The following is a 230,686-nucleotide window of genomic DNA, read 5'->3' as shown; positions in this document are numbered from 1 at the left end:
AGCCGTTTGCTGAAGTCGCAGCAGAAATTAAGACAGAAGTTGCTGAGCAGCAAGCTGTTGACAGTTTCTACGCACTACAGAATGAGCTTGAGACAGTCGCATTTGAATACCCAGATTCACTGGATGACGCTGCAGAAGCGGTTGGCCAGAAGGTGATCACTACAGACTTCGTTTCTGTTGCAGACGCGCCTGAAGTGCTGAAATCTCCTGCTGTTATGCAAGAGCTACAAACACCAGAAGTTCGTGAAGATGGTCTAAACTCAGCGGTTGTTGAAGTTGACCCAGAGCACATCATCGTTGTTCGCATTGAAGATTCTCGCCCTCAAACTGTACTTCCATATGAAGAAGTAGCAGCTCAAGTTAAAGAGCAACTGCAACAGGTTGAAGGTCGTAATCAAGCGAATGAACTGGCAACTCAAGTGGCTGATGCGCTTGAAGCTGGTGACAATACTGTGCTTGCTGAAAACAACTTAAGCTTCAGTGAAGTACAAAGTGTTGACCGTGGTTCTGATCTTTCGCGCACCGTATTTGCAATGCCTCGCCCTAGCGAAGGTAACCTGCACTACGCGAAATCAATCGACGCTATGGGTAACATAGTGATTATTGAGCTAAACAAAGTGGTTAGTGAGATTGATGACCAGTTCAATGCTCAAATCAGTGAACAGTTGCAAACAGGACACGTACAACAAGACCTTATGGGTCTAGTACAGACACTGCGTAACACGACTGATATCGAGTACTACATCTCTGGAGATGCGCAGTAATCATACCGCCGCATTTGCATTAAGAAACGGGCCGCTTTTAGCGGCCCGTTCTAGTTTCTGTCAGTGTTCATTCCAACAATGAGCGCTTTTTTCTAACTTGAGTAGGGCACGTTTGTGCCTAATTGACTTAAGGGAAGGAGAAAGAGATGGGATTAACGATGATAAAGCGTTTGTGGGTCATTGCACTTTTAGCGCTAGTACCGGTTATAGGGTATGCCGCAGATGAGATGAAGGCCGATAAATACGAAGGTATTGAGATTGAAGTGAACATCAATACTGCCTCTAGTGACGAGCTCGCAACACTACTGCTTGGGGTAGGAGAAACAAAGGCAAAACAAATCGTCGCCTTTCGTGAGGTGCATGGTGAATTCAAAGATGCTGATGAGTTGCAGATGGTGAAAGGAATCGGGGAGGCGACGGTCGACAAAAATCGAGCCCGTATCCGGTTATAATTATAGAACTATTGCTTTAACAACTTACGGGCTAGTAGCGCTATTGCTAGCCCAGATAAGGAGCCAATCAGGTGTGATTCAGTGGATACCCTAGCATTGATAAGCTCAGCGGTAGATAAAGTTACGAATCCACTGTTTTCAGCCAGCAACTTCAATCCTAAGCCCGCCAACAAAAACCAACTGCTACGCTTTCCTCTAGTGACTTCTTGATAGGCGTATAGGGCAAACAACCCGTGCAGTACGCCTGAGAAACCATAGTAGATTTGGGTCTGCGTAAACAGTAGCCCAATACCGATGAAGGTCGAGATAAGGGCGATATAGATACTCAGTTTTTTCCATCGAGCATGAAATAAGTAGCTGATGATCCAGAGTCCAGCGAGGTTCATCAGCAAGTGATACGCATTAGTATGGGTAAAGTTACCTGTTATTAGTCGCCACCATTGGTGTGTTGCGATAAGATCGTGCTCCCAACGTAGCGCAGTTGATACCGCTGGAATCATAAACGACGCTAAGAGTAAGCTGAAGGCAATTAGGAATTTATACACGTAACTATGTCCCGATACTGTGAAAGGTGTGGCCGCGCCAAGAAAGCCTGTTTGTGTCAATGGATTCAGGCGGTTGAAAGCTCTATTGAGGTGGTTATTCTGCAGCACCCTAGTGAGGTGAATCAAGCGAAAGGTACCGCCAAGATTATAGAGTTGAGTGTTTCACCTAGTCACCTTTTGGTTGGAGAGGACTTTTCGGCTGATCCAATGGTAAATCAATGGTTAGCTGAGCCCAATACGCTCAATCTCATCCTGTTTCCCACTCTTGATTCTGTGGAGCTGGGTGGCACGGTAAAGACCTTAGCCAATTTTCACAAAACACGCTTATTTCTCATTGATGGCACTTGGAAAAAAGCCTTTAAGATGTATCAGTTATCCAGCAACCTTCACTCGTTGCAGCAGGTCCATTTACCTAAGGATTTAGAGGGGCGCTACACCATACGCAAGGCCCCTAAAGAGAATGCGCTATCTACCGTAGAGGCTGCTTATCACGCGCTTACCATAATGAACGCCTGTGATGCTAAACCCCTAATCAACGCCTTCGATAAAATGGTTGAGTTTCAGATCTCTCAATTGCCTGAAGGTACTTATGATAAGTACTTTGGCGGTCGCAATAGGTAACCAACAGCGTTAGCTTGCAAACATCTTTGAGTGCATTTTTTGTGCGTAACCATCGGTCATGGCAGAGATGTAGTCGCAGATAACTCTAAATCCTTGGTCTTGCTGATCCCTCGCGAGTCTCCACTTGTTCTTGGTTGCCTCTGGAAGCAACCTTTCTGGGTCACCACTGAGCGCTTCAAAAAGGTCTATGACTATTTGCTGCCCCTTGTACTCAATGAGCTGAACCTCAGTGGCGTGAATCACATAGTGACTGACAAAACCCTTAAACACCTCTAGTACATCGAGCATTGGAGGATGGAGGGTGGCGTTGAATCGAACAAGAGGATGACTAAATTCACTGTCGGTGACTTCGGTTATTTCCGCACTGGTGAGTAAGGCATTAACGATACTGCCAATGGCATCTTTTCGCAGATAGTGCTCTCCAGAAAAGAGTTGCTCGCTTAAGCGGTTTATCTCAGCCTCCATCCAAGGATGGCCACAATCTGCAAGCTTGCTGGCGGCTGACTCGAGCCATTGCTGCTTAGAGACCAATCCTAGAACTATGGCATCCTCCAGATCATGCACGCCATAGGCAATATCATCGGCCAGTTCCATAATGGAGCAATCAAGAGATTTGAAACGAGTCTTCTTGGTGGTATATCGATTCCCCGCGTGGTGCTTAAGGCTACAAAATGGTTCTATGTCCTGTGATGGAAGCCCCTGAAGCACCCATTCAAAATACGCGTTGTCGATATCAAACACACCCTTTGCAGGTGTCCAGCGGCTCGCCTTAAGCTGCCTTGGGTTATCTATGCCATCGGGTATGGAATCGCGCTCTACTTTACTCAGCAGCGATGGGTATTTGAGAAGCCCAAGCAAGGTGCGCCGGCACAGGTTCATGCCGTGATGCTGAGTGTAGGGCTCAAGTTGGCTGACGATCCTAAAGGTCTGAGCATTGCCCTCAAAGCCACCATGCTCACGCATCATATAATTGAGCGCAACCTCGCCACCGTGTCCGTAGGGTGGGTGGCCAATGTCGTGAGCCAGGCACAGCGTTTCAATCAAGCTGGTGGTAGGAAGTATTGAAAGAAGATCAGGATGCTTAGATTGCAGCTGGGCGAGAATGCCAGAGCCAATTTGCGCGGCCTCTAGAGAGTGCGTCAGTCGCGTGCGATGAAAGTCATTACCACCGGCGCCATGTACCTGTGTCTTGGCTTGCAAGCGCCTGAAGGCAGCAGAATGCAGCACTCTAGCCCTATCTCTTTGATAAGGGTCGCGGTGATCATTAAGACGTGCTTTATTTTCTTCGTTTATACGCTGTTGCCAGAGATTTTCTACTTCCATGTGATTCAACTACTTTGTTAGATTAACTGATCTCATCAAGAGTCAACTCGAAGCTCGCGGAGAAGGTTTTTAGGAAATAACACATTTCCGGAGAATCCCTCTCTTGCAGTGTTTGCTCTAAACGTCGCTTTGCTGCGGCAAACTCATGATTACCGGCTGAAAGCTCTTCCAGACACTTTAGATAGGCACAAATGCAGTCAGCTTGCTTTACTAGCGAGTGCTCTTCGTCTGTGGCTTCTCCGCTAATAAGAAATGGCTTAAAGTCATCGACTAATTCTTCTGGAACCATAGACAGAAGCTTCTCTTCCGCTGCGGCCTCGATCTTTTTGTATTCCTTGGCAATGTAGGGATTGTAGTATTTGACTGGGGTAGGAAGATCGCCTGTCAGAACCTCACTACTGTCGTGATACATGCCGAGTACTGCAATGTGTTCAGGGTTGACATTACCACCAAATTTTTTGTTTTTGATGATAGCAAGTGCATGAGCAACAAATGCGACCTGAAGGCTGTGCTCTGAGATGTTTTCCTTAGAAACAGAACGCATTAATGGCCAGCGCTGAATAAGCTTCATTCTAGCTAAGTGGGCAAAAAAGTGGCTTTCTTTGTGCATGCTAATCAACCTTGTAGTAAGACAAAAAAAGAGGCACTAGGCCTCTTTAACATAAGTTATTGTGTGTACTGCGTGATGAATCGCTCGAAACGACTTATCGCCACTTCGAGGTCTTCGATATGTGGCAAGGTGACAATCCTAAAGTGGTCAGGCTTAGGCCAGTTAAATCCTGAACCCTGAACCAATAGCACCTTCTCTTGTTTCAAAAAGTCTAGCACCATTTTTTGGTCATCATGGATTTTGTAGATCTTGGGATCTAATTTAGGGAACAGGTACAGTGCACCTTTGGGTTTGACACACGACACTCCGGGAATAGAAGTAATCATGTCAAACGCTTTGTCTCGTTGCTCTAAAAGTCGACCACCCGGCAGTATCAACTCGTTGATACTTTGGTAGCCCCCTAATGCGGTTTGCACGGCATGTTGCATAGGTACGTTGGCACACAGTCGCATAGACGACAGCATGTCTAAGCCATCGATATAGCCTTTTGCAAGGTGCTTGGGACCGGTGATGAACATCCAACCACTGCGGAAGCCACAAATACGGTAGGCCTTTGATAGACCATTGAAGGTAACCATCACCACGTCGTCTGCCAGAGTGGCGATAGAGGTGTGAGTAGCACCGTCGTAAAGGATTTTGTCGTATATTTCGTCGGCAAAGATAATCAGGTTGTGCTCGCGAGCCACCTCAATAATTTGCAGCAATAGGTCGCGACTGTAGACAGCCCCTGTTGGGTTATTAGGGTTGATCAGAACCAAACCACGCGTCTTGGGTGTGATCTTAGATTTGATATCTTCGATATCAGGGAACCAATCAGATTGCTCATCACATAGGTAATGAACTGGGTTACCCCCAGATAGAGATACTGCTGCCGACCACAAAGGGTAATCAGGCGCAGGTACCAGTAATTCGTCGCCATTGTTCAGTAGGGCTTGCATCGCCATTACGATCAACTCGGAAACACCGTTACCCATGTAAACGTCTTCAACGTCTAATGAACGTAGCCCTTTTCTTTGATAATACTGAACTACAGCCTTACGAGCAGAGTAAATACCTTTAGAGTCACAGTAACCCTGAGAGGTTGGTAGATTTCTCAGTACATCGACTAGAATTTCATCAGGGGTATCAAAACCAAACGGGGCGGGGTTGCCGATATTTAGTTTAAGAATTTTATGCCCTTCTTCTTCCATGCGTTTAGCATGTTTGAGTACGGGACCACGAATGTCGTAGCATACATTATCGAGTTTTGATGACATCTCGATATTTTTCATTGTTAACCCTTAGAGTTTATCGATGTTAATAGTGTCAAATTACACCAAATTGGTAATTTTGAGTAGAAAAATCTGCACCCAAACCATTGAGTTACGCCCATTTCAGAGCTTAAATTTATGTTTGCTCTACAATTGTAGTTGTCCTGCTTGATTTGGCTAATCAGTCGCCCTAGAGTATGCGCATGAACAGGGTAAATCTTAAGAGAAAATAGAGAGTTAGAGGTCACATTGTCTCATCTTGCAAATGCTATTAAACAGCTCGCCCAACAAGTTGAATCCGCACCGAGAGATGTCTGCCGTGTAGAGGTGGCCATTGAAGAGTTGTGCGCCGATTCTGTTCTGCCATGGATGGGAAACCAATCTCTGTTTCCAAAATTTTATTGGCAGTCTCGTGATACCACCGAAGAAGTGGTCGCATTGGGCCAGGCTAGAACGTTTAACGAGATCAACCCCGCCTACTCGGTACTCAATCAGGACCAGAGAATTTGGGGAGGATATGCCTTCCCTTATAAAGAGAATAAAGGACGTTGTCTGAGTTCATTCTTCTTTTTGCCTCATATTGAACTCGTCCGAAGAAAGCAGGATTGGTTTTTAGCGGCTAACTTGATGGAAGATAGAGATGCGGTGCGCCGTGCTGTCTATCGTCTCAATGGCGATACGATGTCGCTTTCTGCGCACATGCCGGCAGTTACTGATGTCTTACATACCCCAAATAAAGAATTGTGGAATGATAATGTCGAACTGGCATTGGAGACTATTCACAACAGTGATTTGAAAAAAGTGGTTTTAGCTCGTCAAACTACCATTAAGCTGGATTCTGCGCTGCAAGGCATCGAATTATTAGCCTTGAGTCGTAAACAAAATCGCCACAGTTTTCACTTCCTATTCCAACTAGAAGAAGGCCATTCGTTTATTGGTTCGACGCCCGAGCGATTATACAGTCGTCGTGGTCAATTGATTGAAACTGAAGCACTCGCCGGCACTATTGGTCGACACAGCAACCCAGCACAAGATCTAGAGTTGGCGAATTGGCTGATTAATGACAAAAAAAACCTGCAAGAGAATCAGTATGTGGTGGATGATATCGTCGAAAGCTTGACACCCTTTTGCTCAAATATTGAGGTAGAGGGTGAAGCTCGTTTAGTTCGCCTTCGTCGTGTTCAACATCTAAAACGCCATATACAAGCAGAGCTAACCAAGCACGCAGACAGAGGAAGACTTCTGCAAGCTCTGCAGCCGACAGCAGCCGTCGCAGGATTACCTAGACGTCTAGCCTTGGAGTTTATTGAACGTCATGAGCCATTCTCACGAGCTTGGTATAGTGGCTCGGTAGGTTATATTAGCGAGCAAAGTGCAGAGTTTTGTGTGGCTATTCGTAGTGCTCTAGTGCAAGAGGATAATCTGCATTTGTTTGCGGGTGCTGGCATCGTTCCTGGCTCGCAAGCTGAACATGAGTGGCAAGAATTAGATAAGAAAATGTCGACGCTTCTTAGCCTCATTACAGAGCAAAGTGTATTGGAACAGGCTTCATGAGTCGGCTGTCTCTTGATGGCTTATCTCAAGCACAAGTAAACCGGGTTTGGTCGGCAGTTTTACTTGAAGAAGCGACCCGTTTTGGCGCCAAGCATGTGTGCATTGCGCCAGGTTCGCGCTCCACACCGCTAGCCCTAGAGTCCATCCAACAAGACAATCTCACTTTGCACACTCATTTTGATGAGCGCGGCTTGGGCTTTTTTGCGTTGGGTCTTGCTAAAGTAACTCAAACCCCGATTGTTGTTATTGTTACTTCAGGAACTGCGGTTGCCAACTTACTACCTGCGGTTGTTGAGGCAAACCTTACCGGCGAAAAACTGATTTTAATGACCGCTGACAGGCCAATACAACTGGTTGGCGTCGGTGCGAATCAAGCGATTGTTCAACAAGGCTTATTCTCAACTCATGCCGTTTCTGCGTTAAACCTGCCAAGTCCAAGCGCTTCGGTAAATGTGCGTTGGTTACTTTCTCAGTTTGATGAAGCGCTGTATACACAGCGAGAGAAGGGCGGGCCTGTACACATTAATTGCCCGTTTCCTGAACCTCTCTATGTAGAAGATTGCCCTTCGTTGTCACAGATAGAAGATCTACCTGTGAATTGGCTCAACTCCCGTGAAACCTTTGTGCAAAAAGAACCTAGTGCTCGCTCTAATGCCTTTGTGGAGTTTCTGGATTCTCATAAAGACCACAAAGGCTTAATCATTGTTGGCCGACTACCTTATGAGCAGTCATTGAAAGTCAAACAACTGGCTCAGCAGTTAGGTTGGCCGCTGTTGTGCGATCCTCAATCAGGTATTAGCTCTGAGTGGCAAGGCTATGATGTATGGCTTCATAATGACACGGCAAAAGCTCAGTTAGCACAATGTGATTTGGTTATTCAATTTGGCGCTCGGCTAGTGTCAAAGCGCTTGTTGGCGTTTTTAAAGCAGCGGGTTCTGGAGCCGGACTTTACGGCGTATGCATTGCTCAGCGATGAGGCGGGTTCTTTAAACCCAGATTATTTGCCAATGCAGCGATTTTCAGCGCAATGGTACATGGATACACCTCTTTCTTCGCAAAGCCAGAATTGGGCTGACGAATTGACATCCTACTCTGAGCAGGTTGCCACGCAGGCTCGTAAGCTATGCCGCAGCGACATTACCGAACTAGAGATAGCGCATCGACTCTCTGAGATCACTGATGGCTATCAGCTGTTTCTTGGTAACAGCCTTGGCGTGCGCCTAGTTGATATGGTCTCTCAAAACTTGAATGCCGAAGCTTTTTCAAATAGGGGAGCTTCAGGGATTGATGGCATTGTTGCCACTAGTGCGGGAGTGGCGGCAGGTTCAAGCAAGCCAACCTTAACGTTTATTGGCGATACCTCACTACTGCATGACCTTAACTCTCTCTCATTGATAGCGGATAAGGGCTGTATCGTATTGGTATTGAACAATGATGGCGGCGCTATCTTTGACATGTTGCCCGTGGATGAAAACCACAAGCAGCGCTTGTATCAGATGCCTCATGGCTATCAATTCAAACACGCTGCACACCAGTTTGGTATGCTCTATGAGCAACCTAAAACCTGGTATGAGCTGGAGCAAGTTGTTGCAGATTTCGATGCCTCTGGCTCCCGCTCTGTGCTGATTGAGGTCATCACTCCACCTAATGAAGCCTCAAATAATATAAAAGCGTTAGTTACTGCTTGCAAAGAGCACTGATTGCCCTTGTGTAATAAAACGTCGTCATTATCCCCTCTTAAGGCTTTAGCAAGCACACCGACGGCGCGCCTAGTCTTTGTGCATGGTTTTTTGGGGAGCCGTGCTGATTGGAAGCCCGTGGTTCAATATCTTCCGGAGAGTGTTGATGTGTATGCCTTAGACCTTCCCGGGCACGGCAGCGCTAAGCAGACATGTCCTAAAGATTTCAAAGGTTTCGTCGATGATATAAAGGAACAGCTACGAATCCTGCTTGACGACGGCACTCCTTTGTTCTTGGTAGGGTATTCCCTTGGAGCGCGATTACTGATGCATTTGGCTGCCGAGCTTGATGCCGATGAATGTTCTATTGCCGGATTTGTGATCGAGGGCGGAAACTTTGGTCTGCAACAAGAGTCAGAGATAGAGTCACGATGGGAAAATGATTGCCGTTGGATTGCGCGTTTTAGAGAGCATCCCCTCAATGAAGCGCTCGATGATTGGTATCAGCAGGGCGTATTTTCGTCACTGACTTTTGAGCAAAGAAAAGGGCTGATTGAAGAACGCTTAAGCAACAATGGTGAGGCGCTGGCCGAGGTAATGTCGGCGACTTCGCTGGCTAAACAAGACGACTTGTTACCATCACTGCAAAGCTCAAAGCATAAGATCTACTATATTGCAGGAGAGAATGACGAGAAGTTTTGTCGGTTGTATGAGTCTAGCAAGGTTGATTATGAAGTAGTTTCGGGGGCCGGACATAATGCTCATAAGGATCAACCTAACAAATATGCCAAAAAATTGACTCAGCTCTTATCCCTTAGAGACACAGACTCGTTATGATGCCCCCCGATTGGTGCTTCCACCAATGTTGGCTTAGGAAACAATAATTATGAGAAAAGCTAATTTGTACCGTTATCAGTTAGAGATGGATAGCGGTGTTATATTGCGTGAACAACGATTGACCCAACGAGAAGGTTGGGTTGTAGAACTATTTGAAGATGGCCGAGTTGGCCATGGTGAAGTTGCCCCCCTAGTTGGATTTAGCCATGAAAGCATGGACCAAGCGTTTGTCGAGGTTGTTGCTAGGCTTGAAAAGTGGATTGCAGGTGAGCCCCTAAATAGCACCTGTCAGTACCCTTCTGTAGCATTCGGTTTATCTATGGCCGAATATGAATTGAAAGGCTTACTGGGTGAAGAGGGAAACTATCAAGCGGCACCATTGTGCAATGGCGACCCTGACGACTTGATCCCAGCGCTTGATGCGATGCAGGGTGACAAGGTGGCTAAGATCAAAGTGGGCCTGTATGAGCCTATTCGTGATGGAATGTTGGTCAGCCTGTTTTTGGAATCGGTGCCTGATTTACAACTTAGGCTTGATGCCAACCGAGCTTGGGATTTGAATAAAGCAAAGCTGTTTGCAAAAAAAATCAAACCATCACAGCGCTCGCGCATTCAGTACATTGAAGAGCCCTGCCGTGCTCCTGGAGATAGCTTAACCTTCGCTATTGAAACCGGCATTGCTATTGGTTGGGATGAGACACTGCAAAACGGTGTAATGAATCCAGACTTCCATTTGGAGTCTTTAACCGGTGCGAAAGCCATTGTGATCAAGCCAATGCTGATTGGCAATATTGAGCGTTGCATTCAGTTGATTGAAAAGGCGCAAGCTGCAGGTCTAATGGCAGTGGTCAGCTCAAGTATCGAATCGAGCTTAGGGCTCGATCAGCTGGCTCGCTTTGCTCATCAATTTACGCCAATGACCACACCGGGTTTAGATACCTTACAACTGTTTAAAGAGCAGCTTCATACGCCGTGGCCCGGCAGTGAACTGCCAGTGAGAAGTCTTAGCTCTCAAACCCTAGTTTGGCACCAGAGCGCGGAATAGCCTTTTGTTAGCGCCCAACTTTGAACTTTGCTCACCTCTTTCCTATTGGAGCAGATCGCCTGATGGGGAAGGGGGAGGAAAGCCAACTACTGTAAATACGCCTTCACTACAAACCGCCTCTCATAACTATGCTTGGGATCAGTTAGCAGGCTATGTTGTCAGTGTTCAAAAGCAGTTTTTTTCTCAAGGCCTAGAAAGCGGCGATGTATTATTGGTTGTGACTGCTCACAGTTCTTTTGAGTGCTTAATGGTTTATCTAGCCGCTTTGGAAAGTGGCATCATTGTGGCTTTTGTACCAGTTCTTCCTCATACGGAACTGATGAAACGAAGTGCAATACTAAGCAGTTCGGCATGCTTTGTTTGTCCTTCTATCGAAGATCACTCCGCTGCACTTCCAAACACCCTCGTTATTGATTTCTCTGAACCGACAGATATGAACAAACCGCGTTACGGTGAATTTTGTTCATCTAACATTGCGAGCTTGATTTTTACTTCTGGCTCGACGGGAGATCCTAAGGCTGTAGCGCATACGGCGCAAAGCCACCTTGCTTCTGCTCGCGGGTTAAAAGACGAATTTGGTTTTGATCACACCAGTACTTGGCTTCTATCTTTGCCTCTTTTTCATGTCTCTGGTCTTGCCATAGTGTGGCGATGGCTACTGAGCGGTTGTTGTCTGCGTTTGAAACAAGGAAAAGGATTGGCTCTTGATGGGGTGACTCATACCTCGATGGTGCCAACGCAATTGCTGAGGGTGCTAGAAGAAAACAAAAACATTGAGCTGGAGCGGGTGTTGCTTGGCGGAGCCATCATACCGCACCAGTTGGCGAGTTTAGCTAAGGAGCGAGGAGTTGATACTTGGGCAGGCTACGGCCTTACTGAGATGGCGTCCACGGTGACAGCTAAGCGTGTGGATGAAAATGATACAACAGGCAAAGTCCTCCCTCATCGACAACTTAAGGTGCAGGACCAACGAATATTTGTTCGTGGAGATACTTTAGCCGCAGGGTACTGGCGAAAGGGCAAACTGTATCCGCTTTTGTTAATTGATGGCTGGTTTGATACCAAGGACCTTGGGCAGTGGTGCAATGACGAGTTAGTGATCCTTGGGCGAGCGGACAACCAGTTTATTTCTGGTGGTGAGAACGTCCATTGTGAAGAGATAGAGAGAGTATTGCTTAAGCACCCCCGTGTCCAACAAGCCTTTATTGTGCCTGTTGCGGATAGGGTCTTCGGGCATCGACCTGTTGCCGCTCTATCACTTGACGGAACAGAGCTAAGCGCTTCCTTCAAGCTTGAACTTAATACGTTGTGCCAATCTCACTTGCAGGGCTTTAAACGTCCAATCGCGTATCACACCATACCTGCTCAATTGCTTGGGCAAGGCATTAAGGTCTCTCGGGCACAATTGAGAGACTGGCTTCTTCGCACACGGCAATAATCACCACTTAACATCATTTTGTTATGACTTAGAGCAAAAGGTGATTTTTTAATCTCCTCGCATGGCGTCATAATTCTATTCCAGTAACTAAGGAATCGAAGGAAGAACCTCCCTTCGCTAAATGGAATGAATTATGTATGTACTGTGGGCTCTAGTGGCTTTATCCCTTACTATCGCACTCTTCACTAACGGTCTTGTCGGCTCAATCGCTGTGGCAGTAGGCTTCGTTTTAGTGCTCAGTATTGCTATCAAGTTTGGTCGCACTAATGCCCAAAAAAGCAGTCATCGTATGTTGTCTCGTGTTAAACCGAGCCACTATGACAAGGTGCTTTAGCTTAAAACCAGCTTAAAACCGAATAGTTAGTAAAGTAACCATACCAACGTACCAATAGAAATTGCCAGCCATAACCCTACACCAAATAATAGGGGTTTCAGCCCTGCCTCTTTGACTTGCTCCAACGAGATTGCAGAACCAATCAAGAATAAACATGCGACCAGTGTTTGCTTAGCGACAGAGAAGGTCATCTGATAAAGGGTCTCAAACTGAGGCAAAAGATCACTGACCACCACCGCTGCAATGTACAGAAATATAAAGGTTGGGATTTGTAGCTTCTGTTTTCCTTTTCCAAAGTACCATGCACTGCCAAGAGCAACAGGGATGATCCACAATGCCCGAGCAAGTTTCAGGGTGGTTGCGGTTCTTAGCGCTTCTTCGCCGTATGCGCCAGCAGCACCCACAACCGATGAGGTATCGTGAATAGCAATGGCAGCCCAAACCCCGAAGGTGTGCTGATCTAGATTCAGAGCATGACCAATGACAGGAAATACGAACAGCGCCACGGAATTAAGAACAAAGACCACTGCGAGCGCTAAGCCAGTTTGATTGGCATTGGCATTGATTGCAGGCGAGACTGCGGCAATAGCACTGCCACCACAAATAGCGGTACCACTAGAGATGAGGTAGCCCGTTTTCTTATCTAGGCCTATCTTGATAGCGATCCAGGTGCCCAGTATCAGCGTAACAAAGATAGTGGTAACGATAAGGCCGATCCCGCTGGAGGTTGCTTTAAACGCTTCAGAAAGGGAAATCCCAAAACCGAGTCCAATAATTGAATAGCTCAGCAGCTTTTTGGTCCACTTGGCAAGAGGAACATTGGTTGGAACCCAACCGAGCTGTGAGAGAATTAATCCTAAAACGAGGGCTGAAGGAGATTGCAACCACGGAGTGAAGCAAAGGACTAACACCACGAAAAATGGAATATGGGACTTAGAGAACTGCTGCATGGATTCGATGTCTTGGAAATTCAGTCCTTTATGATAACGAGCGCCACTAAATTTCGCGAATTTATGTGCTTTTTAGTACTCAAAGTTCTATACAAAATAACGTATATTCCATGTGGTGATTAAAAAGAGTGTGATCCAGTGCGATATTGCAATAAACTTTAACAACTCAATGTCGAAACTAAGTTCAAATATTGAACTCTAATAGGTAATATTGAGCGGATTCTTAAAAACAAAAGAGAGAATATGAAACGCATTTTTTCGATTATGGCTGTATTGCTAGTATCAGTTTCTATGGTGTACGCACCGGTTTCTGAAGCTAAGCGATTTGGCGGCGGTAAGTCTTTCGGTAAGAGCTTTAAAACAGCACCTGCACCAAAGGCTCAACCTACAAACACTAATTCACTGAACAACAAGGGCACACAAACTTCTCGCAAGGGTGGTTTAATGGGTGGCTTGATGGGAGGACTACTAGCAGGCGGTCTTCTTGCTGCGTTCTTTGGTGGAGCATTTGAAGGTATCCAGTTTATGGATATCTTGATCATGGGTTTGATTGCATTCTTTGCATTTAAATTCTTGCGAGGCATGCTGGGCTCGAAAGCCGGTAGCATGAATCAGCAACGCGCGGCTTACTCAAACGGCCCACAAGGCAACACTCAGTTCAGACAGGAAGCAGAGCCTCAACCGTTCTCGCAGCCTGCTCCAGGTACTGGATTTGGTAGCACTGCGCAATCTGATGTGCCACACAACTACCCGCCGGGTTTCGACCATGCAGCGTTTGTGAACGGCTCACGTGAGCACTACCGCATCCTTCAGGGCGCATGGAACCATAATGAGCTTGAGACGATTCGTGAATATGTATCGGCAAGTTTGTTCGACGACCTGAAATCTGAGCGAGCTTCACTGCAAGGTGAGCAACACACTGATGTGATGTTTGTGGATGCTGAAATTGTTCGTGCAGACTACGATGCTAGCAAGGCACAACTTAGCCTGCAGTTCTCTGGCCGTTACCGCGACACCATTGAAGGCGTGGAAGAAGATATCAACGATATCTGGCACCTTGAGCGTGACCTGACAGAGCAAAACGCACCTTGGTTGATTGTTGGTATTCAAGCTAACTAATTCCACTGGCGTTAACGTGTTTTCAAAGGCCTGAGCTATGCTCAGGCTTTTTTTTCGTCTGGATATAGGGGTTGTTCCATTAGGCTAGTGGATGTCAGTGATTGGCTCGGCGTGCGCTAAGATTCCAGCTCAAGGCTGGAATGACGTAAATAGTCGGGCTGGAATGACCTGATATTTAGAATTGATTGTACGTAGTTCCTATACCCCTTCGTCATGCTGGAAGCCACAAGGTGGCTATCCAGCATCTTAGATCCGAACACACTCCCAATAGACCTATTTTCCATCCCGCCAATCCTCAACTAACCTTACAGTCTGATTACAACAAGAGGGTATCCACATTATGGGCTTTATTCTGTTTTTGTTGATAGGTGCGCTAGCGGGGTGGCTCGCTGGCAACTTTATGAAGGGCGGCGGCTTTGGTTTGGTCGGTAATATTGTGGTCGGTATTCTTGGCGCAATCTTCGGTGGTGTTATCTTTAAGATCTTGGGCTTGACCGCTGGTGGCCTAGTGGGGTCTTTGGTGATGTCTACTGTAGGTGCGGTGTTGCTACTGTACATTGTTGGTTTAGTGAAAAAGGCTTAAAGGGCCTTTAGTGCGCCTGCATCGGCAGAACATTTCGATATCACGGTGTAATTGACGTATGATGCGGCAAGATTTTTAGAAGTAGAGTGCCATGGATACTATCCCAGTTAAGCAAGAGTCTGAGCCCGAAGTCAGTTGTAATACTTGTCGCGCTTGTTGCTGTCGATTAGAAGTAATGATCATTACCGATACAGGCGTCCCTGAAGAGCACATAGCAAGGGATAAGTGGGGAGGGGAGACCATGCTTCGTCTAGATGACGGATGGTGCTCTGCGGTGGATAGAGAGACCATGATGTGCACGATATATGAAAACCGCCCATGGATTTGCCGCGAATTCGAGATGGGTTCGTATGAGTGTCGCAACGAATGGCAACCGAGAGATTAGCTTCCAATAAAAAGGGTCGGTATAAACCGACCCTTTTTCATTTCAGCAGACAGTAAAAATTACTGAGTTGCCTGAATTGCTGTTAGAGCAACAGTGTAAACGATGTCGTCTACTAGTGCGCCGCGAGACAAGTCATTTACTGGCTTACGCATGCCCTGAAGCATTGGACCAATAGAGACTAGGTCTGCTGAACGCTGTACCGCTTTGTAAGTTGTGTTACCAGTGTTTAGGTCTGGGAATACAAATACAGTCGCTTTACCCGCTACAGGAGAGTTAGGTGCTTTAGAAGCCGCTACGTTCTCCATGATTGCAGCATCGTACTGTAGAGGGCCGTCGATCACTAGATCAGGACGCTTCTCTTGAGCAAGCTTAGTTGCTTCACGTACTTTATCTACGTCTGCACCTTTACCTGACTCACCAGTAGAGTAAGAAATCATTGCAACGCGTGGGTCGATACCAAATGCAGATGCAGAATCAGCAGATTGGATAGCGATCTCAGCCAGTTGCTCAGCTGTTGGATCTGGGTTGATTGCACAGTCACCGTATACCAATACTTGATCAGGCAGAAGCATGAAGAAGATTGAAGAAACGATAGACGCATCAGGTGCAGTCTTGATGATTTGGAACGGAGGAACGATAGTGTTTGCTGTGGTGTGAACCGCACCAGAAACTAGACCGTCTACTTCGCCTGCTTCCAACATCATAGTACCAAGGAATACTGAGTCTTGTAGCTTCTCACGAGCAACAACTTCAGTCATGCCTTTCTTAGAGCGAAGCTCTACTAGGCGTGCAACGTAGTTTTCACGTACTGCTTCAGAGTCGATGATCTCAACGCCAGCGCCAAGCTCAACACCTTGTTGTGCTGCAACGCGACGGATTTCTTCTGGGTTACCAAGAAGTACACAAGTTGCGATACCGCGCTCAGCACAGATAGAAGCAGCTTTAACGGTACGTGGCTCATCACCTTCAGGAAGAACGATACGCTTGTTAGCACGACGAGCATATTCTGTTAGCTGGTAACGGAATGCTGGTGGGCTTAGGCGACGAGATGCAACAACACCTTCAGTTAGAGAGTCGATCCATGGGCCGTCGATGTGGCTTGCAACGTGCTCGTTAACGAACTCGATACGCTCTTTATCGTCTGCAGGTACTTCAACGCTGAAGCTTTGCAGGTTAAGAGACGTCTGCCAAGTGTTTCCTTGCGCCTTGAAGATAGGTAGGCCAGTATCGAATGCTGGCTTACATAGACCTTGAATTTCTTTAGGGATGTCGTAACCGCCCGTCAGAAGTACAGCACCAATTTCAACACCGTTCATTGCTGCAAGAGCTGCTGCTACGATTACGTCTGGACGGTCTGCTGAAGTTACCAGTAGAGAACCTGGTTTGAAGTGCTCGATCATGTTTGGTAGAGAGCGTGCACAGAAAGTGATGCTCTTAATACGACGGCTAGAGATTTCACCTTCGTTGATGATATCTGCGTTAAGGTGCTTAGCCATGTCGATAGCACGAGTCGCGATAAGCTCAACACTCCAAGGCACGCAACCTAGTACGCGTACTGGGCTAGTGTTGAAGATTTCCATCGCTTGGATGTTTGCTTGATGCGCTGCATCTGAATCGTCAAAGATTTCAGATAGGTCAGGACGAGTACGACCTGCTTCATCTACTGGAGCGTTAAGTTTGTTGATGATAACGCCAGAGATGTTTTTGTTTTTCTTGCCACCGAAGTTAGATACTGCAACTTCGATACGCTCTTTAAGCTGAGATGGATTGTACGTGCCAGGGGTTGCAACGAATACGATCTCTGCGCCAAGAGTCTTAGCAATTTCTTCGTTTACTTGGTTTGCAAACGGGTGCTTACGAGTTGGAACAAGACCTTCAATCAGGGTCACGTCTGCATCGTTAATTTGGTTGAAACGCTCAACGATTGTTTCTAGTAGTACATCCATTTGCTCGTTACGGATAAGCGCTTGCGCTTCATCCATAGGAGTTGGAGTACCGATTTTGATATCGTTCGCTGATTCAAGAATGGTAGACGTTAGGTCAGGTTGGCTGCCACCAGTACGTGGCTGAGCGATAGGTTTGTAAAACGAAACGTTTACACCCTTGCGCTCCATTGCGCGAATAACACCCATGCTAACACTAGTAAGACCAACACCAGCGCTAATTGGGACGAGCATAATGGTACGAGACATAGTCTGAAGACCTCGAAATGTAATAAAAAGTCACAGCTGGGGGACAGCTGAACCAAAACTAAACGGGTGAGGAAGACCTCACCCGTTTAAAAGATTAAAGAGCAGCTAGACGAGCTGTGTCTTCTGCAATAACTAGCTCTTCGTTAGTAGAGATAACCATTGCTGGGATACGGCTGTTGGCAGTAGTGATAGTACCTTCGCCACCAAAGCGAGCTTTAAGGTTTGCTTCACCATCTACTTCGATGCCGAAGATGCCTAGGCGGTTAAGAACCATTTCACGGATTGGAGCAGAGTTCTCGCCGATACCACCAGTGAAAGTGATTGCGTCTAGACGACCATCTAGAGTTGCAGTGTAACCCGCAACGTACTTAGCAAGACGGTGACAGAATACGTCCATAGCACGAGTTGCTTCTTCTTTCTCGCCGTAGTTGTCTTCAACGAAACGACAGTCAGAAGTCACTTCAGTTAGACCTTGTAGGCCAGACTCTTTAGTTAGCATAGTGTTGATTTGATCAACAGTGTAGCCTAGAGAGTCGTGCAGGTGGAAGATGATCGCAGGGTCAATGTCACCACAACGAGTACCCATTACTAGACCCTCAAGAGGAGTAAGACCCATAGAAGTATCTACAGATTGACCATTCTTAACAGCACACACAGAAGCACCGTTACCTAGGTGACAGTTGATGATATTCACTTCTTCAACTGGCTTGTTTAGTAGGCCTGCAACTTCACGAGTGATGAATAGGTGAGAAGTACCGTGCATGCCGTAACGACGGATGCCGTGCTCTTTGTACAGGTTGTACGGTAGAGCGTATAGGTAAGACTCAGAAGGCATTGTTTGGTGGAACGCAGTGTCAAATACAGCAACGTTCTTTAGCTCAGGGAAGTTGTGCTTCGCTGCTTCAATACCAATGATGTGAGCTGGGTTGTGAAGAGGTGCGAAAGTCGCAGAATCTTGAATACCCTTAAGAACTTCATCAGTGATAAGTGCAGATTGAGTGAACTGCTCACCACCGTGAACGATACGGTGACCGATCGCGCCTAGGTTTTCTTTAAGTTCAGGCTTAGAAGCAAGAATAGTTTCTACCATGAATGCTAGTGCTTCTTCGTGAGCTGCGCCGTCGCCTAATTGAGCTTCGTGCTTACCGTCAAGTTTCCACTTGATACGAGCTTCAGGAAGGTGCAGACACTCTGCAAGGCCTGTTAGGTGCTCTGCTCCTGATTCTGCGTCAACAACAGCAAATTTAAGAGAAGAACTACCGCAGTTTAAAACTAAAACTAGCTTGGACATGTTTGTTTACCTGTATTTCATCTGATTATTCAGAAAGAATGAATTTAGTCTTCAAGAGTAGTCGAGTTTCAGTGTTGAAAGACTACTCTGTTTTTAATTGCAACAATTTCCCTTTGTTGACCGTATATACCTTTCAAGATACGTTTTTCAATCCTTGCTAACACGCCTTGCTCTCGCCTAATATGTAGTTAGGCATGATGCTATGGACGAGACGCTGACAAGGATAGCGATATTAGGCAAATATAACAAAAAAAATTGAAATTTCTTTATCTTTTATCAATTTTTTGTGGTTATTTTTTAAATCTTCAACTTTTTTTTAGCGGTTTGGGTATGGTTGAGAAAGTCGGAATGCTTCACAGATTGAAAGACGGTCAGACGTACATGGATCTTTGGCCCATGCGAAAAGAGCTTTCGCCAATGTTTCCTGAGCATCGCATTATTACTGCCACTCGTTTTGGTGTAAGAGTCATGCCTGCAGTTGCGGCTATTAGTGTATTAACACAATTGACCTTCCAAAATGGCTCAGGACTATCGCAAGCGATCATCGTTGCTCTGTTTGCGATTAGTTTGCCGGTTCAAGGTTTTTGGTGGCTTGGGACTCGCTCTAATACGCAACTGCCCCCAGCACTTGCCAACTGGTATCGAGAGATCCATCAAAAGATCTTAGATTCAGGGGCTGCGCTTGAGCCACCCAAAGCAAAACCTCGTTACAAAGAGTTAGCTCAGCTATTGAATCGTGCATTTAGGCAACTCGATAAAAACGTATTAGAGCGCTGGTTCTAAATACTCTCTCTTTATAAACGGCTTTTTCTTGCCTCGTAGAGTGTGCTTTTTGATGAAGTGCGCTCACCTCGTTTCATATCCTTTCTCTCAAATCGCTTTTTTCTGTGACATTTTCTTAACATTTCCACAAATAAGAGAGCTAAGTCACTTTGTTGGCTTTTGTTTTCTAACTCTTACTGGTAATAATAGATGTCTAGAGTGCTCTGTTTTGATTAAAGAAACATCGAATTAACGGTTATTTGATGCTTGTTTGTTCATTTTATCCTCTAAAAGGACATTTAATTCAGCTCTATTTGCTGATTCAAGGAGTGAAAATGAAGACAAATAAGATGATTGCCACCGCATGTTTAGTCGGTGCTGCGCTTCTATCTAGTACCAGTGTTATAGCAAAAACAGCTAAAGTGGCGGTCTCTCAGATTGTTGAACACCCGGCATTAGACGCAACGCGACAAGGCCTGCTCGATGGTTTAAAAGCGAAAGGGTATGAAGAAGGTAAGAACCTTGAGTTTGACTATAAAACCGCTCAAGGTAACCCCGCTATCGCGGTGCAGATTGCTCGCCAGTTTGTGGGTGAAAATCCTGATGTCTTAGTGGGCATTGCGACACCAACCGCTCAAGCGCTGGCGTCTGCGACTCGCTCCATTCCTATTGTATTTACCGCAGTGACTGATCCGGTAGGGGCAAAGCTGGTTCCGCATTTAGATAAGCCTGGCAAGAATGTGACGGGTTTGTCTGATCTATCTCCTGTGGCTCAGCACGTCCAGCTAATCCAAGAAATATTGCCTGATGTACAAACCATTGGTGTGGTGTACAACCCAGGCGAAGCTAACGCAGTGAGTCTAGTTCAACTGCTAAAAGCGGCGGCAAAAGAACAAGGCTTAACAGTTATCGAGTCTACAGCTCTGAAGAGTGCGGATGTGTTGTCTGCAACTCAAGCTATTGTTGCAGAAGCTGATGTTATCTATGCACCAACGGATAATACGGTCGCAAGTGCCATTGAGGGCATGATTGTCGCAGCTAACCAAGCTAATAAACCCGTATTTGGCGGGGCAACGTCTTACGTTGAGAAGGGCGCAATTGCTAGCTTAGGTTTTGATTACTACCAAGTTGGCGTACAAACTGCCGATTATGTTGCAGCAATCCTAGATGGCAAAGAGCCAGGCTCACTAGATGTAAAAATTGCCGAAGGATCTGATATCGCAATCAGCGAAACGGCAGCTAAGAAACTAGGCATTAGCATTCCTCAGTCTGTTGTAGCTCGAGCTACCCAAGTTAAATAAGTAAGTTAGCCAGCCTCAGGGCTGGCTTTTCCACTTTGTGGAGCTTAGAGCAGCGAAGGAGTATGTATGTCTGCTTTTGCATTTTTTGGGGCACTTGAACTTGGGCTGGTGTACGGCCTTGTTGCATTAGGTGTTTATCTTACCTTTCGCGTTTTAGATTTCCCCGATCTGAGCGTAGATGGTTCTTTTCCTATGGGCGCTGCGGTCGCAGCCACCGCGATAGTAGCGGGTATCAACCCTTGGTTGGCGACAGGAATGGCCATAGTCGCGGGTTCTATGACCGGCTGGGTAACGGCTTTTCTTGCGGTACGTTGCGGCATTTTACATTTGCTTGCTTCCATTCTTACCATGATTGCGGCCTTCTCAATCAATATCCGCATTATGGGTAGACCTAACGTAGCCTTGCTGGGTGAAGAGACGATTCTTACCCCGTTTGAGAGTATCGGCGATCCTATGCTGATTCGCCCTCTAGTGGTGGGCGTTCTCGTTCTTGTTGCTGCCATGTTTATTATCCGACTGCTGAACAGTGATTTTGGTCTTGGCCTTAGAGCGACAGGCGTAAACGCACGCATGGTCCGAGCGCAAGGTGGAAGTACGTCTTTCTATACCTACTTTGGACTAGCTTTGTCTAACGGCTTTGTCGGCTTTGCAGGCGCACTATTTGCGCAAACCAATAGCTTTGCTGATGTGACATCTGGAGTGGGAACCATAGTCGTGGGCTTAGCGGCCGTGATCTTGGGACAAACCCTTATCCCAGGGCGAAAGATCTGGGTAGCGGTAACAGCGGTTATTGTTGGCTCGGTCTTGTATCGTTTGGCGGTAGCCTTTGCGTTAAGTTCGGGCATGTTTGGGCTACAAGCATCCGATCTTAACTTAGTGACGGCTGTTTTAGTTGCGGTGGCATTGATTGCGCCGAAGATGAAGGCGAAATACAAAGCGAAACAAAAACTGCAACAAGCGCGCACTAATAAGGAGGTGGCATGATTGAATTAAGTAATATCCAAGTCACCTTTAATCCTGGCACTATTTTGGAAAACCGAGCTTTGCGCGGAGTCGACCTTGTCGTGCCTGAGCATGAGTTTTTGACTGTTATTGGCTCAAATGGCGCAGGGAAGTCAACCCTGCTCGGGGCGGTAACCGGTGAAACGCCTATGGTAGGAGGCAGCGTTGTTATCGATGGTATTGATGTCACGCGGCGTCCGGTGCACCAAAGAGCAAGTCTATGCGCTCGAGTATTCCAAGACCCTTTAGCGGGCACGTGTGGCGACCTTACGATTGAAGAGAATATGGCTCTAGCCTATCGCCGAGGACACCGACGTGGTTGGAGCTTAGCTTTATCGAGCAAGCGCAGAAAACTATTTCAAGATCGTATCGCTATATTAGGATTGGGGTTAGAAGATAGGCTTGGCGATAGCATTGGCCTTCTCTCTGGCGGCCAACGTCAAGCGGTAAGCCTGGTTATGGCCACTCTATCCGGCAGTAAACTTCTATTGCTGGATGAGCACACCGCAGCGCTTGATCCTCGCATGGCCGCTTTCGTCATAGATCTAACCAAGAAGGTAGTGAAAGAGTTCGACCTCACCGCGATGATGGTAACCCACTCAATGAAGGATGCTTTGGCTTGTGGTGATCGTACGGTAATGCTGCACCAAGGTGAGATTGTGTTGGATGTCGCGGGTGAGCAACGAGCTAATATGGGCGTTCCAGATTTACTGGATATGTTCAGTAAAGTTCGCGGTGAAGAGCTTACTGATGATGGGTTGTTACTCAGTTAGCCGATAACTCTACGCTATTATCTCTACAAAGCGTGATCTCCCCTTGATATGCGGTGGATCGCGCTTTTTTATCCCTGAATAATTCACTAATTTGTGGGCAAATCGTTCCGTTTCGGAGTTTGTATGCAAAGCCCATTTCTGTTTCATCCTCAATCGAGTGATAGTCTTACCTTTGATGGTACTCATTTAACCGCAACACTGTTTGTTGAACCTATTGATGGCATACAGCAAGTCGTCATCAGGCATGAGCCGGACAATGAGCAGTTTTATATCCCAATGTCTCAAATTAAAGATGCTTCTAAGGGACGACTGCAGGTATGGCAGGCTCGCTTTCCTATTAATGAAGATAGAGAGGTCTCTCACTATGTGTTCAAGGTACAGACCAATACGGCTCAGTATTGGTTAGATGCGCGCGGTGTTTCTAACCGTATTCCACCAAAGGAAGTTCATTTCAAATACAACGCTCAGCATCGCCCTGCGGATTGGGTTCAGAGTCAGGTTTTCTATCAGGTATTCCCAGATCGCTTTTGCAATGGCAACCCAGACATTGGCGTTTCCAGTGGAGAGTACAGCATCAAACAAGGAACGGTTGCTGCGATTGAATCTGAATGGGGCACGCCCATCAACAATGATGAATCAATGTCCGTTCAGTTCTTCAATGGCGACATTGCAGGCATTTACTCTAAGTTGGATTATTTGCAGGATTTGGGCGTAACAACCCTGTATCTCAACCCTGTATTTAGCTCTCTTAGTAACCATAAATACGATACGACAGACTATTTTAATGTTGATCCGCACATTGGCGACAATGAACAGCTCGCTGAGCTATGCCAAGAGGTTCATCGCCGTGGTATGAGGATAGTGTTGGATGCGGTATTTAATCATACCTCTGCTGAACACCCTTGGTTTGATAAAAGCGGCAAGGGCACCGACGGGGCGTACCATAACCTTGACTCCAAATATCGAGATTATTACTTCTTTGATGGGCAATCACAAAACTACGAGGGATGGAACGGTGTTCAAAACCTGCCAGTACTTAACTTCGAGCACCCAGAAGTGCGCGATTATATTTATGACTCCGACTCCGCAGTCATAAAGCATTGGCTACGTCCTCCGTACAGTATTGATGGCTGGCGCTTTGACGTTATCCACATGTTAGGCGAGGGCAAGGGCGCCTACAACAATGCGCACTATGTCAAAGCATTTCGTGATGCCACCAAACAAGAAAATAGCGAGGCGCTAGTGCTCGGTGAACACTTCTTTGAAGCCACCTCATGGCTGCAAGGAGACCAAGAAGATGGCGCAATGAACTACTATGGGTTTGCTCATCCCGTGCGCGCATTTTTCGCCAACCAAGATATCGCTTATGACCCTATTTCTTTATCTAGTAGTGAGTTTCAGCAATGGTTACTAGAAGCAAAAGCTAAGGTTCCTTGGCACAATCAGTTGGCACAATTGAACCAGCTAGACAGCCACGATACCGCGCGCTTTATTACCTTGTTGAAGGGTGATGAGGATAAAATGCGCCAAGCAGGTCTGCTCTTGATGACGTACATCGGTGTGCCGTGCCTTTATTATGGTACCGAGGTAGGCCTTGAGGGTGAGAACGATCCCGACAACCGACGCACCTTCCCGTGGGAGCGTGTTGAGCATTCGCAGTGGGTACCATTCTTCAAGAAAATGCTGGCATTGAGGCACAAGTACAAGGCGCTACAAAGTGGTGATTTGCACTTCTTTGAAAACCAAAATGAGCAACTGGCTTTTGCACGAAGCTTTGGTGATGAACAGCTGGTGGCGTTATTCAATAACAGTGATAAACCAAGCGAGTTTCGTGTGCCAGTGTGGCAATTAGGATTAGAGAGCGGTTCAGCCGAAAGTGTGCTTTCAGAAGAACATGTATCCATTGAAAAGGGTGAGCTTGTGGTGACCTTAAGTGGTAAAGGCTGCGACCTAATCAAGCTATAACTATTTGAATGAAATAAAGAAAACGACCTTTAATATGTATGGAATTAAAGGTCGTTAAATGAGTTTCCTATCCTAGAACCTAGAACCTAGAACCTAGAACCTAGAACCTAGAACCTAGAACCTAGAACCTAGAACCTAGAACCTAGAACCTAGAACCTAGAACCTAGATTGTTAACCTCAAGCACTGGCTAGCAACTCTTGGTGATAGCGCTGAATGTATTCCACGATAGGTTCGGCCTTGTTATAGGTGCGTATGCTATGGAACAGCTCTTTTGCCTCAGGGTATTGCTGGCGAAGATACGAAAACCATTGTTTTACACGATTCGGGTAATACAGCCCTTTATCGCCTTTCATCTCATATTCTGAGTATCTTAATAGCAGGGATACTACTTCATTCCACGGCATAACGGTTTGGTTGTGCTTAACCACATTGCCAAGGTTTGGCACGTTGAATGCACCGCGACACACCATGAGAGAATCAATGCCTGTGGTCTCAATACAGCGTTGTCCGTCTTGGTAATTCCAGATTTCTCCATTGGCTATCAGTGGCATCTTGGTATGTTGACGAATCTTATTGAGATAATCCCAGCGGATCTGATCAGCGCGATAACCGCCTTCCTTGGTGCGTGCGTGTACGGTTAACTCACTGGCACCAGCATTTTCTACGGCGTCTACGATTTCAAAGCAATCTTCTGGGTTTTCCCAGCCAAGACGGATCTTTGCGGTCACAGGGATCTCGCTTGGCACGGCCTCACGACACGCGTTGATGATCTGATACATGAGCTCAGGCTCTTTTAACAGAACCGCGCCACCCTTGCTCTTGTTGACTAGGCGAGCAGGGCAACCAAAGTTTAGGTCGATTCCCGCAGCGCCAAGAGTCACGGCTTTGTGAGCATTTTCTGCCATCCACTGTGGATGCTGACCCAGAAGTTGCAAGTGTACAGGCGTTCCAGACTTTGTCTTGGAGCCTTGCAGGAGCTCAGGGCAAAGCTTGTAGAATGAACGGTCTGGCAATAATTGGTCGCTGACGCGCACAAACTCAGTGACGCATAGGTCAAAGTCGTTGATGTCAGTGAGGATTTCTCGCATTAAGTGGTCGAGAACGCCCTCCATAGGGCCAAGTACGAGACGCATTTTATTCTACCTTTGTTTGCAGGAGGGCGGATTTTAGTGGGTTTTGAGCAAAATGTCACCGACAAAGTGTTCTCGCCGCTGGCACTGTAGCAGCCTAGGACATTTTCACTCATACTAGAGGAAAATTTTAGAGAGTAGATATCATGAGTAATTTGATTGGCTTACCTGAGAATGTTCCAGAGAGTAGTTACTTTTGGGAAGGCGCTATTTTGGCCGCCAACTTGACGGTGAAGCCACTAGAGCCAGAATTGTGGGCTTCAGAGTTGTGTGGTGAAGAGTTTGAGGCAGTAAAGCCAACGCTCATTGAACATATCAATGCCCAATACGGCAAACTCAAAGCCAACCAATACTCAGTGCTTGAGCTAACGAATAATGATTCTGAACATCTTGCTGACTTAGCAGAAGGTTTTCTAGCGATATGGCCCATTGTTGAACAAGAGTGGCAGTCTACAGAGGTTGCTGACGGCACGGCAAGAATGCTATCGGCCTTGCTAACGACACTATCGCTATTGGTTGATGAGGAACAAACCCATCAGCAGATGAAAGAAGCAGGCTATGAAGAGCTGCCTCAAATTAACGATCTTCAGCCGCAGCTTGATTTGATGGTCAATGAGGTCGCACAAGCAGCCGATGAGCTTATGGTGGGCAATAAGAGTCAAACACTCAATCCATTTAAGGATGTGGGGCGCAATGACTCTTGTCCTTGTGGCAGTGGTAAGAAATTTAAGAAGTGTTGCGGTTCTTAAAACCTAGAACCTAGGTCCTAGGCTGTCGATTCTAGGTCCTAGATTTTAACCCAACCAACTGAAGCAGTGTAAATACAATAGAAACACCTAAGCTCGCGCCAAAAATAATCACCAACCACTGTGGCATTGAGAGTTCAAAGAACTGCCAGACGATTTTGCTGCAATCACCAGAAGGCTCGAACATCCAAGGTACCCATTTATCTAGCGGTGCCCAGCTTGGGAAGTTAACAAAGATATCGCAGGTTTTAAACGGTGATGGGTGAAATTGATAGTCTACGTGTTCAAGAGCGAGCATGAGCCCTTTGTAACTAGATGCAATCCAGCCTACTAATCCTAGGCCACGAACAATGGGGTTTCGTGGTTTGCATAAGCCAACTGCGGCCGCAACGGCAATGCCCATCATAGCCACGCGTTCATAGATGCACATAACACAAGGAGCGAGTAGCATCACGTGTTGAAAGTACAGAGCACACAGCTCAAAGGCGATCATGGCAAATAGCAGAAGTAGCCACGACAGGCGTGAGCGAGAGAATTGATACAGGTTCTCGAGCATGAATTGATTTCCTTATATGCACATCTTCCATGCGCAAAAAAGCCGGCGATAGCTGTTGATCACGCCGGCTGATAACAGTCTGTTAGTTTTACCCGTTTAAAGCAGGCAAATCAATAGACTACATACAATCCTATTGGTTCCCTAATGATGCCCAGCAGAGCTAGAAGCCTCGACGGCTTGCATCGGTGCATCAGATACCCAACCAAAGTCATAGAACATTGCGGTGACAGGTTCTAAGAAGAACATGATACCAATCAATCCCACAACCGCTAGTACGATGGTATATGGGAAAGCCATAATAACCATACGGCCATAAGAAAGACGAATCAGTGGTGCCAATGTTGATGTTAGTAGGAATAGGAAGGCTGCTTGACCGTTTGGCGTTGCTACCGATGGCAGGTTTGTACCTGTGTTGATGGCAACAGCGAGTAGATCAAATTGCTCACGACTAATGACGCCTTGTAGCAATGCGTCTTTCACTTCGTTGATGTACACCGTGCCGACAAACACGTTGTCAGAGACCATGGAAAGCATACCGTTAGCAATATAGAACAGAGCCAATTGCGTGCCTTGGTCTTCCACCGCAAGTACCGCATCGATAATAGGGGCAAATAGGTCTTGTTCAATAATCACCGCAACGATGGCAAAGAAAACAGCAAGTAGGGCGGTGAAGGGCAGAGCCTCTTCAAACGCTTTACCCATAGAGTGCTCTTCGATAACGCCGGTAAACGCGGTCGCTAGAATGATGACGGATAAGCCAACTAGACCCACAGCGGCAACGTGTAATGCTAGGCCTGCGATAAGCCAAACCGCGATTGCACCTTGTATCCATAGTTTTGCGACATCTTGCTTAGTACGACGCTTTTTCTCTTCTTGGTTGTAGTCTTCCAGTATTTGGCGAACATGGATCGGTAACTCAGAGCCGTAACCGAAAACCTTGAGCTTTTCGACCGCCACCGTTGTTAGCAGGCCCATCACCAATACAGGTAGGGTAACGGGTAACATGCGCATGATGAATTCACCAAACAACCAGCCGGCTTGATCGGCAATAATTAGGTTTTGAGGCTCGCCTACCATGGTCATTACACCACCTAGCGCAGTACCAACACCGGCATGCATTAGCAATGAGCGTAGGAATGCTCGGTATTCATCAAGGTCATCACGAGTCAGTTCAGTTAAATGCCCATCTTGGGTGTGATCATGGTTGCTTGCGTGGCCCTGACCCGAAACAACCTTGTGATAGATTGAATAAAAACCCACAGCAACGCTGATAACAACAGCAATAACCGTTAGAGCGTCGAGAAATGCCGATAGAAATGCCGATGCAGCGCAAAATGCGAGAGACAGCATCGCCTTAGAGCGAATACCTAGCAATATCTTGGTAAAGATATACAGCAAAAGTTGTTTCATGAAGTAGATACCGGCAACCATAAAGATCAACAGTAATAGCACTTCTATGTTAGCCACCAGTTCATGCTTCACCATTTCAGGGCTAGCCATGCCTATGGCAATCGCTTCTATTGCGAGCAGACCGCCGGGCTGTAGCGGATAGCACTTAAGTGCCATTGCCAGTGTGAAAATAAATTCCACAACTAATAGCCAACCCGCCAAGAAGGGGTCTACAAAGAAAAAAACCAATGGGTTAATAATCAAAAACGCAACAATGGCCACCTTGTACCAATCAGGGGCCTTGCCAAGAAAGTTCTTGATGAAGGCGTTTCCTAGGCTTAAAGGCATAATGCTTCTCTCTATAAGTATTGAAATCTTGTTGAGTAGGGCAAATTGCGCTTCATCCCAGGTCAATTAGATTCCAGCAAATGGATAAGCTTAAGATATAAAATTTTGCTGTGGGATGGAGTACGTATATTTGCGAGTAGAGAGCCCCAGTTTTGCTGGTAACATCTCGTAACACTCATTTTATCGGCGCATCTTTACTCGTATCAGGGTATTAGTCAAATTTATAGTGTGATTTAGATCTTGTTTGCAATAAATACAGCCAAAAATACCCATTTATATAACTCTACTTTGTTGTAGGTGGGCATTTGGTTATATCAGGTGCGTTTATTTGTATGAGAAATAGTTTATGGTATTAACTTGTTGTTTTTTATTGTTTTATTTTTTTATTTAGCATAGGAAATTATTTTTCAAACATCGATATATCTTATTTCATATTTTAGCTCATGTGATTTTCAATCAGCATTTACCTGAACATAGGTTTTTACTGTTTTTTTGATTTTTATGGGATGGTATTTAGTTAAAAGCAATGGGTTTAGGTCGAAGCTCACAAGTTATTTTTCACTGATTTTTGTAATTCAGAATTAGGTGGTATGATGAGTAATATTTGAATGAAATTTGAGTTGGAATATCCAATCTATGGTTATTAAGGCAAAAAGCCCAGCAGGCTTTGCAGAAAAGTACATTATTGAAAGCATTTGGAACGGTCGCTTTGCACCAGGTTCCATCCTACCCGCTGAGCGTGAGCTATCTGAACTCATTGGTGTGACTAGAACGACGTTAAGAGAAGTTTTACAACGACTTGCACGTGACGGTTGGTTAACTATCCAGCACGGCAAGCCGACTAAGGTAAATCAGTTTATGGAGACCTCTGGTTTGCATATCCTTGATACACTGATGACGCTAGATGCGGATAACGCAACCAGCATTGTTGAAGACCTATTGGCAGCAAGAACCAACATCAGCCCTATCTTTATGCGCTATGCATTTAAGGTAAACAAAGAGCAATCTGAAGAAACCATCAAGCGCGTTATCGAGTCTTGTGAGGCTTTGATGAAGGCGGATTCGTTTGCAAGCTTTATGGAAACCTTCCCTTATGCAGACAAAATTGCGCAAAACGTAAAAGAAGATAACGAGAAAGATGAGCTGAAACGCAACGAGATCTTGATTGCGAAGACGTTCAACTACTACGACTATATGTTGTTCCAGCATTTGGCGTTCCATTCAGGAAACCAAATCTACGGTTTGATTTTCAATGGCCTGAAGAAGCTCTACGATCGTGTGGGCGCGTTCTATTTCTCAAGCCCAGCTTCGCGCGAGTTAGCATTGAACTTCTATAAAGACTTGCTAGCAATCTGCGAAGAAGGAAGACGAGATCGCTTACCTGGCGTTGTTCGTCAATACGGTATTGAGAGTGGTCTGAACTGGAATGAAATGAAGGTGAGTTTGCCGACAAACTTTACTGAAGACGACAGTTAAAGCTTACACTTAGATACTTTACGAAGCCTCGCATTTGCGGGGCTTTTTGTTATCAGGGCGACAGGATGAGTATGACGATTTACTGATGCTTTGCGTAGTGGTTCGAAAGATTTGGCGATAACAATCGGTCTGTTTGATAGCTTAACTAGATTAACTTTATGAGTTGCGAGTGTGGAGTAAGCGACAACGATTACAGCAATATTGATCGAGTGTCGTCTATTGACCCTGTTTTTATTTGCATAGATACTATTGGTAATGATTATCAATGTGAATGTATTTATCATTAAGATGGTACTAGAATTAAGGGGCGCTCACAGCTTTAACTGAGTTTAAGGAGGGCGTTCAAATGAACCTAAAAACTGGCTTTATTGCAACATGTATAGTGGCGTTTTCACCCGCAGTACTTGCACAACAAGAGGTGTTTAACGGTTTTATTGATGATAGCAACGCAGTTTTGATTGCAGAGAATCGAGGCGGTACCAGCAACGAAATGAGAGATCCAAAATTTCAGTCTACTACGCTCGAAGATAAAGGCATGACAGATGCTTACGAGAATAAGGAAATGGAGCAAGACATGAAGGAAATGGTGGATGACAGCGACAACCGTGAGCGAGTTCATCATAAGCGTGCCTAATTGCACGTATGATGACATTGCTATTTGAGCCGCTTCGCTAACGAGGCGGCTTTTTTGTTTCTGAGTATCTGTGATTACAATCGAGTTAAGTACGAAAATAGTTAACCTCCTACTAGGTTCGCAGCCAATTCTACTCTTTACCCTTTCTCTCATCCCACTTGCCGGTATTTGTGCCTGATTACACCTCTAGTTTGCTTTTTCCGTACAAGCTTTGGGTTGCGATGCCTAGATTCTTCTTTTGCTGTATCTACGCCAATTAGGCGTGCGATCAGATTTGGTTGCGAGTGATTGTGTATTGGCTCTAAGGAATATTTATCAGAGCCATTTCTTAAATCTTTATTGCCGAATTGAAAGATTTTTAGAAAAGGTAGGGTCTATTGGATTAGCTTCACTTAATGATTTTGTTGTTCACAGGTGAAGTACTCAGAAATCGTTACTGATCCTTTTTGAGAGAGTCGCGTAATTACTGTTCAGTCCCTGTTGAGGAAATGAAGATAAAAGAGAGAATGATAATCATTGGTCTTTTATTTATCATTAATGTGGTATCAAGTAGAAGGGGCGCTCACTAATTTAACTTTGTGTAATCGAGGGCGTTCAACATGAATTTTAAAACCAGTTTAATCGCAACCTGTATTATCGCTTTTTCACCTGCTGTTTTAGCGCAGCAAGATTTTTCTTTCGGCTTTGTTGATAACAGCAACTCAATCTTAATCGCCGAAAACCGAGGTGGTACCAGCAATGAGATGAGAGGACCTCAGTTCCGTTCTCACTCAATGGACGATAAGGGCATGATCGATGCTTATCAAGATAACAAGATGGACGAAGAAATGAAGAGTTCAGTAGACAGCGAAGGTTATGATCGTGACACAGTACATAACAAACGCGCTTAGTCTTTTTTTAACCATTTTGCTCCTATAAACCGCTTCATCTTTGAAGCGGTTTTTTTATGTCTAATCGCAATTTTAAACTTAATGAAAGTCTCTAGAGTGGATAGAGGCTGGCAACTCATCGCTAATATCGATTAATTGGCCGGCTATGATATGGATAACATCCCCTTCTTTTTCTATTATCCCTTTCACTTTTAGTACCTTAGCGGTCAGATAACTTTGTTTTTGTGCTCTTGCAGTTGCCTGCCACACCACAACATTAATATTGCCCGTATCATCTTCTAAGGTGAAAAACGTTACGCCTCCAGCTGTGCCTGGAGACTGACGGCCAGTGACGACTCCCACCACTGTGACCATAGATTGGTGAGCTCGATGTGCCAGCTGGTTTTGCCGAGTAAATCGACCTAGCTTGTTTGCCTTTTCTAATAGGGTAATAGGGTGCTGAGTGAGCGACAATCCTGTCGCTGAGTAGTCTTCAATTAAGGCCTCATACTCGTTAGTCTGAAAAGAATAATCCGCAGATGTGCTCTCTTTAATCTGGCTAAATAAAGGAAGGTCGTCGGCTGAGTCCATTAATTGCCAGCGCGTCGAGTAGCGATCACCTGCAAGGCTAAATAACGCATTGGCTGAGGTGATAGCATGAAGCTGCTGTCGATTCATTCCAATATTTTTGATTTGTTGAAGATGAGTAAATCCGTCCTCTGGTCGCGCCGCCAGTAGTTGTTGTCGGCTAGTCTCTGATAAGCCTTTTATGAGTTTTAACCCGAGTTGTATCTCACTTTGATTATGGTTTCTTATTATTGAGTGTTCTTCGCCGGAGCGGTTAACGCACACCGGGTGAATGACGACGCCATGTCGCTTAGCATCTTGTAATAATTGAGACGCTGAGTAGAAACCCATAGGTAAACTATTAAGTAGAGAGGTATAGAACTCCGCAGGATAATAGTATTTAAGCCATGCTGAGCAGTAAGCAAGGACCGCAAAAGAGGCGGAATGACTCTCTGGAAATCCGTACTCGCCGAAGCCACAAATCTGTTCAAATATTTTTTCAGCAAAACTGACTTCATAGCCGCGCTGGCGCATACCTGATATGAGTTTGTCTCTAAACTTAAACAGATCGCCATTTTTCTTCCAAGCGGCCATGGCTCGGCGCAACTTATCGGCCTCGCCACCGCTAAACCCTGCTGCGACCATGGCGAGTTTAATCACTTGTTCTTGGAAAATAGGTACACCGAGTGTTCTTGATAGCACTCCTTCGACCGCCTTAGAGGGGTAGGAGACCGCTTCTTCTCCGTTTCTTCGTTTCAGGTAAGGGTGAACCATGTCTCCCTGTATTGGGCCTGGCCTTACAATAGCGATTTGGATGACCAGATCGTAATAACAGCGTGGTTTTAACCTAGGTAGCATGCTCATTTGAGCTCGAGACTCAATTTGAAAGACCCCTACGGTATCGGCTTTTTGTAGCATGCCATAGACATTAGGGTCGTCTTGCAATCGAGTAATATCAGCGATATTAAGTTGTCGATGATGATGTTGTTCAATTAACTGAAAACAGCGTCGAATAGCGCTTAGCATGCCCAAGGCCAGCACATCGACCTTGAGTAACCCAAGACTTTCTAAGTCATCTTTATCCCACTGTATAATGGTTCGCTCCGGCATGGCTGCATTTTCAACAGGAACCAACTCATATAAAGGGCCAGAGGAAATCACAAAACCGCCTACGTGCTGCGATAAATGGCGTGGAAATCCGATGATCTCATCGACTAATTGTATGAACTGCTTACCTTTTAATGATTCAGGCTTTAGTCCTAACTCATAGATCTGCTCCTGCCAGTTAAGCCCTCGGTCACGACGGTTGATGTTCTTAATAAAGAAATCGAGCTGAGTTTCATCGATGCCAAGAGCCTTACCCACCTCACGGATAGCGCTTTTAAGGCGGTAGCTGATGACTGTTGCGGCTAATGCAGCACGTTCACGACCGTATTTTGTATAGATATATTGAATGATCTCTTCACGGCGTTGATGCTCAAAATCAACGTCAATATCAGGCGGCTCATTACGCTCTTTACTAATAAAACGCTCAAACAGTACCGATATTTGCCTTGGGTCTACTGAGGTGATCTCTAAGCAATAACAGACCACAGAGTTAGCCGCTGAGCCTCGCCCTTGATAGAGGATCCCTTTTTGTTTGGCGAACATCACCACATCATGAATGGTTAAGAAAAAGTGTGCGTAATTAAGCTCATCAATGAGGGTAAGCTCTTTTTCTATGAGTTGTTCAACATCCTGAGAAAGCCCATTAGGAAATCTCAGGCGTTGCCCTTTATTCACCAAGTGGCGAAGATGCTGAATGGGAGTGAGGGAAGCAGGGACAATCTCTGCTGGATATTGATACCCAAGACTCGCCATATCAAACTCACACAGATTTGCTATCGAGTACGCTTCATGTAGCCATTCACTCTTGAATAATTTGTGTAGCTTTGCCTTATTGCGTAAAGCACGTTCCGCATTAGTAAGTAGGTGCTCACTAATATCATCGATAGTGGAACCTAGCTTAATGGCAGTCAGTGTGTGTTGCAGGGAAAGGCGAGTCGCATTGTGCATCAGCACACCGCCACACGCCGTAATAGGCAGAGAATAACGGTGGGCTAATTGCTGACAATGCTTTAGGTACTGCTGATCATGGTTACTTAGGTGCCTTTGAATGCCTAACCGCAGTCGCGCACTATGGTGCTTGCTCAGCCACTGCGCCCATTCATCGTCATATTCCTTCATCTGAGGAATCCAAATAATGAAACACTGCTTGATAGAAAGTAGATCCCACTCTGATAGTGAGTACTGACCTTTTTCACTGCGTCTGCGCGCATTGGTAATGATACGGGCCAGTTCTGAGTAGGCCTTTTGGTTTGGGCATAACAATACGATTTGGCATTCTTGATTAAACCAGAACATGCTGCCAACGATGAGCTTAATGCCTAGCTTATTCTGTTTGATCGCAGTATGCGCACGAACAACGCCTGCTAAAGAGCATTCGTCAGTGATGGCTAGAGCAGAATAACCAAGGAAATCAGCTTGCATGATCAACTCTTCAGGGTGCGACGCCCCCGTCAAAAAGGAGAAATTGCTCTGACAAAAGAGTTCTGCATATTTGAGTGTATTAATGTTCATCTTGATAGGAACTACAGTAAAGGGCTACTCAGTTAACTGAATAAGCCTTGTATGAACCATTCCTTGGTTGGGGTCCGGTATATCCATAACCAGCGTCCGCTCTGTTCTCGCGCAACAAAATAATCGCGATTGACTGAATGTCCATCCCACCACCCACTATGGATACGCTCAGGGCCTTGCACGATCTCTACCTTGCTTTCTAAAGGGAGAGGTTGAGCGTAAATAAAGCTAGGGCGTGACAACGCCGTGGGGGTTTGTGTGCTTGTAGGTTTAGAAAATGGGTCGATGGAGCGAGTACTCAGTTCAGGCCTTGGGTCACTGCTAGTTTCAATCCCCTGAATGGCCTCTTTACCTAGCTTAGCTTGTAGTAGAGAGAGCAGTTCCAGTGGTGATATTTCACCGCTATGTTGGTCAAAAAGGTCACTTCTGTTGGCTGGCGTTTCGGCCATTCTTACTACCTGTAAATCAATAGCCAGTACTGGTGCATTAAGGCGTACTGACTCTAAGGAGAGCTTGGAGAGTTGTAGCCATGTCTTCATGCTATAGTCACCAATAGCAGAATAAAAGCTGACTTGTTGCTGAGACTTATCCCTTTGATAGAGAGTCAGCTGTATCTCATAGGCGACCTTATCTCTGAGCTTAAGAAAGCACTCCATTTGTTCAAGTAAGCGGGTTAAGGGTTTTTGTAGCCAATCGGTATGCTCAATTTCATACAATAGATTCAGGTGCTGATTGAAGTGAGCGGGTGGGTGATAGAAAGCAACGGGATGCTTAAACTGCCCTAATAGACGACCCACATAATTGACCACTTGGATGTCGAAGCGACGCGCTATCTCCGTCATATTCAGCGCGGTCAGTTGCGTTAGATTATTGACTCCAATACGAGCCAGTTTCTCGATATTGGCCGAACTGAGCTCAGTGGCAATCAGGGGACGTGAAACAATGGCGCTCTCAATCTCAGTCATGTTATCGGAGACGATATTATGCTGTGTTTCCGCTAGCAGCTTTGCACCCAGAGGCGAGTAAGCTGTGGCATAGCTATAGTGAAGATGCAGCTGATCTAGATGCTGTGAGATCACCCGCCAATAACTCTCTAGGTCTCGATAAAGAGTCAGCATATTTGAGACCTTAAGTAGCAGGCCTTGATGGGTATACAGGGTGATATCCGAGGTATAGACATACAACCATTGTGCAATTTGCTGAAGTTTATCTTCCTCTATTTTCTGTTGGTATGGGAATACTTGTAAATCTGCACACAGAGATGCCGCGCTGCCTAAGCCCATGCCTAGAGTGATACCTTTTTCTATAGCGGCTTGATTAGCCTGAGTAATTTGATGTTTTTCAACAATACAGATAGCAGGGTTCTCGCTGCCATCAGCGTGATTCTTAGCCGGTGCAATCGCCTCTGAAAACAAGGTATCTAGCTGCAACCGAGGAAAGTGAATATACAGCCACAGATTCATGCTTGCTGCCTCTTGCGTGCAGGAAAAGGAATAACTTGATGCTGAGGCTTTTCAGTGCACAGTTGTGGCCAGCGTTGGCTGAGATCAACGGTAAAGGTTTGCTGGTGCCAACCACCGCGTCGCTTATTCACGCTGACTTTAACTCCGTTTTCAGTGGCCTCTAGGTTGACACTAAGGGGAATGGGCAGTGAGCATCCATTATGCTGGTCGAGATTAAAGTGAATATTGAGCGCTCGACCTTTCTCTGCCGCCACCTGCAGTCGACGTGCTTGATGCATTTCAAGTTGCGGATGCCATAAGCAGACACATGCACAGCTACCACTCTTTAAACACTGCTCAGCGGCCCACAGATTGTGCTTAGTATCTTGGATCACCAAAATATTGCTGGTGGGTATGCCCTCCTTCTCAAAGTAATGAGCGCAAGGGGAGGCGGGAGGGTTGATCAGCACGATAGTTCGGTTTTGAGCAACTGTTTGTAGCATAGGTGTCATTAGGCGCAGCTCACCAATACCGGCCTCTGATTGGATCTCCATCAGGCCAGTTTTTGGGAAACCCTCTAGGTGCTGATCCCACTCGCTGAAACAAGAAGCTTGGCTTTGTATCGAGCTTTTTTGCTCTGAACCCTGCCAAATCAACTGCTTACGTTGTAATAAATCAATGATGTTTTGCATAATAAATACCTGTATATACATACAGTATATTTAACTTTTCATTAGACGCAAGGGATAGCGTTAAGGGATCCTAAAGATCATCATGGAAAGATAACGAAACTTTGTGTGCGATTTAACTAAACTAACATCAGACGTGTATGTGAGAGATGTTATGGATAGAGCTGTGATCGCCTGCAATCGCTTTGGATTAGGGGCAAAAGAGAAGGAGCTAGAGTTAGCCCAAGCGGACCCTATTAGATGGCTTAAGAGTCAATACCAAGCTGACATTAGCCAAGAGTTTTCTATTCACCAGCCAACCGCAAATGTCATTATGGCAAGAACGGCAAGCTATCGGGAGCAGACCCAGCAAGCGAAAAAAAATCAAGCCGCAGCAGAGGAACTGCAAAAAATCAAAAAAGAAGGCGCTCAGTTTGCTAGGCAAACCTATCGTGATTATAGCGGTGACTCCTTGATGACCTCGATTAATACCAGTAATAGCGCCAAGCATAGATTACTGGAGTTTTTCTCTAATCATTTCAGTGTTTCAGTAACCAACCCCTTGATGCGAGCTTTAGCGCCAACTCTGGAGAGAGAGGCGATACTTCCACACCTTGATGGCTCTTTTGAGCAGATGCTACTTGCGGTTGAGCAACACCCAGGCATGCTTATTTACCTCAATAATGAGCGCTCGTTTGGCCCCAATTCTCGTATTGGACTTAGGCGTAAGAAGGGGATAAATGAGAACTTGGCAAGGGAGATATTGGAGCTTCATACATTAGGTGTGGATGGTGGGTATTCTCAGACCGATGTCACTGAGTTGGCGAAAGGCATCAGTGGATGGAGTGTCTCAGCTAAGAGCGACAATGGTTTTTTGTTTCGTAAATATGGTCATGAGCCTGGTAAGAGACAACTGCTGGGAAAAGCTTATTTACAGCAAGGCGAAGAGCAAGGAAAACAGATGCTGCGAGATCTGGCTCGCCATCCTAATACCGCGAGACACTTGAGTTATAAACTTGCGCGCCATTATATCAACGACACGCCATCCCCTGAGTTAATGAAGTCTCTCTCAGAGGCTTGGCTTGCAAGTAATGGTGATATCCATAAGGTGATGCTGGCCTTAGCCTCTCACCCTGATGCGTGGCAAAGTGCGTCTAAGTTTAAGACCCCTAGAGAATACATTGTCTCTACCGCTCGAGCGGTACCCAACAGCAAGTTAACCGAGCGCAGAGCCTTAGCAAGCCTTAGCCAGTTCGGTCAGATGCCCTATACATCAGGCAGTCCAAAGGGTTTTAGTGACCTAGAAATGAACTGGATGGGAGGAAGCAGTTTGCTGACGCGAGCCGATTGGGCGAACACCTATGCGAAACAGAGCAAGGCCGATGTGAATCAGGTAATGAGTGTGGCATTTAACCAACAGCTTTCGCCTGATAATAAACAACGTATTGTGCGGGCAGAAAGTCGTCAGCAAGCGCTCACTCTATTGTTAATGAGCCCAGAATTTCAAAGGCGATAAGGGAAGTAAGGTTATGGAATCATCGTCAAGAAGAGCATTTTTAAAGGGAACGGCTGCCAGCTTATTGCTGTTTCATTCCCCTTGGGCTTTGGCAAAAAAATCAGCGCGTTCCCCTAAGGTGGTCTGGGTTGTGTTACGCGGTGCCTTAGATGGAATGCATACCGTCATTCCAAGTTTTGACCCTATGTTAGCCACTCACAGGCCTAGCCTTTCTAAGGCGGCTAAGGGCTCTACACTTCAGTTAGAACAGGGGTATTTTCTGCATTCTGCATTACCCAATCTGCATCAATGGTATAAAAATAAACAGCTAACAACTGTGGTGGCCGTTGGCACAGGATACGGTTCACGCTCTCATTTCGATGGGCAAGATTACCTTGAGTGGGGAGGCGAGAATAAAGAGTCTGGCTGGCTTGCCCGAGCTCTTGAAATGCAGCACAGCTCTGCCATCGCGGTTGCACAATCAACACCACTAAGCCTTCAAGGCACAGAAAAAGTGACCTCTTGGTATCCCTCTCGTCTTAAAGGCAGTAGTGAAGATACCTATCGCTCCATTCTCTCTTTGTATGATGCTGATCCTGCCTTGCAAACAGCATTTAAGCAGGGGATTGAGCTAAAAATGACTACAACAATGGAAGGCATGGGTAAACAAAGTGGCCAGTTTGTTTCTCTTGCTCAAAGCTGTGGTCGTTTATTAAAAGGCAGCGAGGGTGCAGATTGTGGAATGCTGGAGTTGGGCGGATGGGATACACATAATAATCAAGAACCACGCTTGAAGCGGCAGTTTGCTCAGCTAGATAAAGGGCTCGTTGCATTGAAAGAGGAACTGGGTGAGGAGTGGGATGATACGTTGGTGATTATCGCTACAGAGTTTGGTCGCACGGTTAGGCAAAATGGCACTCAAGGCACAGACCATGGAACCGCAAGTGTGTTGCTGTTTGCTGGGGGAAGGCTCCCACAAGGAGGAAAAGTGCTGGGTGAATGGCCAGGGCTGAAAGAGAATCAACTTTACCAAGGTAGAGACCTAAAACCGACCTCAAACACCTTTGATTGGATTTCTCAGCACCTAGCCTATCATTGGGATACAAACGTCAACACACTCAATCGTGCAGTACGAGGGGCTTAACTGGTACGGTTATTTTGCTCTAACAGCAGGGCTTCAAACGCTTCTTTGGTAAGAGGGCGACTGTAGTAAAACCCTTGTGCAAACTCACAAGAATGACTTTGCAGGTAATCCTTATCCCACTGCGTCTCAACGCCCTCAGCCACGACCTTAAGACCAAGTGCTTTGGCCATGGCTATGATGGCATTGACCAACTCTTGTGAGGATGGCGTCGTTTCCATCTCTTGCAAAAATGAACGATCTATCTTCAGCTTGCTAAACGGGAATTTCTGCAAATAACTAAGTGCAGAATAACCGGTACCAAAGTCATCAATAGAGAGATGAGCGCCCAGTTGTTTAATTTCCTCAAACAAGCGTACTGTTTCAAGGGTGTGATTGAATAGCAGGCTTTCAGTGATCTCAATATCCAGTAAGCTTGACTCTAATCCTGAGTTACTCAACGCCGTTAGGATATTCTCCATCAAGGTGTCTTTTTGTCTAAACTGCGCCGCCGAAAAGTTGACGGCAATAGACAACGGCTGAATGCTTTGCCACTGCTTAGCCTGATGACAAGCGGTGTGCAGAGCAATTTCGCCAAGCTTATGAATAAGGCCATTCTTCTCGGCAATCGGAATAAACTCCTCAGGAGAGACAAACCCAAGTTTCTCATCATTCCAGCGCATTAAGGCTTCAGCACCTATGATTTGTTCACTGCTGAGATCAATGATGGGTTGATAGTACATCTCTAGTTCATCTTGATTGATGGCTTGGCGTAACTTAGCGTCGATATCCAGGTTTCTCTGAACATCGGTATTCATGCTTGAGTCATAAAAACTGAAGCCATTTCGCCCTTCTTTCTTAACCCTATACATAGCGGTATCGGCATGCGCCATCAGTTCTTCAGCATTCTCACCATCTTGAGGGTAGATAGACATACCAATACTGGTAGAAACAAAAAACTCACTCGCTTCAAGTTGGAATGGGTCTTCAAAGGTTGCAAGTAATTTTGACGCTAATAACTGGGCTTGTTTTTCTGAATTTAAGTTAGGGATAACCAGCAAGAACTCATCCCCACCAATACGAGCGACAACGTCAGTCTTGCGCACAGAATCTTTTAAGCGTTTAGCGGTCTGCATTAGAATTTGATCGCCGGCTAGGTGACCTAAGGTGTCATTGATCTGCTTAAAGTTATCTAGGTCAATGAACATCACCAACACATTCATCTCCTCGCGTCTTGCTTGGAGTAGGGCATGTCTAAGCTTCTCGTCTCCAGATTTACGATTGGAAAGTCGGGTCAGAGTGTCATGGGTGGCTTGATAGGCCAGCTCTTGCTCATACATTTTACGTCGGTCGATCTCTGTCTTCAGACGTTCGTTTTGTCGAGTCAAAGCAGCCTGTTGGTTGTGTGTTTCTTCAATCTTAGTGGTCAGTACTAGGTTGGTATTGTTGATCCGTAGCGAGTAATAAAGGCCCAATATCACGGGAACCGCCAAAAAGGAGAGGCCGACTGTAAACCAGGTTGAGGTAATGATCTGGCTTTCAGATACGGGCTCGAACCAAGCGTGCAGTCTGAATGGTGTTTGCTCCACTTCTTGGTCAAAATAGAGTGTATTGCCTTGTTCGAAGTTAACCGGACTTCCTTCTGAATTAAAGGTATTCCAGATCGGTAGCAGGCCTTGTGGTGTTGCGAGATCTAATTTACTACTGCTATTTTCGTATTCTTGTGTGGTTAAAAGGCGAACAACCACATCTAAATTGATATCACCCACGACCACACCAACCAGTTCGCCATTGAAATAGACGTTCTGTAGCACTCGAATGATTATTTTATCGTTTTTAGCCAGCACGTCTATTTTGTGATCGGCGGTACTCAATTCATCAAAGGGAACACGACTGACATCAAAGGGGAGTCTTGGGTGTGAGTCGGCAATGACATTAGATTTAAAGCCTACCAATAGCATTCGGTCAAAGAGGGCACTGGTGTTAAGTTGGGTATCTGGCTTCGTGAGGCGGACTAGATTTCGGCGTAATTGCAACAAGCTCGACCCTAGGCCATATTCCATGGACATTCCAGAGGCAAGGTTGGCAAAAAACGTATAGGTGGTCTTGTGCTTAGCTACGCCTTTTACATCTTCGGTAGTGGCGTCAAAGAAGTAACTTAGAGATTCAGAGTAGCTCTTAACCTTTAGATTTAACTCGTTAAGCTGTGACTCTTTTAGGCGGTTCTGCCCTGCATTAGTCACGGTAATCATAAGCAATAAGTAGGCTCCTAAGAGGAACCCACCCATTAAAATTGCATTTCGGCTATTAATTCTAAGCCTCATTTTCATATATTGTTGTTCTCGTGGGACTCAAAGTAATCACTGTAAAAGTAAAATACTGATGGGTAGTACTTTTCGACCAGTTGATTATAAGTGCCATCGCGTCTGATTTCTCGTAAGTAATCATTAAACGCCTTGCGTAGATTTGGTGAGGCTTTACGAAAGCCTGCGGCCATGAACTGCTCTTCAGATACAGGGCCAATAACCTTGATCTCTCCAGGCCACTTCTCTAGTGCGATTAGGGTATCAGGGACATCAAGTAAAGTATTCTCAGCATCTTCATTTAAGATAGCAGGCACCATCTCATTCAGTTTACGCGCCTTTACCGGAAGAATAACATTCGCGCCTGTGTCGTAAAGATCGTATAGGTTTGGGTCTAGGCAGGTTTGCTCCATAGCCAATACATCTTGCCCGTTAAGCAATTTTTTAACCTGAAGAATGTCTTTGTCGACAGAGCCACTTGGGGTGATAGGTTTTAGCTTTGAATCTGAGCGAGAGATTAACCAAACTGCCGATGGGAAATAGTCATCAGAAAAATCCACTAGCTCTTCTCGCCAAGGGAGAATGGTTGCGCCATTAGAAATAACATCACCGGTAATAGGAACAGTGTCACCATACTGTATCTTGTTATCTTTAAAGATGGCTTCCTTACCAGTCAGTTGACCAAATGCGGTATTCCAAGTGCTAGGAACGAATTCGTACTCTACGCCTATGTATTCAGCAAAGCCCTGAATGAGTTCGATATCGAGTCCGCGAGCAGAATAAAGCCCATCTCTATTGATGTAGCTGACGAAGTTAGCGTAAGGGATGCCAATGTGTCTAATGACACCGGCTTCTTGAACTTCTTTTAAATCATGAGCATGGCTAGATTTGATACCAAAAAGCATCGCTAAGCAGAGGCCACTGACAATACTTAAAAATCGAGTCTTTTTTATCATTATAGTCATCCTTGGTTTAAAGCATTTAGGGCTCGCCTAAGCCAAGCGAGCCCTGTTTTTCTTAAGCCATACGCTCGTATAAATGCGCCATAGCTTCTACTAGTCCTTTCACATCGTCTTCATCGTGGAATAGGTGAGTAGAGATACGTAATGCATAAGTATCAGTAGTGTCACCTAGATGCAATGGGAAGTTTGTTGTACGGATGATGTACCCGTAGTCTTCGCGAAGGCGATCACGGAACTCGGTTAGACGAGCACCACCATCACCAACATCGCCAGCTAATGGATCAAATGTAGTTAAACCACTGGACAATTCACGATTTGGTGGGCAGTAGAAAATGCCACCTGGTATTTTCTTAGCCAGCTCTTCTTTACATAACGCACTGAGGTCAAGTACGCGCTCTTCAATCTTATCACGTCCAATCTCATCCCAAAGCTTACAAGAGTCAGTAAGTGCTTGCTTAGCTGGGTAGTGATCATTACCAATGTACTGCATACGTTGAACTAGGCTCATCATTGAATATCGGTCTTCACCTAATGATGAGTTTACTAGGTAGAAAGGACGGCGATCAGATGGCCAGAAGCGCTCTAATCGTTCAGCTTCTTGGCGGACATATAAGATACCTGTAGCACCTGGGCCACATTGCCATTTATGACCAGAACCTGCGTAGAAATCACAGTCCATATCGTGTAGGTCAATGTTCATCATACCAATAGTATGCGCGGCATCAACTAGTGTTGGAATACCGTTGTCACGAGCAAGAGCACAGATCTCTTTTGCTGGTAATAGAGTCCCTGTTTTGTAGGTGATGTGTGAGAACATGATCAGTCGAACATTATCGCCATGCTCTGAAATTGCATCGGCGAAAACCTGAACAAAATCCTCTTTCGTTAACTGAGACTCACCTGTGTAAACTGGAATTTCGATTTCTACGACGGTAGCACCAACACGATCTGCAGCAACAAATAGTGGTGAAGTGCCACCAATGTGCTCATGGTGAGTGGTGATGATTACATCACCTTCTTTAAAATCTAGACCGCTGACTACTGAGATCATGCCATCAGTTGTGTTGCGACTAAGAACGATTTCATTTTCATCTGCGCCAAATCCTGGGGCAATGTCAGCAACCATTTCACCTACATAAGGCCAGCTACCAAATTTGTTTTGCATATCCCACGGATATTTTGCAACGATCTCGTTATTCTCAGTGAATGTCTGCAGTACGCTCTTTGGCATAGAACCAGTCGTTCCTACGTTCATGTAGACACTGTCTTTAGCCAAAATGAATTCTTTTTGAACCTTTTTCCAAAAATTTTTATCAGAAGAGCCATGATGGCCAGGGAAACTAGGTTTTTTTGCTGCTGCACTTGTAGAAAAAAGAGTAGAGCCTAATCCAGCAACAGCAACACCAGCGCTGCCTTTTAGAAAGTCCCTGCGATTAAACTTCGACTTGGTTTCACTCATTATTTAATTCCTTTAGTAGAGTTAGTGAAATGTGTAACAAAAAATAAACAAATCATTTATTCTAGCAGCAATATTGACTTTTCATTTAACTAAATAACGATCAAGTAATTAATCGTTAGTGAGCCTATTAGGTATTTCTAAATAACGGAACTCAATATCTAAATCGTACATTGTTCACTTTAATGAAACTCTGAATAACGATAAAAAAGCAGTCAGTTATCATGATTGTGTAATTTTCAACCTTTGTAAAATGAAAAAATCATTACTTTTAGATTTATTCATCACGATTATATTTACAAAAAGAAACAATTGATATGCCTAGTGTTGCAGCTAGTTTCGAAGTGTGATCTAAATTGTACAAAAGTGCTGTTTACAATTTAAATTCAATCACTTATGAGAAAGAAACGATTTCATGTATACAACGCGCCTATTTTTAACACATAGTGTGCACTGGATAACATAAATAAGTGGGACTTTGAGGTTAACAATCTTGTCTTAAGTACGACATAGGTTTAATTATCTTTTCTTTTGTCTTATTAATTACGCTTTCGCAATGAATAATGCCTTAGGTCGCGCTAGAAGGAAAACCATTGACAACTTCAACATATTATTGATGTGGTAGTGAATATATTTTCATTATCTGTATTGGTTTATTTCTCCATTTTGTAACGTTTGCATTGGTGGAGGGGGTTTCCGATCATTTACCCATGATTAAGCGTGTATAATGGCGCTTTTACTTATAGAGAAAAAACCTTGGCCAAGCGCACTCCCATCATCGAAACCACCTCTTATGGCATCTACTCTCACTGGGATGCGAATTCGAAAGACCTTCCGAAGATCGCTCAGTTTACCAATACGGTGACGGCTGAAGAGGGGGTGGAATTTGGTTTTATCGTCAACATCAAAAAAGCAAAGGGAACCCTGCTCAATTACTGCATCTATCATCCTGGAATCATCAATAAGAAGGGCAAGGTACTGGCCCCTTTTGATGGCGAGATCTATGTACGCAGTAATGATTGGAATTTCTATCTAGGGGATACGATTCAGCTGTTGCACCCAGTTGATGGCTTAGAGAGCAATCTAGGTGAATGGCGTATGGTGCTTGAGATGCAAGGCAAGATTATTGCTGAAAAGACATTTCGTGTCGTAGGGCGCGATGAGGCGCAGTTTTGGAAGCAGCGCGGGTTCTAGTTTCCCCTTGGTGTATTTCCGCAGGCACAAAAAAGCCTTACTATCGCAAAGCAACAGTAAGGCTCAAATTCAAACCGTTAGGTTTATCTTCTAATTACTTCTTTAGGTTAGTGAAGTAGTCGAAGATTACTGGTACGTCGTTGTTACCCATGCCTGCATCAACAGCAGCTTGTAGGCTAGTAGAAGTACCTTGAGCGATTAGAGACTCAGTACCTAGCTCTTCACATAGTGCAAGGAAGTAGCCAAGGTCTTTGTTTGCGTTAGCAACAGAGAAGCCTAGTTTTTCTTCGCCGTCTACAGCGTAGAACTTACAGAACTGCATGAACGGAGAGTTAGATGGACCAGCTGACATGATGTCAAATAGTTGCTGACCGTCAACGCCTGCTAGTTTAGCAACTGCGAACGCTTGAGACATAGTAGCAACAGTAGTCATACCCATGAAGTTGTTAACTAGCTTAGTAACGTGACCTGAACCTAGAGTGCCTAGGTGGAATACGTTTTCGCCTTGCTCGTCAAGAACTGGCTTAACTTTGTTGAAAGTATCGATGTCGCCAGCAGCCATGATGTTTAGAAGACCATCTTTAGCGTGAGCAGGAGTACGACCTAGAGGAGCGTCGATCATGCCAGCGCCTTTAGCAGCTAGGTCAGCACCAATCTTCTTAGTAGAAGCTGGGATAGAAGTACCGAAGTCGATTAGAGTTTTGCCTTCAGACATACCCGCTAGGATACCTGTTTCGCCGTAAACTACTTTCTCAACAACTTCTGAAGTTGTTAGGCAAAGCATTACGATGTCAGATTTTTCAGCAAGTTCTTTACCAGAAGTTGCTTGAGATGCGTTGCCACGAGCTAGAACTGCTGCAACTGCATCTGTGTTTAGATCCATTACGTTAACTTCGTAGCCACGGTTTTGTAGATTTTCAACCATGTTGCCGCCCATAAGGCCAAGGCCGATGAAACCAATTACTGGTTTAGTCATGTCTAACTCCTAAATATACTATTGTATGATTATATCGGGAGAGAGGATATACGCCCATCAAGATTTAATCAATCGTAGAATCACAAGAAATGTAGACCAAACTCAAATTTTTTGAACATCGACCAGAAACAAAGTAACAAAGTGTGTCTGGAACATGCAGGTTGCAACAAAAAATGAGCATCTGATCACATATGTCAGTGAGCCTATTTTTTCTATCGAACGACTTTTAAAGATTAGGTCATATTAAAACACCAGCTCACTGGTTGAGTACATTTGAAGGCAAGATCTTTTTCTCAATGAGCTGCTCTAACAAAAGGCGGGTCTGTTTTCTAAAGTAGTCACGAAGCAAACGCACTGTAGGAGTGATGGACTGACGGCTTGGGCACACCAACCACAGCTCGGTGGGTGTCGGTTGATAATCCGTTAGCACATTGACTGTGCGCCCTGAGAGTAGGTCGTCCGCCATATCTAGGCAGGACTTAATTGCAAACCCATGCCCTGAGACACACCAGCGTCTAACAAGATCACCATCGTTGGAGGCTCGGTTGCCTTTTAGCTTGACCTTGAAAGAGTGCTCCTCTTTTTTAAAGCGCCATTCATTTTGCACAATATCACCCAGTTGATAGAACAAACCGTTGTGATTTTTGAGTTCGTCAGGGTGGCTTGGAATCCCATGAGCCGCTATATAGCTTGGCGAGGCACATAACAGGCGAGGGACATTGCATATCTTAAAGCCATACATGCTGGCGTCCGTTGGAGAGCCGTAACGAAGCGCCATATCTACCGAGTCACGATAGAAGTCGATATTGCTATCACTGATATTGCTGCGTAGCGCTACCTCAGGGTGGTCATTGAGGAACTCGTCAATCCACGGGGTAATCACATTGCGACCAAGGTCTGATGACAGAGCAATTCTGATCTCGCCCCCAAGCACATCAAGATCTTCTTGGACATTGGACTGCGCTGCATCAAGCAGCTGCAGCGCCTGTTCGCACTGAGGCAGATAGCGCTCTCCTGCCGGTGATAGCCGTAATTGGCGAGTGGTGCGAATAAATAACTCCACCCCTACGGCTTTTTCGACGCGCTTAATGGCAGCGCTTGCGGTGGCCATTTGCATATCTAGGCTATTGGCTGCAGCGGTGATGCTTCTAAATTCAGCCACTTTAAGCACGACCTTGAGGTCATTCAGTAACATGATACTCAATCCAAATTTGACAATATATCAATCAATATAGTGTTTTTCGTTGAGGTAGCAAGTCGTAACATAGCGGCAATTCGTCATTGAACAATACAGTGGTAGCTATGCAACAACTTCATTTTCAGCAAGGGCCTATTCGTCCGCCATCAGAGGCAGGTAGCCTATTGATTCGTACAACCCAAGGATGCCCATGGAACAAGTGCAGCTTTTGCACCCTATTTGAAGGTATGGAGTTCTCTATTCGCCCTGTAGAAGAGATAAAGCGTGATATCTGGGCGGCAAAAGCATTCTATAAAGAGCGCAAATTCACCCGTTGTTTTCTACAAGATGGCGACTCGTTTGCTATGCAGACCGCCGATTTGCTCGAGGTGCTGCATACCTTAAAACAAGCCTTTCCAGAGCTAGAACAGATTAGCTCTTACGGCAGAGCGCAGACCATGACCAAGAAGACGCCGCAGGAGATGAAGGCTATCTGCGACGCTGGCTTGAACATGCTGTATTGCGGAATGGAGTCGGGTTCGATAGAGGTGCTTAAGAAGATGAAGAAGGGCATAACCCCTAAATCAATTCTTAAGTCTGCCGAGTATGCAAAGCAAGCGGGTATGAAGATGATGACGTTCATCATCATGGGACTCGGTGGCAAAGAGCTTTCCGAGAGTCATGTGACTGGAACGGCTGAGCTATTGAATCAAATTAACCCAGAAGAGATACGAGTGCTCACCCTTGCGGTCAAAGCGGGAACAGATCTCGACGACATGGTTCAGCAAGGTAGTTTTACTCCGCTCACTGAAAAAGAGATGGTGGAAGAGCAAAGAAAGCTCATCAGCCTATTAGACGGCATTGATAGTCAGTATGGGAACTTCAATTCTATTAATCTATTAATGGAATTGAACGGTCGACTACCTGGCGCAAAGCAGGCTTTGTTATCGATGACGGATCAGTTCTTAAGTATGAATCGTGATGAACAAAACAATTTTATACTGGGTCGTCGCATTCACTATTACACCAAGTTGCAAGATATGGGTAATAAGCTCTACTTTGATACGGTTCAGCAGCAACTTAGCAAGATTGGCAGTACCAACTTAGACGCGATTGAAGATGTCTTCTACCACCTTCGGCAAAGAATGATTTAAAGAGAGTTGCAATGATTGATATACAGCAATGGCTGATGTTTTATACCTTCATCGGTTCAACGCAAGCGCCAAGCACCGCGCACTTCAGCGATTTGTCTATCGAGTCTCTATAAGCGGTATTTTGCCACGCTCACAAAACAGTCTAGAGCTAGGCTGTTTTGTGGATCACGACTCGCTTCCCCTCGCAATTCACTTCTGATGGTTCAGTCCATCAAGTAGGATTAATAGCACTTAATCTTTATCGCTTATCATTTCATCGTTCAAGCAACCAAGGTTTAAACATGGATTGCGGTTTACCCCTTAATAACGATGAGAACGACACTATGAAAGGCATTATTTCTATCCAATCACACGTTGTGTATGGCAGCGCAGGTAACAGCTCTGCGGTATTTCCCCTGCAGCGATTAGGCTTCAATGTATGGCCGATTCATACAGTCCAATTCTCAAATCACACTCAGTATGCGCAAGGCTGGACAGGGGAGAAGTTTGACCCAAGCACTATTGGCGATCTGCGACAGGGGCTAAGTAATATCGATGCCCTTGAGAAGTGCCATGCGGTGTTGTCAGGGTATTTGGGAAGCTCTGGCCAAACTCATGAAGTATTGAAGCTGGTGAATGAGGTAAGAAGTGCCAATCCGTTGGCAATTTATGTGTGTGACCCTGTGATGGGCGATGTTGATAAAGGCTGTGTGGTAAGCGAAGAGGTCACTGGGGATCTGGTGAATCATTTAATGCCTGCCGCGGACGTCATAGTGCCAAACCAATTTGAACTAAGCTGCTTTACGCAGATGAAGATCACTTGTCTAGACGATGCCATTGCTGCGTGCCAAAAAGCGCTAACACTAGGACCAAAGATGGTATTGGTGAAACATCTGCATGGTATCTCAAACAGTAAGTTTACTATGATGCTGGCAACCAAACAGGGGTGCTACATGGTTCAGCGCCCATTGTTAAGCTTTGAGCGCCAGCCTGTTGGCGTGGGCGATCTTATCTCGGCGCTGTTTACCGGTGGTTTGCTTAAGGGCTTGTCGGCGGTGGACGCCTTTACTCACGCCAACAACGCTTGCTTTGGGGTGCTTAAAGAGACATCGGATAGCTGTGAATGGGAATTGCAGACAGTGGCAGCTCAGCAAAGCCTCATTGAGCCTAAAGAATGCTTCTCTGTGGTGCGCCTAACCTAAATACTTGCGGTATTCCCTGTTATATCAATGCAAATCACATTTATATAGCAGGGCTATATTGGTGAACCGCCAAATTTTTATTATCTAGCTATAACTTATAGTCTTTGATTAAAGGCAATTTAATAATCCTATCTACTATTCAAAATGGCTAATCCATTTCTTAAGCAGTGTACTCAATTGCTGTTGCTCATCATTACTTAATGGAGAGCAGAGTTCATTGACCAATAAGTAGTAGGCAAAAGAAAACCCCATCAGGTTTCCCTGATGGGGTTCAGTCTCTACTCGCAGCAATCCGGCTACTAAAGGTGCTCCCTGCATCTTTCCTTGATAGTGGTTAATATCCTTTAACCCAGTTCCATGTCATCGCCATCCTAGCGGTGTCCATACTAGCCTGTCATCCTGACGGGCGAACTCTATCCTAGAGTATTACATCCTTGCTAATAACTAATCCTAAGTTATCAAATCTTCTTCCTGAAGATACCTATTCCGTTAGGGTTTGTTCCTTTTCCTGCCAACATCCTGTCGACATGATTAGTATCTCCGTTATCGATGCCTGTAACAATCAGGTGTGGCATATTTTTATTTGTTTACTGATGGTTGAAAAATAGCAAGTCATTAAAAAACAAAGTGTTAGGGTGAGGTGAAAGTGATTGCATTGAAGTTTGTATCTGATCGCTGACTTATTTGTGAGAGATCTCTTACAAAAGCTTGGGGCGATCCTCTCTGTTGCCGCCATGATGCTGGCTGTTTCCAACAGCGATAGATTAGGGAAAGTCTCTGAAAGCATGTTTAATCGCTGGGGCAAGCCTTTGGGGCTAAAATGCTTTGATTTTCCCTTCCCATTTAAGAGTGTGAATTATCACATTACTTATCAGCGTCGGTTTATTAATGATATGAACCACCAAAGGCTAAGAGAGCTTATTAAACAAGAGGTTAGTCTATAACCCTCTTAGTCAGATCAAGAGCATTGGCTGCGTTATTTGCTGTCGACCTTCACTGCATCTGAGATGATTTCCGTCAGCCATTTGTATTTAGGGGAACTCAAGTTCTTTTGGTGTATGAAGAGATAGAGTTGAATAGTAGTAAGATCTAGCATATCCAGAACCCTTACTAAGCGAACATGTTGACTAACGGTTTCAATAGTCGGCGGAAAGCATGGGCCAATAATGTCGGTATTCATAATGGTAGAGATTAGCCCTGCGACAGAGGTGGTTCTCATAGCCATATGAATGTTTATACCAGCCTCTTTCAGGAGATCTTCCAGTCGAGAGTGCTTATTTGGGTCTAAATAAGCTAAATCTATGTGCCCAAAGGAGTATTCGAGCAATTCATCTATATAGGCTTCCGACTTTTTAAATGGGTGATCGCGACGCATGGCAATCATAAATTCTAATTGTATTAGGGGTATAGCCACAATTTCAGGCGGTAAGTTTTCTGCCTCAAAATGGATTGCTGCATCAATAGAGCCATCGCATAAACCAGTTAATGTACTCGAGGTAATGGTGTGCAGAACCAATGTTGATCTAGGGCTTTGTTCATGAAAAGTTTTGAATAGACTCGTACCCAACCATACCTGAAGATGCGGACTAACATCCAAGTTAAAGCTTTGTTGTAGAGTGCTAGGATCAAATATTTTCGTTTCTTCTAATGCTAGACCAATGCCTTCTAACAAGGGGAATACCTTTGCATAAAGATCATCTGAATATGGTGTTGGCACGAACTGGCGATGAGATAAAACAAACAACTCTTCATTCAATGCTTCTTTTAATTTTTTGATGTTTTGGCTGACCGCAGGAGTGGTGACAAACAGCCTCTCGGCTGCTCGTTTTAGGCTTTTTTCTTGGTAAACGGTAACGAAAACCTTCAGTAGGTTGAAATCAATCTTGTTTAAATTCATAAGGTTATTCTAGAGCTTTCCAATATTTCATTGGTTAAGCATAGCTTAACTTATGGTTAATAACATATGAATATTTTTAATCAATACTTCTCGTTATAGTAGCTGAAACTAGCTTGAAGTGCAGGGATCGGACTTCTTAAACCGTATTGAGGTTAATATGAAAAAGAACCGTATCTCCCTAGCTTTATGTGCCCTTATTTCTTCTTCACTTTCTTTCGTTTCTGTTGCCGAAGAAACCGAATCAGACGTTCAAGACATGTCAGATCCATTAGCGGTCTATACGCAAGCTGGCTTTGGCTATACCGATAAAGGTCTCAATTTAAAAATCGGTCAAACCTATGACACAGGTAGTGACATCACTATGGGTATGAATGTCCTTGAAATCAAAGGCATTGCTGGCGATGCCATTGGTTTTCGCGATAGCGATGATCCTCAGTTTGCCAATGTAGATGACTCAATTGACTCTATTCGTTTTCGAAACTTTACCGTGGATCTAACCAATGGTCGTGGTGCGCAGGTAGATATCTCTTGGGACTTTGACTCAAACCAAGGCTCTGCGTCATACAGCTTTATTCAGGCACTTCCTAAGATGGGCATGTTCAACTTCTACCCATTAGCCGGTCTAGGTGTTGCTGCGGGTGAAGAGCTTGTTCCTGAAACAGGTGGAGATTTAGATGCGGACCAACTACGTGATCGTTACAACATGCACGGTACATTCTATGTGGCGGGTATGTACAGTAAGATGCAGATTACAGACAAATTCTGGCTGAACTATAACCCTATGTATTTAGGCTCGATTTCTGGTTCAAGCACCTTTAAAGACTTTGGATTTGAGGGTGATGACGCTGTATTCGCACACGAGTTTGCAGCCAGCTATCAAATTACCCCACGCGCTAACGTTCGTTACTTTGCGAACTGGACTGAAAATACAGACTTCACCGATGGCGACCATCGCATCGAGTTCAACTACCAATTCTAATCTTGCTTATTTTTGTTCCTATTTTCTTAGATGCCGACTTGCTAATGCAATTCGGCGTCAACGACGCATAAATTTTTAGGTGGCCTATGAAAACTCTTAATAAATCTATCTTATCAGCGATGATGATCGCCGTGATGTCAGGTTGTACTACCATTGGCAACAACTCTAACGAGCATACCGTCGTTACTCCATCAGGAGAATTCACATTCGACAATAGCTTTGAGCATGGCTTGCCAACCGAAGCAAGCTCCAAGGCTTTGTTTGATGAGATTGATTATCAGCGTGCATCGCAAGCCTATATCTGGGCGGTGCCACTGGTATCAAACTATGCGTGGAAAGCGGCATACGCTGAAATGGGCGCAGAGGATGGGCAGATCACTTATGTTGAATCACATAAATCTAAATTGGGTGGCTTGACTTATAACACCTCAACACCCTACGCGATTACCTGGTTCAATGTTGAAAAAGAGCCTGTAGTAATTGAAGTACCAACGGATGAATTACGTGGTGCGGTACATACCATGTGGCAGATTGGTATTTCACAAATGACTAAGCCAGGCACCTATGTAATCAAGGCTGCAGGTAGCGAAACCCCGGAAAACCTTCCGAAAGATGCGGTCGTGTTAGAGTCGGACACCAATTATGTATTCTTTGGTGTTCGCTTAATGGCGAAGACTGAACAGCAACGCATGCAAGATCTTGAAGCACTGCGTATTACTCGCCTTGATGGTTCAGTTCTAAGTGATAACCCCGTTAACTTTCCTGAAGTCGGTATCGATGCGAAACACCCTCGTGGCATGGCTTTCTGGGACGTATTGAACGAAGCAATACAAGCAGAACCTGTAGCAGAAAGAGACCGTATAATGCATGACATGTTACGTCCACTAGGGATTGAGAAGGGAGAGACGTTCTCACCAAATGCAAGACAGACTGGTATTTTAAACAGCGCAGTTGTCACAGGTGAAGCGATGGTTAAGAACATTGACTTCAACAAAACAGAGCGTCTTCCACAATCTGTCTATGGTCCAAAAGGCAATACGTGGGAGGTTGCAACGGCATCGACACCCGATCAAAATCGTGGCTATGGCATGGATCTAGATGGTCGTGCAGCATGGTTCTATGAAGCCGTGACTAACGATATCGCAATGCACGGATTTGAAAATGGTGGGTGGGGCCAGATCTACCTTGATAACTACAGAGACAATGACGGTAATGGTTTAAATGGTAGCGAGCACTACACCTTAACACTTGATGGTGATGTGAACTTTGCGGATCTGTTTTGGACAATTACGGTTTATAACGTAGAAAACCGAGCGATTATTGATAACTCAATCCAACGCGCTGATGTTGGTTCTAACATTCCAGGAACCGTCAAAGATGAAGAAGGCAATTATACGTTCCACTTCTCACCGACGAAACCTGATGGAGTTAACGCTGCAAACTGGGTAGAGACGCGTCCAGATGAAAACTGGTTTGTTTATTTCAGAGCATATTCACCAAGTAAAGCGTTTGTAGAGCAGCAACCTCATACCATTGTACCTAACTTCCAAAAGGTAAAATAAACCTTCGTTGTATGAGCTTCCAAAGTGAGATTGGAAGCTCTCAAACCTTTGATGTCCGCAATAAGATACAAGTTAAGTAAAACTTAACCATTCATTAAATTTATATGAATTCCCTTAATTTAATTCACTGGTTATATTATACGCAACTTAGACAGAGGCGCAGGGATTGAGCTTCTTAAACCGTTTTGGATAGACGATAAAATTCCCTGCTGATGGTCAAGAGCTTAACTCTAAATAGGATGAGTAGAGTGTCGTTAAGTTGAAGACTAAAAGCATTATTTTGTGAACATTGCGCTACGACGCATGACAAATAAGGTTTTCTTAATGAACAACAAAATTTCTCTTTCGCTACTTACTGTACTTCTTTCTAGTGTTGCTGTTTCTGCCAATGCTTCTGTAAAACTTGGTATGGGTGTTGACCAAGGTTTAGGTATGAACCTTAAGCTTGATGATACCTTCAACATCTTTGCGGGTAACCATGGTATGGCGTTTGATTATCATGTCCTACGCGGAAATTTGTCAGCGAGTACTCCACTTTCTTATTTTGTTGGCGTTGGTGGTTACTACGAGTGGGACGATGACTTTGGTATGCGCGTTCCTGTCGGACTAGATTGGAGCTTTGCATCAAACTGGAACCTTTATGGTCATGTGAATCCAGAGGTGCAGTTTCATCGTGATGCTAAATTCAAATTTGGCGCAGGCTTTGGTGTCAGCTACAAGTTCTAAACCAAACACTTCTATAGCCGACATTTTTATGTCGGCTTTTTTGTCCAGGTAACCTTAAAGCACTTACAGCGAGTTTAGCAATGCGCAATAAGATTTCCATTGGCTTAATGACATGCTTGCTTCCTCTTGGAAGTAAGGCCTCTCTGCGTGCTGAAAGTAGTGTTAGCTATTTGAATGAAACACCTGTTGTTGAAGTTGAACAGAACTCTGTGATTACACAAAGACTACAACAATTGTTTCCTTTAAGAGAAAAAGCGGCAGGTAGAGCATCTGATTTTACTCTGTATGAATTTCGTCAATTTCGAGATGAAAGAAGCGGTTTAGCACAGTTCCAACCCCACTGTGAAATAGAAAAAAAAACAAAAAACATTTCAGTAATGACTTGGCACCAAATGCGAGAAGATGGTCGATTGATTAAAAAGGTCGACTGCTAAACTTATCCGGTGCAATACCTATTTTTCTAGATAGCGAAGAGTATTCGAGCTATGTTAGTTACATTAAACGCATTTTTTATAGATAGGTTATGGACTTAAAGCTTATTCATGTATTTCTGACGGTACACAAGTATCAATCTTTTACTGAAGCAGCTGAGGTGTTGGGGGTGAGCCAGCCCGCAGTAAGTCAGGCTATCAAAAAGCTAGAAGTGTCACTACAAAAGAAGCTGTTCATTAAATCAGGTCGCACTATGACCTGCACTCGCGCAGCAGACCAGTTAGCTATAGAGTGCAGTAGAGGCATGGATATTATTCACAATGCCATATCTACAACCCAGCATTTTATTGTGTACTGCCCTGAAGATCTTATTCAGATCACCAGAGAAATGCCTAGCACCACGTTTAAACTCCCTCCCACTTTACAAGATACGCTTCTCACTGATTTACGGTTGCAGAAAGTAGATTTGGCAATCGACTTTATTAGTAATCATGATAAGTCGTTTATTAGTGAACCTGTCTGTACAGAACAGTTTAAAGTTATTTGTAGAAACAACCATCCTAGACTCTCAGGAAGCATTATTACCAAGAGCGAGTTTTCTTCTGAATCCCATATTGGTTATAAACGAAAGTTCAATGGCATGTCGATTTTTCAGTCTCAAGTGGATAGGAGAGATGATGCAGATCTTGAGAGGGATGTAATCATGGAAGTATCATCATCACACTCTATCTGCATGATAGTGGCGCAAACGGACTATGTTGGGGTGGTGCGAGAATCAGTGACGAAACGTTGGGCTGATAAGTTGGAGTTGAGGGTGATGGATTTACCTAAAGGCTCTGAAGTTGAATTTCCATTGAATCTGATTTACCACCAAAGGTTCAAGCATCATGGCGATCACGCAGAGATGCGAGAGATCGTCAAAGAAAAATTGATTGAGATATGCTCTTAGTAGTTAACTCTTTCTAGTTAGAAAATATGAGTCGCGAGTCCGTCGCTTGGTTAAACGTGATATTTCCAGAGACGATATTTGAGAGTGTGACTTGAGTGAGTACTAAGTAAGGAAAGTCGCCTTTAGGCTCAACTTCAAACGATAACCTGCTCGAGTTAGATCCTTGATAATAAGACCACATACCTACATCGGCTAAATAAATATAAGTTTCAGCAACGCCTTTACTTTCCAAATCCTTAGTCAGTAATGTTAACCACCATGTCGCGCGTTGAAAACCAGCTATACCCTCAAGCTTGGTAATAGGAGTTAGCATTTGACTATTCTCGTGATGCAAAGCTCTTAAAACGGTCCAGTCTGCACCTTGTGGTATATTCGTGTCACTATTTGGTACCGCTGCATGAAATAAGCAGGCGAATGCTGACTGAGAGGCAAGCAACATTAATATAACTGATGCACGTATAAACATAATTTTCTCAATAATTTGTGCAATGAGCGCAAGAAATATTACGCTCAAAGAACAAGTGTGATTCTAAAGTATTTTGTGAGTGAAACGACAGGTTTCATCCCCTTCACTAAGTAGAGAGCCAATTTCTACGACATAAGTGTCATTCATCGCTTTGCCCGTTCCCATCTCCATCGCGTTTACCACGTGACGACAAAAATCTGGACAACCCGCACCTTTACTCACTTTATTGAGTTGGTCACAAACAATACACTCAGTTTCTACTCGAACAGGGTTACCTTCACTATCTTGTTCCCAATGCCCTTTAACGCCAAAAATGGGATCTTCATAATCATGATAGGTACCGATGGAAGCAGCACTATTGGTATCGATATTCATTTTCTTGACGATATGTTGAGCTCTAACCTGTCCATACTGGTAAAACGCAGGTATCCAAAATTTCTCAAATGACTTCACCCCATTTTTTTTATAGCCGTTATAAGCAAGACTAACAACGACATCGTTGCCCTTGTGTATTAAAGGGATCAGGAAAGGGGCTTTTTCAGCCAGTTTGACGGTTTGGTGCATTAGGTGTGAAAACAATTTTACTCGCATATCAGTTCTCTTTTGTTGAAAAAAGGGCAGATACTCTGCCCTTGGTTGATAAAACTTCTTTGCTTGTATGACTTACTTTAAGTGTGTAAAACTACGAGGGTACATAGTCACTTGCTTAAACTCATCAAAGTTATTCAACAGTGTCAGTGCTTTTCCAGATGCAATATCAGAGGCTGAAATAGTGCCATCGTAGTATTGTCCAAATTTTTCACCAGAGACTTTGATCACCTCAGCGTCATCAGCAATTCTGGTGGAGAACTCTGCTACGCGGTTACGGATTTCTAGCTGCATCTCTTTGCCATCTACAATAAAGCCCAGCTTGCCTTCAGTGTTTGCTGCTTTTGCGGGATTCAGACGTGTACGTAGGTAGTCGACTGCCGTTTCTGGATCGCTTGCTACCCAAGATGCTGAAGGTGAAGCCATTAGGCTTACTTCTGTATCGTCAGACTCAAGCGATTTAGCACCTGCTAGATAGAAGTTACGAGCAATAAGGCCTTCTGATTCTTGCCCCAGTTTACGTAGCGAATCTGCATGAGCTTGTCTTGCCGCATTGTTGTTTGGTGAGTTGTAATAAAGCATTGCAGATAGCTCTTTAGCCCATAAAGTGTCACCGTCTTCCATTGCTACTTGCCAAGCCTCAAACACTTTCTCTACACCGCCTGATAGTTTCATCATGCGCTGTGCTTTTTCAACTTTTTCCATAGAGTGTAAGTCATCTGGGTTACCAGAGAAGTTACCGTGGTTACGCACTGGGAAAGACGCAAAGAAGGTATCGAATTGACCGTACATGTTGTTCACGTAGGCGTGATCGTTAAACGACGTTGGCATCTCAATGTGGTGATGGATCTGATCTGGTGCCACGCCTAGATTAGTCAGACGGATAGCTTGGTCAAATACATAGCTTTGAGAGTCAAGAACAGCATTGATTGTTTGCTTAATGTTCTCTTTACCTTCTAGAGATTTAGAACCGCCACCTACTGTTAAAACGATTTCTGGTTCTAGATCTCGAATATCACGTAGACCACCCATCCATGTGTGAGGTGCACGATATGCATCACCACGTAATGTATACATGTTATGGAAAGGCCATACTACGTTATCAATCACCAACTCATATTCTGGGATCCAGAAAGTCAGTGTATCTTTCGTGTCAGTATCATGAATAAATGCTTGAATTTCTAAACCTGCAACAGTTACAGATTCACCGTGAGCGATGGTTTGAGTGGGTTCTAAGTATGCGTTTGGTGCACCAAACTTAATGTTGCTCGGGATGATAGAGGCATCTTTACCTGATTTTTCAGCGTGGTTTCCATAATGAATAGCGGCACGAGCTAGCAGGTGTGGCGCCATTTCAGGAATGTCTGTGTTCGACTGACTATCGCCAGTGCGTGCGCTAACAATGCTGTGTAGATCTGGATGAGCATAGATCTCAGCATCATCACCATCAAGAAGGGTTTTAGTGCCTTTAGTGTAGTGGTTGTGATCATAGAAAACGGCAATGATCGGCTTGTTACTGATATTCTCGCGAATGTACTGGCGGTATTGTGCGCCTTCATCTGCATCATCACCAGTACTGAATACAATTAAGCCTCTGTCTAATTCAATCACTACTGGAGCATACGGTGCACCAGAAAGCATGTGAACATTGTTCAATGGGCTCTCATGTTCAAGACCGTATCCCATTCGAAGAACAGGTTGAACTTTCATTACAGAAGCAACGTTGCCCACTTGGCCAGTAGGAAGTTCTGCTACTTGTGCAGACACAGATAAAGAACTTAATGAAACAGCAGCTGCTGCGATAGAGAGAAGAGATTTCTTCATATTCAAGCCTTTTAATAGAATAGTAATTAACTGGCTAGAAGTTTAAATATCACTCACTCTTATAGCAATTGGGTGAGATTATCACTTTTATAATCTGTACTAATGATAAAGTTTTGCAAAAGAACGGTGGTTTTTAGATTGAAGGTATTTTGAGTTTTAACTCAATTGGCTGGCAACACAACTGCCGAGGCTTCGTCGCTAGAGCTGCTATCTAGCTTCTTAGAGAGATACTCATAAGCATGGACTAGGTAGAGCTTATTGGTTTCTCGCTGACACCAACTTCTAGAAAGGCCTCTTCGATTGAATTCGCTACCGATCGCCGCTTGGGTTTGATTAGTGCGACGGCCGTAGTACAAGGTATCGCAAAGCTGGATATTGGACATGTACTGAGGGTAGAGGTTGACCGCAGACTTGTTGGCATTGAGGTGCTTAGCTTGATTGTGAGTACACCCAGTTAAAATTAATAAAAACAAAGCGATAAGGCTCTTTTTCATTGTCTATGCGCCATCAGTTAATGCGAGAAAGCGCCATTATAAGCATTAGTTCACTGTTTGTTTGTCAATTTTGCAACAGGCCGTAACAGCGCTCACGTTAGTTGAACGTTATATGGGCGAATTTACGCCTTCTTGGAAACGAAAATACAGTTCTCAGCGGATGAGTCTCGCTTGTCGATACGTTTGAGTAGCCCTATAGCAACAAACATCGCAATGAAGAGGGTTGTACCGCCAAACACCACAGCAGACCAACCGCCATGCTGCCAGCAATACAGTAGCAAGAACCCACCTAGACTGCCGCCAATGTAGTAATGAACAAGGTATAACGCCGTTGCTGTCGCTTTAGCATGTGTCGCTTTTCGGCCTACCCACCCATAGGCAAGGGTATGGGTGAAAAAAGCGCCAAAGCTGATCAGAAGAAGCCCTATCATCATAGCGCCAAGGTGCTCCAATAGGGCAATCCACATTCCAAGCATGCTTAGTAGCGAGCCTAAAAACATGCCTTGAATCGGGGAGAAGTGGCGGGTCCAATGACCTGCACATTTGGAACTAAAGGTGCCAGCCAGATAGCAGACGAAAATCAGTGAAGCCAAGCCGACAGGAACATTGTGCGGAGCGCCAACTAGGCGAAACCCCATCACAGAATAAAGGTTCACAAACAGCGAGAAATTGATGCCGCCAATGAGCATAGCAACCCATACCCTGTGATTTTTGAAGTGACCGATTATCGCTCTGTGTTGATGATGAAAGCTAGTAGAGGAAGGGGTGAAGCCTTGCTGTTTTGGCAATAGGTAACCAACAAGCAACGCCCCCACTAATGTAAACCCTAGCGCAACTTGAATTGCTGTTGCCACGCTGTAGTGATCAGCAATTAATCCACCGCTGATCCTGCCGGCGATGCCGCCTAGGGAGTTGGCCGCTATGTAGCTACCAATTGCCATAGAAAAGGCTTTGCTATCAAGTTCTTCTGCCATATAGGCCACCGCCACAGCGGCAAAAGCGGCAAGCGCAACGCCAATAATAGCTCGACAAACCACTAAGAACAGAAACGATTGGCCCAACAGCATAAGCCCTGATATGACAGGAATTGCCAGCAACCCAAACATCATCACCGGCTTTCTTCCTATTGATTCAGAGATCACCGCCATAGGCACCAAGCAAAATGACAGAGCCAGTGTTGTTGAAGCAAACAGCCAATTTACCTGAGTTTCAGACACAGAAAACTGTATTGCAAAGGCGGGCAGCATAGGTTGAAGGAGATACAGATTGGAGAATACAAGAAATGACCCTAGGGCGAGAGAAAGGGTAATGCGTTTATATTCTGGTGAACCAAAGCTGACCATGTTTGCCTCAATGAAGGGTGGTACGAAAAAAGAATGCACAAAGTGTGATTAGGCTATCACCAAGACATTGATATAAGAAATATATTAAAAATATCATTCCCATATATTTTTGATCTCATGGAATCCAAACAGCTCAAGCATTTTTTGGCGGTCGCAAAGCACGGCAACTTCACGCAAGCGGCCAAAGAAATCCATATCGCGCAGCCTGCACTTAGCATATCAATCAAGAAATTTGAGCAGTCATTGGGTGTGGTGCTGTTTCGCCGAGAGGAGAAAAGGGTCAGCTTGACCAAAGAGGGCGAAGTCCTGTTAGTACATGCTCAGCGAGTTATCCAACAACTGCATGATGCCACCTTGGCAATCGATGAACTTAAAGGATTACAAAAAGGTGAGGTGCGATTGGGTGCCCCGTCCATGATGGGGAGTTACTTCTTTCCGCGCGTAGTGATGGCATTTAAGAGCCAGTATCCCGATTTAAAGCTGACATTGGTTGAAGCTGGCACACGCTCCATTCGCAAAATGCTGCTGGAGGGGGAGTTAGATTTGGGGGTGATCAACTGCGACGATGTGCCCGACGATCTGCATGTTGACCATTTGTTCACAAGTCAGATGGTGGCAGTTGTGGGCTCAGAGCACGAACTCGTGAGCAAGAAAACCATTGGCTTTGAAGAGTTCTTTGAATATGAACTGGTGATGTTCAAACACGGCTACTTCCATCGAGATTTTCTTGATCAGGTCAGTGAAGCAAATGGTTTATCTATGAGGTCCTCCTTTGAAACCAATTTGCTCCCTATGATCCTAAGTATCGTTAAGCAAGAGTTTGCGATCACGGCCTTGCTCGATCTGGTTACAGAGTATGAAAGCGGTATTGTAGGGATACCCTTTACACCTCCAGTCACACTCGATCTTGGGCTCGCATGGCGCAAGCAGGGCTACTTGTCCATTGCCGATCGCACCTTTATTGAGTTTGTTAAACGCTATGTGTAATCGTGATGGTCTAAATCAGAGCTTATGGTTCTGATGCTTCACTGATCAGAGCTGATGTCACTTAGTAAAAGTTGGTATGCGGATTATATGGAATCTTTTGTAGGTACATTCTCGTTAAGGTTACACATTATCAGTAAGCTTGTTTTCACTAAGTTGTTCAATCGACAGTTCAACCTTTAACTCCCAATTTAGTATGAACACGACAAAGCCTTGGCGTTATTCGTTAAGGCTTTGTCGTTTGTGTATTGAAGAGGTTTCAAAGTGAAAACCAACACAGAGTAGTGATTCAAAATGTGCACATGTGTAAGTAAATGTTTCAGCTGTTAGTAAATGAGTGCGTTCTATTGCTTATAAAGAGGTAAAATTTTATGAGCGCATTCACTTTTTGCACTGTTCTGACTGAATTTTGTGAAATGTTGCTATTTAATAGCATATGCAACCCAAAATATAATGAAATGCCTCGATATGAGGCTAAAACTCTGGACTGGTTTCTACCTAAATATATGAAAAGAACACTAAACGGATTGACTCTTACGCTGTTAGCATCCTTATCATTTTCTGTTGTGGCCGCGCCAATTGCGCTGCCAAATCCTCCGTCCCTTTCTGCAAAGGGTTACGTGCTTCTGGATTACAATTCAGGAGAGGTGATTGCAGAACACAATCCACACACGCAACTTAAACCAGCGAGTTTGACTAAGCTAATGACCAGCTATACGGCTGGACAAGAGCTTAACCGTGGCAACGTTTCTAAGACGGATAGCGTTACTATCAGTCGTGAAGCTTGGGCAAGAAATTTCCATGATTCATCGAAGATGTTTATCGAGGTGGGCACCAATGTTCAATTTAGCGATTTACTGCGTGGTCTGATTGTCCAGTCGGGTAATGATGCGTCTGTGGCTATCGCGGAGCACGTTGCCGGCTCTCAAGGTGCATTCGTCGATTTGATGAACAACTGGGCAAGACGCCTTGAACTGAATAACACGTATTTTGCGAATCCGCATGGCTTGGATGATCCAAACCAATCTACAACACCTTATGACATGGCAAAGCTAGGTCAGGCGTTGATTCGTGACGTTCCAACACTATTTCCGCTTTATAGTGAAACTTCCTTCACTTACAACAACATCACTCAGCACAACCGTAATGCCTTGCTGCGAGATAAAAGCATGAATGTAGACGGCATGAAAACCGGTTACACCAAGGGAGCAGGTTACAGCCTAGTGAGCACAGCGACTCAGGGAGATATGCGTTTGATCTCTGTGGTCATGGGTACCTCTAGTGCCAATACTCGAACCTCTGAAAGTAAGAGCCTGCTTAACTATGGCTTTAGATTCTTTGAAACCATCAAGCCACATGAAGCCAATGCTGAAGTGACCGCTACTCGAATCTGGATGGGACAAGACAACCAACTTAGTGTCGGTGTAGAGGAAGATGTGTTCATGTCCGTACGTCGAGGAGCAGGTAACAACATTCAGGCAGTAGTGGATTTGCCAAATGAGCTTAAAGCACCTGTTTATCAAGGTGACACTATCGGCACGCTGAACTATATGGGTTCAGATAATCAGGTCATTAAGAGTGTGCCATTGGTTGCTTTACATGATGTAGAGCCTGGCAGCTTCTTCAAGCGATTGCTTGACCGCGTTCGTATCTGGTTAGGTTGGGGTTAAAATCCAATAGCTTGTATATCAAGCTAACAGCCAAAAGTTAGAGAGTAACCACTAGCATCTCTCATGTCTTTAATGCAAAATACAATCATTATCATTTGAGGGTTGTATATGCAATAGATCGTAATTTGGGGAGCAGCTAGTGGTTTAGGCGCAGCTATGGTGGCTCACTTTGTTGAGCAGGGATTTGATGTTACCGCTGTAGCACGAAACCCAAGCCGAAACCCTATGTTAGACACGGTATCCACTTTAACGTGTGATGCTACGGATAAAGGACAGGTGGAAGCCGCGGTAGATTGCATTGCTGAAGATGCTTGGGTGATTTCCTGCATGGGAAGTTTCCAATCTGATAATCCTGTGGACTACATTGGTCATCGCTATCTTATCGATGCGCTACAAGCAAAAGGCGTAAAGCGTTTCCTACTAGTGACTTCGCTAGGTTGTGGAGACAGTTGGCAGTATTTGTCGGATAGAGCGAAGCAGGTCTTTGGCAGCTCTGTTCGAGAAAAGTCCTTGGCAGAATCTTGGCTTCAAACCAGTACTCTTGATTTCACCATTTTAAGACCCGGCGGTCTCAAAGACGGTGAGGAAAATCAGCGTGGTGTGCTATCACAGCATGGAGAAGTTCATGGTTCTATCCATCGCGCAGAAGTGGCTCGACTGGTACATGAGTTGTTGTTGAGCGAAGAGAGTGTAGGGCAAATCTACCAATGTGTAGAGAGCTAGCCATAGAGTGCTAAGACGCGAAAACTAAACTATCTATTTAAAACACCACTCACTTGAGTGGTGTTTTGCTATCTGCGCCTATTGGATTCAACTCACCGCTATTTGTCACCAAAATATGTTCTTACAATGTTCATAGGGTAAGCGAATTAGAATAGAAATGTGATCTATGTTACGCTATGCGCGCGCAATTTCGTGCACAACCTAAACGGAGGACTGTTCTGTTGTATTTCTCTATTGATAGAGATTTAGAAACGCAACCTAATATAATTTTTTATGGATGACGAAAATAAGAAGTACAGTATAGAAACTACCGACTATGAGGTAGGCCAGGATAATATTCAAAAATGGGGCTTCGATATACACAACCCCGTGTTCGGAACTAGCGCAGTTCTCATCATAGTAACCCTCATAAGCTTGTTATTGGTTGGTCCCACAACCGCTCTCAATTCACTAAACTCCCTTAAAAACGGCATCATCGAACAGTTTGACTCGTTCTTTATGTGGGCCACTAACTTTTTCCTTTTATTCGCGTTTATGCTGATACTGTCCCCTCTGGGTAGAATTCGTATTGGTGGTAAAAACGCAAAATCAGAACACAGCACCTTGTCGTGGATAGCCATGCTATTTGCCGCCGGTATGGGTATCGGCTTGTTATTCTGGGGTGTTGCTGAGCCCGTTGCATACTTTACCGATTGGTATGGCACTCCATTGAATGTTGAAGCCTATAGTGAAGAAGCCAAAGCAATGGCTCTTGGCGCAACTATCTTTCATTGGGGTCTGCACGGTTGGAGCATTTACGCCATTGTGGCGTTGTCATTGGCCTTCTTTGCTTATAACAAAGGTCTACCGCTATCTATCCGCTCAACCTTCTACCCAATATTTGGTGATAGAGCATGGGGATGGCTAGGGCATACCATTGATATTCTTGCCGTTTTGGCAACCCTATTTGGACTTGCAACCTCACTAGGCCTTGGTGCGCAGCAAGCGACCAGTGGCTTCAACCATGTATTTGGTCTTGAGGGCGGCATTGGCACTCAATTGATCATCATTACATTGGTGACCTTTATTGCGTCATTGTCGGTAATGCGTGGCATTGATGGCGGTGTGAAGGTCCTAAGTAATATCAACATGATCGCAGCGTTTATACTGCTGGTGTTTGTCACCATTGTTGGTTGGAATAGTGTATTGCCTTCTTTATGGGCAACGATCTCTGGCTACGCCACAAACGTCATTGAGCTGAGCAACCCTCACGGTCGCGAAGATAGCGTATGGATGCACGGCTGGACTGTCTTCTACTGGGCTTGGTGGATCTCTTGGTCACCATTTGTAGGCATGTTTATCGCGCGTATTTCCAAGGGCCGCACGGTTCGAGAATTCTTGATTGCAGTAATCGTTATCCCAACAGCGGTTACTCTAGTATGGATGTCAGTGTTCGGTGGCATTGCTATCGATCAGGTAGCGAATAAGATCGGATTACTAGGTGCAAATGGCTTAACGGATATCTCGTTAACCTTGTTCCACGTATACGACGCAATGCCGTTCAGCTCAGTGCTATCAATCCTTTCAGTAGTATTGATCTTAGTCTTCTTTGTTACTTCAGCAGATTCAGGTTCACTGGTCATAGACAGCATCACCGCTGGTGGTAAGGTCGATGCACCTGTACCACAACGTGTATTCTGGACCTGTATGGGAGGCGCCATTGCAGGAGTCATGCTGTGGATTGGCGGCAAAGATGCATTGCAAGCATTGCAGTCGGGAGTGGTGACAACTGCTCTACCATTTGCCCTGGTGCTACTAATGATGTGCGTTAGCTTAATTAAAGGTCTCAGAACCGAGATTCATGAGTACAAGCCACAAGTTGCTTCAACTCAAGAAGCGTAAGCGCTTTAAAACATTAAGTTGAATCTAGTACTAAGCCTGAGCGTTTTATCGTTCAGGCTTTTTTTATGAAGCGGATAGGTGGAATATAGCGTCTAGGAAATCGTATAAAATCTTAGTTCTAACAATTAATCACGTGCACATTAGCTTCACTATGCTTTTCGATATCTCTCTGATTTCCCAAGAACTTTAAATAGTGATGGTGGGTGAGTCTTTGAGACAATAATAAGCTGTGCGTCAACGTGCTTCACAAATTTGCCAACAGTAATACCTATCGGTCCATTTAGGATGTAGACATCATCTGGTTGCACGCCAGTTTTTTGGAACAGAGCCTCCATTGTTGCATGCAGTTCTTTATTTTCTTCGTTGATATAGCTTTCTGTGACAGATTTACCTAAATAGACAATGTCGTCCTCGCGCTCTTCTTCAATATCCGTTACATAGGCGACATACAGAGGACCTTCAAAACGCTTCGAAATCTCAAAGGCTTTTATAAGATCTTTTGGTGACAGTTTGCAATTAAATAGATGTTCGTCCCCTTATTAACTTTATTGCAGGCGATGATTGAAAGAGTAGGCTGTATGTTTATTTCTTTCTTTATCATTAAGTTTGTTCAATCAATTAGCTTTTGTGCTTACATATTGATCTCTAGATAGTCGAGAAATAATGGTTTTAGTACCTAACTAGTAGATCGTAGGGTGAGTGACCTTAAGGTCGAGCAATTGTTCAAACGCCCTCTATGTTTTAGCGTTCCTATTTCGGTGCCAAGAGTACAGAACTTATATCAACCCCCGAAGTTTCTATGCATCTCAACAATGGGTAATTTCCGCACTAGTCCCCTTACACAATCTTTATCTAAATCAATATCATCTATGGATTAAAAAGTTTGCATGCTGAGAGACAGACTGTGCACGAACGACACGTTGTTTTTAGACTGAATTTAAAATCAAACGGGAAGCCCTGTTGAACAAGGGCTTTGGGTGTGCAGACTCGCACGAAGTACACGCAAAAGCGGTTTTTAAATAGATACATTGACTCACCTGATTGACTCACTAGGGCCAATCTAGGTATTCAGAAATGCAAAAAGCCCTGATAAATCAGGGCTTTAAATGTGGCGGAGAGATAGGGATTTGAACCCTAGAACCGCTATTAACGGTTGCCGGTTTTCAAGACCGGTGCTTTCGACCACTCAGCCATCTCTCCGTTGCGGGAAGAATAATATAGAGATTAAAAACCTTTGTAAATACTAAATTTAGTAGAAAAGGTCTGAGTGATTGTATTTTGAACAATAAGTTGAGGTGAGCTAAGTCGCTTAGTTATCTGGGGCTGAAATGTGTTCAAAAAATAAGGGAGCCATCGGCTCCCTTCGGTGTTTCGTGGTCGGACTGACAGGATTTGAACCTGCGACCCTCCGCCCCCCAGGCGGATGCGCTACCAAGCTGCGCTACAGTCCGAGTTATTGCTGTTCGTAGAAACGCTTAGTTTCTGACAATCCTTGCATAATAACGGACAGTTTCGGTTTTGCATCGCGCTGTCTACGGTAATTGTGGTCAAACACTTTGTAGTTGCCGTAGCGGTCTAAGACGGTGATTTCATTAGGAGAGATCAATGCAAACTCGCGGGCATCGCCAGCCATAGTCCAGCGACGATTCTTGCTATTAAATAGGTTTTGACCGCTACTGAAATCCGCAGGGTTCGAAGTCACACCAAGCAGGTCTTGCATCAGGGTCACTGACAAATCAAAGTGACTGGATACGTGGGTCCATTCCTTTGCTGACTTGTTAGGCCAATGCACGACCATAGGCACCTGCAATTGGTACTTGCTGTAGTTACTGTTCGAACCCCAACTGTTGGTGTTGGTTTCGTTAAATTCCCAGCCATGGTCTGAGGTAATCACGACAATGGTATTATCCAGCAACTCTTTGTCTTGCAGGGTAGCAAGTACTTGTTCGATTGTAGCGTCAATTTTGCTAGCAGTAGTGCTGTAAGCCTGACGAAGGACTGCTCCTGCATCTTTTCCTGAAGTGTCATTTACATGATCTTCAAACTGTTGCATCTGCGTGAGATGAAGCAGGCTAAACCAGTTTTTGTTACCTTCGTTATCAAGCCATTGTTGCCAGTTGCTTACGGCTGCTTTATCAGATTTGCTGATCTGTTCGGTAAGGCTATCGTCTAGGCCGCTTAAGATGACATCATCATAAATATTTGATGAGAAGTCATTACCACTAAAGAAGCCCATATCGTAGTTGCGATATTGAAGTTGTTCTACAAATAAAGGTTGAGTCTCGTGATGGCGAACATTGGCAGAGTACGTCGCTGGGATGCCATAAAACAGTCCAAAAGATGCTGAATTATCGTTGCCGGAGCTGTAGTGATGGGTGAAATTCTGGTTTTGTGTCGCAAATTCGCTAAGAGCAGGCATGGTTTCTGGAGTCATGCTGTCTGCACGTAGATCTTCAACCACAATCATCATTAGGTTGTAGTTCTTACTCTTACTCTTATTTACCTTCAAGGTTTCTAGAGGGTAAGAGAGTACTTCTGTATTCGCTTCACCACGTTCAACACGCTCTTGATATTCTTCTCGGTCGAACCAACCCTGACGCTCTAAAAAGGTCTTAGCGGTCATTGGATACGACAACGGAAAATTAGCACGTTGATTTGTAATTGGATTATAGAAGGTAGCATCAGCCCAGATATAAATCAGATGACTGAAAATAAAGCTAACAAAGAAGACCACTGCAATAGGGCGACCAACGCGCTTATGCGACAGTTTTCGTTGTTTGCGCCAAACCCACTCAGCAAGAGCGAGTTGCACAAAGAATATGATGGGTACAAGAACGAACAGCGTTTGCCATTTTGCATTGATGGCATTCTTATCGTCGCTTAACAACAGTTCCCAAACGATAGGGTTAAGGTGCAGATTAAGCTCTTGATACGCTTGTGTATCAAGTAGCAAAACAGTCAGCCCAACCGTACTCGCGAGCACACCGACTATCCTGAACAGCTTAAAGTTCGGGACAATGAAGGTTATGGGGAATAGGCAGAGTACATAGAGCCCAAATACCAAGAAACCAAAATGGCCTACCCAAGATGAGAATAGGTACAGTTGCCCTAAAAGGGTATCTGGCCAAGGGGATTCGGCTATGTATCGCGTACCAATGAGCATTGCAACGATGACATTGAAAAAGCTAAACCAATGTCCCCAGCTGACCAGTCTTGATACTCGTTCTGCGTAAGAATTACCGCTATCTACCATGAATGTTCGTTCTTGTTATTAGTTGTTAGTCTTCAACAGATGCAATGAGTGCATCTGAAAAAGTTTTGGCGATGGCCTTCCTTTGTCCTTTAGCCACGTTCTGGTTAAGAACGTTTGTCGCGATATTGCCAACCAACATCAAGCTCAGTTCTGGAGTCGATTGGTGCTTCTCAAGGACTGCTGCAATTTCAGCTAACATGGTTTCGACTTTTTCGTCACTGTATTTCGATGTAATAGGCATAGTTACTCTGCTAATGATAGTGTAAACGGCTTATGATAACCTACTCTGAATAACAACTGAAATCACAAGAGATAGAAATCTCCTATGAGTTTACAATTATCTAATGTCATTTTGCATCAATTAGTTAAAGATTCTGAGCAACAGCTAACGGTTAACTACCGTGAATCGGCCCTAGCTAATGACGCATCTACTGAAAGTTTAGTCGCCGAATTGCATCGAGTGTTCAATGCAAAGGCAGGAAAAGGCTTTGGAACCTTCTCAGATGAGAGCGAGTTCAAAGTTTGGTTAGACAATACGTTATCTGACGATCTCGACTTTTACACTTTCTCACAAAATAGTGCCAAGCGACTGATCTCTGAGATCAGCAAGTATTCTTTCGCTGAAGAAGGGTTTTTAGTATTAGCTCACTATCAATCTTTAGCCACGGACTACTTGTTTATTGCGCTTATCCCTTCGAATGAAAGCCTGAAGGTCACTGAAGGGCTGGATATTAGTGCTACGGATTACCTGGATATCTCGAAGATGGATATCGCGGCGCGTATCGACTTGTCTACGTATCAAACGGATAGCGACTCGAACCGCTCGCTTACTTTTATCAAGGGACGAGTAGGGCGCAAGGTATCGGATTTCTTCTTGGATTTCCTGCAAGCTGAAACGGGTTTGGACACGAAACAGCAAAACTTAGTGTTGATGCAAGCGGTGGACGACTTTGTAGCGGATGCTAAGTTAGAGAAAGACGATGCTAACTCTTACCGCAAGCAAGTTGCAGACTACTGTAACGAGCAGATCAAAGCAGGTGATGAGGTAGAGGTTCGTGAACTGTCGCAAGAGCTACCAAAAAGCGATGATGGCACCAGTTTTGCTGATTTTACCGAAGAGCAAGGCTACGAACTAGAAGAGAGTTTTCCTGGCGATAGAGCCGCTGTGCGCAAGCTAACTAAGTTCGTTGGCGCAGGTGGTGGTCTGAATATCAGCTTTGATTCCATGCTAATGGGCGAACGCGTTTTCTATGATCCAGAAACGGATACGTTAACGATCAAAGGGACGCCACCGAATCTACGTGACCAGCTCACAAGAAAGGGTTAACCCTTAAAAACAAGCAGTTAAGACAACGCAACCCTCGAGGTTGCGTTTTTTTTGCACTTTATGCATAAAAATTCTTGTCATTCGCCTCAACTTTTTTAAATATGAAGGACAGCAATAAAATTTGATTAGCACTGGCGATAATTTTCAGTGCATTCCCAAAATTACATGGAGTATAGAGATGATGCGAGTAGGTTTAGTTGGCTGGCGCGGTATGGTTGGCTCAGTTTTAATGCAACGAATGGTAGAAGAGCGCGATTTTGATCTGATTGAGCCAGTTTTCTACAGCACCTCTCAGGTGGGTATCCCAGCTCCTGTTTATGCAGGTAAAGATGCTGGTATGTTGCAGGACGCTTTTGATATCGAAAGCCTTAAGCAGTTGGATGCCATTGTTACCTGTCAGGGTGGCAGCTACACAGAAAAAGTTTACCCAGCGCTAAAACAAGCGGGTTGGAAAGGCTACTGGATTGATGCGGCTTCTACACTGCGCATGGACAATGACTCCATCATTACTCTAGACCCTGTGAACCTTGAGCAAATCCAACAAGGCATTCATTCAGGGACTTCTACCTTTGTTGGTGGTAACTGCACAGTAAGCTTGATGCTGATGGCGCTGGGCGGTCTGTATGAGAAAGGTCTTGTTGAATGGATGAGCGCAATGACGTACCAAGCCGCTTCTGGCGCGGGTGCGAAAAACATGCGTGAGCTGATTTCTCAAATGGGCGTAGTGCAGCAATCTGTTGCAACGGAGCTTGCCAATCCAGCAACCTCTATTTTAGATATCGATCGTAAGGTTGCAGAGACTATCCGTTCTGACGCTTTCCCTACAGAGCAGTTTGGCGCTCCGCTAGCGGGTTCTTTGATCCCTTGGATTGACGTTAAACGCGAAAACGGCCAAAGCAAGGAAGAGTGGAAAGCGGGCGTTGAAGCAAACAAGATTCTTGGTCTAGATGGCAACCCGATTGCGATTGATGGCACCTGTGTTCGTATCGGCGCAATGCGCTGTCACGCACAAGCGCTGACTATCAAGCTTAAGCAAAACGTACCTATGGATGAAATCGAAGAGATCATTGGTACGCACAACGACTGGGTTAAGGTGATTCCTAACGAGCGTGACATCACAGCTCAAGAGCTTACTCCAGCTAAAGTGACAGGTACTATGTCTGTTCCTGTTGGTCGTCTGCGTAAGATGGCGATGGGCGATGACTTCTTGAATGCCTTTACTGTTGGTGACCAACTATTGTGGGGTGCTGCAGAGCCACTACGTCGTACACTGCGTATTATTCTGGCTGAGAAGTCTTAATAGCGATATTGTATTGGTTGAATTGAAGGCGCCCTACGGGGCGCTTTTTTTATTTCAGCTGAAAGCTGTCAGCTATCAGCTATCAGAAGTAAACAGCTTCATTCCAGCCATGAGGTGGAGTATTGGGTGGTGCAGGTCTAGGCGTGTGCGCTCTAAGATACTGGCCTTCGCCAGTATGACGCTGTTTTGTTGAAGTAATGTCACACGTTTGAGTCTCGACACAAGACTTGGAGCACGACCAAATTACGTCATTCCAACCTTGAGCTGTAATCTTAGGTGGTACTGGGTAGGCGTGTGCACTTTAAGATACTGGCTTTCGTCAGTATGACGTTGTTTCTATGGTGTTTTCACTCTTAGATGTCATCATTTGTCATTCCCGAGCGCTTCTATTGGGAATCTACCTATTCGTGATTCTATTGAAAAGGTCCCCGATAAAAGACGTCGGGGACGACATAAGTTTAACTATTGTGGTGATCATGATGACCACGTCATTCCAGCCTTGAGCTGGAATCTTAGAGGGTGCGGGACTTGGTATTAGTCAATCAACAGCTATCACTGCACTTCTCTCAATCGTAATCACTAGTCCTGTTTGTGATCTTCACAACGCGTTCTTCATGCTCTGGGAGTTCACTGCCACAGTGTTTACAGTGAAATGCATCAGGTTCGTGGTCGTTTTTCATACAATTTGGGCACATCACAAGATCTCTATGGTCTCGATAAACTTTTTTCTGCTGTTTAACCTCTTGGCTCATTTCTGCGGTAATAATGCCGGTGGGTACCGCCAGAATTGAGTAACCGAGTAGCATGGTCAGCGATGCTATTGCTCTGCCTAATGTGGTGACTGGGGAGATGTCGCCGTAACCAACAGTGGTGATGGTTACGATAGCCCAATAAATACTGGTCGGAATACTGGTAAAGCCGTTCTCTGGGCCTTCGATGATGTAGAGCAACGCACCAAAGATAGTGACCAAAATGGCCACCATGCTAAAGAAGATAAAAATCTTACGTCTAGAGTTCCAAAGGGAGCGCATGATGACATTGGAATCTTGAATGTATTGAACCAATTTCAAGATTCTGAAGATGCGCATTACCCTCAGCAGCCTTACAACCCCTAGGAAATGCGCGTTTGGCACTAGCAGTGCTATATAGAAGGGTAAGATGGCCATAAGGTCTACGAAGCCGTAGAAGCTCTTAGCGTAAGCCCAAGGCTTAGGTGAGCAATACAGGCGCAATAGGTACTCTACGGTGAAGAGGGCAGTGAATAGGATTTCAAGATAATTAAGCTGCGTTCCCCACCTTTGACTTACCGATTCTACAGAGCCCATGATCAACACCAGCAAAGAGCCGATGATGGAAGCAATCAAACAGATATCGAACCAGCGACCTAGGGGCGTATCGGTACGAAAAATGATCACATAAAGTCTGTATCTAAAAGTATGTTCTGGATGCGGCATATCAAATTAACTTAAATCAGTAATAACAATAGGATAGCACGTAGATTTAAGGCAGCTCGAAAAAGAAACCTGGAGTACATATTTGTTTAACTAGAACAAAAAAAGCACCTCAAAGGTGCTTTTTTGTACGAATACGGATGTATTTCCAGAAACTGCTTAGCTCATCAAGCCAGGGAATAGCGCGCCAATTCCGTTTGCAATGAACTCTATGCCCAGCGCACCCAAAATCAAACCCATGATACGTGTGATGACGTTGATTCCTGTTTGCCCTAAAAAACGTACGATGAAAGGGGCAGAGCGGAACAACACCCAACAGCAAAAAGAGAACACGATTACGGTAATGGTGACCGCTACATAATCTATTGGACCTGTGTGATTTGATCCAAATACGATGGTCGAACTGATCGCACCTGGTCCGGCCATTAGCGGCATTGCTAGTGGAACTACGCCCACTTGTTCCTTACTAATACTCTCTGCTTTTTCTTGCTTGTTTTGTTTTTGCTCACCCAATTGGCCGTTCATCATGGCAAAGGCGATGCTGACCAAAAGTAAGCCACCTGCAATACGAAATGAGTCTAGAGAGATACTAAACACATCAAGCAACATCTGACCTGCAAACAAAGACACAATCAAAATTACCGCTACAGCAATGTTCGCTGTTGAGGCCGTTTTAATGCGTTCTTCTGGAGAGAGATGATTCGTTAATGACACGAAAATCGGCATGATGCCCACAGGGTTAACTATGGCAAATAAGCCAACAAAAAACTGTAGATATACAGCAACGTTTATACCTTGCATTAGCGAGCCTTAATAAGAAAAACAGGGTGTAAGAAAATTCCGCGCTACTTTAATCAAGGACGAGAAATTACGCCAGTGAAACTTTCAAGTATTCACCTGAAGTTTTCTAAATCATAGTGCATTTGCCATTAGATAAACTAATGCGAGAATTTTGGTGTTTAGCGAGAATGATGCAGTGTGTTTTTTATGCTAAAAGAAAAGAGTAGTACGATCTTATAAAGAAGGATAAAAAATAAAAAGCCTAGTAAAATTTCTCGTTGTCCTATACCCAACAATGGTTATACTAGGGTCTGGCACGTTTTAGACGGCCTACAGAATTTGAAAATTTATGACGTAATGGAATTTTAATTACGTAGTAATAGATGTACTTTCATGGATGAGATCAGGGTCACAGATTGGTGTATTTGTCATACAATATGGCATTTAGAATTAGCTTAGCTAATAACCATTTGGTGGTAGTTCTTTCAAACTAAGTGATCTGAATCAATTTTATTCGCAGAGTGAAATAATATACTCGTCTGTGAAAGCTATTTACTAAGTTGTGTTGTTTAACGAACAAACCTTACTAAAAAGTTTTTAATTTAAAATATCTAGGAGATAATTATGCCTGTAACTAATATGGCTGAACTGGACGCTCTAGTAGCTCGCGTTAAAGCGGCTCAAGAAGAGTTCTCAACTTTTTCTCAAGAAAAAGTTGATGCAATCTTCCGTGCGGCTTCTCTAGCAGCTAACCACGCTCGTATTCCACTAGCTCAACAAGCAGTTGCGGAATCTGGCATGGGCATTGTTGAAGATAAAGTGATCAAGAACCACTTTGCTTCTGAGTTTATCTACAACAAATACAAAGACGAAAAAACCTGTGGCATCTTAGAAGAAGATGACAACCTAGGCACAATGACTATCGCAGAACCTGTTGGTATCATCTGTGGTATCGTTCCAACAACGAACCCAACATCTACTGCAATCTTCAAATCTCTAATTTCTCTTAAAACACGTAACGGCATCATCTTCTCGCCACACCCACGTGCTAAAAACTCTACTAACGATGCAGCTAAACTAGTTCTAGATGCAGCAGTAGCAGCGGGCGCTCCAAAAGACATCATCGGTTGGATTGACCAGCCTTCAGTTGAGCTATCTAATGGCCTAATGAAGCACGACGGCATCGCTCTTATCCTTGCTACTGGTGGTCCAGGCATGGTTAAAGCAGCTTACTCTTCTGGTAAGCCAGCAATCGGTGTTGGTGCGGGTAACGTTCCAGTAGTTATCGATGAAACTGCAGACATCAAGCGTGCTGTAGCTTCTATCCTTATGTCTAAAACGTTCGATAACGGCGTAGTATGTGCTTCTGAGCAGGCTGCAATCGTTGTTGACGAAGTATACGACGAAGTTAAAGAGCGTTTTGCTTCTCATAAAGCGTACGTTCTGTCTAAAACTGAAGCGAACAAGGTTCGTAAAGTACTGCTTATCGATGGCAACCTAAACGCTAAGATCGTAGGTCAACCTGCTCCAGCAATCGCTGAAATGGCGGGTGTTAAAGTTCCTGCTGACACTAAAGTTCTAGTAGGTGAAGGTCTAGGTAAGGTTTCTTACGACGACGAGTTCGCACACGAGAAACTATCTCCAACTCTAGGCCTATTCCGTGCTGACAACTTCGAAGACGCTGTTGCTCAAGCAGTAACTATGGTTGAGATTGGCGGTATCGGTCACACATCTGGCCTATACACTAACCAAGATACTAACGCAGACCGTATCCGTTACTTCGGTGACAAGATGAAGACTGCACGTATCCTAATCAACATCCCTACCACTCACGGTGGTATCGGTGACCTTTACAACTTCAACGTTGCACCTTCTCTAACTCTAGGTTGTGGTTCTTGGGGTGGTAACTCTATCTCTGAGAACGTAGGTCCTAAACACCTTATCAACAAGAAAACTGTAGCGAAGCGAGCTGAAAACATGTTGTGGCACAAACTACCTAAGTCTATCTACTTCCGTCGTGGTAGCCTTCCAATCGCTCTTAGCGATCTAGAAGGTAAGAAACGCGCATTCCTAGTTACTGACCGTTTCCTATTCAACAATGGTTACGCTGATGACGTAGTTAAACTACTTAAAGCTCAAGGCATCGAAGTTCAAGTATTCTTCGACGTAGAAGCAGATCCAACACTATCTGTTGTTGAGAAAGGCGCTGAAGCAATGAAGAGCTTCCAGCCTGACGTTATCCTAGCTCTAGGTGGCGGTTCTCCAATGGATGCGGCTAAGATCATGTGGGTAATGTACGAGCACCCAGAAACGCACTTCGCTGAACTAGCGATGCGCTTCATGGACATCCGTAAGCGTATCTACAAGTTCCCTAAAATGGGTCAAAAAGCAGAGCTTGTATGTATTACTACAACTTCAGGTACGGGTTCAGAGGTTACTCCATTCGCTGTTGTTACTGACGACAAGACAGGTGCTAAGTACCCACTAGCTGACTACGAAATCACGCCAAACATGGCTATCGTTGATGCGAACCTTGTAATGAACATGCCTAAGTCTCTAACAGCGTTCGGTGGTTACGATGCAGTAACTCACGCACTAGAAGCTTACGTTTCTGTTCTTGCGAACGAGTACTCTGACGGTCAAGCTCTACAAGCACTTAAGATGCTTAAAGAGTACCTACCTTCAAGCTACGCGAATGGTGCTGCTGACCCAATCGCTCGTGAGAAAGTACACAACGCAGCAACTATCGCTGGTGTTGCATTTGCGAACGCATTCCTAGGTGTGTGTCACTCAATGGCTCACAAAATTGGTGCTGAGTTCCACTTGCCACACGGTCTTGCTAACGCACTACTTATCTCTAACGTTGTTCGTTACAACGCGAACGATAACCCAACTAAGCAAACTGCATTCTCTCAGTACGACCGTCCGCAAGCACGTCGTCGTTACGCTGAAGTTGCAGACCACCTAGGCCTAAGCCAAGAAGGTGACCGTACAGCTCAGAAGATTGAACGTCTTCTAACTTGGTTGGACGAGCTTAAGACTGACCTAGACATTCCTAAGTCAATCAAAGAAGCGGGTGTTTCTGAAGCAGACTTCGTTGCTAAGCTTGATGAGCTAGCGGTTGAAGCGTTCGATGACCAATGTACTGGTGCTAACCCACGTTACCCTCTAATCACAGAGCTAAAAGAAGTTCTAATGGCTGCTTACCACGGTACTGCATTCGTTGAAGGTGAAACGTTCGAAGGTACTACAGTAATCAAGAAAAAAGCTGACCAAAAGCCAGCTAAAGCGAAGTAATTCGATTCTTGAATAGTGGGCTTGAAAGAGCCCACACTGAATAGACAAATCCCAGCGCTGAAAGGTGCTGGGATTTTTTATGTGTGCTCGAAAAGAAGAAGATTATACCAATCACACTATGTAAGTGTTCAGAAATAGCGAAGGAAAAATACTCAAGAACAAGGCAGAATTTTTCGATAAGTAGTTATTCTACAATCAAAAATTCTAACGAAGTTATCGAGTATTTTAACCAGCTAGGCTGACCAGTTATTTAGTACGATTGGTATCAAAATCGATATAAATTCTTAGGGTTATCCACTAGCACTTTGTGGATAAGCGTTGCGTCGTTGTCTGTCTGCACAGATAACAGGTTCAATAAATGCACATCATCAGGCATTGGGTTTCCTGCAATGGTTTCACTTGGATGTGGCCAATCTGTACCCCATAGGATTTTGTTGGGGTTGGTCGCTATATAGGCCTTACCAATAGCGAGGGTATCAGCAAAGCTTGGTGAGCCTGATTCGCTATCGTGATAAGCCGCCGATACCTTCACCCAAGCTTTGTTTGCGTTCATGAGCTGGCAGATAATCTCAAAAGCAGGGTGCTTCAGTCCCTCTCCAGCGGGTAAGTGCCCTCTATGGTCAAATACCACATCGCAAGGTAAAGAAAACAGCAGATCTCTCATCGCAACAATCATGTCTGCGGTTATCCAAAAGCAAATATGCCAGTTGAGCGGCGCGATTTTTTCTGCGCAGCGCTGAATCAAGTCTAAATCTAAGTGTTTGAACTCGGTGATCATAAACCGAATCCCGCATACACCCAGTCGATCCATTTCTTGTAGCTGAGAAAAAGAGAAGCTGTCATCGATAGTCACAACAGCTCGAGCGCCATCACCAAGTTGCTGCATCGCATCTAGGGTGCATTGGTTATTAGTACCGTAGGCAGAAGGGGTCACGATTACATTTCTCGAAAAACCAATTATGTTCTGTAACTGTTGGTACATAGGAACAGTGGCAGTGGGAATGTTAGTAGTATCTTCGGCGCGATAAGCAAAATTATCGGGGTCAAAGATGTGATGGTGGCAGTCACAGCTACCCTCAGGTACAGCAAGGGATAGAGACGCCTTGCTAGTGGTAAAAGGAATGTTTTCGCCTGATGAGAAATTTTGTTTGGTCATGGTAATATAGCTGAATATCCGTGTGATTCAGTATAGAGGATAGAACTTCTATTACTTAAGATAAATCATTGATTTACCATGACATCACACGGCCGTTGAACGAGTCGTTTGACACTATGTACTCAGTGTTTCTTATCAATTCTTCTCGAATGTTCGCAAAGCTGTTTTGATAGTCGTCATGACGAGAGTGATGCACGCTAGGCAAGATCCCACCAACGCGAATATCAAAGGGATTGAGTTCCTTAGCCCAGCTCTTTGTTAGACCACTGACCATAGAGCTGGTGCTTTCGGTACCAATGATAGAGTCGGAGCGTTCATTAGTCAGAATATTAACAATCACCCCTTGTTGGTGGTTCTTACGCATTTGTTCTGCGCAAGCGTGTCCGCAACTGAATAGCGACTGAACAAGGTGAGAGAATTGAGCACTAAACTCTTCTGCTGGAGTCGGGCTCACCAGAGTCGGTAATGGGTGGTTTTCCCAGTTATTGATCAGGATATCAACACCATGGTTGTAGAAGCTCTCAATGTAGCTAAACATATCATCGACATTATGCTGGGTATCGTCAGGTAGGGCATAGGTACACACATTAAAGCCAGACTCTATACATTCTCTGTACGTGCCTTTGAGGAGTGATGCATTTTTGTCTGTAATGACAACCTTTGCACCAAGAGAGGCAAAGTGAAGGGCAAGAGTCCTTCCAAGTATCGTTCCAGCCGAGGTAATTAATACCACGGAATTGTGAATAACCATTGTTGACCACCTGATTTTTCCAGAGCTTAAATTTAAACTACTGATCACCGCAGTGACAAATAGAGGGCTTAATAGCCCTCTATAAATGAATCCGCTAGTTGGATCTAAGAGCCATGTCTGACTCATAGTTATACGATCGAATATAGTGAATAAGATGTGAACAAGGTGGTGATTTCTTGTGTTTATGATGGGGGATTACTTGAACTAAGGAGTAGCTCACAGTTTGTATGACAGAGGCGGCAAGAACTTATAGAAATTTGTATGAGTTATCATGCTTAGTGCATAATCACCTACTACAAACAAAAAAGGCTGCCTAAATAGGCAGCCTTTTCATTATAAATCAACTAATTACTTAGCTAGGTTCTCTGCAACGAAGTCCCAGTTAACTAGGGCCCAGAAGCCATTCATGTACTCTGGACGAACGTTACGGTAATCGATGTAGTAAGCGTGTTCCCATAGGTCAACAGTTAGAAGAGGAGTAACACCTTCTTCTGTTAGAGGAGTCGCTGCGTTTGAAGTGTTAACGATTGCTAGTGAACCGTCTGCGTTCTTAACAAGCCAAGTCCAAGAAGAACCGAAGTTGTTGATTGCAGAATCAGTGAATTTAGCTTTGAACTCTTCAAAAGAACCAAATGCTGCATTGATTGCGTCAGCAACAGCGCCTGTTGGTTCGCCACCTGCGTTTGGCGCTAGGCAGTGCCAGTAGAACGTGTGGTTCCAGATTTGTGCTGCGTTGTTGAATACACCACCAGTAGAAGTTTTAACGATTTCTTCTAGTGTTTTACCTTCAAACTCAGTACCAGGGATCAGACCATTTAGCTTAACAACGTAAGTGTTGTGGTGTTTACCGTGGTGAAAATCTAGAGTCTCAGCAGAGATATGTGGTTCTAGCGCGTCTTTTGCGTAAGGAAGAGCTGGTAGTTCAAATGCCATTTGCTCGGTTCTCCATTTATGTGGGCTAAGCCCTAAGCTTCCAATGTAGTAACAAATTACACTCGATAAGAGATTTCTCATCAAATGCATGTGCCAGGGTCGGTAGTATTACGAACCGCTGTGCAAATTAGTTCTCTAACTTCGTTTGCATTCTATCAATTTTTTATACTAATAAAAGGTTAGGCAACAAATTTATAATATTTCGTAACCAACAGAATGCGCGTACGCCAACTTTTGCCTACTTTCGCAACAATAACCATATTTAGTTTATGGTTTTTATTCTAAGCTAGTAAGGTAAAATAACGGAATACTATATAGAGTACATGGATCCGAGGACCGCTATGGAAACCCTAGACAAAATCAAACAGCAGATCGAACAAAACACCATCCTTCTTTACATGAAAGGTTCACCTAAGCTTCCTAGCTGTGGATTTTCTTCTCAAGCGTCTCAAGCATTGATGGCGTGTGGCGAAAAGTTTGCATACGTTGATATCCTGCAAAACCCAGATATCCGTGCTGAGCTTCCAGCTTACGCACAATGGCCAACTTTCCCACAATTGTGGATTGAAGGCGAGTTGATCGGCGGCTGTGACATCATCATCGAGATGTTCCAGAAAGGCGAACTTCAGCCTCTTATTAAGCAAGCGGCTCAACGTTCAGCTAGCGAATAATTTTCGCATTGCTTTGAAACTACAGAGCACAAATACTAAAAAGGCTTCCAATTGGAAGCCTTTTTCTATTCTAGAGCTAGGTTAGAGAACCCAACTATAAAACCTGAAGCTATAAAACCATCGCTGCAACCCAACCGAAAATGATCAGTGGGATGTTGTAGTGGATGAAGGTTGGAACCACGGTTTGCCAGATGTGCTCGTGTTGTCCATCGGCATTAAGACCAGATGTTGGACCCAGAGTAGAATCTGAAGCCGGAGAACCTGCATCACCCAGTGCTGCTGCAGTACCGACTAGAGCAACGATAGCCATTGGCGAGAAACCAAATGCAGTGGCTAGTGGCACATAGATAGTTGCGATAATTGGGATAGTTGAGAATGAAGAACCAATACCCATAGTCACTAGAAGACCAACAATCAGCATTAATAGTGCCGCTAGAGGCTTGTTGTCACCAATAGAAGTAGACAGAGCTTCAACCAGAGTTTCTACGCCACCTGTCGCTTTCATCACTGCAGCAAAACCTGCCGCTGCAATCATGATGAAGCCAATCATTGCCATCATGTGCACGCCGCGAGTAAACACATCTTGCGTCTCTTTCCACGCAATAACGCCACCAAAGGTAAATACCATAAAGCCCGCTAGTGCACCGATGATCATTGAGCCAGTGTAAAGCTGCACTGAAAGTGCCGCGACGATAGCGACTACAGCAACAAGAATGTGCTTCTTATTAATGTGGCTTGGCTCTGCGTCTACGTGAGTAATCTCAGTTTCTTTATAAGTGCGAGGCTTACGGTAGCTTACAAAGATAGCGACAAGAAGACCGGTGATCATGCCTAGTGCAGGCAACAACATTGCCATTGGTACATCAGAGGCAGTGATGTTCTGAAGGCCATTGTCGTTCAGGTTCTTAAGCAAGATGTTGTTTAGGAATATGCCACCAAAACCAATTGGTAGAATCATGTATGGAGTGACAAGACCAAAGGTCAGCACACACGCAATCATGCGTCGGTCAATGTTTAGCTTTGAGAACACTGCAAGTAGAGGCGGAATAAGAATTGGAATAAATGCAATGTGAACAGGGATAACGTTCTGCGATGACATAGTAATTAGGATAAGAGCAACCAATACACCGTATTTAAGACCGGTAGAGGCTGTGGCATTCTCTTGACCATTGATACGTTTGATAACGCTTTGTGCCAATAGGTCAGTGATGCCTGACTTTGAGATAGCAACTGCAAAGGTACCCAACATAGCGTAGCTAAGAGCGATGGTTGCACCGCCACCTAATCCACCTTCAAAGGCAGCAATGGTGTCGGTAATGTTCATGCCTGCGGAAAGTCCACCAACAATGGCACTGAAAGTTAACGCAACAACGACGTTAACGCGCATCAATGCCAATAGCAGCATGATACAAACGGAAATGACAACGGGATTCATTATACTTCTCTAATTGATTAGTTGTGTTTGTGTTTATTCTTCGTCAAGCATTGGCCAGCCGCCTAGGGCTTTCCATTTGTTGACAATTTTACAAAATAGTTCAGCGGTCTTTTGTGTATCGTAAAGGGCTGAATGTGCCTCTTTATTATCGAACTCGATCTCGGCAGCTTTACATGCTTTGGCTAAAACGGTTTGGCCATAAGCTAGGCCGCTAAGAGTCGCAGTATCGAAAGTGGCAAAGGGGTGAAACGGTACGCGTTTCAATTTGGAGCGTTCACTAGCCTGAGAGACAAAGCCATGATCAAAGGCGGCATTGTGCGCCACGATGATCGCTCGGCTACAACCGGCTTGCTTTTGTTCTTTACGGACCAGTCTATAGATCTCTTTCAGTGCTTCTGATTCTGGGATGGCCCCACGCAACGGGCTGAAAGGGTCACGCATTCCAATAAATTCGAGTGCTTCCTTCTCTAAATTCGCTCCTTCAAATGGTTCTACTTGGAAAGTCAGGGTACTCGCTGGGTGCAAGTCTCCGTTTTCATCCATAGCCAGGGTTACTGCGCATATTTCAAGCAACGCGTCAGTGGAGGCATTAAAACCAGCGGTTTCTACGTCGATAACCACAGGGAAATACCCTCTAAATCGTTTTTTTAGCGTCAAAGCTTCATTTTCTACAGTCATAACAAGCAAAGCATATGGATTAAGGGGAGCATTATTACAGATTCATAAGGTTTTCTAAACCCATACATTAATTTTCCTGAGTCTAAATATGACAAAAGGGCTGTAATTTTCTTTCGACAATTACAGCCCTTGCAAACGTGTTTACTTATCTGAGAGTTGCTTAGCCGTTCAAACCCGCAGACGCATTTTCTCGCTGAATAAGTTCTATCTTGTAACCATCAGGGTCAGTAACAAAGGCAATATGTGTTGAGCCACCTTTTACTGGACCAGGTTCGCGAGTGACGTTACCGCCGGCTGCCTTGATAGCATCGCAAGTGGCATAGATATCTTCATAACCAATAGCCACGTGGCCAAATGCATCGCCAAGATCGTACTCTGTCGTACCCCAGTTGTAGGTCAACTCAATGACGGCGCCTTGTGATTCATCACCAAACCCAACAAAGGCAAGGGTGTATTCGTACTCTTTGTTTTCGTTCTTACGCAATAGCTCCATACCCATTACCTTGGTATAGAACTCAATAGATTTATCTAAATCACCCACGCGAAGCATGGTGTGTAGTACGCGACCTTGAGACATGATTGTTCCTTAATGTATTTGTGAAATGAACCTAAGTATTAATCGATAGCTTTATCTTTGAACTCGCACAAATCTTCTATCATACAGCTGCCACAGCGTGGCTTGCGAGCAATACAGGTGTAACGACCGTGTAGAATTAACCAATGATGTACGTCCAGCTTGAACTCTTTTGGTACTACCTTAAGAAGCTTCTGCTCAACATCATCTACAGTCTTACCCATAGCAAACTTGGTGCGATTAGAAACGCGATAGATATGGGTATCAACCGCAATCGTTGGCCAACCAAATGCAGTATTAAGAACAACGTTAGCCGTCTTTCTGCCAACGCCTGGTAGGGCCTCGAGCGCTTCTCGGTTCTCTGGAACTTCACCACCATGCTGCTCAAGTAAGATCTTACACGTCTTGATGGTGTTTTCTGCTTTTGAGTTAAACAGGCCAATGGTCTTGATGTATTCTTTTAAGCCATCAACGCCAAGATCCAATATTTCTTGCGGTGTATTAGCGATAGGGTAAAGCTTATCTGTTGCCTTGTTAACACTGACATCGGTTGCTTGAGCCGATAATAGTACGGCTATCAGTAATTCAAACGGAGAGCTCCAGTTGAGCTCCGTTTCTGGGTGAGGGTTTTCCTCACGCAATCTTTCAAGTATGAGTCGACGCTTATCTTTATTCATTGAGTCCGTTTTTTAGTTGTTAGTGACACGAGCCCGTTCTATTTGTTTTTTCTCTTGCTTAGGAGCTTGCTGCGCTCGGTAGTTGTCTAGCCAGTTTTTGCCTGCAATCAAGAAACCAACACCGATAAACGCACCTGGTGGAAGCATTGCGAGTAGGAAGTTGCTATCAACGTGATACATCTGAATGCGCAATACACTTGCCCAATCGCCAAGCAGCAAATCCGCACCGTCGAAAAGAGTACCGTTACCGAGGATTTCACGAATGGCCCCTAGAACCACTAGCACAGCGGTCATACCCAGTCCCATCCAAAGACCGTCCAGCACAGCCAGTACAGGTGTATTCTTAGACGCATAGGCTTCGGCGCGACCAATGATAATGCAGTTGGTCACGATCAATGGGATAAAGATGCCTAGAGATAGGTATAAGCCATAGGCGTAGGCATTCATTAGCAATTGAACACAAGTTACCAAAGCCGCAATGATCATCACGAAGATAGGCAAACGGATCTCTTGGGGCACATGGTTGCGAATTAGGGAGACGGTTAGGTTCGAACCGACTAATACCAATAAGGTAGCGATGCCAAGACCCAGTGCATTGGTCACCGTTGCTGATACTGCAAGCAGTGGACAAAGGCCAAGCAATTGCACAAGGGCAGGGTTGTTATCCCAAAGACCGTTCTTTAGTAAAAGTTTTTTCTCTGACATTATTTCACCTCACATTGTGGTGAGCTACTCAAGATCTGTTGCTGATTTTGCGTAAAGTATAGCCCTGTGTTGTAGATGGCCTTCACCACTGCGCGCGGAGTAATCGTTGCGCCAGTAAATTGGTCAAATTGCCCACCGTCTTTACGTACCTTCCAGCTATCTTGATTGTCTGCTGTGATCTCTTTGTTGGCAAACGACAAGATCCAATCCGATACGCGCAAATCAATTTTATCGCCAAGTCCTGGAGTTTCTTGATGTGACAATACGCGAGCCCCTAACACCTTGCCTTGTAGGTCGACACCCACCAACAGACGTATCGTGCCGTTGTAACCATCAGGTGCGATAGTTTCAATGGCAACTGAAGTTGGCTCGCCATCAACAGTAGCGATATAAGCGGGCATGTTTTCTTGTGTGCCTAACGCTTCATTTTGTAAATCGATGCAGCTGGCATAGAGTTCATTGTCGTGCAGGCTCGTTGGGATCACTTGATTAAGCTGTCCTTGCAACTGAGCGATTTGCTGCGCTTTGATTGTATCCTCGGTCAACAGATGGGTAACAGAGACCACACCTGTTGTGATGCAAGCGAACATGGCGAGAACTAAACCGTTTTTTCGTATGGTTTTTAACATGATATTACTTGTGACCGTAGGTTCTAGGTTGTGTGTAGTAGTCGATAAGCGGTACACACATGTTGGCGATAATAACCGCAAAAGCAACGCCGTCAGGGAAGCCGCCAAAGGTGCGAATAATGACGATCAGTGCACCGATTAAGCCACCAAAAATCAGTCGGCCCTTAATGGTTGTCGCAGCAGAAACAGGATCTGTTGCGATAAAGAATGCGCCGAGCATAGTCGCGCCAGAGAACAACTGGAACAGTGGTGAACCTAGCGTGCCTGGGGCAATGATGTAGAGTATCAGGCTAGTTAAGAATACGCCGCCAAGCACACCTGCTGGGATGTACCATTGAATCACGCGCAGCTTAAGCATGATTAATCCGCCAATTAGGAACAAGACGTTAATCCATTCCCACCCGTAGCCTGCGATACCAGAGAATAGAGGACTATTACTGATCTCAGAAAGCGTTTGACCATTCCCAAGCCCAGTTTTCACTGTATCAAGTGGCGTTGCCATGGTGATCCCATCAACCCCGGTACGGATCTGTTGCAGCGACATACCATCAAGGTTGTAACCGCTAAAGATAAGGGATAGGGCATCGGTGGCACCCACAGGTGAGGATGAAATCTGCGCTGGAGTTAGCCAACTGGTCATCTGTACTGGGAACGAAATCAGTAAGACAACGTAAGCCACCATTGCAGGGTTAAAGAGATTTTGTCCCACTCCGCCATAGAGGTGCTTAGCAACCACAATGGCAAAGAATAAGCCTATGACGGTGATCCACCACGGTGAGAGTGGCGGTATGGCGATGGCTAACAAGAGCGCAGTGACGAGTGCGGTATTATCTCGAAGCGCTTGTATTGGAGAGCGACCTCGAGCCAGCATGATGAGGGACTCAAACGTCCACGCTACTAATATAGCGAACAGCACTTGAATTAAGGTGCCAAAACCAAAGAAGTAGGTTTGTGCCAAAATACCCGGTACAGCACACAGTGCCACTAGCAGCATCATAGTCGATAATGAGCGACGCTTTTGAGTATGGGGTGAGCTGGCGATAAAAAATGCCACTAGTTATTCTCCTTTGAGTCACTGCTATCGGCTTGCGCTGCCGCTTTTCTTGCTTTTGCTCGTGCTATCGCGGCAGCAACCGCTGCTTTTTTCGGGTCATCCGATTCAGCTGGTTCGCTAGCTTCAGGCTCATTTTCAGTGGTTTGTTGCTGCTGAGCTTTGCGTGCTTTGGCTCTTGCAATGGCAGCCGCAACCGCCACTTTTTTCGGGTCATCCGATTCAGCTGGTTCTTCAGCTTTTGGCTCAGTATCAGCGGTTTGTTGCTGAGCCTTGCGTGCTTTGGCTCTTGCAATGGCAGCCGCAACCGCCGCTTTTTTCGGGTCATCGGATTCTGCTGATTCGCTAGCTTTTGGCTCAGTATCAGCGGTTTGTTGCTGAGCCTTGCGCGCTTTTGCTCTTGCTACAGCGGCCGCGACAGCTGCTTTTTTCGGGTCGTCAGCTTTAGGCTCAGTATCAGTGGCTTGTTGTTGAGCTTTGCGTGCTTTAGCTCTTGCTACAGCTGCTGCGACCGCAGAATTTTTGGAATCATTCGAATCATCCAAATCTGCTGATTCGATGGTTTGAGACTGTGCACTTGCTTGCGCCGCTTTACGTGCCTTAGCTCGTTCAATGGCCGCTTTCACTGCATCTTGCTTGTCAGTCTTTGCATCGCTAGTTTCTGAGTTTGTTGATGCAAGCTGTTCTTTCTTTGCCTTGGCGCGAGCAATAGCGGCTGCAACAGCATCACTTTTCGTTCCTGCAGCTGTTGGTTGCTGATCCGCTTTTTGTTCGCGACGAAGACGCGCTTCTTCCTTGCGCTGTTCACGCAATTTGCGCATCTCAGAATTATCTGGCTCAGTCGCGTTTTCTGACTGTGCTTCGGCTTGCTTCGCTTTAGCTCTAGCAATAGCGGCAGCAACGGCAGGTTTAGGACCTTCAGTCTTTTTCTGCTTAACGCGTTCTATTGCCGCAGCAATGGCATCATCACCGCCTTCGGTTTTCATTTGACTGCGGCGTTTTTCTGCGGCGATCTTGTACTTCTGTTCGCGCTCAATTTTATCGCGCTCTAGGCGCTCTTTTCGTTGTTCAAAACGAACCTTAGCGCGTTCAGCGGCTTCGGCTTCAGCGGCTTGAATCCTGATTTCGGTCTTAGATTGACGGAAGTAGTTCACCAATGGGATGTTGCTCGGGCACACATAGGCACAAGCACCACATTCGATACAATCCTTAACCTTGTATTCTTCGCATTTTTCTAGGTCTTTGTCTTTCGAGTACCAATACATTTGCTGTGGTAGCAGTGAGGCAGGGCAAGCCTCTGCACATTGACCACAACGAATACAAGCCATTTCATCGGCTGTGAACTCTAGCTCTCTTTTCGCAGGGGCTAAGATACAGTTGCTGGTTTTCGTGATAGGCACCTGAGTGTGAGGCAGGGTAAAGCCCATCATTGGACCGCCCATGATCACCGACTGTTTCTTCCAAGGAGAAAAGTGGGCTTGTTCAAGTAACGACTGCACTGGAGTACCAATTGGCACCCATAAGTTCTGCGCTTGGCTGACACTGCCACCTGTCATAGTCACAACACGTTCAATCAAAGGCTCGCCATCGATGACCGCGCGTTTTACAGCAAAAGCAGAACCCACGTTTTGCACCATGATGCCGATGTCAGCAGGCAGACCGCTTGAAGGCACTTCTTTGTCGGTTAATACCTTGATCAGCTGGCGCTCACCACCGGATGGGTATTTGGTCGGGATAACGCGAATGACGATATCGTGGTTCTCTCCAGCCTTATTAAGGGCTTGGATGGCTTCCGGTTTGTTGTCTTCAATGCCAATAATGCACAGCTTAGGTTTTAAGATGTGACTTAAAATCTCAATGCCTTGGATAACCTGCTCTGCGTATTCACGCATCAGGCTATCATCGGCAGTAATGTAAGGTTCACATTCAGCAGCATTGATGATCAAAATATCAGTACGACTAAAACCAGATTGCAGCTTTCTTGCGGTTGGGAAGCCTGCGCCGCCCATACCTGATATCCCCGCTTGGCGGATGACATTGACCAGCTCTTCCGCGCTTAGTTCTTGGTAGTTGGTGATACCACTATGCTCAATCCAGGTATCTTTCTGATCCGGTTTGATAACGATTGAAAGCTCAGGCAATCCAGATGGGTGACAACCTGTTCTTGGCTCAATGGCTGTGACAACACCTGAGGTAGACGCGTGCACTGGCAAGCTTAAGCTGGTGTGGTACTGAGTCAGAGGTTGGCCTTTCAAAACCGAGTCTCCCACCCTGACCAGTAGATCACCTTCTTTACCAATGTGTTGCTTGACTGGGATGACTATCTCATTCGCAATATTAGCTCGCCCGATTTTATGGGTGAGTGATTGTGCTTTGTGTTCTGGCGGATGAATGCCTCCAGGGAAGTCCCAGAGATGGCCAGAGCGAATTTGTTCAATAAGTGACAGCATTGGTGGTTATGAGTTCTCAGTTGTTGTGCTTGGCACATTGGTATCTACATTAACTACTGGAATGGTATCAAGTTGCCATTTCCAGGTGTCCGGTGTGGCTTTAACCGGAATCATTTCAATACATTCAGTCGGGCAGGGTGATACACAGAGATCACAGCCAGTGCATTGATCGGCAATGATGGTGTGCATGGCCTTTGTTCCGCCAACGATGGCGTCCACTGGGCACGCTTGAATACACTTAGTACAGCCAATGCACATGTCTTCGTGGATGAAGGCGACTTTCTTTACATTGTCGGAAAGATCGTGTGCCGAATCGGGTACATCAACCCCCATAAGATCTGCCAGTTTTTGAATTGTGGCTTCACCACCTGGAGGGCATTTGTTGATTGCATCACCGTTAGCAATCGCTTCAGCATATGGGCGACAGCCAGGATAGCCACATTGGCCACATTGTGTCTGTGGCAAAATGGAGTCAACTTGTTCAACGATAGGATCGGCTTCTACTTTGAAGCGAATCGAGGCGAAGCCAAGCAATCCGCCAAATAGAGCGGCAAGGGCAACGAGGGCGACAATGGAGATTAAGATAACTTCCATTAGATCTTCACCAAGCCAGTAAAGCCCATAAAGGCAAGCGCCATTAAGCCAGCGGTAATCATCGCAATGGAGGCGCCTCTAAAAGGCACCGGAACATCTGAAGCTGCAATACGTTCGCGCATTGAAGCAAACAGGATCAATACCATGGAGAAACCGACGGCTGCGCCAAATCCGTAGATGATGGATTCAACAAAGCTGTGATTTTCGTTTACATTGAGCAGTGCTACGCCCAATACGGCACAGTTTGTGGTGATCAATGGGATAAAAATGCCGAGCAGGCGGTATAGCGTAGGGCTGGTTTTGTGCACCACCATCTCAGTAAATTGAACCACGACCGCAATCACCAAAATGAAACTCATGGTTCTTAGATATTCGATGCCAAGCGGCTGTAGTAGATAGGTTTCTACTAAATACGCACACACTGACGCCAAGGTCAGAACAAAGGTTGTCGCTAGCCCCATACCTATCGCAGTCTCTAATTTTTTAGAGACTCCCATAAACGGACATAAGCCTAAGAATTTCACTAGCACAAAGTTGTTGACCAGCACTGTACCAATCAACAACAAAAGATATTCGGTCATACCAATTTTTTACTCACCCAGATCGAGCTGAACATTATCCTAATTTGTCAGGTATTTAACAACACAACATCTATAGGGATTTAGAACATTTGTAGAAAATATAGCCGTTTATACGCAGTTCTTTTCAAATTGAGTGCATAAAAGTGGGCTGTAACGTCTGATAACGTCGTTTGTTTTTGGTTTTGTGGTTGTTTATGGGGACTAAGGTTGCGAATTTGGGTGGGGAATGACTCGGTTTCGCCCTTGTTCATATTGGCAGTGCCAGATCAGAACCGTCATTGCCGAGGTCTCTTATCGGCAACCTTTAAGTTGGTACGTACTGAGATTCCCGCTAACAACATGCGGGAATGACGGGCTTTTACTTTTGTGCACGTTGATAGCGCTAGTTCAGGATTGTCATTGCCGAGGTCTCTTATCGGCAATCTTTGAGTTGGTGCGTACTTAGATTCCCGCTAACGACATGCGGGAATGACGGGCTTTTCACCTTTGTGCATCTTGGCAGCACCAGCTCAGAACTGTCATTGCCGAGGTCTCTTATCGGCAACCTTTAAGTTGGTACGTACTTAGATTCCCGCTAACAACATGCGGGAATGATGGGTTTTTTACCTTTGTGCGCATGCCCAACGCTAAATACGTCATTGCCGAGGTCTCTTATCGGCAATCTTTGAGTTAGTACGTACTTAGATTCCCGCTAACAACATGCGGGAATGATGGGCTTTTTACTCTTGTGCGCACGCCCAACGCTAAAGACGTCATTGCCGAGGTCTCTTATCGGCAATCTTTAAGTTGGTACGTACTGAGATTCCCGCTAACAACATGCGGGAATGACGGGCTTTTTACTCTTGTGCGCACGCCCAACGCTAAAGACGTCATTGCCGAGGTCTTTTATCGGCAATCTTTAGGTTAGTACGTACTTAGATTCGCGCTAACGACATGTGGGAATGACAGACTTTTTACTCTTGTGCGCACGCCCAACGCTAAATACGTCATTGCCGAGGTCTCTTATCGGCAATCTTTGAGTTAGTGCGTGCTTAGATTCCCGCTAACAACATGCGGGAATGACGGGCTTTTTACTTTTGTGCGCACGCCCAACGCTAAATACGTCATTGCCGAGGTCTCTTATCGGCAATCTTTGAGTTAGTGCGTGCTTAGATTCCCGCTAACAACATGCGGGAATGACGGGCTTTTTACTCTTGTGCGCACGCCCAACGCTAAAGACGTCATTGCCGAGGTCTTTTATCGGCAATCTTTAGGTTAGTACGTACTTAGATTCCCGCTAACGACATGCGGGAATGACGGTTATTTTTGGGCTGTGGTGCAAAATGCAGACGAAAAAAAACCGCATCATTTTCATGATACGGTTTCTTCGAAATTTGGCTCCCCCTGCAAGACTTGTACGGGCCGGCCATCCGGTTGTGACATATCCATCGTTCACAAAGTGCAGACGAAAAAAAACCGCATCATTTTCATGATACGGTTTCTTCAAAATTTGGCTCCCCCTGCAAGACTTGTACGGGCCGGCCATCCGGTTGTGACATATCCATCGTTCACAAAGTGCAGGTGAAAAAAAACCGCAATACTTTCGTAGTGCGGTTTTTTAATAATTTGGCTCCCCCTGCAAGACTTGTACGGGCCGGCCATCCGGTTGCGACATATCCATCGTTCACAAAGTGCAGACGAAAAAAAACCGCATCATTTTCATGATACGGTTTCTTCGAAATTTGGCCCCCCTGCAAGACTTGTACGGGCCGGCCATCCGGTTGCGACATATCTACCGTTCACAAAGTGCAGACGTAAAAAAACCGCAATACTTTCGTAATGCGGTTTCTCTGAATTTGGCTCCCCCTGCAAGACTGGAACGGGCCGGCCATCCGGTTGCGACATATCTACCGTTCACAAAATGCAGACGTAAAAAAACCGCATCATTTTCATGATACGGTTTCTTCGAAATTTGGCTCCCCCTGCAAGACTTGTACGGGCCGGCCATCCGGTTGTGACATATCTACCGTTCACAAAGTGCAGACGTAAAAAAACCGCAATACTTTCGTAATGCGGTTTCTTAAGAATTTGGCTCCCCCTGCAAGACTTGAACTTGCGACATACGGATTAACAGTCCGCCGTTCTACCAACTGAACTAAGGGGGAATTGCTCTAAAGCGAGGCGAATATTACTGAGAAGGCTTATCTCTGTCAACATTAAATCTGAAGATTTATAGGAAAAATTACGCGACTCGTGTTGTGGATAATGTTGAGGCCAGTCGTATTAAGGCTTGATGACAGTTATCCACTGAATTTGTGGATAAGTATGTTGATGAGATCGGGGTAATTTTATTTTGTTAACATGCTGATAACTTGGTCTAGTGCAGTTATCTACCGTAAGTGCAGATAATACAAGGTGTTGTACGAGAAATATGTGCTATAACAAGATTTGAGAGGTGTTTCGAGGTTGTTTAAAAAATAAACAGAAAGTTAACGATTGACTAAATTTTGGGGAAAAGCTGTGAGTTAAATAGATGTTACAATAAGAGGGGTTTTCTTGCAGGGGAGAAGAATATAGCAAATGTTAAAATCGAGTGCTAGCACTATTGGTGATAAAATTGATATAAATACCCATAAAGATAATTTAGGTGAAGGTAACCCATTGTGGATGAAGAAAAAAGCATCAAAACGTTTGATTTGGTTTCGAGCTATCAGCCCGCGGGAGATCAGCCCACAGCCATCAAACAATTGCTTGATGGATTGGATAGTGGTCTAGCCCACCAAACTTTATTGGGTGTGACTGGCTCGGGTAAAACCTTTTCGCTGGCGAATGTTATCGCCGAGGCGCAGCGTCCGGCTATTATTTTGGCACCGAACAAGACCTTAGCTGCTCAATTGTATGGGGAGATGAAAGCCTTCTTTCCTAACAATGCCGTTGAGTACTTTGTTTCGTATTACGATTACTATCAACCTGAAGCGTACGTTCCGACTACTGACACCTTTATTGAGAAAGACTCTTCGGTGAATGCCCATATTGAACAAATGAGGCTGTCAGCGACAAAAGCACTGCTAGAGCGAAAAGATGCCATCATTGTGGCGTCCGTTTCGGCTATTTACGGACTGGGTGATCCTGAGTCTTATCTTAAAATGATGTTACACGTTAGGCGTGGCGATGTGTTGGATCAAAGAGATATCCTACGCCGTCTTGCAGAATTACAGTATTCAAGAAACGATGTGGCATTTGAGCGTGGACAGTTCCGCGTTCGAGGTGAGGTGATTGATATCTATCCCGCTGAATCAGAGCATGATGCGGTGCGCATTGAGATGTTTGATGACGAGATAGATTGCATCAGTATTTTCGATCCACTAACAGGTTCAGTGATCCAAAGAGATCTACCTCGGTTTACCATCTATCCGAAAACCCACTACGTCACACCGCGTGATCGCATGCTGGAAGCGATAGAGAAGATTAAAGACGAGCTCGTTGATCGTAAGAAATACTTGCTTGATAACAATAAATTACTTGAAGAACAGCGCATCAGTCAGCGTACTCAGTTTGATATCGAAATGATGAACGAACTTGGATTTTGCTCAGGGGTAGAAAACTATTCAAGGCACCTTAGTGGCCGTGAAGAGGGTGAACCGCCACCAACCTTGTTTGATTACCTTCCTGCGGATGGTTTGTTAGTTATCGATGAGTCACACGTGACGGTTCCGCAGATTGGCGCTATGTACAAAGGTGACCGTTCTCGTAAAGAGACCTTAGTCGAGTTTGGCTTTCGTTTGCCGTCAGCCCTTGATAACCGTCCATTAAAATTTGATGAGTTTGAAGCTTTAGCCCCTCAAACTATCTTTGTTTCGGCAACGCCGAGTGATTATGAAAAAGAGATGTCCGGCAGTGATATTGCTGAGCAGGTGGTTCGTCCTACAGGTTTACTAGACCCTGAGATTGAGGTGCGCCCTGTAGGTACTCAGGTCGATGACTTGCTATCAGAGATACGCATTCGAAGCGTTAAAGATGAAAGAGTGTTGGTGACGACACTCACCAAGCGTATGGCTGAGGATTTAACGGAATACCTGACTGAGCATGATGTTAAGGTTCGTTATTTGCACTCGGATGTAGATACTGTAGAGCGTGTCGAGATAATTCGAGACCTGCGTTTAGGTGAGTTTGATGTGCTGGTGGGCATTAACTTGCTTCGAGAGGGCTTGGATATGCCTGAGGTATCGCTGGTGGCGATTCTCGATGCTGATAAAGAAGGCTTCCTTCGCTCAGAGCGCTCGCTGATTCAGACCATAGGTCGTGCCGCACGTAACCTTGAAGGTAAGGCTATCTTGTATGGTGATCGCATTACCAAGTCGATGGCCAAAGCGATAGGCGAAACAGAGCGTCGACGCTTGAAGCAGCACCAGTACAATGAAGATAATGGTATCCAGCCGCAAGCTCTGAAGAAAAGCATCAAAGATATTATGGAGCTGGGGAGTGTTGCTAAAGCTGGAGGCAATAAGAAGTCGAAAGCTGTGCCATTATCGAAAGTGGCGGAAAGCGATGAGCAATATAAGACTTTGTCACCGCAAGAATTAGAGAAGCTTATACTTAAGCTAGAAAACGAGATGTACCAGCATGCTCAGAATCTTGAGTTTGAGCAAGCCGCTGCCAAACGAGATCAAATGGAAGAGTACCGAAGGCAATTCATCGCCAACAGCTAGGAGTTAGGTTTAACAGCGAATGTCAAAAAATAAAATAGCAAACAAGCAGTTAAGATTGTTGATGGTAGAGGACACGCTCTCAGTGGCGACCTTATACCAGACCTATCTATCAACATTGAATTTGGATATTCAAATCGTTTCTAGTGGTGAGGCGGCATTAGCACATCTAGAGCAGCAGCCCATCGATCTTATGCTGCTGGACTTACGCCTGCCTGATATGACAGGAATGGACGTACTGAAAAAGGTGCGGGCAAGAGCACCTAAGGTCCCGGTTATCTTCATGACAGCACATGGCTCTATCGAGGTTGCCGTTGAGGCAATGAGAGCCGGTGCTCATGATTTTTTGATTAAGCCATGTGAGGCGGATCAGCTCCGCATTACAGTATCTAAAGCCATACACCAAACTCAAAATGGCAAGCACGATGTTCTTGGCGAGATAAACCAATATCAAGGCTTTATTGGCTCTAGCGCTAGCATGCAAAAAGTCTATAAGACCATAGACTCGGCCGCATCTAGTAAGGCGAGTATCTTTATTACTGGCGAGAGCGGAACAGGTAAAGAGGTGTGTGCTGAAGCTATCCACTCTGTGAGCAATCGAAGTACTGAACCCTTTATTGCGCTGAACTGTGCCGCTATTCCTAAAGACCTGATTGAAAGTGAGCTGTTTGGTCATGTAAAAGGCGCCTTTACTGGGGCTGCAACGGATCGAAAAGGGGCAGCAGAGTTGGCTGATGGTGGCACCTTATTTTTGGATGAATTGTGTGAGATGGATTTGGACTTACAAACCAAGTTACTGCGCTTTATTCAGACCGGTACCTATCAAAAAGTCGGTTCATCAAAGCTCAGTGCAGTCGATGTGCGTTTTGTGTGTGCGACCAACAAAGACCCTTGGCAAGAAGTGAAAAGAGGGCGTTTTCGTGAGGATCTTTATTACCGTCTTTACGTTATCCCATTGCATCTGCCACCTCTAAGAGACAGAGGGGATGACATTGTCGAGATTGCCTACTCTTTGTTAGGTTTTACTTCCCTTGAAGAGAGTAAGCAGTTTGGCAAATTCAACGAAGAGGTGCTTCGTCACTTCGTTGCCTATCCTTGGCCGGGGAATGTGCGCCAGTTGCAAAATGTAATTCGTAATATTGTGGTTCTAAACGAAGGCGAAGAGGTGAAAATGGACATGCTACCTTCACCCTTAGATAGATTCAGAGTGGCTTCCTATTCCGAAGAGGTTATCGATCAGTTCATAGACCCTGAGCAAAATGACGACAGCAAAAAGATCGTGCCGTTGGCGTTAGTGGAGCGCAGAACCATAGAAAGAGCCATAGAACTGTGTGGTGGCAGTATACCTGCCGCCGCTACTGAACTGGATGTCAGTGCATCAACACTCTACAGAAAACTAGAAAAATGGGAGAAAGGGCGTGGATGAACTAAATCTGTTGCAAAGCGATAAGATTACTAGCTTACGTGCTCAGGTGGGCGAGGAAGCCATGCCTGTATTACTGGATATCTTCAAGCAAGAGCTTCAGCAATACATTGGTCAAATTGAAGGCGTAGCTGCTAGCGAAGAGAATAGAGAGATGATTGCTCGTACCTGTCACGCGATAAAAGGCAGTGCGCCGAGTTTTGGTGCTGCCTTACTCTCAGAAAAGGCCACCGAAATGGACGCCTTTTACAAACAACAGCAGCTGCAAGATTTTGACAGTCAATGCGACGAGCTAATCGCACTATTGCGACGCACAGTGTTTAAGTTGGACCAATTACAAGCCCAACTTCATTAGATACCAGTTACAGCTGCTCTAAAACCGCTTGGCGCAGTTTCTCGCGATCGTGACGCCAGCCTCTATTCATTGAGGCAAGATCGCGGGTAGCTATGTTCCATTTATCTTCCAATTCTGGATGCGGAACGTCGCCCAATACCACGTCGATTTTGCGCCCCTGACAAGCACGCTCAATCCAATTCAGTTTTTGCCTTAAATCCATGCGACCCGCCGGGCCAAATTCAGGGCTCAGGTTTTCAATTAGTATTACCTTTGCGTTGGTATTGGCCTTAATGGCTTTGCCGATTTCCGGTAATAACAGAGGTGGCATGATACTGGTTAAAAAGCTGCCCGGTCCCAAAATGATCACATCGGCTTGCTTGATGGCATCAACCGACTCGCAAATAGCAGGGACTTCAGGGTCGAGATCAAGCCTTAACAGATCTTCTTCCATTTCATCTACGCTGGTTTCACCCTTTACCCAACTGCCCTTAGTGGATAAGGCGCGTAAGTCTGAAGGGTGCTCGGTCATCGGCAAGATATTGACATCCACCTTAAGTAACTCGCGGACCAAATTGATGGCCTCTAGTGGCCTAACCGAGAGATTATCCATAGCGGTGAGAATTAGATTACCTAGATTATGACCATCGAGCTCGCCAGCCCCGCGAAAGCGATATTCAAACATCATTGAACTGATAGAGGGCTCTGTAATTAACTGGTTGATACAGTTGCGCGTATCACCCCATGCAATGCCGCCTTGGCAGTAACGAATACGCCCGGTAGAACCGCCATTATCTGTGGTGGTGACTATGCCGGTTGCATTGCTTCCAAAATCTTTTAAAGCCGCCAAAATACGACCAAGACCATGCCCGCCACCGATGGCGACGACTTTTTTAGATGAGTAAATTTCCACGCTAATCGCTTATTTTCCTTAGAAATACTGGGCAAATGTACCCGAATCTTTAGATTAGACCAAATTTACCGCGAATGAACTTGATTAAGCGCGCCTTTTGTAACATTCATCTTGGCAAAAGTTACTGCATTCCTTTAGGCTTTAGCATTCGCCTGCGAAAAATGGTTTATACTGTAGGTGTAAAACTCCGAGTCTCCTTCACTAAGTTTGACGCTGTGTTCCCGAAAGCGAACGTTTGGGCAGAACAATATGTGATTTAGGCCGTGGCATTTCGCCACCAGGGTTGCTCTAGAAATGGAGTTGCCTCCCGTATTTAGGAAAGGTGTTTTGTGACGCAACAATTCGAAGATAGTTTTCATCGCAAGTTTTATTACTTGCGACTTTCAGTTACCGACGTGTGTAACTTTAAGTGCAATTATTGCTTGCCGGATGGGTATCATCCAGAGGCGAGTAAACGCCCCCCATTTATCACTCTCCCTGAGATACAGCGTGTAGTGAGAGCGTTCGCCCATTGCGGTACGACTAAGGTTCGTATCACTGGTGGCGAACCAACTTTGCGTAGAGATTTCACGGATATCGTGCACAGCGTTGCCGAGACCCCGGGCATCGACAAAATCGCAACCACCACCAACGGTTATCGTATGGCTAAGCAAGTTTCCGATTGGAAAGAGGCTGGGCTTACGCATATCAACGTTAGCCTAGACAGCCTTGATCCCAAGCAATTTCATCAGATTACGGGTCAAAACCGTTTTCATGATGTTATGGCGGGTATCGATCGCGCCTTTGAGGTGGGATACGAGCAGGTCAAAGTGAATGTGGTGTTACTCAAAGACCTCAACAGCCAACAACTGCCGCAATTCCTAAGCTGGATCAAAGATAAGCCTATCCAATTGCGTTTTATCGAACTGATGAAAACCGGCGAAATGGATGAGCTGTTTGATAAGCGCCATGTTTCTGGGGTCGCAATACGAAATCAACTGATAGCCAATGGTTGGCTCTTAAAGCTTCGAGAAGTGAATGATGGGCCAGCCCAGGTATTTGTCCACCCGGATTACAAGGGTGAGATCGGCCTTATCATGCCATACGAAAAAGGCTTCTGTTCAACCTGTAACAGGCTGCGTGTATCAGCGATGGGTAAATTGCACCTTTGCCTATTTGGTGAAGAGGGCTTAGAGCTTCGCGATCTGATGCAAAAAGATGAGCAAGAAGAGGCTTTGATTGCTCGTATATCGCAGGGTTTACAAACCAAAGATATCAGCCACCATCTTGATCAAAATAATCCAGGAGCGACACCGCACCTGGCATCGATCGGCGGCTAATCTTCGTCACACTATTAATTTACAACAAACAGTACATAGGAATTGAGAGAAATGGGACACGCTCATAATGATTTTACGCCGGCTAGTATTGCCGTATTGACTGTATCAGACACTCGCACTGAAGAAACCGATACCAGTGGTGGTTACCTAGCAGACCAGGTAAAAGAAGCAGGTCATAAATTAGCGGACAAACAAATCGTTATTGATGATGTTTATAAAATTCGCGCTATCGTCTCTAAATGGATTGCCGATGAAAATGTTGATGCCATTTTAGTCACCGGTGGCACAGGCTTTACTGCTAGAGACTTTACACCTGAAGCATTAGCGCCACTTTTTGATAAGCAAGTTGAAGGGTTTGGTGAGCTATTCCGCGCTGTTTCATACGAAGAGATTGGTACTTCAACTATTCAATCACGCGCTTTGGGCGGTTTTGCAAATCGTACGGTTATCTTGGCAATGCCAGGCTCAACAGGTGCTTGCAGAACAGCGTGGACTCGCATCATCAAAGACCAATTAGATTCTCGCCATAAGCCATGTAACTTCATGCCGCATATTGGGATGTAAGCAACGATGAGTGAATTAACCCATATTAACCAAAGCGGTGAAGCGAATATGGTCGATGTGTCTGCCAAAGCAGACACTGTGCGTGAGGCGAGAGCAGAAGCGATCGTCACCATGTCAGAGCAGACCCTCGCATTGATTTTGAGTGGTGACCATCATAAAGGTGATGTGTTTGCTACCGCGCGCATCGCGGGTATTCAAGCCGCGAAGAAGACATGGGATCTTATCCCCCTTTGCCACCCCTTGTTGCTGTCTAAGGTTGAGGTTCAATTGACCCCAATAAAAGAGACCAATCAGGTGCGTATTGAGTCAACTTGTAAGCTTGCGGGTAAGACAGGTGTTGAAATGGAAGCCCTAACAGCGGCCTCTGTTGCAGCCTTAACCATCTACGACATGTGTAAAGCGGTACAAAAAGACATCGTGATTTCTCAGGTTAGATTGCTTGAAAAGACCGGTGGTAAATCAGGTCATTTTGAGGCGGCGTTATGATCAAGGTCGTTTTTTTTGCTCAGGTGAGAGAGCTTGTTGGTGAAGATGAAGTTACTATCGACAGTACGTCTACCTCGGTAGACGCTATCAGACAGCAACTTATTGAACGTGGTGATAAGTGGGCTTTAGCATTAGAGTCAGGAAAGCTGTTAGCTGCAGTTAATCACACTATGGTTCCATTAGACTCGACCGTTAAGTCGGGCGATGAAGTGGCCTTCTTCCCTCCGGTAACAGGAGGTTAATGTGGATAAGGTACTGGTTCAAGAGCAAGATTTTGACTTAGGTGAAGAATATGCCTTGTTGTCTGAGTCTTCCTCTATCGGCGCTGTAGTTACATTTGTTGGAAAAGTACGAGATTTTAACCTCGGTGATGACGTTATTGGCTTGAACTTACAACATTACCCGGTCATGACCGAGAAGGCACTGCACGAGATTTGTAGCGAAGCACGCAGTCGTTGGCCTTTAGATAGGGTCACCATCATACATCGCGTTGGTGACTTAGATATCGCCGACCAGATTGTGTTGGTGGGGGTGTCTAGTGCACACAGAGATGCTGCGTTTGCGGGTTGTGAGTTCATTATGGACTTTCTGAAAACCAAAGCACCATTTTGGAAAAAAGAACGTCTTAAAGGCTCTTCAAGATGGTTGGATTCGAGAGAATCTGATCAAATTTCTATGAAACGTTGGTCATAATCTTGCAGAATTCACCTGTGTGACAATGATCACAAAAATAGTGAAACCTAAAGCCCCTTATTTCAGAGGGGCTTTTTTGATCTAGATCATAAGTATTTAGCTGTTTTTATATCTTTATGATTTTTAAATGCCAAGCCAAAAGTGAAAAACTTAAAGGGTTGGTTTTCATTTGGTGCATTTTAGGTTGCTGACTTGTTAAGTAATCCCTTGTTAAGTTTGAAGTGGATCACTAAATTGTGATAATTCATGTAACAAAGTGTTTTTCATTAAAAAATTGCAGGTTAGATCACTGAACTTTTTCGCTAAATCCAAATTTAGTTCTGGAAAATTGACCTAGGCAGGAATTTAGCAATTGCGTGAATACATTTTTATGGCAAAAACTTTCAAGGATGGTAACTTTGTTTCCAATCTTTATGGTCTTTTAGCTTTTTAAGTTTCTTTCTGGATACAAAGTGACTTAAAAACAACGGCTTGAAGTCAGAATAAAGAGTTCATGGATGCAACGATATAATAACTGGAGTTTATTGCATGTATAAAAATAAGATCACCCAAGCTCTAATCCTTGGAGCGGGCCTAGCTGCGGCAACCACCTCTTTCGCTACTCTTGCTGCTAACGTTCCTGCAGGTACTGAGCTTGCTCCCGTACAGGAACTGGTTCGTGGTAACGGTACAGAGGTTGCTTCGATCGACCCGCATAAAACTGAAGGTGTTCCTGAGTCTCACGTTATTCGTGACCTACTTGAAGGCCTAGTAAACCAAGATGCAGACGGCAACACTATCCCTGGTGTAGCTGAGTCTTGGGAAACGACAGACAACAAAACGTTCACTTTCAACCTTCGCAAAGATGCTAAATGGTCAAATGGCGACCCTGTAACAGCTGAAGACTTCGTTTACAGCTTCAAGCGTGCCGTTGATCCAAACACTGCTTCTCCGTACTCATGGTACCTAGAGATGACCACTATGGTTAACGCAGACGAGATCATTGCTGGTAAGAAAGACAAAGAAACTCTAGGTGTTAAAGCTCTTGATGAGCACACTCTAGAAATTCAACTAGAACAAGCTGTTCCATACTTCGTCAAGATGATGGGTCACACCACTGTTAAGCCAGTTCACCGTGGAACTGTTGAGAAGTTTGGTGACCAATGGACTAAGCCTGAAAACTTCGTTGGTAACGGCGCATTCGTTATGGACAAGTGGGTAGTGAACGAGCGTATCGAGCTAGTTCGTAGCACTAACTACTGGGACAACGAAAACACAGTTCTTAACAAGGTAACCTTCCTACCAGTTGAGAACCAAGTTGCTGAAATGAACCGCTTCCTATCTGGCGAGATTCAAATCACTAACGAACTGCCTATCGAGCACTTTAAACGCCTGAAGAAAGAACACCCAGAGTCTGTAGATGTTAAGGGTAACCTATGTTCTTACTACTACGGCTTTAACAATAAGAAAGCACCATTTGATGACGTTCGCGTTCGTGAAGCACTGTCTTACACTATCGACCGTAACGTAATCGCGAACCTAATCCTAGGACAAGGTCAAAAGCCAGCTTACTTCCTAACTCCTGAAATCACAGCGGGCTTCAACCCTGAGCTTCCAGAGTACGGCAAGATGACTCAAAAAGAACGTAATGCTAAAGCGAAAGAGCTTCTAGCTGAAGCGGGCTTTGATAAGAGCAACCCTCTAACGTTCACACTGCTTTACAACACATCTGAAAACCACAAGAAGATTGCTACAGCAGTACAATCTATGTGGGCTAAAGACCTAGGTGTTAAAGTAACGCTTGAGAACCAAGAGTGGAAAACTTACCTAGATACACGCCGTCAAGGTAACTTTGACGTGACTCGTGCGGGTTGGTGTGGCGACTACAACGAAGCATCAAGCTTCCTATCGCTAATGCAATCTAACAACAGCTCGAACGATCCTAAGTACCACAGCGAAGCTTACGATGCACTAATGGCGAAAGCTATGGCTGCTACCAGCGATGCTGAGCGTGAAGCAATTTACGTAGAAGCTGAAAAGCAACTTGCTAAAGATATGCCTATCGCGCCTATCTACCAGTACGTTACTTCTCGTCTAGTTTCAGAGAAAGTGGGCGGCTACCCAAGCAACAACGCAGAAGACAAGCTGTTCTCTAAAGATATGTACATCATTAAGTAATTCCTACTTAAAACAATAATAACTATGAAAGACACTGCATGTGGAAACACATGCAGCGTCTAATTTTTTGTCACAGACTGGATGGATGAGTTTATGCTTAAATTCATTATGAAACGGATTTTTGAAGCAATACCAACCTTGTTGGTGTTGATTACCGTGTCTTTCTTCCTGATGCGCTTTGCGCCAGGTAACCCATTTTCAAGTGAGCGCCCACTTCCTCCAGAAGTAATGGCGAACATTAATGCTAAATATGGTTTAGATAAGCCTGTATTTGAACAATACACGACTTACCTAACCAATATCTTATCGGGTGATTTTGGCCCATCATTCAAATACAAAGACTTCACCGTAAATGAACTGGTCGCTAACGCGCTACCTGTATCGGCTAAAGTGGGCTTTCTTGCCTTTATCTTTACCGTCATTATGGGGGTCACAGTCGGCACCATAGCCGCACTACGGCAGAACAGTTGGCTCGATTACGGAATAATGGCCACCGCCATGCTCGGGGTGGTAATGCCATCCTTCGTGTTGGCACCCGTATTGATTTACCTATTCTCTATCAACCTTGGCTGGCTACCTGCTGGTGGTTGGAACGACGGCTCATTCCAGTATATGGCTTTGCCAATCATAGGTATGTCGCTGCTATACGTTGCTACCTTTGCACGTATTACTCGTGGCTCAATGATTGAGACGCTAAACAGTAACTTCATTCGTACCGCTCGCGCGAAGGGTCTTAGCTACCGTTACATCATCATCAAGCACGCACTTAAGCCAGCCTTGCTTCCTGTGGTTTCGTACATGGGACCTGCTTTCGTAGGTATCATCACCGGTTCGGTTGTTATCGAGACCATCTTTGGTCTACCGGGCATCGGTAAGTTGTTTGTCAACGCAGCATTTAACCGCGATTACTCTCTAGTAATGGGTATTACCATTCTGATTGGTTTCTTGTTCATTCTGTTTAACGCCGTGGTCGATATCTTGCTTGCAGTCATCGATCCTAAGATTCGCTACTAACAAGGACTAACAACATGTTGATTAAAAAAGAAAACCTTGAAGCGGTCGAAAAGTTGTCTGAGAACCTCGAGATCGAAGGTCGCTCATTATGGCAAGATGCCCGCGTGCGCTTTATGCGAAATAAAGCGGCGATGGTAAGCCTAGTTATATTGGTTCTGATTACACTGGCAGTTATCTTCCTGCCAATGATGGCTGAGTTTGCCTATGATGATACCGATTGGTATGCATTGCATTCAGCACCTTCTGCAGAACATATCTTTGGTACAGACAGCCTAGGTCGAGACCTATACGTTCGTACTCTTATCGGTGGCCGTATCTCGCTAATGGTGGGTGTACTTGGTGCATTGGTTGCGGTATTGATTGGTACCTTATACGGCGCTACATCGGGCTTTATCGGTGGTCGTACTGACCGCATCATGATGCGTATCCTAGAGATCCTGTACGCGGTTCCATTTATGTTCCTAGTTATCGTACTAGTGACCTTCTTTGGCCGTAACATTGTCCTTATCTTCGTTGCTATCGGTGCCATTGCATGGCTTGATATGGCGCGTATCGTACGTGGTCAGACATTGAGCCTGCGTAGTAAAGAGTTCATTGAAGCTGCCCACGTCAGTGGCGTGAGCAATTGGAAGATCATTACTCGCCACATCGTACCCAACGTTCTAGGTATCGTAGCGGTTTACTCAACGCTGCTAGTACCAAGCATGATCCTTACTGAGTCGTTCCTGTCGTTCCTTGGCCTTGGTGTTCAAGAACCGATGACAAGCTGGGGTGCACTACTGCAAGAAGGTGCTAACACAATGGAAGTTGCTATCTGGCAATTGATGTTCCCAGCCGCCTTCATGGTAGTTACTCTGTTCTGCTTTAACTACGTTGGCGATGGCCTTCGTGACGCGCTTGATCCTAAAGACAGATAAGAATAATAAGGAATAGGGTAATGACGAATAAATTACTAGACGTAAAAGACCTGAGAGTAGAGTTTACTACTCAAGATGGCATCGTTACTGCGGTAAACGATCTTAACTTCTCACTAGAGCCGGGCGAAACGCTAGGCATCGTTGGTGAGTCTGGCTCAGGTAAATCACAAACTGTATTTGCCATTATGGGCCTACTGGCAAAGAACGGCATTATCTCAGGTAGTGCTAAGTTTGAAGGTCGTGAGGTCTTAAACCTGCCAGAGAAAGAACTGAACAAGGTTCGCGCTGAACAAATCGCGATGATCTTCCAAGACCCAATGACCTCTCTGAACCCTTACATGAAGGTAAGTGATCAGTTGATGGAAGTGCTTATGCTGCACAAAGGCATGGGTAAAGCACAGGCGTTTGAAGAATCAGTACGCATGCTTGAAGCGGTTAAAATCCCAGAAGCACGCAAGCGTATCACTATGTACCCTCATGAGTTCTCAGGCGGTATGCGTCAGCGTGTAATGATTGCGATGGCATTGCTATGTCGTCCAAAGCTACTAATTGCCGATGAGCCGACCACGGCATTGGACGTAACGGTTCAGGCCCAGATCATGGACCTACTTAACGAGCTGAAGTCAGAATTTGATACCTCAATCATCATGATTACGCACGACCTTGGTGTTGTTGCGGGTTCTTGTGACAAGGTATTGGTGATGTATGCAGGACGTACTATGGAGTATGGTTCAGTGGATGAAATCTTCTATGAGCCAAGCCACCCGTATGCTGAAGGCCTACTAAAAGCAATTCCTCGCTTGGATACCGAAGGTGAAATTCTACCGACTATCCCAGGAAATCCACCAAACCTACTTAAGCTGCCACCGGGTTGTCCTTACCAAGATCGTTGTCACCGTGTGACGGATCGCTGTATGAGCGAAACGCCTATCCTGACACCATTTGGTACAGACCGCCAACGCGCATGTTTTTCTGATCACGAGGCTTGGACACGATGAACGCACCTTTTATTGAAGACAAAAAACTGATGCTGGATGTGAAAGAGCTAAAGGTTCACTTCCAGATTGCTTCTAAGTCGGCATGGCCTTGGAGCAAACCTACACCACTGAAAGCAGTAGATGGCGTGAACGTGCGCTTATACGAAGGCGAAACACTGGGCGTAGTAGGCGAATCAGGCTGTGGTAAATCAACCTTTGCACGTGCTGTTATTGGTTTGGTTGAAGCAACTGAGGGCGAAGTGGTTTGGTTGGGTCAAGACCTGACCAAGATGAAAGACATTCAACGTCGCGAAACACGTAAAGACATCCAGATGATCTTCCAGGATCCCCTGGCGTCACTTAACCCACGTATGACTGTCGGCGACATCATTGCTGAGCCTTTGCAAACCTTCTACCCGAAGCTAAGCAAAGATGAAGTGAAGCAAGAAGTTAAGAAGATGATGGACAAGGTAGGCCTGCTACCTAACGTTATCAACCGCTACCCACACGAGTTCTCGGGTGGTCAATGTCAGCGTATTGGTATCGCTCGTGCATTGATTCTTAAGCCTAAGATGATCATCTGTGATGAGCCTGTATCAGCGCTAGACGTTTCTATCCAGGCACAGGTAGTCAACCTTCTTAAAGAGCTTCAGAAAGAATTTGGCTTGAGCCTAGTGTTCATTGCACATGACCTTTCTGTGGTTAAGCACATCTCAGACCGCGTTCTCGTTATGTACCTAGGTAACGCAGTAGAGTTGGGTGAATCTAAGGCATTGTTCGCACATCCTAAACACCCTTACACACGCGCCTTGATGTCAGCGGTACCTATCCCTGACCCTAAGCTAGAGCGTGCAAAGAAGATTGAGATGCTAGAAGGCGACTTACCGTCACCGATGAACCCGCCATCAGGTTGTGTGTTCAGAACTCGTTGTCCGGTTGCGACAGAAGAGTGTGCTAAGAAAAAACCCGTACTAGAAGGTGATGATGTGCACGCAGTGTCGTGCTTCCATTCATACTAATTCTTTCCGCCTGTGACAGGCTTGAGCGTGTTGTGTATGCAGCACGCTCTTTTTTTTTGGAAAAATTCTTGCAGAGTTAACGGTGGCTCCGTACTAAAAGCAGATAACTGTCATGCTGGAAAATACGAAGTATTTATCCAGTATCTTGGAGGGTGCGAAGCTTAAACATGGTGCTCACTAAGGTCCTGATTTTCATCAGGATGACGATGAACGTGAATAGAATAACGTCAGTGCGTAAAGCGTCATGCTGGAAAATACGAAGTATTTATCCAGTACCTTAGAGAGTGCGAAGCTTAAACATAGTGCTCACTAAGATCCTGATTTTCATCAGGATGACGGTCAGCGTGAAATAAATAACGGTAGTGCGTAAGGCGTCATGCTGGAAAATACGGAGTATTTATCCAGTATCTTGGAGAGTGCGAAGCTTAAACATAGTGCTCACTAAGATCCTGCTGGGCTGGCACACCAGTTTTCATCAGGATGACGTTTGTTTTGGTTGAGTATAACCCCACCGTTCTTCAACATTTTCGACCAAGATCTTCAACTTGGTTTCCTGTTCATTCCTTGTTTGCCACTTATACTGATCACAAACCAAAGATAAGGATTGAGTGAATGGGCAAGTTAGTTGAGGGTGTTTGGCGTGATGTGTGGTACGACACTAAATCCAGTAACGGTAAGTTTGTGCGTGAAGATGCAGGATTCAGGCATTGGATAGAAAACGCTGACGATGCTCAGTTCAAGCCAGAATCTGGACGTTATCACCTCTATGTATCTTTGGCTTGTCCATGGGCGCACCGCACCTTGATCTTTAGAGCTATCAAAGGCTTAGAAGAGCATATCTCTGTCAGTATTGTCAGCCCTGACATGTTATCAGAAGGGTGGGAGTTTGATTCACCAGAGCCTTTGTACGGGCACTCAAAGATGCATCAAATCTACACTCAGGCAAAACCTGATTACTCGGGTCGAGTTACCGTGCCAGTACTATGGGACAAGCAAACTGAGACCATAGTCAGCAACGAGTCGTCTGAAATCATCCGCATGTTTAACAGTGAGTTCAACGAGCTTACAGGCAACAACGATGACTATTATCCATTGGCACTGCGCAGCGATATCGATGAATGGAATGACTATATCTACCCAAACATTAACAACGGTGTGTATCGCTGTGGATTTGCAACCACTCAAGAGGCGTATGAAGAGGCATTTGATGCCTTGTTTAGCGCATTAGACAAAGTGGATGAACATCTAGCAGAGAATCGCTACTTAACCGGTGCGCAACTCACTGAAGCAGATTGGCGTCTATTTACCACCTTAGTGCGTTTTGATGCGGTGTATGTGGGGCATTTTAAATGCAATAAAAAACGCATTACCGATTACCGCAGAATTCAAGGCTATTTAAAAGAGCTGTACCAGATTGCAGGTGTTGCTGAGACCACTAATATTGAGCAGATCAAACGCCACTATTACTTCAGTCACAAGGGTATCAATCCAACTCAGGTGATCCCTAAGGGGCCAGAGCTGGATCTTGAATCAGAGCACAATAGAGATTTGATTTAGACAAGCGGTGCTGTTTCTAGGAAAGATGGATAATGCTTTTGCGCAGAAAAAAGTGACACATAAAAAAAGACCCGCTCAATGAGCGGGTCTTTTTTTATGTGTGGTGGTGGGAGATGGATTCGAACCATCGAAGGCAGTGCCGTCAGATTTACAGTCTGATCCCTTTGGCCACTCGGGAACCCCACCAGGGTATTTTTATACTTAATTAATGGCTTCCCAACCCGTTAATCAAGTGCTTCTCAATTGATGTGTCAATTAAGAGAATGTGGTGGTGGGAGATGGATTCGAACCATCGAAGGCAGTGCCGTCAGATTTACAGTCTGATCCCTTTGGCCACTCGGGAACCCCACCAGGGTATTTTTATACTTAATTAATGGTTTCCCAACCCGTTAATCAAGTGTTCTCAATTGATGTGTCAATTAAGAGAATGTGGTGGTGGGAGATGGATTCGAACCATCGAAGGCAGTGCCGTCAGATTTACAGTCTGATCCCTTTGGCCACTCGGGAACCCCACCAGGGTATTTTTATACTTAATTAATGGCTTCCCAACCCGTTAATCAAGTTATTCTCAATTGATGTGTCAATTAAGAGAATGTGGTGGTGGGAGATGGATTCGAACCATCGAAGGCAGTGCCGTCAGATTTACAGTCTGATCCCTTTGGCCACTCGGGAACCCCACCAGGGTGTTTTTATACTTAATTAATGGTTTCCCAACCCGTTAATCAAGTTGTTCTTAACTGACGTATCAATCAAGAGAATATGGTGGTGGGAGATGGATTCGAACCATCGAAGGCAGTGCCGTCAGATTTACAGTCTGATCCCTTTGGCCACTCGGGAACCCCACCAGGGTGTTTTATACTTAAGAGCAGTTTTCCCAACCCTGTTCTCAAGTTCGGAGCGCATAATATCCAGACCTGGATTTTCTGTAAAGTATTTTCTTTAAAATTCAGTCCGTATGCCCGATTTTTGCACGCAATGGCTAAAAAGCGTCATTTTCGACGGTCGATTGTACGCAAAGCTTAGCTTTACCGCCGATCGTATAATCATCTCAAAACGTATTAATGCGTCTAAATCGCAATACTTTACATTGGTTGACGTTATGAACCCATCGAGCTGATAAAATGACGCCAGATTAGGAAAATCTACGAATTATTATGAAGAGAATGACTCAACAAATGGCAAAACCACTTTCTATCGCCTCTGCTCTTTTGCTTGGCACTTTACTCTGTGCGCCATCATTTGCAAAAGGACCTCGCGGGCCTTCACAAGTCGCTGTCACCACACAAGACGTGGGTGTGCACGAGATTTCTCAAAGCTTAGCACTGGTTGGTAAGCTCAAAGCATCGCAATCTGTAATTATTGCCCCTGAAGTCAGTGGCACTATCGAGCGTATTGCCGTTGGAACCAATCAGAACGTGAAAACCGGTCAGGTGCTTATTCGACTTAGTGATGACAAGGCAAAAGCATCGGTTGCTGAGGCGCAGGCTTATTTAAATGACGAGCAGCGTAAGCTCAACGAATATGAACGCTTGAGAAAGAGCGCGGCGATTACCCTTACTGAGATTGAAGGGCAGAAATCGAGTGTGGATATCGCTAAAGCTCGTCTAGATGCCGCGAAAGCTGAACTACAAGACCGAACCCTTAGAGCACCATTTTCCGGTCAGATTGGCTTTGTTGATTTTAGTTTAGGTAAATTAGTTAGCGCGGGCACAGAACTGCTCACCCTCGACAACCTAGAAAAGATGGAGCTGGATCTTCAGGTCCCTGAACGCTACTTGCCATTGTTATCCACTGGCATGTCGGTTTCGGCTATCTCCAATGCGTGGGGTGACCAAATGTTTGAGGGTACGTTAGTGGGCATCGACTCACGCGTAAATCCAGACACCTTGAACCTTCGTGTGCGTATCGATATTGATAATGATACGGGTAAATTGAAACCGGGTATGTTGGTTCAAGCAACAATGAAATTCCCGCCAATCGAAGCGGCTATTATTCCTGTTCAAGCACTTGAGTACATGGGGACTAAGCGTTTTGTGTATGTGGTTGAAGAAGGTAACAAAGCGGTGCGTCGTGAAGTCTTCCTTGGCACTCGTGTAGAGAACGAAGTGGTTATTGAAAAAGGCTTAGAAGTCGGCGAAACCATTGTAGTGCAGGGCGTGGTAAACATGCGTGGCGGCGCTTTGGTTAAAGTGGTAGGCGAAGAAGAGAGCAGTGAGGTTGGTCAGTAATGCTGTTATCTGACATTTCGGTTAAACGACCGGTTGCCGCTATCGTTCTGAGCTTGTTGCTGTGTGTGTTTGGTATTGTGTCGTTCTCAAAGCTTGCTGTACGAGAGATGCCAGACATCGAAAGCTCAGTGGTTTCGATTAACACTCGATATGACGGCGCTTCTGCCACCATCATTGAAAGCCAGATAACTTCGGTCATTGAGGATCAATTATCGGGTATCAGTGGCATCGATGAGATCACCTCCACCACTCGAAATGGTATGTCACGTATTACCGTGGTATTTGATCTAGGCTATGACCTCAATACGGGGGTCAGTGACGTTCGTGATGCGGTGGCAAGGGCTCAGAATCAGTTACCCGATGAGGCCGATACGCCCACTGTTTATAAAAATAACGGCAGTGGCGAAGCCTCTATCTACATCAATTTAAGTTCCGACTTTTTAGATAGAACAGAGCTTACTGACTATGTAGACCGCGTATTACTAGACCGCTTTAGCCTGATCTCCGGCGTGAGCTCGGTGCAGGTATCTGGCGGTTTGTATAAGGTGATGTACGTTAAGCTCAAGCCAATCTTAATGGCAGGTCGAGCGGTGACCACTGCGGATATTACCTCAGCACTGCGCTCTGAAAACATTGAGAGCCCAGGCGGGCAAGTACGCAACGATGCCATCGTCATGTCGGTAAGAACCGACCGTACCTACAACAGCGCGGAAGATTTTGATTACCTAGTGGTAAGAAGAGCCGTCGACGGCACGCCTATTTATCTAAAAGATGTGGCGGACGTTTACCTTGGCGCGAAAAACGAAGACTCCACCTTTAGAAGCGATGGTGTGGTCAACGTGAGTTTGGGTATCGTGCCTCAGTCGGATGCTAACCCCTTGGATGTGGCGACAGCCGTTCACAAACAAGTGGATGACATTCAAAAGTTCTTACCTGAGGGCACGCGCCTTGCGGTAGATTACGACTCCACAGTGTTTATAGACCGTTCTATTTCAGAGGTTTACAACACCTTGTTCATCACTGGTGGTCTAGTGGTACTGGTGCTGTATATCTTTATTGGTCAGGCGAGAGCAACGCTGATCCCTGCGGTAACGGTGCCGGTATCGCTAATTTCCTCATTTATCGCTGCCTATTACTTTGGCTTTAGTATTAACCTCATCACGCTAATGGCGCTTATCTTGTCCATTGGTCTGGTAGTGGATGATGCCATCGTGGTGGTTGAGAATATCTTCCACCATATCGAGCGCGGTGAAACGCCCCTACTGGCGGCCTATAAGGGCACGCGAGAGGTGGGTTTTGCGGTTGTTGCGACCACATTGGTATTGGTGATGGTATTCCTGCCAATTTCCTTTATGGATGGCATGGTGGGGCTGCTATTTACTGAGTTCTCTGTGCTGCTGGCAATGTCCGTCATATTCTCGTCCTTGATTGCATTGACCTTAACACCAGTGCTGGGTAGTAAAATTCTATCGGCCAATGTGAAGCCAAATCGATTTAATCGTGGCGTAGAGTTCTTGTTTAAGAAGCTTGAACGAGGCTATCGACGCGTACTGATTGTCGCCTTGAAGCTTAGATGGGCGGCGCCTGTGGTTATCCTTGCCTGTGTGGGCGGTTCATATCAATTGATGAATCATGTGCCAGCGCAGTTAACCCCGCAAGAAGACCGCGGCGTTATCTTTGCCTTTGCTAGGGGCGCAGACGCAACCAGTTATAACCGCATGGCGGTTAACATGGATATTATTGAAACACGTCTGTTACCTCTATTAGGGCAAGGATTACTTAAATCTTTCTCTATTCAATCGCCAGCCTTTGGCGGTAATGCGGGCGACCAAACAGGTTTTGTCATCATGATCTTGGAAGATTGGGAAGAGCGAGACCAATCAGCAAATGAAGCGTTGGGCGTTGTGCGAAAAGCCCTTGGCGATATTGCGGATGTTCGTATCTATCCATTCTTGCCTGGCTTTAGAGGTGGTTCTAGTGAACCTGTGCAGTTTGTTCTCGGTGGTCCAGATTATAGCGAGCTAGAAAAGTGGGCGGAGATCTTAAAGAACGAAGCCGACGATAGCCCATTTATGGATGGCGCGAGTACCGACTACTCTGAAAAAACACCCGAGCTTGTGGTATCCATTGATAAAGATCGTGCCGCCGAGCTTGGTATTACTCAAAGCGATATCTCAGACACCCTAGAGATCATGCTAGGGGGCAAAACAGAGACCACCTATGTTGATCGTGGTGAAGAGTACGACGTTTATCTGCGTGGTGATGAAAATAGCTTCAATAACATCACCGACCTAAGCCAGATTTATATGCGAACGGGTAATGGCGACCTAGTGACCCTAGATTCCATAACTAAGGTGCAAGAGATTGCCTCTGCCATTCGTTTGTCGCACTACAACAAGCAAAAATCCATTACGGTTAAGGCGAATCTAAAAGAGGGGGCGACCTTAGGTGATGCACTGGACTTCTTAGATCAGAAAGCCATTGAGATTTTGCCAAGTGATATCTCAATCTATTACTCCGGAGAGTCGAAAGACTTTAAAGAGAACCAATCGTCAATCTTGATTGTGTTTGCGTTAGCACTGCTGGTGGCCTACTTGGTACTAGCGGCGCAGTTTGAGAGCTTCATTAACCCGCTGGTGGTAATGTTCACTGTGCCTATGGGCATCTTTGGTGGCTTCCTTGGGCTAGTGATCATGTCGCAGGGGCTGAATGTGTATAGTCAGATCGGCATGATCATGCTTATTGGTATGGTGACCAAGAACGGTATCTTGATTGTCGAGTTTGCCAACCAACTTCGAGACAAGGGCGTTGAATTTGAGCAAGCAATTATCGATGCTGCAGCGCGTCGTTTAAGACCTATCATGATGACGGCCTTTACTACTCTTGCGGGTGCTATTCCGTTGATTCTATCTACGGGCGCGGGTTACGAAAGTCGAATTGCGGTGGGTACTGTTATCTTCTTTGGTATGGCGTTTGCGAGTTTGGTGACCTTGTTTGTTATCCCTGCAATGTACCGACTACTGTCGATTAAGACGCAGTCACCAGGTCATGTAGAAGAGATGCTGAATCAAGATATTGAACATGATACTAAGGGACGCATCAGTCACTAGCTCCTTAAATAGCTGACTAAATCAATAAGCCAGATCTTCGGATCTGGCTTATTGATTCCACAGATGAAAAGTGGCGTAACTCCCGTAGGGATGTGCGGTATTTTCGTTGAGCCTAGCAAAATGGGCTAATGCCTTTTTCACCACCAAATCTCCAATAAGAAAGCAGTCTTGTTCTGATAGACCACGCAGTTGCACATATTGCACAGTCCATGGACCAATGCCTTTAATGGCGAGCCATTCGTTGGGCGATGCACTTGGATGCTTAACTAAGAAGTCGGCAAGGGCGCTGAGGGAGTCTTTTCGGCGCTGAGGCATCTTTAGAAACGATAGGTCTGCGCTTGCGACCAATTCGGGACTAGGAAAGTGAGTAAGATCGGTCAGTTGTTCGGTGAGTCTGTTTAGATGGGTAATGGCTGCGGCGACGGACACTTGTTGGCCAAGCACGGCTCTAACTCCGGCTTCCCACGAACTCCACACCCCAGGAATACGAATGCCTGTCCTTTTGATGAGATCAGGCTCAACCGCTTTAAGGTGAGCCTCAATAACGTCAATATCCGCATCAAGATCCAGCATCCGTCTTAGCTTGGCGGTTAATGGCTTAAGCTCTCTATCAGACGCAATATCGTATTCTAGAGTGAGGGATTGAGGGCGTCTCTGAGTGAGCCTAAACCAAATAGGTTTGTCATTTAAAAAGGCGTGTCGAGAGTAGCTGTTTTCGTCTATGGACTCGATATGCTTAATCGCTCTACGCTGATAAAACGACAGCATAAAGGGCCAGTCTAGCGGCCCCTTATATTCGAGTTCTACACTGGGTAAGGCTTTTGATTTAGCTAAATCAGACGCTGCCATCTTTTAGTGCTTATCTAGCTGCAATGACATTAAAAGTCGAGTCCAAGGCTGATCTGTAAGCCATCATAATCTGCATCATAATTGCCCACACCTGAGTTAGCGTAGCCATAAATGTATTCAGCTCGTAACCAGTAGTCAGTGTTGATGTTCCATATCAAACCTGCACCCACGGTAAAGACACCACCTGTGGTATCGCCAATATCCTCTCTTGAGCCATTACTTGTATCATGGCCTTGGATATTCGTTGCTATGGCACTGGTGCGGCCAAAGATCTCTAGTGGCGTATCGCCTAATTCGCCCGTGGATAGCAACAAGGATAGGCCTAACTCGTAGTAGTTAATCTCATAGGTTTTGGCATCGTCAGAGGCTTCAGAATAACGAAAGAAGCCTTCCATGCTAAGGTGCTCATTGAAGGATTGTCCCCCACCGATTATAAAGCTTGGGCTTGAGAAGCTATCGGTAGAATCACCGTCAGGAGAGAAGCCGACATCTCCGACGCCGAGGAAAAATGAGTTGTTACCCGCAGCAGCAGCAGAAAATGAGAGTAGGGCGGCGGGTATTAAGCTAAAGAGGCGTAGCTTGTTCATAGTCATCCTTGATTACGTGTTAGTATTAACATTATCGATACTTAGCTTAGATAAATAACAAACCGTTCGAAAGTGTATTTACATCATAAGCTTAACAGTTATATTACAACTAGGTTTCTATAAATATCAAAAACGTTATCTAGGGTAAACAGACCCAGTAGTACAAGGAGAAGAACATTGACTCAGGTAAAACATCAACAATTGTCTCAAGAAGAGCAAGACAAACTGGATGCTGCTGTATTTCGTCGTCTACTGGCTCATTTAGACAACAATAAAGATGTGCAGAACATCGACCTAATGATTCTGGCTGGGTTTTGCCGCAACTGCTTTAGTAAGTGGTATGCCGCTGAAGCCAAAGACAATGGCTTAGATCTGGATATCGACGATGCTCGCATGCGCGTGTATGGCATGACTTATGATGAGTGGAAACAGAACCACCAACTGCCGGCTACACCAGAGCAACTTGCCGCATTCGAAGCAAAAGACAAGAAGTAACAATCTTCACTAGCTCTTTGAGACCTCAGGGAGCTAGTGATTCACGTAACACACCTCAGCCTTAATACCTAACTTAGAAAACTGCTTAAACCAGCGAATCTGGTTGTCTTGCAATTTATCGCCCGGTCCTTTTACCTCAATCCAGCGATAGTCATTATCCTTAAAGGCGATGAGATCCGGCATGCCGGTTCTAAAGCTGCGAATATCACCCAGTATGACCTCAAAGAGCCCTAGCAATTCTTCCATGCTAAAGCCGCGCTTCGCATGTTGCAGAACCGCCAGATCAAACATTGGCCAGTGCACAAAGGGGTTAGTGAGTCCTTGCTTGCATTGATAGACTCGTTCCAGCTCTGCAAAACCTAACCGCTGTAATTCTTCTTTTCGAGTATCAATGAGTTGCTGACGTTTCTCAGTAAACTCAGGCGTGTAGAGATCCTTTGGACCAACCTGATAGGCATTGAGAAAGGCCCCTTCAATGGGCGCATAGATCACATCCCAAAAAGCGAGCCCAAATAGGCCCGTTAAAAACGTATTCTCTAGAAAGTAGGCTTGCCAGCCAGATTGTTCTAGGTGATGCGCGACAGCAGACTCAACCCTTTGGGCGGAGAGATCGAGCTCAATATGGTAGGAAGCAATATTCGGCTTAGAAGCCCTAACTGCCTTTATGCCAAGCTTACGGTTTAGCTGTTGATGTAACCGCTGTGCTACCTCATGCTCGGGTTCGTCTTGCGGCGCTTCTAGCATTTGCTCAACAAGGGTTTTAGCCTCACTCAGCTCATCACGCTTAATAAGTATGCGTACTCTGCGCTCTCTTGAAGGGGCAAGAGCCGATTGCTCAAATAATTGAATCGCTTTGTCAAAGTCTTCTAGGCGCTCAAAATCACGAGCAATATTGTTGATTAACCTTTGATATCGCCTCGATACATAAGAGTGTTCTATGTTGGCTGGCATTGCTTCGATCAATGCTTTGAGAAGCGCTGACAGATACTCAAGCTTTTCTGTCTTTGAGGCAGACTTTTCCATTTGATAATAACGGTCGCTAATTTGCGCTAGCGAGAGTAATTGCTCAACCTCAGCTCTGCGGTTAAAAAAGCGTAATTCTTTGCTTAGGCTGTATTGCTCAAATTGATGAAGCCCAAGATCACTAAGAACAAATTGGCTCAAATCCTGCCTCGCGTTAGCAAAGAACAGTGTGGTTAATGTGCCCAGAAAGGCGCTGTACTCGAGGTGTACCAAGGTAAAATCGAGCTGGCCGGTCGTTATTTCTGTGCACGCTTCACAGGCCTGTTGCACGAGGTTTGATTTGGATAAGGATTTGCCGAGCTGGGGAAACAGCTTAACTACCTCTGGCTTGGTGAGTATAGAGCGGCAGAGGACTTCGGTGTCTATGACATCGGGTAGGGAGATAAAGCTAAGGCGCGCAAGCTGCTCAAACGCTCGGTTTAAATCGGGAATTTCAGCATACCGCAATTTGTCACTGCGAAACCACTCGCCCTTTCTTGAATAGAGGCGAACCAGTAGCCGCTGTGCTGGCAAATCAAGAGAGTGATAATCCTTGATCCATTCAAGCTCAACCCTGTGCAACAAATCAGAATAATGATTCTGAGCATGCTCAATTAAGGTAGTGAAATTGCGATGGTAATAGCCTTCTGGAAGCTCGACTTGCTGCATTTTTTCCTTATACAAACTCAAGTGCTTGAATCAGGATTAAGGATACAACAAAAAAATAGGGTTTAGCTATTTCTAGCTAAACCCTTATCTTTAATAATCTTTGGCTAGCGGCTAGCGGCTAGCGGCTAGCGGCTAGCGGCTAGCGGCTAGTAGCTAATGCTCAATGATTAGCCAACAAGGTTAACAGGAGATCGCGACTGGCGCTGATGTCACCGATAGTCTCTTTAACCCACTGCGGATTATAGTAAGTATCAAGGTAGCGCTCGCCACTGTCACACAACAAGGTGACGATAGAACCGGTTTCGCCATTGTCTCGCATCTTTCTTGCAAGCTGGAAAACACCGTATAAGTTAGTGCCAGTAGATGGACCCACTTTACGTCCAAGCTTTTCTTCTAGCCATTGCATAGTCACGATAGAGTGCGCATCAGGCACTTTGATCATCTCGTCAACCACACCAGGAATAAAGCTTGGCTCAACACGAGGGCGACCAATGCCTTCAATGTTACTGCCACGATCTAGGGTGATCTTAGCGTCACGCGATTGGTAGTAGTCGTAGAAAACAGAGTGCTCGGGATCGACAACACAAAGCTGAGTTTCACATTGCTGATAGCGAATGAAGCGACCAATGGTTGCCGACGTGCCACCTGTGCCTGGGCTCATCACGATCCATTTTGGAATCGGGTGTTGTTCCATCTTCATTTGACCGAAGATAGAGTTCGCGATGTTGTTGTTTCCACGCCAGTCGGTGGCGCGCTCAGCGTAAGTAAACTGGTCCATATAGTGACCGCCTAGCTCATCCGCCAAGCGATGTGATTCTGCATAGATCTCATCAGAGCGTTCAACAAGGTGTGCCTTACCGCCGTAGAATTCAATTTGCTCAATCTTTTTCTTTGCGGTGCCTTTTGGCATAACCGCAATAAACGGTAGGCCTAGCAAGCGTGCAAAGTAAGCCTCTGAAACCGCAGTGCTTCCTGAAGAAGACTCAATGATTGGCGTTTTTGGGCCAATCCAGCCATTACATAATGCATACAAGAACAGTGAACGGGCAAGGCGGTGCTTAAGAGAACCGGTTGGATGGGTGCTTTCATCCTTTAGATAGATATCAATACCGGGAAACTCGTCCACATCTAGCTTAATAAGGTGAGTGTCCGCAGAGCGTTGATAGTCAGATTCAATGATTTGAATAGCGCGATTGATCCAACTGTGAGTGCAAGTAGATTCAGTGTTCATGATGTGATTCCAGAAGTATTTGACCGAATACAGATAATTTACCCCTTACCCCTGAGAAAAACTTACCCATAAATGCAGTGTTTAGCCTAAAATGTAGAATAATTTTCTCTTTATGTGGGTTCTAATGAAATGAAACTGGACCGAACAGACAAAACGCTACTCACCATGCTGCAAAAAGATGCCACGGTATCCCTTGCTGATCTTGCAGAAGCGGTGAACCTGACAACAACGCCATGCTGGAAACGACTCAAGCGATTGGAAGAAGATGGGGTTATTCAAAACAGAGTGGCATTGCTTGACCCTGAAAAGTTGGGATTGTCTTTTACTGCCTTTGTATTGATAAAAACCAGTGATCACTCCCATGAATGGTATCAGCAGTTTGTAGAGACGGTTTCTGAGTTTGAGCAGGTGATGGAGTTCTACCGAATGGCAGGGGACTATGACTATATGCTCAAGGTATTGGCGAAAGATATGCAGAGCTTCGATAACTTCTATAAGACCTTAGTGAACTCAGTCTCAGGAATATCGAACGTAACCTCAACCTTTGCGATGGAATCCATTAAGTACACCACCGAATTACCATTAGGCAAGATATAAAAAAGGCGAGGATTAAACCTCGCCTAATCGTAGTGTTAGCCCATCAAGATCAGAAGTTGAACTTGTTCAGTGTTTCCTGAGATGGCGCAGGTGTCATCTTACTGACTACCACAATAGCAACAAACGATAGAATGAATGCAGGTAGTAGCTCGTAGAAGTATTCACCTTCAATAGAGATGTAGTTCTTCACAATGAAGATGGTTAGCGCACCGATAATCATACCGGCCAATGCGCCCGCTTTAGTGGTGCCTTTCCAGCAAAGCGCTAGAATCATCAATGGACCAAATGCAGCGCCAAAGCCACCCCATGCATAGCCAACCATAGCCAGAATAGAGCCGTCGTCATTCGCCGCAATAATCAGTGCCAGTACCGCAAAACCAACCACACCCATACGGCTGATCCATGCTTTCTTCTTCTCATCGTATTTGCTGAAGAAGGGAACATCTTCGGTTAGAGAAGAGGTCAGTACTAGTAGCTGTGAATCGGCTGTCGACATTACCGCTGCTAGAACGGCCGCCAAGATAAAGCCTGCAAATACCGGGTGGAATAGGGCATTAGTGAGCGCAAGGAAAATACGCTCAGGGTTGCCGCCTTCTCCAGACACTGAAGCTAACGGATGGATAGCGTCATAGCCGATACCGATTAGCGCGATAGAGACTGAAATCACAAGAGTCAGAATCATCCAGCTAATACCAACGCGGCGAGCTTTTGCAATGTTCTCTACCTTATCGATACCGATAAAGCGCGCTAGGATATGAGGCTGACCAAAGTAACCAAAGCCCCAAGCCATTAATGAAGCGCCAGTGATAAAGCTGGTGGAGAACTTAAAGGCATCCGGTTTGATGTCACTGATCATTACCGGTGAATCTGCAATGGCCATGTAACCTAGAAGCATACAGAAGAACAAAGCAGCAAGCATCAAGATGCCTTGTACTAAATCCGTCCAACATACCGCCATGTAGCCACCAAGGAAGGTGTACGAAATCACCACAAATGCCGTCACATAAAGCGCGACTTCTTCAGTAGCGCCAAAGCTGTGAGCAAATAGCAGCGTGCCGCCTTTTAGACCTGATGCAACATACAAAGTGAAGAAGAAAAGGATCACCAGGGTAGAAACGGTTTTGATAAGACCTGAGTTATCTTCAAAGCGCTTAGCTAAGAAGCTCGGAATGGTCACAGTATCGGTAACTTCTGTCGCATAGCGAAGGCGCGGTGCAACAATCAACCAGTTTAGGTAAGCGCCTAGGGTTAGACCTACAGAGATCCAAACACCTTCAACTAAGCCACTAGCGAATACTGCGCCAGGTAGGCCCAATAGTAGCCAGCCACTCATATCTGATGCACCCGCACTTACAGCAGAAGTTACAGGTCCTAGTGAACGACCACCAATAATGAAGTCTTGGTTGTCGTGCGTTTTTCTCATTGAGTAATAGCCAATCCCTAGCATAAGAACTAGGTAGAGGCCGAATTGTAAATAAATCATGTTCTGCCTTTACATCTGAGGGAGAAAAGAAATGGAAGATTTGCAATAGTAATTGCTAAAGGGATGTTAACAGTGATGTTGTGAATGTTAATCCAAACAGCCATTTATAGTCGGCCAGCTCACAAAATAAGCAAGTAATTCCGATGTTTAGCGTATTTTACGGATAGTTATGCGGATAACAAACGGATTAGATCAACATTTGTGTAGATACTAAAAAGCACACCCTAGCATGAGTGTGCTTTGCTAATTTTTGCGCCGGTGTTTGCTTATTTAAAGCGCATGACACCTTCTTGAACGGCGCTTGCCACCATGTTGCCAGAGCGGTCGAAGATTTCACCACGCACTAAGCCTCTTGAGTTAGCCGCATTTGGACTCTCAATAGCATACAGTAGCCAATCATCCATTTTAAACGGACGGTGGAACCACATAGAGTGGTCAATAGTCGCCACTTGGAACTTAGGGGTGAACAAGCTGACTTCATGAGGATGAAGTGCCGTTACCAAGAAGCCCCAGTCTGATGCGTAAGCCATAATATACTGATGGATTAATTGGCTCTCAGGAAGTTCGCCATTCGCTTTAATCCAAAGGTATTGTTTAGGATCTTCTTTATGCGGCTTGAGCGGATTGACTACCTTAACTGGGCGAACCTCAATAGCCTTCTCACCGCAAAAGGTTTGTCGAATTGGCTCAGGCAAAAACTCAGCAATCTTGGAAGCAAGTTCGCCTTCTGATGCAAAGTTCTCAGGCCCAGGGATGTCAGGCATAGCATTTTGATGCTCAAATCCTGGCTGTTCACCATGATAAGACGCTGTGAGATAGAAGATTGGGCGACCGTTCTGTATGGCTTTTACACGTCGAGTGCTAAAGCTTCTTCCGTCTCTAAGGTTCTCAACATCGTAGATGATGCTTTTGTTGGGATCGCCAGGGTGCAAGAAATAGCTGTGAAAAGAGTGGACACTACGATCGCTTGGGACGGTATAGCGAGAAGCCGAGAGTGCTTGCCCTAATACTTGACCACCGTACACTTGCGGTAATCCAAGGTGTTCGCTTTCACCTCGGAACAAACCGAGTTCAAGTTGCTCTAACTGTAAAAGTGTTAATAGTTCATTTAGTGGCTTGCTCATCCGACCTCCGATTCAGTTGCAATCCGAAAATACCCGTTAACGAACTAATAGACAAGAGCTATTTGTGACAGAGCGCGCGTTTTATATTGAGTAACATCGGTAACTAAGCGTAGGATATAGTTAGGAAAACCCAACAAATAAGAGAGAATCAATGACCATGAACTTACGAAATTGGATGTTGGCATCAGCAGTGGGCGTGTTGCTATCAGGGTGTGCACAAACCGAGAGTGACGCAGTGAAAGCGACTATGGCAGAAAGCACAGAAATGGTTGAGGTGACAGGGACTCTTGCCTACAGAGAAAGAATAGCCTTGCCGGATAATGCCGAGGTAACGGTGACCCTTGAAGATACCTCCCTGGCAGATGCGAAAGCTGTGGTTCTCGATACTCAAACCTTTACCACAGAGGGCAAGCAAGTGCCGTTTAGCTTTAGCCTCAGCTATAACAGCGCGGATATTGACCCTAGACACACCTACAATGTTCGAGCGCAAATTCGTGTGGATGGCAAACTTAGATTCACCACAGATACTGCGGTAAGAGTGATTACCGATATCGAACAAACTCACGACGTGGCGATTCAATTAGTCGGAGTTCGTTAAATTTTCACATTTAACTAACATCTGACAAAAAGTGGCGATCCTAAGCTTTTGGCTTAGGGTTGCCAGCGAAACTGCCTTAACTTCACTTTTCCTGTGGCACTAAAGACAATTCCCTCTTCAACTAGCCGTGACTTCTGGCGTTGCAAATCCTCACCCTTAAGCGAAATCTCACCTTTACTGTTGATTACTCTATGCCATGGCAGGGCTGAGCCGTCTGGTAAATTACTTAAAATGGCGCCTACCTGCCTCGCGTAACCCGGATAGCCCGAAAATTTAGCAATATCTCCGTAGGTACTGACCATTCCTAGCGGAATTTGGTGAACTACCGCAAAGACTTTGTATTTTAGTTGTTGCATAATGTTATCGACTGTTAAATAAATTGAGGAATAAAAACAGCAATCGCAAGGAGGCGAGTATGATGTTTTCTACAGTTCAGTTCTTTATTACCACGTTGTTGGCCATTATATGTGCTCAGTCCATCGATGTCAGTCAGGGAAATGTTCCCGTTCTGGCTCTGGCTATCCCAGCACTGTGGATTATCTCGCGCTCACGTGCATCAGGCATTTTCCTACTTGTCGGCCTCTGTCTATACGGCTTCACGCTCTCATATCAACCTACAGCACTTTCAGTATCGATGTGGATCTTATTCCCTCTATTGATGGTGGCGTTTTCTAAGCGCTGTAACATTGGCGCTCGATTTGGTGTGTTCTCGTTTTTCTTGTTCATGCAATCAGGGATTATCTACTCCCAAGTTATTGGTGCGCTAAGCGGAGAGGCAATCTACACACTACTGCAAATGGTCAGTGTGGCGATGATTTGGCTGGCGGCCGTTTCGTGGAAAACCTCGTCTAAGCACGGCTGGTGGGCTCTTTTCTTAGTGCTGCCTTTGTTGGTGGCTGATATGACTCACGCCGCGCTTATCTCATTGACGATTGTCGGCATCATGTTCTCTATGGAAAGCATGGTGAAGAGCAAGTCCAAGCTTCTTAAACTGCAATGCTGGACACTGCCAACCGCAGCGTTCGCTTCATTGGTTGCAATGCCAAGCGGAAATGTACAAGGAATCGTACTGCTGGTTTGGCTACTGATTTTGGGTGCAATCTGGATGACAGATTACATCCTGCGCATAAATGAAGAAATTGGCGATTAAACTTTCAACGGTTAGCACCAAAGCCAGAAAAAGCGCTTGTATAAACTCAGGGGATGATGAATAATCCCCACACTTCTTTAAGCAAAGCTATTTGTTGAAGATGCTCTATGGAGGCCTGGTCCTCCCGCAACAATAGTTCGTGAACTCGGTCAGATCCGGAAGGAAGCAGCCGCAGCGGATGACTTGTGTGCCGGGATGTGGCTGGGTCTCCACCCAACCTCCTTCGAAATACCCTCAAATCACTGAAAAGTAAAGACTTTCCCTTAGTTATTTTTGCGAGTTGTTACTCATTTTAGATTGGTACTAAACGTTGGTACTAAACTATGCGATATCTTTCTCTTAGCTCGAATGGAATCTGGCGCTTTCGATATCAGATCCCACCGCTTGCTAGGCCACTGTTTGGATTTAGACGCGAAGTGAAAACCTCACTCGGTTCTATTTCAAAACACGCGGCTCGAATTAAAGCCTTAGAACTTGAAATAGAGATAAGAACGCAAATGGATTCTTTACCGTCTTACGATTGCCCCAGCTCCGCCATGACCTTATCGCAGGTACGTCAGCTTGTGAGTTGTTTGACTCACGAGAGTTACTCAACAATTGGCAAAGCACTGGATTTGCTAGAAAATAATCCGGCTGAGCGAGAAACGCTACGCCAACGTAACCAGATACAGCAGAAAGAGGGACTTCCTGCTAATGGAATGTATCGTATCGATTTGGCTCATAGCCCCTCGCTTTCAGCGGTCAATGATGTGTATGCCTCTCCGTTACCCCCCTCTAAGTGCACCAAAAATATAATGCAACAGGTTCAGTTTACGAACGGTACCCCTTGTGAAAAGGCGCTCGAACAGTTGTGGCTGAAATTGACGAATCTCTTTGCGTTAAGGTTGGATGCACGTCGTGCCTTAGAGTCATTAAATTTAGACGTTGCAAGGCAAATTCATAAACAGGTTGCATTGTTGTTATTCAGCGAAGAGTTTGTGGATGGGGGACATTTTGATTATAGCTATGCGGTGAGACCTAGTGCACTCAGCATTAAAGGCAAACCATCAGTTAACAAAGTGGCCATGGCGAAACTGGAGCCAATAAAAACCAGCGATAAAATAGACGATATTTGTGATATGACAGAAACGTTAGCAGGAGGACTTTGCGAGCCAACGTTGTCAGAAGGATTGAAAGAGACAGACGATCGTTTCCATGCCAATCAATCAGGTAAAGGGGACAAGTCTTCCATTGCCCCCTTGGTAGAAAAAGAGCATCAATCGCCGCCAGCAGGCGATCCGTGGATAAATGAAGAGCGTACTTCTGATCTAGCAGGGAAGATAGACGAGGAGACGTTATCAACTTTGGCGTCTGTAGAAACTGGACATTGTGCGCAACACCCACCAGAGTGCCCTGAGAAATATCATATTGAGACGATACTGACAGCCTATGAAGAAGAGCAGATTAAATTAAAGGCATTGAGCTCAAAAAAGAAAGTCTCAAATTCATTTAAAAAAACGCTCAAGCGTAAACTGAAACGCTGTCGAGCAGTACATGAGTTGGCTGGCATTGTGGATGTTCGCAAAGCCACGAGGGGGCTCGCAATTGACGTCGCCAGTCTCGTGATATCACTACCTAAAGACCCACTTAAAACAGAGCATCAAGCGTTATTTGAGGGCCACTTAAGGCAAGAATGGCCAGGAATTAACGCGTCTTTAGATGATCCGATAGAAACATTGGCACAAAAAACCGCAAGCGATTATTTCGGCTCAACGTCGACGATTTATAATTGGGCATCTGAGTTTTATGACGCCGATGGTATTCAGAACAATTGGAAAGGCATCATCAAAAAGAAATTGGATGGGCAAAACTCAAGCGAGGATCGCTTTGCGATGAATGCCGAAGATTTAAAAATGGTGTTTGGTCACGAGGTGTTCTCAAAAGGTCAACTCGGCATTAACAGCCGTACAAAAATGGCTTGCCCTTATCAGTATTGGCTCCCTTTATTAACGTTGTTTAATGCGATCCGCGGAAATGAAGGGGCGCAGCTTTATCGAGATGACATTATCTACGAGTTTGGTATCCCTTATATAAACGTGGATGACAAGAGAGAAGATCAACACATCAAAAATGCTCATTCTAGAAGAAAAGTGCCGGTGCACAGTCTATTGATCGAGCTTGGTTTTCTTGACTATGTAAACCTCTTCGAACCAGAGCAACGAATATTCCCAGAACTCAGTTACCATCAAAATGATAAGTATTTTAAAAATGCGGGGGACTGGTTCTCGCGTACGTTCAAAGGCGCATACTCTATAAAGCCGGAAAAGAAATCGTTTTACAGTTTGCGCCATAACTGTGTTGGATTTTTCAAGGATCACGTGGGAGATAAGCAGCCTGTAGTTAAGGCGTTAGTAGGCCATACCAACGCATCCATTACCTTTGATACATACGGAAATAAAGTGGCATTAGAGCTGCTTGTCGAGCAACTTGAAAAGCTCGAATACGATGGTTTCCCAGAGCACATTGTCCCATTTTTTGAAGGGAATTATCTGAGATACCATAAAGAACACAGAGAGAAGTATCGAGCTATGAAGTCTGAAAGCAATTAATACAGGTTTACTTTGAGGATGTAAGCCATGCAAATGAATGCTTACTTAATTTCTTTCTAAGGAATGTTAGGCAATCATTCCACTTTAGAAAGATTTAGTCCGTAATCCCTAGGGCTTGCTGCGGTGCTTGGGGTTGTAAAGGTATCGTGTTATGAACTTTTCGTATGAGTAGCAAAGATGTTTTCGGTTTTGGAGATGAATAACTCCAGAATCCGGGATTTCTAAAATGTTTGTGCCCCATTGTGAGCTAGAGAGGGATTGAACTCAGTTTCAAACCCTGCAATTTAACTTACTTTTCCTCATACCTAGAATTCTAACAATGTGGCCAATTTCAGTGTGTCACTACAATCACACACACTAAATTACGTGTAGTTATATTAGGTATGTCTAGGTGTAATTTCAGCTTACTTTTTGGACAAGTTATGATCCCCTCCCACTTTGAGTTTTTATGTCGAAAATTCAAGTAGCTTATTTGTTAATTCTATTTACAAGGCTTTGATTTTTATGTCAAAAAATAAAGGTTTTACCCTAATTGAATTGGTTGTAGTCATCGTGATTTTAGGTATTTTAGCCGTAACGGCAATGCCAAGATTTTTAGATTTACAAATTGATTCAAGAATTGCTGCGCTAGAAGGTGCAATAGGTGCGATTCAAGATGCGAATAGTTTAGTCTATAGCAAAACGGCTATTGAAGGAGTAGAGACGGAAGAAGATTTAGATGGCACTGAAATTGGATATCCAGGAACTCAAATCACCTACGGTTATATGAGAGCAGACGACGAGACATTAAAAGAGTTTGTTGAGGGTTTTGAAGGGAAGGAGTGGGTATTGGAGGATGATTATGATGTTAAAGGTAATTGGAATACTCGCATATACCTTGCCGACTTTGGTGAGCATGACCAAAGTTTCCTTTGTCATATTCAGTATGAAAGAGCTTCTACAGAAGGTGTTCGCCCGCGAGTGCTGATTAATACAGAAGATTGTTAAACGGTAGCAAACCCAAACAGCGACCAAGTTTGTCTGCATGTAGTGGCTGAATAAGTGTGGCCACTACATTAGTGGTTTTGCAATACCTCGGCTAATCCGTTAACGGCAAGTTTAGCGAAAGCTGTAGCTCATTTATGTCCAGAACCTTCTTACGATTCCGGGTTTTCAGATTCGGAAGGGAACAAAAGCAAACTAGGATGGTTACATTAAAATGGGTTTCCCTTTTGCGTGTTAGCGTTCAATTCAGGGTACACATCAACTATCATTTATAGACTTAAAGTTTTCTGAACAGTGCAATGTCTAGTGAACTGAGGTCTAAGCAGTTTTCTTGTGACAAAAATAGATTAGTAAGGAAGAGGTATGTGCAAGTTTGGCGATGAGATACGACTATGTACATGCACTGAGGATGTGGACACTTCCAAGCCACATTGGGTGCTTTTTTCAAAAAATGAAGTACAAGAGGAACGTAAAAGCAATAATTTACCAACTGCAGTAGGTTCTTTTGCATTTAAACCGGCAACAGTATCTGAGTCTGAAGTTCTTAGTAAATTGAATGAAAAGAATTGCTTTGATTTTGATTACAACCCGAAGTCTGGAGACAAGCTATTGATTAAGTTTGAGGATGTAAGCTTTCAGTTTGAATTTAGTGAGTTTGATGAATGGAGTTTAGTTATGCCTACGTTCAAAAAAACAAAATATACAAAGGCTTATTCTGGTTATTTGGTGTGAGAAACTAGTTTGTTGGCTTGAAAGCTGTTGCATTTTGTATCCTCGACTTGTTCACCAACAGAACAAAAAATATCTCGAGCAATATTCCCTATTTTGTTCGTAGTATATAAGTCTACTGAACCACCAATTACCCCGCCAACAAACGGGACAGCTTTGCCTAAGTTGATCACGCCTTTCTCTCCAAACTTAGTTAAGAGTCGAAAGCCAACTTTCTGATTGATAGAAGTGATGGTTTTACTTGAAATACCGCTAATAGCACTTATAGCTAATTTGGTTCCAAGTTCCATACCTACATCTTTTAGAAGCTCTTTTATAGCGTTTCCAGTGAGACAGGCGTACACCATAGTTTTTACTTTATCATCGTTTAAGTCGTACCCAGACATATGTGCAATAGCCGCTATCATGCGTACCTGAACAAATATGACACTAGTTATATTGGTAGGGATTGATATTGGAAGTGCGATAATACCACCTAAACCTGTTACGAATCCTGATGTGGCGGACTTGGTATTTTGCCATCGAATTAATGAAGTTACTTGGTCGTACAGGGAAGATTGATCATCTTCAAGGTAGCTTTCCGCTAACTCTACAGCTGAGTCTAAGCCAAGACCTCCATTAACTGCTTTGTCGTAAGACCAATCCAGTGCGGTCATTATTGTATTGTGTGATATTAATTTGCGAGCCATTTATTCTTCTCTTAGCTTGTTTGAATTTGAAGAGAGGGAAGGGCGAAAGGCATTGTCGATTTTGGTGCCATTTCTTGTAAAACAACTAATACATCACCTTGTAATGCTATATTCACTTTTATTGAATTTTGCAAATACTCAAAGCCAGAAAAGCTTATAGATTTTGGAGTACAAGTTAACCATGCGTTAGGTGCTTCATTAATAAGTTTGGGTTGATGTGCCAGTTCCCATGCTCGACCTACTTTTGATTTTATATCAAGACTATCGATGAGTTTTGCAATGATAGGCTCAAGACCCTTAATATGTTTATCGATTTCAGGTTCCAAGCGTTGTGTCAGTCTCAATTTTATCTTTTTAAAGAGTTTAATTTCAGGTTTGCTCTCCCACTGATAGTCCAAACGGTAGTCGAACGAATGAGTCCAATCACTATTCATTGCAATAGAAGTAAATACCTTGACCATAACTCTAGCTCGAACGGTGGTCCGACTGTCAGCAAGGCTTGAACTCTTTACTCTTACTTTTAGGTCGAGAGGTATAGATGCAATCAAACCTTTAGTTGATGATTCAAAACGAATTGACGAGTACAGTGCTGCGTTTATGGTGAGCTCAAATTTGATCTTTGTCTTTAAGCCAAGAGTTTTTACATTGATAGCATCTTTTAATGTCTTAGTAGTATTTTTTGGCACTGATTCGTTGACGAATTTCGCTATATATTTTAAGTCAATCAGACTAGAAATCGATAATGTAGTTGTCTGGCACATGAAACAATTATCCTAAGTTTGTTGTTGTTTGATAGTCTCTGGTGCCAATAGATCTGGTAATAAAATGAAGTAACGTGAGAGATGAATAGTTTGGCACTTCTGTAGAAATAATACCGAATAATACAAACGTATTCTTACCATTATGCGTCACAGACAAGGGAAACTAACTTGTGCGCGTGAATATAAATAAAGTGCTTTCTCAAACCTATACTCCAATCGAATACCAGAGATAACAACAACGCATTTCTGTCCTGAATCACCTTTGATTAAAATCTTATTATCTAATGACTTTGATTAGCCCATTAGCCCTTACCTAGATAAGGGAAGGGGCATTGATTTAGGAAGAGATTTAATGAGTACTTGTAACCGCTGCAGTGGTAAGGGCTTTATCAAGGTATACAAGCACATTCAAAACGGTCAATGCTTCGCTTGTCGAGGTAGTGGGCACTTCACTACAAAGCCTAAAACAGTAACAGAGAAGGAAGCGCGCGATGCTCTTCGTAAGATCTGGGGATTGAACTAGAGAAAGAAAGCAAGGTTTACTAATCGTGACTGGTAACCCAGAGCGCTTTAATCTCGGTCAACTGAGCTAGTATTGATGATTGATTTCTGTCTAGAGCCCTCTTGCGATTCCGGTTTTTATGCTTTGGTTCGGAACAAATGTGAGTTTTACTCAACAGTAGACATCGAACTGACAAGCTTAGATGAGCATCTCGCTGAATGGTAACACTATTACGGCTTGCATTACCCACACAGTGCGTTGCAGGTAAATCACCGATGGAACGTTCGCTATATATATCGGTCAGATAGGAGACAGTGAAGTTTCTAGTTGGTCTTTATATCAATATGGTGGTTCTCACGGAGGTCCAGTAGTACAAGAGACTACAGATCTTCACCATCATTTATCTAACAACGACAGAAGGTCCCGCTGATGAGCGCTACAATGAGAAAATTAAAGAAAGAAGCAGAAGAACAACGTTTAAAAGGATATGTTAAACCTTACCTAAGACAGGGCAACACGGCAAAGATAAATAATGATAGAGATCATCAAGATCTATCAGGTTTTAAGTTTAAGAATCCCAACAAACCTTAAACAGATAGATGGCGCAATAAACGGCATAGGCTCTCTACGGAGGGATTTATTTTATCTGTAACTTCACCATTCTGGTTACGCAAGAGATTAGGTTTAGTGGCTGAGTTATTTTGGTCACTAAGGGCTCGGTTTTTCCAGTTCCCAATGTATGTGACTAATGTTGACTTAACAAAGTCGCAGTTTTATTTTTCTTTAACTTTGTTTCAATTGCGGGCTTTAGGGCTCCGATCGGGGCATTAGCGCCTTAGTGTTACTATTCTAACACGTCTTTGTCCAGACGTGTTACATTGGGCATCGGGACAAAAATTCAGTTGAGAGCATTGGAGTGACTTTTCAATTGTAGCTGCAGAATTCAAGCGAAAAAAACACCTTCACCACATATACAAATTGCGATGTCTCTACCAATTAGCCACTCGTCATCGTTCTTGCATTTAAAAAACACTAGATTGTGAATACTCATAAATATCTCCTAGATTTCTATTAGTATGGCACCTCCGATTCTGTTTCAATCAGCTTGTCGAATATGTTTCGTAGCAACTCTCATAACATCAAACTTTTCTTCACGCTTATAAAGAAGAAAAATACTGGACACCTACAATTTTGCTAAATCACTCTTATCCAAAGGTGTGCTGACGGGGCGCTTAACACAGAAATGCCCCATAACGTTTTAGTTTCCAACTTGCATGATCTCTTCAAACCTTTCTGTTGCCTTAGTTTTTTGAATGATTCAATATGAAATAAGGTCACAAGGGCAGAATACAACAGATGCTGAATAAGGGGCGATAATGCTTGAACTGTTTCAACACGAACATCAACCTGTAAAGCAATATTGGCTACTCATGAAAGTAGCACCTCTAGAACGATTGAAACAGATGCAGAAAGGTCTTATCTATATGAATAATATAGATTATTTTAGCAATCTAAAAGGAGAGGATGGCGCAAAGGTTCGCAGTGATGAGTTGGAGTCTACTTTTGCGCAATTTCAAACGGGAGTCGTACGCAATAATCACAGAGTAGAGATCACCTTGAGTCATCCGTCTTTTGGTGAAGTAGATTTGCCTAAAGGAACAAACGTTTCTATGGGAGTTCCATCACCCCAAAACACTTTCATTTTCTGTATGACTTGTATAGGTGAAGACCAGCAAGGGAACATTCGTCACCTAAAAGGAGATAAATATTATATGGATAGAAGAATGAAAAAGTTTGGTTCACATACATTAGTCATTAATCAACCAGAAAAATTTTTTGAGCGATATTCTGACGCTATAAATCGAGTCGATGGCTTCTTTGTTAACGACTACATGGATGGAGGCTGCGGTATTGTGGACTATAAGAAACTGTCCAAACATAAAGGGAAAATTGGACTGTTTATTAAAGATAAGCACTATGTTTGGCAAAGTGAGTATAGGTTTGTACTGGGGGCAAAAGACTCACTGCTAAACGCAAGTGGAGCGCTAGAGCTAGATATTGGTGACATAAGTGATATTAGCTCAATAATTGAAACTAAACGCTTAATTGAAGAACCAATAACTGTAACGCGAGGCATAGCCTCATTGGGAGCAGATGGAAAACACCACTGGCGAAAGCTAGATAACTAATTGTTAGCTATAGTGAACCATACTTAATCTGATACCTTTGATGTCGAGTTACAATCAGAGCGTACAACATGGCTGTAACAAGCCTTTGCCCCATTGTGCGTTTAGTTCAATGAGGAATATGTAGTTAGCCAAATATTTTGTGATAAAAAAACTAATGCCTTTGGAACATTAAAGACTGCTTAGATAATCAAAATATGCACAGGATTAATGAACGTTGTCACAAATTTATAGAAAACAGCCTCATTTATACTTCTGTCTTTGTCGTAAGGATGAAATATATACAAAACTATCAATACGTTACAAGTTGATTTAAGCAGCGATAATGGGATTGAGTTAGTGCACCGTCTCATTTTTATGGATCTTCACCTTACAGTTCAAATTTTTTCGTAAAATAACGTCTACAATATAGCAGCAGGTTTATTTGAGACGTTGCACTATTAATATATCAAGTATTATCAAGGTGGTTCATGCTTGCTCCAAAGATTAAGAAATATATTGAGCGGTTAACCGAGAAGTCTCCCGAAATAGAAGCTATTTGGTTAATTGGCTCAAGAGCAAATGGCAATGCTAAATCTTGTTCGGATTGGGACTTACTTGTTTTTGGGGATATCAACACTTTCAATAGAGTGAAAACGGATATTTCTTTTCATTGCGACGAAATCGATTTGCTAATTGTTATTGGTGATGAATTTTCAAAGCCTTACGGCAATCCCAAAGCTGGTTCGCTACAACAGTGGAAATGGGAAATTAAATGGGGAAATGATGCAACTTATAACGGAACAAAATGGATTCCAGATCTTGAGGCAGAAAGCGAGGGAATGTCAAATATGGGTCAGTTCATTGAGCAAACACTGAAAGCTGTTAAGGTTTACTAAATGAAGAAACTATTTATCCTGTTTGCGTGTTTGACTGGTGCTGCACATGCGAACTCGGACCTAGATATTGCTGCAAAACAACTAGGCTTTACTGATTGGAGCCATTATCAAAGCAGCAAAAATTATTGTTTAAAGCTTTATTCTAAAGAAGTTACTTCAAAAATGAACATGAATTGCAGTTTAAATATGGAGTGCTTGCAAAATGATGCCAACCTCATGAGCAAACGTTCAATGGCTTTGATGGACTCTAAAATATGGAAAGACCATGGCTGTAACATAGTCATGCAAGTTGAAGTTGGGAGTAGTAGAACCACATCTGGCGAGTACTACGAAATAGAAGTAGCGCACAATGATGAGCTATTCATCATTAATGGAGAGAAATTCGAAGCCAAAATATACTGTTTGGGCTGGAATGAAGGTGACCGAGTGAAGTTTCTTGACGGTAGCCCGAATGGAGTATGTACAAGCGCTGAGTTACTGAATCTAGAACGCAATGAAACTTGTGATGTATGGTGTGAGTAGCATTCCACAAGGCAACTAAGTAAATTTCACGTCTTCGCTCGATGGATTTGGCCAAAATGATTGAGTACATCGAAAGTATCGGGTGGGTATCGGTTCGAGAGCATGGTATCCATAAAATCGAAACGGGTGTGTCGGATGTAAATAGCGTTCTTGCCAAGGTGGATGATTTGATACCGGTTACAGAGGCGAATCTCTATAAAGATACTTTAGTTTAATAGAAACGTTCAATCCTAGAAAAAAACTCTCCGTGCCGTTGGTTGGTTCGGAGAGTTTTTTAGTTCGGAGTGTATTAGAACCGCGCCTTAGCATACGGCTCTACAAGGCGATCGCAGATATTCGGCAATAAAAAAGGTACTTGTTGAGTATTACCGATCATGGAGTTGGCTAAATCCATTTTTGATTTGTCGTATTTGTAGCGACTATGAACTACGTCAGCGTCGTATTTCTTTCCAAGCTCTTGCTTAGTTTTTTTAATTTTGTCTGCGACGATATATTGAGAGGTCTGTTGGCTGATTAGGCCGTAATAGGCGCATTGATCTAAACTGTATACGTCAGAGCCTAGGTCTCTTAGCTTTACAATGTGAGGGTTTTCTTTGTTGAATTTCTCACGTTTAGCGCGGGCTATCGCTTCTTTGTCTGCTTTCTTTTTCGCCTCCACGAGTTCGTATGCTTCCTCAAGCATACTGTCTGTGAGTTCAACCCATCCCGGAATGGAGATTTGGCAGTTTTGTCCAATATTATCGCGCTCATAACTCACAAACATCCCGCGATCATCCAGTATGTTGTATCCACCTTGTAAGATACCGGCGTACTTACCGTTCTCATCCCAGCCTGCAGAGTAATCAAAGTAATAAGTCGCTAATCCATGGCGAGTCGCACAGAATGTCTTGAGCGATTTACTGGTTACGACAAGTCCGCTGGCAGGGTGGTTTGGGCCTAACTGCTGCTCAAGTTTGGTGTTAAGGGCTTTTACCTCTTTGGCCAGTTTGGTGCTGTACTGCAGCTCTGTGCGTTGCGGAGTGGGAGGTGGTGTAGTGCTGCATCCAGCAATGAATATTGCGATAGGTAACAAGAGGGTGATCGTCTTCATCATGCGTTGTAAATCCTTTTACGTTGGGTTGTTCCTGTAGGTGTTAACTCTAATGACTATAGGTAACTTGCATGATCATGAATGTGATGAGGCTCTCTTAATAGTCCAAGCTAGGGTTTAGCTTAGCATTCTGAGGGGTTGTGCATAATTGACATTTAGTAAAGGAGGTGGCTAGGAACTAGTTGAGGCTGTGCTGCGTAATTCGATGGAACTAAATCTAGAACTTACGATCTGACCGACAACATAAGTTAATTATCGTAATTATATGTAAATGTCTCGTTACAAAGCAATAATTAAAAACAGTATAATTAAGCCTTAATCAACCGTGGTTCGCTCACCTTTTGATTGATGAAGACACTATTAGAGAGTGGAAACAAACTAACCAGACACTTCGACGCATCATTGAAATATCAGGAGATGGTGCTTACGATGCAAGGAACTGTCATGATGCTATCCGAATCAAGCGAGCAGTTATACTTATTCCACCAAGAGAAGACGTTGCCTTCTGGGAACAAGGGCACCCTCGAAATTTAGCTATAACAAGCTTACAGAACTTGGTATGCCTGAAACAAATTATACTGTTTAGCAATTAGTCAACTTCAGGCGATTTAGGTTTCTATCTGAATTACGCAACAAAGCCCCACGAGGTTAGAGGTATTTGCAATACCCTAAGTAATCCGTGAACTGATAATTTAGGAAAGTGTGTAACTCACTTTTGTCCATTTCTGAGTTATAATAGGTAGCCATCAAGTGTGATCACCAAGGGATTCTGTCGTACCTTAATTACCAAGCGACTTTGTCATTACGTTAACTACCGAGGGATTCTGACGGAACTCATTTAGCTTACCTTTTAAAGTAATCAATGGAGCTTTAGAGGGAGCGAAGGATGTTCTATATGGATTCTAAATCCCAATTTACTGTCGATATTATCTGTAAAATTGTCGATGGAAAAATCAGCATCAACAGTGCTACTACTTTGCTCAACAAGTCTCGGAGAACTGTTGAACGTTACCTTAGTCGATATCGGAAAGAAGGTATTCGCTTCATCATTCATGGAAATCGAGGGCGTTCTCCAGCCAATAAAATCCCAGAATCGCTCAAGAAAGAAGTCCAAAACCTCATACAAACCAAGTACTTCGATTTCAATCTGCAGCATCTTTCTGAAGTCCTAAGAAAGAACGAAGGTATCGCCATTAAGCGTGAGACCTTACGCTCTTGGGCTCACGATATCCATCATGTTAAACGTGCAAAGCGACGCAGAAGTCGAGTCAGAAAGTATCGAGAGCGTATGGAATTACCGGGATTAATGCTTCAAATGGATGGGAGCCCTCACCGCTGGTTTGGTGATGAGAAATCTTGTTTGATCGCTATGATTGATGACGCCACCAGTGATATTCATGCTCAGTTTTTCCCCTCTGAGACCACCGAGGGCTGTATGAGGGTGATGAGAGCTTATATTGAGAAACGAGGGGTATTTAAGACACTCTACGTCGATAGAGCGGGTATCTTCGGTGGTCCCAAGCGAAGTAACTTCTCTCAGATGCAACGAGCTTGTGACGAGCTCGGTATCGAAATTATCTTTGCAAACTCACCACAAGGGAAAGGGCGTATCGAACGATCATTCGATACCTTCCAAGATAGGCTCGTACCAGAGTTACGAGTACGCAAAATCATCGACATGGAGAGCGCAAATCGTTATCTACAAGAAGAGTTCATCCCTAATTACTGGGATAAAAAGGTTCGAGTTCAACCCAAAAGTTCTCGCTCTGCTTTCAAGCGCTTACCACCTAACTTGGATCTGAATAGCATCTGCGTGCAGAAAGAGTATCGAACAATACGACGCGATCACACGTTCGGCTTTGACAACAAAAGGTATGTTATCGACTCGCCAATCCGCTACTCCATTGAAAATCAAAAAATAGAGATCCGATGTCAGTTCGACGGCACATTCTCCGCTTATTTTGGCCACCGCCGATTAGATATTACGGAGCTGGTTGAGCCTCGTAAATGCAGTGAATATGGCAAGGAGGTTCAGCGAAAAATAGAAGCACTAGAGCTCGTTGAACAGCTCGGTAGTTTCTCTAAAGCCGCCCGTATCCTTGGTTGTTCCCGTCAATCCCTGTACACCTATCAGAAAATTATGGCTGAGGAAGGGCCTATGGGGCTGAAGCGGATCAATAAGCCCCTAAACCGCAGTAAGAATCGCATACCAGAGTATGCAGAAGACAAGATTATTGAGCTGACGTTGCAGAACCCACACCTGACTTTGATGCAACTCACGATGGAGCTAAAACAACACGATATCACTGTGAGTATTGGTACGATTAAAAACATCTGGAAGGAAGAAAACCTCAGCACTAGAGAGCTTAGGATTAAAAAATCACAATCACTGAATATCGACGTGTAAGGCGAGAAGTATCAATCGAGACTAAAATGTAAGAGCATGACAGAATCGGTTGGTACTTATCCCGTCAAGATCCCTCAGTAATGACAATAGGTAGCCATCAAGGTCGAATTTAATTAAGGAGACACAAGTGAGAATCCTCTATTTTGATCCCCATACCCTCCTATATTCGAGTACCTATTTGAGTAAAAATCATGACGTACGTAAGGCGTATGAATCTCAATTATCATTTGTTGGCAGGGATACTTTTATGACGAATGTAGAGCCGGATAGGAAGGGAATCAGAAAGCTTGCTGATGCTGCAGTTTCAGCTCATCTACTGTTATATCCGACAGGTGACAGATACACGAGAGAGCTACTAATTAAGCACAATCTACTTGATGAATCTGAGTTAGCGCCTAATGTTGATCTAGCTTTAAGGCTGGATGACAGAGACCCTCTAAGACTCGCGCTTGTTCATGCTGAAGCGTTAGATGCAGGCTGGTATTTTTGCGGTGATATTGCCACTGATGAACGTCTTCAGTCATTCCCGAACCGCTATCTTTTGACTCAAATAGGAGAGGGCGTGAGCCAAGATCTGATCTCGAAGATAGCGGCGATTAAATAGAAGATGGCTTTAAATGGCCAAGGCTCAGGGATAAGACAAACAGCTAATAAAATGGTCTTTGTCCATCTTCGAACTAATGAGCCTGTGGTCGCAATTATTATATAAAAACAGGTCCCAATATGGGCTGATAATGTTGTCTATGAGTCGTGAGTGAGGGACTTATCTAAGCATCATCTTTCTAGGCTAAAAAAATAGTGTGTCCACAAATACAAATAACAATTTGCTCCCCTATTAACCACTCGTATCGATTGTTGCATTTAGTACATAAAAACGAATCTAGGTTCATTTCTCACCTCTGGTGCTCAAACATGATGATAAGTATGGTTAAGCTTGTCCTAATTCTGAATGCGACGAGAGATACGCTTCGGCGCAGTTCACAGTTTTAGGTACTTCATCACTTATGTTAGCTTTAGAGGCATTACATCGGTCTCTACTACAACCTAAACGCTCGAACATGTCATTGCCATCCAACTAAGTGACCTCCTGGCACACTCTGCCCCATTGTGTTCCAGCGTCAATTGAGCCTGTTCTCTGATGCTCTGGCACATGACTTAGTTTTGCTAATACTCTTAACGTGGATAAGTCCAAGATCAACTATCAATAACTACGAAGTTTAATGTTCCATAAGCGATTCAATCGGAGATTAAGGCTCAATAGCCGAGCGGTTTATTGTTCCCTGAGTGATCGCTAAAGCCAAAGGACAGAAGGTTTGGCGGTTTCTTCCATTCCCGAACGAACGGTCGGAGATTGATGTCCAATAACTAGGCGGTTTATTGTTTCTTGAATGATCGATACAGCTAAGACACTGAAAGTAAGGTGTTTTTATTATCCCCTGGTTGATCGCTCGGAGGTGAAAGCTCTAATAGCCAAGCGGTTTATTGTTCCCTGAGTGATCGATATGCCCGGGGAACGGTTGTTTTGGCGTTTTTATTACTCTCTGAGCGACCAGTCGAGATTGCTGCTCAACAACTAAGTAATTTATAGTTCCCTGAATGATCGATACAGCTAAGAAACGATGTATTTGATGTATTTTGTTATTCCCTGAGCGATCAGTCGGAGATTAAGGCTCAATAGCTGAGCGATTTATTGTTCCTTGAGTGACCGATTCAACTAAGGTATTGTAAATTAATTGTTTTTATTAGTTCCTGAGTGTCAGATGCATTTGAGATGTCGCACTATTAAGCTGTTAACTTTCCCATACATAAGATAACCCGCGATCTGCTAAATTAGTAAAACCACTGACACATCTTTGTCCAGAGCCCTCTTAGAACGAACTTCGCTAACAAGCTTTTGCTTGATAAGGATTGGTAATGATTGCTCCACCTGCCCGTATTAACATGACATTAACACACCACGAGCGTTTTATAATATAAATCAGTTGGTTACTCAACCCACTATAAGATAGTGACTATAAGATAGTGGCTATGATTTAAAACAAAAAAGCCCCAAAGTGAGCCAGATAGAAATAGGGCTCAGTTTCAAACCCAGCAACTTCCCTTACTTTTCCTCATGCCTAGAACTCTAACTATGTGACCAAATTTGTTAATCCACTACACTTGATTAATGTTATAGATCAGTAACATTAAGTCGACTTAAGACCCTCAATGTTAAGTATTGCGAACATTAAAAGAACTTTGGCTTGGTGTCCATGCATGGACACCAAGCCAAAGTTTTTTGAGCCCACGTTCAATGATCCAATCTTTTAAAACTAACATATCCCCAGAGCCACTTCGTAACTCGGAAATGTCCATCTACTTTCTAGGCTAAAAAAATAGTGTGTCCACAAATACAAATAACAATTTGCTCCCCTATTAACCACTCATCTCGATTGTTGCATTTAGTACATAAAAACGAATCTAGGTTCATTTCTCACCTCTAGTGCTCAAACATGATGATAAGTATGGTTTGCCTTGCCCTAATTCTGAATGCGGCGAGAGATACGCTTCGGCGCAGTTCACAGTTTTAGGTAATTTCATCACTCAAGTTAGCTTTAGAAGCATTACATCGATGCTCTACTACAACTTAAACGCTCGAACATTTCATTACTATCAACTAAGTGACTTCCTAGCGCACTTCTGCCCCTTTACGTTTTAGACCCTTTACTCATTCACATCCTGTTCATGCATTTTTACCCTCGTAAAATTGATCCACATTTATAATGTTGTTCAGTAGGCATTCCAGTGAAGCACGACTGGAAAACGTATCTAGCGGGAGTGTCACGCTGAAATACGTATCATCAGATTCAGCGCATAAGGTCTAATTAATTGGTACTAAGCCCATTAAACTTTGAAAAGCAAAATGTCGCTTAATGAAGTATCAGTCTGACTTGAGAAGTTCAAAATCGCTAACAGCGGCAAAATAGTCTGCAAGTTTATTCACAGCTTGCTCCTTGCTACGATAAGCCTCCCTTGGTCGAGAGAGCTTATCGCAGAGTCGGTTGTTTGTTCTCTTCGTTGAATTCCAGTTCTGATTAAGTAGACAGTGCTTGAGGTTCTAGTTATGAGTAAGAGAACCGCCTTGATTTTTAAGGCTGAAACTTAGCCCTCTGTGGCAAAAAATTCTGTAAAAATTTGATACTTCTCCCTCTTTAACGGATCATCTGAGTCTGCAAGGCCACTGTAGTAAGTTTGTAGAACTGTAAGTACTTGTTGAAATAAAGCCCCAAACCTTGTTGTCATTGAGGATGAAAAGTCATCAATCATTAATTTAAAGTCACAAAGGCTATTATCATTATTCCGTCTAGTAGCTTGAATAAATGTCACTATCGGGTAAATGAATTTAATTGCATCGTCTGGGTGTTCAATGTTCATATACGAATAGTGTTTGAAATAGTCATTAAAATAACGACTAGCATCGGCGTAGTGTTTTAAACGAAAATGTGTATTCGCTACAAAAAACAATGAGTAAGAATAGTCTTCAAACCATAGTGAGGGGCATTGCTGATAGTAGTGCTGGCGTATCTCAAGGGATTCTTCAAAAAGAGCAATGGCCTTCTCTATCTGGTTGATTTGTTGGTATGAGTTTGCCAAATTATTCACGATTGTGGTGTAGGTTTTAGCCCATTGGTCTGGGTTTTGCCGATAGTAGTGCTGGCCTATTTCAAAGGCTTGCTTATTAAGGCTAATGGCCCTCTCAAACTGGTTGTTTTTTCGGTACGAGTTTGCCAAGTGATTCAAGTTTGTGGTGTAGGTTTTAGCCCATTGATCTGGGTTTTGTTGATAGTAGTGCTGGCTTATCTTAAGGGATTGCTCTCGAAGAGCAATGTCTCTCTTAAGCTGATTGTTTTGTGTGTATGAGCTTGCCAAATTATTCAAGATTATGGTGTAGGTTTTAGCCCATTGGTCTGAGTATTGCTGATAGTAGTGCTGGCCTATTTCAAAGGCGTGCTTATTAAGGCTAATAGCTCTCTCAGGCTGGTCGATTTGTTGGTATGAGTTTGCCAAATTACTCAAGCTGGTGGTGTAGGTTTTAGCCCATTGTTCTGGGTTTTGTTGATAGTAGTGCTGGAGTATGTCAAGGGATTGCTCTTCAAGGCCAATGGCCTTCTCAAGCTGGTTGTTTTTTCGGTATGAGTTTGCCAAATTACTCAAGCTGGTGGTGTAGGTTTCAGCCCATTGGTCTGTGTTTTTCTGATAGTAGTGCTGGCTTATCTTAAGGGATAGCTCTCGAAGAGCAATGGCTCTCTTAAGCAGATTGTTTTGTGCGTATGAGCTTGCCAAATTACCCAAGATTATGGTGTAAGCTTTAGCCCATTGGTCTGAGTATTGCTGATAGTAGTGCTGGCCTATTTCAAAGGCGTGCTTATTAAGGCTAATAGCTCTCTCAGGCTGGTCGATTTGTTGGTATGAGTTTGCCAAATTACTCAAGCTGGTGGTGTAGGTTTTAGCCCATTGTTCTGGGTTTTGTTGATAGTAGTGCTGGAGTATGTCAAGGGATTGCTCTTCAAGGCCAATGGCCTTCTCAAGCTGGTTGTTTTTTCGGTATGAGTTTGCCAACTCACTCAAGCTGGTGGTGTAGGAATCAGCCCGTTGATCTGGGTTTTGTTGATAGTAGTGCTGGAGTATCTCAAGGGATTGCTCTTCAAGGCCAATGGCCTTCTCAAGCTGGTTGTTTAGTTGGTATGAGTCTGCCAAATTATTCAAGTTGGTGGTGAAGAATTCAGCCCATTGGTCTGGGTTTTGTTGATAGTAGTGCTGGAGTATGTCAAGGGATTGCTCTTCAAGGCTAATGGCCTTCTCAAGCTGGTTGTTTTGCTGGTATGAGCTTGCCAAATTAAGCAAGCTGACGGTGTAGTGCTTAGCCCATTGGTCTGGGTATTGCTGATAGTAGTGCTGGCTTATTTCAAGAGATTGCTCTTCAAGGCTAATAGCTCTCTCAAGCTGATTGTTTTGCTGGTATGAGTTTGCCAAAAGATTCAAGCTGTCAATGTAGGTTTTAGCCCATTGCTCTGAGTTTTGCTGATAGTAGTGCTGGCCTATTTCAAAGGCGTGCTTATTAAGGCTAATGGCTCTCTCAAGCTGGTTGATTTGTTGGTATGAGCCTGCCAAATGATTCAAGTTGGTAGTGTAGATTTTAGCCCATTGGTCTGGGTTTTGCTGATAGTAGTGCTGGCGTATTTCAAGGGATTGCTCAAAAAGAGCAATGGCCTTCTCAAGCTGGTTGTTTTGTTGGTATGAGGTTGCCAAATTACTCAGGCTGATGGTGTAGGATTCAGCCCGTCGGTCTGGGTTTTGTTGATAGTAGTGCTTGAGTATGTCAAGGGATTGCTCTTCAAGGCCAATGGCCTTCTCAAGCTGGTTGTTTTTTCGGTATGAGTCTGCCAAATTATTCAAGTTGGTGGTGAAGAATTCAGCCCATTGGTCTGGGTTTTGTTGATAGTAGTGCTGGAGTATGTCAAGGGATTGCTCTTCAAGGCTAATGGCCTTCTCAAGCTGGTTGTTTTGCTTGTATGAGCTTGCCAAATTAAGCAAGCTGACGGTGTAGTGCTTAGCCCATTGGGCTGGGTATTGCTGATAGTAGTGCTGACATATCTCAAGGGATTGCTCTTCAAGGCTAATGGCCTTCTCAAGCTGGTTGTTTATCTTGTATGAGCTTGCCAAGCTAATCAAGCTGTTAGTGTAGGTTTTAGCCCATTGGTCTGGGTGGTACAAATAACCCTTTGCTTTAACATTCCTCATGACTGTCTGATGAAAAATGAGGCTTGTTGTTTGTTCTGTTGTAAGCGCTTGAGTAGGGGTACTAAAGAATGGTAACTCTTTAAACTGTATGTGAACGGTTTCAGAAATTAAATGAATCAGTGCATCTTTTGATGCTTGATTAGCGTCTGTCAACGAACTATCAAGCAAGTAATCAAACTGCTTGTCTAAAAAGATATGAAGCAACCCGTGGCCATATTGGTATTGGTCATCACGAGCGCTGAGGCGGCGCAGAATCTCATACACCTCATCAATAATGGCGTAGTGCTCTGGCTGTAAATTAACCTGTTTCTGTTGTTGGGTTATATGAGCTTTTAATGGCTTTAATTTCGGTTCATTTGTAGTGGACAGGGCGGTAAGGACACACTTAACTAACTCTGATGAAAATGGTGCCCCTAGAAGTGATGAAAACAATAGGGAATTCACAGCCGCATTGCCCATTTCACCAAAGTATATTTTTAGCAGATGTAAGCGCTCTTCAAGCACAGCGTAGGCCATTAGGTTGAAGCCTTGATGCGCACCTGTTTGACTGGCATGAACCAAAGAGTCTCGATATTTCCGTTGCAACGACTCAAAAGTCTGTTCTAGCGTGATGCTTAAGTCGCTAATGCTAGGGTTAAAACGTAAAGGTCCATTGAGGATAAGTTGACCAAAGCGATTTTCTTGATAAAGCTTGGCGTCACAAAGCATGTTTATCGTTTCGACTGCAAATAACGTATTCACTTCTGTCGAGCTTCCATTACCTAGTGTGCGTACTATCGATTCGGCTAGTTGATGATGCTGTTCACGTGTACCCGAGATAACATTCGCAATCAGTTGGGTTAGAGCGTGTATATCGAATCCAGATAATGTGAGTACATTTGCTTGTAATACTGAACTATTAGGCAGCTGTTGTGCTTCAGGGGTTTGGCTAAACTCGAGCGCTCCTGTCACTTTGGCTGCGGTAAGTAGTGACAGAGCGTGGCGGTGAAGCTGAAAGTTTGATTGCCAAGCTTTGTATTGCGTAGCAGCATCGCTAGGACGTAAGGTGGCGATGAGGTAGACATCTGAACGTTTTAGCAATCGAGTTAAAATATACTCACTTGCCGTATCGTCTATCCATTGCAAATCGTCAATGAACAGGATGATAGGCAATTCTTCTATCTGGACTTTGGTCAATAAAGTGATGGCGGTATCCAGTTTGTTAAATTGGCGCTCTTTTTCATCTTGTCGCTTATTGTCGAGACTGTGCATCCCCATTTCTTGCAGCCTGTCAAGGTTATCGTCGGTTTGTATGCGTTGGTATCCGGCATCAATGATGTTTAAGGCTTTGTCAGCACCAGAGGCGAGAAGTCCTGCGGCACTATACACTGTCTCTTTTGCGTTCAGGTTTCTGAGGAAGCCCAATGTCTTTTCTTTAAAGTCTCTGTGATGGTGAAGCCGTTTCTCTTCTTCGATAATGCTTTTTTCTAGTGAGCTTAATCCTGTATTGCTGGAACTGTGCCCCACCTCATTGAGAAGAGTTAACACGATAGCGGGACTGGCTTTTGTAATGGTCGTAATATGTTGATTAACGAGCGCAGTTTTTCCGATACCGGGTTCTCCGGATATCACGGATAGTGTGGTTGGGACCCTAGTAACGTATTGCCTATTCAGTGTATGCAACTCTTCTTGTCGTCCAATAAATAGTGATGATTTAACTGCAAGATTAGGGATATCACTGCTTGGTCGCTCAAGCATGCTGTAACGTTGAATAAAGCGGCGTTGGTCAGAAAGTAGCTGTTGTTTAATGGTTAATTCTGGAGTTACTTCCTGATAGAGATCAAACAAAGGGTCACTGTAGGCATAGACGACAGACAAGCCAATATGTTGATCTTGTTCTTTTTGGTTTTTGGCGTAAGAAAATAGTAATGATAATATTGCGATGGAATTATTATCCAACCGATGCGGATTATTGACATAAATTAATTTTGGGGAATTGATTGCGATGGCAAGCAGTAGTTTGAACGCTAGCTGGAATAAGTCGATGTTTTCACTTTTAGAAAATTGACTGGACAAGCGATTTAGTTCACTTTTTGCTTCAACCGAGAGGAAAAGGTTCTGTTTACTAATCCTGGCAATTAAGTCACCGAGCGTATCACTAGTGCTATCATGCAAAAGACCTTCAATATTACTTAATAGCTGCTCAGAAACCTCCACATTATCAAGCACTACTTTAGTAAATAATGAGGAGAACTCTCCTCCAATCTCATCAAGAACAAAACTCAACCCGTTATCCAGATGGTTACTTAATAGATCTCCTAGCATTCCTCCTGTGGCAACCGATGCTGCGCCTTTAAGAGATTCTTTTAAAACGGCAAGATTTTTGATTTCTTTGAGCTCACTGCGTAATTGCTCTAGCAGTCGTTCAAGTAAGAAAAATTGGTCATTAACGCGGACATCATCTCCATCAATCAAAATAATAGAAGTTTGATTTTTTAGGTCACGATCGAATACAGTCTTTGCAAGTAACAGGGGAGCTGTAATTTGTTTTTCTTGGCTAAACGCATTTATATCGTCGTGACTAAGTTCAACCAAAAGTGGAGTGTGCTGTGCTTTAAATAGATCGCTGTAGTAGTTTTGTAAATGATCAACGTGAGACATTATTTTTACTTTCCTTGTTAAAACTTATATGAATCAAGTTAATAACAATATACCCAATATGTATCTGATTTAGTAGGGTGAAAAGGTGATCTTCTCCTGCTAGGCAGGACACTTTACTAAACAATTTTTCTATATCTGAAGGGTGTTGTTGATCAATTCATCTTGAAGAATAACGATGCCATATAGGACTAGCCGTTAGTTTCTGACGGGCATACCTAGTCCTATGACTTTGTTTATAGCCTTGACGTTCGCCATAATTTCATCCACTTGAGCGTTGTAACATCTCAAACTCAATTTACCGCTTGTTAGTCCCTTGTATCGGGACATTGCGGTCTCAGATATTGAACGATAGTGATAACCAGACTCGGCTTTCCACTCCGCTATTGTCCCATTTTTCAGAGTTGTTACTGCTTCGTTTCTGGGGTGACCGTCCTCCCAAGGTACTGCATTCTTTCGAGGGGATATCAACGGAGTACAGCCTTTATTTTTTTAGAGTCTCGTGGCAACTTTTTGTGTCACAAGCTCCATCGGCAGATACGGCTGTGATCTTTCTGCGTAGTGGGTTGAGCAACGTCGGTAGCACTTCACTATCGCCAACATTTAGAAGGCTGACTTCCGCACTAATAGCTTCGTGAGTATCTACAGCTAAGTGCAGCTTACGCCATGTTCTGCGTTTTTCTGCACCATGCTTTTTTACTTTCCACTCACCCTCACCAAAGACTTTAAGCCCATTGGAATCAATGGCTATATGGCGAATAGCGCCTCTAGATTTATTGCGATATTTGACCTGAACCGTCTTCGAGCGTTTACTAATACAGGTGTAGTCAGGAGAGGTCAGAGGAACATCCATTAGCTCAAAGATAGAGTCGATAAAGCCTTGAAGAGCACGTAATGGCAGAGAGAATATACCCTTCCTCATCAGGGCAGTTTCAATCGCTGTATCAGAGTACTGGAAGTCTCTACCACGCTTACCGTGACGGGTTTTGCATCGCCATGCATCTACGGCTGAATCATCTATCCAGAACGTAACCGAACCACGTTTGCACAAAGCCTTATTGTACTCCGCCCAGTTAGTTATCTTCTTTTTCGCTTTACCCATATCACCACCGCTCTAACCATCACAAAGGATCAGATCGCACGACTTGGAAAAGGTTCAATTGATTTAGGCAACAACGCCAGTTGCACGCTAAATCACCTCTGTCCAGAACCTTCTCAGCACGATCATCACTAAAAAGGTTCTTCCCCAAAGTGAACTACTTGAAGTATTGCGCTTAATCAATTGCTTGAAATAAGTTGCGAAAACACAACCAGCGACAAGCACCATCAAGGCTCAAAACGGTAAACCGCAAATAATCCCTATCTCAGGCAGTAACTCCAGAAGCTCATTTTCGAAAGCAAATGAGCTTCTTACTTTTCACCACATAAAAAAACCGAGACATCGTATCTTTACGCGATGGCTTAACCTATCCCTCAATGAAAGCACTAACGTGTTTCCAACATGCTGCCAAGTAAGCAGCCCAGGTCAAACGACTCGTAAGGCAACTCAACAACAAAGTAGTGGGTCCCAACCACTCGCCTAGTAGTTAGTTCAGTTTTACCATTTGCCTGCACAGCGACTCGAAAGAGTCGCGACCAGTGCAGGCGATGTGAGCCACTATCGCACCCACCAAGAAGCTTCGTCTAATGTCGAAAGAAATTAGACGAAGCTCTTAACTGACTCAGAAACCAGTCAATCCGTGAGTTCCGGATTAGCTGCTTCAGAAGTTTACGGAAGTAAACCCGTTTCGTGAGTCACGAAATAGCAGCACATCACGATTTCGTCACTGACGTAATGATAACGACTTGGTACGGATAGAAGCAGCTTACGCTTGGCGTTCTATCTCCAAAGCCTCCAGGTGATTTACGTAATACGAAATCGAAAATAAATACATAGCGAACCCATAGGTAGAGGATGCAATAAGCCGCTTGCTGATGCCAACAGCACTACCTATCGACAGAGGATGCAACACGCCCACCGCCCTTAAAGTAGAAGGGAGCTGTCATTAAGATGTGAGGATGCAATAAGCCCACAGACTCCACAATGGAGAAGCACATCATTCAAATAGGCGATTTCATTTATCGATACAGAAGTGAAAGTCTTCTGCGCATTCAAAGCTATGTTGTTCACAATGAGGGGGAGTCAATGAAAGGACTTTATACCGGACACCTTCCGAAAGGATTACGAGATTTTAAGAAACCGAATTTTGGGCTGGGTGCGAGACAGCTTGATAGAGCACTTATTAATGCGTCACTCGAGCAGCTCGATGGCGTCAAAAACAATACTCACAAAGCTAGATTGCCGGCTTGCCGTAACTTTGCAGAGTTTCTCAAAGAGCATACTGATGTCAAACGCCTTAATATGGTGGAAAAACGTCATGTTGAACTCTATGGAGAATATCTGAGAGAGCGCTTCGAATCTGAGGAATCGCTGTCGGCGTCCTCAGCACGAGATTATCTATCACACATTAATGTCTGTTTGTCTCAGGCTAGAGGCGACAAGAAACTAAAAGTAGAGGCGACCAAAGACCTGCATTTTCCACCGAAGAGTGGCATTGCGACTGAAGACCGTTCGGTGACGCAACCACAACATGATGCAATAGTTTCCGAAGCCAGTGACGAAATAGTGGTTATTGCAAAGCTTCAGCGTCACTTTGGATTTCGTTTTCGTGAGGCAGCGCTGTTTGACAGTAGTAAAGCTCTAAGCCAATACGAGAAAACAGGACTCGTCTCTCTTTCTCGCGGTACAAAAGGAGGCCAGGCCCGGACACTAACGATTGATAGCGATGAGCAGGTAAAAGCATTAGCTTTGGGTCACAAACTCCAGCTGCGTACAGGGCATGATAACGCCATACCGCAACAGGAGCGACTGCAAGCGTTTCAATGCCGGGCATGGCGTGAAGTGAAAGCGATTGATGAGGGTTACCTTTCCCATGGGGAACGTAAATTTTTTGCGTGTGACTATTACACAAAACGGATGGGGGTCGCGCCTCCAGTGATAGCAGGTATCCAGCATGGGAAGGCTCATCATGAATACATTGCTAAAACACTCTCTATTTCCTTAGGCGAAGCGATAGAGAAAGATAAAGCGGTGCGACTTGAACTCTCGAAGTTACTTGGTCACCATCGCGTGGGTATCACTAACGCCTATTTGGGATAAGGAGTGTCGTCCCAAGCACGATAGATATCAGATACGCCAAAAAAAGAGTCACACTCGCTTCATCGTTGGGGATTTCAGCATAGTTCTTTATTCATGGAAGGAGAACAAACTATGCAGAAAAACACCTATAAACAAATGGCTACGTTAATGGCGCCGTACCTAAAGAAGGGAATCGCTTATCGTCAAAAACAAGTCCGGCGATTGCTGGCCATTTACGACGATATCTTTGCTCATGAGCCTTACTTGAATGATGAAATCACTCGGGTAGGGCGCAAGCAAATTATTGGTTACTGGGAGCGAACTAAAGGCGAGAGTAGTGCGGTCCGAAAGGAAAAATACAAGGTACTGTGTCTGTTTTACAACAAAGCCAATCTGCGAGGAAAAGTCCCTAAACCCAAGTAACGTTGTTTGTTATGTATGATGACACGTTATTTGTTACACCCCTTGTAGAATCGGGTTGGACACAAAAAGCGTTAAAGCGCCGACCACATAACTGGCGCTTGTGCACTGTCGTTATCGAGCTCTACGTGTTTGTGCTCGCTTAGTCCCAATGAGTGCGAATAGTGCACCCGCTTGTCCACTCTCATTGGAGCATAGAGCGAAACATTGCCAGCACTCGATGATGCCGTTGTTATTGATGTCGATAGTCATATTATTAACACTCATCGCAGCGAGGATTTTATTGCCTTGAACCGACGCCATGTGGATTGCAGCATGAGCCAACACCTCTTGGAGAGAAGGGGTTTCGCACATCGATGCATTGGCTGCCACTAACTGAATGGAAGAACCAAGGAACTGACCTAAGTCAGTGTTTGGCAGCAGGGTTAGGGTAAAGCTACTTGAATAAGCCATAAGGCCTCCGTTGTTGAGTTTTTAGTACTCACCTCTTGAGTACCCATTAACGGTATCAATGTAAAACTCCAGCGAAATACCCTCAGATAGACTTTTTCTAATGAAAGTAATCACGTCAATTGTATCGATTCTTGATTCTCTAATGTGCAAGATAGCTTGCGACGTGTCTCCAACACTCTCAGTCCTTATTCATACTGCGATAGGCGAAGGCTTAGCTAGATTGAGTGTAGGAGGGACCTATGATGACTAAAGAACAAGAAGCCTACTTCAAAGAAATCCAAGAATTGTATGAGAAATTGAAAAGACATCTCCCAGAAAATGCACCACCAGAGTCATAGCGAATCGATGTGATATTTCTTATGATGGGGTTTTTTATTCGTTTGTGCAGCATTAAGCATGACTGGCGCTGTGACACAATCCGCCCTCAAGAAGAGTTTAGGCGACAAGGACGTAGTACCCCGATGAAGAACCTATCCATTTTTACTTTCTCATTATTAGTTGCCTTACCGGCGCTATCGGCAAATCAAACCAATGACTCATTTAGCAAGGCAAAGCGAATGTTGGAGAAAGAGGTGTACCAGCATCATCGAGAGACCATTTACTGCGGAGCACGTTTTGATAGTCAAAAAAACATCATTCCCCCTGAGGGCTTTGAGACAACCAAATACGTGAAGCGTGCCAAGAAAATGGAGTGGGAGCATGTGGTACCTGCGGAGAACTTTGGCCGTGCCTTTAGCGAGTGGCGTGAAGGCCATGAAGCGTGCGTAAACAGCAAAGGAAAGGCGTTCAAAGGACGGCGTTGTGCGGAAAAAGTGAATATGGAGTATCGCCATATGCAATCCGATATGTTTAACCTTTATCCTGCTATTGGCGCTGTGAATGCACTCAGACAGAACTACAATTTTACTATGTTACCCGATGTGGAAAGTGATTTCGGTACCTGCGCAATGAAGATTGATAATAAGAAAGCAGAGCCACCAGAGGGCGCTCGAGGTCGTATTTCGAGAACCTATATGTACATGGAAGAGTCATACCCTAAATACAGTATGAGTAAACAACAAAGGCAGCTCATGCAAGCCTGGGATAAACAGTACCCAGTGGATCAATGGGAATGCGATAGAGCAAAAGCCATTGCCGATTTGCAAGGTAATGAAAACCATATCGTCAATTCTCGCTGTGCCGCTTTGGGCCTTTACTAGCTAGGTGGGATTAAGGATCCAATCTATCTACATGTGATTGAGGATTTGGTCATTCATTTATAAGGAGATTCGAGTGAACAAAGGAATGCGAATACTGATACTCTGTATAGGGCTATTATCTACTGCTACGATGCAAGCCTCTCAAGAAGGTCAAGATCTCGGGGTGTGTCTTTCGGACTCTCTTAATGGCAAAGAGAGAAAGTTATTGGTGAGATGGACGTACTTTGGACTATCAACTCATAGCACCATTAAGCCATACTCAAACATATCCAAGGCAGATATCGATAATACGAACAAGCAGGTGGCAGTGCTTATGATGAGGTTAATTACTGAAGATTGCCCAAAAGAGGCAAGCACGGCTTATGAGGCGAACGGAAGCAAAGCTATTGAGCAAGCCTTTGGTATAGTGGGGCAAGTTGCTTTTCAAGAACTGATGAATGAGCCATCTGTTTTGCAATCATTTGAGGGCTATCTAGATTACATTGATGAAGATAAAATAAACAAGGTGTTTAAATGAGGGTCTCTATAATGTGCTCTGATTCAGACCTTACCAGGCATACCCAGTGACCCGGATTGACCTATATGAGTGATTCCTAAACGAGTATACCGCCCCATTTCTGACTAATTTAGGCAAACTGTTAGGCAAAATTGAATGATATAGAGTACGAAGTTAACGTTTAACGGACTGCTTGCGGTATAGCAAAATCTTTAATGTAGAGGCTAATTTCACTCAGCCACTACACGGTATCAAAGTAGCCAGAAACCGGGATATCAAGCGGATTTTAGACGTCGTTTATTTTCGAACAATGTAGCGTGTTGCTTCAATAATCTTTGCTTTTTCATGCGCCTTCGTTGCCGGTTTTGTTTCGTTCATAATGAATTGAGCATCTGCTTGCTCCTCAAATGAGGCTTGCAAATGTCGTAGTGAGGCGCAAGTGTTCAACCATAACTCTTCTTTTTCTGATTGGAATAGGGTTTTCTTATAATGTTCTAAGAAACTCACGAGTTTGCCCGCAGAGACAATTAATTCGTTATCACTCATATTGGCAACTTTATGATTATCCGCTATTTTGTTGACCCCACCTGAAAGCAGCATGCCTCCTCCCATTGTTACTACGTAGCCTCCGGCCATACCAAATCCCTGTGCTGCTAGTGAGCCTCCTCCTAGCATTGCTAATCCTGCACTGGTTGCTGCCGCCCCAGATAAGCCCATTAACCCACCTATTCCGGCCGCCAAATAGGGCGCCACGAGGAGAGATGCTGCCGCGGCAACACTCAGAATGAGAAGGGTATTATTGTTCGATGTTTCCTTATGAATGGCTTTGATCGTTTTGGTATACGATTTGTTGATCTTCTGCAGTTCATTGACATCGGTTCCTAGCAGGTCTGCTGCATGAAAGAGGAGTGATTCCGAATGAAATTTAATTGAAGAGAAAGTAGTGTTTTTCTTTTCATCACTGAGTGAAAAATACGGTACAAAGGTGCCCACCTCGACGAAAAAGGCTGACTTTTTTGCATTACTCCAACGAGAAAAGGTGGCGTGCACATCATTTTTTAAATTCGGTTTACTTCTGCTCACCCCAAGTAAAGACTCAGTGGCCTGAGACCATTCGCTTAACCATTGCTGTTTCAGCAAGAGGTTTTGATTCTCAAACGAGTTTAGCGATTGCTTTGTACTTAATAAGGAGCGTAGCTTCGATGTTGAGCTTCCTGAAGTTTGCTCTTTTGCGACCGCTTCATATTGAATTCGATACAACAGCTCCAGTTCTTCAGTGTCAAATCTAAAATGTTCGCTATTTGTCATTATCATTACCCTATTTAAAAGTGAAATTGCCACTACGCAGAGGCAAAGAATTTAGCATCGCAAAACAGAGCGCAATAGGAATATCAGAAATTTATATTTGTCAGTTTGTGTTGCGACGCGCTGAGGTGGTTCTGAGTTGTGCGTTTTCAGAATGAAAAAAGGAACGGAATTTAATGTCTGAAAGTGCAAAGAATGCGTATTGAGCGTTTGAAGTTTTCAGCGGCGGCAGGTAACGGGAGCGTAAGGAGGAAACTGGTTTCGAATAATGTAAAAATTATTGAAATAACGGCTATTATCAGAGGTACCGAACATCGGTACTTCGTCCTTTTTTAAATATTCACCATCAAAATGAGAAAGAGCTAACTTATTGAAAAATAAGGGTTATAACGAGTGGTTCGAGGAAGAGGCTGGGTCTCCACCCAACCTCCTTCGAAATACCCTCTAAGCTACTGAAAATAAACTTTCACTCAAATATCTTTATGAGTTACAGCGCTTTTCTGATTGGTACTAAACATTGGTACTGAACTCTGCGAATTTTTCTTTCAGCTAGAATTAAATTTTGTGCTTTCTATACTCATCACACTCTTGCTAGTCCACTGTTTGGATTTAGACCTGATGTGAAAACTTCATTGAGTTCTATCTCAAAACAGATCGCTCGATCCAATACCTTGTAACTCCAAATTGCTCTAAAAAGAATTTTATTTGTCGCGACTGTCGAATGGTATGAACACCTCGATAGGCATCATTACGGCAATGTATATGCAGTGTTACCGAGTAAAATGATTAATCAGAGCCAGCAAGTCACTTCTCAAATTTGATAGGACATAACCCAACTAAGTAAAGAAAGATGATTTTGAAGTGAAATCTTAACCCGTTGGTTTCGGTTAAGGTGGTACCTAATCGCTCAATTGGCTAGGTATTATAGGCAGGTGCGTATAGGGGAAGAGAAGAGGTTGAAGACAAGGAAAGACTTGCCTCCAACCTAGCTGTATCGGTAGCTACAATATGACGAGTTGAACACTACCTATCGAGAATTGCATATCTTGTAATGTGTCGGTAGAACCGACCCATTCAGGAAGTATTGAAACTGCTGTGTCAATATTCTTTAGGGTATTGATATCTATGTTACCGCTGTCATCTGAGAACAGTGCACGTAATGGCACTTGAACTTGCTGCCATCCAGATTGTTCTTCGAGAAAATAGGGTTGTGAGTTACCAAACTCGCTGGATTCCATCTGAACTTGGAAGCGTCTCGTTGGGTGGTCGCCGTAGTTATCGACGTAAAACATAAACTGGAGTACGCCTGTGTCTATGTAGTTGGATAGATCACGGGTATATTCATCGGTTGTTTTTAAAACCAATCCTCCATTTGCACCTGCTGGAGCATCCGTATATGTTATGCGAATATGATCAGGTGCCCAATCAAGAGTGGAAGCCCCTGAGGTCATCCAGTTGTCAATACCCGTTGCCCAACCACCTAAAGCCCAATTATCTAAATCGAACACTTTAGATGCTGCGTAAGGATCGTTTATATCATCTGCAGCAAGTGGTGTGCTGGTGGTGTCACACTCAAGTACGTTACTTTGCTCGATAGAGCTACCTATGATACGAGCATTACCAAATTGAAAATTGAGATTGGTTGAAGAATCCAATGCTAATGGGGAAATAGTATTCGCAAAGTCCATACCGTTATCAGAGAAGCATGAAAGTGGAACCTTGATAACCTGAGTGCCCTGATTGTAGTTGGCAAGTAATGCACTGGTGATTGAAACTTTGCCAATGTCTACACCGATTTCATTTTGAGTCGTTACATAGATCTCTTGGTCTAAAGCGGGTTTACTCATTGTAGAGACATCAAACTGTAAGGTCGCACTGGATGGGTCAACATCCAAATTAACATGACTTGAATCGTTACTTTGTAGCAATAATCGGCCTTGTTTATTGTCGGAAATGTTGACGTTAAGTGTGCCTCTTGGTGTACCTAATGGGTTTTGAGTTTGGATATTGCCCTGCATCATATTGCCACTTTCATCAACAGTCGCTTCTATACCATCACTATCAATGATGACGACATCAAAGCTTTGATCATCACTTGGACCATAGAGGGCTATCTCTTTGGTAGGGTCACTCATTGCGATCTGAATATCGCGAATAGAAAAGTCGATCCCTTGTAGAGTATCCGTAGACTCTACCCATTCAGGTAAGATAGACATGCCTTTATCGATGTTTTTAAGGGAGTTGATATTCACACTGCCATCTTCACGCGTGAAAAGGTCACTCAAGGGGATCTTTATCTCTGTCCAGCGATTTGCTGCTGTATTTTCATTTAAGAGATATGGCTGAGAGTTCCCAAATTCACTCGATTCCATTTGTACTTGCAGACGTTTTGTTGGGTGTGAAGCGTAGCTTGAGACATTTAGTGAAAATTTGAGAATACCGGTATCTATGTAATCAGAAATGTCTAGCGTGCTTCCATCTGTTGTGGCGAATACCAATCCACCATTCTCACCAGCAGGTGCATCAGTATATTCCACACGAATATGATCACTTGCCCAATGAAGAGTGGATTCGCCAGTTGTCATCCAGTTTGTAATGCCTGTTGCCCAACCTTCTGTACCGGTGTCGCCTACCTTAAATAGAGTTGATACTTGGTAGCTATCGTTCGGGTCATCAGCTTCGACCCTATCACTGGTTGATTGGCACTCTAGGACATCATCTTGTTCGATTGAATCGGCAATAATTTGGATGTTGCCAAGGGTAAAGTCGAGGTTACTGGAAGATTCGAGCGCAAATGGCGCTAATGCCTGAGTGAAGTCCATTCCAGAGCTTATAAAGCAAGACAGTGGAACCTTGACGGTTTGTGTTGCTCCATTGTAGCTAGCCAAAAAAGTACTGGTTAGTTCAACATGCCCAATATCTTGGTCCATCTCTTTTTGGGTCGTTAAATATACTTCTTGACCAACAATAGGCTTGCTCTTCATTTTGCTGTCAAACTGCAAGGTAGCTTTTGAGGTATCAATATCTAAAAAGACAGCCTCACCGTCATTACTTTCTAGTAGAATACGGCCATTTTCATCGTTGGTGATGGTGACGTCGAGATCGCCACTGGTGCTTTCCGTCATACTTTGGGTGTGAACATTACCTTGACTCACCGAACCACTGCTGTCGACGAATGCTTTTGTTCCTGAACTGTCGATGACGGCCATTGAAAATAAACCATCGTCACCTGAACCATAAAGCACAATCGAATCAACAGACTGTTTCGGCTCTTCGTAGGGATCATCTAGGCAACCCGCTAACGATAAAGCGCAGAGAGATGCAATAAGTGTTTTCTTACCAAATGTAAACTGTTCCATGGCTTTGTTTCTCAATCCTATGGCTACTTAATAACTGATTTTTATATTTAGTTAAACGTTTAATCTATAGCGAGCATGATACTTAAATTTCAAGGAGGCAAGGAAAAAGATAAAGTCAATGTTATTTTTGTGAATCTCGACAAGAATAGGTGCCCAGTTTTGGTTGGCAATGCACCAAATTGTTTGTTCTTGCCTATCTCCGTTTACAACTAACGCTTTAAGTCTTTGAAAATTAAGCATTAATTTTTATATCTATTAATTGGATAAAAATAACTATATCTGGATCACGTTTGTGCAATACACACTATTGACGATTTAATAAATCTGTCTCAATGTAATATAAACGTTTAAACAACCCTGCGATGAATTGGAATTGATGATGAGTAATAAAAAGTATGCCTTTGCAGCTGCATTGATAAGTTTCAGTGTGAGCACTTTTGCCAGTGATATTGTTTTAGACGAATTGACGATCAGAGATCATTTATACCCAGAAAATTTTAAAGCTGAGCTTAACAACAACTTAAATTTCTTCCGGGATGGTGTTGGTGTCGACCCAGTTTCTAAAGTTCCTTTTGATACCGTTTCTATTGTCGATGGTGAAGTTGTTCCTTTCTATTACGTAAATACCACCGAAATTGGCCTGTACCTTAATATCTTGGTAGAGGTTGAAAAAGCGGGTAACGCTGATGCATTGATAAGAATTAGCGAAGTTCTTGATGTACTGGAAGAAACGCCAAAGTGGAAAGGACTGTATTTTTGGCCATATGACATTGTTGACGGAAAACTTCAACCAACAGAAGAAGGGATCGTTCCTGCTGTTGATAATGCCAATTTAGCGCTTTCACTGGCTGGTGTCGCAGGGGCGTATCTTGATTCAACGTCTCCAGATAAACAAGCCATTGTTTCAAGAATCGAAGCCATTCTTGAAGGACAAATTGATGGATGGATATCTATCTATGATAAAAACCGAGGCTTGATGAATGCGGGCTGGAGCACCAAAGACAATGCTGCGTTGCCATATTTTATTGACCGAAAAGCAAATGAAAGCCGCCTAGCGCCGTTATGGGCTGCGTTGATTACTCGTGATCAAGGTTCAAATGCAGTACCTACCAGTGCTTTCGATAATATGGAGCTATACACACACCCATATACTTTCAATGGCAAAGAATACAATCCAATGCTGACTTGGAATGGCACTTACTTCCAAGGCATGTTGCCTTCAATTTGGATGAATGAAAAACAACTCATGCCAGATTACAGTCTTGTCGAAGACATGACCTTTGTTCAAATGGTTTACGCAGCAAAGCACAATATTCCTCTACTTTCATCTTCAGCAACGGTTGACGATGGGTACTCTGAATTTGGAGTGCCTTATCTTTCAGAGAGTAAAGTTATGTTTAACAATGAAATGCATGCTGGAGATACAGGAACGCCTCATGCTACGGCTCTGTCATATATTGTTAGCCCAGAAACTTCAGTGGCAGCTTTAAAAGCCCTTAAGGCTTATTACCCAAGCATTGAAAGCGAATTTGGTTGGTATGATGCGGTTGATACTGAAGGGCGTATGTCGACCAAAATACTTTCTCTAGACCAAGGTATGTTTGTCGGTGCTTTTGTTGCTGATGAGATTAATGCCGATGTACAAACTTACTTGGAAGCGCGTGGCTACATGAGTGATGTAGAAAAAATGTATCGCAGCTTCATTCCTAACAACAAGTAAATGTAGAGGGCGTAAAAATGAAAAATATCTCTACATTGCTATGGACTGGCTTAGCTTTGGTTTCTACAAACGTACTTAGTAATGAATCCAAGGCAAATATGTGGGATGGCATCTCTTTACCAGGGTACGGCAGTGTTAAATCTAAGCCGGGAATGTGGGATGGTATTGAGTTACCTGGCCACGGAGCAGTGGCTGGTGATCAGTTAGAGCTTCCAAAAAACGATGATTCTTTGCGAGATATCGGTGGTTTTGGTGAGGTACTTATGGCATCAGAATCGGGCGGAGCAACTCCCAAGCGAACGCGTATTCTGACCGGGTACGAGTACGAAGAATACGTTTACAAGGATGCTCCTAGTCAGCTTTTTCATTCCATTATTTTTGCTGATGGCTCAACAAAAATCGGCGAAAACTTCCGACTCGCTTATGTAATCAAAGAGACACATAAGTATCGAGGTAAAGATAAGGTATCTGAGGGTAATTCGTTGCTTACGATTGACCTTATGCCTCGTTATGAAAAATGGGTAAACGAGAACTTCAACTATGCCATCGAAGTTGGCTACGAAAAAGTATCTGGTTTTGATGAGAGTACGCGATACCAAATTACTCCTGAACTTAACTTTTCTCTTGGAAAGCACTTCTTACACCTGAATCTAGAGGCTGGTTATTGGGATGAAGAAAAGGCGATGTTTTACGAAACAGAGCCACTGTATGTCTACCGTTTCAATGATTGGATTAATTTAGGTGGCAAGTTCTTGTATCACGAAGACAAAAACGATTTTGCGTGGAAAGAAATCGCCATCAAACCTTTGATTCAGTTCCGCTTTGATAACAACGTGTATCTGGAACTTCGTTATGAAAGAGGCGAAACCGAAATCTATGATGGAACGGGATACGATTACAACAACTATGCCTTGTACTCAGAGATCCCTATTAACTCAAGTATTAGTTTATTGGCAGATCTCGCCTATCGAGACCACAAGCAGAGAAACGGAAATGAATATACCTGGGGCGACAAAGAAGGTGTATTTGCCAAAGTCGGTATCATTTGGAACTTCTAAATAATTAACCGTGATATGACAAAGCCCTTCGGGGCTTTTTACTTAATGAGACTCCTATGAAATTCAGACTCTTATCCATTTTCACTCTATCGGTTCTTATCTTTACTGGATGTAATAGTAGTAGTGATGACTCGCCAGACCCGATTGTTCCTGAAGAAGATGTGATCACTCAAATCAGAATCGAATCAAAATACTATCCTGTGGGATTTGAACAATCGCTACAAGACAATATGGACTACTTTATCGATGGTGTTGGGGTTTCAACTCTAGCGCACATTCCTTTTGATCATGTTCTGGTGGATGGTGACGAGATACTTCCTTCTCACTACACCAATATATCGACTATTGCGTTGTACATTAATGTCCTCATTCAAATGATTGAGTATGGCGATGAAAATGCGATTACTCGTCTAAGCACAGTACTTAGCGTGTTAGAAAGTGCGCCAAAATGGAATGGACTTTTCTACTGGCTGTATCAGATAGAAGGTTCGAATTTAACGATTGATGATAGTGCCATCGCTTCGGCGGTAGATAACGGCATAATGTCTTTTACGTTAGCGGGTCTCTACGGGGCGCTACATAACCATACTGATGAACGTCTAAACCAACTCTCTCTGAGAGCTGACGTATTATTGAGTGCACAATCTACAGGTTGGTCTGAACTGTATGATGCTAGCCAAGGTTTTTTAAGAGCGGGTTGGAGCCGAAAGGACAACGCCTACCTTAGTTATCATGTAGACCGTAAAGCCAATGAGAGCAGATTGGCAACACTTTGGGCGGTGATGATGACCGACAGTCAGGTTCCGCACACGGCTTTTACTGACATGACACTAGTGAGGGGAGGGTTCTCAAATGCGGGCTTAGATGTCGCGCCTATGCTCACCTGGGATGGTTCATATTTTCAGGCCATGCTCCCAGCATTGTGGCTTGATGAGCAGTCATTGATGCCTAGTTACGAAATGGTAGCGGAGTTTACTCAAGTACATCTTCAATATGCAGACGACCATAATATCCCGCTAGTCTCAGCATCTTCAACTGTCGATGATGGGTACGCTGCATTTGGGTTGGAGTCGGTGTCTGAAAGTCATCGAAAATACAACAATTCAATTGAAACGGGCACCACCGGCACACCTCATGCTTTGGCGTTGTACTATATGATTTCACCGACCGATGCCATACAGCGTTTAAATCAGTTGAAAATAGACTCGCCCCAGATTGAAACATCAGCTGGATGGGCTGATGCCATAGACAGCACTGGGCAAGTTTCTAGTAAGGTCATTGGTCTTGATCAAGGGATGTTTGTAGGCGCATTTATTGCTGAACCTGTGCGCGAAAACGTCGCTATGTACCTTGATATCAAAGGACAAACCTCGGCACTACAGTCTCTTTACAGCTCTTTTGTAGCAGATGAAATATTGTAAAGTCACTGGTAGAAGACAGAGATCACGAAACGACAAACTATCGAAATGAAATCATTGCTTTGATTCAGCCGTATAGTTACTATTTTGTTGAAACGTTTAACCCCGCTTTAGATAGGAAGTTATAGCCCATGGCAAAGGTCACTCTTGAAGGCATTAACAAGGTTTACGACAATGGCTATCATGCGATTCATGATGTCAGTTTAGACATTAAAGATGGCGAGTTTATGGTACTCGTTGGACCATCAGGTTGCGCAAAGTCAACAATGCTAAGAATGGTTGCAGGTCTAGAAAGTATTACAAGCGGTCAATTGTTTATCGGTGACAAGGTGTGCAATGATTTGCCGCCAAAAGACCGTGGTATCGCTATGGTTTTTCAAAACTATGCACTTTACCCACATATGACCACCTATGAGAATATGGCCTTTGGCCTTGAAACGGCAAAGAAATCTAAGCAAGAAATAAAACGACGAGTATCAGAAGCCGCTGAGCTATTAGAGATCACTGATTTACTGGACCGAAAACCGAATCAAATGTCGGGTGGACAGTGTCAGCGTGTGGCATTAGGTCGAGCAATGGTAAGGAAGCCAGAGGTTTTCCTATTTGATGAGCCTCTTTCAAATCTTGATGCTAAGTTACGTGTTTCTATGCGTATGCGAATCACTCGATTACATCAACAACTTCAAGAGTCTAGCAGTCCGGCGACAATGGTTTACGTTACCCATGATCAAGTGGAAGCGATGACAATGGGGGACAGGGTATGCATCTTGAATAAGGGGCATATCATGCAGGTGGACACACCAATGAATGTATATCACAACCCGAAGAACCGCTTTGTTGCTGAGTTCATCGGCTCGCCTGCAATGAACATGTTTGCAGGGAAAGTGAGTAAGTTTGAGGGTTCGGTTGGCGTTGACTTCGGAGGCAAATTAATTGAATTGCCTGCTGAGCGTCATACGCGTGCTGAACTTTGGACGGACAAAAATGTACATGTAGGTATTCGCCCAGAACATATTGCCGTTAGGTTAGAGAAAGGCAGCAATACATTGTCTGCGGAAGTGGAAGCTATTGAAGAGCTTGGCTCGGAAGTTTATGTGCACCTGAATGTTTTAGGCTGTCACGTTATTTGTAAGCAGTCAGATCGTGAGCAGGTTCCTGCTGTCGGCTCTCGCTGTCATATCGAATTACTCATGGACAAATGCCATTTATTCGATGATTCAACCGAAAACAACATTTTCTATTCTTAACAAACTCAGCGTCTGGAGATTTGTCGCGATGCACCAATTTATTAATGAGCCGGCTTTGATCGTCGGTGATGAAAAACTTAACATGACCTTCAGCCCAACTGGCGTGCTGTCTGCGATTCGCAGTGAAAAATTAATGGTCTCACTTTTTGATACGCCGTTGAATGAGTTGTCGATTAGCAATATCTATCTACGCACGTTCGACAATGATGTTATTTCTGCAACACCGTTACTTTTTTTTAATGAAGAAATTGAAACGTTTAAGCAAGAAGATGGTTCATTAGCCTGGAAAACAACGACAGATAAATATGAAGCATTAGTATCGCTAAGAATTGTAGATAGTGCTTTCTTCTATGATGTTGAAGTAAATAACATCGGAAGTTCAGAGCTGACCTTTGACTTGGTTTATGGACAAGACCTTGGATTGGCGGATGAAGGTGCAGTTAAAACCAATGAAGCGTATTGCTCTCAGTACTTAGACCACCAAGTCTATCAACTGGATGATTTCGGGTTCACCGTGTGCAGCCGTCAAAACCTTCCACAAAGCACGGGTAATCCGAGAATTCAGTTCGGTTCGTTCTCTCCTGTTATTGGCTTTAGCACGGATGGATATCAGTTTTTTGGCCAAGAGTACAAAGTCACTGGCGAAGCCATGGCTCTGAAGAAGTACGAACTAGCGAATGAAAAATATCAGTTTGAAATGGGCTATATTGCACTTCAAACGGAGTCCGTTACTTTAGCGCCAAATCATGCGAATGCTCAGACATTCTATGGCGTTGTTGAGGGGCATTGTGAAGAATCAAACCTCAAACAACACATGGATGTCGCGTCTATTAAATCTATGCACGCAGATGGTGAACACACTGTTAGTTGTGACAACCTTCTGCCGTATAAGGCTCGAAGAAAAGCACCTTACATTAAAGGTGAAAAGCTAACTGACGATGAATTACGCGATCTTTTCGGTACTGAACGCCGTTTCTCTGAATCTAAAGAAGGTGAGCTCCTATCGTTCTTTTATGGTGACAGTCAATATGTGACGCTGGCCGCAAAAGAGCAATACATGGAACGCACAACGGGGCACGTAATCGCAACAGGAAACAATACCGATTACCAAAACTCTATTATGAGTGCGACCCATCATATATTTGGTGTTTTCAACTCCCAATTAACTCTGGGTAACACATCATTCAATAAGCTATTAGGTGTATGTAGAAACCCTCTCAACCATTTCTCCAATGGCGGTCAACGCATCTGGATCAAGCAGGGAGAGACATACCAAGCGTTAGGGATGCCTTCCGCTTACGAGGTAGGAACCAATTACTCTCGCTGGGTTTACAAATACCTTAACGGTTTCATTGATGTACGCTCATTCGCCTCTGCAGACACGCCAATCATTCAATTAGATATTGAAACCCGTGGCTTGGACACAGCGCTAGATATTGCCGTATCACACCAACTTGTATTTGGTAATAACGAGTCAGATAGTGTTATCCGTGTCACTCAAGGTGAAGATGGACTCACAATTCAAGGCCGTAACGAGTTGATTGAAAAGTTCTCGTCTGAATTGAGTTTCAGCCTGTTGCCGAGCTTAGAGTTATCCGAGTGGGACACTATTTCTAACCCCGAGACTGGTTCGGTAGATTATCTTGTGCTTAAAGGCCTCGTGCATGATCAAGCGAGGATTACTTTTGGTGGTGAATTGGCCGGAGTTAACTCTAAAGGCCAACGTATTGAATTTGACGAAGAGACAGCAAAGTGTGAGTCACAGCGACTGAAGCTAACTAAAGGGTTCAAGCTGCATTTTGAAAACGATGAAATTAACAGCCAGCGCTTAAACGAAACTGTTCACTGGTTTACGCACAATGCGTTGGTTCACTACAGTACACCACATGGTTTGGAGCAGTATTCTGGCGCAGCTTGGGGAACTCGAGATGTATCTCAGGGGCCATTTGAGCTGTTCATGTCAATGCAAGAATATGGCAAAGCAAGAGACCTGCTTAAAGAGATTTATAGTCATCAGTATCAAGAAACAGGAACCTGGCCTCAGTGGTTTATGTTCGATCAGTATGCACAGATTCAACAAGAAGATGCCCATGGCGATATCATCGTTTGGCCGTTAAAGGCCTTAGGCGAATACCTAGCGGTTACCGATGATTTCAGTGTACTTGATGAGATGCTGCCATACACGTTGGCGAAGGAAGAGTTTACTAAGAGCGCTGAGTGTTACTCACTGTTTAACCATGTAGAACGCCAAATTCAGCACATCATCGATAACCTTGTTCCAGGCACTTCACTTTCTTGCTATGGCGACGGTGACTGGGATGACACCCTACAACCTGCGAATCAGTCGTTGCGTGAAAACATGGTCAGTGGTTGGACGATTCCATTGACATTACAAGCGCTTAAAGGAATGGCTGGCGTCCTAAAAGGGGCAACAAAGTTTGATCATTTCAGTGAAGAGTTAACAAAGCTTGCCACTGATATGGAGCAAGACTACCACCATTATTTAATCAAAGATGACACCATTGCTGGCTTCATTCATTTTGATCGAGATGAGCAAGGTGAAGTTGAACAAGTAGAGTACCTTCTGCACCCGTCAGACAAGAATACTGGCATTAAATATCGCTTGTTGCCTGCGAGTCGCTCCATCATTTCGGAAACGTTCACTCCGGAAATGGCGCATGAGCATATGCTGATGATTAAAGAGAACTTAGTGCACCCAGACGGGGTACGACTCATGGATCGCATGGCGGAGTACAAGGCAGGCAAACAAACCTACTTCAAACGTGCAGAGCTTGCGGCAAACCTAGGTCGAGAAGTTGGATTGCAATATTGTCATGCGCATATCCGATTCATCGAAGCGCTGTGTAAATTAGGCGATGCGGAAGCGGTATTTGACAACTTATACAAGATCATTCCGGTGGGGATCCAAGATATTGTTCCTAATGCTGAAATGAGACAGTCAAATGCTTACTTCTCTAGTTCTGATGCGAAATTTAATGACCGTTATTCGGCCTACGATAACTTCGATAAAGTTAAAGCGGGTGAAGTCTCTGTTAAGGGCGGATGGCGTATCTACTCCAGTGGTCCTGGCATTTACTTGAATCAGCTGATCAGTAATGTGTTTGGCTTGCGATTTGAACGTGGCAACTTAGTACTTGATCCGATTGTATCGTCTCGACTAGGTACTGTTTCAATGGACTACGAAGTTGAAGGTAAAGCCGTGAAAGTGGTCATTACATCGGCGGAAGGTCAATACACACCTAAAACGATTCAACTAAATGGTGTCGATGTTCCTTTTGAACTTCAACAGAATCGTTATCGTACCGGTGGTGCGGTTGTGGAATCTAACTATCTGAAAAACAAGCTTAATGAATCAGGTAATGTTCTGAAGGTCACACTGTAGCCGATGATGTTAACCCGGTTCACCGGGTTAACATCATGAATTTCAACATTGACTTGGTATTAATTGTTGCTTATTGCACATTCTTGGTAGAATCGTTTCAACACATACGATGATGATGAAATCAATTGAAGCAAGGACTCTGTAGAACATGGCAGTGACGATCAAAGATGTAGCAAAGAAAGCAAATGTATCGATCGCAACGGTATCTTATTCAATAAACGGAAGCCCACGAATTAGTGATGCGACCCGAGAGCATGTATTGAAAGTTGCCTCTGAGCTTAACTATGTTGCAAACAACAATGCAAAACAGCTTAAACAGAAAAAGAGCAATGCGATTGGCCTATTTTTTAACTCATGGTTTGGACCGATCTACAGTGAGTTAGTGAAAGGTATAGAGCAAGTCTGTCATCAAAATGGGTATGACCTTGTTGCTTGCAGCGTGTATGGCAATGAGGGGTCTACGGCGCACAAATACATTCGCGATCGCATGGTAGACGGCGCCATTATTTTAACCAACTCGTTTGATGATGAGTTTTTAAAGTCGGTAGCAAAGAAGGACTTCCCTGTTGTTGTTTTAGATAGGGAGGTCTCGGGCCCGAATATTTACAACATTCTCATTGATAATTTTGGTGGTGCGTTTTCAGCGACCAAAGCTTTGATTAACTCCGGTTGTAAAGAGATTTACTACTTTGGAGGTCCTGAAGACTCTTATGATGCTCAAAAGCGCCTTGATGGTTATATCTCAGCATTGGGTTACTACAAGATTAATGTGGATCAATCATTGCTGATAGAAGGGGATTTCACCGAGCGTACAGCATATAAAAAGATGCAGGAACTGATAGAACAAGGTAAGCAGCCAAAAGCGGTATTCGCTTCCAACGATGAGATGGCAATTGGCATTATCCGTGCAGCGAAAGAAAAAGGTATCGCAATTCCAGAAGACATGAAACTGGTTGGGTTTGACGATATACAGATGGCAGAACTCATGATTCCAAGACTCTCCACTATCTCCCACCAAAAAATGGGTATGGGCGAGATAGCAGCAAAAACACTGCTCGATGCAATGAACAGTAAAGATGAAATGGAAGATCTGAGAATTCTACCGACAAAATTAATTTTAAGGGAAACTTTGTAGGGTGGATCATGAAAAAATGGTTAATTGGGTGTGTGCTTGCTTTTAGTTGCCAAACGGTTACGTTTGCTGCAACTAAGCTAGAAGTCATGACACCCGCTGGTAACTACATGAATTTTGTTCGTAATGTAGTTGTACCTGAGTTTAAGAAGCAATATCCCGATGTTGAAGTCGTTGTTTCAAACGATGAAAACTTAGAAACTCGAATGGCGGCAGGTGACCTACCAAATTTATACGCGGGTGTATTTGGTTATCAACCAGCTAAATATGCAAAAATGGGCAAGCTCGTTTACTTTGATCAGTTTGAAGGTTATCAAGAGCTTATCGATCGAATAGATCCTGTTTTTCTACGCAAGAATTTTGGTCGTAGTTACTACATTCCATGGAATGCCACCACCCAATTAATGATTTATAACAAAGAACTATTCTTGGAAGCTGGGCTTGATCCAGACCAGCCGCCGCAAACTTGGGAAGAGTTTTTATACGCAGCAGAAAAAATAAACCAGTTGCCCCCGCGTCAAGATGGGAGCCCAGTTTACGGGACCGTATTTTGGAATGATGTATTGTCTTCTGGTAGTTGGTACTGGGGTATGTTGGCTCAGATGTACTACAACTTTAATGAGGGTGAATTTACACTACTTAACCGCTTTGGAACACATCCTGTTTTTGACAAAGAAGAAGCCAATATGGCGGCGTTCTTAGAGACAATGCAACAAGCACAAAAGTTTGCACCGTTGACGATGGAGAAAAGCTTCTTCTCGCGCAATATTGGTATGTGGCCACAGTTTGGGTTTGGTTGGAAAGCCAACTTACAAGAGGCGGCACAGCGACCTATGGTGGTAGGGGAAGATGTTGGGCTTGCACCGATACCGACCTTAAACAAGAGCGATACTTCTTATTCAACCCTTGATGGTCGTGCACTTATGATATTCAAGAATACGGTTGAGGTTGAAGAACTTAGCTGGGCATTTGTTCAACTGCTAATGGATGATGAGCTTAATCATCAAGCAAACGTAGAACTTGGTCAGTTGCCAGTATTAACTGAATTGCAAGACAGACCTTATTACCAAAGCAAGGAAGCCAAACCATTTGTAGATCAGCTTCCCTTTACCATTATGAGTGAACCCTTTTCACAATCAGCTGATGTTGCAACTATATTACTGCAGCAGTACTCCAAGGTTGTACTTAAAAAAGAAATAACTGCTGAGACGGCCGTTGAGTCAGCAAGTCAGCAAGCAAATAAAATATTTGTTCATTAATATATAAGTTCGAGTGGTACTAATATGAAAAAGAATAACCTCATCATGGGGTATGTTTTCCTTGCGCCTTGGATAATATATTTCATGGTTTTTTTGATGTATCCTTTTTATCTTTCGTTTGAAAGTAGCTTTTTAGAAACAAATATTTTATTGCCTGAGAATACCAAATTTGTTGGATTATCAAATTGGATATCTGTGGTAACAGATTTCATGTTTTGGAAATCACTGTTTAATGTATTGTTCAACCAAGTAATATTCGTGTTCCTCAGTTTTTTTATTGGACTTGGTCTTGCCTTGCTATTAAATGAAATAAAGTTCATGGCAAGCTTTTTCAGAACGATAATGTTTATTCCTGTTATCACTTCTATTACTGTCGCTATGGTTATCTTTGATTTTATTTCCGGACCGTCAGGGCCGATACAAAGTTCTATGATCAACGCGCATATTATATCTGAACCCATTTTCTGGAAATTTGAACAGTGGCTTCCTATGCCTGTTATTGCAGTATTTAGTGCTTGGAAGTGGTTTGGTGTTCAGATGATCATATTCCTAGGTGGTATTGCAAGCATAAACCGTTCTCTCTTTGAAGCTGCAGATATCGACGGTGCATCTTGGTGGCGAAAGACACGTAAAATCACACTGCCTATGATTATGCCTCAGATTATATTTGTTATGACCATGAATATTATCAATGGTTTACAGATGTTCATTGAAGTGTTTATGAACTTTGACTTAAGTGGCGGCCCGTATCAATCCGCGCTAACACCTGTTTTATATTTGTATCAAGTAGGCTTCGAAAAGATGCAAATGGGTGAAGCCTCAACCATAGGCTTAATGCTTGCAGCTGTTATTTACTTATTAACAATGATGCAACTGAAAATCACAAGTAAAGAAGACTAAGTATGAACAAAAATAAAAATACAATGATCCTGATTTACGTAACACTCGCGGTTGCTTCTATAGTCGTATTGTACCCATTCTTTTTTATGTTGATTAACTCATTTAAAACTGGGCCGGAGATAATGCACTCTCCTAATAGTCTTCCGACAGAGTGGTCATTTAAAGGATATGTTGAAGTATTTGATTCGATAAATTTAGGACGAGTGTTCTTTAATACTATCTTCATTTCATTATCGGTTACGTTTTTAAATGTATTGTTTTCTTCTATGGTTGCTTACGCCATTGTTAAAACAAAACTCCCGGGGAGAGAGTTTTGGTTGAAGGTGATTCTTGGTTCAATGATGATCCCTGCAGTATTATTTACAATCCCAACTTATATGATGATGTATGAATGGAACTGGATAAACACTTACAGAGTATTAATTATTCCAGGTTCTATTAGTGCATATAATATATTTCTTCTAGTGCAATTCATGAAGCAAATCGACAATGCCTATTTAGAAGCAGCTCGCATTGATGGTGCTAATGAAATTCGTATCTTTAGAAAGATTGTTTTGCCTATGTTAAGACCAGCGCTAGCGACGGTAGGTATTCTAACGTTCATGGGGGCTTGGAATGACTTCATGGGACCGCTTTTGTACGTGAGAGATGAGTCTCTAATGACGTTGCAACTGGCTCTCTATAATTTCCAAACTGAAGTGCCAGGCACCAACTTAGAGCAGTTATGGGCAATGACGACCATGATCGCAGTGCCTGTGGTTATTGTCTTCTTCTGTTTACAGAAAAACTTTATTAAAGCGTTTACTGGTGTTGGGGTGAAGTAATGAGCAATGGAATTAAATTGGGGCTCTTTGCACTGTTGGTGGCAATTGCTTACGGCACAGCCTGGCTGAAAACATATCAACTTTCTGAACGATACAATGAATACGCTCACCAGCAGATTGAAGAGCAGAATTTACTGATTGCCCTGAAAGGCATGAATAAGCTTGAACTGCGGCAAGATGATGTTTATCTAGGTGGATTTCAACAAGTACTCGAAACTTGGGAAAATGCAGTTCTTGGTCCTAAACCTTCGTTTTACGACGACGCCAAAGCAATGCCTGAAAAGATCCTTGCTCAGCTTAACCAGCAACAGCTTGAAATGTTTATTGAGACTTACGTTGAGCTAGACGCTCGTTATGTGCCTGAAGCGGCTGAGCAATTGCGAATACTGGCATTGCAAAATGGGGATAGTGAACTTGCCACTGAGATGAGTGAGTTTTTGTTGGAAGCATTTCCGAACTACAAACCTAAGTCCACTTTGGAGCAATAACGATGGTTAAATATAAAGACTCTTCATTGGCTATTGATGTTCGCACTGAAGATTTGTTGTCAAAAATGACGTTCGAAGAAAAAATGGGTCAATTATGCCAATCGCCAATGTTGGACTATGGCTCTTATAAAGCGCTTTACCTAGACAAGGTACGCAAGGGGAAATGGGGCTCTCGAATTTTAGCTGATACTGCATGGGCCGGAAATGCACCGGGTGAATCGGTTGATCCCAATCAGTTAAATGAGATTCAAAAAGCCGCGATAGAAGAGAGCCGATTGGGTATTCCTATTATCTTTGCTCGCGATGTTATCTATGGGCAAAAAACAGTGCTACCCATTCCGTTAGCCCAGGCCTGCTCTTGGAACCCATTATTAGTAGAAGAAGCTTATCGTGGTATTGCGGCGGAAGCGGCCTCGCTCGGTATTAATTGGACGTTTGCTCCTATGCTCGATATTGTTCGCGATCCTCGTTGGGGTCGGGTTATTGAGAGTAGTGGGGAAGACCCTCATTTGACCAGTCAAATGGCCAAAGCTGTTGTGCGTGGCTTTCAAGGCGATGACTTAACTCAACCTGAGAATATTTTGGCCTGTGCTAAGCATTTTGTTGGCTACGGGGCTTCAGAGGGCGGTCGTGATTACGACACAACGGAAATCTCCGAAAATAGTCTGCATAATGTGTACTTGCCTCCATTTAAGGCAGCAATCAATGCAGGTGTAGGTTCATTGATGACTGGATTCAATGACCTTGGTGGTACACCTGTCACCGGGTCTAAACCATTAGTTCGTGACTGGCTAAGAGGGCAACAAGGCTTTGATGGTTTAGTGGTGAGTGATTGGGGGTCTATTTCTGATCTTGAGTACTTTGGTGTTGCGAAAGACAGTGAACATGCTGCAGCACTCGCCCTTGAAGCGGGTGTTGATATGGCAATGACCCATGAAGCATACGAAGATAATTTGGCTCTAGCGATAGAAAGAAACCCAGAGCTTATAGCTGAATTAGATGATGCTGTGCGGAACGTTCTTCGAGCTAAGTTTCGTCTTGGTTTGTTTGAGAGACCTTACGTTGATCCGAAACATCATCTTAGTGTTCTTGGCAAACCTGAGCATGCAAATAAGGCTCTGGCTCTTGCAGAAGAAAGCTTAGTGCTATTGAAAAATGACAATGACCTCCTTCCGCTAGCTGATTCAGGTTTAACCGTAGCCGTGATCGGTCCGCATGCAGACTCACAGCGACAGCATTTAGGCTCTTGGTGTTTGGATGGTAGTAGTGACGATGTAGTTTCTATCATCGATGGGTTAAGAGCTCAATCAAAGCAGAATACTATCATTACCGATAGTGTCGCGTTCAGTGACGATATGGTGGAGTGCGCGCACCGAGCCGATGTGGTTGTGTTGTGTATTGGGGAAAGCCATAGAAGAACAGGGGAGGCACGTAATGTAGCCGACCTTGCATTGCCCGCGGGTCAAGAACAGCTTATTTCAGCAATCGGAAAAACTGGCAAACCATTGATTGTGGTTCAATGTACAGGACGCCCGATTCCGTCTCCTGCGATAGAGCAGCACGGCGATGCACTTGTCTATGCTTGGCAAAGTGGCACCCAAACAGGGAATGCCGTTGCACGAATTCTCTACGGGTTGGTCAATCCATCAGGCAAGTTATCCATGTCCGTCCCTCGCTCTACGGGGCAGATCCCAATCTATTACGCACGTAAAGAACTAGGAAAAATGCGAGCGTATCAAGATTATCAGCCTTACAAGGATTGCCAAGATACACCGCTGTATCCGTTTGGCTTTGGATTGAGTTATAGCCGCTTTTCATATAGCGACCTGAAATCATCTAAACCTAAGGTCTCTATCGGAGAGGAGGTTCATGTATCCGTTGCCGTTACCAATGATTCTGAGGTTGATGGATGTGAAGTGATTCAATGCTATATCTCACAGAAAGGGACTTCAACTACACGCCCTCGTAGAGAGTTGAAGGCTTTTAAAAAAGTAGACTTAAAGGCTTTTGAAAGCAAAACGATTGAATTTACTTTAACCACAGATGACTTCGCTTTTTATGGCAAAAAAGGAACTATTGAGCAAGAAGCTGCCAAGGTCACGATCTTTGTCGGTGGTGATTCAAACTCCAGTTTGCAAGTATCCATTGATGTGCTCAGTGCTTAGTGCTTAGTGTTTAGTGCATAGTCATTATAAGTTTGAGTACATCGCATCTGAGCTCATTGTATAGAGCTAGATGAGTAGTATCTGAATTAATGGCCATGGTTTTGCCGTGTTCGATAACTCGCTCTAGTATTACTACTAGAGCGAGACGTAGAGCTAATCGTCTTCTATTGTTAACCCCTCGTCCGCATAGGGTAAGTATCACTTACACTCTGTTTCCTACGGCAGTATCCCTAAATATTTAAGTGTTTGATTTTCATTATAAACACTCTGAAAGTTGTTCTAAGATGGTTAGGGCTATGATTTCTATTTTTCCATTACCTAGAAGTTACCGCTAATCGAGGAAGTCGGCGCACTGGCTTGGCTCGTGGTGTGTACGCACGAAGTAAAACTCAGCAAAGGATATGCAGGAAGCTTAGGGGACCCTTGTATGGATATATCGAAAAAGCACCCACTTTGGCGTAAACCTACGCATCACCTTGATGCAGAGGCGAGTAGTGATCACGTTCATTGGATCGAACTGTTTTACGATTTAGCGCATGTGGTTTCGATATTTGTACTTGGCAATTATCTTAGCCACCACCTTGGGTTGCCGGGCTTCGTTGGCTTTGCTGCCCTCCTAGCAATGTGAGACGGTTACCCTTTCAAATAACTTACAAACAAAAAAATTGTGAGTCCTTGGCTATTCGTAATACTTTACATGCGTCGCATTAAGACTATATCCCATGGTGATATTGCTGGTGCCATCAACGATGTATACATCTTCTGATTTAAGCTCCGAGGAAATTGTGCCCTCAACCCAAACAGTTTTCACTGGATAGCCTTTGGGAAATGACACGCTTTCGCGAGATCGCCGGCAAACTTCGAATTAAAGCTGCCAAAGAGCTTGTAACATCTACAGAGCTAAGCATTACCGATGTCTCTACTGAGGTTGGGTACACAGATCAATCCAACTTTTGGCGAGCTTTTGTTAAAGGAACTGGCCTCAATCCTAGCGAGTTTAGACAAATGAGTTCGACGCATGATAAGCAGACGACAGCAGTTTAATGTATTCACTTGTTGAACTGTGATGGTGGTACAGTTTTTTCAACCCTAGTTGTCATCAAGTGGCAATTGTGTATACAGGCCCTGATATAACCTCACAAAAGATAACTCTAACTCTCGCTACGCGAGGTTAGGTAAGACAAATAGTTTGTGAGAAGTACGCGTTATGGCAGAGCAAGAGAACACTCCAGAAACAGCCGAGCAACAGAAGCCAGTAAACAAGGTAAAGAGGACAACCAATGCCATCTTAGCTTTGGTGTTTGTATCCATCGGTACTGCTGTGGTTTCCGACCGAATTATACCTACAACCGATAATGTTAGAGTTGAAGGCAACGTAGTGAGTTTGATCCCTGAGGTGTCGGGCCCCATTGACACTGTGTTGGTTGAGCCTAATAAGGTTGTCAAAAAAGGGACTGTTCTCGCAAAAATTGCGCCTATTGATTACCAAATTGCACTTAAGAAAGCGGAAACCAAGGTTAAACTCACTGGGCAAAATGTCGGTGCACAAATGGCCGATGTTATGGCTGCCCAAGCGCAGTTGACCAATGCCGTTGTTGCCCTTGATAACGCTAAACGCCAAGGTCAACGCTTATTGAGTTTGGCTGATAGAGGCATTGTTTCTAAGTCTGACGCCGATAATACGCGCGCTGCTCTACAGACAGCTAAGGCAGATGTCGCAAAGGCAAGAGCGAACCTTGAGCGAGCTAAAACTCAAGTGGGTGCCAATGGCGAAGACAATGCTCAAATGCAGACCGCATTGCTTGAATTACAGCAAGCCCAGCTGAATGTTGAGCGTACGATCCTTCGTGCTCCGACAGATGGTTCAGTCACCAACTTCAAACTCACCGAAGGGGCTTATGCAAAGGCAGGGCAGAGTCTATTAACCTTTGTATCTAGTGACAATCTATGGATAGAAGCGAACTTTCGAGAGAACAGCCTTGGCAATATACAACAAGGTAACAAGGTAGAGGTTGCCTTAGATTTTGCCCCCGGAAAGACCTATTCAGGTCGTGTGGTATCGGTTGATTTGGGCGCTGCATGGGGCGTTGCAGACCAGCCTGGTGCACTTGCCAGTGTAACCAAGCAAAATGGTTGGCTCAGAGATTCACAGCGTATGCCTGTAACTATTCAGTTGGATGATGCAGATGCGACTGAATATATGCGTATTGGTGGACAAGCGGATGTGGTCGTTTATACCGATGAGAGTTCACTGATGAATATGCTTGGGAAGGCTTGGATTCGACTTGTGAGTCTATTCTCTTATGTTCGATAACATCACAAAAGCACAGGAGCGGAAAATATTTCGCTTCATCTTTGGGGTAGGGCTATCAACGTTTATTGCAGTGTGGTTTAACTGGCCTTTAGCGTTTTGTGCGCCACTACTTACCGCAAAGTTCATTGTCGATAAGGCTGAATTTCATATCTTGCATGTGAAGCAACTGGTGTATGCCTTGATTGTGACCATGTTGATCAGTTACGCGCTATCTACAGGATTTCCGGAGTATAAGATTGCCTTCCTCGCGCTCTATGGGGCGGGCATTCTATGGGCCTATTATCTGTTTACTGACCCTAAGTGGATCATGTTTGCAACGTTTCTGGTAATTAACCTGCTGCTGCAACCGTACATTACCATAGTGGATCAGCAAGCCGCCTTAGATGTCGGTATTGGTTTCGCTTTCTCTGGCGTGGTATCAGTAGGGTTTTATGCGCTGTCACATGTCTATTTTCCGGAGATAGAAGAAAACAAATTCAATGGATTTCCTCCATCTCCTCTGCCACAGGCTATGAGATGGGGTGGAGCGATAAGAGCGTGGCTGATCTCCTTTCCTCTGATTTGTTTGTATTTCTACTATCAGCTGTCTCAGGTAATGCTGACGGTCGCTTTTGTTACCTTGCTCTCTTTGTTTACAACGGGAGAGAAGGCCAATAAAACGTCAATGTTCTTCATTATTGCGAATGTATTTGGGGCGATTTTAGCCCTCATCGCTTTCTTCGTGATGTCACTGACACCGAATATGTGGGTTTACATGTTGGTGATGTTGTTAGTAATTTGCCTCATCGGCACCAAGATCTATACCGATCCTGCAAAGGCACCTATTTATGCCACTGCATTTACCGGTTTTCTGGTACTGATCGGTTCTTCAATGACTACCGGCGCACTGGATGACAAGCTGTACGTTCGAATCTTCCAGCTTATCTTGGTGATACCTTACCTAGTGTTTATGGTGTATTTCTTTGAAGGCCGAGATGAAGCAAGAAAGGCATTAGTAGCCAAAACAGAGAGAACCTTGAAGAAGTCAAAAAGAGAACTATCCAAACGCACATAAGTAATAGTGTGTGTAGGACTTCATGAACGCTGTCTTGTTAAAATAGATTGACGCCACCTAGTGTATTCACGGGTGGCATTTTACGTTGGTTAATTATTTATCAAATGAATGGAATGACTGGCGCAAAATGGGCGTTATTGTTTTCTGTTTTCTCTAGAATACATTACATCGAAGGGGATAAATCGCAGTAAGAGTTTGGCCCTTAGCAACTAACTACAGAGAGTGAACGATGAAAAGCAATCTAAAGATTCTAGAAAAAGTAACCCTTGGCGTAATCGCAACCGGTATCGCAAGTGACCTTTGGAGTTGGTTGGTGATCCCTGTTGAGGACATCTTTGTGGTGGGCGCTCTGATTTCCTTGATGTTGAGCTTCTTCGTATGGCTTGAGGGTTTCCTTGCGGCTAAATGGCAGGCTAAGGGTGAAGCGAAGAAATATAAGATAGGTCGCGGTATTACCTCTTATATTTCACTTGTTGGTGGTAAGTTTGCGACGATGGGTGCAATTGGCTACCTATTCCCTAAGGTGCAGATGCTAGGTTACTTCAACGGCGTGGTAGTATTCTTTGGACTTATCTTCCTTATCATGGGATTTGAAGCCGCTTGGGACAAGCTCAGCACAAGCAGTCCAAAACAGCTTACTCAAGCTAGCTAATTATAAAGAAGCCGCTCAGTTGAGCGGCTTTGTTGTATTTGAAATCTAGAAAGTGGTCGATTACAGATAGAAGATATAAAAATCCCTTTTCCTCAATAATCCAACGTCAGATATTCAGTAGTGTTGATAGTTGTAAGCGTGTCACCAAATGGCAATCGTGCTTAGTCATTAACCGTTAATCTACCGCTCCTATCAAGGGGAGTACATAGCGCGACTTCTACGACTAACTACGGAGCAAAACATGTTAGATAACTTTGCTAAGAATATTATTCCGCCTAAGCCTTACCTAGTATTGGGAAATAGAATGTTTCTATTGTCCGCTGTATTGCTAGTGATAAGTGCGTATCTCTACAACGTAGATGAAGCCTTTGTTGCTGTGGAAGTCGGCATCATACACTTCATATATAATCTAAAGTTTGCCAACAAAAAAACGGTTCTTTGGGGTGGTTTAGAGCCTTTAGTCACGACTTTGATTGCTGTGCCTCTGTCATTGGTGCCTATGCCGTATGCACCATTTACTACAGCGATTTTTGTGTTTGTGCTAGTGCTCATTGAACGTGATAACCACCATCAAGGTGTGCCTAAATACATATTGCCTTTGAGTTTCTTGCTGCTCTCTATGATGATGGTTCCACAAGGGGTTGAAAGCACTGAACTGATGATACAACGCAGTGTATCTGTTGTGCTTGGCATAGTGGTTGCGATGTTAGCCACAGCTTTTGTTTGGCCTAATGCCTCGCGGAATCAAACTCAAGATAAAGCCCAAGATAAAGCAAAGCGCACAATCAATAAGGTCGATGTTAAATACTCTTCTCGAAAGGCGTTGGGCATAGGCTTGATTCTTTCATTGGGTTTTATCGACGGCTCAGGAGCGGCTTTAGCTGCCTACCTTTTTATGATGATTCACAGCCCGATTTCTAAGCAGTTGGCGCCTAAGGCGTGGCAACGCTTCAGCGGCACTGTGCTTGGTGCAGCCATTTATGTGCCTCTGGGACTGCTCATGGGGTACCTAGACTCAGAGCTAATGGTTACCGCAATCAAATGGTCTTTGGTGATTGTTTCACTGTATATGATCTTGGTTTACCTAGAGCACAATTATACGGTCGCTACAGCGTTTATCATGCTATTGATATTGGCCTATGCTGTTGGTCCCTTTAATTTGCAGATTACTGAACTTGTTTTCATGCCTCGTTTTTGGGATACCTTAATCGGTGGTGGCGTGATGGTGCTGTTAGGCTTCCTTATCCCATTGCGAGATAAAGATTTCGCCTAGAAATAGGCCTTTGTGTGCATTTCCAATAAGTAAAAGGCATACGGATGGTGCCTTCTGCTTGGTCACTGACCAAAAAGTTGTTATAAAAAATGCCGTTCGACGACTGAAAACTCTTACATGCATTAATGCCGCAGGTCCTACTTATTTCCCCATCCCTTGAAGCATAGAATGGATGTGATGCCGTCTAAATAGAGAAAGATGGATTAAAGTTCCCTTATGTTTTAGTTGAATTAGTGAACGATTTTGTGTGAAAGCCTCAAAAATGGCCCTTTTGTGTTATCATGCCGCCGTAGGGGATAAGATCAGAGCTTAGAGTCGCCGGCAATCTACAACTATTTTTAATGCCAACAACGCACTCATAAGACTCGGCTTATCAAATTATCACTAACATGGAGTTAGTCGTTTGTTATCGCTTTTGCGGTAGCTAAACCTCATTGTTTATGAGTTCAAAATCAAAAAAATATAGTATTGAATCCACCGACTATCAGGTCGGTCAAGATAACGTAACGAAATGGGGCATGGATATCCATAACACCGTTTTTATGGGCTCTCTAGCGTTATCACTTCTTTTCATTGTTACACTGTTAGTCATGTCGCCAGCTGAGGCTAAAGCTGCGATTGATGCTGTGAAAGGCGCTGTTCTTTCATACTTCGACTTCCTATTTATGTGGGGAGCAAACCTCTTCCTAATCTTTGCCATCGTTATTGCTTTTTCACCTTTAGGTAAAATTCGCTTGGGCGGTGATGGCGCAACTACCGACTACTCAACGTTTTCTTGGATTACGATGTTGTTTGCAGCGGGTATGGGTATTGGCCTTATTTTCTGGGGTGTTGCAGAACCGACCGCGTTCTATACGGGTTGGTATGGCACGCCATTGAACGTTGAGTCACACACGATGGAAGCTCGCGAGCTAGCATTGGGTGCAGCGACGTTCCACTGGGGTCTGCATGCGTGGGCTATCTATGGTGTAACGGCACTTTGTCTGGCTTACTTTGTGTATAACAAAGGCTTACCACTGGCGATGCGCTCTGTGTTCTATCCGATATTAGGGGATAGAGTTTGGGGCAAAACCGGTGATGTTATCGATATCCTGACCGTTCTGGTGACACTATTTGGCTTGGCGACGTCTCTTGGCTTAGGTGGCACGCAGGCAGCGAGTGGTATCAGTCATGTATTTGGTCTAGATAACAGCTTGCTGCTTCAGCAATCTATCATCGTACTGATCATGGGCCTTGCTATCATCTCTGTGCTACGTGGTATGGATGGTGGCGTGAAGCTGCTCAGTAACATAAACATGGCGATTGCTATCCTATTCCTTCTGTTGATGGCGGTGCTGAACTTCACAACAGTACTAGACTCATTCACAACAGCTGTGGTTGGTTACGTTAAAAATGCTTATGCATTGAGTCAAACCTCAGGTCGTGAAGATACTACCTTCCTACATGGTTGGACTGTGTTCTACTGGGCTTGGTGGGTTGCTTACGCACCGTTCTTTGGCATGTTTGTTGCTCGTATCTCGAAAGGACGTACCGTTCGTCAGTTCCTTGTTTACGTACTGATTATTCCAACACTCGTAACTACAGCATGGATGTCGACGTTTGGTGGCATTGCCATCCAACAGATGATTGATAACGTGGGAATACTGGGAGCCAAACAAGCGCTTAGTGATGTCTCTTTGAGTCTCTTCTATATGCTTGAGGCCTATCCTATTGGCGACATACTGTCAGTGGTTGCGGTGATCCTAATCGTTGTGTTCTTTGTTACTACCTTGGACTCCGGCTCGATTGTTATTGATAGCATGACTGCCGGCGGAAAGATGGACGTACCAATGAAGCAAAAAATCATTTGGGCACTGATCTCAGGCACTATCGCTATGGTGATGTTGTGGATTGGCGGCACTGAGTCTATTCAGGCGCTACAGTCGATCACGATAATTGCAGCAATGCCATTCACCATCATTCTACTGATTGGTTGCTTTAGCTTGGTGAAAGGCTTACTGACAGAAGTAGGCGGTTCAAAAGCAGATGCTAACTATGTTGAAGCTGAAGTGAAAAAATAACTTACTTTTAATAAAGTAAAAATGTGAAAGCCTCGGTACGTAATGTGCCGAGGCTTTTTTTGTTTATTAGCGTTAGAGATAATATTTAATGCCCAGCACTAAATACCGGTTTACACCAACTGAGACATCAACAAGAAGCCGCCAAAAACAAACCCAAATAGCATCATGCTATTGCCACCCTCAGCGGCGTAACGCTCGCCTAGGGTATCGCTGTTGCGCAATTTGAACACCATGGCCAAAGGAACGAATACGGCTAGGAACACTAAGATGATTCCTGCGTAGGCCAGTACAGATAAGAACTGATCCGCCGCCAAAATCGCGCCCACTAATGGGAATACGAAGGTAATCACATAGGTCACAACGCGGTTTTGCTTAAAGGTGTCACTATTTTGATGAAACAGCGACATGGCAACGCCAAAGAATGAGGTGAGCAGCGCTAGACCGGTAAAGAGTGACAGTACCGTGCCAATCCAAGGTGCTTCGTGTTCAAATCCTGCCATTAACTCAGAAACACTCGAGAACTGTTTTAGTTGCTCTGGTGGCAAGTTGCCCACAACCGCAAATAACCAGCATAGGTAGCAGAACAGCGGGATCAGAGAGCCGACAATAACCATATTGCGTAGCTGTTTATCTGTAGCATCGCTGTTGTATGTAACCAAGCTTGGTATCACCACCATAAAGCCGAAGCTAGTGAAGAGAACGGCGCTGGTCTTGATAAGCTCCAACTGATTGTGATTGCTCACTTGCGCTAGATTTTGCGCTGAGAATTCAGGCAGCAGTGCAAACAGAGTCACGACTAGGCTCGCTATCATGATCAAGAAAAGCGCGCGGTTAAGCTTATCTATCACGCCTGTACCACAAGCTACGATAGCGCCAGCGACCAAGGTAAATAGAATCTGGCTTTGAGTGAAGCTGATGGAGAATCCAATAGCGGCTGCGCCCTGTGATAGCAGGTCTGCAGCGCCTAAGATGTATGCCATCAATAAGCAGATCAGTAGTGCGTAAAGTAGGCCGTTAGTAACGAGTTGCCCGCCCTTGCCTAGGGATGCTCGAGCGATTGAATTAAGGCCTAAACCGCCACCGGACTTGATGGTGGCTTCAAGTAGAAGCAATGCAGAGTAGGTAGTACCAAACCAAATAAAAGCCATCAATAGTGTGCCGTACACTAGGCCAAACTGAGCTAATACCATTGGAATTGCAAGCATGCCAGCGCCAAGAGCGGTGCCGGAGATAATAAGGGCGCTACCCAAAAGTTTTGTATTCATTTTCTATAAAACCGTAAATATTAATTAAATTTTGAATTCATGCGCGCACGCGCAGGCGTATTGAGAAGGAAGTGAAGATCAATACGAAAAGTAAAATCGAGAAAATGAATATGACGGCAAGAGGGTGTTGCAGGTGCAAGGAAGAGCAAAAGGGGATAGAGAGGCTTTTGAAGTGTGAGCTTGCTGGTGTGGCGACCCTTCAGTGGGTTCCATAATGGGTGCTGTAATCTTGAAAATCATTAAAGATGTCCTGAACAAAAAGACAATCCTTTGAAACAAACATAGTAAATCCTGAACTATGTGCTCTCGAAATGAGAGGGTTTCATCTTATATAGGTAGAGATGGATTGCAAAGGGCAAATTGCAGAATGACGGTGTTCTGTTGTGAAAACTATTATTTCACGCCATGGTCATTAGTTAACGCAATTTCGACTTGAAAATATGGTTATTTTATATACAATCTCGGTCTATAAACAAGCCTTGCATATGACCGGAATGAATAACCCTAAGTCATGGGTAAGTGAACATTAATCTCTATTGGCGAGTAATATAATTTGACAGTGAAATCGTTATTTTTATTTTTGTCTGCACTCATGTTGTCGAGCGCAGTAACCGCAAAAACAGCCGAAAAAACATCACAAATTAACCAGATCGAAGAAAAGTACAACACTATAGGTCTAGAAGGTGTGATGGACTTTGATTTGTTCAAAAACGCTTATCAGGCATATAAGTCAACAGATGGTGCTAAAAAGCCCGTACTGACTATCATCGATTATGATCGCCCATCAACAGAAAAGCGTTTCTTTGTTATCGATCTCGAAAAAGAAGAGTTGGCGTTTGAAACCTATGTGGCTCATGGCGTGAACAGCGGTGGTAAAACTGCGACAGAATTTTCGAACATAATGAGCTCGCGACAAACCTCGCTAGGTGTTTTCTTAACCAATGAAACCTATTACGGTAATCATGGTTATTCCTTGCGCCTTGATGGTGTAAGTAAAGGAGTGAACGACATGGCAAGAGACCGTCACATTGTTGTTCATGCTGCAGAGTATGCGACTAAAGAGTTCATCAACAAGCACGGTTATCTAGGACGCAGTTGGGGTTGCCCAGCACTGTCTCCAGAAGTGAACAAAGAGATCATTGATATGATCAAGGGTGGCAGTGTTATCTACGCGAGTGCGTAAAACGACGCTCCCCAAAATACAAAGCTAGATTTTATAAGCCCGTCGATTTTATCGGCGGGCTTTGTTGTTTCTGGAAGCTCGGTATTGGTATCTACACTATAGTTCGCCCAACGGGTCTCCATTTCTAAGAATATAAAAAGCTCAATACAAAAGAGTTTGCGAGCAGTTTCACCCCGCTTAGTCTATCAAGTTCATAATCCGGCTTTGTAATTCCATTGTTATGTTATAACATCTCGGTAATTCCCCCACGCACGATATGTAATGAAACACTTTAGACTTATCGCTTTGGCTATTGCCATAGTCGCTTTTACGCTTGCCTTCTTGTTACCCAAAGCACTGCAATCTGAATCCAATCACGGCCAAGATATCGATATTTTGATCACTCAGGCACCAGAGGTTCCGCGAGAGCCAACGCCTGTGCGTGTACATTATTTCGTTAAGGTTGGAGATACCCTCAGTGACATTTTCTCTGCGTGGGAGCTGCCCTACAGTAACTTACAACAGGTGCTCTCGGCTGATGAGGTCCCGCTGCAACTCGATACGATAAAGCCAGGGGATCATCTTGAGTTTGTTATTGACCCTGTAACACGGCAGATCATATCCCTTACCTACAATATCAGCTTGGTTGAGCGTGCGACTTATACTCAAATTGAAAGTGGCGAATTTGATTACCACTTTATTGAAGAAGAAGGCGAGTGGAGAGAAACCCTTTATTCGGGCATTGTTGAGGGTAGCTTCTCTTTATCGGCTCACAAGGTTGGTTTGAGTTCCAACCAGATCGCCAATATCACTCGCGTTCTGCACGATAAAATTAACTTTGCTCGAGAGCTTAGGGCTGGCGATCGCTTTGATGTATTGATCAATAAGCAGTACCTAGGCGATCACCCTACAGGCAATAGCGAGATTAAGGGCATTTCCTTTAAGCTGGCGAGAAAAGAGGTTGCAGCATTTCTAGCGGATGATGGTCGCTTCTATGACCGTGAAGGTAATAGCTTAGAAAGGGCGTTCAATCGTTACCCCGTTGAACCGCAGTTTCGCCGTATCACGTCTTCATTTAACCCGAGGCGAAAGCATCCAGTGACAGGGCGTATTACGCCTCACAACGGAACTGACTTTGCTACTCCAGTGGGTGCCGCTATTTATTCGACGGGTGATGGTAGGGTTGTTGGGGTTAGAAATCACCCATATGCAGGTAAGTATCTGGTTATCGAACATAACAGTGTCTATACCACCCGTTACCTTCACCTTGACCGATTCTTGGTCAAAAGAGGTGATTATGTGGAGCGTGGACAGAAGATTGCTATTGCCGGTGCTACAGGAAGAATTACCGGCCCCCATCTGCACTTTGAAGTCCTAGTACGAAATCGTGCGGTTGATCCTATGAAAGCGGATTTACCCATGGCGAGTTCAATTTCAAAAGAAAACAAAGAGTCGTTTGCTGCGCGAATTTCTAAGTTTGATGAGCTAACTATCTAGTGTATGCGTAGGTTTAATTTTTAGAGTAAGGGCTAACGTCGTAGTTAGCCCTTATTTTTGCTAACTAGACTACGATACCGTGCTTTATTCCCTCTCTTTCAGGGTTGTTGTAGGGCTGTATTTAGAGAAGCGATTAATACTCAATTAATGACTAAGTCAACGATTACGCTAGTACGCCCCTCCTTAAAGAGGGTTAGGTAGGTGTTTTGAATGATGCAATCATACATAAGCGATTATTCAAAATTTGAAAGGTCGGCTATGATCCCGATACTTTCAAAGATGCATGTGAATTACTCTATATGACTCAATTATCAATAACACAGCGATGTTCAGCACCGTCAACGCTTACTTTAGTGTTGTTGACTGGGTTAGCGGCAATGGCAATCAGTATCTTTTTGCCTTCATTACCGCATATGGCGGAATACTACGACGTTGATTACCCGGTCATTCAGATCTCGATTTCTGGCTACATCATAATGACTGCTGTGGTTCAGCTTCTTGCTGGTCCTTTATCGGATAGGTACGGGCGTCGCCCAGTGGTGCTAGGTTCTATCGCTGCATTTTCGCTTGCGACAGTAGGTTGCCTACTGTCTGAAAATATCTGGCTGTTCTTGTTCTTTAGAATGCTTCAAGCAGTAATTGTTACCGTGTCGATCATTGCACGGACAGTGGTGCGAGATGTTGATTCTGGTCCACAAGCAACACGCAGAATGAGCTACATCATGATGGGAATGTCTTTAGTTCCTATGATTTCGCCAACCCTAGGCGGTTTCTTAAGTGAGTTCTTTGACTGGCATGCAGCTTTTCTTTTGTTGCTCGCATTTGCGATGATTGTGGGTGTGCTAGCGTATTTTGATATGGGCGAGACAGCGCCAAAAATACATCGGACGCCAACGACACGCAATCGGGGCTTTAGAGTGCTCTTGAAAGATAAATACTTCATCAGTAATTCCTTGATTACCATGCTGTCTAATGGCGCGTTTTTTATCTTTTTATCCGCAGGTCCACTGATTGCGACTCAGCACTATAGCTTGTCTCCATCCGCTTTTGGGTTGTATTTTGCGCTAACTCCAGCGGGTTATCTGTTAGGTAATTATCTGACCAGCCGTTTAAGCCAGACCTTTTGTTCAAAAGTGCTCATAAAGACGGGCAGTGGTATTGCTGTGCTGGGTCTTTTTGGCATCATGTTTGTTGTCAATGGTGGCATAGACAGCCCTAGTATTTTCTTTGGCCTGATGTTTTTCGCAGGTATCGGGAATGGCTTGATAATTCCTAACGCGACCGTGCGTATGCTTGATGTTACTCCAGCATTAGTGGGCTCAGCATCGGGCTTGGGCGGGTCAATAATGACTGCTGGTGGGGCTGTTCTGTCTCTTTCATCAGATATTGCTGTCTATCCAGGTTCAGGAGTATTGCCGATAACGGGGGTACTGTTTGTCTGTTTTGTTGCTGTGCCATTGATGTTATCTATGCAAGACGAGCCAAACAAAAGGCTAGCGAACGGCTAGCCTGAATGGATTGATAAGTAACGAGCGCAGGCTTTGTTGTTTATGAATTTGATAATTCGCTAATGCGGTTTTTATACATAGATGCGACTACCGCGCTGCTCATAATGGTCACCAAGAAGCCTAAAGACCAAGTGGTTGCAATGGCATACTCAGTGCCCACCAATACCATCTTTATACCGATAAAGATCATGATGATAGAAAGCGCCGGCTTTAAGTAGACAAACTTATCCAACATCGCTTGCAATACAAAGTACAGCGAACGCAGTCCAAGGAGTGCAAACACGTTTGCAGCCAGTACCAAGAACGGCTGTTGGGTTACTGCAAAGATTGCAGGGATTGAGTCTAAAGCGAACATGACATCCATCACCGCGATGACACCCACCACAATCAGCATTGGCGTCGCAATCCATTTGCTAGCTTGTTTGAATATCAAGCTGTTGCCCTGATAGTCATCTGACACTGGAAGGAACTTGCGAATGAACTGCTCAGGGTAAGGGTTTACTTCTTCCTCTTCGCCCTTATCACGTGCTAATTGAATGCCGGTCCAAATTAGGAAGGCTGCAAATAGATACAAGACCCAGTGATACTCTGCCAGCAGCTTAGCGCCAATAACTATCATCACCGCGCGCAGGACCAACGCACCAATAACACCCCATAATAGAGCTCGAGGGCGCAAGGGTTCTGGCACCTTGTATTGGCTAAAAATGATAGCAAATACAAACAGATTATCGACGCTTAAAGACTTCTCAAGCAGATAGCCAGTCAAAAATGCGACGGTTGCTTTGTTTGCCGAGTAAACGCTGTGCGGTGCGTAGAAATCCCAGAAAAAGTAGATAGAAGTGGCAAATACAAATGCCAACACGAACCAGAATATGCTCCAGCCCAATGCTTTCTTCATAGGTACAGTGCCACCGCGAGTTTGGTAGATATCAAGCGCAACAAGTACCAGGGTCAATAGACCAAAGACGCCATACATGATGAGCGATTCTTGCATTGGTACAGATGAACTTAATTGGGTGGTATTTTCTATCGGGGACATACTTCCTCCTGGGCAGAAGGACGGTGTTTAGGTGACCTTCCGCAAAACATAAAAACCAACAGGCATACACAATATGCTGCTGATCAATGAATGCGTTGGTCTCGTTGGAGTGACTGAAAAACATTCAATCACCTTTACTTACCGGTTAAACATGCGCTTAACGGGATGACGATAAGTAAACTTGCGCTAACTACTCCCCAAAACAGGGCCATGATAGGCTTATTTGGGCCAATAGCCAACAAAAACTATTTGTGGTTAATGTACAAAAGCTTTGTTTAGTGATGCAGCCCAAGCGAGTAAGTTTTATCTGTGATACTTAAAAAAAAGAGGCTTCAACCTTAGTTGAAACCTCTTCTGTTCTGTATGCGTTTTAAAGGGTGTTTTTGTATACTTCACCGTCTTTCATGATGACTTTCTTCGCATCATCACTCATCACACAATCAACGCCTTCAAGAGGGTTACCATCGATGATTAATAGATCAGCGTAAGCACCTTCCACAATTTGACCAAGCTTACCTTCTTGATATGGGTGTTGGTAAGTCGACATCTCAAACAGGCGACCACAGTTAGATGTTGCCATGCGAAGCGCAGTGATGGTGTCGAAGGTTTGTTCGATAGCACCTAGTTCTTGCATCTGTGTTTCATGAACATTAGCAGTACCCACGCAATCTGTACCATAGGCAAGGTTCTCAATGCCATGCTTCTTAATTAGGTCAGCAGATTTAAACATCGCCTTACCAACGCGCTCAGTCTTCTTGTAAGTTTCCTCGTTTGGAAGAGGGATCTTGCGCTCTGCAATCAGCGAAGAGGTAAAGTAAGACGGAACCACCCAGATACCTTTGTCTTTGACGATTTTAGCTATCTCATCATTCATGATGGTTGCGTGTTCAAAACACATGACGCCCGCTTCGGCAGCGCGCAGCATTGCTGGAGTAGTATGAATATGAGCGGCAACGTAAGTTCCGTAATCTGATGCAGCCTCTACTGCTGCCTTCATTTCGTCTAGGGTGTATTGCAGAGTATCTAGCGGATCAAACGTTGATGATGCACCGCCGCCCGCCATAATCTTAATCTGCGATGCGCCTTTGAATAATTGCTCTCGCACAGCTCGCAATACCTCAGTGCGACCGTCTGCCACTTTAAATGTGCCAGATTTCATCAATGGAGAGTCTTCATGGCCATTCGCCAAGCGCTCTTGAGCCTGATTTTGACGATAATCTGAGTGACCACAGGTTTGTGAAATAGCCGCTTGAGAGGGCAGGATTCTTGGGCCCGTTGCGTAACCACTATCAATGGCGTTCTTAAGTCCAAGCGTGTTGCCACCCACATCACGACAAGTGGTGAATCCACGCATCAGCATCTCTTGCGAGATCTTAGCTGAGCGAATGGCCATCTCTTCGCGAGTTATTGAATCCATTACATCAAAGCTACCTGAAAGGGTAATGTGTACGTGGGCATCAATGAGACCTGGCATTACCGTACCACCTTTAGCGTCGATGATTTCGTCCGCGATGCTCGGGTCGATATCGCCAATCTTGATGATTAGATTGTCTTCAATCAGAACAGAAACGTTTTCGATTAGCTCGTTGTCTGTACCGTTAAACACATTCGCATTAGTAATTAGCTTTTTCATATTCTGTTCCTCTTTAAGGCTGCAATCATTCGGTTGATGCATTCATCTTAGGGGCACAGGCGTATCAATAATTGCCATTTAGTGACAGTGTTCTTTTTATTTTCTAGTAAAGAGAAGAAAACGAGAATGCCATGAATCCGGTAATGGGAAGCACCTATCTTAAAGGTGGGTCTCTAAGGTTTTTAAAGTGGACTGAAAGAAAGCGTAGTTTTAATAAGAGTAATGTTTTTTTCTGACTGGAATTGAATAGGGGAGTGCTGCCAAACTGATTGTTACTCCTTTTTCAAACTAAAGTATTTATTTGAATAACCGATAAAATTGAGATTTAAGTTTGCATTCATATGCTCCGTATTCATGCTGTTAACGATGGATTAAGAACTACATCCGAGTATACTTGCGATTTTTAAAATACAACAAAAGGATGTTAATACCTGTGTTAATTACGCCGCCTTAAACGCTCCACCCCTCCTATAGCTCTCGCTGCTAACCGAAGTAAAATACTAGCCTTTAGTATCTGCTTATTCTTTGCGCTTGTTAATTATCCGTCTTTATTAGGCTGCTTTTTCACGCCAAAATTTTATCAAAGAAGCATCTATCTACACCCCAGATCTATTTCTGGTGCGTTTTGCCGTGCCCAAATTGAGAATTCAATGTACCAAAATATAAAAATTGATTGGATGTCTAACATCCGTGGAGACCTACTTGCTGGTCTCGTTGTTGCGCTTGCGTTAATTCCTGAAGCCATTGCCTTTTCTATCATCGCTGGTGTCGACCCTAAAGTTGGGCTCTATGCCTCTTTCAGTATTTCTGTTGTTATCGCAATTACCGGAGGCCGTTCGGGGATGGTTTCGGCGGCCACTGGTGCCATGGCATTATTAATGGTTACCTTAGTAAAAGAACATGGGTTGGAATATTTACTGGCCGTAACAGTGCTTACTGGTGTTCTGCAGGTATTGGCAGGATATTTGAGGCTCGGTAGTCTCATGAGATTTGTCTCACGTTCCGTCGTAACTGGTTTTGTAAACGCTCTCGCTATCTTGATTTTTCTTGCTCAGCTACCTGAACTCACCAACGTAACTTGGCATGTGTATGCGATGACCGTTGGCGGACTAGGCATCATTTATCTCTTCCCTTACCTTCCGGTCGTTGGCAGATTAATCCCTTCGCCTTTAGTGTGCATCATCGTCCTGACGATAATCGCTATCGGATTTGACATTGATATCCGCACTGTTGGTGATATGGGTAACTTACCCGATACTTTGCCAATCTTCCTTTGGCCTGATGTGCCTTTCAACTTAGAAACCCTGTCTATCATTTTCCCGTATGCAGTTGGACTTTCTGTCGTCGGTTTATTGGAATCGATGATGACGGCGACGATCGTTGACGACCTTACCGACACAAGCAGTGATAAAAATCGAGAATGTAAAGGCCAAGGCATTGCCAACATCTTTACTGGTCTGTTTGGTGGTATGGCAGGATGTGCCATGATTGGGCAATCGATGATCAATATCAAATCAGGTGGTCGAGGCCGACTATCGACGCTATCGGCTGGTGTGTTCTTGCTAATTATGGTCGTTTTTCTTGGTCCCTGGTTGAAGCAAATCCCAATGGCAGCATTAGTCGCTGTGATGATTATGGTGGCTATCGGAACCTTCTCTTGGCGTTCTATTATGGACCTAAAAAAACACCCGTTATCAACTAATATCGTCATGCTTTCTACCGTAATTATTGTTGTGGCGACCCACAACTTAGCGATTGGTGTGCTTGTCGGCGTTCTGCTTGCCTCGTTGTTCTTTGCCAACAAGATAAGTCGAATGATGGTAATCAAAAATGACAGCGTGGAGTGTAGCTCTCGAAGGTATACCGTCATCGGACAGATCTTTTTCGTATCTTCAGACAAATTTATTGAGTCGTTCGATTTTAAAGAAGTCATTGAATCAGTAACGATAGATTTATCAGCAGCACACTTCTGGGACGTCACATCAGTTTCAGCGCTAGACAAAGTTGTCGTTAAATTTCGCCGTGAAGGTACACATGTTGACTTGATTGGAATGAACCAAGCCACACGTACCATTGTCGACAAATTTGGTGTACATGATAAGCCCGAAGAAGTTGAAAAATTATTGGCCGGACATTAAGGAAGAATGCATGAAAAAAATAATCGCTTGTATAGATGGCTCTAACCTAACAACTTCAACCTGTGAAGCTAGTGCTTGGGTTGCAAATAAAGTGGATGCCCCGTTAGTTTTATTCCACGCTCTGGATCACTCCACTTTACCCGTAGTTAGTGAGTTCTCTGGCCAAATCGGTTTAGGGAGCCAAGAAGAGTTGCTTGCAGAACTCACTGAGCTCGATCAAGCTCGCAGCAAAATCATGTTACAACACGCTAATGCATTACTTACTGAAGCTCAAAATTGGATTGTAAACCAAGGCGTAAAAAACGTGAGCAAATTACAACGCCATGGCAGTTTATTGGAAGGTCTCGTGGATCTGGAGGATGAGTTGCGTGTATTAGTTATTGGAAGGTCGGGAGATTCACACTCAGTTGGCTCACAGCTCGAAACCGTAATTCGTTCTATTAAGGCGCATATACTCGTCGTATGTGAAGGTTTTCAACTTCCAGACTCATACATCATTGCGTTTGATGGCAGTTCTTTTAGTGAAAAATTGATCGAAAAGGTAATTCAAACCCCTTTGCTAAAAGGAATAGATTGCCACTTAGTGATGATCAATGATGGTGGGAATAAAAACGAAGCGCTCGAGAAAGCAACAATCCAACTCGAAGAGTCGGGTATAAAAGTAACAGCAGCGGCACTCACTGGTGCGGTCGAGAAAACACTTATCGATTATCAGCAACAGCATGGGATCGGTATGATGGTGATGGGCGCTTATGGGCACTCTCAACTGAGACAGTTTTTTGTAGGGAGTAATACCTCCAAAGTTTTATCTAACAGTCACGTCCCATTACTGTTGATTCGATAGGCTCTCGTTGAGTTTCAATTTGTCGGTGAAGTCCAGGTTGATGCCTACAATCAATCTGGACACAAAATAAAAAGACTTCTCTCTAGCTGAAGCGATTCATTAATTGCTAATTTTCAATTTCACTGGCACGTTCGCATCTAGAAGCGTGCTGCAACGATGAAAGCTCGCCCTTGTCCCATTCTTTGCTAGAGATGCAGCTCGCCAGTTAAACACAGCATTACTTTTCTTATTAAAGTTAGGATCCGACGCCATTTAATTCGCCGATTTCAACTTACCAAATAATTTTTAGTCAATACGGGTAATAAAGGTTTGCTCGTCATCCACAAAAGCCACAAAGCCGCCGTGATAAATAAACATGCGACCGCGCCCCTCAACCAGGCAGGCAAGCTGTGGGTTCAAATCTTCTTCGTTATTTTGGCTTTGAAAAGTGCCGGTATCGGTGACTACGCCGTTGAGTGATGGCAAATATCCATAAGTGCGCTTGGCTTGATCAATCAGGCTCAATTCGCTGGCGGTAGAGAAGCAAGAGGGGATCGCACCAGCGTCTTCGATAAACATGGTTTTCAATTCTTCAAAAGCTGTTATCACCAGCCAGTCGATGTCGTTAACACGATGGATAAACATAGAGTTTCTCGATAATTCTGATGCGAAGATTTTATCACTATCAGGAGAGAACGTAGTAGAAATTTAGTTGTTAAAGGCGGTAATTTAGTGCCATTTCCGGACTTTCACTAAGCTAACTTGATAGACGCTTTTTCCTTAGAATGAACAAGGAGAGTGTTTTGTATTGACCAAAGTCACCTGATTTTTCTTTAGCAAAACTAAAGGGGGAGTAAATTTAACATAAGCTCATTCTCCACGAGTTCTACCAAAAAAAGCTAGTGAGCAGATACCACTAGCTTTTTTGCAAATAGGTTCAGCGAAGAACCTTGGAAAGCTCTTCACTTAACAATTGTTTAAACCAAGTTTGAGCTTCACTGTTAGCATTTCGCTTGTGCTGGATAAGGTTCATTGGAACTGACCACTCACTGAGCGGCATGATCATTTGAAATGAGTCTTCATACCCTTTGTATTTTGTTAATACACTCGCTCCAAACAGAACGGAATCACTCTCTAGCATTATGTCTATTAAAGTTTGTGTTTGAGTACTTCTAACCGTGCCTAGTTTTGCAATGCCTTGCTGTGCCAGTAATTGTTCCAATGGTGCATCAAACGTGTTGTAAAAGTCTTTCTCAACATACATGCCAATTACTGGGAATTGCAAAACCTCTTGCAGACTAGGTGATGCATCGAGCAGAAGAGGGTGGCCATTTCTGACATACAAGCTTGCAGATAAGCGTCCAACCAGCTCAACTAGATGAGATTTACTACCGGAGTCTTCATAGTGAACCGAAAAATCTAGTGTTCCTTGGTCTAGTAAAGCCAATTGATTTGATTTGATAGGTATTTCGATCAAATTGACGTTCGGCGCTACTTGCTTGAGTTTTCTCACTAGCTTTGGAATGACAATACTAGACAAGAACGTAGGGAGTGCTACAGAAAAGCTTTCTTGACAGGTAGAGGGTTCGAAAGGCTTGGGTATAACAAGTGATTTTAATTGGCTCAGTAGTTCTGGTAACTCTTCATTGAGTTCAAGGGCTCGCTTTGTTGGCACAAGCCCCTTTGCAGTTCGAGTAAACAGAGGATCATCAAACGTATCTCTAAGCCTTTGCAAACTGTAGCTCATCGTCGATTGCGAAACACACATCTCGTTGGCAGCCCTTGTTACATTCAGCTCCCTCATAAGTACATCCAGAGTAACTAAAAGATTCAAATCAATCCTTGAAAGGCTTCTTGCGGTTAAATTATCCATGGTTAACATTATTTAATTTATCGATAATATATTATAAAAATAAACCATTATATTGATATTTAAAAGTACCGTATTGTGAAGGGGTACCTTAAATGAGACCAGTGACTAACAGGAAAGGATGATTGAGCAACATAGGGGTAACCTTAGCTTAATGTGAAATGTGGTCTTTATTAGAGATGAAGTTAATTACTTAAACCTATTGCCGTTTTCGATGGCTCTTCTTTTGGATGAGCAGATTGAGCCGCATCAACTATACGAGACAGTTGTAAATGAAAAAATTACTAATAGCACTATCAATCGCATCAACCTTTTCTGTTTCAGCTTATGCTCAAGAAGCTGATACTTTAGATGAATTATTCACTGACGGCGGTCGTGAAATAACCGTTGCTGAATACCCAATGGTTGAGACAGCTCGTAACCTCCTGATTAAGCAAGATGAAGTAGGTGTGAACAACTTCTTTCATAAGCGAGAGTTATCCCCAACCGATAAGCAAGATATCGTTCGAATGAACCGTGATACCTATTATTCATTTGCGACTATCAATGTGTCTGAAGGGGCAACGGTGACTATCCCCGAAGTGCCTGAAGGTAAATATGTATCGATTCAGGTAATCACTGAAGATCACCGTATCCAACAAATGGAATACGGCGCAGGTACGTTTGATCTCGATACGCATACTGGCGAGCACGTATACTTGGTTGTGCGCCTTGACTCAACCATCCCGGTTAATGAGGCTCACGCTATTCAAGATAAAATGCTCATTGATGCAAAATCTGATGAAGTGTTTACCTTTGAGGGCGGGTTATCGCAAGAGTCTTTTGAAGCTGTTGAAATTGACCTAAAGAAACAAATGGCAGGAATTCTAAAGAGAGATGGTGCTCAAGCTCTAACGGGAATGTTTACCAGCCCTAATGATGATTCTTCTGAGTCATTCACCGAGGAGAAGTACTATGTGGGTACGGCTATCGGTTGGGGTGGCGCACAAGAAGTCGATAATATCTACGAGGTATCAGGACAGTATCCTGCGAACGTATGTCACCAAGCAACATTTGAAGACCCTAAGAACCATGCGTTTTTGTCAGTGACTGTATATAACCAGAAAGGCTATATGTTTAACGATGTTGCACACGTCAATACATCAACAGCTGAGTACAATGACGATGGTACTTTGACTCTGAGCTTTGGTTGTGGTGATGATGTTCCCAATAACATCACCACCACAGAAGGCAACGACACCGATACGTTTACTTTGGCGTTCCGCCACTATATGCCGAGTAAAACAGTACTCGAAGGCTTCCGTGTCATACCGTTAGTTAAACCGGTTAAGTAACTATAAGTACCTAATAGCCCTTCTTTAGAAGGGCTATTTCAATTTTTTTGCTAATTTTTTGATTTTGAACACTTCTATATTAAATTATTTCCGTCGACAGAGACGTGTTACATGCCCACCCGAACACTCTCTTCAAAAACTAGAAATAGCCCTCTCTTATGCTTCTTTGGTTCGATGATAGAAATTAATAATGTGTCATTAAATGGCAGTTATTGAAATCCAACTCTGGATAAGATGTACATCAAATCGAGGTCACCTAGCCAAATTGAGAGAGTTATGTATGTCTAACGTAGAAAAGAGTTATGGTTTCAACACTCAGCAACGCCTATTTGTGGGTTACACGCTAGCGGTATTGGTCGATCTAGTGGTACTCAACCTGTTTGATGAGTACTGGGGATTTGTCAGTATCGAGTCTTTCACAATCTCACTGATTGCTGCACTGCTACTTCAGTTGCTGCTTAAGCTTTCTATCGGGCTTGAGCATAAGATTGCTAATCACTTTAAATCTAAGCCAGGTAAAGCCCCTAAGGTGTACCGAGCGATTTCGACTTACATCATCTTGGTGGGCTCAAAGTTCATTATGTTAGAAGCAATTAACTTGTTGTTTGGTGAAAAAGTACAATTTACTGGTCCTTGGAACGGCGTTGTCGCCTTCTTTGGTGTGGTGTTTGCTATCTTGATTGCTGAAATGATTGTATCGAAGATCTACTTTGCCCTAGACGATACAGAGAAACAATCAGCAGAAAAAGCGGCAGCTTAAAAGACTTACAGAGCCATCTCGCAAGAGGTGGCTCTTTTATTATCTACCGTGCCATCATTTTTAGAGCTCGTTAACTGCACCGCAGTAAATAATCGGTATAATTTTGCTACCCTCCTTACGCCTGACAGCTTGAATGAAAACGCCCACCGCAAAAGATGTCGCAGATGCTGCCAATGTTTCTATAAGCACGGTATCACGCTATCTCAATCGAACCGCCCCAATTGCCAAGCAGACGATTATTGCCATTGAACAGGCCATATCAGAACTGGGCTGTATTCCGTTAAACGCGAAGCAGAAAGAGGTTAGGTCTAAAGAAAAACTGATTGGCTTGATGATTCCGACATTTGATAGCTCTTTTATTAGCAGCACTTTAGAGGGTATGGATCCCGCCATTCAAAACAGTACCTATCACCTTGTTATTGAAACGAGCAACTGGGACAAGGATAGAGAAGTCAAAGTGATTCAGCGGATGCTGAAGCAAGGGATTGAGGGGCTTATTGTTCTGGTTAATAGCTTGTCGGAAGCCGAAATAAAAGCCATTGTCGGTGAGATGCCCGTGTTAGTGGTGGCAGGCGTGAGCGAAGGTATTTACCCACATATAAGCATTGATAACTTGGCTGGTGGACGCTTGGCGACCGACTATCTTATTGAGCTTGGCCATAGAAATATTGTGAATCTTTACAGTAGCGAGCTTGGTAATAAGGATTCGTTGCAACGCAGCCAAGGTTATCGCGAGAGCCTTGCAAGCGCAGGAATCCCCTATGATGAAAAGCTGAGTTTAGAAGGTGGTTACCGAGCAACCTGTGCCTCGCGAGCAACACAATCATTGATTGATCAAGGCATCGAGTTTACTGCGATATTTGCGGGCAACGACCTGAGTGCTCTTGGGGCAATCAAGACCTTATCGCAAAATGGCATCAAGGTGCCAGATCAGGTGTCTGTAATAGGTTTTGATGATTCTCCTGCTGCGTCCGTGTTTTTACCCAAGCTGACAACCATAAAGCAGCCTTTGTCGGAAATGGGCGAGGTGGCGATACAGCAGATGATGCTCATGATCGCTGGCAAAACGGCAAGTTTGCCTGCTTTAGAACTCGAACTTATCGTTAGAGGCAGTACCGCTAGGCTAGCTAATGAAGGTGAGAAACCATCTTGTGGTTAGCTCGCCTAATCCTTTGAGTTACCGTATGTCGATCCTAGCCCCAAACCAGCATCATCTCATGAAACAAAAGTCTATTTTTTCTTATAACTAATTGTTTATTAATAATAAAACCTATGAAAGTTACTGTCTGTTTCATCTCTCACTATTGATAGCATTCCGAACAATTCTTCTTGCAGATAAATATAATGATTTCAGTTAATTAGAACACTTGCTGTTAAAAAACTGCAATGTGAATTGAGCTGAAAACCTATTGAAAATAACGCTCTGTTTGAAGCAGTTTCTAGATAGTCTCAACGGTCTTAAGGGAAGAAACAATGAATCGAATTGCGAAACTGGGTAGCGCTTTGCTTATGAGCTCTATTCTTATGGGATGTACATCAGGCAGTAGTGCTCCCGCAGAAAACCAGAATGCCAATCAAGATACTATGGCGGCATCTGGCAAGCTAAATACGACGGATGTGCCTTTGTATGGCGCAGAGGTTTACAGTAAGGATAAGGTGAAATTTGGTAAGTTTGTTGTTCGAATGAAGATGGTATCGAACCCTGGTGTTGTTTCATCGTTCTTTACTTATGACAATGAGTCTTGGCAGGGCGGAATACCTTGGCGTGAGATTGATATTGAAGTGATTGGTAAAAACCCAAATCAATTCCAAACCAATCTAATTACCGGTGACTCAGGGAATAGAATCCACTCTGAAAATATTCATGAGCTTGCGAACATGGATGAGTTTCATGAATTTACCGTGATCTGGACGCCAGATAAAATCAGTTGGTTGGTCGATGGTAAAGAGGTCTACACTGAGCGCGCTGAAGATTCTCAGCAAGTCATTGATATGCGCTCTTCTCCACAAAGCTATCGTATGAACCTATGGATTTCAGAGGCGGCTGAATGGGTTGGCAAGTTTAATAAAGAAGATTTGCCTCTTTACCAATACGTTGACTGGATTGAATACCATAGCTATGAAAATGGCGAGTTTGAGCTAGATTGGCGTGATGACTTTACCTCTTTTGACAGCGAGCGCTGGGGGAAGGGCGATTGGGGCTTTGATTCCAATCTAGTGACCTTCGCACCAGAGAACGTGATCATCAAAGATGACATGCTAATTCTTGGCTTAACGGCAGGTAGCAAGGGCATCAAATAACGTCTAATCACAACCGTTTTTTAGGTTATTTTGAACACCGCTTTGCCCCGTTGGCTTAGCGGTTTTTTTGTCTTCAATTCATCACTTTGAAAGTACTGTCTCTAACGATGAGTTCGGCGGGTGGGACTAAAGGCTTATCAGCATTGTGGCTCATAATGTCGCAAATATGGCTTAGCGCTATCTTGCCGATTTCATACAATGGCTGGCGCACAGTGGTTAGGGCTGGAGTGAATATTTCTGAGGTATAGAGGTCGTCAAAACCGATAACGGAGACTTGCTGTGGGACGGTAATATCCTGCTCTCTTAGGGCTTGAATCACACCATAAGCGCTTAAGTCATTGGCCGCAAAAACAGCGCTGAACGCAATATCATCTTTGATGAGCTGAAGAACGGCATTGTAAGCGGTTTCGGAATAGTAACCACCATCGACAATGAGCCTCGAATCGACCTCTAATCCTGCCTCTATTAAGCTTTGCTTGTAGCCTTCTAGTCGATCTTTGGCGTCCGGCCCTTCGTTTAAGCGGCCATGAGCATGAACAATCTTAGTGTGTCCTAGCTGTATTAAATGGTTGGTGGCTATTCTTCCTGCAATCACATTGTCGATCTTGAGTATCGGCAGAGATCCCTTATCTGAGCCTGCAACTATGAGTATCGGAAGCGTTCCTACCAATCGTTTGATTTCATCTTCGCTCAGTAAACTGACCACCAGTACAAGGGCGTCCACGCCTAAGTCCAGCATCTGTTTTATGATCTTCTGCTCTCGCACCATACTAAAGCGTGAGCTTTCAACTCGCATGCTATAGGCACTGCTTTGGGCGCAGTGATTGATGCCGTTTAAGATGCTAGCAAAGTAGGAGTTATCGAACGTTGGTACTACTATGCCAATCTTCATACTGCGAGCCTTGTTGCCATGATGTTTTGTGGTCTTGGCGCTAAAGCTCAGCGCCGATATTGCTTGCTCTATCGCTTGGACCTTCTCTTTGGCTATGTATCCCGTTTGATTGTTAAATCGAGAAACTGTGCTTACAGAAACGCCAGCAAGGCGAGCGACATCATAGACGGTAGGCTTTTTCATACAGGTAGATTAGCTATTGAGCATTATTGAAGGGTGACGCAATAATGTATCTTATTGTGGGATAAAAAGGTTTTGATTTTGCTACTTTTTGCCTGTTTGTGTCTAAGAACGCAGATAAAAAAGCACCAGCGGAGTTCCACTGGTGCTTAGTCTGCTTAGCGCTCTATTTATGCAGGGTCAAGCTCCTTACATACTCGCTTTTGAACAAGTGGTGGGGCAGGTTCGTAGTGACTCAAGCTCATGGTAAAGGTACCTTCTCCGCCAGTCATTGCCTTGAGTCTTCTCGAATAGTCTTGAAGCTCATTAAGAGGTGCTTTGGCCATGATCAAAGTATGTCCGATGCTGATACTTTCACTGCCTTCTACAAGCCCTCTGTTCCCCGCAAGATCACCGGTGACATCCCCAACGCTATTGATAGGCAGCTCTAAAGTGAGGTCTACAATAGGCTCTAGGACAATAGGGTTTGCGTCTTGAACGGCTTGAAGAAAGGCTTTTTTACCTGCGATAACAAAGGCGATTTCTTTGGAGTCTACAGAGTGGTGTTTACCATCAAACACAGTCACTTCGATGTCTCGTATTGGATTGCCAGAAATGGTGCCTTCTTCCAAGCCTTGGCGCACGCCTTTTTCAACCGCGGGGATCAGTGACGTAGGGATTGCACCACCCACTACTTTATTGACGAATCTAAAGCCTTCACCACTGGCAAGGGGTTTGACTTTCAGCTTCACCTCACCAAATTGTCCAGCACCGCCACTTTGTTTTTTGTGGCGATAGAGCGCCTCGGCTTCTCGGGTAATGGTTTCAAAGTATTCAACGCTCGGTTGGGAGGTGTCTACTTCTAGCTTGTAAACCTTGGCCATTTTCTCTAGAGCGACTTTGAGATGAAATTCCCCCTGACCGGAGAGTAAGGTTTCGTTGCTGCGGTGACGGTGCTCAATCTTTAAGGTAGGGTCTTCACAGGCAATACGTTGTAGCACCTCTCCCAGTTTTTGTTCATCCCCGCGCTTTTTAGGTTTTAGGCACTGTGAGTACATAGGGCTTGGGAAATCTAAGGTTTTTAGGGTCATGCCATCTTCATCATGAGAGTCGTGAACAATTGAATCAAAGTTGAGTTCATTGACCTTAGCGATTACGCAGATATCTCCAGCTCTGGCATGGTCTATCTCATTGCGGGTTTTGCCTTGCAGTTGATAAAGATGCCCAATCTTAAAGGCTTTATTACTCTCATCCACAAAGAGTTGACTGCCTGTATGCAGGTCTCCTTGGAACACTCGAAGGTAGGCCATTTTTCCCATATAAGGGTCGACACTGACCTTAAACACGTGTGCAACGGTATGCTCCAGCGTCTCGCAGTTCACCGGGGTAAGTTTGCCGTCTTTCTCTAGCAATGGAGGGTTGCCTTCATTAGGCATTGGCATGAGCTCACTGAGTGTTTTCAGCAGTAACTCTAGTCCAGCGCCAGTCTCTGATGAGACAAAACAGATAGGGACAATGTGTCGTAGGCGCAGCGCTTCTTCAAATGGGTCGTGCAGCTGTGTTGCTGTGAGCGATGAGCCTTGTTCTAGGTAGATTTCCATTAGGTCTTCATCAAGCTCGACGACTTGATCGATCAAGGCCTCGTGCGCAGTATCAACCGCTTGGATAGAGGTCGCAAGTGTGTAATCAGGCTCAAAGTAGCAATCGACTACATCAGTGCTATCTTCACTTGGTAAATTTAGCGGTAGGCAGTGACTACCAAAGGTGGTTTGAATCTGCGCAAGGAGTTCGGGCAACTGCTCTGGGTGCGTGTCTATCTTGTTGATGATAATCATCTGGCAGTTGTTTCGCTGTTTGGCGAAATCAAACAATCTGCGAGCGCTTTGATTGATTGGAGTATTGGGGTCGATAACAAGCGCCGCTGTTTCAACGGCAGGAAATACGCTTAGGCTTCGACCTAGTAATTCGTTTTGCCCTGGAGTGTCGATAACGTTGAGGCGGTGTTTTTTGTAGCTTAAGGTGACGGGGGTGGCTTCGATGCTGTGCTGATAATGAATGGATTGCTCATCAAAATCGGTGACAGTATCACCTCTGTCAACACTGCCAAGGGAGTTGGTTTCATAACAATGAAACAGCATCTTTTCTATTAATGTGGTTTTACCTACACCGGCTTGACCGGTAAATACAATGTTGCGAATGTGATTGATAGGCATAGTGGCCTCCTTGCAAGACTCTTTCTAGGTATCCTCAATCAAAGGCATTGAGAATTAACTTGGGCAATAGAAGGTTGGGGCGGGAATTCCCGCCTTGTCGTCTTCCAAGTCATCTTGCGAGATAGGAGCCGCATAGGCTGTACTCAATGGAAATTGAACACTGTTATAGCATGACGAATTTCATTGGCTCTTGGTGTGATCAGCCTAGTTATTGGGCAGTTTGAAAGTTAATCTAAATCAAAATTTGCTCAGATAGTTTAAAAGTCGACAAGTTTTGAGTGAAGGTTGTGAGTCTGAAGGCTGTTTGAGAGTGAGGTGTGAGAGTAAATAGTAGGAAAATGGTCGCGTTTTAAAGTAGACTGATCTACCGTGTTTACGTCAATTAAGCAGATCTAAAGAACTCTATGCAAGACCCTCGCGAAAGCTCTAAAACCGAAGCCATCATTGAACACGCTACTGCCAAGTGTAAGCAAAATGGTGGACAGCTGACAGAAAAACGAAAGAAGATCCTGTTGTGTCTGACTGGAACTCAAAAAGCACTATCGGCTTATGAAGTCGCTGATCTGTATAAAGAACAGTATGGTCAGAGCATGTCACCGATGTCGGTTTATCGCATATTAGATTTTCTGCAAGAGCAAGGCTTGATTCATCGACTGCAAATTGCCAATAAATACATCTCATGCATGCACATCACCTGCGCTCATAGCCATGAAACGGCACAATTTTTGATTTGTTCTAATTGCTTTAAGGTCAAAGAGGTCAGTATCGATCCTGCACTGATCAGTGAGCTAAGGCAAAACGTCGCTGATGCTGGTTTTGTATTTGCTAGCCAGCAACTAGAGGTGAATTGCCTTTGTGAGGATTGCAAAAACCTATAGAATTAACGGGTTATTTACCCATCTGAGGTAGCCAATCTAAGATAGCTCGTTTGAAGCTTGGGCGCTCCATTATGGCTTCTTTCCACTGTTCCAGGTGCTGATAATTCTCAAATGGAAATTTGGCTGCTTTGAGTATGATAAGCTGCGGCACCCAAGCAATATCCGCAAGAGAGTACTCTTCTCCGGCTAACCATTTGTGGTCTTTTAAGCGCTCATCCATCTTTTTAAAGCAGTCATCGATAACCTGCGTCGCATTCACAACATCTTGTTCTGAAAAACCTTCATTAGAATTAAATCGTTCATGAAACTCTAGTAGAGCCTTATCAAAGGTTTGGTTCTTGCGATAATCATCCATTACCTCTTGTGAGCGTTTCATCCTGTCGCTGGAACCAAAATTTGAGTACATGTAAGTCTTGATGGATAAGTGGTTGTCTCGGGCTAGATACATCCACTCGTACATCTGGCTTTCGTCCTGTTTGGACTGTGGGCGAAGAGAACCTGATGCGTAATGCTGATCGATGTAGTCGATAATATCCGCCGAATCAATGATAACTACGCCGTCGTCCACTAGAGTGGGAACCACAGCATTGGGGTTGATGCCAATGTATTCCTTGGTTAGCTGTTCGCCTTTTTGCAAGTTAATAGGGTGGCTTTCCCACGCAAGGCCCTTTTCCTCTAGCGCTAGTCTCACTCGCATTGCACAGTTAGAAAATCCTGTGTGGTAGAGATGCAATCCTTTGAAACTTTCTACCGATTTATTGGTTGGTTTGATAATACCCATATTGTTACCTCTTCATCGATTAGTGCTAGTGAAGGAAATCTGGTTAACTCACTAGTTGACAAATACAACCTTAATGGCATTGGTAGATTTTGTCAACCACTTTGTGTCTGTCGTTTTATTAGCTCGATCTAAAGAGATTCAGCAAGGCGCTATCGACCGATAAGCCAGTTAGATAAAACATTGTAACTTAATAATTGAAACGTCGGTTTGATATGCATTGAAGGATTGGTGTTTGAACTGTACAATGAGGACGCTGAATCACTCTTAGTGAGGCTGTTTTCAACTGACTTTTTTCAATGTGATTTGCTTACGTTGAAATGATACAACGTAGAAGAGATAACATGGATCCAAATATAATCATTGCATCAATATTGATATTTATTGGTGCTTTTATTCAAACAACGACTGGATTTGGAATGGCTATTGTTGTTTCTCCAGTACTAATACTGATAGCGCCTGATTTTATTCCTGGGCCTATGATTATTGTTGGGTTATTTCTTTCTTCAATTAATGCTATTAAATATAGAGACCATATTTCTCTTGTTAGATTAAAGAGTGCGTTTGTCGGGCTTTTACCTGGAATAATATCAGGGGGTTTGCTTCTTTATTTTATCGATGTGACTAAGTTTTCATTGTTTATCGGTATTGTTGTATTGCTGGCGGTTATCGTTAGTTTACTGCCTATGAAGATTGATGAAACACCAAGACGCCTTGTATCGGCAGGATTTCTATCAGGTTTTCTAGGTATGAGCTCTGGGATAGGTGGTCCTCCTTTAGCGCTACTTTGGCAGCATCAAGCCGCGATGCTAGTGAGAGCAAACTTAGCCGCCTTCTTTGTTATAAGCTCAATTATTTCGTTGATCATTCAAATACCAATTGGATATATGAGTATGAAACACTTGTATTTATCATTGCCATTATTGCCGGCCAGTTATTTTGGTGGGCGTTTAGCAATTATATTTGTGGAGAGAATTCCGCAACATATGGTAAGGGCACTTTCATTGGGTCTTTGTAGTATAGCTGCTTTAGGAACTATATATTCTAGTATTATAAGAATGTGATTAAATTAATATTAAAAGCGAATCTATTTCGTTGCGGTGTAACTAGTATTAGGGGATAAAAATGAACAAAAACGCTTGGGTAACCACTGCATGGGCCGATATTTTTAAGAAAATCAAATCGACTAGTCAGGAAATGACCATTGATTTTCCCTCAATGACAGAGAATGGTGTTTACCAAAATACTCACAAGCCATGGGCTTGGGTAGTAGGTTTCTGGCCTGGTTTGCTTTGGCTATTGTATGAGAAAGAGTCTTATAAACCCTTTATGGATATGGCCATTGATAGAGAAAACACTATGGATGGGCCTTTGGATGAGTATGTGGATATTCATCACGATGTAGGCTTTATGTGGCAACTGACGTCAATGAAACACTATGAACTGCTGGGCAATGATCTCTCCAGAACACGAGCGTTGCGAGCTGCGAGTCATTTAGCCAGTCGATTCAATATCAATGGTCGATTCCTTACCGCTTGGAACAAGAATGATGTTAACTCGGCAGACCCAAGGGGTCTTAGTATCATCGATAGCACGATGAATCTGCCAATACTTTATTGGGCCGCAGAGCAGCTTGATGCACCGCGATTTAAATTGATTGCAATGGCGCATGCAGACACTGTTTTGAAGGAGTTTATTCGTGAAGATGGGTCTGTTCGACACATGGTTGAATTTGACTTTCTTTCCGGGGAAGTGAAAAAGCATCATGGCGGGCAAGGCTACAACCAAGATTCTGCATGGAGCAGAGGAGCATCTTGGGCAATTCATGGTTGTGCGCTTAGCTATCAATACACCAAAGAACCTCGGTATCTCGATGCCGCAATGAAAACAGCGGATTTTTTTATTAGCCAATTACCTGAAGATCATATCCCTCATTGGGACTTCAGAGCCCCTAGAGACGAAAATACGGCAAGAGATACATCAGCAGCGGCTTGCGCGGCTAGCGGGATGATCCTTATTTCAGATCTCGTCGAGGATACTGAGCTGAAAGAGCGCTACTTATCAACTGCGACAAATATTCTAAAAAGCTTGAGCGATAACTACAGCACTTACGATGACCCTAGCCAACAAGGGCTACTGATTGCTGGTGCATTTAACTGCCCACAAGGTTTAGGTATTAATTGTTCTCTAATTTATGGTGATTACTACTTTGTAGAGGGGATGTCTAAATTGGTAGACAGGCTTCAGGGGTAAGTGGTTTCGCTGTTTACTATTAACGCATAAAGCGTACCGAGTAATAGATGTCGGTCTAATCGTTTAAGATCCTGATTATGACCGACGTTTTAGGACTGTCCGTTTTTAGTCTCTATTCTTTTAAGCATGAATTATTCGCAGTGAATACTGTCTTTAACACCTTGTGGAACGGCTAGATCTTCACATTTGGAGATAGTGCGCGCTTTTTCTTTTTGCTGTCCATTAGTCTCAATGTACTGGTCGACATCACCGGTTGCTTCTAGTTGCACTAGAGCTTGGTTGTGCGTGACGGCGTTGATACTGGCTTGCTGCTCAGAAGTCATGTGTGCTTCGGCTCTGATTTCGTCAGTAGATTCTGCAGCATTGTTGGGGTTTGCCACTGCTGCACCTGCCATCAATGCAGAAGTGATGATGCTCAGTTGGATCGTTTTGATGATGTGTTTGTAGTTCATGGATATTCTCCTAATCAAATTTCAATGACACCGTAAACGGCTGCGGTGTTTTGCTGTTGATAGAAGATTACATCGGATTTTGTCGATCTTTTAATCGCACTTGTAGGGTGCTGTCCTACAAAAAAACGGCCACAAGGGCCGTTTTGTATAAGGTTACCGTTACTTCCAAGTTTGCTGGTAAACGCGAGTTAGGTTGCCACCAAACAGTTTACGTAGGTCTTCATCGGTGTAACCCATTTTCCAAAGCTCATCGACAGTAGCTGCTAGGTGTTTAGACAGCTCAGCACAGCCAGTCGCGCCTTGGTCGAAGGCATAAATCATATAGCCATTATCGGTATATTTTTCCGCATGTTTCTTGGCAAACGCGACCACTTTCTCTGTTTTCATCATGTCATCGGTAGCGATACCGACATGGTCAACACCCACTACTTGCACCGCGCCATCAATCATTTCAGCATATTGCTTCGGTGTAATGTCTTCTGGCCAAACACCATCCATCATCCATTCAGTACCCGTGACTGAGATTACGCCACCCATGTCGGCGACTGTTTTTGCTTGCTCATCTGAGATCAAGCGATAACAAGGGGCAAGGCGGTAGTCAGCATCGCCTTTCTTTAGGCCTTTGCTTGCCATGCGCTCTTGCGTTTCAGGCACGGTTTCATGAGGCTCACAACCGTAGGTAGAGGCCAGTGGTGAATGCGAGTAGATTGCTGGGACACCCTTATGGTTCTTCTTCATATAATCGGTAATGTCTTTGGTGGTCTGGTTCGACGTATGCGAAAGGTCAACGGTAATACCGTGTTTCACCATCTCGTCGATGACCTTCTTACCAAAATCGGTTAGACCAGATTCGTCACCACCCATACTAGAGATCACGCCAACACCGGTTTGCTCTTTGCCGTTATAAACAAGCTGCATGGTTTTGATGCCCATATCAGCCATGGTTTTAACCTTACTTACATCGCCTTCCAGCATCATTGTGGTTTGAGAGTTCCACATTATTGCGTACTCACCATTTTTGTGTGCCAGTGCGAAATCTTCAGGCGTCTTCACAATGCGTATCTTGGTATCAGCGGATTTGATGGCATGGTTCCACTTTTGATACTCAGACTGAAATGCTATCCACGTTGGTGTATGTGGTGCCCCTAGAGTGACTGAAGCACCAGTAATGCCACGTTGATGGGCAAGGTCAATGTATTGCGCTACCTCTGAGTCTTTGTCCCAACCAGTTTGATAAGGTGATGCATAGAAATCGATAGCGACATTGTCCACAACAAACTGCTGCGCTTTAGGGGTTGCCTGGTCGTGCCAATCTTTGGTTTCAATGGATGCAAATGCTGAAGTAGACGCAAAGATTATTGATGCAAGAAGTAACTTTTTCATATCTAAATTCACCTGTTCGTTTAGGCTATATCGTCGTGTTGATGTAGTTACTATAACGGCTGAGAAATCTTCAAATACCCATATTGCGCCAATTGTTTCAGAATGATGATAGGGGTAATAAAGAGAGAAAAGTAACTGTAACGTATTGATTTATAGTTAGTAGCTTAGACTAAATCTCAACGAGTGAAGGAAAGTATGCGGTTTAAGTGCGATGAAATAATTGAGTATAAAAACGTACGATAGTTAAGGCGACCATGACGTACACCAGCATGTTCACCGGTGTCGTGATCTCATAGACGGGTATAGGCTTTGTGGCTGCCATTGTGATCATCAATAGTAGGTTGCCTCCGAGGACTCGATAGACGAGCCATTGCGGGTTGCCAAAGGTGCGGTAAATAACAAATACGTTAATAAAGTAAAAGGTCAGCAATTGCCACACCTCGGTCATAGCGGGCATTAACAGTACATATTGAATAAGAAAGCCAACGCCAAACACCATGTAGCCAATCATCCAATGCTTTATCATTTGCTGCGGCATGTTACTCAAGACGGCGGCACACACTGCGCTGTTAATAATAAACATGGTGCCGGAAGGAATAGGTAGGTAGAGCCAAAACAAGATAGCGGAAGTGAAGCTAGCGCTACCAACCAAAGTATTCCTTGCTCGCTCGCGCCACCTATATTGAACTCTGCGTAAGGCTTGATAGTTATCTTTGTGATTGTCCTGATAGAAATGAGTGACTGTTGTCGGTAATGGTAGGCTCTCGCAACCGTCTTTTGAGACAGACTGTTGGATAAGGGCTATTGCGGAATTAAGGATCTTGAATTCATATGGGCTCAAGCCGAGTGAATAGGCTTGATCAAGCAGTCGCTTGGCAACCCAAATCGCTTTGGCTTGATGATCGTGAATGAGCTGCTTTCGTGTTGGTGTCCTGTCGTTCAATTCAGGAAGGCTCAAAAGATCAGCTAGTGCCTTCTGCGCTGAATTTTCAACGCTGTTCAGGTGCTTTTCATTGAGATGATAGCGGTCGGAGGTAGTGCCACACACCATCGACTGATGCAAAGGCAAAGCCGCATCTAAAACCAAGCGCACTTCCGACTGAAAGCGTTTTTCTTCATTTTCAGGCCAAATCAGATTGAAGACCACGGAATAGATGAATAGCCCCAAGAAGGTTTCTTGAAGCCTGAGAATAGCCACATCTAGGGTGATGTCGCCTTCGAGCCCACCGGAGATCGCGAGCAAAATACATACGATAAACCCAGTAGTAAAGGCATAGCCATAAACCGGGTCGGAGCCCATGTAGATGCATAGCGCAAGCAGCAATACGGTGGCAGCCAAAAACCATGTTGGGTCTTGGGCAAAGTTTGCAATCAACATGATGCCAATCAATGCACCAAACAGGGTGCCGATCAGTCGTTTACGTGCCTTTTTTCTTCCTGCTGTTAGGGTGTCAGATATTGCCAGTACATTGACGGTCATCGCTGACCAATAAGGCCGCTCAAGGTTAAAATATAATGCAGAGGCGATGGCTAGACAGAAGGCGAATGCGACCTTTAGCGCAGTTTTGGTTTGGTCTGTCAGTTGAGGTGCAAAGGGCGACATAAAGGTGTGAGGCTGTGGCTACGAGATCCACATATTTTATCGCGGATTGATATAGTCAAAAACTCACACTTGATGGAGTGAACTCATCAAAAAGGTGGGTTTGAAACAACTGCCAGTTAAGCTGACAGTTGTTGTTTCTGCTGATAATTCAGAAGTTAACCTTGAATGGTAAATGTTGCTGATAACGGAGCGTTTGAGTCGTTACCGATGAATACGTCTATCTCACCTGCATCATTGGTAAAGCACTCTTCAGCGCCATAGTATGCCAATGATTCGGGTGTAAGCGTTAACGCCACCTGTATTGACTCTGCAGGCTTAAGGGTTACTTTCTTGAATGCCTTGAGCTCTTTTACTGGGCGGGTAGTGGAAGCCACTTTTCGTCGAATGTAACACTGAACGGTTTCACGTGCGATAACGCTACCAAGGTTAGTCACGGTTACCAAAACCTGCTGGTCTTCATTAGGCGAAACCATTGCGTGGGAGAGTGTGACATCGCTAAATTCAAATTGGCTGTAGCTTAACCCAAAGCCAAATGGATACAGTGGGGTTTCTAAGCTGTCTTTGTAGGGGCGATATTCAGGGAAGCCACGCATTTTACCTATAGGTTTGCGAGCGTAATACATAGGTATTTGCCCTGTGCTACGAGGGACTGTCATTGGCAATTTACCACTTGGAGATACCTCACCAAACAACAACCTTGCCACCGCGGTGCCTGTTTCTGTTCCCGACTGCCATGTTTGTAGCAGTGCATCGGCGTATCGCTCTGTCATCGGTGACGGAATAGGGCGTCCGGTACATTGAACGACAATTAAAGGCTTACCTGTTTCGCCTATCGCTTCTATGAGCTCTTCTTGACCAGGCGGTAGTGTCAGTTCAGCGATATTACGTGCTTCACCATTACGGCGTTGGCTTTCGCCGACACATAATACGACCACATCAGCGCTGTTAGCACACTCAACCATTTCATCACTAAAGATGGCGTGCTCAGTTAGAACCTCAACGTTTTTTACTAGGTTAGAAATGCCTTCTGCAATAGAGGTGACGTCGCCTGTTTTACCGTCGAGACACCAAGAACCAAGGTGTTGACGCTTGGAATGTGCATGAGGGCCGATCACTGCAACCTTGTAGGCTTTATCGCGTAAAGGTAATACTTGGTTGTCGTTCTTAAGCATGACAATGCTTTGCTCTGCTAGATCGAGGGCTTGAGCGACATGATCGGGGTGGCGAAGTATTGTTTTATGCCTTTCTGGATCAACGTATGGGTTCTCAAATAGGCCAACCTTAAATTTCGCCTCTAACACTCGGCTGGTGGCAAGGTCGATGGCTTCCATTAATTTGGGGTCGTTCTCAACCAGCTGTGCTAAATGGTCTTCGTAAGCTTCATTGGTCATGGCCATGTCGATGCCAGCCAATAGTGCCTTTTTGGCCGCGCCTGCGCCATCTTTAGTGACACCAAAATATTCAAGATCAGCAATGGATCCCCAATCACTGACAATCATACCGTCAAACCCATTGTCTTCCCTGAGCCAGCCGTTTATCAGCTTTGAAGCGGATGAAGTTGGAGTGCCTCCAAGGTCATTGAATGCTGTCATTAAGGTAGCGACACCGGCTTCTACTGCTGATGCGAAAGCAGGTAGGTAGACGTTATGTAAGGTATTGTCTGTGATTTCCGTTGTGTCGTAATCACGACCTCCTTCTGCAGCACCATAACCCACAAAGTGTTTAGCGCAAGCAAGGATAGAGTCAGGGTCACTCAGGCTGTCACCTTGGAAACCTTTTACAACAGATTTAGCGAATTGCGAGCCGAGATACGGGTCTTCACCGCTACTTTCAATAACGCGCCCCCAACGAGGGTCGCGGACTATATCTAGCATAGGGGCGAAGGTCCAATTGATACCCAGTGACGCCGCCTCTTTAGAGATACTGCGATACGCTTCTTGTACTAGTTCAGGGTTCCATGAGGCTGCTTGTGCTAAGGGGATAGGAAGCACCGTTGCTTGACCATAGATAACGTCTCTGGCAAAGATGATAGGGATGCCCAATCGACTGCCTTCTACTGCGGCCTTTTGAATTTCGTTTAGCTGCGCTGGTTCTACCGTGTCAACGGGGTTGTTTCCTGCCCAAGCAGTCTCAGCTAAGATCTTCGAACCCCATTGTCCCTGTTTAACCTTAGCTAGATAATGCTGTTTATTGTTTTCGTAGTCATGCATTGGACATTGGCATAACTGACCAATTTTCTCGGCTAAAGTCATGCGACCTAGCAAGTCATGTACGCGCTCTTTAACGGGTAATTTAGCGTCTAAATAAGCATTCATTACAGCTCCTAAAATGGGATATATACCCTTGGGATTTTGGCAATGGCTTAGTTCAACATAGAACGCGTAAAGGGCATAAACTCTTTGCAAGTGAGATGCTAGAACATTGATGTATATCGAGTTATTAACCCTTGTTAGAGTCTTAAAACTAGAATCTAATGGTCAAGTCATTAGTTTAGGCACCAGTTCGGAAAGCGTTTGGGCAAACTTTTTGTGCTGATCGGCTGGCCAATGAATACCCTCTTTGGCGCAAGGTTTAATGAAAGTAGCAGCATCGAGAAAATGACAACCTAGCTCTTGCGAGCGCAACTGATAATAATGAGCAAGTTGTTTGGATTTCTCCTCTGCGCCAGTAAAGCCCTCCATCGTTGTCGATGATTCAAATACCCAAGCAGGTGATACCAATAATACTTGTGGAGGGGTTTTCATAAATGCATGCTCAAATTTTTGCACCACCTCCACTAAGCGTGCCACGCCCTTTGAGATATCGCTAGCGGTGACACTAAAGCGAGATTTTAGGTCGTTGGTGCCAAGCAGTATGACTACCAAATCTGGGTGATGGCTCTCTAGGCAAGGAAGAAGATAATCTAGCCCTTTTTTCCCAGGAGCATATGGGTCTTCTAGCGTTGTAGTGCGGCTGTTTTGCCCTTCTTCTATGATGCGATAATGTGGCGAAAGGTGCTGCTGTAATAGCATCGGCCAACGCTCGTTTTCATTGTATCGGCGCGGCAGATCCGGCGAGTATCCCCAGGTGTTTGAATCACCAAAGCAGAGCACAGTTGTCATCTAATTAATCCCTTCAGAAAGTGGTTATGAAGTCAGAGTTCGGCTGGTAAATAACGTCGTCATTCCAATTCTATATTGCTCTATTTCTTGCCAAATAACAGTCTTTTCGATTATCTAGCCAGAGTTCATGTTGCTGCATAACCATAGAAAATAGCGAGCTTTGTAGGTAATCATTTAGCCATTTTCGTAGATTAGGGTAGGGGCTTTGACGAAAGCGCTGTTTGTCGACTTTGGCGAACTTACGCATAAAAGGAAATAGCGCAATATCCACTAGGCTTTCGTTTTCTGAGAACAAATAGGGGTGCTTGCTTAGCCTTGCCTCAAGTGAGCTCACATATTCTTCGCAAGCTTCGCGACATTCTTGTAGGTTGTCGTTGTGATAGCGCTTGGCGCAGCTGTAGGCGTCAAATAAAGGAATGAAAGTGTGTTCAAACTCAGTAATGAAAGAGGTCATCCAAGGTAATGCTTGAGGGTCTTCGCGGCGCAATAGATTATCAGGATCATCTTGCCTTAAAGCCCACAACATAATCTCTAAACTTTCTTCTAAGACCACGGCTGCGCCTGTTTCATTCTTTGTCAGAACCAATACAGGCACACTGCCTTTGGGGGAGGCGAGTAGCATTTCGTTGGGTTTGTTGTCGAGTTTAATAGCTCGAATGAGCACCTGCTGATTGGCCTTTATAAGCGCAGTTCTTGCTCTCATAGCATAGGGGCAGTGCTGCAGTGAATAGAGTATTGGCATGTTTTTCATACGCTTAAGTGTAGTGAAGAAAACCGTGAAGCTACTTTTTGTTGTACAGTTTATTGGTTTTATTTTGAATACAACGTAAGTTTTGTGAGCCAGTAAACTTGACTAACTCTTCGCCAACTCGTTAGTATTGGCGCATCACTTCTTTCGGAGACTACGCCAATATGAATAACTAAACCTGTCATCCATTTTTCATTTTATTTTTGGATTTACAGGGTTAGTAGGCGTAGCTCACTTACCGATATTTCGTTGCACCAGACATTAATCTAGTTTCTCCGCGCGCTGCGTGTGTTGGCATCGATCTCATCTCAAAACTGCATTTATCATTGCATTAGCTGCGGCTGTTGTCCCTGTCTTACAGGAGGCAAATTATGCCAGTATTACAGGCTAACAATATTAGCCATCAATTTGATAACGGTGATATGCCGTTTCAACACCTATCTTGCTCTATGAACCAGCGCCGTGTTGGGTTAGTTGGGCGCAATGGCGTCGGAAAGTCGCTGTTTGCCTCTATTTTGAGCGGAGAGATAACGCCATCAGATGGCAAGGTGACCTTACCCGATTCGTTTGCGACTTATCGGCAGCAACCCTCAGAATTGCTCTCTAGCGACCGCACCATTGCGCAGTTTCTGGGTAAAGATAAGGTGCTTGAAGCGATCGGTAAGATTGAAGCGGGCGACAGCTCTGAACACTGGTTCGAACTCGTGGGTGAGCAGTGGGATCTTACTGTTCGGCTACAGAATCAATTGCAAGAAATAGGCTTACCACCACATTCAGACATACTTTGTTCAGATCTTAGTGGAGGGCAATTGGCAAGACTGCAACTATGGCACTTGTTTGAACAAGACGTTGAGCTTCTGATTCTCGATGAACCCTCAAACCACCTAGATGTAGCTGCCAAGCAGTGGTTGATAGAAGCTATGCGCTCTTTTGAGGGGGCTATTTTACTTATCAGTCACGACCGTGAACTGCTTCGTCAAATGGATGAGATTTGGGAGTTTTCGGGCCTGGGTCTTACCGTGTTTGGCGGGAACTACGACGACTATGTAGAACATAAACGCACTGAGCTAAGGGCTGTCGAGCGCCACTTAGCCAATGTAAACAAGCAAGCTAAGCGTTTAGAGGAACAAGCGCAGCGCAATCGCGAAAAGGCAGAGCAAAGAGCAGCGCAAGGAAATAAACAGCGCAAAGAGGGAAGTCAGCCAAAGATTTTGCTGGATGCGAAAAAGGATCAAGCGACCGCACGAGCCTCAAATCGCAGTAAGAATGAGCAGCTTCGCCAAGCTCATTTGCAAGATAAAGCGCACACATTGAAATCGAGAAAAGAGCAATTGGAGAGTCAAAGGCTTTATCTTGCAGATACTCAAAGTCGCTCACGAAAAGTGATTTCACTGCTTGAGGGGATATTACCATTTGGCCATGCACAGCCGATTACGTTGCAGATTTGTGCGGATGACAAGGTTCATCTTATGGGCAGCAACGGAAGTGGCAAGTCGACGCTCTTAAAGGTATTACTTGGAGAGTTCGCACTTAAGAGGGGCGAGTTGCAAATCAATACACCCGTGTATTACCTAGACCAACACTTTGGCGGTATTGATGTCGAGCTTTCTATATTTGAGAACCTGATGCAGCAATGTACGGGTATGCAAGAGAGCGATGCGAGAACCTTGCTAGCCGGGATCGGCTTTCGTCGTGACCAAGTATTTCGCCTTGCTAAAGTGCTCAGCGGCGGCGAGAAAATGAAGCTTGCTATGCTCATTGTCAGTCATCAGCCAACTCAGCCACTTCTTTTGTTGGATGAGCCTGACAACCACTTAGATCTTGATTCGAAGATGATGCTGGCTGCCGCGCTGCAGAGTTACCAAGGAGGGTTTATTTTGGTGAGCCATGATCAAGATTTTTCCAAAGAGTCTGGCGTTACTCGGCAGATTCAGCTTTAAGCTGTGATAAATACCCTTGTCTAATCCTGAGCCAGCGCGAACAACGCTGGCTCATTACTGTACCTTGTAAATGTCGGTTATTCCTCACACTAGCCACCTTCCAATCTAGAAATTGATCTAGATTATCAAGTTACTGATTTGCCAAATATTATTGTTAGAAAGGCAATTTATATTCACATTTCTAACCCTCATTCTTTGATACAATAGAATACACCTACTACCTTTGAGGTAATTGCGTGCCCCGTTGCCAGATAGACGTTTATTTGGTGATAGAGGTCAAAGTGGCGCTCATAAACCTAGTTGTAGATATATTCACTCATGCCGATGGTTTAGTTCGGTCTTTTAGAATGTGCAAAAAGTACCGCTAAACAAAGGAAACTATTATGAAGAAACGTTATATCACTTTGATTGCACTAATCGGTGTCGGTATTGGCTGGCTCAGCCTAGGTGGTACAGCTGCAATACTCCACTATACCTCTAGCACTGAATTTTGTGTGTCTTGCCACACTATGGAAAAACCACTTTTAGAGTACCAAGGTTCTGTGCATTTCAGTAACCAAAAAGGGATTCGCGCTGAATGTGCTGACTGTCATATCCCTGAGGAACCACTGGATTACTTGATTACGAAAATTCGTGCCTCGAAAGACATCTATCACGAGTTTGTCACCGGCAAAATTGATACCGATGAAAAATATGAGCAGCATCGTTTAGGCATGGCTGAAATGGTGTGGGAGCAGATGCGTGAAAACGACTCAGCTACGTGTCGCTCTTGTCATAGTTGGGAAGCAATGGAAACCTATGACCAATCAGCGAGCGCGCAAGATATGCATGCTTATGCGCAGACAAGCGGTGAAACCTGTATTGATTGCCACAAAGGGGTTGCACACTTCCCGCCACAAATGGAACTCGACACTTCAGAGTTCGATCATCTATTTGACCTCGCTAAAAATACTCAGCCAAACGCTGAAAATGTTTACCCAATTGAAAGAATTCAAATGGGTGAGCTTGCGACGATTAACCCAACCGTTAAATTGGCAACCGTGGAGAGTGATGGTGACAAGCGCACCGTTAAGGTTTCCGGTTATCAAATGAAGGGCGCTGAGACGGTTATTTATATGGGCGAAGGGCAACGTGCAATTCTGGCCACACTAACAGAAAAAGGTATTGGCGAACTTAAGCTGGGTGAGCCTAAAACAGATGCCTACGGCAACGAATGGCGCACTGCTGAGCTGACCGGTTCTATCGAAGACCCTGTTCTTGACTCTGCTGAACCACTTTGGGCTTACGCCGAGCAGTTAGATAATGTTTATTGTGCAACATGTCACGCCAAGATTGCACCGCATCACTTTACAGTTAACTCATGGGGACCCGTTGCTAAGAGCATGGGAGACCGAACTGATATTACAGAGTTGAACCTTGAGATCTTAACTAAATTCTTCCAAAACCACGCTAAAGACGTGGCAAATCATGAATAAGGACGATGTGACTATGACTAATATTTCTCGTCGCGGTTTTTTGAAAGGTGCAGGTGCCTCTGCAGGTGCACTCGCTATTTCATCTATTGCCCCGTTGCCTGCCAGTGCAGCGGCTGGTCGTTCTGACTCATTGATCCTAACCGCCAGTCGAATGGGACCATTATTGTGTGAAGTCAAAGATGGTCAGTTGGTGTCAACTAAAAGTGGTTTAGCTCAGACGGTTCCAAACAGCTTACAGCTTACCGGACCCTCACAGGTGCACACCAAAGCGCGTGTCAAGTATCCGATGGTCCGTAAGGGCTATCTAGAAAACCCGAGCAACCCGCAAGGGGTTCGTGGGCGTGATGAATTTGTTCAGGTGTCTTGGGATGATGCCTACAAGCTGATTCATGAACAACACATGCGCATTCGCAAGCAGTATGGTCCCGCGTCGGTGTTCGCAGGCTCTTACGGCTGGCGTTCAAGTGGCATTTTGCACAAAGCTCAAACCTTGCTGCAACGCTATATGAGTATGGCTGGAGGCTATTCTGGTCATCTAGGGGATTACTCTACGGGTGCCGCACAGGTGATTATGCCTCACGTTGTAGGCTCTATCGAAGTGTACGAGCAACAAACTACTTACCCTGTGATTTTAGAAAACAGCGATGTAGTGGTGCTTTGGGGGCTTAACCCTCTTAATACCTTGAAAATTGCTTGGTCTTCAACAGATGGACAAGGGCTTGAGTTCTTCCATCAGCTGAAAAAGTCAGGCAAAACCATCATCATTATTGACCCAATGCGCTCAGAAACGGCGGAGTTCTTTGGTGATGCCGCGCAATGGATTGCCCCTAATCCGCAATCTGACGTGGCATTGATGATGGGCGTCGCACATCAACTGCTTGCCAATAAACAGCACGATACCGAGTTCCTTGATAAATACACCGTCGGCTTTGATAAGTTTGAAGCGTACTTGATGGGTAAAGAGGACGGCGTCGAGAAAACACCGCAGTGGGCTGCTGAAATCAGTGGTGTATCGGTGAAACAGATTGAACTGCTGGCTAAGATCTTTAACGAAAACCGCACCATGCTCATGGGTGGTTGGGGAATGCAGCGTCAGCAATACGGCGAACAGCGCCATTGGATGCTAACTACCTTAGCGTCAATGCTAGGGCAAGTGGGTTTACCTGGTGGTGGCTTTGGTTATTCTTATCATTACTCCAATGGGGGTAACCCAACCCGTGATGCAGGCGTTCTTCCTGCTATCTCGCCTACATTAGGTGGCGCATCTGCTGGTGGTAATGACTGGGCTATTCAGGGGTCTGTTACCGCATTTCCAGTTGCTCGCATCGTCGAGTGTCTCGAGCGACCAGGATCTCAGTTCCAGCATAACGGCCATACACTGACATTCCCTGAACTGAAAATGATCTGGTGGGCAGGTGGTGCCAACTTTACCCATCATCAAGATACCAATCGCTTGATTAAGGCGTGGCAAAAACCAGAATTAATTGTTATCTCTGAACCGTATTGGACCGCTGCGGCAAAACACGCAGATATCGTGTTGCCAATTACGACGTCGTTTGAGCGTAACGATTTGACCATGACTGGAGACTACTCAAACCAACACTTGGTTCCAATGAAGCAAGCGGTTGAACCGCAGTTTGAATCGCGTAGTGACCTGGACGTTTTTTCTGACATGGCTGAATATCTACGACCTGGCGGTAAAAATGTGTATATGGAAAACAAGACCGAGATGGAATGGTTGCGTGATTTCTATAAGGTAGCTCAACAAGGTGGACGCAATGCCCGTGTGCCTATGATGAACTTCTCCAAGTTCTGGGAAGCGAATGAGCTGATCGAGATGAAGTGGAATGAGAAAAACGCGCAATTTGTTCGTTTTGGTGATTTCCGTGAAGATCCTGTGATGAATCCATTAGGTACTCCAAGTGGCAAGATCGAGATCTTCTCTAAAACCATTGAAGGCTACAAGCTAGAAGACTGCCCTCCACACCCAACATGGATTGAGCCTACCGAATGGGCGGCAAACTATAAGCAGGGTGAGTTGCAGTTAATGACCTCTCACGCGGCGCATCGTCTGCACAGCCAGTTTAACTATGCGGATATTCGTAAGGAGTATGCGATACAAAATCGCGAACCTATTACGATTCACCCAGAAGATGCCAAGGCACGTGGAATAAGCGATGGTGATCTTGTTCGCGCCTTTAATGATCGCGGGCAAGTGCTTGTTGGGGCTCATGTTTCTGATGGAATTAAACAGGGCAGTGTGTGCATACACGAGGGTGCATGGCCAGATCTTGATCCTAAGACAGGCATGTGTAAAAACGGTGGACCAAACGTGCTCACCATGGATATTCCAACCTCTCGCCTAGCCAATGGTAACTGCGGTAACTCAGGCGTGGTTAGAATTGAAAAGTTTGTCGGTGAAGCACCAACGCTAACCGCATTTACCCCACCTAAGAATGGGTAAATCCCAGCGCTAAAGTAGAGTGCTAAAAATGATAGAGGCAACAGCAGTGTTGCCTCTTTTTTATTGAGCTTAAGTTGCCGTGCAATGGATTTGCTACAGTGATAACTAACAGAATTTCAATCTGAGGGTGCGCATGCTAACAAAAGAAAACACAGGGCTTATCGTCGTGGATGTTCAGGGGAAATTGGCCCGGCTGATACATGACAGCGAGACTTTGATTTCTAATTGCACAAAGCTGATTACTGGCGCGCAGATATTGGGGCTACCCATAGTTGTACTCGAACAAAACCCTGAAAAGTTGGGCCCTACAGTGGATGAGGTTGCGGCGCTTTTTGGAGACGTAACGCCCATAGAGAAATTTACGTTTAATGGCTGTGAGTCGGGTACTTTTGTTGAGGCAGTTAAAGCTCATAATGTGGAGACTTGGCTGGTTTGCGGTATTGAAGCGCATATTTGTGTGTATCAAACGGCAACAGGTTTGGCAGAGCTTGGTTATAAGGTTGAACTGGTCAGTGATTGTGTGTCGTCTCGTACTCTAGATAATCAGCATCTAGGAATAACTCGCATCATTGAGAGTGGCGCTGCTGTTTCGGGTCTAGAGATGTGTTTGTACGAACTGGTGGGGGATTGCAGGGCGTCAGAGTTTAAATCGATTTTGCAGTTGATTCGCTAATTGAGCCTCTTTATAGCCGGCATGAGTAAGTAAACTAAAAACGTAAAAAGGACTGGCCATAGCCAATCCTTTCTCATGTCACTTACTGTCTCGATTAAGAGTAATCAGAAGCGTACGTTTCTTCGTAAGTGTGCGAGTAAAGCTCGAACAAGTTACCAAACGGGTCTTCTAGGTACACCATTTTTGCTTGTTTGCTGTCGTCTTCTGGGTGGTAGCGCATGATGTCCATGCGAACCTTACCGCCGTATTGTTCTGTGCGAGCGATAGCACCTTCAAAGTCGTCGGTTTGCAGGCAAAAGTGGAAGATACCTAGGCGAGAGAAGTCAACTTCGTGACGCTCTTGGCGCTCTTTCATTTCGAACATCTCAACACCGATACCGTCAGAGGTGACAAGGTGTGCAATGTTAAAGCCTTTAAAGCCTTCGCCGAATACTGCGATACACATACGGCCAATAGCGGTTTCGCGCTCTTCGATAACCTTAGTGTTGTTCATTACGATTTTAAGACCCAGCGCTTTAGTATAAAACTCAACCGCTTTGTCCATATCGCCAACCATGATACCTACGTGATTCATTTTCATAATCTGCTCCAATCTCTTAGTAATTTGTTTCGTGTTTTGCGTCGATGGAGAGAGTATATGGTGAAAGTGTTATCAGTAAAAATTATTAAAATTTATCCAAATGATAATTTTATGTTTCATTCTGGGCGATTAAGGTAACAATATCTCTAGTGTTGTCGATATAACAAGAAATCACCTAGGTGGTGCATTTTCCGATGTTATGGCATTTGAACAGTATGGTTAGTAAGGTGCTGCTGTGTTTAGCAATGTAATAGTAGTCAGTTTGATGGCGAAGAATATTAGCGTAGGAAATAGCAATGGGAGCAGCATGCTCCCATTGTTCACGTTTATGCTATTTATCGAACATTCCTGAGGTTGCGATAGGGCGCAGGAATCTATGCAATGAATCATCAGGCACATTGGTTGAGTAAAATGCAATGACTAGGTCTTTGTCTGGAGAGACATACAGGCCTTGAGACTGAAGACCCGCCTTCCACATATCACCGTCGCTCCATATCGCATCCCATTGTCTGCTGTTGCCTAGCATGCTGTCATCATTGAGGCGGCTCACAAACGCTGGACCATCAAAGCCAGAGAGATAAAAGTCTTTATCGCGAACGCCACCACGAATACGCTCAATCATATCTGGTGTTACCACCTGCTTAGTGGATGTCTTATTCCAGCTTGGGGTATAAAGCATGCCAAAGCGGGCTAAGTCTCGCAGTTGACTTGAGATCACGCCGTGAGCAATAGCAGTGCCGCCTGGAGATAGATGAAACTGCAGAGGGCCATCAGATCCCACGTTTGACCAAATGTTGTCGTTCACGTAATCAGAGAATGTCTGATTGGAAACGGCTTCTGCCAGCAAAACCAGCATCTGCGTAGTCGGAGAGCCGTATTCGAATTTGCTTCCTGGTTTAGAGACCGATTTTGCGTCTTTAAGTACTTCAGGTACACGTTCGTGCTCGCCTTTGTATTCCATGTCAAACTCGGCAAGGAAGGTACGAATAGCAATTGAATCTGGGTCTGAGCGAGTGGCATCATTCTCTTCTGAGTTCATACCCGGTGTCATGTCTAGAATGTCGATGATCTTGATGTCAGCCCAATCCGTGTCTTTGAATTCGGGCATATAGAAACCAATGGTCTTTTCTTGGTCTATCTTGCCTTCGTTGATCAGCATATCGATGACTAGGCTTGTCCAAGGCTTAGCCGTCGACATCCAAATGTGGTTGTCTGTTGGCTTCATTCCCGGATAGGTTTCATAGACCACTTCACCCTTGTGCACCACGATAAACGATGCGGCAAAACTTTGTGGGTGGGTCATAAACTCATCTAGCGAGAGCGTGCCAAAGTGCTTGGTTTCTGCCGTTATCTCACCAATCTTAGGGTTAAGCGAGGTGGCCAGTGGCATGTGCTTGGTTTGCGGTGCCAAAACCGCGGTTGGTAATACTTCTGAGGTCCTCATGGAAAACCAAACCGCTAAGTCTTCGCCTTTCAACATCTCTGGCAGGTTGTAGTTGTCTCTGTAAGAGCGGATTTGCTCATTAGTGAAGCCGTTTTTAAATTCAGCGATTGGGGTGCGAGTTTGAGTAGCGTCGGCTACTGCGTTTGCTGAAAGTAGAGAAAGCGCAACACCTGCAGCTTTTAGTTTGCTTTGATTGTTTGACATGATTACTCCGAATGGCACTTGGCTAGCGAACAAGTCGTTCAAGCCTGATTGTCGTTGCTGCCATCATAAGAAGGAATTCAAAACTAGAATAATCGTTGTTGAAGGATTAAACCCTACTTGTTTTGGGTTTTCTGAGGGTTATTGGTATCGAATTTGAAGTAATTGCGCTTAACTGAGGGTTTTATCCTACAAATGCGTTTATAGCTTTACATGCATGTAGTCTAAATTGACGCTCTGTGCTTTCACTTCCTATTGGTAAAGCTCTTCTGCTATCAACATTGGCCATAACATGTATCTAAGTACCTCTTTTTTAACCGAAACCTTTACCGTTTTGGGTACCGCCGCTTTCGCTTTATCTGCCGTATTGGCCGCCAATGAAAAACGGACAGACGTATTCTCTGTGGTGGTACTTGGAGTGGTCACCGCGGTAGGTGGGGGAACAATACGGGATTGCCTGCTTGGGGTGCCAGTATTTTGGTCGGAGGCGCTGTTTTTCATCTGGATTGCGATCATCAGCAGCTTAATTGGTTTTGTTTGCGTGCCATTACTTAAAAGGCGCTTTGTTAATCGCTTATATTTGTACATTGATGCCATTGCTATCGCCATGTTCTCCATTCAAGGGGTTGAGAAGGCATGGGACTTGGGATTTGGCCTGCCTTTAGGTCCTATTATCATGGGGGTATTAACGGCCATTGGTGGCGGCGTCGTGCGAGATATGCTGCTTCAAAGACCAACCTTATTTCTTAATAAGGAACTCTATGCCATTCCTGTGGCTTTAGGATGCACTTTCCACGTCACTGTATTGGCACTAGCGCCCGCACTGTCTTACATCAGCTCGGTTTGTGCCATAGGCCTGGTTATCTATATTCGTTACCTTGCCATTAATAAGAGTATCGAAGTACCTTCATGGGCAGTGTTCAAATAATGCTCCGAAATTAGAACTCCGATTGCCACTTTCCTGCTTTGGATAAAGGAATAGTGGGATAGCTTGGCGTTTTAACGTCTTTCTGACACTCCAATCTGTAGGGAAAGTATGTTGCGCCGAGAATGAAATCGATAGCATAGAAACATGACTAACACTGCCTCTAGCAAGGACAAAAAACGCCCATCACACCGAAAAATTATAGGGTGTGTTTTACTTTTATTCGTAATCGGTTGGGGAGCGTTTCACTACAGCGTTTCCTCAATGGTAGAACAACGCTTTTCAGGCCCCTTGTTTGAATTGCCGACCGTGGTCTACGCGCGCCCAATGACCCTCAACATTGACTTAGCGATGAAGCAACAGGGCGTTGTCGATGAGCTCAAGACTCTTAATTATCAATTAGTCGATAAGCCCGCACACAGTGGCGAGTACAGTGTGGCAGGCAATAGCATTACTCTGGTGCGTCGCCCCTTTGAATTTGCTGATGGCTTTCGTGATGTGCAGAGGGTCAAGCTGACGTTCAGTCGCTCACGCATTCAATCCATGATTGATGTTGATAGCGGCATGGGGCTGGGCTTATTCCAACTTGAACCCAAGATGATGGGTTTGATGGGGGAGGATGGCAACCAACATCGACTCTATCAGTCTTGGAAAGCAATGCCGGAAGGCGTGGTCAAAGCGCTACTATTGACCGAGGATAGAGGGTTTTTTGAGCATGATGGCGTGTCAGTTACCGCTATCGCTAGGGCATTTTTTACTAACGTCAAAGCAGGGCGAACCGTTCAGGGTGGCAGTACTTTAACCCAGCAATTGACCAAGAATCTGTTTCTTAGCAGTGAGCGCAGCTGGAGTCGAAAAATCCGCGAAGCCTATATGGCGCTACTCATCGACTCTCGCTATACCAAAGATGACATTTTAGATGGCTATGTGAATCAGATTTATTTGGGTCAACAAGGCAAGGATGCGATTCATGGCTTTGAATTAGGTGCTCAGTTTTATTTCAATCGACCTCTACAAGAACTAAGAATCGATCAGCAAGCCTTGCTGGTGGCATTGATAAAAGGCCCTTCTTATTACAACCCATGGCGCTTCCCTGAGCGAGCTAAGACACGCAGAAATACGGTTCTGAAACTGCTGGCTGACGATGGTCATCTAGAGCCTAAAGAATATCAAACTGCCATTGCTCGAGAGCTTGATATACAGGTGCGAGGCCATGTGAGCTTGAGTCGTCCAGCCTATTTCGACCTTGTTTCTGATGAGCTAGAAGTGGCTCTGCCAGGACGTAACATTAAAGGCGCACGCATATTCACCACCCTGGACCCTCTCTCCCAACAAAACGCCGAAAGTAGCCTTTTATCGACGCTGCCATCGCTAGATGCCAAAGCGGGCGTGGAACTAGAGGCTGCGTTTATCAGCATCGATTACAGCAATGGCGCTATTCGCGCGATAGTCGGAAATCGAAACCCTAATTTTGCTGGCTTCAACTATGCGCGCCATGGTAAACGACAAGTAGGGTCGATAATCAAACCAGCAGTGACCATGGCTGCACTTCGTTCTCCTGAAAAATATAATCTAGCCAGTGCCTTAGACGATAAACCTCTTACTGTTAAGCAGCCCAATGGAGACAATTGGCAGCCTCGTAATTACAGCAGAGAGTTTTGGGGAGAAGCCTCCCTGTATACGTCTCTTGCACACTCTCTTAATGTGCCCATGGTGAACCTAGGCATGCAGTTAGGATTAGAGAATGTGGCTGATTTTATTGAGCAGTTGAGTGGGCAACACAGTGAGATAAAACCGCTTCCATCAATGGTACTTGGGGCCTTTGAAATGACGCCTATCGAGGTAAGCGGGCTATATCAACCCATTGTAAATCACGGCGCGAGGCAGCAAGCGTATTTGATCAGTGCGGTGGTTGATGCAAAGAGCAAGGTCTTGTATCAGCATAAGCTTAACCCTGAGCAGGTTGCACCTGAACAAGCTGCAGATTTAACCGTAGCGGCAATGCAGGGAGCAGTAAGCGAGGGCACGGCTAAATCACTGGGCTCTGTAGGGGTTAAGTACAAGCTAGCAGGAAAAACAGGCACCACTAATAGCAACCGAGATAGCTGGTATGTGGGCGTCGATGGACGTGAGCTGGTGACGGTTTGGCTTGGGCGAGGGGACAACGGCAACACTAAGCTAACTGGTGCAACAGGTGCATTATCTGTATATCGACAATACATCATGCAACGTGGAGCGCTAGAAATTAGCCCTCATTATGCCGATGATATTGAGATGGTTAACTTCAGCCGTCGTGGTCAGGGTAAACTCGCGGCGAGTTGTGGTCGTGGATCCGTCACTCTGCCTGTATGGGGCGCTAGTCAATTTACTTCATCGGGGTGTGTTGGGGATGAAATCACGAACTTTTTCAAGAGCTTGTTTAATTAAGTCAAAAAGGATACCAAAGACCAGTGCGCCAAAACTGGGCTAGGCATTATATCAATAGTGAATAGTTGTTATTGAGATAAATAATTTTCACGAATACCAAGTGTGCCCTATAGTTACCCTATACCGGTGATGCCTCAGGCATTCTCGCTGAATTAATGTAGGGGTATGAACAAATGAAAATTGTATCGATAGTGACTTATATATTTAGCTTGGTATTTATTGCCGGTGAAACGCTGCGTCGAGGAATAGGGTACTTCTCTGTCAACGCTACCACTATGGTGGAAGACTATCTGTGCGGGGCATTGTTGCTGGTGGCGGCAGTGCTGTGGTCGAAGGGAAGCAAGCATGCACATAAGTATATGATTGGCGCGTGGGGCTATGCAGCAGGCGGAATGTTGGTGCCTTTTTTTGCTCATCTAGAGGCTTACTTGCGTGGCGTCCAAATACGTTCAGACCACCCAATCGATGATGTGAATTCAGTGATTCTAAAGGGTGTTATTTGGAGTATTTGTGTCATTTGTTTTATCGTAACTCTCAAGACAAAGCAGGATTTGAGCCTCAACGATAAAGGCGCATCAGCATAACCCTTCTCTTTACCTACCCGCATAAGCAATATGCTTAATCGTCACGACAAATAGCCTGAATTGTTAAAAATCAAAGAGCGAGAGACTATGCCCTCTAACTTTATTAGGGTATGTGCAATGCAAAAGTCGTTCTCTCTTATAGATAAGCCAACCTTCTTTGGCGCTCTATTTTTACTATTGAGTGTGGTGTTCCCGCTCATACTATTTCCAGTTCAAGGTGCCAACTGGATCGCGGTTGCTAAGTCGTTTATGACGGACAAGCTTGGGGTTTTATACCTTGCACTTGGCATCTCTGCTATGTGTTTTATGATCTACACCATCTTCAGTGATCTTGGGCAGATCAAGCTAGGTGATGCCGATGAGCAGCCAGAGTTTAGCAATGCCTCTTGGGCCGCTATGCTGTTCTGTGGTGGCATTGGCGCCAGTATTTTATATTGGGGCTGTATCGAGTGGGCCTACTACTACCAAACGCCTCCGTTTCAACTTCAAGCAGGAAGCGAAGAAGCGATACGCTGGGCGGCAACCTATGGCCTTTTCCACTGGGGACCTATCGCATGGTCTATCTACCTTATTCCAGCCCTGCCGATTGCCTATTTCTATTACGTTCGTAAGCAGCCGGTATTAAAGATCTCTAGTGCTTTGATGCCCGTCTTGGGTGAGAAACGTGCCAATGGTGGTATCGGGAAACTCATCGATGTGTTGTTTATCTTTGGCATGTTGGGCGGGGCAGCTACAACCCTAGGCTTGGCAGCACCGCTTATCAACGGTGGTCTGCATCATATCTTCGGTATTCCTAACAATACGTTAAGCCAAGTGGCTGTTTTACTTCTGTGTACCGCTATTTTTGGTTACTCAGCTTACGCGGGTTTAGAAAAGGGCATTAAGTTTCTAAGCAATATCAATTTCTGGGGTGCGATGGGGTTATTGCTGTTTGTGCTAGTGGCAGGGCCTACCGTGTTCATATTAGAAACGGGCTTAGACTCGATTGGACGAATGCTGTCGAACTTCTTCATGATGGCGTCTTGGGCGGAACCCTTTGGTGGCTATGGCGAGTTTACTGACACTCACTTTCCGCAAGATTGGACCATTTTCTACTGGGCATGGTGGCTAGTGTTCGCGCCTTGTATGGGGCTGTTTATTGCGCGTATCTCTCGCGGCAGAACCATCAAACAAATGGTAGTAGGGTCAATCTTCTACGGCTCTTTAGGTTGTTTCTTATTCTTTATCGTTCTGGGTAACTACGGCCTGTCTTTACAGCTTACGGGTGAGCTAGATGTGGTCAGTATCCTCAATCAATCTGGCGCTCCTGCCGCTATCTTTGCGACCTTGGATACCTTGCCGATGGGGACTATGGTCATTGGGGTTTTTACGCTGCTGTGCGTCATTTTTACCGCTACCTCTTTTGACTCTATCTCATACATCTTGGCATCTGTGGTGCAAAATGATGTGACTGAAGAGCCAATGCGTTGGAACCGTCTGTTTTGGGCCTTTACCTTGTCATTCTTACCGACGGTATTGATGTTTATGGGTGGCTTATCGACGCTGCAAACCGCTGCCATTGTCGGTGGTCTGCCACTGCTGATTATCTCTATCATGTTGATGGTGTCTTTTGTGCGTGCGGCGACACTGGATATTAAACATCAGCCGGAATATGAAGAGCCTACGATCAATATCGAAGACCTTCCTGAGATGGATCCATGGTCAGCCGAGGGTATGGCGCTAGCTCAGTTTGAGCGCTTTAAAGATTTGGCCCAGCAAGCTGCAGAAGAAGAGCGTGAAGCGATGGCAAGCCTAATGAGTATGCGCAAGGAAATTCGAGCCTATGCCCTTGAGCATCACGATGATGCACATTGCGCAGATCATCACCTGCCTGAAGAGATGCAAGCTGAGTTGCAACGATTAACAGATGAATTGACAGCGGCAAAAGAAAAGAAACAGGTCATGTCAGAGCAAGCTCAAGAATCGAGAATGACGTTCAACGCCATTATCTTAGAAGGTTTATCTGCAAATATGGCAACTTCCTAGGCACAGAGCAGATAGTATTAAGCCGAGTCGCAAGACTCGGCTTCTTTTTTATATTCACCTAGCCGGTGAGTTGTTTTTATTAGTTAATGCGCTCAATTGACGGTGGTACAAACTTGAACCACTGCTCACTTGGGCCATACATGCGGAATAGTGAGAACCACTCTTCGCCCGCATTCAATGGCATACAGTTGGTCATGGCATCAGTGCAGTTTGCTGACCAGTGAATATCAACTGAGCCATCTGGGTTAACCTGAAAATCAGATTGGTTGGATGCAATACCAATTTGTGTGCCCGCACCTTTTAAGTAAGCGCCAGTTTCCATTGAATACGTCAAGAACGAGTAGAATCGCTCTGCGGGTACCGCGCTAGAATCTGCAATGTGTACTTTATAGTCGTGGTCACCAGAGAGTGGGCGACCTTCGTTGTCTAGAACACCCTTGATGTAGGTTGTTGATTTAGACTCAGCCAAAGAGGCTGGTGGTGCAAAGTAATAGGTAAACGTCGTTCCTCGACCAGAGTAATCGTTCCAGTTTTCATCCACATAGGTCGCATTGGTGGTCATCATCTCTTGGTTTACAGGGATGGTCCATTGAGAAGCTTCACCCCAAAGACGCGGTGCGTAATAGGTAAAGTCATGCTTCATCTCATCTTTCAGTTCAACAATAGCAGCATTGAACATAATGACCTGATCTGCCGTTGGCTCGAATGCTTGGCCTTTTTCGATACCAATCATCTTCATCATTCCGTAGAAGGCTTTTTCATCGGCCTTGATACGCTCTTGTTGAATCGCCTTATTAGCTGACTCCCAGAATGACATATCCCACTGAATGTGACCGTCATATTGAACGTTATCTAAGGTAACAAACTCAGTGGTTGGCTTTGAACCTAGTGGGTAAATCTTCATTTTCTGCACATACTCAGAGTGGCCCTTCATGTCTTTTTCAGACGTGGTTTCTGTTAGTGAGCGAATAGAGATGTAGCCACGATCTGTGGGTTGTACTACCACAATGTAGCCATCGGTATTACCTTCATATCCTTCTGGAACAATTAGGTACTTCCCGCCTTTACCTTTGTCTTCACCACCAGGACCTACATCCATAATTGGCTGATGCCAAGACGTTAGAAAGGTACCAAAGAAGGCGTTGCTATCTGTTGCTGGGGGGATTTCTACCACAACAGGGCCATCGGCGATGTTGTGATAAGTGTGAACGTATGGAGAGTTATTATTGCCCGTTACCATAGCAGCTTCGGCAGTCATTGGGCGCTCGTAGTAATACACAGTGTTGTTACGTTTGTCTTCGTTGCCAAAGGTATCAAAAGCCACCTGCGCCATTCGCTCGTACATTACCTGAGGCATGATCCAGATACCTGCTTCTAGAGCACGGCGGTTAAAACGCTTTTCATCTATATTGACGGTTTGTGTGTCAGCTTGCGTCGTCGATGAAGTAGAAGCGATAGCACTAGCGCTAACAGTAGACAAAATAGCAGTGATAGTGAGCGATAAAACAGTGTGTTTCATTTGCGATACCTTAGTTACTAAATGAGTTATGGGGGCGTTGTGAACAACGTGGCGCCATAGTAACGGTCGCAAATGATAAAGATTTCGCATGGTGCGAAATCTACCTAATTATTTCTACTTTTCGGTAGCTTTGTTTGATAATGCCTTGCTTGTCGAGGGCTTTCATCGCTCGAGATACCTTGTGACGACTGACGCCTAAGTAAGAGGCAAGGTCATCATGAGATATCTGAACCACCAGGTCGCTACCACTTAATTGTGTTAAACGGTCCACAAGACGCTCGCTTAACGGGCGGGTTGCGAGATTATCAAATTTGCCATACATAATTCGCAAACGCGCAACGATGGAGTGGGCAACAAATCGATAAACTTCATTAAGAAGTGCTTGTTCGACTCGTATTTGAGAGTGAGGAATACCGATTATCTTGATATCTGTGAGTGCGACTGCTGAATAGGGGAGCGCACCCCCATCCACAAAAGCCGCGTCTCCAAACCAAAATCCAGCAGAGCATTTCTCGATAATCACATAGTTGCCTTCTTCATCAATATAAGAAACCTCTACCTCACCGCTGACGGTCAGTGCTAATTGATTGGGAATGTCACCTTGTCGAAACAAATGTTGTCCCGCTTCTAGGGAGTAGCTCTTAGCACTGACAAATGCCTTGTATAGACAAGGATATTCGTCGCAGTTTATAAATGGCTCGATAGCTGGCGGAGAAAGCTCTGTTGTCATTGAATATAGCCTAGGGTCTGTTTTGTCAGGTTTGCATCGATGGATTGATCACCCTTCACTCGCTCCCACAATGTGCTTAGATGCTCAAAGCCTCTTTGGCTTGGAAATCGTTGCGGTGCGTCGACTAATATCCAATTACCGGCGTCGTCACGCTCGGCATAGACAAACTCAAATGAAAGATTGTTACCCATGCCAAGTCGCAAGTCCGAGACAATGAGTGAATCTTTCTCTTCGCGGTAATTTAAGTAGTTATGTGAGAAGGCTTTCAGCCCTTTTAATGTGGCTGGTTTTTCTTCTAGAGGCCATGTTCCGAGTGGGCGACCCACAAAGTCGATAATGGAGTCTTTATCGAGTATTGATGCAAGGCCTTCCCAATAGTAATCGTCGTCCACTACCACGACTCGCCAAAGTACCGTATTAAACGGGGTGGGGGTGATCATGACTTGTTTGTTTGGGAGATTTTGCGCAGCCAGGTTATGTTCGACTCGATTGGCGATGTATTGCTGAGCTGCAAAGCCCCAACCTAGGTATAGGGTAGAGAGAAGCAATACGCTTTGACACCATTTAGCCCCCGCGGTTTTGGAAAACAGAGCGACAACAATCGCCACCAACAATGGGAGCGTATAGAGCGGGTCTATGATGAAGATATTACGCAGTTCGAAATAGCCCTCAAATGGCCAAATAAGCTGTGTGCCATAGGTGGTCATGGCATCAAGTAGCGTGTGGGTCACAAGCACGCTTACGATCAGTACAGAGACCCGCTTGAAACTCCAGAATGCATCGGGACGAAATCGGCAGTAAAGCCAAGATAACAGCAGTGCAAATGGAGGCAATAGCAATAAAGAGTGTGTGAAGCCACGATGCTTGATGGTGTTGCTTACTGCATCGCCATAGTCGAGAACAACATCAAGATCAGGCAGTGTCCCCAGCGCCGCGCCAGCCAACAGCACCTTGGCATTGCATTGTTTTCCTGCAACAGCACCCGCAATGGTTGCGCCTAGAGCTGCTTGTGTTACTGAGTCCATTGATTTCCTTTAAATCGAAAAAAGTTAATTAGATGAAGCTTGTATAGGGTTGTACTCAAGATAAATACGCTGAGATCAGTGCAATCAATTTTCTGTCACTATACCTTAATTGCCCGCGCAGCGAATGACACCGAGCATAGCCTCACTGGCTTTAGATACATAGTGTTCTTTACTCCAGATAGCGGCAAGTTCCCAGCGAATGTTCTGTTTAATGGGTATAAAGCAATAGTCATCACTATTGAGCCTTTTGCAGATGGGCTCGGGCATAAAGCTCACGCCTGTTCCACTTTTTACCATAGCGGCTAAAAAGTCCCACTGACTGCTCCTAACTCCGATTTTAGGCGTGAACCCGTGCTCAAGACACATCTGGGTGATCACCTCTGAGATAATAAACTCAGGGTTATACAGATAAAATGGCAGATCTTTAAGCTCCACAATATCGAGCTGTTGTTTATTTTTCCACTGCTGCGTTTTTGGTAATACCGCAAAGATGGGGTAGCTGCCGATAGCCCAAGTATTAAATCTTGGGTCGGGCTCCGTGAGCATGGTAATGGAAATATCAATCTTTCCATCAAGCACGGCTCTCTCCAATTTGCGACTGCCACTCTCGACGATTGAAACCTCAATATCCGGATATTGTAGAGAGAACTCCTGTATGAGGTGAGTGTAAAGATGACCCACCATTGGAGGGATCCCTAAGGTAATCTTGCCACTTTTGAGCTGTTTTAGATCGTTGAGCCGCACTTCCAACTCTCGTTGTTGGAACAGTATCGACTGTGCGTATTGGAGTACGATCTCGCCAGCCTCGGTTAATGCTATATCTCTGCCATTGCGATAGATGAGTGCTTGCCCATAAGCGATTTCCAAGGATTTGAGCGCCTTGCTAATGGTGGGCTGAGTGACAAAAAGCTGTTCAGAAGCTTTGGTAAAGCTTTTGCTTTGGATCAGGGTGACAAAGTACTGAAGCTCTTTCATGGTCATCTTTACATTCCTTTTTGGAATACTTTGTGATCATTTTATTCATTGGAGTTTGGTTATTCAATGTTTGATAATTTAATCACCATTTCGTCAGCCGTATTTTCAATGAACCGCTTAAAACTAAAACACATAGGCATGACCATCATACAGATCGTAGCGCTCTGTCTAATTTGGCTATTCTCCGACTGGCTTGTATCTACTTTCCATATTCCTTTGCCTTCAAACGTGTTGGGTATGTTTTTGTTGTTGGCTTTGCTGTTTAGCAAGGTGGTCAAAGTGAAATGGCTTAAAGCTGGTTCTAACTGGTTGATTGCCGAAATGCTGCTGTTCTTTATTCCTGCGGTTATCGCCATTGTGAACTATCAAAGCTTGTTTGAGCAGCAAGGGCTAAAGATCGCTCTGGTTATAGGCACTAGTACCATCTTCGTTTTATCGGTGACGGCGCTGGTGGTGGATGTGGTGTATCGCTATGAGCTTAAAAAACTTCGAGGTACTCGATAATGCACACGTATCTAGCCATTTTCTGTTTTGTGTTTACTGTGGTG

The 230,686-nt window shown here is 44.4% G+C and carries 190 protein-coding genes, 8 tRNA genes, 1 other RNA gene, 5 pseudogenes and 1 riboswitch (2 of these 205 cut by a window edge); of the genes and pseudogenes, 118 read left to right on the top strand and 86 right to left on the bottom strand.

Going from position 1 to position 230,686, the window contains the following annotated elements; all coding sequences use genetic code 11:
* A protein-coding gene (gene ppiD / locus OCU35_RS09630) for a peptidylprolyl isomerase (RefSeq protein ID WP_261825273.1) crosses the window boundary here: on the top strand, nucleotides 1–764 show its 3' end. 1,093 nt of this gene lie to the left of the window's left edge; 764 of the gene's 1,857 nt are visible here — the last part of the coding sequence; the start codon falls outside the window, past its left edge; it ends in the stop codon at nucleotides 762–764.
* A gap of 146 nt (nucleotides 765–910) precedes the next feature.
* Nucleotides 911–1,216 carry a ComEA family DNA-binding protein gene (locus OCU35_RS09625; protein ID WP_261825272.1) on the top strand — a complete coding sequence of 102 codons (306 nt, stop codon included), beginning with the start codon at nucleotides 911–913 and terminating at the stop codon, nucleotides 1,214–1,216.
* Between the two features lie 8 nt (nucleotides 1,217–1,224).
* Here OCU35_RS09625 and rrtA read toward each other — a convergent pair whose 3' ends face one another.
* Nucleotides 1,225–1,761 (bottom strand): rhombosortase, encoded by a 537-nt coding sequence (gene rrtA, locus OCU35_RS09620; protein WP_261825271.1) that lies wholly within the window; start codon nucleotides 1,759–1,761, stop codon nucleotides 1,225–1,227.
* A 6-nt stretch (nucleotides 1,762–1,767) separates the two neighbouring features.
* Between rrtA and OCU35_RS09615 the strand changes: the two genes are divergently transcribed.
* Nucleotides 1,768–2,382 carry a tRNA-uridine aminocarboxypropyltransferase gene (locus OCU35_RS09615; RefSeq protein ID WP_102322941.1) on the top strand — a complete coding sequence of 205 codons (615 nt, stop codon included), beginning with the start codon at nucleotides 1,768–1,770 and terminating at the stop codon, nucleotides 2,380–2,382.
* 9 nt (nucleotides 2,383–2,391) lie between these two features.
* Here the strand turns inward: OCU35_RS09615 and OCU35_RS09610 are convergent, their stop codons facing one another.
* From OCU35_RS09610 to OCU35_RS09600, 3 genes are read right to left on the bottom strand one after another with little or no spacing between them, the layout of a single operon-like run.
* On the bottom strand, nucleotides 2,392–3,705 hold the full coding sequence (locus tag OCU35_RS09610) for an anti-phage deoxyguanosine triphosphatase (protein WP_102334463.1): 1,314 nt from the start codon (nucleotides 3,703–3,705) through the stop codon (nucleotides 2,392–2,394).
* A 22-nt stretch (nucleotides 3,706–3,727) separates the two neighbouring features.
* Nucleotides 3,728–4,315, bottom strand: coding sequence for a 5'-deoxynucleotidase (yfbR, locus tag OCU35_RS09605; RefSeq protein ID WP_017027470.1), 588 nt, complete (start codon nucleotides 4,313–4,315; stop codon nucleotides 3,728–3,730).
* A 56-nt stretch (nucleotides 4,316–4,371) separates the two neighbouring features.
* A complete protein-coding gene (locus tag OCU35_RS09600) occupies nucleotides 4,372–5,586 on the bottom strand; it encodes a pyridoxal phosphate-dependent aminotransferase (RefSeq protein WP_102498719.1) in 1,215 nt (404 codons plus the stop codon).
* Between the two features lie 228 nt (nucleotides 5,587–5,814).
* Between OCU35_RS09600 and OCU35_RS09595 the strand changes: the two genes are divergently transcribed.
* The 6 genes from OCU35_RS09595 to OCU35_RS09570 all read left to right on the top strand — a co-directional run bounded on the left by OCU35_RS09595 (nucleotide 5,815) and on the right by OCU35_RS09570 (nucleotide 12,452).
* Nucleotides 5,815–7,119, top strand: a complete 1,305-nt coding sequence (locus OCU35_RS09595) for an isochorismate synthase (protein ID WP_261825270.1) — start codon at nucleotides 5,815–5,817, stop codon at nucleotides 7,117–7,119.
* Nucleotides 7,116–8,819 carry a 2-succinyl-5-enolpyruvyl-6-hydroxy-3-cyclohexene-1-carboxylic-acid synthase gene (gene menD, locus OCU35_RS09590; RefSeq protein ID WP_261825269.1) on the top strand — a complete coding sequence of 568 codons (1,704 nt, stop codon included), beginning with the start codon at nucleotides 7,116–7,118 and terminating at the stop codon, nucleotides 8,817–8,819. Before OCU35_RS09595 ends, menD begins: the two co-directional genes overlap by 4 nt.
* A 6-nt stretch (nucleotides 8,820–8,825) precedes the next feature.
* Nucleotides 8,826–9,635, top strand: a complete 810-nt coding sequence (gene menH / locus OCU35_RS09585; RefSeq protein WP_261825268.1) for a 2-succinyl-6-hydroxy-2,4-cyclohexadiene-1-carboxylate synthase — start codon at nucleotides 8,826–8,828, stop codon at nucleotides 9,633–9,635.
* 49 nt (nucleotides 9,636–9,684) lie between these two features.
* Nucleotides 9,685–10,680 carry an o-succinylbenzoate synthase gene (gene menC / locus OCU35_RS09580; protein ID WP_065209599.1) on the top strand — a complete coding sequence of 332 codons (996 nt, stop codon included), beginning with the start codon at nucleotides 9,685–9,687 and terminating at the stop codon, nucleotides 10,678–10,680.
* 4 nt (nucleotides 10,681–10,684) lie between these two features.
* Nucleotides 10,685–12,118, top strand: a complete 1,434-nt coding sequence (gene menE / locus OCU35_RS09575) for an o-succinylbenzoate--CoA ligase (RefSeq protein WP_261825267.1) — start codon at nucleotides 10,685–10,687, stop codon at nucleotides 12,116–12,118.
* Nucleotides 12,119–12,251: 133 nt separating this feature from the next.
* A complete protein-coding gene (locus OCU35_RS09570) occupies nucleotides 12,252–12,452 on the top strand; it encodes a hypothetical protein (protein WP_102322934.1) in 201 nt (66 codons plus the stop codon).
* Nucleotides 12,453–12,478: 26 nt separating this feature from the next.
* Here OCU35_RS09570 and OCU35_RS09565 read toward each other — a convergent pair whose 3' ends face one another.
* The gene (locus tag OCU35_RS09565) at nucleotides 12,479–13,402 is read right to left on the bottom strand and encodes a YeiH family protein (protein ID WP_017027479.1); all 924 of its coding nucleotides are present in this window, start codon (nucleotides 13,400–13,402) and stop codon (nucleotides 12,479–12,481) included.
* Between the two features lie 243 nt (nucleotides 13,403–13,645).
* On the opposite strand from OCU35_RS09565, the pseudogene OCU35_RS19225 reads away from it, so the two are divergent.
* The 4 genes and pseudogenes from OCU35_RS19225 to OCU35_RS09550 all read left to right on the top strand — a co-directional run.
* Nucleotides 13,646–14,027, top strand: a pseudogene (locus OCU35_RS19225) (Tim44 domain-containing protein); the annotation flags it as partial.
* A 44-nt stretch (nucleotides 14,028–14,071) separates the two neighbouring features.
* A pseudogene (locus OCU35_RS19220) lies at nucleotides 14,072–14,521 on the top strand (Tim44 domain-containing protein); the annotation flags it as partial.
* A 340-nt stretch (nucleotides 14,522–14,861) separates the two neighbouring features.
* Nucleotides 14,862–15,104 (top strand): GlsB/YeaQ/YmgE family stress response membrane protein, encoded by a 243-nt coding sequence (locus tag OCU35_RS09555; RefSeq protein ID WP_026012920.1) that lies wholly within the window; start codon nucleotides 14,862–14,864, stop codon nucleotides 15,102–15,104.
* Between the two features lie 91 nt (nucleotides 15,105–15,195).
* On the top strand, nucleotides 15,196–15,489 hold the full coding sequence (locus OCU35_RS09550; RefSeq protein ID WP_102562381.1) for a YkgJ family cysteine cluster protein: 294 nt from the start codon (nucleotides 15,196–15,198) through the stop codon (nucleotides 15,487–15,489).
* A gap of 59 nt (nucleotides 15,490–15,548) precedes the next feature.
* Here OCU35_RS09550 and pta read toward each other — a convergent pair whose 3' ends face one another.
* Together pta and OCU35_RS09540 are read right to left on the bottom strand one after the other, a co-directional pair.
* A complete protein-coding gene (gene pta / locus OCU35_RS09545) occupies nucleotides 15,549–17,681 on the bottom strand; it encodes a phosphate acetyltransferase (RefSeq protein WP_017027483.1) in 2,133 nt (710 codons plus the stop codon).
* A 94-nt stretch (nucleotides 17,682–17,775) separates the two neighbouring features.
* Nucleotides 17,776–18,972 (bottom strand): acetate kinase, encoded by a 1,197-nt coding sequence (locus OCU35_RS09540; RefSeq protein ID WP_102367111.1) that lies wholly within the window; start codon nucleotides 18,970–18,972, stop codon nucleotides 17,776–17,778.
* Nucleotides 18,973–19,302: 330 nt separating this feature from the next.
* On the opposite strand from OCU35_RS09540, the gene yfbV reads away from it, so the two are divergent.
* The 5 genes from yfbV to malZ all read left to right on the top strand — a co-directional run bounded on the left by yfbV (nucleotide 19,303) and on the right by malZ (nucleotide 24,775).
* The gene (yfbV, locus tag OCU35_RS09535; RefSeq protein ID WP_026012921.1) at nucleotides 19,303–19,755 is read left to right on the top strand and encodes a terminus macrodomain insulation protein YfbV; all 453 of its coding nucleotides are present in this window, start codon (nucleotides 19,303–19,305) and stop codon (nucleotides 19,753–19,755) included.
* Nucleotides 19,756–20,069: 314 nt separating this feature from the next.
* Complete coding sequence (locus OCU35_RS09530; protein ID WP_102539003.1) at nucleotides 20,070–21,035, top strand: ABC transporter substrate-binding protein; 966 nt, start codon at nucleotides 20,070–20,072, stop codon at nucleotides 21,033–21,035.
* A gap of 66 nt (nucleotides 21,036–21,101) precedes the next feature.
* Nucleotides 21,102–22,019 carry an ABC transporter permease gene (locus OCU35_RS09525; RefSeq protein ID WP_261825266.1) on the top strand — a complete coding sequence of 306 codons (918 nt, stop codon included), beginning with the start codon at nucleotides 21,102–21,104 and terminating at the stop codon, nucleotides 22,017–22,019.
* The gene (locus OCU35_RS09520) at nucleotides 22,016–22,810 is read left to right on the top strand and encodes an ABC transporter ATP-binding protein (RefSeq protein WP_017027488.1); all 795 of its coding nucleotides are present in this window, start codon (nucleotides 22,016–22,018) and stop codon (nucleotides 22,808–22,810) included. Before OCU35_RS09525 ends, OCU35_RS09520 begins: the two co-directional genes overlap by 4 nt.
* Before the next feature lie 123 nt (nucleotides 22,811–22,933).
* A complete protein-coding gene (gene malZ / locus OCU35_RS09515) occupies nucleotides 22,934–24,775 on the top strand; it encodes a maltodextrin glucosidase (protein WP_261825265.1) in 1,842 nt (613 codons plus the stop codon).
* Nucleotides 24,776–24,952: 177 nt separating this feature from the next.
* Here malZ and dusC read toward each other — a convergent pair whose 3' ends face one another.
* Nucleotides 24,953–25,909, bottom strand: coding sequence for a tRNA dihydrouridine(16) synthase DusC (dusC, locus tag OCU35_RS09510; protein WP_017027977.1), 957 nt, complete (start codon nucleotides 25,907–25,909; stop codon nucleotides 24,953–24,955).
* A 143-nt stretch (nucleotides 25,910–26,052) separates the two neighbouring features.
* Here dusC and OCU35_RS09505 point away from each other — a divergent pair, with 143 nt between their 5' ends.
* The gene (locus OCU35_RS09505; protein ID WP_261825264.1) at nucleotides 26,053–26,655 is read left to right on the top strand and encodes a YecA family protein; all 603 of its coding nucleotides are present in this window, start codon (nucleotides 26,053–26,055) and stop codon (nucleotides 26,653–26,655) included.
* Between the two features lie 31 nt (nucleotides 26,656–26,686).
* Here OCU35_RS09505 and dsbB read toward each other — a convergent pair whose 3' ends face one another.
* Both dsbB and nhaB read right to left on the bottom strand, forming a co-directional pair.
* Nucleotides 26,687–27,208: a disulfide bond formation protein DsbB gene (gene dsbB, locus OCU35_RS09500; protein WP_261825263.1), complete on the bottom strand. Its 522-nt coding sequence runs from the start codon at nucleotides 27,206–27,208 to the stop codon at nucleotides 26,687–26,689.
* A gap of 141 nt (nucleotides 27,209–27,349) precedes the next feature.
* Nucleotides 27,350–28,945: a Na(+)/H(+) antiporter NhaB gene (gene nhaB / locus OCU35_RS09495; RefSeq protein WP_017031091.1), complete on the bottom strand. Its 1,596-nt coding sequence runs from the start codon at nucleotides 28,943–28,945 to the stop codon at nucleotides 27,350–27,352.
* A 636-nt stretch (nucleotides 28,946–29,581) separates the two neighbouring features.
* On the opposite strand from nhaB, the gene fadR reads away from it, so the two are divergent.
* From fadR to OCU35_RS09480, 3 genes are all read left to right on the top strand, one after another.
* Nucleotides 29,582–30,421: a fatty acid metabolism transcriptional regulator FadR gene (fadR, locus tag OCU35_RS09490; protein ID WP_017027981.1), complete on the top strand. Its 840-nt coding sequence runs from the start codon at nucleotides 29,582–29,584 to the stop codon at nucleotides 30,419–30,421.
* 346 nt (nucleotides 30,422–30,767) lie between these two features.
* Nucleotides 30,768–31,055: a hypothetical protein gene (locus tag OCU35_RS09485; RefSeq protein ID WP_017027982.1), complete on the top strand. Its 288-nt coding sequence runs from the start codon at nucleotides 30,768–30,770 to the stop codon at nucleotides 31,053–31,055.
* Between the two features lie 599 nt (nucleotides 31,056–31,654).
* Nucleotides 31,655–31,945: a hypothetical protein gene (locus OCU35_RS09480; RefSeq protein WP_017027983.1), complete on the top strand. Its 291-nt coding sequence runs from the start codon at nucleotides 31,655–31,657 to the stop codon at nucleotides 31,943–31,945.
* Between the two features lie 78 nt (nucleotides 31,946–32,023).
* Here the strand turns inward: OCU35_RS09480 and OCU35_RS09475 are convergent, their stop codons facing one another.
* From OCU35_RS09475 to imuA, 3 genes are read right to left on the bottom strand one after another with little or no spacing between them, the layout of a single operon-like run.
* Complete coding sequence (locus OCU35_RS09475) at nucleotides 32,024–35,110, bottom strand: error-prone DNA polymerase (protein ID WP_261825262.1); 3,087 nt, start codon at nucleotides 35,108–35,110, stop codon at nucleotides 32,024–32,026.
* Nucleotides 35,111–35,142: 32 nt separating this feature from the next.
* Nucleotides 35,143–36,573: a Y-family DNA polymerase gene (locus tag OCU35_RS09470; RefSeq protein WP_261825261.1), complete on the bottom strand. Its 1,431-nt coding sequence runs from the start codon at nucleotides 36,571–36,573 to the stop codon at nucleotides 35,143–35,145.
* Nucleotides 36,570–37,244 (bottom strand): translesion DNA synthesis-associated protein ImuA, encoded by a 675-nt coding sequence (imuA, locus tag OCU35_RS09465; RefSeq protein WP_017027986.1) that lies wholly within the window; start codon nucleotides 37,242–37,244, stop codon nucleotides 36,570–36,572. Before imuA ends, OCU35_RS09470 begins: the two co-directional genes overlap by 4 nt.
* Before the next feature lie 151 nt (nucleotides 37,245–37,395).
* Here imuA and OCU35_RS09460 point away from each other — a divergent pair, with 151 nt between their 5' ends.
* Together OCU35_RS09460 and OCU35_RS09455 are read left to right on the top strand one after the other, a co-directional pair.
* Entirely contained in the window at nucleotides 37,396–38,736 is a 1,341-nt protein-coding gene (locus OCU35_RS09460) for a DUF1800 domain-containing protein (protein WP_261825260.1), read from the top strand.
* 13 nt (nucleotides 38,737–38,749) lie between these two features.
* Nucleotides 38,750–39,859 carry a DUF1501 domain-containing protein gene (locus OCU35_RS09455; protein ID WP_261825259.1) on the top strand — a complete coding sequence of 370 codons (1,110 nt, stop codon included), beginning with the start codon at nucleotides 38,750–38,752 and terminating at the stop codon, nucleotides 39,857–39,859.
* Here OCU35_RS09455 and OCU35_RS09450 read toward each other — a convergent pair.
* The 3 genes from OCU35_RS09450 to OCU35_RS09440 form a co-directional block, all read right to left on the bottom strand.
* The gene (locus tag OCU35_RS09450; protein WP_261825258.1) at nucleotides 39,856–42,123 is read right to left on the bottom strand and encodes a putative bifunctional diguanylate cyclase/phosphodiesterase; all 2,268 of its coding nucleotides are present in this window, start codon (nucleotides 42,121–42,123) and stop codon (nucleotides 39,856–39,858) included. The genes OCU35_RS09455 and OCU35_RS09450 overlap by 4 nt on opposite strands.
* Nucleotides 42,124–42,161: 38 nt before the next feature.
* Nucleotides 42,162–43,094, bottom strand: a complete 933-nt coding sequence (locus OCU35_RS09445; RefSeq protein WP_017031083.1) for a transporter substrate-binding domain-containing protein — start codon at nucleotides 43,092–43,094, stop codon at nucleotides 42,162–42,164.
* A gap of 61 nt (nucleotides 43,095–43,155) precedes the next feature.
* Nucleotides 43,156–44,559 (bottom strand): aminotransferase class V-fold PLP-dependent enzyme, encoded by a 1,404-nt coding sequence (locus OCU35_RS09440; protein ID WP_261825257.1) that lies wholly within the window; start codon nucleotides 44,557–44,559, stop codon nucleotides 43,156–43,158.
* A gap of 753 nt (nucleotides 44,560–45,312) precedes the next feature.
* Here OCU35_RS09440 and OCU35_RS09435 point away from each other — a divergent pair.
* Nucleotides 45,313–45,750: a DUF3859 domain-containing protein gene (locus tag OCU35_RS09435; protein WP_102377146.1), complete on the top strand. Its 438-nt coding sequence runs from the start codon at nucleotides 45,313–45,315 to the stop codon at nucleotides 45,748–45,750.
* 94 nt (nucleotides 45,751–45,844) lie between these two features.
* On the opposite strand, the gene OCU35_RS09430 is transcribed toward OCU35_RS09435, so the two are convergent.
* Together OCU35_RS09430 and OCU35_RS09425 are read right to left on the bottom strand one after the other, a co-directional pair.
* Entirely contained in the window at nucleotides 45,845–46,726 is an 882-nt protein-coding gene (locus tag OCU35_RS09430) for an NAD(P)-dependent oxidoreductase (RefSeq protein WP_065209604.1), read from the bottom strand.
* A gap of 256 nt (nucleotides 46,727–46,982) precedes the next feature.
* Entirely contained in the window at nucleotides 46,983–47,921 is a 939-nt protein-coding gene (locus OCU35_RS09425) for a LysR family transcriptional regulator (RefSeq protein WP_017027994.1), read from the bottom strand.
* Nucleotides 47,922–48,028: 107 nt separating this feature from the next.
* Here OCU35_RS09425 and OCU35_RS09420 point away from each other — a divergent pair, with 107 nt between their 5' ends.
* Nucleotides 48,029–49,057: a B12-binding domain-containing radical SAM protein gene (locus OCU35_RS09420; RefSeq protein ID WP_261825256.1), complete on the top strand. Its 1,029-nt coding sequence runs from the start codon at nucleotides 48,029–48,031 to the stop codon at nucleotides 49,055–49,057.
* A 323-nt stretch (nucleotides 49,058–49,380) separates the two neighbouring features.
* Nucleotides 49,381–50,238, top strand: a complete 858-nt coding sequence (gene pdxY, locus OCU35_RS09415) for a pyridoxal kinase PdxY (protein WP_261825920.1) — start codon at nucleotides 49,381–49,383, stop codon at nucleotides 50,236–50,238.
* Between the two features lie 135 nt (nucleotides 50,239–50,373).
* On the opposite strand, the gene OCU35_RS09410 is transcribed toward pdxY, so the two are convergent.
* Complete coding sequence (locus OCU35_RS09410) at nucleotides 50,374–50,556, bottom strand: hypothetical protein (protein ID WP_102360398.1); 183 nt, start codon at nucleotides 50,554–50,556, stop codon at nucleotides 50,374–50,376.
* A gap of 344 nt (nucleotides 50,557–50,900) precedes the next feature.
* Here OCU35_RS09410 and OCU35_RS09405 point away from each other — a divergent pair, with 344 nt between their 5' ends.
* A complete protein-coding gene (locus OCU35_RS09405; protein ID WP_261825255.1) occupies nucleotides 50,901–51,182 on the top strand; it encodes a type 2 periplasmic-binding domain-containing protein in 282 nt (93 codons plus the stop codon).
* 32 nt (nucleotides 51,183–51,214) lie between these two features.
* Here OCU35_RS09405 and OCU35_RS09400 read toward each other — a convergent pair whose 3' ends face one another.
* Nucleotides 51,215–52,135: a LysR family transcriptional regulator gene (locus OCU35_RS09400; RefSeq protein WP_261825254.1), complete on the bottom strand. Its 921-nt coding sequence runs from the start codon at nucleotides 52,133–52,135 to the stop codon at nucleotides 51,215–51,217.
* A gap of 157 nt (nucleotides 52,136–52,292) precedes the next feature.
* Here OCU35_RS09400 and OCU35_RS09395 point away from each other — a divergent pair, with 157 nt between their 5' ends.
* The 5 genes from OCU35_RS09395 to OCU35_RS09375 all read left to right on the top strand — a co-directional run bounded on the left by OCU35_RS09395 (nucleotide 52,293) and on the right by OCU35_RS09375 (nucleotide 56,783).
* Complete coding sequence (locus OCU35_RS09395; protein WP_102451367.1) at nucleotides 52,293–53,114, top strand: hypothetical protein; 822 nt, start codon at nucleotides 52,293–52,295, stop codon at nucleotides 53,112–53,114.
* An 86-nt stretch (nucleotides 53,115–53,200) separates the two neighbouring features.
* Nucleotides 53,201–54,676 (top strand): DUF1214 domain-containing protein, encoded by a 1,476-nt coding sequence (locus tag OCU35_RS09390; RefSeq protein WP_390209009.1) that lies wholly within the window; start codon nucleotides 53,201–53,203, stop codon nucleotides 54,674–54,676.
* A gap of 324 nt (nucleotides 54,677–55,000) precedes the next feature.
* The gene (locus OCU35_RS09385) at nucleotides 55,001–55,402 is read left to right on the top strand and encodes a hypothetical protein (RefSeq protein ID WP_261825253.1); all 402 of its coding nucleotides are present in this window, start codon (nucleotides 55,001–55,003) and stop codon (nucleotides 55,400–55,402) included.
* Nucleotides 55,403–55,482: 80 nt separating this feature from the next.
* Nucleotides 55,483–55,836: a hypothetical protein gene (locus tag OCU35_RS09380; protein WP_261825252.1), complete on the top strand. Its 354-nt coding sequence runs from the start codon at nucleotides 55,483–55,485 to the stop codon at nucleotides 55,834–55,836.
* A gap of 89 nt (nucleotides 55,837–55,925) precedes the next feature.
* Nucleotides 55,926–56,783: a LysR family transcriptional regulator gene (locus OCU35_RS09375; protein ID WP_102451380.1), complete on the top strand. Its 858-nt coding sequence runs from the start codon at nucleotides 55,926–55,928 to the stop codon at nucleotides 56,781–56,783.
* A gap of 13 nt (nucleotides 56,784–56,796) precedes the next feature.
* Here the strand turns inward: OCU35_RS09375 and OCU35_RS09370 are convergent, their stop codons facing one another.
* The 5 genes from OCU35_RS09370 to OCU35_RS09350 all read right to left on the bottom strand — a co-directional run bounded on the left by OCU35_RS09370 (nucleotide 56,797) and on the right by OCU35_RS09350 (nucleotide 61,498).
* A complete protein-coding gene (locus OCU35_RS09370) occupies nucleotides 56,797–57,249 on the bottom strand; it encodes a hypothetical protein (RefSeq protein ID WP_261825251.1) in 453 nt (150 codons plus the stop codon).
* A gap of 63 nt (nucleotides 57,250–57,312) precedes the next feature.
* On the bottom strand, nucleotides 57,313–57,840 hold the full coding sequence (locus OCU35_RS09365) for a hypothetical protein (RefSeq protein ID WP_102443910.1): 528 nt from the start codon (nucleotides 57,838–57,840) through the stop codon (nucleotides 57,313–57,315).
* Nucleotides 57,841–57,912: 72 nt separating this feature from the next.
* Nucleotides 57,913–59,661 carry an alkyl sulfatase dimerization domain-containing protein gene (locus OCU35_RS09360; protein ID WP_261825250.1) on the bottom strand — a complete coding sequence of 583 codons (1,749 nt, stop codon included), beginning with the start codon at nucleotides 59,659–59,661 and terminating at the stop codon, nucleotides 57,913–57,915.
* 161 nt (nucleotides 59,662–59,822) lie between these two features.
* Nucleotides 59,823–60,155, bottom strand: a complete 333-nt coding sequence (locus tag OCU35_RS09355; RefSeq protein ID WP_017028011.1) for a hypothetical protein — start codon at nucleotides 60,153–60,155, stop codon at nucleotides 59,823–59,825.
* A gap of 122 nt (nucleotides 60,156–60,277) precedes the next feature.
* On the bottom strand, nucleotides 60,278–61,498 hold the full coding sequence (locus tag OCU35_RS09350; protein WP_261825249.1) for an MFS transporter: 1,221 nt from the start codon (nucleotides 61,496–61,498) through the stop codon (nucleotides 60,278–60,280).
* 117 nt (nucleotides 61,499–61,615) lie between these two features.
* Between OCU35_RS09350 and OCU35_RS09345 the strand changes: the two genes are divergently transcribed.
* The 4 genes from OCU35_RS09345 to OCU35_RS09330 all read left to right on the top strand — a co-directional run bounded on the left by OCU35_RS09345 (nucleotide 61,616) and on the right by OCU35_RS09330 (nucleotide 66,756).
* Nucleotides 61,616–62,485 (top strand): LysR family transcriptional regulator, encoded by an 870-nt coding sequence (locus tag OCU35_RS09345; RefSeq protein WP_261825248.1) that lies wholly within the window; start codon nucleotides 61,616–61,618, stop codon nucleotides 62,483–62,485.
* Nucleotides 62,486–62,988: 503 nt separating this feature from the next.
* Nucleotides 62,989–64,152 carry a D-alanyl-D-alanine carboxypeptidase family protein gene (locus OCU35_RS09340; protein ID WP_170961736.1) on the top strand — a complete coding sequence of 388 codons (1,164 nt, stop codon included), beginning with the start codon at nucleotides 62,989–62,991 and terminating at the stop codon, nucleotides 64,150–64,152.
* 117 nt (nucleotides 64,153–64,269) lie between these two features.
* Nucleotides 64,270–64,875 (top strand): SDR family oxidoreductase, encoded by a 606-nt coding sequence (locus OCU35_RS09335; RefSeq protein ID WP_261825918.1) that lies wholly within the window; start codon nucleotides 64,270–64,272, stop codon nucleotides 64,873–64,875.
* Between the two features lie 273 nt (nucleotides 64,876–65,148).
* On the top strand, nucleotides 65,149–66,756 hold the full coding sequence (locus tag OCU35_RS09330) for a BCCT family transporter (RefSeq protein ID WP_261825247.1): 1,608 nt from the start codon (nucleotides 65,149–65,151) through the stop codon (nucleotides 66,754–66,756).
* A gap of 1,109 nt (nucleotides 66,757–67,865) precedes the next feature.
* Here the strand turns inward: OCU35_RS09330 and OCU35_RS09325 are convergent.
* The 4 genes from OCU35_RS09325 to OCU35_RS09310 all read right to left on the bottom strand — a co-directional run bounded on the left by OCU35_RS09325 (nucleotide 67,866) and on the right by OCU35_RS09310 (nucleotide 70,250).
* A tRNA-Ser gene (locus OCU35_RS09325) sits at nucleotides 67,866–67,956 on the bottom strand.
* A gap of 174 nt (nucleotides 67,957–68,130) precedes the next feature.
* A tRNA-Pro gene (locus OCU35_RS09320) sits at nucleotides 68,131–68,207 on the bottom strand.
* Nucleotides 68,208–68,209: 2 nt separating this feature from the next.
* The gene (locus OCU35_RS09315; RefSeq protein ID WP_261825246.1) at nucleotides 68,210–70,009 is read right to left on the bottom strand and encodes a DUF3413 domain-containing protein; all 1,800 of its coding nucleotides are present in this window, start codon (nucleotides 70,007–70,009) and stop codon (nucleotides 68,210–68,212) included.
* A gap of 25 nt (nucleotides 70,010–70,034) precedes the next feature.
* A complete protein-coding gene (locus tag OCU35_RS09310) occupies nucleotides 70,035–70,250 on the bottom strand; it encodes a YejL family protein (RefSeq protein ID WP_017028634.1) in 216 nt (71 codons plus the stop codon).
* 84 nt (nucleotides 70,251–70,334) lie between these two features.
* Between OCU35_RS09310 and yejK the strand changes: the two genes are divergently transcribed.
* A complete protein-coding gene (gene yejK, locus OCU35_RS09305; protein ID WP_017028635.1) occupies nucleotides 70,335–71,336 on the top strand; it encodes a nucleoid-associated protein YejK in 1,002 nt (333 codons plus the stop codon).
* Between the two features lie 181 nt (nucleotides 71,337–71,517).
* The gene (gene asd, locus OCU35_RS09300) at nucleotides 71,518–72,636 is read left to right on the top strand and encodes an aspartate-semialdehyde dehydrogenase (protein WP_261825917.1); all 1,119 of its coding nucleotides are present in this window, start codon (nucleotides 71,518–71,520) and stop codon (nucleotides 72,634–72,636) included.
* Nucleotides 72,637–73,202: 566 nt separating this feature from the next.
* Here asd and OCU35_RS09295 read toward each other — a convergent pair.
* Both OCU35_RS09295 and OCU35_RS09290 read right to left on the bottom strand, forming a co-directional pair.
* Nucleotides 73,203–74,051, bottom strand: coding sequence for an ion transporter (locus tag OCU35_RS09295; RefSeq protein WP_102430900.1), 849 nt, complete (start codon nucleotides 74,049–74,051; stop codon nucleotides 73,203–73,205).
* A gap of 195 nt (nucleotides 74,052–74,246) precedes the next feature.
* A complete protein-coding gene (locus OCU35_RS09290) occupies nucleotides 74,247–74,888 on the bottom strand; it encodes a YchE family NAAT transporter (RefSeq protein WP_065209621.1) in 642 nt (213 codons plus the stop codon).
* A 603-nt stretch (nucleotides 74,889–75,491) separates the two neighbouring features.
* On the opposite strand from OCU35_RS09290, the gene adhE reads away from it, so the two are divergent.
* Nucleotides 75,492–78,164 (top strand): bifunctional acetaldehyde-CoA/alcohol dehydrogenase, encoded by a 2,673-nt coding sequence (gene adhE, locus OCU35_RS09285; RefSeq protein WP_102360239.1) that lies wholly within the window; start codon nucleotides 75,492–75,494, stop codon nucleotides 78,162–78,164.
* Nucleotides 78,165–78,429: 265 nt separating this feature from the next.
* Here adhE and OCU35_RS09280 read toward each other — a convergent pair whose 3' ends face one another.
* From OCU35_RS09280 to sodB, 3 genes are all read right to left on the bottom strand, one after another.
* Nucleotides 78,430–79,320 carry an amidohydrolase family protein gene (locus tag OCU35_RS09280; protein WP_261825245.1) on the bottom strand — a complete coding sequence of 297 codons (891 nt, stop codon included), beginning with the start codon at nucleotides 79,318–79,320 and terminating at the stop codon, nucleotides 78,430–78,432.
* 73 nt (nucleotides 79,321–79,393) lie between these two features.
* A complete protein-coding gene (locus tag OCU35_RS09275; protein ID WP_017027023.1) occupies nucleotides 79,394–80,071 on the bottom strand; it encodes an SDR family oxidoreductase in 678 nt (225 codons plus the stop codon).
* A gap of 348 nt (nucleotides 80,072–80,419) precedes the next feature.
* Nucleotides 80,420–81,004: a superoxide dismutase [Fe] gene (sodB, locus tag OCU35_RS09270; protein ID WP_017027024.1), complete on the bottom strand. Its 585-nt coding sequence runs from the start codon at nucleotides 81,002–81,004 to the stop codon at nucleotides 80,420–80,422.
* A gap of 341 nt (nucleotides 81,005–81,345) precedes the next feature.
* On the opposite strand from sodB, the gene grxD reads away from it, so the two are divergent.
* Nucleotides 81,346–81,675 (top strand): Grx4 family monothiol glutaredoxin, encoded by a 330-nt coding sequence (grxD, locus tag OCU35_RS09265; RefSeq protein WP_017027025.1) that lies wholly within the window; start codon nucleotides 81,346–81,348, stop codon nucleotides 81,673–81,675.
* A gap of 109 nt (nucleotides 81,676–81,784) precedes the next feature.
* Here the strand turns inward: grxD and OCU35_RS09260 are convergent, their stop codons facing one another.
* The 11 genes from OCU35_RS09260 to OCU35_RS09210 form a co-directional block, all read right to left on the bottom strand.
* Nucleotides 81,785–83,110, bottom strand: coding sequence for a Na+/H+ antiporter family protein (locus OCU35_RS09260; RefSeq protein ID WP_065598935.1), 1,326 nt, complete (start codon nucleotides 83,108–83,110; stop codon nucleotides 81,785–81,787).
* 33 nt (nucleotides 83,111–83,143) lie between these two features.
* Nucleotides 83,144–83,788 (bottom strand): ribonuclease T, encoded by a 645-nt coding sequence (gene rnt / locus OCU35_RS09255; protein ID WP_102367126.1) that lies wholly within the window; start codon nucleotides 83,786–83,788, stop codon nucleotides 83,144–83,146.
* Between the two features lie 160 nt (nucleotides 83,789–83,948).
* Complete coding sequence (gene gloA, locus OCU35_RS09250; protein WP_017027028.1) at nucleotides 83,949–84,365, bottom strand: lactoylglutathione lyase; 417 nt, start codon at nucleotides 84,363–84,365, stop codon at nucleotides 83,949–83,951.
* Between the two features lie 38 nt (nucleotides 84,366–84,403).
* Nucleotides 84,404–85,039 carry an endonuclease III gene (gene nth / locus OCU35_RS09245; protein WP_261825244.1) on the bottom strand — a complete coding sequence of 212 codons (636 nt, stop codon included), beginning with the start codon at nucleotides 85,037–85,039 and terminating at the stop codon, nucleotides 84,404–84,406.
* A gap of 12 nt (nucleotides 85,040–85,051) precedes the next feature.
* Nucleotides 85,052–85,744 carry an electron transport complex subunit E gene (locus OCU35_RS09240; RefSeq protein ID WP_261825243.1) on the bottom strand — a complete coding sequence of 231 codons (693 nt, stop codon included), beginning with the start codon at nucleotides 85,742–85,744 and terminating at the stop codon, nucleotides 85,052–85,054.
* The gene (rsxG, locus tag OCU35_RS09235) at nucleotides 85,744–86,373 is read right to left on the bottom strand and encodes an electron transport complex subunit RsxG (RefSeq protein ID WP_065209627.1); all 630 of its coding nucleotides are present in this window, start codon (nucleotides 86,371–86,373) and stop codon (nucleotides 85,744–85,746) included. Before rsxG ends, OCU35_RS09240 begins: the two co-directional genes overlap by 1 nt.
* A gap of 4 nt (nucleotides 86,374–86,377) precedes the next feature.
* Nucleotides 86,378–87,427, bottom strand: coding sequence for an electron transport complex subunit RsxD (rsxD, locus tag OCU35_RS09230; RefSeq protein WP_102367128.1), 1,050 nt, complete (start codon nucleotides 87,425–87,427; stop codon nucleotides 86,378–86,380).
* A complete protein-coding gene (gene rsxC / locus OCU35_RS09225; RefSeq protein ID WP_261825242.1) occupies nucleotides 87,427–89,874 on the bottom strand; it encodes an electron transport complex subunit RsxC in 2,448 nt (815 codons plus the stop codon). Before rsxC ends, rsxD begins: the two co-directional genes overlap by 1 nt.
* A gap of 6 nt (nucleotides 89,875–89,880) precedes the next feature.
* Entirely contained in the window at nucleotides 89,881–90,468 is a 588-nt protein-coding gene (gene rsxB / locus OCU35_RS09220) for an electron transport complex subunit RsxB (protein WP_017027034.1), read from the bottom strand.
* Nucleotides 90,468–91,049, bottom strand: coding sequence for an electron transport complex subunit RsxA (gene rsxA / locus OCU35_RS09215; RefSeq protein WP_065209629.1), 582 nt, complete (start codon nucleotides 91,047–91,049; stop codon nucleotides 90,468–90,470). Before rsxA ends, rsxB begins: the two co-directional genes overlap by 1 nt.
* 2,068 nt (nucleotides 91,050–93,117) lie before the next feature.
* Nucleotides 93,118–93,193, bottom strand: a tRNA-Asn gene (locus OCU35_RS09210).
* Nucleotides 93,194–93,709: 516 nt separating this feature from the next.
* On the opposite strand from OCU35_RS09210, the gene uvrB reads away from it, so the two are divergent.
* Genes uvrB through OCU35_RS09195 form a run of 3 tightly spaced genes read left to right on the top strand, consistent with a single transcriptional unit; the run spans nucleotide 93,710 to nucleotide 97,512 of the window.
* Entirely contained in the window at nucleotides 93,710–95,737 is a 2,028-nt protein-coding gene (gene uvrB, locus OCU35_RS09205; protein WP_261825916.1) for an excinuclease ABC subunit UvrB, read from the top strand.
* A 19-nt stretch (nucleotides 95,738–95,756) separates the two neighbouring features.
* Nucleotides 95,757–97,160 carry a quorum-sensing sigma-54 dependent transcriptional regulator LuxO gene (gene luxO / locus OCU35_RS09200; protein ID WP_017029753.1) on the top strand — a complete coding sequence of 468 codons (1,404 nt, stop codon included), beginning with the start codon at nucleotides 95,757–95,759 and terminating at the stop codon, nucleotides 97,158–97,160.
* Nucleotides 97,153–97,512 carry an Hpt domain-containing protein gene (locus OCU35_RS09195; RefSeq protein WP_017029752.1) on the top strand — a complete coding sequence of 120 codons (360 nt, stop codon included), beginning with the start codon at nucleotides 97,153–97,155 and terminating at the stop codon, nucleotides 97,510–97,512. Before luxO ends, OCU35_RS09195 begins: the two co-directional genes overlap by 8 nt.
* Before the next feature lie 7 nt (nucleotides 97,513–97,519).
* Here the strand turns inward: OCU35_RS09195 and yvcK are convergent, their stop codons facing one another.
* Complete coding sequence (yvcK, locus tag OCU35_RS09190; protein ID WP_017031047.1) at nucleotides 97,520–98,404, bottom strand: uridine diphosphate-N-acetylglucosamine-binding protein YvcK; 885 nt, start codon at nucleotides 98,402–98,404, stop codon at nucleotides 97,520–97,522.
* Nucleotides 98,405–98,577: 173 nt separating this feature from the next.
* A riboswitch (molybdenum cofactor riboswitch) is annotated at nucleotides 98,578–98,745 on the top strand.
* On the opposite strand from yvcK, the gene moaA reads away from it, so the two are divergent.
* The 11 genes from moaA to OCU35_RS09135 all read left to right on the top strand — a co-directional run bounded on the left by moaA (nucleotide 98,734) and on the right by OCU35_RS09135 (nucleotide 109,107).
* Nucleotides 98,734–99,723 (top strand): GTP 3',8-cyclase MoaA, encoded by a 990-nt coding sequence (moaA, locus tag OCU35_RS09185; protein ID WP_261825241.1) that lies wholly within the window; start codon nucleotides 98,734–98,736, stop codon nucleotides 99,721–99,723. (Overlaps the previous riboswitch by 12 nt.)
* Nucleotides 99,724–99,774: 51 nt before the next feature.
* Nucleotides 99,775–100,287, top strand: a complete 513-nt coding sequence (moaB, locus tag OCU35_RS09180) for a molybdenum cofactor biosynthesis protein B (RefSeq protein WP_017029749.1) — start codon at nucleotides 99,775–99,777, stop codon at nucleotides 100,285–100,287.
* 6 nt (nucleotides 100,288–100,293) lie between these two features.
* On the top strand, nucleotides 100,294–100,773 hold the full coding sequence (gene moaC / locus OCU35_RS09175) for a cyclic pyranopterin monophosphate synthase MoaC (protein ID WP_017029748.1): 480 nt from the start codon (nucleotides 100,294–100,296) through the stop codon (nucleotides 100,771–100,773).
* On the top strand, nucleotides 100,770–101,015 hold the full coding sequence (gene moaD, locus OCU35_RS09170) for a molybdopterin synthase sulfur carrier subunit (RefSeq protein WP_017031046.1): 246 nt from the start codon (nucleotides 100,770–100,772) through the stop codon (nucleotides 101,013–101,015). The genes moaC and moaD overlap by 4 nt, the downstream gene beginning before the upstream one ends.
* A 1-nt stretch (nucleotide 101,016) precedes the next feature.
* On the top strand, nucleotides 101,017–101,466 hold the full coding sequence (gene moaE / locus OCU35_RS09165; protein WP_017031045.1) for a molybdopterin synthase catalytic subunit MoaE: 450 nt from the start codon (nucleotides 101,017–101,019) through the stop codon (nucleotides 101,464–101,466).
* A gap of 528 nt (nucleotides 101,467–101,994) precedes the next feature.
* The gene (locus tag OCU35_RS09160) at nucleotides 101,995–103,623 is read left to right on the top strand and encodes an ABC transporter substrate-binding protein (protein WP_261825240.1); all 1,629 of its coding nucleotides are present in this window, start codon (nucleotides 101,995–101,997) and stop codon (nucleotides 103,621–103,623) included.
* 93 nt (nucleotides 103,624–103,716) lie between these two features.
* On the top strand, nucleotides 103,717–104,637 hold the full coding sequence (oppB, locus tag OCU35_RS09155) for an oligopeptide ABC transporter permease OppB (protein ID WP_017029744.1): 921 nt from the start codon (nucleotides 103,717–103,719) through the stop codon (nucleotides 104,635–104,637).
* Nucleotides 104,638–104,651: 14 nt separating this feature from the next.
* Nucleotides 104,652–105,554 carry an oligopeptide ABC transporter permease OppC gene (gene oppC, locus OCU35_RS09150; RefSeq protein WP_017031043.1) on the top strand — a complete coding sequence of 301 codons (903 nt, stop codon included), beginning with the start codon at nucleotides 104,652–104,654 and terminating at the stop codon, nucleotides 105,552–105,554.
* A 20-nt stretch (nucleotides 105,555–105,574) separates the two neighbouring features.
* Nucleotides 105,575–106,552: an ABC transporter ATP-binding protein gene (oppD, locus tag OCU35_RS09145; RefSeq protein ID WP_261825239.1), complete on the top strand. Its 978-nt coding sequence runs from the start codon at nucleotides 105,575–105,577 to the stop codon at nucleotides 106,550–106,552.
* Nucleotides 106,549–107,550 (top strand): murein tripeptide/oligopeptide ABC transporter ATP binding protein OppF, encoded by a 1,002-nt coding sequence (gene oppF / locus OCU35_RS09140; protein ID WP_017031041.1) that lies wholly within the window; start codon nucleotides 106,549–106,551, stop codon nucleotides 107,548–107,550. Before oppD ends, oppF begins: the two co-directional genes overlap by 4 nt.
* Nucleotides 107,551–108,162: 612 nt before the next feature.
* Nucleotides 108,163–109,107 carry a glutathione S-transferase family protein gene (locus OCU35_RS09135; protein WP_017029740.1) on the top strand — a complete coding sequence of 315 codons (945 nt, stop codon included), beginning with the start codon at nucleotides 108,163–108,165 and terminating at the stop codon, nucleotides 109,105–109,107.
* Nucleotides 109,108–109,208: 101 nt separating this feature from the next.
* Here the strand turns inward: OCU35_RS09135 and OCU35_RS09130 are convergent.
* The 5 genes from OCU35_RS09130 to OCU35_RS09110 all read right to left on the bottom strand — a co-directional run bounded on the left by OCU35_RS09130 (nucleotide 109,209) and on the right by OCU35_RS09110 (nucleotide 109,952).
* A tRNA-Tyr gene (locus tag OCU35_RS09130) sits at nucleotides 109,209–109,293 on the bottom strand.
* Between the two features lie 80 nt (nucleotides 109,294–109,373).
* Nucleotides 109,374–109,458: transfer RNA gene (locus tag OCU35_RS09125), tRNA-Tyr, on the bottom strand.
* Nucleotides 109,459–109,537: 79 nt separating this feature from the next.
* Nucleotides 109,538–109,622 (bottom strand) — tRNA-Tyr (locus tag OCU35_RS09120).
* Between the two features lie 80 nt (nucleotides 109,623–109,702).
* Nucleotides 109,703–109,787 (bottom strand) — tRNA-Tyr (locus tag OCU35_RS09115).
* A gap of 80 nt (nucleotides 109,788–109,867) precedes the next feature.
* Nucleotides 109,868–109,952 (bottom strand) — tRNA-Tyr (locus OCU35_RS09110).
* Between the two features lie 318 nt (nucleotides 109,953–110,270).
* Between OCU35_RS09110 and OCU35_RS09105 the strand changes: the two genes are divergently transcribed.
* Nucleotides 110,271–111,335, top strand: coding sequence for an efflux RND transporter periplasmic adaptor subunit (locus OCU35_RS09105; RefSeq protein WP_017031039.1), 1,065 nt, complete (start codon nucleotides 110,271–110,273; stop codon nucleotides 111,333–111,335).
* On the top strand, nucleotides 111,335–114,445 hold the full coding sequence (locus tag OCU35_RS09100; protein WP_261825238.1) for a multidrug efflux RND transporter permease subunit: 3,111 nt from the start codon (nucleotides 111,335–111,337) through the stop codon (nucleotides 114,443–114,445). The genes OCU35_RS09105 and OCU35_RS09100 overlap by 1 nt, the downstream gene beginning before the upstream one ends.
* A 48-nt stretch (nucleotides 114,446–114,493) precedes the next feature.
* On the opposite strand, the gene OCU35_RS09095 is transcribed toward OCU35_RS09100, so the two are convergent.
* Complete coding sequence (locus tag OCU35_RS09095) at nucleotides 114,494–115,294, bottom strand: DNA-3-methyladenine glycosylase family protein (RefSeq protein WP_261825237.1); 801 nt, start codon at nucleotides 115,292–115,294, stop codon at nucleotides 114,494–114,496.
* A 29-nt stretch (nucleotides 115,295–115,323) separates the two neighbouring features.
* Nucleotides 115,324–115,881 (bottom strand): outer membrane beta-barrel protein, encoded by a 558-nt coding sequence (locus OCU35_RS09090; RefSeq protein ID WP_017027268.1) that lies wholly within the window; start codon nucleotides 115,879–115,881, stop codon nucleotides 115,324–115,326.
* Between the two features lie 177 nt (nucleotides 115,882–116,058).
* Here OCU35_RS09090 and OCU35_RS09085 point away from each other — a divergent pair, with 177 nt between their 5' ends.
* Nucleotides 116,059–116,376: a DUF1244 domain-containing protein gene (locus OCU35_RS09085; protein WP_065209637.1), complete on the top strand. Its 318-nt coding sequence runs from the start codon at nucleotides 116,059–116,061 to the stop codon at nucleotides 116,374–116,376.
* 33 nt (nucleotides 116,377–116,409) lie between these two features.
* Here the strand turns inward: OCU35_RS09085 and OCU35_RS09080 are convergent, their stop codons facing one another.
* A complete protein-coding gene (locus OCU35_RS09080; RefSeq protein ID WP_261825236.1) occupies nucleotides 116,410–118,047 on the bottom strand; it encodes a VRR-NUC domain-containing protein in 1,638 nt (545 codons plus the stop codon).
* A gap of 160 nt (nucleotides 118,048–118,207) precedes the next feature.
* Nucleotides 118,208–119,278: a PLP-dependent cysteine synthase family protein gene (locus tag OCU35_RS09075; RefSeq protein WP_261825235.1), complete on the bottom strand. Its 1,071-nt coding sequence runs from the start codon at nucleotides 119,276–119,278 to the stop codon at nucleotides 118,208–118,210.
* 129 nt (nucleotides 119,279–119,407) lie between these two features.
* Here OCU35_RS09075 and OCU35_RS09070 point away from each other — a divergent pair, with 129 nt between their 5' ends.
* Nucleotides 119,408–119,875, top strand: coding sequence for an Lrp/AsnC family transcriptional regulator (locus OCU35_RS09070; RefSeq protein WP_017027846.1), 468 nt, complete (start codon nucleotides 119,408–119,410; stop codon nucleotides 119,873–119,875).
* Nucleotides 119,876–119,924: 49 nt separating this feature from the next.
* Here the strand turns inward: OCU35_RS09070 and putP are convergent, their stop codons facing one another.
* On the bottom strand, nucleotides 119,925–121,358 hold the full coding sequence (putP, locus tag OCU35_RS09065; protein WP_017031033.1) for a sodium/proline symporter PutP: 1,434 nt from the start codon (nucleotides 121,356–121,358) through the stop codon (nucleotides 119,925–119,927).
* A 266-nt stretch (nucleotides 121,359–121,624) separates the two neighbouring features.
* Complete coding sequence (tesB, locus tag OCU35_RS09060; RefSeq protein ID WP_065209639.1) at nucleotides 121,625–122,482, bottom strand: acyl-CoA thioesterase II; 858 nt, start codon at nucleotides 122,480–122,482, stop codon at nucleotides 121,625–121,627.
* Between the two features lie 151 nt (nucleotides 122,483–122,633).
* Between tesB and OCU35_RS09055 the strand changes: the two genes are divergently transcribed.
* Complete coding sequence (locus tag OCU35_RS09055) at nucleotides 122,634–123,080, top strand: YbaY family lipoprotein (protein WP_017243359.1); 447 nt, start codon at nucleotides 122,634–122,636, stop codon at nucleotides 123,078–123,080.
* A 53-nt stretch (nucleotides 123,081–123,133) separates the two neighbouring features.
* Here the strand turns inward: OCU35_RS09055 and OCU35_RS09050 are convergent, their stop codons facing one another.
* Entirely contained in the window at nucleotides 123,134–123,436 is a 303-nt protein-coding gene (locus OCU35_RS09050; protein ID WP_017031030.1) for an MGMT family protein, read from the bottom strand.
* Nucleotides 123,437–123,495: 59 nt separating this feature from the next.
* Here OCU35_RS09050 and OCU35_RS09045 point away from each other — a divergent pair, with 59 nt between their 5' ends.
* The 5 genes and pseudogenes from OCU35_RS09045 to OCU35_RS09025 all read left to right on the top strand — a co-directional run bounded on the left by OCU35_RS09045 (nucleotide 123,496) and on the right by OCU35_RS09025 (nucleotide 128,534).
* Nucleotides 123,496–124,230, top strand: coding sequence for a VP0952 family biofilm-associated protein (locus tag OCU35_RS09045; protein WP_017031029.1), 735 nt, complete (start codon nucleotides 123,496–123,498; stop codon nucleotides 124,228–124,230).
* Nucleotides 124,231–124,343: 113 nt separating this feature from the next.
* Nucleotides 124,344–124,440: signal recognition particle sRNA small type (ffs, locus tag OCU35_RS09040), an RNA gene on the top strand.
* Nucleotides 124,441–124,646: 206 nt separating this feature from the next.
* Nucleotides 124,647–126,818 carry a site-specific integrase gene (locus tag OCU35_RS09035; protein WP_261825234.1) on the top strand — a complete coding sequence of 724 codons (2,172 nt, stop codon included), beginning with the start codon at nucleotides 124,647–124,649 and terminating at the stop codon, nucleotides 126,816–126,818.
* Between the two features lie 504 nt (nucleotides 126,819–127,322).
* Nucleotides 127,323–127,422: pseudogene (locus OCU35_RS19215) on the top strand (type IV pilin protein); the annotation flags it as partial.
* A 743-nt stretch (nucleotides 127,423–128,165) separates the two neighbouring features.
* A complete protein-coding gene (locus tag OCU35_RS09025) occupies nucleotides 128,166–128,534 on the top strand; it encodes a hypothetical protein (protein WP_261825233.1) in 369 nt (122 codons plus the stop codon).
* Here the strand turns inward: OCU35_RS09025 and OCU35_RS09020 are convergent.
* Nucleotides 128,522–129,220, bottom strand: a complete 699-nt coding sequence (locus OCU35_RS09020) for an EcsC family protein (protein ID WP_261825232.1) — start codon at nucleotides 129,218–129,220, stop codon at nucleotides 128,522–128,524. The two genes, OCU35_RS09025 and OCU35_RS09020, sit on opposite strands and share 13 nt — an antisense overlap.
* An 11-nt stretch (nucleotides 129,221–129,231) precedes the next feature.
* Nucleotides 129,232–129,981: a DUF4403 family protein gene (locus OCU35_RS09015; protein ID WP_261825231.1), complete on the bottom strand. Its 750-nt coding sequence runs from the start codon at nucleotides 129,979–129,981 to the stop codon at nucleotides 129,232–129,234.
* Nucleotides 129,982–130,333: 352 nt separating this feature from the next.
* On the opposite strand from OCU35_RS09015, the gene OCU35_RS09010 reads away from it, so the two are divergent.
* From OCU35_RS09010 to OCU35_RS08985, 6 genes are all read left to right on the top strand, one after another.
* Nucleotides 130,334–130,504 carry a hypothetical protein gene (locus OCU35_RS09010; protein WP_261825230.1) on the top strand — a complete coding sequence of 57 codons (171 nt, stop codon included), beginning with the start codon at nucleotides 130,334–130,336 and terminating at the stop codon, nucleotides 130,502–130,504.
* Between the two features lie 408 nt (nucleotides 130,505–130,912).
* Nucleotides 130,913–131,074 (top strand): hypothetical protein, encoded by a 162-nt coding sequence (locus OCU35_RS09005; protein ID WP_261825229.1) that lies wholly within the window; start codon nucleotides 130,913–130,915, stop codon nucleotides 131,072–131,074.
* 785 nt (nucleotides 131,075–131,859) lie between these two features.
* Nucleotides 131,860–132,672: a hypothetical protein gene (locus OCU35_RS09000; protein WP_261825228.1), complete on the top strand. Its 813-nt coding sequence runs from the start codon at nucleotides 131,860–131,862 to the stop codon at nucleotides 132,670–132,672.
* A gap of 467 nt (nucleotides 132,673–133,139) precedes the next feature.
* Complete coding sequence (locus OCU35_RS08995) at nucleotides 133,140–133,547, top strand: nucleotidyltransferase domain-containing protein (protein ID WP_261825227.1); 408 nt, start codon at nucleotides 133,140–133,142, stop codon at nucleotides 133,545–133,547.
* Nucleotides 133,548–134,069, top strand: a complete 522-nt coding sequence (locus OCU35_RS08990; RefSeq protein ID WP_261825226.1) for a hypothetical protein — start codon at nucleotides 133,548–133,550, stop codon at nucleotides 134,067–134,069.
* A gap of 56 nt (nucleotides 134,070–134,125) precedes the next feature.
* Nucleotides 134,126–134,284, top strand: coding sequence for a hypothetical protein (locus OCU35_RS08985; RefSeq protein ID WP_261825225.1), 159 nt, complete (start codon nucleotides 134,126–134,128; stop codon nucleotides 134,282–134,284).
* Nucleotides 134,285–134,358: 74 nt separating this feature from the next.
* Here the strand turns inward: OCU35_RS08985 and OCU35_RS08980 are convergent, their stop codons facing one another.
* A complete protein-coding gene (locus tag OCU35_RS08980) occupies nucleotides 134,359–135,162 on the bottom strand; it encodes a hypothetical protein (RefSeq protein WP_261825224.1) in 804 nt (267 codons plus the stop codon).
* Between the two features lie 380 nt (nucleotides 135,163–135,542).
* Between OCU35_RS08980 and OCU35_RS08975 the strand changes: the two are divergent.
* The 3 genes and pseudogenes from OCU35_RS08975 to OCU35_RS08965 all read left to right on the top strand — a co-directional run.
* A pseudogene (locus OCU35_RS08975) lies at nucleotides 135,543–135,698 on the top strand (IS5/IS1182 family transposase); the annotation flags it as partial.
* A gap of 347 nt (nucleotides 135,699–136,045) precedes the next feature.
* Nucleotides 136,046–137,566, top strand: coding sequence for an ISNCY family transposase (locus OCU35_RS08970; protein WP_261825223.1), 1,521 nt, complete (start codon nucleotides 136,046–136,048; stop codon nucleotides 137,564–137,566).
* A gap of 247 nt (nucleotides 137,567–137,813) precedes the next feature.
* On the top strand, nucleotides 137,814–138,170 hold the full coding sequence (locus OCU35_RS08965) for a hypothetical protein (RefSeq protein WP_261825222.1): 357 nt from the start codon (nucleotides 137,814–137,816) through the stop codon (nucleotides 138,168–138,170).
* Nucleotides 138,171–140,707: 2,537 nt separating this feature from the next.
* Here the strand turns inward: OCU35_RS08965 and OCU35_RS08960 are convergent.
* The gene (locus OCU35_RS08960; protein ID WP_261825221.1) at nucleotides 140,708–145,987 is read right to left on the bottom strand and encodes a tetratricopeptide repeat protein; all 5,280 of its coding nucleotides are present in this window, start codon (nucleotides 145,985–145,987) and stop codon (nucleotides 140,708–140,710) included.
* 195 nt (nucleotides 145,988–146,182) lie between these two features.
* Nucleotides 146,183–147,086, bottom strand: a pseudogene (locus OCU35_RS08955) (IS5 family transposase).
* Between the two features lie 1,083 nt (nucleotides 147,087–148,169).
* On the opposite strand from OCU35_RS08955, the gene OCU35_RS08950 reads away from it, so the two are divergent.
* Nucleotides 148,170–149,183, top strand: coding sequence for an integrase domain-containing protein (locus OCU35_RS08950; RefSeq protein WP_261825220.1), 1,014 nt, complete (start codon nucleotides 148,170–148,172; stop codon nucleotides 149,181–149,183).
* Nucleotides 149,184–149,294: 111 nt separating this feature from the next.
* Nucleotides 149,295–149,585 carry a hypothetical protein gene (locus OCU35_RS08945; protein ID WP_261825219.1) on the top strand — a complete coding sequence of 97 codons (291 nt, stop codon included), beginning with the start codon at nucleotides 149,295–149,297 and terminating at the stop codon, nucleotides 149,583–149,585.
* A 111-nt stretch (nucleotides 149,586–149,696) separates the two neighbouring features.
* Here OCU35_RS08945 and OCU35_RS08940 read toward each other — a convergent pair whose 3' ends face one another.
* A complete protein-coding gene (locus OCU35_RS08940) occupies nucleotides 149,697–150,035 on the bottom strand; it encodes a hypothetical protein (RefSeq protein ID WP_261825218.1) in 339 nt (112 codons plus the stop codon).
* A 461-nt stretch (nucleotides 150,036–150,496) separates the two neighbouring features.
* On the opposite strand from OCU35_RS08940, the gene OCU35_RS08935 reads away from it, so the two are divergent.
* Nucleotides 150,497–151,234, top strand: coding sequence for an endonuclease (locus OCU35_RS08935; protein WP_261825915.1), 738 nt, complete (start codon nucleotides 150,497–150,499; stop codon nucleotides 151,232–151,234).
* A 73-nt stretch (nucleotides 151,235–151,307) separates the two neighbouring features.
* Nucleotides 151,308–151,751 carry a hypothetical protein gene (locus OCU35_RS08930; protein ID WP_261825217.1) on the top strand — a complete coding sequence of 148 codons (444 nt, stop codon included), beginning with the start codon at nucleotides 151,308–151,310 and terminating at the stop codon, nucleotides 151,749–151,751.
* Between the two features lie 276 nt (nucleotides 151,752–152,027).
* On the opposite strand, the gene OCU35_RS08925 is transcribed toward OCU35_RS08930, so the two are convergent.
* Complete coding sequence (locus tag OCU35_RS08925; protein ID WP_261825216.1) at nucleotides 152,028–153,038, bottom strand: hypothetical protein; 1,011 nt, start codon at nucleotides 153,036–153,038, stop codon at nucleotides 152,028–152,030.
* Between the two features lie 998 nt (nucleotides 153,039–154,036).
* Nucleotides 154,037–156,394, bottom strand: a complete 2,358-nt coding sequence (locus OCU35_RS08920; protein ID WP_261825215.1) for a putative glycoside hydrolase — start codon at nucleotides 156,392–156,394, stop codon at nucleotides 154,037–154,039.
* Nucleotides 156,395–156,770: 376 nt separating this feature from the next.
* Between OCU35_RS08920 and OCU35_RS08915 the strand changes: the two genes are divergently transcribed.
* The 18 genes from OCU35_RS08915 (at nucleotide 156,771) to OCU35_RS08830 (ending at nucleotide 179,361) form a co-directional block, all read left to right on the top strand.
* Entirely contained in the window at nucleotides 156,771–158,114 is a 1,344-nt protein-coding gene (locus OCU35_RS08915) for a glucoamylase family protein (protein WP_261825214.1), read from the top strand.
* Nucleotides 158,115–158,131: 17 nt separating this feature from the next.
* Nucleotides 158,132–159,172: a hypothetical protein gene (locus OCU35_RS08910; RefSeq protein WP_261825213.1), complete on the top strand. Its 1,041-nt coding sequence runs from the start codon at nucleotides 158,132–158,134 to the stop codon at nucleotides 159,170–159,172.
* 56 nt (nucleotides 159,173–159,228) lie between these two features.
* The gene (locus OCU35_RS08905; protein ID WP_261825212.1) at nucleotides 159,229–160,593 is read left to right on the top strand and encodes a hypothetical protein; all 1,365 of its coding nucleotides are present in this window, start codon (nucleotides 159,229–159,231) and stop codon (nucleotides 160,591–160,593) included.
* Nucleotides 160,594–160,721: 128 nt separating this feature from the next.
* On the top strand, nucleotides 160,722–161,837 hold the full coding sequence (locus tag OCU35_RS08900; protein ID WP_065209643.1) for an ABC transporter ATP-binding protein: 1,116 nt from the start codon (nucleotides 160,722–160,724) through the stop codon (nucleotides 161,835–161,837).
* A 28-nt stretch (nucleotides 161,838–161,865) separates the two neighbouring features.
* Nucleotides 161,866–165,240 (top strand): GH36-type glycosyl hydrolase domain-containing protein, encoded by a 3,375-nt coding sequence (locus tag OCU35_RS08895; RefSeq protein ID WP_261825211.1) that lies wholly within the window; start codon nucleotides 161,866–161,868, stop codon nucleotides 165,238–165,240.
* A 148-nt stretch (nucleotides 165,241–165,388) separates the two neighbouring features.
* A complete protein-coding gene (locus tag OCU35_RS08890; RefSeq protein WP_065209645.1) occupies nucleotides 165,389–166,375 on the top strand; it encodes a LacI family DNA-binding transcriptional regulator in 987 nt (328 codons plus the stop codon).
* Nucleotides 166,376–166,383: 8 nt separating this feature from the next.
* Nucleotides 166,384–167,631 carry an extracellular solute-binding protein gene (locus tag OCU35_RS08885; protein ID WP_102427233.1) on the top strand — a complete coding sequence of 416 codons (1,248 nt, stop codon included), beginning with the start codon at nucleotides 166,384–166,386 and terminating at the stop codon, nucleotides 167,629–167,631.
* A gap of 24 nt (nucleotides 167,632–167,655) precedes the next feature.
* Nucleotides 167,656–168,531, top strand: a complete 876-nt coding sequence (locus tag OCU35_RS08880) for a carbohydrate ABC transporter permease (RefSeq protein WP_065209647.1) — start codon at nucleotides 167,656–167,658, stop codon at nucleotides 168,529–168,531.
* A 2-nt stretch (nucleotides 168,532–168,533) separates the two neighbouring features.
* Nucleotides 168,534–169,355 carry a carbohydrate ABC transporter permease gene (locus OCU35_RS08875; protein ID WP_065209648.1) on the top strand — a complete coding sequence of 274 codons (822 nt, stop codon included), beginning with the start codon at nucleotides 168,534–168,536 and terminating at the stop codon, nucleotides 169,353–169,355.
* Entirely contained in the window at nucleotides 169,355–169,843 is a 489-nt protein-coding gene (locus OCU35_RS08870; RefSeq protein ID WP_065209649.1) for a hypothetical protein, read from the top strand. Before OCU35_RS08875 ends, OCU35_RS08870 begins: the two co-directional genes overlap by 1 nt.
* A 2-nt stretch (nucleotides 169,844–169,845) precedes the next feature.
* Nucleotides 169,846–172,008 (top strand): glycoside hydrolase family 3 N-terminal domain-containing protein, encoded by a 2,163-nt coding sequence (locus tag OCU35_RS08865; RefSeq protein WP_261825210.1) that lies wholly within the window; start codon nucleotides 169,846–169,848, stop codon nucleotides 172,006–172,008.
* Nucleotides 172,009–172,435: 427 nt separating this feature from the next.
* The gene (locus OCU35_RS08860) at nucleotides 172,436–172,636 is read left to right on the top strand and encodes a hypothetical protein (RefSeq protein ID WP_017031000.1); all 201 of its coding nucleotides are present in this window, start codon (nucleotides 172,436–172,438) and stop codon (nucleotides 172,634–172,636) included.
* A 200-nt stretch (nucleotides 172,637–172,836) separates the two neighbouring features.
* Entirely contained in the window at nucleotides 172,837–173,052 is a 216-nt protein-coding gene (locus tag OCU35_RS08855) for a helix-turn-helix domain-containing protein (protein WP_261825209.1), read from the top strand.
* 163 nt (nucleotides 173,053–173,215) lie between these two features.
* Entirely contained in the window at nucleotides 173,216–174,322 is a 1,107-nt protein-coding gene (locus tag OCU35_RS08850; RefSeq protein WP_102490185.1) for an HlyD family secretion protein, read from the top strand.
* On the top strand, nucleotides 174,312–175,376 hold the full coding sequence (locus tag OCU35_RS08845; protein ID WP_261825208.1) for a DUF2955 domain-containing protein: 1,065 nt from the start codon (nucleotides 174,312–174,314) through the stop codon (nucleotides 175,374–175,376). Before OCU35_RS08850 ends, OCU35_RS08845 begins: the two co-directional genes overlap by 11 nt.
* A 229-nt stretch (nucleotides 175,377–175,605) precedes the next feature.
* Nucleotides 175,606–176,028, top strand: a complete 423-nt coding sequence (locus OCU35_RS08840; RefSeq protein ID WP_102360342.1) for a hypothetical protein — start codon at nucleotides 175,606–175,608, stop codon at nucleotides 176,026–176,028.
* 241 nt (nucleotides 176,029–176,269) lie between these two features.
* Nucleotides 176,270–177,301, top strand: a complete 1,032-nt coding sequence (locus OCU35_RS08835) for an FUSC family protein (protein ID WP_261825207.1) — start codon at nucleotides 176,270–176,272, stop codon at nucleotides 177,299–177,301.
* Nucleotides 177,302–177,741: 440 nt separating this feature from the next.
* The gene (locus tag OCU35_RS08830) at nucleotides 177,742–179,361 is read left to right on the top strand and encodes a BCCT family transporter (RefSeq protein ID WP_261825206.1); all 1,620 of its coding nucleotides are present in this window, start codon (nucleotides 177,742–177,744) and stop codon (nucleotides 179,359–179,361) included.
* Nucleotides 179,362–179,471: 110 nt separating this feature from the next.
* Here the strand turns inward: OCU35_RS08830 and OCU35_RS08825 are convergent, their stop codons facing one another.
* Nucleotides 179,472–180,626, bottom strand: a complete 1,155-nt coding sequence (locus OCU35_RS08825; RefSeq protein ID WP_261825205.1) for an amino acid permease — start codon at nucleotides 180,624–180,626, stop codon at nucleotides 179,472–179,474.
* Nucleotides 180,627–181,218: 592 nt separating this feature from the next.
* Between OCU35_RS08825 and OCU35_RS08820 the strand changes: the two genes are divergently transcribed.
* The 3 genes from OCU35_RS08820 (at nucleotide 181,219) to OCU35_RS08810 (ending at nucleotide 184,793) form a co-directional block, all read left to right on the top strand.
* Nucleotides 181,219–181,809: a murein L,D-transpeptidase catalytic domain family protein gene (locus OCU35_RS08820; protein ID WP_017027565.1), complete on the top strand. Its 591-nt coding sequence runs from the start codon at nucleotides 181,219–181,221 to the stop codon at nucleotides 181,807–181,809.
* A gap of 261 nt (nucleotides 181,810–182,070) precedes the next feature.
* Nucleotides 182,071–183,285 (top strand): peptidoglycan DD-metalloendopeptidase family protein, encoded by a 1,215-nt coding sequence (locus tag OCU35_RS08815; protein ID WP_261825204.1) that lies wholly within the window; start codon nucleotides 182,071–182,073, stop codon nucleotides 183,283–183,285.
* A gap of 299 nt (nucleotides 183,286–183,584) precedes the next feature.
* The gene (locus tag OCU35_RS08810; RefSeq protein WP_237334495.1) at nucleotides 183,585–184,793 is read left to right on the top strand and encodes a multidrug effflux MFS transporter; all 1,209 of its coding nucleotides are present in this window, start codon (nucleotides 183,585–183,587) and stop codon (nucleotides 184,791–184,793) included.
* Nucleotides 184,794–184,833: 40 nt separating this feature from the next.
* On the opposite strand, the gene OCU35_RS08805 is transcribed toward OCU35_RS08810, so the two are convergent.
* Both OCU35_RS08805 and OCU35_RS08800 read right to left on the bottom strand, forming a co-directional pair.
* The gene (locus OCU35_RS08805; RefSeq protein WP_261825203.1) at nucleotides 184,834–185,832 is read right to left on the bottom strand and encodes a TerC/Alx family metal homeostasis membrane protein; all 999 of its coding nucleotides are present in this window, start codon (nucleotides 185,830–185,832) and stop codon (nucleotides 184,834–184,836) included.
* 370 nt (nucleotides 185,833–186,202) lie between these two features.
* Nucleotides 186,203–187,465: a metal-dependent hydrolase family protein gene (locus OCU35_RS08800; RefSeq protein ID WP_261825202.1), complete on the bottom strand. Its 1,263-nt coding sequence runs from the start codon at nucleotides 187,463–187,465 to the stop codon at nucleotides 186,203–186,205.
* Nucleotides 187,466–188,115: 650 nt separating this feature from the next.
* Here OCU35_RS08800 and OCU35_RS08795 point away from each other — a divergent pair.
* Together OCU35_RS08795 and OCU35_RS08790 are read left to right on the top strand one after the other, a co-directional pair.
* Complete coding sequence (locus OCU35_RS08795) at nucleotides 188,116–189,603, top strand: SulP family inorganic anion transporter (RefSeq protein ID WP_017030986.1); 1,488 nt, start codon at nucleotides 188,116–188,118, stop codon at nucleotides 189,601–189,603.
* Nucleotides 189,604–189,613: 10 nt separating this feature from the next.
* The gene (locus OCU35_RS08790) at nucleotides 189,614–190,447 is read left to right on the top strand and encodes a universal stress protein (RefSeq protein ID WP_261825201.1); all 834 of its coding nucleotides are present in this window, start codon (nucleotides 189,614–189,616) and stop codon (nucleotides 190,445–190,447) included.
* A 285-nt stretch (nucleotides 190,448–190,732) separates the two neighbouring features.
* Here the strand turns inward: OCU35_RS08790 and OCU35_RS08785 are convergent, their stop codons facing one another.
* Both OCU35_RS08785 and OCU35_RS08780 read right to left on the bottom strand, forming a co-directional pair.
* On the bottom strand, nucleotides 190,733–191,071 hold the full coding sequence (locus OCU35_RS08785; protein ID WP_261825200.1) for a cytosolic protein: 339 nt from the start codon (nucleotides 191,069–191,071) through the stop codon (nucleotides 190,733–190,735).
* Nucleotides 191,072–191,363: 292 nt separating this feature from the next.
* Entirely contained in the window at nucleotides 191,364–192,260 is an 897-nt protein-coding gene (locus OCU35_RS08780) for a LysR family transcriptional regulator (RefSeq protein WP_261825199.1), read from the bottom strand.
* A 308-nt stretch (nucleotides 192,261–192,568) separates the two neighbouring features.
* Here OCU35_RS08780 and OCU35_RS08775 point away from each other — a divergent pair, with 308 nt between their 5' ends.
* From OCU35_RS08775 to OCU35_RS08760, 4 genes are all read left to right on the top strand, one after another.
* Nucleotides 192,569–193,630, top strand: coding sequence for a DUF1254 domain-containing protein (locus OCU35_RS08775; protein ID WP_261825198.1), 1,062 nt, complete (start codon nucleotides 192,569–192,571; stop codon nucleotides 193,628–193,630).
* A gap of 280 nt (nucleotides 193,631–193,910) precedes the next feature.
* Nucleotides 193,911–194,390: a hypothetical protein gene (locus OCU35_RS08770; RefSeq protein ID WP_065209666.1), complete on the top strand. Its 480-nt coding sequence runs from the start codon at nucleotides 193,911–193,913 to the stop codon at nucleotides 194,388–194,390.
* A 133-nt stretch (nucleotides 194,391–194,523) separates the two neighbouring features.
* Entirely contained in the window at nucleotides 194,524–195,549 is a 1,026-nt protein-coding gene (locus OCU35_RS08765; protein ID WP_261825197.1) for a LacI family DNA-binding transcriptional regulator, read from the top strand.
* A gap of 314 nt (nucleotides 195,550–195,863) precedes the next feature.
* On the top strand, nucleotides 195,864–196,691 hold the full coding sequence (locus OCU35_RS08760; RefSeq protein ID WP_261825196.1) for a family 16 glycosylhydrolase: 828 nt from the start codon (nucleotides 195,864–195,866) through the stop codon (nucleotides 196,689–196,691).
* A 73-nt stretch (nucleotides 196,692–196,764) separates the two neighbouring features.
* Here OCU35_RS08760 and OCU35_RS08755 read toward each other — a convergent pair whose 3' ends face one another.
* Both OCU35_RS08755 and fusA read right to left on the bottom strand, forming a co-directional pair.
* Complete coding sequence (locus OCU35_RS08755) at nucleotides 196,765–197,766, bottom strand: substrate-binding domain-containing protein (protein WP_261825195.1); 1,002 nt, start codon at nucleotides 197,764–197,766, stop codon at nucleotides 196,765–196,767.
* Nucleotides 197,767–197,933: 167 nt separating this feature from the next.
* Entirely contained in the window at nucleotides 197,934–199,955 is a 2,022-nt protein-coding gene (fusA, locus tag OCU35_RS08750) for an elongation factor G (protein WP_261825194.1), read from the bottom strand.
* A gap of 404 nt (nucleotides 199,956–200,359) precedes the next feature.
* Here fusA and OCU35_RS08745 point away from each other — a divergent pair, with 404 nt between their 5' ends.
* Nucleotides 200,360–200,833, top strand: a complete 474-nt coding sequence (locus tag OCU35_RS08745) for a Fur family transcriptional regulator (RefSeq protein ID WP_017029632.1) — start codon at nucleotides 200,360–200,362, stop codon at nucleotides 200,831–200,833.
* A gap of 10 nt (nucleotides 200,834–200,843) precedes the next feature.
* Here the strand turns inward: OCU35_RS08745 and OCU35_RS08740 are convergent, their stop codons facing one another.
* Nucleotides 200,844–201,614 carry a glutathione S-transferase family protein gene (locus OCU35_RS08740; RefSeq protein WP_102382226.1) on the bottom strand — a complete coding sequence of 257 codons (771 nt, stop codon included), beginning with the start codon at nucleotides 201,612–201,614 and terminating at the stop codon, nucleotides 200,844–200,846.
* 341 nt (nucleotides 201,615–201,955) lie between these two features.
* Here OCU35_RS08740 and OCU35_RS08735 point away from each other — a divergent pair, with 341 nt between their 5' ends.
* Nucleotides 201,956–202,675, top strand: coding sequence for a sulfite exporter TauE/SafE family protein (locus OCU35_RS08735; protein ID WP_261825193.1), 720 nt, complete (start codon nucleotides 201,956–201,958; stop codon nucleotides 202,673–202,675).
* 61 nt (nucleotides 202,676–202,736) lie between these two features.
* On the top strand, nucleotides 202,737–203,864 hold the full coding sequence (locus OCU35_RS08730; protein WP_261825192.1) for a glycoside hydrolase family 88 protein: 1,128 nt from the start codon (nucleotides 202,737–202,739) through the stop codon (nucleotides 203,862–203,864).
* Nucleotides 203,865–203,995: 131 nt separating this feature from the next.
* Here the strand turns inward: OCU35_RS08730 and OCU35_RS08725 are convergent, their stop codons facing one another.
* The 6 genes from OCU35_RS08725 to OCU35_RS08700 form a co-directional block, all read right to left on the bottom strand.
* On the bottom strand, nucleotides 203,996–204,316 hold the full coding sequence (locus OCU35_RS08725) for a hypothetical protein (RefSeq protein WP_017029636.1): 321 nt from the start codon (nucleotides 204,314–204,316) through the stop codon (nucleotides 203,996–203,998).
* A 159-nt stretch (nucleotides 204,317–204,475) separates the two neighbouring features.
* Nucleotides 204,476–205,699: a dipeptidase gene (locus OCU35_RS08720; RefSeq protein WP_102366751.1), complete on the bottom strand. Its 1,224-nt coding sequence runs from the start codon at nucleotides 205,697–205,699 to the stop codon at nucleotides 204,476–204,478.
* A 202-nt stretch (nucleotides 205,700–205,901) separates the two neighbouring features.
* A complete protein-coding gene (locus tag OCU35_RS08715; protein WP_261825191.1) occupies nucleotides 205,902–207,302 on the bottom strand; it encodes an FUSC family protein in 1,401 nt (466 codons plus the stop codon).
* 155 nt (nucleotides 207,303–207,457) lie between these two features.
* Nucleotides 207,458–209,617 carry a glycoside hydrolase family 3 N-terminal domain-containing protein gene (locus OCU35_RS08710; RefSeq protein WP_261825190.1) on the bottom strand — a complete coding sequence of 720 codons (2,160 nt, stop codon included), beginning with the start codon at nucleotides 209,615–209,617 and terminating at the stop codon, nucleotides 207,458–207,460.
* A gap of 162 nt (nucleotides 209,618–209,779) precedes the next feature.
* Complete coding sequence (locus OCU35_RS08705; protein WP_261825189.1) at nucleotides 209,780–210,403, bottom strand: SGNH/GDSL hydrolase family protein; 624 nt, start codon at nucleotides 210,401–210,403, stop codon at nucleotides 209,780–209,782.
* A 70-nt stretch (nucleotides 210,404–210,473) separates the two neighbouring features.
* Nucleotides 210,474–211,145: a glutathione S-transferase gene (locus tag OCU35_RS08700; protein WP_017029641.1), complete on the bottom strand. Its 672-nt coding sequence runs from the start codon at nucleotides 211,143–211,145 to the stop codon at nucleotides 210,474–210,476.
* Between the two features lie 377 nt (nucleotides 211,146–211,522).
* Between OCU35_RS08700 and OCU35_RS08695 the strand changes: the two genes are divergently transcribed.
* The 4 genes from OCU35_RS08695 to OCU35_RS08680 all read left to right on the top strand — a co-directional run bounded on the left by OCU35_RS08695 (nucleotide 211,523) and on the right by OCU35_RS08680 (nucleotide 217,703).
* The gene (locus OCU35_RS08695) at nucleotides 211,523–213,091 is read left to right on the top strand and encodes an ABC-F family ATP-binding cassette domain-containing protein (protein ID WP_261825188.1); all 1,569 of its coding nucleotides are present in this window, start codon (nucleotides 211,523–211,525) and stop codon (nucleotides 213,089–213,091) included.
* Between the two features lie 383 nt (nucleotides 213,092–213,474).
* The gene (locus OCU35_RS08690; protein ID WP_261825187.1) at nucleotides 213,475–214,566 is read left to right on the top strand and encodes a NapC/NirT family cytochrome c; all 1,092 of its coding nucleotides are present in this window, start codon (nucleotides 213,475–213,477) and stop codon (nucleotides 214,564–214,566) included.
* Between the two features lie 13 nt (nucleotides 214,567–214,579).
* Nucleotides 214,580–217,030 carry a molybdopterin guanine dinucleotide-containing S/N-oxide reductase gene (locus OCU35_RS08685; protein WP_261825186.1) on the top strand — a complete coding sequence of 817 codons (2,451 nt, stop codon included), beginning with the start codon at nucleotides 214,580–214,582 and terminating at the stop codon, nucleotides 217,028–217,030.
* A 133-nt stretch (nucleotides 217,031–217,163) separates the two neighbouring features.
* On the top strand, nucleotides 217,164–217,703 hold the full coding sequence (locus OCU35_RS08680) for a hydrolase (RefSeq protein ID WP_261825185.1): 540 nt from the start codon (nucleotides 217,164–217,166) through the stop codon (nucleotides 217,701–217,703).
* Between the two features lie 94 nt (nucleotides 217,704–217,797).
* On the opposite strand, the gene OCU35_RS08675 is transcribed toward OCU35_RS08680, so the two are convergent.
* Together OCU35_RS08675 and OCU35_RS08670 are read right to left on the bottom strand one after the other, a co-directional pair.
* Nucleotides 217,798–218,283: a VOC family protein gene (locus tag OCU35_RS08675; RefSeq protein WP_017027103.1), complete on the bottom strand. Its 486-nt coding sequence runs from the start codon at nucleotides 218,281–218,283 to the stop codon at nucleotides 217,798–217,800.
* Nucleotides 218,284–218,614: 331 nt separating this feature from the next.
* A complete protein-coding gene (locus OCU35_RS08670; protein ID WP_261825184.1) occupies nucleotides 218,615–219,931 on the bottom strand; it encodes a serine hydrolase domain-containing protein in 1,317 nt (438 codons plus the stop codon).
* 289 nt (nucleotides 219,932–220,220) lie between these two features.
* On the opposite strand from OCU35_RS08670, the gene OCU35_RS08665 reads away from it, so the two are divergent.
* From OCU35_RS08665 to OCU35_RS08650, 4 genes are all read left to right on the top strand, one after another.
* Nucleotides 220,221–220,856 (top strand): trimeric intracellular cation channel family protein, encoded by a 636-nt coding sequence (locus OCU35_RS08665; protein ID WP_065209676.1) that lies wholly within the window; start codon nucleotides 220,221–220,223, stop codon nucleotides 220,854–220,856.
* 144 nt (nucleotides 220,857–221,000) lie between these two features.
* The gene (gene mrcB / locus OCU35_RS08660; protein ID WP_261825183.1) at nucleotides 221,001–223,280 is read left to right on the top strand and encodes a penicillin-binding protein 1B; all 2,280 of its coding nucleotides are present in this window, start codon (nucleotides 221,001–221,003) and stop codon (nucleotides 223,278–223,280) included.
* 173 nt (nucleotides 223,281–223,453) lie between these two features.
* On the top strand, nucleotides 223,454–223,864 hold the full coding sequence (locus OCU35_RS08655; RefSeq protein WP_261825182.1) for a hypothetical protein: 411 nt from the start codon (nucleotides 223,454–223,456) through the stop codon (nucleotides 223,862–223,864).
* A 117-nt stretch (nucleotides 223,865–223,981) separates the two neighbouring features.
* Nucleotides 223,982–225,889: a BCCT family transporter gene (locus OCU35_RS08650; RefSeq protein ID WP_102499445.1), complete on the top strand. Its 1,908-nt coding sequence runs from the start codon at nucleotides 223,982–223,984 to the stop codon at nucleotides 225,887–225,889.
* A 79-nt stretch (nucleotides 225,890–225,968) separates the two neighbouring features.
* Here the strand turns inward: OCU35_RS08650 and OCU35_RS08645 are convergent, their stop codons facing one another.
* The 4 genes from OCU35_RS08645 to OCU35_RS08630 all read right to left on the bottom strand — a co-directional run bounded on the left by OCU35_RS08645 (nucleotide 225,969) and on the right by OCU35_RS08630 (nucleotide 230,144).
* Nucleotides 225,969–227,408: a DUF1254 domain-containing protein gene (locus OCU35_RS08645; RefSeq protein ID WP_017030949.1), complete on the bottom strand. Its 1,440-nt coding sequence runs from the start codon at nucleotides 227,406–227,408 to the stop codon at nucleotides 225,969–225,971.
* Between the two features lie 100 nt (nucleotides 227,409–227,508).
* Nucleotides 227,509–228,138: a Crp/Fnr family transcriptional regulator gene (locus OCU35_RS08640; RefSeq protein ID WP_261825181.1), complete on the bottom strand. Its 630-nt coding sequence runs from the start codon at nucleotides 228,136–228,138 to the stop codon at nucleotides 227,509–227,511.
* Nucleotides 228,135–229,163, bottom strand: a complete 1,029-nt coding sequence (locus OCU35_RS08635; protein ID WP_261825180.1) for a metal-dependent hydrolase — start codon at nucleotides 229,161–229,163, stop codon at nucleotides 228,135–228,137. The genes OCU35_RS08640 and OCU35_RS08635 overlap by 4 nt, the downstream gene beginning before the upstream one ends.
* Before the next feature lie 105 nt (nucleotides 229,164–229,268).
* A complete protein-coding gene (locus OCU35_RS08630; protein WP_261825179.1) occupies nucleotides 229,269–230,144 on the bottom strand; it encodes a LysR family transcriptional regulator in 876 nt (291 codons plus the stop codon).
* A 60-nt stretch (nucleotides 230,145–230,204) separates the two neighbouring features.
* Between OCU35_RS08630 and OCU35_RS08625 the strand changes: the two genes are divergently transcribed.
* Both OCU35_RS08625 and OCU35_RS08620 read left to right on the top strand, forming a co-directional pair.
* On the top strand, nucleotides 230,205–230,642 hold the full coding sequence (locus OCU35_RS08625; protein WP_065209682.1) for a CidA/LrgA family protein: 438 nt from the start codon (nucleotides 230,205–230,207) through the stop codon (nucleotides 230,640–230,642).
* A protein-coding gene (locus OCU35_RS08620; RefSeq protein ID WP_198590593.1) for an LrgB family protein crosses the window boundary here: on the top strand, nucleotides 230,639–230,686 show its 5' portion. Its footprint extends 639 nt past the window's final position; the window shows 48 of its 687 coding nt (coding positions 1–48); it begins with the start codon at nucleotides 230,639–230,641; its stop codon lies beyond the right edge, outside the window. Before OCU35_RS08625 ends, OCU35_RS08620 begins: the two co-directional genes overlap by 4 nt.

It is taken from the genome of Vibrio breoganii, assembly GCF_024346795.1.
Lineage (GTDB): Bacteria > Pseudomonadota > Gammaproteobacteria > Enterobacterales > Vibrionaceae > Vibrio > Vibrio breoganii.
Note: the sequence above shows the minus strand (reverse complement) of the source record. Positions and strands in the feature narration are given on the sequence as shown.

Excerpts from the sequence above, each read along its gene's own strand:
- OCU35_RS08950 (WP_261825220.1), top strand. The coding sequence starts at position 148,170 with ATGAAAGGACTTTATACCGGACACCTTCCGAAAGGATTACGAGATTTT.
- oppC (WP_017031043.1), top strand. The coding sequence starts at position 104,652 with ATGTTGATTAAAAAAGAAAACCTTGAAGCGGTCGAAAAGTTGTCTGAG.
- oppB (WP_017029744.1), top strand. The coding sequence starts at position 103,717 with ATGCTTAAATTCATTATGAAACGGATTTTTGAAGCAATACCAACCTTG.
- nth (WP_261825244.1), bottom strand. The coding sequence starts at position 85,039 with ATGAATAAAGATAAGCGTCGACTCATACTTGAAAGATTGCGTGAGGAA.
- OCU35_RS09025 (WP_261825233.1), top strand. The coding sequence starts at position 128,166 with ATGTGCAAGTTTGGCGATGAGATACGACTATGTACATGCACTGAGGAT.
- OCU35_RS09540 (WP_102367111.1), bottom strand. The coding sequence starts at position 18,972 with ATGTCCAAGCTAGTTTTAGTTTTAAACTGCGGTAGTTCTTCTCTTAAA.
- OCU35_RS09625 (WP_261825272.1), top strand. The coding sequence starts at position 911 with ATGGGATTAACGATGATAAAGCGTTTGTGGGTCATTGCACTTTTAGCG.
- OCU35_RS09055 (WP_017243359.1), top strand. The coding sequence starts at position 122,634 with ATGACCATGAACTTACGAAATTGGATGTTGGCATCAGCAGTGGGCGTG.
- grxD (WP_017027025.1), top strand. The coding sequence starts at position 81,346 with ATGGAAACCCTAGACAAAATCAAACAGCAGATCGAACAAAACACCATC.
- OCU35_RS08690 (WP_261825187.1), top strand. The coding sequence starts at position 213,475 with ATGAAGAAACGTTATATCACTTTGATTGCACTAATCGGTGTCGGTATT.
- OCU35_RS08865 (WP_261825210.1), top strand. The coding sequence starts at position 169,846 with ATGGTTAAATATAAAGACTCTTCATTGGCTATTGATGTTCGCACTGAA.
- OCU35_RS08995 (WP_261825227.1), top strand. The coding sequence starts at position 133,140 with ATGCTTGCTCCAAAGATTAAGAAATATATTGAGCGGTTAACCGAGAAG.
- OCU35_RS09430 (WP_065209604.1), bottom strand. The coding sequence starts at position 46,726 with ATGACTAAACCAGTAATTGGTTTCATCGGCCTTGGCCTTATGGGCGGC.
- OCU35_RS08835 (WP_261825207.1), top strand. The coding sequence starts at position 176,270 with ATGTTAGATAACTTTGCTAAGAATATTATTCCGCCTAAGCCTTACCTA.
- OCU35_RS09100 (WP_261825238.1), top strand. The coding sequence starts at position 111,335 with ATGCTGTTATCTGACATTTCGGTTAAACGACCGGTTGCCGCTATCGTT.
- OCU35_RS09240 (WP_261825243.1), bottom strand. The coding sequence starts at position 85,744 with ATGTCAGAGAAAAAACTTTTACTAAAGAACGGTCTTTGGGATAACAAC.
- dsbB (WP_261825263.1), bottom strand. The coding sequence starts at position 27,208 with ATGCTCGAGAACCTGTATCAATTCTCTCGCTCACGCCTGTCGTGGCTA.
- OCU35_RS08805 (WP_261825203.1), bottom strand. The coding sequence starts at position 185,832 with ATGTCCCCGATAGAAAATACCACCCAATTAAGTTCATCTGTACCAATG.
- OCU35_RS08770 (WP_065209666.1), top strand. The coding sequence starts at position 193,911 with ATGTCTAACGTAGAAAAGAGTTATGGTTTCAACACTCAGCAACGCCTA.
- OCU35_RS08940 (WP_261825218.1), bottom strand. The coding sequence starts at position 150,035 with ATGGCTTATTCAAGTAGCTTTACCCTAACCCTGCTGCCAAACACTGAC.
- OCU35_RS08845 (WP_261825208.1), top strand. The coding sequence starts at position 174,312 with ATGTTCGATAACATCACAAAAGCACAGGAGCGGAAAATATTTCGCTTC.
- rsxG (WP_065209627.1), bottom strand. The coding sequence starts at position 86,373 with ATGTTAAAAACCATACGAAAAAACGGTTTAGTTCTCGCCATGTTCGCT.
- OCU35_RS09350 (WP_261825249.1), bottom strand. The coding sequence starts at position 61,498 with ATGGTCAGCTTTGGTTCACCAGAATATAAACGCATTACCCTTTCTCTC.
- OCU35_RS08960 (WP_261825221.1), bottom strand. The coding sequence starts at position 145,987 with ATGTCTCACGTTGATCATTTACAAAACTACTACAGCGATCTATTTAAA.
- OCU35_RS09260 (WP_065598935.1), bottom strand. The coding sequence starts at position 83,110 with ATGAATCCCGTTGTCATTTCCGTTTGTATCATGCTGCTATTGGCATTG.
- OCU35_RS09600 (WP_102498719.1), bottom strand. The coding sequence starts at position 5,586 with ATGAAAAATATCGAGATGTCATCAAAACTCGATAATGTATGCTACGAC.
- OCU35_RS08825 (WP_261825205.1), bottom strand. The coding sequence starts at position 180,626 with ATGAATACAAAACTTTTGGGTAGCGCCCTTATTATCTCCGGCACCGCT.
- OCU35_RS09095 (WP_261825237.1), bottom strand. The coding sequence starts at position 115,294 with ATGGCAGCGTCTGATTTAGCTAAATCAAAAGCCTTACCCAGTGTAGAA.
- OCU35_RS09525 (WP_261825266.1), top strand. The coding sequence starts at position 21,102 with ATGTCTGCTTTTGCATTTTTTGGGGCACTTGAACTTGGGCTGGTGTAC.
- adhE (WP_102360239.1), top strand. The coding sequence starts at position 75,492 with ATGCCTGTAACTAATATGGCTGAACTGGACGCTCTAGTAGCTCGCGTT.
- OCU35_RS09480 (WP_017027983.1), top strand. The coding sequence starts at position 31,655 with ATGAATTTTAAAACCAGTTTAATCGCAACCTGTATTATCGCTTTTTCA.
- OCU35_RS08820 (WP_017027565.1), top strand. The coding sequence starts at position 181,219 with ATGTTGTCGAGCGCAGTAACCGCAAAAACAGCCGAAAAAACATCACAA.
- OCU35_RS08685 (WP_261825186.1), top strand. The coding sequence starts at position 214,580 with ATGACTAATATTTCTCGTCGCGGTTTTTTGAAAGGTGCAGGTGCCTCT.
- OCU35_RS08710 (WP_261825190.1), bottom strand. The coding sequence starts at position 209,617 with ATGAATGCTTATTTAGACGCTAAATTACCCGTTAAAGAGCGCGTACAT.
- OCU35_RS08630 (WP_261825179.1), bottom strand. The coding sequence starts at position 230,144 with ATGACCATGAAAGAGCTTCAGTACTTTGTCACCCTGATCCAAAGCAAA.
- OCU35_RS08905 (WP_261825212.1), top strand. The coding sequence starts at position 159,229 with ATGAAATTCAGACTCTTATCCATTTTCACTCTATCGGTTCTTATCTTT.
- OCU35_RS09275 (WP_017027023.1), bottom strand. The coding sequence starts at position 80,071 with ATGGTTATTCACAATTCCGTGGTATTAATTACCTCGGCTGGAACGATA.
- OCU35_RS09410 (WP_102360398.1), bottom strand. The coding sequence starts at position 50,556 with ATGCAGGGAGCACCTTTAGTAGCCGGATTGCTGCGAGTAGAGACTGAA.
- OCU35_RS08895 (WP_261825211.1), top strand. The coding sequence starts at position 161,866 with ATGCACCAATTTATTAATGAGCCGGCTTTGATCGTCGGTGATGAAAAA.
- menC (WP_065209599.1), top strand. The coding sequence starts at position 9,685 with ATGAGAAAAGCTAATTTGTACCGTTATCAGTTAGAGATGGATAGCGGT.
- OCU35_RS08830 (WP_261825206.1), top strand. The coding sequence starts at position 177,742 with ATGAGTTCAAAATCAAAAAAATATAGTATTGAATCCACCGACTATCAG.
- mrcB (WP_261825183.1), top strand. The coding sequence starts at position 221,001 with ATGACTAACACTGCCTCTAGCAAGGACAAAAAACGCCCATCACACCGA.
- OCU35_RS09290 (WP_065209621.1), bottom strand. The coding sequence starts at position 74,888 with ATGCAAGGTATAAACGTTGCTGTATATCTACAGTTTTTTGTTGGCTTA.
- fadR (WP_017027981.1), top strand. The coding sequence starts at position 29,582 with ATGGTTATTAAGGCAAAAAGCCCAGCAGGCTTTGCAGAAAAGTACATT.
- OCU35_RS08680 (WP_261825185.1), top strand. The coding sequence starts at position 217,164 with ATGCTAACAAAAGAAAACACAGGGCTTATCGTCGTGGATGTTCAGGGG.
- OCU35_RS08700 (WP_017029641.1), bottom strand. The coding sequence starts at position 211,145 with ATGCCAATACTCTATTCACTGCAGCACTGCCCCTATGCTATGAGAGCA.
- dusC (WP_017027977.1), bottom strand. The coding sequence starts at position 25,909 with ATGCGTCTCGTACTTGGCCCTATGGAGGGCGTTCTCGACCACTTAATG.
- OCU35_RS09355 (WP_017028011.1), bottom strand. The coding sequence starts at position 60,155 with ATGAAAAAGAGCCTTATCGCTTTGTTTTTATTAATTTTAACTGGGTGT.
- OCU35_RS08945 (WP_261825219.1), top strand. The coding sequence starts at position 149,295 with ATGCAGAAAAACACCTATAAACAAATGGCTACGTTAATGGCGCCGTAC.
- oppD (WP_261825239.1), top strand. The coding sequence starts at position 105,575 with ATGACGAATAAATTACTAGACGTAAAAGACCTGAGAGTAGAGTTTACT.
- OCU35_RS08890 (WP_065209645.1), top strand. The coding sequence starts at position 165,389 with ATGGCAGTGACGATCAAAGATGTAGCAAAGAAAGCAAATGTATCGATC.
- rsxB (WP_017027034.1), bottom strand. The coding sequence starts at position 90,468 with ATGGAAGTTATCTTAATCTCCATTGTCGCCCTCGTTGCCCTTGCCGCT.
- OCU35_RS09440 (WP_261825257.1), bottom strand. The coding sequence starts at position 44,559 with ATGAGTGAAACCAAGTCGAAGTTTAATCGCAGGGACTTTCTAAAAGGC.
- OCU35_RS08730 (WP_261825192.1), top strand. The coding sequence starts at position 202,737 with ATGAACAAAAACGCTTGGGTAACCACTGCATGGGCCGATATTTTTAAG.
- OCU35_RS09420 (WP_261825256.1), top strand. The coding sequence starts at position 48,029 with ATGCAACAACTTCATTTTCAGCAAGGGCCTATTCGTCCGCCATCAGAG.
- OCU35_RS09330 (WP_261825247.1), top strand. The coding sequence starts at position 65,149 with ATGGATGACGAAAATAAGAAGTACAGTATAGAAACTACCGACTATGAG.
- OCU35_RS09550 (WP_102562381.1), top strand. The coding sequence starts at position 15,196 with ATGGATACTATCCCAGTTAAGCAAGAGTCTGAGCCCGAAGTCAGTTGT.
- rsxA (WP_065209629.1), bottom strand. The coding sequence starts at position 91,049 with ATGACCGAATATCTTTTGTTGTTGATTGGTACAGTGCTGGTCAACAAC.
- OCU35_RS09380 (WP_261825252.1), top strand. The coding sequence starts at position 55,483 with ATGCGCAATAAGATTTCCATTGGCTTAATGACATGCTTGCTTCCTCTT.
- yfbV (WP_026012921.1), top strand. The coding sequence starts at position 19,303 with ATGGTTGAGAAAGTCGGAATGCTTCACAGATTGAAAGACGGTCAGACG.
- OCU35_RS09385 (WP_261825253.1), top strand. The coding sequence starts at position 55,001 with ATGAACAACAAAATTTCTCTTTCGCTACTTACTGTACTTCTTTCTAGT.
- OCU35_RS09020 (WP_261825232.1), bottom strand. The coding sequence starts at position 129,220 with ATGGCTCGCAAATTAATATCACACAATACAATAATGACCGCACTGGAT.
- OCU35_RS08900 (WP_065209643.1), top strand. The coding sequence starts at position 160,722 with ATGGCAAAGGTCACTCTTGAAGGCATTAACAAGGTTTACGACAATGGC.
- OCU35_RS09520 (WP_017027488.1), top strand. The coding sequence starts at position 22,016 with ATGATTGAATTAAGTAATATCCAAGTCACCTTTAATCCTGGCACTATT.
- OCU35_RS09610 (WP_102334463.1), bottom strand. The coding sequence starts at position 3,705 with ATGGAAGTAGAAAATCTCTGGCAACAGCGTATAAACGAAGAAAATAAA.
- fusA (WP_261825194.1), bottom strand. The coding sequence starts at position 199,955 with ATGCCTATCAATCACATTCGCAACATTGTATTTACCGGTCAAGCCGGT.
- OCU35_RS09075 (WP_261825235.1), bottom strand. The coding sequence starts at position 119,278 with ATGAACACTGAATCTACTTGCACTCACAGTTGGATCAATCGCGCTATT.
- OCU35_RS08795 (WP_017030986.1), top strand. The coding sequence starts at position 188,116 with ATGTACCAAAATATAAAAATTGATTGGATGTCTAACATCCGTGGAGAC.
- OCU35_RS09080 (WP_261825236.1), bottom strand. The coding sequence starts at position 118,047 with ATGCAGCAAGTCGAGCTTCCAGAAGGCTATTACCATCGCAATTTCACT.
- OCU35_RS08970 (WP_261825223.1), top strand. The coding sequence starts at position 136,046 with ATGTTCTATATGGATTCTAAATCCCAATTTACTGTCGATATTATCTGT.
- sodB (WP_017027024.1), bottom strand. The coding sequence starts at position 81,004 with ATGGCATTTGAACTACCAGCTCTTCCTTACGCAAAAGACGCGCTAGAA.
- OCU35_RS09315 (WP_261825246.1), bottom strand. The coding sequence starts at position 70,009 with ATGGTAGATAGCGGTAATTCTTACGCAGAACGAGTATCAAGACTGGTC.
- OCU35_RS09395 (WP_102451367.1), top strand. The coding sequence starts at position 52,293 with ATGAAAAAGAACCGTATCTCCCTAGCTTTATGTGCCCTTATTTCTTCT.
- rnt (WP_102367126.1), bottom strand. The coding sequence starts at position 83,788 with ATGACTGTAGAAAATGAAGCTTTGACGCTAAAAAAACGATTTAGAGGG.
- OCU35_RS09345 (WP_261825248.1), top strand. The coding sequence starts at position 61,616 with ATGGAATCCAAACAGCTCAAGCATTTTTTGGCGGTCGCAAAGCACGGC.
- OCU35_RS09375 (WP_102451380.1), top strand. The coding sequence starts at position 55,926 with ATGGACTTAAAGCTTATTCATGTATTTCTGACGGTACACAAGTATCAA.
- OCU35_RS09505 (WP_261825264.1), top strand. The coding sequence starts at position 26,053 with ATGAGTAATTTGATTGGCTTACCTGAGAATGTTCCAGAGAGTAGTTAC.
- OCU35_RS09015 (WP_261825231.1), bottom strand. The coding sequence starts at position 129,981 with ATGTGCCAGACAACTACATTATCGATTTCTAGTCTGATTGACTTAAAA.
- OCU35_RS08965 (WP_261825222.1), top strand. The coding sequence starts at position 137,814 with ATGACGAATGTAGAGCCGGATAGGAAGGGAATCAGAAAGCTTGCTGAT.
- OCU35_RS09485 (WP_017027982.1), top strand. The coding sequence starts at position 30,768 with ATGAACCTAAAAACTGGCTTTATTGCAACATGTATAGTGGCGTTTTCA.
- OCU35_RS08790 (WP_261825201.1), top strand. The coding sequence starts at position 189,614 with ATGAAAAAAATAATCGCTTGTATAGATGGCTCTAACCTAACAACTTCA.
- OCU35_RS08760 (WP_261825196.1), top strand. The coding sequence starts at position 195,864 with ATGAATCGAATTGCGAAACTGGGTAGCGCTTTGCTTATGAGCTCTATT.
- malZ (WP_261825265.1), top strand. The coding sequence starts at position 22,934 with ATGCAAAGCCCATTTCTGTTTCATCCTCAATCGAGTGATAGTCTTACC.
- oppF (WP_017031041.1), top strand. The coding sequence starts at position 106,549 with ATGAACGCACCTTTTATTGAAGACAAAAAACTGATGCTGGATGTGAAA.
- OCU35_RS09370 (WP_261825251.1), bottom strand. The coding sequence starts at position 57,249 with ATGTTTATACGTGCATCAGTTATATTAATGTTGCTTGCCTCTCAGTCA.
- OCU35_RS09570 (WP_102322934.1), top strand. The coding sequence starts at position 12,252 with ATGTATGTACTGTGGGCTCTAGTGGCTTTATCCCTTACTATCGCACTC.
- gloA (WP_017027028.1), bottom strand. The coding sequence starts at position 84,365 with ATGTCTCAAGGTCGCGTACTACACACCATGCTTCGCGTGGGTGATTTA.
- OCU35_RS08980 (WP_261825224.1), bottom strand. The coding sequence starts at position 135,162 with ATGATGAAGACGATCACCCTCTTGTTACCTATCGCAATATTCATTGCT.
- OCU35_RS08705 (WP_261825189.1), bottom strand. The coding sequence starts at position 210,403 with ATGACAACTGTGCTCTGCTTTGGTGATTCAAACACCTGGGGATACTCG.
- OCU35_RS09455 (WP_261825259.1), top strand. The coding sequence starts at position 38,750 with ATGGAATCATCGTCAAGAAGAGCATTTTTAAAGGGAACGGCTGCCAGC.
- rsxC (WP_261825242.1), bottom strand. The coding sequence starts at position 89,874 with ATGCTGTCACTTATTGAACAAATTCGCTCTGGCCATCTCTGGGACTTC.
- OCU35_RS08880 (WP_065209647.1), top strand. The coding sequence starts at position 167,656 with ATGAAAAAGAATAACCTCATCATGGGGTATGTTTTCCTTGCGCCTTGG.
- OCU35_RS08670 (WP_261825184.1), bottom strand. The coding sequence starts at position 219,931 with ATGTCAAACAATCAAAGCAAACTAAAAGCTGCAGGTGTTGCGCTTTCT.
- OCU35_RS08815 (WP_261825204.1), top strand. The coding sequence starts at position 182,071 with ATGAAACACTTTAGACTTATCGCTTTGGCTATTGCCATAGTCGCTTTT.
- OCU35_RS08985 (WP_261825225.1), top strand. The coding sequence starts at position 134,126 with ATGATTGAGTACATCGAAAGTATCGGGTGGGTATCGGTTCGAGAGCAT.
- OCU35_RS08925 (WP_261825216.1), bottom strand. The coding sequence starts at position 153,038 with ATGACAAATAGCGAACATTTTAGATTTGACACTGAAGAACTGGAGCTG.
- OCU35_RS08910 (WP_261825213.1), top strand. The coding sequence starts at position 158,132 with ATGAAAAATATCTCTACATTGCTATGGACTGGCTTAGCTTTGGTTTCT.
- OCU35_RS08720 (WP_102366751.1), bottom strand. The coding sequence starts at position 205,699 with ATGAAAAAGTTACTTCTTGCATCAATAATCTTTGCGTCTACTTCAGCA.
- OCU35_RS09090 (WP_017027268.1), bottom strand. The coding sequence starts at position 115,881 with ATGAACAAGCTACGCCTCTTTAGCTTAATACCCGCCGCCCTACTCTCA.
- OCU35_RS08655 (WP_261825182.1), top strand. The coding sequence starts at position 223,454 with ATGAAAATTGTATCGATAGTGACTTATATATTTAGCTTGGTATTTATT.
- OCU35_RS08715 (WP_261825191.1), bottom strand. The coding sequence starts at position 207,302 with ATGTCGCCCTTTGCACCTCAACTGACAGACCAAACCAAAACTGCGCTA.
- OCU35_RS09450 (WP_261825258.1), bottom strand. The coding sequence starts at position 42,123 with ATGGGTGGGTTCCTCTTAGGAGCCTACTTATTGCTTATGATTACCGTG.
- OCU35_RS09425 (WP_017027994.1), bottom strand. The coding sequence starts at position 47,921 with ATGTTACTGAATGACCTCAAGGTCGTGCTTAAAGTGGCTGAATTTAGA.
- OCU35_RS09365 (WP_102443910.1), bottom strand. The coding sequence starts at position 57,840 with ATGCGAGTAAAATTGTTTTCACACCTAATGCACCAAACCGTCAAACTG.
- menD (WP_261825269.1), top strand. The coding sequence starts at position 7,116 with ATGAGTCGGCTGTCTCTTGATGGCTTATCTCAAGCACAAGTAAACCGG.
- OCU35_RS09005 (WP_261825229.1), top strand. The coding sequence starts at position 130,913 with ATGAGCGCTACAATGAGAAAATTAAAGAAAGAAGCAGAAGAACAACGT.
- putP (WP_017031033.1), bottom strand. The coding sequence starts at position 121,358 with ATGATTTATTTACAATTCGGCCTCTACCTAGTTCTTATGCTAGGGATT.
- moaD (WP_017031046.1), top strand. The coding sequence starts at position 100,770 with ATGATCAAGGTCGTTTTTTTTGCTCAGGTGAGAGAGCTTGTTGGTGAA.
- moaB (WP_017029749.1), top strand. The coding sequence starts at position 99,775 with ATGGGACACGCTCATAATGATTTTACGCCGGCTAGTATTGCCGTATTG.
- asd (WP_261825917.1), top strand. The coding sequence starts at position 71,518 with ATGCGAGTAGGTTTAGTTGGCTGGCGCGGTATGGTTGGCTCAGTTTTA.
- OCU35_RS09105 (WP_017031039.1), top strand. The coding sequence starts at position 110,271 with ATGACTCAACAAATGGCAAAACCACTTTCTATCGCCTCTGCTCTTTTG.
- OCU35_RS08745 (WP_017029632.1), top strand. The coding sequence starts at position 200,360 with ATGCAAGACCCTCGCGAAAGCTCTAAAACCGAAGCCATCATTGAACAC.
- OCU35_RS08665 (WP_065209676.1), top strand. The coding sequence starts at position 220,221 with ATGTATCTAAGTACCTCTTTTTTAACCGAAACCTTTACCGTTTTGGGT.
- OCU35_RS09360 (WP_261825250.1), bottom strand. The coding sequence starts at position 59,661 with ATGAAGAAATCTCTTCTCTCTATCGCAGCAGCTGCTGTTTCATTAAGT.
- OCU35_RS08740 (WP_102382226.1), bottom strand. The coding sequence starts at position 201,614 with ATGGGTATTATCAAACCAACCAATAAATCGGTAGAAAGTTTCAAAGGA.
- OCU35_RS08645 (WP_017030949.1), bottom strand. The coding sequence starts at position 227,408 with ATGAAACACACTGTTTTATCGCTCACTATCACTGCTATTTTGTCTACT.
- OCU35_RS09470 (WP_261825261.1), bottom strand. The coding sequence starts at position 36,573 with ATGAATCTGTGGCTGTATATTCACTTTCCTCGGTTGCAGCTAGATACC.
- OCU35_RS09070 (WP_017027846.1), top strand. The coding sequence starts at position 119,408 with ATGAAACTGGACCGAACAGACAAAACGCTACTCACCATGCTGCAAAAA.
- OCU35_RS08920 (WP_261825215.1), bottom strand. The coding sequence starts at position 156,394 with ATGGAACAGTTTACATTTGGTAAGAAAACACTTATTGCATCTCTCTGC.
- OCU35_RS08860 (WP_017031000.1), top strand. The coding sequence starts at position 172,436 with ATGGATATATCGAAAAAGCACCCACTTTGGCGTAAACCTACGCATCAC.
- OCU35_RS08735 (WP_261825193.1), top strand. The coding sequence starts at position 201,956 with ATGGATCCAAATATAATCATTGCATCAATATTGATATTTATTGGTGCT.
- yejK (WP_017028635.1), top strand. The coding sequence starts at position 70,335 with ATGAGTTTACAATTATCTAATGTCATTTTGCATCAATTAGTTAAAGAT.
- OCU35_RS09475 (WP_261825262.1), bottom strand. The coding sequence starts at position 35,110 with ATGAACATTAATACACTCAAATATGCAGAACTCTTTTGTCAGAGCAAT.
- pta (WP_017027483.1), bottom strand. The coding sequence starts at position 17,681 with ATGTCTCGTACCATTATGCTCGTCCCAATTAGCGCTGGTGTTGGTCTT.
- OCU35_RS08935 (WP_261825915.1), top strand. The coding sequence starts at position 150,497 with ATGAAGAACCTATCCATTTTTACTTTCTCATTATTAGTTGCCTTACCG.
- yfbR (WP_017027470.1), bottom strand. The coding sequence starts at position 4,315 with ATGCACAAAGAAAGCCACTTTTTTGCCCACTTAGCTAGAATGAAGCTT.
- OCU35_RS09390 (WP_390209009.1), top strand. The coding sequence starts at position 53,201 with ATGAAAACTCTTAATAAATCTATCTTATCAGCGATGATGATCGCCGTG.
- OCU35_RS09310 (WP_017028634.1), bottom strand. The coding sequence starts at position 70,250 with ATGCCTATTACATCGAAATACAGTGACGAAAAAGTCGAAACCATGTTA.
- OCU35_RS08915 (WP_261825214.1), top strand. The coding sequence starts at position 156,771 with ATGATGAGTAATAAAAAGTATGCCTTTGCAGCTGCATTGATAAGTTTC.
- OCU35_RS08755 (WP_261825195.1), bottom strand. The coding sequence starts at position 197,766 with ATGAAAAAGCCTACCGTCTATGATGTCGCTCGCCTTGCTGGCGTTTCT.
- OCU35_RS08855 (WP_261825209.1), top strand. The coding sequence starts at position 172,837 with ATGACACGCTTTCGCGAGATCGCCGGCAAACTTCGAATTAAAGCTGCC.
- pdxY (WP_261825920.1), top strand. The coding sequence starts at position 49,381 with ATGAAAGGCATTATTTCTATCCAATCACACGTTGTGTATGGCAGCGCA.
- OCU35_RS09555 (WP_026012920.1), top strand. The coding sequence starts at position 14,862 with ATGGGCTTTATTCTGTTTTTGTTGATAGGTGCGCTAGCGGGGTGGCTC.
- OCU35_RS09565 (WP_017027479.1), bottom strand. The coding sequence starts at position 13,402 with ATGCAGCAGTTCTCTAAGTCCCATATTCCATTTTTCGTGGTGTTAGTC.
- OCU35_RS08885 (WP_102427233.1), top strand. The coding sequence starts at position 166,384 with ATGAAAAAATGGTTAATTGGGTGTGTGCTTGCTTTTAGTTGCCAAACG.
- OCU35_RS09530 (WP_102539003.1), top strand. The coding sequence starts at position 20,070 with ATGAAGACAAATAAGATGATTGCCACCGCATGTTTAGTCGGTGCTGCG.
- moaC (WP_017029748.1), top strand. The coding sequence starts at position 100,294 with ATGAGTGAATTAACCCATATTAACCAAAGCGGTGAAGCGAATATGGTC.
- OCU35_RS08625 (WP_065209682.1), top strand. The coding sequence starts at position 230,205 with ATGTTTGATAATTTAATCACCATTTCGTCAGCCGTATTTTCAATGAAC.
- OCU35_RS08695 (WP_261825188.1), top strand. The coding sequence starts at position 211,523 with ATGCCAGTATTACAGGCTAACAATATTAGCCATCAATTTGATAACGGT.
- imuA (WP_017027986.1), bottom strand. The coding sequence starts at position 37,244 with ATGCAAAACATCATTGATTTATTACAACGTAAGCAGTTGATTTGGCAG.
- OCU35_RS09050 (WP_017031030.1), bottom strand. The coding sequence starts at position 123,436 with ATGCAACAACTAAAATACAAAGTCTTTGCGGTAGTTCACCAAATTCCG.
- OCU35_RS08675 (WP_017027103.1), bottom strand. The coding sequence starts at position 218,283 with ATGAAAATGAATCACGTAGGTATCATGGTTGGCGATATGGACAAAGCG.
- OCU35_RS09400 (WP_261825254.1), bottom strand. The coding sequence starts at position 52,135 with ATGAATTTAAACAAGATTGATTTCAACCTACTGAAGGTTTTCGTTACC.
- OCU35_RS08775 (WP_261825198.1), top strand. The coding sequence starts at position 192,569 with ATGAAAAAATTACTAATAGCACTATCAATCGCATCAACCTTTTCTGTT.
- OCU35_RS09000 (WP_261825228.1), top strand. The coding sequence starts at position 131,860 with ATGCTTGAACTGTTTCAACACGAACATCAACCTGTAAAGCAATATTGG.
- OCU35_RS09460 (WP_261825260.1), top strand. The coding sequence starts at position 37,396 with ATGGATAGAGCTGTGATCGCCTGCAATCGCTTTGGATTAGGGGCAAAA.
- OCU35_RS08765 (WP_261825197.1), top strand. The coding sequence starts at position 194,524 with ATGAAAACGCCCACCGCAAAAGATGTCGCAGATGCTGCCAATGTTTCT.
- OCU35_RS08640 (WP_261825181.1), bottom strand. The coding sequence starts at position 228,138 with ATGACAACAGAGCTTTCTCCGCCAGCTATCGAGCCATTTATAAACTGC.
- OCU35_RS09340 (WP_170961736.1), top strand. The coding sequence starts at position 62,989 with ATGAAAAGAACACTAAACGGATTGACTCTTACGCTGTTAGCATCCTTA.
- OCU35_RS09010 (WP_261825230.1), top strand. The coding sequence starts at position 130,334 with ATGAGTACTTGTAACCGCTGCAGTGGTAAGGGCTTTATCAAGGTATAC.
- tesB (WP_065209639.1), bottom strand. The coding sequence starts at position 122,482 with ATGAGCAAGCCACTAAATGAACTATTAACACTTTTACAGTTAGAGCAA.
- OCU35_RS08650 (WP_102499445.1), top strand. The coding sequence starts at position 223,982 with ATGCAAAAGTCGTTCTCTCTTATAGATAAGCCAACCTTCTTTGGCGCT.
- OCU35_RS09135 (WP_017029740.1), top strand. The coding sequence starts at position 108,163 with ATGGGCAAGTTAGTTGAGGGTGTTTGGCGTGATGTGTGGTACGACACT.
- OCU35_RS09160 (WP_261825240.1), top strand. The coding sequence starts at position 101,995 with ATGTATAAAAATAAGATCACCCAAGCTCTAATCCTTGGAGCGGGCCTA.
- OCU35_RS08870 (WP_065209649.1), top strand. The coding sequence starts at position 169,355 with ATGAGCAATGGAATTAAATTGGGGCTCTTTGCACTGTTGGTGGCAATT.
- OCU35_RS08800 (WP_261825202.1), bottom strand. The coding sequence starts at position 187,465 with ATGAAAAAGCTAATTACTAATGCGAATGTGTTTAACGGTACAGACAAC.
- OCU35_RS08635 (WP_261825180.1), bottom strand. The coding sequence starts at position 229,163 with ATGGACTCAGTAACACAAGCAGCTCTAGGCGCAACCATTGCGGGTGCT.
- OCU35_RS09280 (WP_261825245.1), bottom strand. The coding sequence starts at position 79,320 with ATGACCAAACAAAATTTCTCATCAGGCGAAAACATTCCTTTTACCACT.
- OCU35_RS08850 (WP_102490185.1), top strand. The coding sequence starts at position 173,216 with ATGGCAGAGCAAGAGAACACTCCAGAAACAGCCGAGCAACAGAAGCCA.
- OCU35_RS08725 (WP_017029636.1), bottom strand. The coding sequence starts at position 204,316 with ATGAACTACAAACACATCATCAAAACGATCCAACTGAGCATCATCACT.
- OCU35_RS09445 (WP_017031083.1), bottom strand. The coding sequence starts at position 43,094 with ATGATAAAAAAGACTCGATTTTTAAGTATTGTCAGTGGCCTCTGCTTA.
- OCU35_RS08810 (WP_237334495.1), top strand. The coding sequence starts at position 183,585 with ATGACTCAATTATCAATAACACAGCGATGTTCAGCACCGTCAACGCTT.
- luxO (WP_017029753.1), top strand. The coding sequence starts at position 95,757 with ATGTCAAAAAATAAAATAGCAAACAAGCAGTTAAGATTGTTGATGGTA.
- OCU35_RS08785 (WP_261825200.1), bottom strand. The coding sequence starts at position 191,071 with ATGTTTATCCATCGTGTTAACGACATCGACTGGCTGGTGATAACAGCT.
- nhaB (WP_017031091.1), bottom strand. The coding sequence starts at position 28,945 with ATGCCTTTAAGCCTAGGAAACGCCTTCATCAAGAACTTTCTTGGCAAG.
- OCU35_RS09615 (WP_102322941.1), top strand. The coding sequence starts at position 1,768 with ATGTCCCGATACTGTGAAAGGTGTGGCCGCGCCAAGAAAGCCTGTTTG.
- OCU35_RS09045 (WP_017031029.1), top strand. The coding sequence starts at position 123,496 with ATGATGTTTTCTACAGTTCAGTTCTTTATTACCACGTTGTTGGCCATT.
- OCU35_RS08990 (WP_261825226.1), top strand. The coding sequence starts at position 133,548 with ATGAAGAAACTATTTATCCTGTTTGCGTGTTTGACTGGTGCTGCACAT.
- OCU35_RS08875 (WP_065209648.1), top strand. The coding sequence starts at position 168,534 with ATGAACAAAAATAAAAATACAATGATCCTGATTTACGTAACACTCGCG.
- OCU35_RS08840 (WP_102360342.1), top strand. The coding sequence starts at position 175,606 with ATGAAAAGCAATCTAAAGATTCTAGAAAAAGTAACCCTTGGCGTAATC.